This is a genomic window from Paenibacillus sp. FSL R5-0470, assembly GCF_037975205.1.
Lineage (GTDB): Bacteria > Bacillota > Bacilli > Paenibacillales > Paenibacillaceae > Paenibacillus_AQ.
This window is the reverse complement of sequence record NZ_CP150238.1, coordinates 1,038,084-1,268,769: the sequence shown is the minus strand read 5'-3', so window position 1 is coordinate 1,268,769 and position 230,686 is coordinate 1,038,084. Positions and strand designations below refer to the sequence as shown.

Here is a 230,686-nt window from a genome sequence, read left to right as displayed (position 1 = left end):
GTACCCTTTTTTCTAGAAAAATACGTACATAGTGTGGCACTTATCAGCTTCTTGATGACGATTGATAATTACTTTGCCTTATTCCTGCAGCCTTGGATTGGCAACCGTAGTGACCGCACTACCTCGCGTTTTGGACGCAGAATGCCTTATCTTATGATCGGTATGCCTTTCGCTGCCGTGCTAACCATGCTGATTCCGTTCCATACCGGACTATTTACACTTCTGTTGTTTATGATGCTGATGAATCTGGCCATGAGCTTATACCGTTCACCAACCGTCGCCCTCATGCCGGACATTACGCCAGAAGAGCAGCGTACGAAGGCCAACGGGCTGATTAATTTCATGGGTGGGTTCGGTTCTATTCTCGCTTTTGGCGTAGGTTCTATCCTGTATAAATCAAACCCAGCGCTACCGTTTATCGTTGCTGGACTGATTACCTTATTATGTCTGTTTATCGTATCACGCTTTATTAAAGAAAATCGGGATGGCGTAAACGTGCAAATGAAGCTTCCTTCAGAAGCAGGGACTGCCACCAAGCCAACTCGTATTTCCTTTCGAAGTCAGCTTGACCGTACCACAGTATTTTTGCTAGCGGCGATTTTCTTCTGGTTCGTAGCATATCAAGGCGTTGAGACACTGTTTACCTTATATGGCAAACATCATCTCGGCCTAAGCGAACAGGCGGCCTCCTTCTCGCTCACTTTCTTCTCTTTGGCCTTTGTGCTGTTCGCCATTCCGAGCGGTTGGCTGGGCGGAAGATTCGGGAAGAAAAAAATGATCATCATCGGCGTATGCGGACTAATGACCATTTTTGCTCTCGTCGGTTTTGCAAAGGACTTATTGCTCCTTCGAGGGTTACTGTTGCTAGGTGGAGTCTTCTGGGCTTGTATTAATATCAATTCCTATCCTTATGTTGTGGCAACAGGGACAGAAGAGAGCATTGGTACACGAACTGGGATGTATTATCTCGTCTCTTCCCTTGCGGCCATCAGTTCGCCTCCACTATTGGGACTTATGATTGATATCTTTGATTACTCGATCCTGTTCTACGTGGCGGCGATTAGTATGGCAGTTGCTCTTGTCTGCTTGTTCCTCATGAAAGGCCGCAAGGATGTGACTAACAGCATTCATTCGCCTGGCGCATAATTTCATTTCAAGTAGAATAGTTAGTCCAATAAAAATAGCGGCAGTCTAGGACCTATTGTAGAGGTCCATGGCTGCCGCTTGTATTTTACACCAACTCATGCTAATTCTTATAGACGGAGTAACGCCCCGTACCAAGCTGTTTGGCAGCGTACATCGCTGTATCTGCTTCATTTAGCAGCCTAAAATGATCCACCTTACCATGACTTATGCTGATCCCTATACTCATGGATACGAACAAGTTATGCTCGCCAAGCTGGTAACTCTTAGTCGTCTTCTCCAGAATCCGCACAGCAAGCTGCTCCGCTTCCTTCTGAGTGCTACCTTTGGCGACAATCACAAATTCATCCCCGCCGACGCGGAAAATATGACGTTTTCTTTTGCTGGAGAATTGAATTAGATTTTTACCCACTTCTTGCAGCAATAAGTCCCCCACATGATGCCCCAAGCTGTCATTGATCGATTTGAAACGATTCAGATCCAGAAACAAAACAGCAAGCTGTTCATTTACTTTGCATCGATCCCAAAAATGATCCATTCCATTCTTATTCAATAACCCCGTTAAAGCATCCTTATACGCCAGTTCTTTCAATTGCTCTCTTTCAGCCAATACTAGATTCATGCGTGTAAGTAAAAACATACATAGGGCTATCGTAAGACTATAGACCAACAGCGGTATAATAACCCCATCATCGGCCACTTCATTTCCCAGTAAGGTTTCTACACCTAGCTGGTGCATGATCCATAGGGAGGCGACGATAATGATCACGGAAAGACCGGTATGAATCGCTCTTTTTTGAGGCGTTTTAGATGAAATATCCCGGTAAAGTCTTAGCACTGAATAACCGGCCGCTGCTGCGATGAGAATGGAGAATAACGTTTGTAAGTAAATCTGGACCTCTGCCACCTTAAATTCGCACATCCTTCTGACTACAAAAATGATTAACTATCTGAGCAATTACTATATTAAAATGCTCTGAACATTATCTGAACACTAATTATATCTTCAAATGCCGTGCACAATTGTATAGTTCACAATTCCATGTCGAATCGGATTTAATAATCCGGGTGATAGATGTATTACTGAGCAAAACAGTTACATTCAGTTCTGGAAAAAGTCTTCTAAGACTACTCCGTAAAATCGCACCATGGCTAACGACCAATATACGACTGCCCGGATGTTTCTCCGCGATATCTTCGATGGCCTGACTGCCTCTGATCTCACTGGCCTCCGGACTTTCCAGTCCCAAATCCAACTTCTTCCACTCACTTCCCCATCGTTCAACGCGATCTTGTTCCGTAGTACCTTCAATCTGCCCTGCGTTCATCTCACGGATACCTGGTACTAAACCGGCGATCTCCATGCCAAGCCTTGTTGCAATTACCTCTGCTGTTTGTCGCGCTCTAAGCAGATCACTCGAATATAAATAGTCCCATTGTTCAGTGCTGAGCCGTTCAGCAAGAAGAACCGCCTGCTGCACCCCCTCAGCATCCAATGGATTATCCGTATGCCCTTGCGCTCTGCCTTCTTTATTCCACGCGGTACTTCCATGGCGAATTAAACCTATTGTAGTCATAAAGATCTCCCTTTAGTTGTTGAGTTCTAGTACTATTCTTGTAATGGTATCTACATTCTATCAGAATCTTTCCATGAGTATTTGAAAAATCAGGTTATCCATGTTTTAGAACTTGAGGTATAATAAACCTTACCGCTTTTTACATCAGCTACAGGATAAGGAGATTTTGGTTCATATGAAAAAGTTATTGTTTCCGTTCTTTCTCGCATTTCTACTATGTTTGGTTCCGGTTTATACAGTTTGTTCCTCCACTGCTGGTGCTGCTCCGGTTCCGAAAAACACCGTGTATGTGACCAAGAATAATCACTCGTACATCCCGCTGCGTCTCTTAAATAATTTCACTGGTATACATGCTGAAATGAATGCTAGTGACAAACGTATAACCATTACGAACGCAGACACTAAGATTACACTTACTGTAGGACAAGCAGCTGCGCTAGTCAACGACAAGCCAGTTACACTAACCGATTCCGCTTTTAGTGATAACGGTACGGTATATATCCCTTTGTCTTTTATCAGTAAAACGCTGGGCTTTCAATTAGAGTGGAATCAGGAAGCCTCTTCTGTAACCCTTACTAATAACGGGGTTTCATCAACGGTACCTGTACTGACTGGCGCACTTATCAAAGCAGATTCCTCCCCCGTTGTCAGTGCTAGCAAAACTTTCAAGGTGGGCGGCAGATCCTTCAAAGCCCAAACGGTTACGGTATCCCTACTGCATCCTAAAGTGAAGCTCGACGTTGTACTAGCAGGAAATACGGTAGGAAAAGTGGAGGACCTGAGCAGTCTAGCCAAGCGCAATAATGCCGTAGTGGCTATTAATGGTACGTTCTTTGATGCCTACACTAAAGGGGCCTACAAAGCTCCTTACGGTTACATGGTCAGTGGTGGGAAAATGCTCAAAAACAGCTCTGGAGATCGCCGCACGATTTTCACCTATGATAGCAATCACCTGGCCTCGCTTATTCCCGGACTAGAGTTTACGAACCATTTCGCTTCCGGATCTATGGAAGGGGCGCTCCAAGCCGGACCACGTCTGCTTGTGAATGGTAAGGTATCTCTTAATGTTGCGGCAGAAGGCTTCAAAGATGCCAAAATCTTAACAGGCGGCGGAGCCCGCAGCGCACTCGGCCTCACTCGCGACCACAAGCTAATTCTGCTAACTACTGGTGGAGCTACTATCCCACAGCTCGCAGAAATGATGAAGCAGGCTGGAGCGTATCAAGCCATGAATCTGGATGGCGGCGCATCGAGCGGATTATACTACAATGGCAAATATCTCACGACCCCTGGGCGCCAGATTAGCAACGCAATTGTGGTTAAATATCAATAGAATGATCTAGCCAGCGGCATGAACGAGCGTTGTGCTAGGTTCGGCTTCTACTTCTAAGAATACTTTTTTTGATGCATCTATTGCAGTTTGTGCAATAGATGCATTCTTTTTTATAGGAAAATAGGATTCTGTTGTACTTTGTACATTAGAATTCGACCTATTTGTAATAATAAGACGTTTTGGTAACCAATTGGTTGCAGGATGTGCAATAGAATCAAATCCCAATGTCTTTTTGATAGAATCTATTGTACAAAGTCCAACTATTCCTCATATTATTTTTCGGCAGCTAGACGTCCTTTTTGCATGATTTTCCTAGTCCGTGTTACTGTATAACCGTGTGAACCACTGCATTCTTATATTTGATCAAAGGAGCACAACTATGGAGACTATTCTAATCATAGAGGACGATGCTAAGCTCGCAAGCCTACTAAGCACGTATCTATCTAAATATGAATTTCGTACGGTGATAGTAGAGGATTTCAACAGGGTACTAGAGATTTTTAATGACACCCATCCTGACCTTGTTCTGCTGGACGTTAACCTGCCTAAATACGACGGGTTTTATTGGTGTCGCCAGATTCGCACTACCTCACTCTGCCCTATTCTTTTCATATCCGCTCGGGATAGTGGAATGGATCAGGTAATGGCGCTAGAAAATGGCGGGGATGATTACATCACCAAGCCTTTTCATTATGAAGTCGTACTTGCCAAAATCCGCAGCCATTTACGCAGAGCTTACGGCTCTTACTCACAAATTCAAGAGGAAAGGACGCTCCAAGCCGGAGAACTAATTCTTTATCCTGAGCGGTTTGTGATTCAATATGGCGGGCAATCCAGCGAACTGACACAGAAAGAAGCGGTTCTACTGGAAGCCTTATTGCTAAAAGAAGGACGAGTTGTTAACCGGGAGCGTCTGCTAGATCTCATGTGGAAGGATCAGCATTTTATAGATGACAATACTTTAAATGTGTACATAACCCGTGTCCGCAAAAAACTCAAGGACCTCGGTCTTGGCGATATTGTGGAAACTGTAAGAGGCGCTGGCTATCGGCTTAATGTCACTAAGGATATGCTATGAAGCTATTTTGGAGAGACCAGCTTCCATTTATCCTATTCTACCTGCTTCAAGTACTGCTTGTTCCACCACTATATTGGCTGACCGGTGAGGATAGACCCCTCTCGATCATGCTCTATGGCATAGCCCTGAGCACTGCAGTTCTTCTCTTGTATCTCGGCTACCGATACGCTCAGCACCGGAGATTATACGCAGCCTTAAGTAATCCCAAGAATATGCTAGAGGAACATCTTGTTTCCTTAGGAGACACCCCGCTACCAGAAGCGATCCATGAGTTATTACAGCTTATTGACCGCCAGTATCAGGAGCAGGTAAATGGGCATGTCCGCCAAATGGATCAGCATATCGTATTCATGAACCGCTGGGTTCATCAGATGAAGACCCCACTTTCAGTCATTCAGCTTTCGCTAGAGGATCTTGAGGATGAGGCTGCTATAAGTATTCAGGAGGAATTGGAACGTCTGCGCAGAGGGCTGGAAATGGTGATTTATACTTCAAGGCTGGATCAATTTGAGGATGATTTCCAAGTGGAGCCGCTAGTTCTCAGTAAAGTGGTTAGTGAATCTGTAGCTGAGAACCGCAGGCTTTTCATCCGAAGAGGCATAAAGGTAAATATACAAATCAATCCTAACTTCACCGTATATAGTGATGCCAAATGGTTAATGTTTATGCTAACCCAAATCTTGACCAATGCTGTGAATTACACCTCCGGCAACGATAAAACCGTAACCCTTTCATCAAAGCACATCGGAACGGATTTCTTACTTAATATTACAGATCAAGGTATCGGCATTTCTCCTGAAGACCTCAAACGAGTGTTTAATCCATACTTCACCGGTGAACGTGGACGCCAATACCATGAGTCAACAGGAATGGGACTGTATCTAGTGCGAGAAATTTGCATCCGGCTAGGACATACTGTGGAGCTTCAATCTAAGCTTGGAGAAGGCACTACAGTCCAAATTACATTTCACAACAGTGACCATTTACAGAAATAAGATCGGAGGGTACTTCTAGTCATACTTAACTTATGGCTACGGAGTCCCTCTTCTTTATGTATGGCCTACTCGCTTCACGTACGAACATAACCTTAAACGGGTTGTAAGATAACGTTAAGGTAAATCCATAGCAGCACATAGCCCGATCTTGTAAATTATATACATAACACGTCCCCGCTTAAGGACGGATGAAATTAGATTGTAATGGAAGGAATGATAGGAATGGATGTTTTAGAAGTCAAAGGTCTTAATAAGGTATATCCGGGCAAAGTAAAGACACAGGCCCTCACCGATATTCATCTTAGCATTGAAAGCGGCGAATTTGTTGGCATCATGGGCCCCTCAGGGAGCGGCAAAACCACTCTGCTTAACATGGTGTCTACCATCGATCAGCCCTCCTCAGGTGAGGTGAATATCAACGGCAGCAATCCTTATCTTTTGAACAAAAAAGACCTTGCTCACTTTCGTCGCAGAGAACTCGGTTTTGTATTTCAAGACTTTAACCTCCTGGAGACTTTAACGGTAGCCGAAAATATCGTGCTTCCTCTAACGCTGGATAATCGCAAGCTCTCCGAAATGGAAGCCTTGCTGCAAAAGGTCGCTGCACGCTTGAACATTACGGAAATTTTGAATAAACGCACCTATGAAATATCCGGCGGACAACGGCAGCGGACAGCGATTGCCCGTGCCATTATTACTTCGCCTTCGATCATTCTAGCAGATGAACCCACAGGGGCACTTGATTCTAATTCCTCACGAATTGTGATGGAGTCGCTAGAGGATATTAACTGCAAAGAAGGCACTACGCTAATGCTCGTGACACATGATCCGCTGGCAGCGAGCTACTGCAATCGGATTATTTTTATAAAAGATGGGAAGCTAGCAGCCGAAATTCACCGGGGAGATAACCGCCAAGCCTTCTTCCAAAAAATTATCGACACACTTTCATTCTGGGGAGGGAATAGTCATGAACTTTCCTCAATTCGCGTTTAACAATGTGAAGCGTAATTCTCGGGCGTATTTTGCCTTTTTCTTAAGTAGTGCTTTTATGGTCATGATCTTCTTTTCATATTCCGTCTTTATTTATCATCCTGGGGTTGCCAGTATCGAGCTAGGTACAAATTCAGCCGCTGGTATGAAAATCGCTTCTTATATTGTGTTTGTCTTTGCTTTCTTTTTCGTTCTTTACTCGATTAGTGCATTTCTGAAACTTCGTAATCTGGAGTTCGGCATACTAATGATGTTAGGTGCACGTTCCGGTCAGATCAACAAACTGATTCTTATAGAAAATATGCTGATCGGACTACTGTCCATAGTAACAGGTATGTCTTTCGGCATGCTTTTATCCAAGTTATTTTTGCTGCTCAGCACGACCATTATGGGAATGGATCATTTACCCTTCTATTGGCCAGTTAAACCGCTGTTGATCACATCTATTTCGTTTATCTCACTGTTTCTGGTCATCTCTATCTTCACATTGTTATTTATCCGCAAACATCAAGTCCTTGATCTGTTAAAAGGGAGTGTTAAACCTAAAAAGGAGCCCCGTGTGTCTTGGCTGCTCTCACTCCTTGGGCTTCTGTTATTGACGGCAGGGGCACTCGCCATTCGAAAGCAGTTGTCTCCAATTACGTTATTAGTTGCTGCTGTCACGGGGATCGCAGGTACCTATTTCTTCTACTCTCAGCTGTCCGTACTCGGAATACGTCTGCTTAAACTAAGCCGCAAGCGACTTTGGCGCGGAACCAACCTGTTATGGATTTCCGAGATGAGTTACAAGATCAAAGATAATGCAAGAATGCTGTTTCTTGTAACGGTTGTAACCTCGCTTGCTTGCATGGCGTCAGGATTTATTTTATCGATTAATCAAGCAAACGTAGAACTCTATAAAAATAGTCCATTCGCTATGGAGTATTCGATTTATAAACCAGGGAAAACTCCCCCTGACTTAGAACCCATTCATAATAAATTACAAAACGCTAAAGTGGAGTATACAGAGAATAAAATCGAGCTAATCTCTGCCTCCATTCAGAGTCTGGGTAAAGAAGCTACCCAAAGCATTGATTTAATATCCTGGTCCCAGTTCAATCAGTTAACTTCAAAAATGGATATGTCCGAAGTTGCTCCCTTATCTGACAAAGAAGCTGTCTTACTGCTAAACCCTCAGGTGGATTCACAGAACTATACTATTAATCAAAAGATTCTGCTGAAGGTTCAAAACGATGCGGAGCTTATGCTGAAAGAGGTACGAATTCCGAAGAGCCATCCCATGGGGCAATATTCAAGCTCACTCTTAATTGTAGATGACAGCTTGTACAAGAATATCTCTTCTTCAGCAGCGAAGTACACGAGATCATATGTGAAATATCTATATAAAATCCCTGCTTGGGACGGTCCACTACCTGTGGATACCTCACCTGAAACCATCATCACCAATGAACTGATCCAGTGGAGTAGAGATTCCAACAATACCAACAATCAATATATCTCCATATTAAATGCTCGAGCAGATGATTATCTAACTACCAAACAAGGTACGGCTATGCTTAGCTTTATAGGGATCTTTATCGCGCTTATCTTCTCACTTTCTTCAGCCAGCTTCCTCTTCTTCAAGCTTCATACTGAGCTGAATGCAGATAAGCAAATGTATAATGCCTTGTCTAAAATCGGTTTAAGCGTCAAAGAAATGTCTGCTTCTGCCACCAGACAAATCTCTGTGCTGTTCTATATTCCGATCATTGTCGCTACCATCCAGACGCTTGTCGTCATCCGACCGGTATTGAAACAAATTAGTATCACGAATGTAACGGTACCTGTGCTAATTACATCTGGTGTATTCCTTGCTGTGCAAACTATATATTTCATCATAGCGCGATCACGCTACATACAAAGTCTCAAGAAGATGATGGTATAAAGAATATGGTGAAAAGAATCGTAACACTCGATGTGCTCCGTGGCTTTGCTCTAATGGGTATCATCTTCATAAACATTCGTCAGATGGTATTCGGTACGATGGAATTTAACTCGCTCGATTTGCAGATTATTCGTTTTCTTGATGTAGCAGTGGATCACCGATTTTTTGTGATATTCTCATTTTTATTCGGTGTTGGCTTTCAGTTATTCTTATCCCGGGCTGAAGCTAAAGGGGAGTCTAAGCCCCGTTTATTATTTCTGCGTAGGCTGTTCATTTTATTTCTAATCGGTCTGGTGCACCATTATTTCCAACCCGGTGAAACCTTGCTCATCTATGCAGTCATTGGACTGATTCTCCTTCCTTTTTATAAGTTAAAGTCAAGTTTTGTATTGATTGCAGGCATTGTGGTCACCCTTGCAGGTCTCTACTTAGGCCCGATAGTGGTAACGTTTGGTATGTTTCTGCTTGGGCATTGGAGTGGTCTGATTGGATTATTTCAGAATCCGTCACGGTATAAGCTAGGATTACGGATCACCCAAGTGGTTTCTCTGCTGCTAATCATTCCGATGTATTTTGCGCAACAGAGTATCATGGATAAAACAGGCGCTCTGGATGTAGCTTTCGCAGTAGGCGGACTTCCAGTCAGTATTTTTTATGTGACAACGCTAACCCTACTCATGCGCCATGGAGTTGTACAGAAACTACTTGCGCCCCTAGCTTCTCTAGGCAGAATGGCTTTAACCAATTATTTATTGCAAACCGTTATTATACTAACACTATCCAATCTGCTAGATTGGCCTGGTACAGTGCATGTATCGACACAGATGATTGCAGCGGCGGCCATACTGCTTCTACAAATCATATCTAGTACCCTTATTCTCAAACGGTTCCGGATGGGACCGGTAGAATATTTATGGCGACTCGGAACTTATGGCAAAAAACGTATGGTTAAACAGCAATAAGATCCTATCGAAAGGATTCTGGCTGATCTATGAGCATTTTGCTATAGTTGAACTACTAATTTCTGCAGCAAGGAGGCTCCAGATTTATGTCCAAGGCTGATCATATGTTATCCATTCTTTGGATGCTCAAGCAGCGGGGAAGAACCGCCGGAGAACTAGCAGAAGCGTTAGAGATCAGTGTTCGGTCTGTGTACAGATACATCGATGCGTTATGCATCAGTGGTGTACCCGTTATTGCGGATAGCGGGCCTGGTGGCGGTTACAGCTTACCAGAGCATTTTATTGAGGCTCCATTATTCTTTGACTCCGAAGAGCAGCGTGCCCTTCTACAAGCTTCTTCTTTTGCCAGGGGGACCGGATATCCTTATGTTGAAGCTCTGGACCGAGCCCTATCCAAGCTAAAAAGATATAGCAATACCCAGCAATTAGAACAAATGGAGCGCCATGAGAATGGCATTGAGACGATCCATTCTCCTTCCCCGTCACTTAGCCACCTGATTCAGGAATTGGAATTGGGGACAGCGAATGGATACACCCTACAAATGGAATATCGTAAGGGTAATGGAGAAACCAAATCATCCCGTGCCATTGATCCTTACGGACTTGTACTCTGGAAGGGCCAATGGTACACCGTAGCTTACTGCCACGAGCGACATGAAATTCGTAGTTTCAGGGTGGATAGAATCATTGAACTGCACCGTACAGAAACTGTGTTCGCTCGTCCTGCTGACTTCTCTGCACGTGATTTTTTGTTAAAGAGCTTACTACCTGCACGTAATACTGAAGAGAAACTAGTTACAGTAGTCATCGCATCCGACGAGGGAGTCTTGAATGATCTATGCAGTCATTGGTTGTTCGGACATACGCTGGTACAGCGCATGGAAGGACAAGCCCGCTTTCAAGTGGACGAAACTTCTTTACTGACTTATGCACCCTATTTCTTGTTGCCTTATGGAACCACATTACGCATCATGGAGCCTTCCTCACTAAGAGAAAGACTAGCCTCCATAGCCTCCAATTTAGCAGCTCATTATAAGACATAAATTACTTTAGGATCACTGACCGTAGTTGTCAGTGATCCTTTTGTATAGTGTAAATGAGTCTGAGGGAATAAATGAACCTATAAATCAAGGAGGAATAACGAATGAAGGAACTACACTATGAATTTTATATTGGCGGAACACCTGAGCAGGTATGGGAAACCTTAATCTCTCCGGAAGCTACGAAGCAGATTTATTACGGCAGCGTTATTCGTTCAACCTTCAAAGAAGGAGAATTACTGGAATACATCGGACCGGGTGCAGATGGAGATGAAACGCTGCATGTCTATGGGACTCTGCTGGAGTTCACCCCACAAAAAGCACTGCGTTTCACGCATAAGGTCGGCCCCTCCTATCATAAAGGACATGAAAGATATGAGTCGCGTATTTCTTGGCTGCTTGAACCGGTGGGCGGAACTACTAAGCTCACGCTTATCCATGATGAATGGCATCCTGAAGATCCTTCGTATGCAGGCAGCATCAGCGCTTGGTGGCAGGTTCTAAGTAATACCAAGACTTTAGTAGAGACTGGACGCACGCTTGATTTTGGAAGCTGGACGTAACTTCACGGCTAATAAAAACTTGGATTAGACTATCCCAATTAAAGACAAGCCTATAAGTAGACTCAACCTTAGCCCCTCGGCTGGAGAGCGCAAGCCTTCTTTCCGTTAGGGGCTTTTTTGCGCCTAAATTAATTTTGCCTTAGGGAAACATTCTTGTTGCAGGGACAAAGTTGTTCACATATACTAATATTGTGTCAGACCACAAGAAAAATTCCAACGCACAAAATAATAACCATAAAAATACAAATATTAATAAATGAAAGAAGGGGATCTAATGTCTGGAGCTAGTATTCCTTTATCAGAAGCGGCTAAAGGAAGCACACTGCGTATCAGCGGCATTGAAGTTCAGGGTGTGCTTAGAAGAAGATTACTGGATCTCGGGTTTGTAGTCGGTAATGCCGTTGAGGTGTTACGGCGTAGTCCCTTAGGAGATCCTATAGCTTTTCGGGTAAGCAACACGACCATTGCATTACGTAGAGAAGAAAGCTCTTTAATATTTGGAGAAGTCATCGGAGGTGTAGAAGCATGAGTCATTTCACAGTCGCTTTTGCAGGCAATCCTAACACTGGCAAAAGCACGCTTTTCAATCTGCTGACCGGCATGCGCCAGCATACAGGAAACTGGGCAGGTAAAACCGTCATTACTGCTGAAGGCGAGTTTAAGCATAAGGACCATACGTACCTCGCAGTAGATCTTCCTGGTACGTATTCGCTGTACTCGAATTCTGCTGATGAAGAAGCGGCTAGAGATTATATTATTTTTGAACAGCCAGATGTGACACTAGTTGTTCTTGACGCTACCTCACTAGAACGAAATCTCAACCTTGCCTTGCAAGTGCTGGAGATTACCGGGCGGGCTGTAGTCTGCATCAACCTCATCGATGAAGCCCGTAAACTCGGTATCGACATCAATCTGAAACGTATTTCCAAACGTCTCGGCGTGCCTGTTGTAGCGATATCGGCTCGCAATAAAATCGGTATTGAGGCTTTATTGGATCAGGTGGAGCGAGTGGCTACAGGCGCATTCACTGCACAGCCACTGCGTATTACGTACAACGAGGAGATTGAACGAGGAATTGCAGAGCTTACACCGCTGGTAGAACAAACCATTGGCAGCAAATACCCGGCCCGCTGGATTGCACTGCGCCTGTTAGATGGTGATGACAGCCTTCTTACCTCACTTAAAGAGAATATGAAGGATAAAGAATTACCTGAAGTAAAGGAGGTCATCGGTCATGGAATCACCGCATATCACTAAGGGATTAGATCCTCTAGATTCCTTGCTGTCCACCGCGAAAAAGCTCGCTGACGGCGGAGCGATACGGGATGAGATTGTCAGTGGTATCTATGGCGTATCCGCAGGCATCTGCGGGGATGCAGTCACCTATAAGGATAAGAAGAAGCTGAACAGCACTTATAAGCTAGATAATATCGTAACTTCAAAAATATGGGGATTCCCCATTATGCTCGCCATCCTCGGTATCGTATTCTGGATTACGATTGCCGGCGCCAACTATCCTTCAAGCTGGCTTGCTTCCTTCTTCGGCTTCATCGAAGGTTATCTCACTGCCGGATTTGAGGCGATCCATGCCCCCGCTTGGCTACACGGTGTACTTGTTCTGGGATTATATCGAGGAACCTCTTGGGTCATCAGCGTCATGCTGCCGCCAATGATGATATTTTTCCCAGTGTTTGCGCTGCTTGAGAATTTCGGGTATCTGCCGAGAGTTGCTTTTAACATGGATCGGTTGTTCAAAAAATCAGGTGGTCACGGCAAGCAAGCTTTGACCATGTCTATGGGTTTCGGCTGTAATGCCGCCGCGATCCTCTCCACCCGAATCATCGAATCGCCGCGTGAACGGATGCTCGCGATTTTGACTAACAATTTCGTTCCATGTAACGGCCGCTGGCCGACATTAATTCTATTGTCTTCCTTATTCATGGCAGGAGCGGCTACGACAGGCGCACTCCGTACCCTCACCACCGCCTCCGTACTTATGGGGATGGTGCTGATCGGCATCATCGTTACCCTGACGGTTTCCTGGGTCATGTCCAAAACTGCGCTACGCGGTGTTCCAACACATTACACACTAGAGCTCCCGCCCTATCGTCGTCCACAAATTTGGAAGACCATACTTATTTCCTCTAAAGATAAGTCCCTTAATGTACTTACTCGTGCCATCGTCGTTGCTGCCCCTGCCGGTATTATCACTTGGATTCTTGGCAACCTGTTTGTTGGTGGAGATTCTGTCCTGAATCATATGGCTGCATTCTTCGATCCTTTTGCACACATGCTCGGCATGGATGGCTTTATCATTATGGCGTTTATTCTTGGACTTCCTGCGAATGAAATCGTACTGCCCATTCTGCTTATGGGCTATATGTCCTCAGGTGCTATGGTCGATATCGATAGCTTGGGCAGCATCAAAGATGTCTTTTTATCACATGGCTGGACTTGGCTGACCGCACTTAATATGATGTTGTTCTCCCTGCTCCACTATCCTTGCGGCACTACACTCGTGAACATCTATAAGGAGACGAAAAGCATGAAGTGGGCTGTTCTCTCAGCAGTCATCCCGCTTGGCATCGCCATTGGTGTTACGTTTGCTGTCGCTCAGCTTGCTCGGTTATTCGGGTGGGTGTGACGAAGCTTGTAGCATGAATTCATCTTACAGCAGCGAACTTTAACTGATTTCAACTTACATTAGCTAAATTTACTTTGTCTCACCTTACAACATCTAATGTTCACCGTATTTCACAAAATTCTGCCCTCCTTGAACTCATAATTAGGGAAATTCTTCCCCAAATTCGAACTTTATAAGCGCAAATTAAACTTTTTGCGGAAATTCTCCCTAATAATTAGTCGATTATAGGAAAAATAGGGCATTTCCGCAGAATTTTAGGGAGGAATTCCCCAATTATCGATCATATAGAGAAAAATACGATTAAATCAGGGAGATTCTCCCTAATTATCGATAATATCGAGTAAACCACGACAATTTTAAGAAGGATTTCACTTACTTCGAGTTTTGATGACCCGAGCTATACTTAAGCACCAGTACCAACACCGCCCACCACCTATTTAAGGTCAGCTCAAACAAATAAGCGGTCGCCCAAACAACTCCCGGGCGACCGCTTATTTCATCACGACATAACGTGAACCTACAGTTAAAGCGTTATTTCTTACGCGTTCCACCATCTCTACGACGGTAGAGTACAGCGCCAGCTATCGCTATCAAAACGATAATGATTCCACTGATCCCTACATTCACAAGTGGAAAAGAGTCACTCTCCGCAGCTGGTTTCCCCTCAACTTCAGTCGCCCCATTATTCCCAGTTTCGGATTTCGGCGAATGGTTTGATGTTACCTCCGGAGAAGCTGTAGGAGTACCTGCCGATATACTAGGTCCAAGCTCCTTCAGATCCTCTGATGCCGAGGCAAGCAGCTTCGTTCGGCTGCATAAACTGGCCTCTAATTTACCAGAGTCATCTTCGTCATTAGCATACGCATAGACGATATAACTTTCCCCTTCCACGAATTCAAACCCACAGCTGGCAGACGATAAAGCAGTACTCAAGGTAACTTTATTCCCCTTAATTCCTTTCCAGCTGGAATCGACTTCAAAGGTTACTTTTACTGGATCCGCAGATGAGATTATAGTCCCCTTTGGCTCCTTTTTGTCCACTACTTTCCCAGTAAAGACGGCTGAACTTGACTCCAGCGCCTCAAGTGGCTCCGCAGGTACAACACAGGAACACGCATAAGTAACGGAGGGACGCACCGTCAGCAAGGCCATAAATATTAACGTTATACTTAGGAACATCATAAGTGGACTGCGTAACTTAGCCTTAAACATCATAATAACCTCCTTCTTTACTCTACAGACGGAACAGAAGAAGAAAGTGTTACAACAATTTCCAAACAAGTTATACAAGTCTAATCTCTTCCATCCTAAATAGTCTTCATTAGTTCCTCATGTCTACTGTACCTACTCATAACCCCCGCGCAATTGCAATCATCCGCTGAATCCCCTCACGTAGCACCCCTTCGCTTGCAAAAGAGTAACTTATTCGAATCCTCGACTTCATCTCACCAAGAGGATCAAACAACTCTCCTGGCACAAAAGCAATCGACTGGGCCATACTTGAGGCAAACAGTCGATCCGCCGAAAGATGGTCCGGCAGCTTCACCCATAAATTCAAGCCCCCTTGCGGAGGCGTCCACTCCCACCCAGTCCCAGCCAGCTCCTCCTCTACAATCTCCTTATGCACCTGAAGTGCAATGCGTAGCTTACCGAGATGCTGTTGCAAACGTGATGACGTGTAGTAATGTAGGAATATCTTCTGGTTAAGCAGCGGAGTACCATTGTCCGCGAGTGATTTGGCCGTGATCAAGCGCTCCATAAACGGATAGCGACAAGCCACCCCACAGATCCGTAAGCCTGGGGCTACATATTTACTGAAGCTGCTAATATAGATCACCCAACCTTCGGTATCGTAAGCAAAAAAGGGCGGCGGGGGCTCCTCTTCAAAATACATATCGCGGAACGGATCATCTTCGACTAACAGACAGCGATAACGCTCGGCAAGCTCGACCAACAGTTTACGTTGCTGCGCTGGCACCGTATATCCAGTTGGGTTATGATGAGTCGGATTGATATAGAACATGCGCGGTCTATGCTTTTTCATCAGCGCTTCAACTTCCTCCAAGTCGTAGCCCATCGGAGTGATCTCCACCGGAACCAGCCTTGCCCCCTCCCGGCGAAAAATATCCATGGCCACACTGTAGGTCGGTCGCTCCACAAGCACCGTGTCCATAGGCCCGAGCACAATTCGTGATATCAGATTGATCGCCTGCTGCGCACCTGAAGTAATAAGCAGCTCTTCCGAGGATAACTGTAGCCGATGCTTCTTCCGAAAATGACGACTAAGCGTCTCCCGTAACTCCTCATCTCCCTGAACCGAAGAGTATGTCCCCATGACCTTGGGATATAAATCGAACACTTTTTTGACATAGTCGGATAGAAAAAGATTTGGCAAAAGACCTGGATCAATCAGCGCCTGTGAGAACTGATACTTAGCAGGCATTCTCTGTATATCCGAAAGAGGATTAGTGAGCGCATAGGCAGTCACTGCTGCTCCTTTTTCTACAATAGGAACCAAGCTAACAGGCGATACGTAATAACCTGATTTATCTTTTACATAAACTTTTCCATCCTCTGTCAGCATTCTATACGCTTTGAATACTGTCAGTCGATGTACCTGTAATTCCTCCGCCAGCAGCCGTATAGAAGGAAGCTTATCATGTGCCCCCCACTCCCCTCGCTCCATGCGATTCACTAGAAATTCATATACCTGCCGAAACAAGGGATGATTATTCTCCACGCTCGCTGACTTTTTCACCTCACTGCAACTCCTCTCCGAACAACTCCTATTTACAGTATTGTACACGATTTTCGAAGTCATCTGTTCTACTCAACATCATCTGTTCTGTGTTCTCCGCTATATGATTAACGAACTGATTCAAGGATCGTTATATACACACACTAAAGGGGACTTTCAAAATGATCTTATTCGCTTATGCACTTGTATGTCTGATCTTCGGCACGACCTTTCTAGCTATCAAAATCGGTGTGGATGCCGGTGCGCCGCCCTTCTTTTCAGCAGGCTTGCGATTTTTTGTTGCAGGCGCTGTTCTATTTCTATGGATGGTCTGGAAACGAAAAGCTAGCTTCTCCCTGCTCCTGCGTAAAGAAATGCTCTTCACCGGATCTGCGTTAACCTTTGGCACCTTTGCAGGTCTCTACTGGGCTGAACAATATGTATCTTCCGGGTTAGCAGCTGTACTCTCTGCCACGGGTCCGATCATGATTCTGTTGCTCCAAACTTCTATTCTTCGTCAAAAAGCACCTGCCATCTCACTATATGGTTGTATCATCGGGTTGACTGGCGTACTGCTGCTCGTTCTTCCTAATCTTGTCGTTGATATTTCACCGTTATGGCTCATCGGCTGCGCAGCTGTCCTCATTGGGGAATGCTGTTACGCAGTAGGTGCGATTTATTCTAAAAAAGTAATCAATAGTATGCCCGAGGTCTCTCCAATCGCACTAAATGCAGCCCAAATGATGTATGGTGGAGTGCTGTTATTCATTCTTTCCTTAGCCACCGAAAATGTACATCCTGAGTTTCTGTTCTCTTACGAGACCGCAGGTTCACTGCTCTATCTAATCGTAATCGGCTCGATGGTCGGTCATTCGTTGTTCTACTGGCTCGTCGCTAAGACAAATCCTGTGTTTCCCTCTACCTGGCTCTATATCTCTCCACCAATTGCCGTAGGGGTTGGCTTTTTCTTTTATCATGAAGCCGTGAATTGGGTTACGATCCTCGGTGTATTCACTATCATTGCTGGGACCATCCTGGTCAATGCTGATGCCTTGAAACAATTAATGTTAAAGCGTAGGGTCCGTACATCTGCGTCAAAAAAAATGAATATATGACGTACTATATATTGCATTTATGACCACTATTGCGTATTATATAACCAAGTTAAATTAAAAACATCTATATATGACTCATATATGAAAGGAGGATTCGCTTAACGGCGCTTCTTTTCTAAAGAGGAATGCCTTTTTATCTGAAGTGGAGGGAATTGCGATCGAACTGACATCACGTCAACTAGAAATCATTGATATTGTGAACAAAAGAGCTCCGATTACCGGCGAACAGATTGCCGAATGTCTGAATTTAACACGGCCAACGATTCGCTCCGATCTTTCTGTTCTGGTTATGCTCAAATATATCGATGCTAAACCTAAAGTCGGTTACTTCCCGGGACTCAAATCATCTAATCGTCTGGGAAGCAATTATTTGTTGCAGGAGACAAAGGTAAAAGAGATTCAAAGTGTACCTATTATTATCCGTGAGACTACTACGGTTCAAGATGCCGTAGTTACGCTATTTCTACAGGATGTTGGCACCCTTATTATTTGTGACGAAGAGGGCAAGCTCACCGGTGTTGCTTCACGTAAGGATTTCCTGAAAGTAACCCTTGGCAATCCGGGTGCTGTCTCCATGCCCGTAAGCATGGTCATGACACGCCAGCCCAAAGTAGTCACAACTTCACCGGATGAGACGGTGCTTGATGCCGCACATAAAATGATTTTTCACGAGGTAGATAGTTTACCGGTAGTTGTTCCCAGCGTCACAGAAGACAATGGTACGAAACTGGATGTCATAGGACGCTTGACGAAAACTGCTATCGTAAAACTTCTCCTCGAACTAGAAGCCAAAGGATAACAGGAGGAATTCATGAGCATTGAGCAATCTTCCAACCTAATAACGATCTGCTCAGATTCTATAGGAGATACGGCGGAAGCTGTCGTGCAGGCCGTCATTCATCAATTCCAGAATCAGCAGATCACCATCAAAAGATACGGGAACATTAGAAATGAAGATGAGCTCCGGAAGCTTATGGAAGAAGCCGCACAGCATAAAGGTTTTGTCGTCTATACGCTGGTGCAGCCGGAGCTAAGAGAAATGATTAAAGAAGAGGCTGTACGGCTTGACCTTCGTATCGTCGATATTATGGGTCCAATGATGCAAGCTTTCATTGATACGTTTGACGACGCTCCTCAACAGCGACCGGGTTTATTGCACCAGCTTGATGAGAACTACTTCCGACGTATGGAGGCTATCGAATTCACAGTTGCCTGTGATGATGGCCGCGATCTCGGCGCTATGCTGAAGGCCGATATCGTTCTGCTAGGGATGTCCCGTACTTCGAAAACACCACTTAGTATCTTTTTGGCCCATCGGGGGAAAAAGGTCGTTAACTATCCGATTATTCCTGAAATTGCTCCTCCGCAAGAGCTGCTAAGCTTGCCGTCGAACCGACTGATCGGACTAACCATGAAGCCGGAGTATATGCTGAAGATTCGCTCCGAGCGGCTGAAGGCGCTTGGGTTACCGACTGGCTCCCAATATGCAAGTCTGGAGCGGATTACAGAGGAGATGGAATATGCCTCTTCTCTGTTCAATAAGCTAGGCTGTCCTGTAATCGATATTACCGACAAAGCTATAGAAGAAACCGCTGGTATTATTATGGGTTATATCTAACATTCAGATTAAAATATATGGGATGTACTGGAGGGAATTAGAATGGATCGCGAACTGGCTCTTGAGATTGTACGGGTAACTGAACTAGGTGCATTATCCTCAGCTCGCTGGATCGGGCGGGGAGATAAAAATGCGGCAGATGATGCAGCCACGACTGCCATCCGCTCCATGTTTGATTCTGTCTCCATCGACGGAACGGTCGTCATTGGTGAAGGAGAGATGGATGATGCTCCAATGCTCTATATTGGCGAGAAAGTCGGGAATCAAAAGGGTCCGTCTGTCGATGTAGCCGTCGATCCTCTGGAAGGCACTGAAGTGGTGGCCTGTGGTCTTCACAATGCCCAATCCGTGATTGCCATAGCAGATAAGGGCAGCCTGCTGCATGCTCCAGACATTTATATGGAGAAACTCGCTTGCGGTCCTGAGCTTGCCGGGAAGCTTAGTCTTGAAGACCCTGTGGAGGTCACTCTCCAGAAAGCATGCCTCTTCAGTGGCAAGTCCCTCTCCGAGCTAACTGTAATGGTACTTGACCGCAAACGGCATGAGCAGCTCATTCATAGTCTTCGAGAAGCGGGTGTACGGATTAAGCTACTCGGTCACGGCGATGTGGCTGGCGCTATTGCGGCAGCCCTGCCGGATAGCGATGTCGATTTGTACATGGGCTCGGGCGGAGCACCTGAAGGCGTCCTTGCCGCTGCCGCACTGAAATGTCTTGGTGGAGAAATGCAGGGCCGTTTGCTTCCCGATGGACCTCTTGAGCAGCAGCGCTGCGTCCGTATGGGAATCTCTAATCCTACACGAGTGTTATACATGGAGGACATGGTTGGCACAGGCGACGTACTCTTTGCCGCCACTGGCGTAACCTCAGGTGAATTTCTGAACGGTGTCCGTTTTATCGGCAAAGAGCGCGCTGAGACGCATTCGGTCATCATGCGGGCACAGAGTCGAACAATCCGCTACATCCGTAGCATTCATTTCCTGCCTGGCAAAGAAATACCGGATGGACTAACCGTTAGACAGAATGTTGCCTCTTTATAGCATCACACAAAGAAACAGGCTATCTCACCAGCTCACCCTTGGCTAGTGAAATAGTCTGTTTTTATTACTAAATAGATAATCATCTCTTATTTATTTCTAATGCGCTCACTAGCTAAGGTATCCATAGCATCCAAGGTTCCGGTAGCTTGAGCTAGATTTCTCGCCTCTTGTTGATCAGCGGCTCTGAGCGCATCGCTTTCCTTTACACTACCATCATAATTTCGATTTTCAGCTGTATTCATATTCGCAATATCCTCAAAACGGTCTGCATTCAGACTATTATGCTGTACGAAGATCCGCTTCACTTCTTCCTCTTTCTGCTCGCCCTCCACATCCACCATTACAAGAATATGGCCTTCATCTACGTAGTTATCGTAACGCTTGGCTTCCTCTTCAGGAATGCCAAGTCCAATAAGACCGCCAACTAATCCACCGCTGCCTGCACCTATTGCCGCTCCAGCAAGTGTTGCCGCAAGCGGTCCGGCTGCAATGATCGGCCCGATGCCTGGAATAGCCAAAGCGCCTATCCCCATCAAGAGCCCAGTTAATCCACCCAGCAGACCACCCGTAGCTGCACCAGTAGCTATTCCTTCCGGCGCTTGGGTTCCTGATTCATCTCTAAGCGTATCCGCACTCTCTGAATTTCTCGCGATAATCGATATGTCCTCTGTTCTGCAGCCTTGACGTTTCAACTCTTCAATAGCCCTCGAAGCTTCGTATTCGGCAGCAAAGACACCCACTATTCTCTTATTCATCTCCATTACCTCCTAATGATCGAAGTTAGCTCATACGTTCAGCTTCATAGCTTACTTAACCAAACTGAGCTGGGATAAACTTCTATCACAGAATTCGCAAACCATTCCAAGTAATGTTCCCACTAAAATATGCTGTATAATAAAAGAAAATGGGCACAATCATCCTTAGTTAACTCTATAAAAGAAAGAGACTGAAGCATTCATGGCGATATTTAATTATAATTCTGAGCGTCCCTTCAGAGGTAATCCCGATCTGCATCTCCATTACTGGGGGCGGGAACAGTGTCTACCTGGGCATTTTTTCGGACCCGGAGTTCGTGACGTTTACAAAATACATTTCATTCATGAGGGAACTGGAAAGGTATCTGTGGGTGAACAAACCCATATCCTGCAAGCGGGACAAGCTTTTCTTACCTACCCTCATATCGTTACTTCTTATGCAGCGGACCTAACCAATCCTTGGATCTATTCCTGGGTAGCCTTTACCGGAGAACAGGTATCATATATTTTATCCAAAACCTCCTTGACCCCTGAGCAGCCAATCTTCCCGATGGATAAACAGCTTATGCCTAATCTCTACGAACGCCTGACAGAAGGAGCCGACAATTCGGATTGTCTTGACCTGCCGCTAAAAGCGATCATGTATGAGTTTTTCTCCCTCTTGCTACAAGCGGTGCCAGCTGTTCCGGATGTACTACCTTTACCGCGTCAAAAGAGTATTTACGTCGAGCAAAGTCTCCACTTTTTGCATACACATTATTGTGAGAACATTTCGGTGGAAATGCTGTCTTCTTCTCTCAAGCTGGATCGCAAATATTTATCTTCCTTGTTTAAACGGACCATTGGTATGCCACCACAGCAGTATTTATTGAATTACCGTGTCGCTAAAGCATGCGAGCTTCTGACAGAAACCCTTTGTACTATCGGTGAGATCTCGCGTTCTGTCGGCTATCAGGACCCCTTACTCTTTTCGCGAATGTTCAAGAAGGTGAAAGGTTGTTCTCCAAAAGAATACCGTATCCGTCATCTCGAAAATGACATTGTGCTATAAACTTCTTCCTTGCTGACATACGTTTGTCCGGGATCTTTCGCTACAATAAGGACGTAACGTAATCAGAAATAAGTCTTTTTAGGAGGAAATAATGATGTATAACGCAAGCGCTACCAGATATGACAATATGAAATATAACCGCACTGGAAAAAGCGGTCTACTCCTTCCGGCGATCTCGCTAGGACTTTGGCATAACTTTGGCGGAAACGACTTATTCGAAAATGGTCGCGCCATGGCAAGAAGAGCTTTCGATCTTGGAATCACTCATTTTGATCTCGCTAATAACTACGGTCCCCCAGCTGGCTCCGCAGAAGAATGCTTTGGTCGAATCCTTAAGAAGGATCTTGCTCCTTATCGTGATGAAATGGTCATCTCTACTAAGGCTGGATATTATATGTGGGCCGGTCCTTATGGCGAATGGGGCTCCAAGAAATATCTCGTCTCCAGTCTAGACCAAAGCTTGAAACGTATGGGCCTTGATTATGTAGATATTTTCTATCACCACCGTCCAGATCCGAATACACCACTGGAAGAGACTATGGCTGCGCTGGATCTTATTGTACGTCAAGGTAAAGCGCTGTATGTTGGGATTTCGAATTACAACCCTGAACAGACACGCGAAGCGGCACAAATTCTGCGTCGACTTGGAACGCCATGCCTGATTCATCAACCTAACTACTCCATGATGTCCCGCTGGATTGAAGATGGCTTGCAGGATGTATTAACTGAGGAGGGTATCGGATCGATTGTGTTCTCTCCACTACAAGGAGGCATTCTGACCGACCGCTATCTTAACGGAATTGCTCCTGATTCTCGCGCTGCTGGACCAAGTGTATTCCTGTCCGAAGATGCCATTACGGAAGAGAAGATCGCTAAAGTTCGCAAACTGAACGAGATTGCTGCTGCACGTGGACAAAAAATGTCTCAGCTAGCGTTGTCTTGGGTACTCCGGGGAGGTAAAGTCACTTCTGCTCTGATCGGCGCAAGTAAGGTGAGCCAGATTGAAGATGCAGTCGCTTCCTTGAATGCACCGGAGCTAAGCGCAGAAGAGCTGGAGCAAATCGAGACGATTTTGCGAGGATAATTATAGATTAAACCATAAAGACGGCCAATGAGGTCAGGCAGCTTAAGCTGCTCTGGCATTTCATTGGCCGTTTTTTTTAAACTTTTTAGATTAGAGTTTAGAAATCAATTGTACCGCTTCAGCACGAGTAGCATTCTTATGAGGCTCGAGCTTATTGCCGTTGCTTCCTTGCAAGAATCCAAGCTTCTGTGCGGCAGTAGCATAAGGCTTAGCCCACTCTGCGATATCCGAACCATCAGCAAACGGACGATCTGACTCTCCTGCATTCAAGGTCGTGTTGTTCTTGTAGACATAAGCCTTCATCAACATCACAACCATTTCCTGACGGGAAATCGTACGCTCAGGCGCAAACTTCGTCTCTGACTGGCCGCTAACAATTCCCGCTTCAGTTACTGCTGCTACTTCATCCGCATACCACTTGGAAGAAGCTACATCAGCAAACCGACTTGCTACAGTGGCTTTCAAGTTCAATTTACGAGCAATAAAAGCTGCAAATTCAGCGCGTGTAACCTGCTGATTCGGTGAGAAGGTAGTGTCGCTTGTTCCAGTTACCACCTGCTGTGCTACCATAGATTTGATCGCTTGAGATGCCCAATGTGTAGAAGGAACATCACTAAACGATTTATCATATTGCAGTACGGCATATTTGCTGAAGTGACTAATAACTACTGTTATATAGCCATTATCCAGCTGGCCACCAATATATTGTAGTTCCCCTTGTTCACTCAAGTAATAGACACCCGTCAATTTCGAGTTACTACCTTCGTTCACTTTCAACTTCAGGGTAATTGGAGCATTAAACTGAGTAAGCTTTGTCTCTTTACCGTCTGTCGTAAGGAGTGACAACGTAAAGTCATAAGCTACACCAGCTACTGTAATTACAGTATTCGCTGATTTTCCTGTAATCTTGGCGATATCTTCAGCACTTATCGGAGTGAATCCTACTGAGATTCTCGCATTTTTCAATTGCTCTGCTGAAATGGAACCCTTCAGCTGTTCCAAAACCGAACCCGGAATTTGGAGTGATACATCATCTTTTGTTACAATTAGTGCATTGTCTTTATTAATTACAGCTGTTGCAACAGGTAACAATAATTGCTTAACGTCAGTTGCAACGGAAACTGTCACCTTGTTGTTCTCACTCTTTAATACAGTGTTGAGAGGCTTTGTGACTCCAGCTTTGTCGACCACACTTAGGACAGGAGCTGTAGTGGTGGTATCAGTTACGGTTGGAGTTCCACCGCCACCTCCACCAGGACTACCTGGATTACTAGGTCCACTAGGGTTACCAGAAGCCAACGGAACTGGGAAGATGTAGGCTTGTAAAGAGCGATTTCCGACTTTATCTACAGCAGCAACGTTGACATGATATGTTGTGCCATTCGTTAATCCCTCAATTTTATAACTAGTTTGATGAATGGGCTTCTCTGTAAGCAGCTTACCATCAAGCCATACCAAATATCCGTCCAAATCCGCTTCCTTATTACTCTCCCATGTTACATATAAACCACCATCGCCAGATGCTTTTAGCTCTGTAGGCTTGGCAGGAGCATATGGATCACCTATAACGATATTGTTTGCTGAGTATCTGTAGTCATAAGAATATTCATTAACATTCTTGTTATATACATCCACGTACAAATAGGCACTGAATTTGCGAGAATTCGCATCAGGCAGCTTAATCTCTTTACCGGAAGCCGACAAACTGAGTCTCAACGTATACTGTTTATCCATTTTAAGTTCTTCATCGAAAATAAAGAAGAAATAACCATCAAAATTATGAAGATAATTCACCGAAATGATAGCTCCATCATCTGCGACCAATTCAAAATCAGAAGCATTAACTTCATTTTTATCGACCGTTAATTGCGAAAACTTACCTTCTGAATAAACACCCCCGAAAGAAAGTTGTAAGCTATTCCAACCTTTTGTTGTTCCATTTTGCGAATCACCCGATAACTTCAAGGTAGCGATCTCATCACTAGGTTGAAGCGCATATCCAGCCTCTTTTCCACTAAAAAGAAATTCAGCCTCATTCATGGCTCCTGAAACACGTAAAGTACGGGGCGTGGAATAAGCAGACTCTCGGTCCAACAAATCTACTGTAGTAACCTTGAATTCTTGCATGGAATGATAAGGTAGATCGGGAATCGTAACATATGTCTCTTTAGTCGTTGCAATCAGCTTATCTTTGCTATAAACATTGTAAAATAAGATTCCTATACTGTTTGGTTTTTCCCAAGAAATATGGACATCCGCTGAGCTTTTATCAATATTAATCCATGAACCCCAAGACTGAATAATTGGAGGCAATGGTTCATCTGCAAACGAATACACATCACCCGTCACACTTGCAGCAAAATCTTTTGTATCCCCCGCCGTAACGATGGCATTCCCTGGCTGTAGACCTGGAGCAATAGTTCCTTTAACATCAGCCCAATATAGATTGTTACTTGCGGAATGATATACCTCTCCGAGTACCGACGAAGGTACTTGATATTTCTCTCCTCCTTGATCCAGAACTAAATCAATGTCCTTCTGATCAGAGTAAATAACCCCGGAAATTTCACCTGTTGTTGCGTTATAGTACACTTTCAGCATACTAGCAGCATAGGTCAATACCGGGGCCGTTAAGGTTAGCAGCATTAGAACTGCTAGTGAAGCGCTAATTTTGCGAATGGTGTTTCGCAGATAAACTCCTCCTATTTTAAATATGTATGTGTTGGAAATACTTCCCTATATTAAGGTAGAATCTAACAAATAACAATGTATTTTTTCATATAAACCATGCTATTATCGACTATTCTCCACTTTCTTCAACATCTCTATATACCTTCTATTGTCCGGATTCATAGAGGAGGCGATTGTGAGTTCTTCTATAGCCCTTTCTAGGTGCGCCTTGTTCCCTTCCAATTTCGCTAGATGCGAATAAAAAGCCGCTAATTGATAATGTACCTCATGAGCCCACGGAAGAATTTCTTCTGCGAATTGCAAGTTTTTTTCTGCCTTACTCCAGTTGCCCTCGGAAATTGCCGATTCTCCCTTGACAAGTTGCGTATATCCAACAATCATCCAAACCAAACAGCAAGAAATGAAAGTTCCTAATATGGCACAAGATACAAATAACAATCGTTTTAGTTGAAACTCCTTCTGCTTATATCCCTCCATCTCCATACTGGTCAGCAACATAATAAACAACCCGAATACGAGAGGATATGCCAGATCAATATCGAATGCCAGATGGGCACAGAATAGTAACAATGCTAGGATTACCTCAACACCTTTTCGTCCTTGACGCATTGCCACATTTAACGCAGAACCAATCATAGCGATGAACACCAATACCCCGAACACTCCGGCATCCAATGCAACCTGCAAAAATTGTTGATGTACATATTTTACATACACAGACGGGTATAAAATTGCAAAACCGCCACCGCCAATACCTGCCAGCCAATGCTCTTTCCATAACTGAAAAGCATCTGACCAATAAATACGGCGTAACTCAAACTCCGAAGCATTCCAAGTCATTTCTCGGACGCTTCCACCGCTGTTCATGATCATTCCCGCAACAATCACCAGGATTAGAACGATTAGCGCTCCACCACCTAACAGCGCTGTAGGTTTGTTCTTCCTATTTATGCATACAAAGGCGGTGGCCCCCATCACAACCAGGATCAGTACCGCTCTAGAGCCCGACAATAATAATCCACATAGCTGTATTAAACACAGCACAACATACTTTTTTTGATTTGAGCGCATAAAAGCACGCCAGCCTGCTGCCATTCCCGCCGCAACAATCACAGCAAAAACATTCGCATATCCCAGCGTCGATTCCAGCCGTCCCTCCCGAAATAAACCAAAGACCAGCCCCCAAAGAGTTAATCCTGAGCCACTCCAGACCCAAGTCACCCAGATCTGATCACGCCTTTTCCCAGAGAGACTTGAGAATAATAAGGATACGGGCAAGAGTAAGGAGACCTTGATCGCTTCCAGCACAGCCTGTTCTTGATCAACTGCACTTCCTACTGCAAGCCAATATAACAGAATGAATGCAAGTAAGAAGCCATGGATCGGTAGAAGCGTAAGCTTTCTAGCATTAAAAATATACAGGGCCGTTACTCCATAGAGCACAGCAGACAACGCCAAAAAGGAACGGGTATAAAAATACCCCGCTCCAATAGATCCAGCAACAATAAAAATAAGTAAGGTGTAAAAAGGTAGCTTTTCAAGTTTATGTGTTGTCATCATAACTACTCTTGTTCGACAGGATTCACTAGAATCCCTTCTTCCCTATTCACCCAAATATCTGCGTAATATACACCATAATCAACAATCCAAAGATAAACGAATACGTCGAAGGCCGTTCGTAGCCATGACCATGACTCTCTGGAATAAGTTCCTTGTAGACGATGAATAGCATAGCCCCGGCGGCAAAAGCAAGACCATAGCCCACTACATTCTGTAGGTAACTCGCCGTAAAATACCCAATAACCGCAGATACCATTTCCATAAGTCCGGTAAGCGTAACGATTCCCAATGCTTTTAACTTAGTTGTTCTAGAATTCATCAGAAAGACTGCGAGAATCAATCCTTCAGGCATATTTTGCGCACCAATCGCTATGGCCACGGTGGGACCCAGACTCGCCTGCTCACTGGCATAACTAAATCCCGTACTAAGACCTTCTGGTATATTGTGAATGAACAATGCAATCAAAACGAGCAGCGCCTTGGAATCCATATTGGTATATCCGGGTTTATTCTCCACGTCGATATGCGGGATGTTCTTTTCAATTAAATCAAGCAGTAGAACTCCTGTAATCAGGCCCAAGGTTAATGCGATAATCCCCGATTCTTTAATCGCTTGCGGCATGAGTCCAAATGTAGAAGCCGATACCATTATACCTGCAGTAAAAGCAACGAGAACGTCCTTCCATTTCTCAGATAACCTCTTCACAAACAGGATCGGAAACGCTCCAAGAACCGTAGCCATTGCTGATACAAAGCTGCCAATAAGCGCAGATTCCAAACCTTCAACTCCTTCATTACAATTCTGATAGACCAACATATGTTAACACAAAAAGTATTATTACTTCTATATAGCTTTTCCGAATAGTGCGCTAATCATAAAAAGACCCCCATAGGCTCGATTCATACCCTAAGGAGGTCTTTGTCTAACATGTAATTATGCGATTCTATTACACTAGCTTCTTCCGAATCATGCCGGAAATCAGATCAATAATCGTAATCATCACAATGATACCAAGCAGGATAATTCCGACACGGTCCCAATTCCGTGAACTGAGGGCGAAGATTAACGGTGTGCCAATTCCGCCTGCTCCAATCACACCTAGAATCGTAGCTGAGCGAACGTTAATTTCGAATCTGTATAAAGTGTAGGATAGAAAGCCTGGCAATACCTGCGGCACAACAGCAAACCATAACACCTGCATGCGGCTGGCACCAGAAGAGATTAAGGCTTCGAGTGGACCGTTATCAATATTCTCAATCTCATCCGCGAACAATTTGCCGAGCATGCCGACGGAATGCAGTCCTAGTGCCAGTACACCCGCAAATGAACCCGGCCCAACAGCCTTGATGAACAGCAAAGCCATAATGATCTCAGGAAATGTCCGTATAAAGCTTAATATTAGCTTGCCGGAACCCGAAATCGCCTTTCCCTTGCTCATGTTGACCGCAGCCCAAAAAGCAAAGGGGATACATATGAAGGTCGAGATAAAAGTCCCTAAAATTGAAATAGCTAACGTCTCAAGTAATCCTCGAAGCAGATCCTCCCCATCTGGTAAATAAACGAAGGCCCAGTCAGGAGAGAATATCCCGGCAAAGATGGCCTTAGTAATGATCCCGGCAGTTTCTTTAAATCCATTAAACGGCACTCCCGAAAAAGCCCAGATGTACACTGCCGCTAATGCTACATAAATCAGCCATCGGAAACGATTTTTACGAGGTTTGGGTACTAGGGTATTCCATGATTTACTCATATTAATTTCTCCCGCAGCTTAGTGCTTACATAATCAATAATCAAGACTACTGCTAATGTGAACAAGATGATGGTGCAAGTCTTATCGTATTCTAAAAAGCCTAATGTCACTTCATAGTAATGGCCGATTCCACCCGCGCCTACCAAACCTAAAACTGCTGCAGCACGAACATTAATCTCAAAGGCATACAACACATAAGACATGAAATGAGCCTGTACCTGCGGAATGACGCCGAACATAATTCGTTGAGTCTTATTCGCTCCGACTGAAGTCATTGCTTCCAAAGGTCCCTGTTCAATCGTCTCCAACGATTCATAGGTAAGCTTGGCGATCAGCCCTAGCGAAAATACCGTCAAAGCAAATATTCCCGGAAGCGCACCGAGGCCAAAAATGGCGACAAAAATAGAAGCCAGCAGCAGATCGGGAATTGTGCGGATCAAATTCAGCAGCATACGTACCGGATAATGAAGCCATCGGCTTTGCGTAATATTGCTTGCACACAGCAGGGCAATGGGAACCGCCAGAATGGCACCAAACGTTGTACCGACCAATGCCATCCGGATCGTCTCCAGCATCGCATCTATAATATTGTCAAAATACCCCCAGTTTGGAGGGAACATTTCCTTAAGCAGATCCAGCATATTTGGCAGACCGGAGATCAGCTCTCCAATGGATGAATCGGTCAAGACCGCACTTCTCCACAGTAATACTACTAATATAATAGCTGTAAAATAATGCTTTATCTTTCTTGGCGGTTTGGGATGTAACTTCTCTGCATTCACACTCATATCACATGCCTCCGCTTACAGGCTCACCTAACAACTCATCCTGATGAATCGGTCTGCCGTAAATCTCAGCAAATTTCTCATCGGTGGCCTCGGATACAGGACCATCGAAGACCACTTCTCCTGCCCGGAGCCCAATAATCCGGGTGGCATATTCTCTAGCGAGGTCGATAAAATGCAAATTCACGATGGTCGTAATCCCAAGCTCCATATTAATCTTTTTCAAATCATCCATAACCTGCTTGGTCGTGAGCGGATCCAGTGAAGCGACAGGTTCATCTGCAAGGATAATTTGCGCCTCCTGCGCAAGAACACGAGCAATAGCCACGCGCTGCTGCTGACCTCCAGATAGTTGATCTGCACGTGTGTAGGCCTTCTCAGCAATATTGACCCGATCGAGAGACTCGAAGGCTAAATCAATATCCTTCTGTGGGAATTTGCCAATTATCGTCCGTATTGTGGAATGATAGCCGACCCGCCCTGCCAATACATTACGAAGCACAGTCGTACGTTTCACCAAGTTGAAACTTTGGAAGATCATTCCGATATTTCTACGGATCATTCGGAGCTGGCTTCCCTTTGCCTTCGTGATGGATTGCCCATTGATAAGAATATCGCCTTCTGAAATATCATGAAGCCGGTTAATGGAACGTAGCAGGGTTGACTTTCCCGCACCCGAAAGACCAACAATAGCTACAAATTCTCCAGCTGGAATAGTCAGGTTAATGTTGTTTAAGCCTTTGGTTCCGTTTAGATACGTCTTGGACACATTACGAAGCTCTATCATGAAAATCATTCCTTTTTGTGTTTTCGTATATTCGTATAAAAGAGAAAGCCAGGTCCGGGGGGGAATCCGGAGCTGGCTATCCTTAGTTCCTGTTATACACCAACATCGTTGTATCCTTGAACGGCCTGAACTACTCTGTTTTTACTTTATTGTTGTATTCACGAACAATGTCAAAGTTGCTATCTTGTGACTTCACATAACCTTCATGCGAGTAAATATCTTTGATAATCTCATGTCCTTCTTTGTCAGCAGCGATATCAATAAACGCCTGCTGAATCTTCTCAATCCATTCCTTATTCATATCTGAACGGACCGAAATCGTGTCGTTAGGGATTTTATCAGTAAAGGCGAGAACACGAGTATCTTCAAATACTTTCGGATAATCCTTAACGACTATATTACGTGCATCCTGGAAAATAGCTGCGGCATCTACATCACCATTCAGTACAGCAAGTACGCCTTGGTCATGTCCCTTAACCGTGATAGCTTGTACATCCTTCAACGGATCAAGTCCTGCATCCATTAGTGTTGCAGCCGGCCATACAAAACCTGCTGAGGATGTAACGTTTTGATAAGCGATTTTTTTGCCTTTCAAATCGGCAACGGATTGGATCGCAGAATCTTTCTTAACGATAATCATAGATTTATAGAAGTCAGCCAATTCATCTGTCGGAGCACCCGTTTCATCATTTACACCAAAACGTTGAGCTTGAAGAATAACTTCAGCAGCTCCTTTTTCTTTTGCCAATACGTAAGCTGTTGGAGGAAGGAAACCTAAATCTACTTTTTTGGAAGCCATAGCTTCGATAACAGTGTTGTAATCAGTAGAGACACTTACTTCTACAGGAATACCGAGTTTATCACCCAGTAATTTTTCAAGAGGTTTCGCCTTAGCTTCGAGCGTATCTGCATTTTGGGAAGGGACAAATTGTACTGTGAGCTTCTCTGGAACATAACCCTCTGCTACAGGAGCTGCCGTTTCCTTCGGTGCATTTGCTCCATCCGTCGATCCTTGGTTTGCAGTATTAGCAGTGTTATTAGCACCACAACCACTAAGCAAAGTAATAGACATCATTAGCGGCAATACGAATTTACTTATTTTTCTCAAACGAAAGACCTCCACTGTTCTCTTTTTTTTAGTACTTCTAGACTATAAATATTTTGTATTAAATCTAAGGCCTCTAACTATTAAATATATGTAAAATTTATTTTAATCTCTTAAAATTTCCAAATTATCTGATAGAATGAGGTCTGAACTTATTATCCGTAGGAGGCTACCCATGAATAAAGACAACACCTTAACCTGCGAAATCCTCATAACAAGTGATCTACATGGGCATTTAGGGCCCATTGATTACCGCACGGGTGAGAAACGACAAAAAGGCTTAGCAACCATTGCTAGCCTTATTAAACAAGAAAGATCCCATTGTCCAGAGCTAATACTTCTCGATAACGGTGATCTTATTCAAGGTACACCGCTAGCTTATTATGCAGCCACACAGTACAGTGACGAACTAAATCCAGGCATAGCTGCATTGAATGAATTGAAATATGACGCTGCAATTATTGGTAACCATGAATTTAATTTTGGTAAGCCACTGCTTAATAAAGCCATTCAGGATTCCAAATTTCCTTGGTTATCTGCTGGAATTATAGATCGCGCGACATGTAAACCTGCATTTGGTAGACCCTATATCATCAAATGGATAGACAAAAAAATCAAAGTAGCCATTCTAGGAGTTACCACACATTACATTCCCCACTGGGAGAATCCTGTCCATATAGAAGGACTTCAATTCAAGGATTCGTTAGAGACTGTAAAGCTTTGGTGTGCCACTATTAGAGAAGAAGAACAGCCCGATTTACTCGTTGTAGCTTATCATGGCGGGTTCGAGCGCGACCTCCTTAGTGGTGAACCTGTAGAGAGACTAACTGGAGAGAATCAAGCCTATGCAATGTGCACAGAGGTTGAAGGCTTAGATGTATTAATTACCGGACATCAGCATCGCTTCATAGCTAGTGAGCTAAATGGTGTGACGATCATACAGACTGGTTTTAATGGACATTCCCTCGGTAAGATTTCAGTAGTCTTTCAAAAAGAAAACGAGCGTTGGAAGATTAAGAGTAAACAAGCCGAACTCCTTGCTGTAGACGACAAGACCGATGTAGATGATACAATTCTAGAGCTTAGCAGCACGCTTGAATCAGAAACAGAAGCCTGGTTGGATGAGAGAATAGGTACAGTTATCGGTGACCTTTCTATTTCTAGTGCAGATGAATGCCGATTGGCTGACCATCCCTTTATAGAATTTGTTAATAAGGTACAAATGGAAGCTACAGGTGTAGAGATCTCGACAGCAGCTTTACTCAGCAACGATTGCAAGGGCTTCAGTAACACCATTACTCGGAGAGATATTCTTTCCAACTTCATTTATCCAAACACGCTAACTGTGCTAAGACTGACCGGACAAGATATAAAAGAGGCACTGGAACAAACCGCCAACTATTTTCAAAAGGATCTAGAGGGAAATGTAATTGTTAACCCTGCTTATGTAGAACCTAAATCGCAACATTACAATTATGATATGTGGGAAGGCATCCACTACGAGCTTCATGTCAATAAACCTGTAGGCAAAAGAGTCCTCCATCTGCTGCATCGTGGGCAGCCTGTGGAGGACTCTAAGGAATATGATGTTGTTATGAACAACTATAGAGCAAGCGGCGGTGGAGATTATGAGATGTATAAGGGCAAGCCGATTGTCAAAGAAGTACTGATCGACATGTCTGAAATTGTCACGAATTACATTGAAAAACGCGGCCAAATTGAAGCTACCTGTGATCATAACTGGAGAGTTGTTTAGGTCGTACTGATGAATGCCTCAATATCGGTTTCAATCAGCATTAAAGCACCTCTCCAAAAATCAATGGAGTGTACATCAATATCCATAAACTTTGCTACATCTGCAATATTATGCTTGCTGGTAGCACTAAGGAACTGACGATACCGGGCGACGAACTCCTCGCCCTTTTTTAAATATTCTGCGTAGAGTCCTTTAGCGAATAACAGTCCGAAAGAATACGGGAAGTTCATAAATTCATAACCAGCCATAAAATATCCGGCCTTGTTCATCCACATGTAAGGATGGATCGTATCAGGATCAATGCTCTCACCGTAAGCTTCCACCATACAAGCAATCATCAATTCGTTCAGCTCTTGAACTGGAAGCGGACCCGAGGTTCTTCTCTCATATAGTTTAAGCTCAAATAAATAACGGGCATAGAAGTCTACAAGATAATACCCAGCATCGGAAATACTTCTCTCCAATAGAAGCTGCGCTTCCTTCTTGGTCGAACTAGTGAGTAGTGCCTGATTTACGATCGTCTCGCAAAAGATCGAAGCCGTTTCGGCAATCGGTATCGGATAATCTGTGTTCAGCATCGTTTCTTCTCCCAGACAGGAGCTATGATATGCATGGCCGAGCTCATGAGCAAGGATACTAGTATCTATAGCATTTCCAGTGAACTGTGTCATGATTCTGCTCTGGCCTATCGGAAAAATATCAATGCAGAGCCCATATCCACCCTTACCCGCTCTAGGTTCTGCATCAATCCATTGCTGATCAAAAGCCTTTTGAGCTAAATTGGCCAATTCCTCGCTAAAGGTTCCGAAGCTAGAGACAATTGTTTTTTGAGCATCTTCGTAAGAGATTTTTACACTTTCTTCGCCAATCGGTGCAAAAATATCGTAAAAAGGCAGCTTTGTGGAATGTCCCAGCAGTTCGGCTTTCTTTTGATAATAGGTATGAAAAGCTGGCAAACTCTCCTGAAGAGCGGCGAGCATTGCCGATAAAGTTTCACTGTCCATTCGCGATGCCACTAACACCTTTTCCAGAGAAGATTGATATCCACGCATGCCATAAATCGTTAGCGCCTCACCACTTATTCCATTCATGCAAGCTGCACAAACCCCAGCAATACGACTGCAAGCTTCAGCCTCGGCTTCATAAGCCGCTTTTCTTAATGTAACGTTATTCTCATAGGCCATACTCCTTAGTTCTGCAAGCGTTACTTTCTTAGTTTCCCCTTGTACTACCACATCTGCAAGTGTACTCGATACGCTCTCCATGTAGAGCCTTCCCCACGCTTTGGAACCCGTGCTCTGCATTCTGGCAATCGCAACTTCCACTTCCTCATTTAACACATAACGGGATTGCAGAAGAAGCTCCTTTAAATAAAATTGATGTTTCAGAAGATAAGTTGAGCTAACGATAAGCTCATCTATGTGTTCACAAGTGCTAATCCATCGTTTAAAACCCGCAACTACCCCAGCAATCTCTGAGCTCAAATGTTCAATATCATCAGCAAGATTCATGGCTTCCTCAGAACTGCTGTCTGCGCTAAGCGTTAACTCTGCATAGGCTAATAAACATACATATACGCTTTTATAATCGTTGTAGAGCCTTAGAAAGTCCTCGATCGCTGCGACGGAAACACCCTCAAGCATTAGATTGCCCTCAGCCCAGGCTTTTAAATCTATAATAAGTTGACCGAGTAGCTCACGATCGCCTTTTAACTTCTCTGACTCAAAGGAAGGATATAAGCTATCCAGATTCCATGTCTTATTCATTTGTGAACCTCTCCTCTACTTCTTTGGCCATCCCTGATTTCTTCATTATACCGTCCTTAGTGGATAAAATCTGTATACTACCTATGTTTTCGGGATGGTGCAAGAACATAAAAAAAAGGACCCTGCCAACGTATGGCAGGGTCAAGGTCTATATTATAAGGGGGTTATGTGATTACTATAACCCTCTTAGCTTAAAAGAATATGAATAGTAGATAAAGATTGGCTTAATCTACAGATCTCTGTCCTTTTCATCAACAAAAAAAGGACCCTGCCAACGTCCGGCAGGGTCAAGGTCTATATTTAAGGGGGTTATGTGATTACTATAACCCCCTTAGCTTAAAACGATATGAATAGTACCTAAAGATTAGCTTAATCTGAAATCATCCCTTATTGGCTTAAAGCTGAAGGGCTATTTCTGGCCTTAGTAATCTGAATCCCAATATAAATAATTAGGAACAGCACCATGAACCCAGCAGAATAACGATACATCATCCCATAATCGGATGCCGCCGAGATTGCCCCAAGAATAATGGCCCCACTGGCTACCCCTAAATCTGTTGAGTTATAAAACATACTGTTCGCCATGCCATACTGTACAGGTGTAGATGTCCGAAGCATCCATGCCTGTATAGTTGGCTGAATAGCTCCAAAGCCGAGTCCATAGAGCAATGCGGATATAATGAGCATGGGCATGGATGTTGTATACGAGAGCACTGTTAAGCTCGCGACGACACAAACCGCTGCTGGAATCAGAACAGCAGCCGGACCTCTTTTATCAAATAATCTGCCGGAGATAGGTCTAATAATAATGATTGTTATCGCGTTAAATAAAAAGAACAAACCCACTTGCTCTAAATGTACCGCTTCGCCGAACAAAGCGATAAAGCTAAGCAATCCACCATAAGTGATCGCGAGTAAGACATTCAGTATTGCAGGCAATACTAACTTTGTATTAAAAGGAACCTTGATTGGTTTGGATGGTGCAATGGATCGCTCAATAGGCTGTTTTTTCGGTACAGCTGGAAGTGAACGTGAGAACAATAGGACTGGAAAGGCAAGAAGCAAGGTGAATGTTCCGATCATCGCCAGTGTTCCAAACCCCGATTGCTTCATTACGTTCAAACCAATCATAGGACCAATGGACATTGCAAGACTGGTTGATAAGCCGAAATAGCCGATCCCTTCGCCCATTCTTTTGCTAGGAATAATCTGTGAAACAATCGTGGGAATAATCGTGCTGGCAATCCCGAACCCAATCCCATAGCCTACCCGCATCAGCAATAGTGACCCGATTGAGTCTGCTACCACATAAAGACCGGTTATGGCGGCCGCGATGGCTAAACCAATATATAATAGTACATTGCGGCTAACCCTCCGCATCAGAAAAGCAGTCATAAAACGTGAAGCAATCGCAGTTAGCGCAAATACACTTGTAACCAAGCTGACCATAATATCTCCGGCTTGAAATTCACTTTTAACATAAGACGGAAATGAAGATAGCAGCATCTGTAAATTCATAAATAAAAATAAAGCACTAAACGTTAAAGCAATAAAAGACTTGGTCCATAGTTTCGTACGTAGTTCTTGTTGTTCTGGCATAACTTACGTTCCTACTCTCCATCATTTATTTGATCAATATGATTGTTTATTCTTAGCAGCAACCCCATGAGCAGCTCATATTCATCACTGGAAATACAGTTCATAATCTCATCTGTGACTTGATCCTCAATAGGAAAGGTCTCCTTTATCAGAGCTCTTCCTTTTTCCGTAATATAAACCTTAAAAGAACGCCGATCATTCTCCCCGGTTCTTTTATAGACCAGCCCTTTTCCCTCCAAGTGATCCAGAATTCGCGTCGTAGTTGGTTTATCCTTACCCGAACGCTTCGCGATATCCTTCTGAATCAGCCCTTCCGTTCTGTCGACTTGAAAAAGCACTGACCATTGCTCAGGTGTTATATCATATTCCTTTAGCCCATTTTGGAATAACGCGCTTAATTTACGATAGGTCGTTCCCATCATAAATCCTAACGTAAGTTCGGATTGGTTATGCTTTGTCGTCATGATTAGACCTCTTCTCATTTCATCTTCTTTTCAATAGTTGCTTAAACAATTATATTCTAGACAACTAAATTTGTAAAGGTGAGACAAAATTATAAACTAACTATTATTAAGTTGCTTGACAAAGTAAACTAAACACGGTATTATTATCTCATGTTAAAGATACTTAACTTAAAGACAACTAGAGCGTAACACGCTTAATATTATTTATTTGAAGGTTGTGTAATTCATGGGATTTCTAGACAAACTATTTGGTAGAACAAAAATCGAGGAGGAACAAACAATGTCTAAATTAAACATCGGAATCATTCTGGGAAGTACTCGTCAAGGTCGTTTAAGCCCACAAGTAGGGGAATGGGTTAAAAAGGTAGCAGATGCACGTGGAGATGCTAATTATGAGATCGTAGATATCGCGGACTTCAAACTTCCACTAATGGGAGAAGTTGATGCTACTGAACAAGCAACTGCTTGGAATACAAAGCTTGCTACGTTAGACGGTTTCGTATTTATCGTTCAAGAATACAACCACAGTATTTCCGCATCACTGAAAAATGCACTCGATTACGCGCGTGAAGCTTGGAACAACAAAGCAGCGGGTATCGTGAGTTATGGTTCTGTAGGTGGCGCTCGTGCAGCTGAGCATTTACGTGGAATCTTGGGAGAACTGTCTGTAGCAGATGTTCGTGTACATCCAGCCCTGTCCCTGTTCACTGATTTCGAGAACGGTTCTGTGTTCAAACCAGCGGATCTTCACCTGACCAATGTAAATGGCATGCTTGATCAAGTATTGGCTTGGAGCGGTGCGCTCAAGACGCTTCGTTAAGATCACCCGCTTTAATATTATGAAATACACCTCTAAGAATAGACCTGGATAAACCTATGGTTTGTCCGGTCGATTCTAAGGGGTGTATTTTTTGTATGATGAAATGACCACCTTGTATAGAATCTTTTCTCGCATAATCGGCGAGGATTTCAATCTACAACAAGGAGCAATGATCATATGGTTTGTGCTTGCATTATTAACAGCTCTCGCTTGAGGATGGAGAGTGTTTGGGGTGAAGTGCCCGGGCCATCGCATCCATATAGCTCTGAACGGCGCGCTGACTCACTTCCGCTTCTGGAACGAATATTTCGAAAAGATGAAAACATCCGGGATACAGGTTAAATTCGATATCTACACCTGCTTGCGCAAGTCGTGTTACATATTCGATCGTCTCATCTCGGAATAGATCAAGCTGACCTACACAGGTATAGGTTGGTGGCAGTCCAGCTAAATTCTCCGCTCTCGTTGGTACCGCATAGGAAGATATCCTGCTGGCATCGTTCTCCTCGCCCAGGTACATGTTCCAAGCCGTTAAGTTGTCCGTCCGGTTCCAGATTGCACCTTCTTCCGTAATCTCATGGCTTGATGGCGTAATGTTGCGGTTGTCGAGCATTGGGTACAACGGCATCTGAAAGATAATGGAGGGTCCACCTTTATCTCGTGCCATCAGCGCAAGTGCTGCTGTCAGCCCGCCGCCACCGCTTGCACCAGCAATCGCAACCCGATTCTCATCAATGCCAAGTGATTCCGCTTCCTCCGTCATCCATACTAAGCCAGCATAACAATCTTCGATTGCAGCTGGATAGGGGTGCTCGGGTGCCAGCCTATAATCAACCGACACGACAACACATCTAGCCGTCTGAACAAAGCGTTCACACAACTCGTCGTCCATATCAGGATGTCCTAACACGTATCCGCCCCCGTGAATCCACAGCATAGCTGGAAGCTTGTCAGCATTTCGCCCAGCAGGTTCATAAATTTTTACCAGTATCTCCCTTGCAGCACCCGGAATTTTTCGACTGGTTGTGTTTACATGCTCTGATCTCTTCAGTGACGGAGCCGACACTAAACTTCTGCTCCACTCTAAATTCTCTTCCAATTGAAACCCTGGAAATTGTGAATATGCCTCTCTTAATTCTGGTAGTATACGTTTATCGATACTCATGAAAATCCTCCAATACAATAATGATTGCTTGTATAATTCCTATTCCTTCTCAGCTTCCCACTTGGCAATTTCCTCTCGTACTCGTGGAGCAACCTCCGTTCCGAGCAGTTCTATAGCCCGCAACACCTGCTCATGTGGCATCGTGCTTAGTGGAACATACATCATAAAGCGTGTAATACCTACATGCTTCCGTAGATGAATGATCTTCTGAGCAACTGTTTCTGGATCTCCAACGTACAATGCGCCATCAAAGCTTCGGGCCGCATCATAGCTGGAACGGTCATAATACGACCATCCTCGTTCTTTCCCGAGCTTGTTCATGCCGTATTGGGTAGATGGAAAAAAGATATCTGCTGCCCGTTCCGTATCTTCTGCGACGAATCCAATCGAATGAGATCCCACCTGAAGCTGCGATACATCATGTCCAGCGCGGGCCGCCGCCTTCTTGTACAGCTCTACAAGCGGAGCAAAATTCATTGGATTCCCGCCAATGATCGCCAACATCAATGGCAGACCCAAAAGTCCTGCACGAACGGCGGAGCTTTGCGTACCTCCGCTGCCAATCCATATTGGTAAAGAGCTTTGGACGGGCCGCGGGTATACGCCCAAATTATGAATTGCTGGCCGATGGCCTCCCTTCCAAGTTACTTTCTCGGAACCCCGTATTTTCATAAGCAGTTCGATATTTTCATTGAATAGCTCCTCATAGTCATGTAAGCCATAACCAAACAACGGAAAGGATTCAACGAATGAACCCCTGCCCGCTATAATCTCGGCACGTCCATTGGAAATGCCGTCAAGCATAGCAAAATCCTGAAACACACGTACAGGATCAGCAGATGAAAGGACCGTCACAGCACTAGCCAGGCGAATCCGTTTAGTCAAGGACGCAGCAGCGGACAACACGATTGCTGGTGAAGAAGCTGCATAATCTTCACGATGATGCTCACCGATACCAAAAACATCAAGTCCCACCCGATCCGCAAGGACGATTTCTTCGACTACTTCTCGTAATCGCTGTGCATGACTCATCACAATTCCAGTCTCAATATCAGGCTTTGTTTCTACGAACGAAGTAACACCTATTTCCATGATTTATCACACCTCTTTTAATTTTTCTCCTGCACTACAACCAACAGAGATTTGGGGCAACCCTATTTTTTTAAGAAGAGTGCTCTAGACAACGGATTAAAGCTGTCCAATCCATCTCACCATAACCATGGGCTATTCCTTCAGATAAATGATGATGGATAAGTTGGCCCAAAGGTAGAGGAGCTTGGACGGACTGCGCTGCCTCTATAGCCAGTGCAACATCCTTCAGCCCTAGCTTCATTTTAAAACCAGCTGGTTCAAACCGCTGTTCTGTCATTATCGCCCCATAGTTCTGATATAAGGGAGATTGAAAAAGAGCATTCACCACATCCATAAAACGGGCTGGCTCTATGCCATACTTTCCTACCATCAGCTGCGTTTCTGATAAAGCTTCCAGCATAGAAGCAATTAAAAAGTTTACGCCTATTTTTACAACATTTCCTTCTTCGCTATAATCCCCAATCTCGAATATTTCCTGACCTAATTGTTCTAAAACAGGAATTAACTGTTGTCTGGCTTGCTCCGGACCTGCCAAAATGATGCGCAATTTAGCTGCTTTAGCGGCATCCGGACGCCCCAGCACTGTGGCAGACACAAAGTATTGCTTTCTCTCCGCATGCGCCGCGGATAATTTCCGAGCCAGATCTACACTGATCGTACTGGCAGATATGTGAATTCCTTTTTCTGATAATCCATTCAAAATTCCATTTGGACCCTCAACAATCTCCTCCAAAGCGGCATCGTCAGAAAGCATGGTTATGACCATATCGCTCTTTTGTGCTGCCTCCAATGGTGTCTCGGCATAATGCGCTCCCTGATCTATTAGGGGTTGCGCTTTTTCACGAGTACGATTAAAAACGATTAATTCATTACCAGCTTTCAACAAATTTCGGGCCATTGGAAAGCCCATTTTCCCAAGCCCGATAAATGATATTTTCATAAGTCTCTTCTCCGCATTAAGGATGATTTACAATAACGGAACGATCGTTCCAGAATAACCAAAAAAAATTTATATTGCTGCAATTACAAAGCTTATCATCTCTTTGGCACGCTGCTGATCTTGATCTGCTTTTGCCATAATATTTATGCTTTGATGTAAATTCAGCAATAAATAAGACCACGCTTTGACATCAGTGGTTTTATCAAGTTCGCCTGATTGTCGGCCTTTTTCCAAAAGCTCGCAAAAAGCCTGTTCTAAATTCAAAAAACTAGTCTTTATCAATTCATTTATTTTTTCATCCCGCGACTCTAGTGTTGTAGCTGCATTCGTTACAAAACACCCGCCGGGTAGGCTCGTATCGTACGCTGAAGTAATATGTTGCTCAAAAAATTGTTGAATCCCTGCTCTAACGCTTGACGCCCGTTCAAGAATGACCTGTCTATTGAAGCTAACCTTTTTGTAATGTTCCAGTGCGGCAATGTACAACGTTTGCTTGTCAGAAAAAGTATCGTAAAGACTAGAACGGCTAATGCCCATAACCTGCAGCAAATCCGGTATGCTTGTTGCCTCATAACCCTTTTTCCAAAACAACAGCATCGCTTGATGTAGTGCTTGATCCTCGTTAAACTCTCTTGTCCTTGCCATGAGTAACACCTCCTGTAATGGCAATATAACATATCTGGAACGATCAGTCCAGATAAACTTCGAGAGAAAACCTTACGGTTTGCTTGGCATAGCTGATGAACTATAATTAGCCCACAAAAAGACCTGTTCGGTAGGCTTCATCGCTTACGAACAGATCTTAGTTTATTATTCCGGTCTCTCAATTTCAAAAATCTCACCAATCGTAGCGTAATTAGCTCCCGCTAAACGACTTACTGCATTTAAGGCTCTAGGGTCAATCCGCCCCTCCTGATAAATCGATTCATCGATATGAAACTGAACAATTTCGCCGATGAACAAATCACTCCCAGGTTCTTCTGCTCCTAGAGGTATCGCTTGTACAAGCTTACATTCCATTCGAACCTTTGCTTCCAATACACCAGGTACAGCTATATTTTTACTTGGGACCGGTGTAAGATTGGCAAGTTCAATTTCACTTTCTGCTCTTGGCAATGAGGCAGCGGTTTGATTGATTTTTCCAACATTCTCATCATCTACAATATGCACAACAAACTGTTGATTGTTATAGATATTATGGGCTGTATCTTTTAATCGTCCCGCTGGTCTTTGAATAGACAGTGAAACCATCGGAGGATTAGACGAGACGATATTAAAATAGCTAAACGGCGCACCATTCAAAATGCCATCTTCTGATTGTGTAGTGACAAAAGCAATGGGCCTAGGAATAACAGTACCAATTAATAACTTATAATTTTCCCGCTCACTATTTTGCTTCGGATCAATCGAAATCAATCTCCCCAGCTCCTTCTTCACTCTTTCACGAAATCGATCGTGCTTCTAACGGTATCAATAGGGCGTACTAACTTCTCAATTTGCTCACGTTTAGGTTCTAAGAATGGTGGCAATGAAAGTTTTTCTCCAACCGTTTCGTATTCCTCGTCTCCCATAAATCCAGGTCCATCTGTTGCAAGCTCAAACAGGATTTGTGGAGCAACACGTGTATACAGCGACTCGAAGAAATGACGATCCACATAACCTGAGGTACGGAACCCAAAGTCTTCAAAATGCTTAGTCCACTCATCCAGCATGGCACGATCCTCTACTCGGAAAGCCGCATGGTGAACTGTTCCAAAACCTTGACGCGAATTCGGCAAGTCTTCGTTATGCTCTACAATAATTTGCGCACCGTTTCCGCCTTCGCCAACTTCAAACAAATGATAAGCCTCTTCCTGTCCGATTTCTTTAAACAGCATGACTCTTTCCAACATTTCTTTAAAATAGCTGAAGTCAGCTATACGTACAAAGATCGGTCCCAAACCAGTGATCGCAAACTCTAAAGGAATTGGTCCTTTTTGCCATGGTGTACCTGATGCGACCCCTTCATTAAATTCATCGGAGATAAGTTGATATTGCTGGTCATCAAAATCTACGAAGGATAAAGTCTTTTTGCCAAACTGCTCTTTAATTCCGGTATGCTTCACATCCAGGCGATCAAAACGTTTTACCCAGTAGTCTAATGCAGCATCAGTTGGTACCCGGAAGGATGTCTTGGCGATCTCATTGGTTCCGTGAACACCTTTAGGAATGTTAGGGAAGTCAAAGAACGTCATATCCGTTCCGGCACTGCCCTTATCATCTGCAAAAAACAAGTGATACGTTTGAATATCGTCTTGATTGACGGTTTTCTTCACTAGACGCATTCCCAATACGTAAGTAAAAAACTCGTAGTTTTTCTCTGCGCTGCTTGTGATGGCTGTTACGTGGTGAATCCCTTTTAAATTTCTCATGATTATACACTCCTATGGTTTTAGTTTGATTTTGTAATATAATTCCCTAGATCAAGAAAGATTAATTGAATTATCTTAACGTTAAGATATCCACCAAAAAAAATATCTTTCCAACATTTCATCCTATGTTTCACAGAACCCTATTCCCAACAATTATCTTTACATTAATTATCTTTAACTTAAGATAAATTTAACATACTCATTTGTTGTTGTCAACAAAACACTATAGTAGATATGCAGAACAGCCTTGTTCAGTATGTGAAGAATAATGAACAAGGCTGTGAAAAAATCTATATTTGTCTTACAAACGCATAACGAAGAACAGCTTCTTCTAAAATATCAATCCCCATAATGATATCATCTAAATCCGTATACTCATTGGGATGATGACTAAGTCCATCTACAGAAGGAACAAAGATAAGCCCTACTGGGCAAAGTTTGTTCATGTTCATGGCATCATGCCCTGCACCACTGATCATCCGTTGACTCGATATCCCTTTCTCTTCACAAATGGATTCTAGAACCTGACTGATCTCATCAGATAATAGGACGGGTTCCTCCGAAATAATTTCCGTACTCTCAATTACAAGTTGTCTATTTTCTTGTACTAAGGATATTGTTTGATACAAATGGTCTAACACACGTTGCCTGGATGCCACTGAAGTAGATCTGATATCAATTTTAATTTCCACTTCTCCCGGAACCACGTTCATAGCGCCATTCAAGATATCTATCACCCCTAGCGTCGCAACCGTTCCAAATTCTTGTTCGAGTTTGGCTGCTTTCTCAAGCGCAAGTGCTATTTCTGAGGCACCCAGAAAAGCATCTTTTCTCATATTCATAGGTGTCGTTCCAGAGTGGGATGCCTTCCCTGATATTTGAATATGAAGCCTCACGGGTGCAGCAATTCCAGTCACAATTCCAATTCTTTTATTATTGTTTATTAAGACAGGACCTTGCTCAATATGTAATTCAAAAAACGCTTTTAATTCTTCATTCTCTCTACTCGCCTGATCAATACTGTTATAATCCAGTGCACATAGCGAAAATGCCTTTTCCATGGTAATACCGTCTTTGTCCTTCAAAGATCTATATTTCTCCTTCTGAAATAACCCTGACATTATTTTGCTGCCTACTGTTGAAATCCCAAAACGCGAAGATTCTTCACAGGCAAATGAAATAATTTCGATCGGATGATCCGTTTCAATCCCTTTTTCGTTTAGACGTTTGATCACTTCCAAAGCAGCCGTTACACCTACTACCCCATCGTACTTCCCACCTTGGTATACCGTATCCAAGTGAGAGCCCATTACAACGGGTGGGAGCCCTTCTATCTTCCCATTCCTTCTAGCGATCACATTTCCGCAATGATCCATCCGAATATCTAAATTTTCAGCCTTACACATCCGCATAAAAGCACTCGTACATGTCTGCTCTTCATTTGTATAGGCAATTCTAGTGATGCCCTTCTCACCCGAGTTATATTGATTAATATTATCAAATAAAGCCTGATATCTTCTCTTTCTATCCATGCTAATATCTCCAATCCTGGGTATTCATGATTATGGTTTCATCAAAATTCGTGAATGATATACAATAGAGGTAGTGCTAGTCTTTAAAAATTACTTACTTGATGAGGTGTAATGGATAGCTATGAAGAAGACTATTATTTTTAAAGAAAATGATCAATTTACAATTAAAGCTGATTTTTATGAAACAAACCGTCCACAAGCCCCTGCTATTGTGTACATTCACGGAGGCGGTCTACTTTGGGGTGATCGAGAAGATCTATCCGAGGAAATGATACAACTTTACACTAATAATGGCTTTGCGCTATTTTCGATTGACTATAGATTAGCCCCTAGGTCCACCCTATCTGACATCCTTGAAGATGTCCAAGATAGCCTTCTTTGGTTAGAAAAGGAAGGACCAAAACAATTCTCCATTGACCCCTCGAGGATCGCTGTAGTGGGAAGCTCAGCAGGTGGTTTCCTTGCACTAAGCACAGGAATGTTTACCCATAAGCCACGTGCGATTGTCTCCTTCTATGGATATGGCGATATTAGCGCTCCATGGGCACTCGAACCAAGTAAATTCTATTGTGAAAAGGATATCGTCTCCATGGAGATTGCAAAAGGTACAGTGTCCGATCAAATCATTACGAGCGCAAGCGTAGACGAGCGTTTTCTTCTCTATTTATATGCAAGACAATCCGGTCGTTGGATCGAAGAAGTGACGGGCTTGAATCCTTCTCTACATAAGGAAGAAATCCTCAAATTCTGTCCTATTCATCATGTAACTAAGGAATTCCCCCCTACATTGTTACTACACGGAACGAACGATGTAGATGTGCCGTATGAACAATCGGTATTCATGAGAGCTGCGCTAGTGAAAGAAGGAGTACCGGCAAAGCTTATTACTATTCCAAACGGGGAGCATGTATTTGAAAAAGATTTCGATAACCCTGTTGTGCAAAAAGCTCTTCATCAGGTGATTGATTTCCTTCAGCTTCATCTTGCTGAGTAGGTCTGTAGAAGAACAGGAAAATCCGGCACTAAAATAGTGCCGGAAAATATAGGAGACCGCATGAATTATTTCTTGTTTAATTCGTGGAAATGCGTCCATAAATGATCGCAATCTTCTCTAGCTTCCACTTTAATCATATTAACAACACTCTCATCATGCCCCACAAAATATTCGCGAAGGTGAATGTCAGAGAAGCCATGCTCTTTCGCATCATCTCTTGTGCTGCAATAATGAACTTCCTTAACACCTGACCAAATAATAGCGCCCATACACATCGGACACGGTTCACAGGTGGCATAAATTACACAATCCGATAAGTCCATCGTGTCTAGCTTTTTGCAAGCTTCTCGGATAGCTACCATTTCCGCATGTGCGGAAGGATCCGTGTCTCTCATCATTGTATTGCTAACCGCTGCAATTACCTCATCGCCTCGGACAATCGTTGCACCAAACGGGCCTCCAAATTTCTTGTTCATACCCTCAATCGTTGCGTCTACAGCCAATTTCATGTAATCCATTTCAAATTCCTCCTCTAGTTTAATTGGGATGATTTTAGTGTTTTGCTAAAGATGGTGTATAGAACAAACGAAACAATTAAGCCACTAAAGAAAGCAAAATCATTCATCCTAACTAGGAAGGGGATACCCTTAAGAAATGCACCTGACATAGGAAGGATGAAGCTGACTGCTAAAACAGCCATCGCAACAGGATTGTAACCATTCTTATATTCACCATTGCTGCCTGCTGGGACATAAATATGGTCAAGATTTAATACTCTTTTCCGATGAATAAAGAAGCTTGAAAGCATAATACCCGCAATTGGACCAAAGATGGACCCAATAAAGCTATAGAAGTAGAATAAGGTCGTTGTACTTTCTACAAGCTTCCATGGCAAAATCAAAGTTCCAACAACGGCTGTTAAGACACCTGCAGTCTTTACAGTGAATTTTTTCGGGAAAAGAGATGACATTTGCAAGCCAGCTGGCAATAAGTTGGCAAACACTACGAAGGCGATTGCTCCTACGTTTAGCGCTAGAATCAATACAACAACCGCGAAAGTGTTTTCAATTTTATCAATGGCATGAACGATATTGAAAATCGGCTCACCAAACGCAATTTCAGTACCCGCAATTAAAGCCACACAAGTGATGGCAAAAAGAATATAAGATAAGATAAACCCTACTGGCAATCCAATCATAGCCGCTTTTGGTGATTTCGCACGATGTGTGAAGTCCGACATATTCACAACAGGACCCGCCCAGTTAGATACCAATGCACTCACGCAAGCAATAAAGACTAATGGACTTGAGCTTGGGTTCGCTGGTACATACTCTAAAATCGGTCCAAACCCTCCAGCAATCTTGATCGCCCAAACAGCAGCACCAATAATAAACACATACACTACTGGGGAAGACCAGTTACCGAACTTACCTAATGTTTTCATTCCACCTAAGAACAACAGAACCGTTGCTGTCCAAAGAATCGCATAGGAGATCATTGTCGGGAATGCTAACCCGAATAGTGTGAAGCCACCGCCTAAATCCATATAATTCGGAATAAATCTAGCAAATATAACATTTAATGATTCTGCACCAACAACGGTAGTGGTTCCAAAGAATACTAATCCGGCAACAAGTCCTCGTATCAATGCCGGTATAATTGCTCCTTTTACCCCAAATGAATCACGAAGCAACATCGCGAATGGCAGCCCATATTTGGAGGCAGAATATCCGTTTAAAGCATAAAATGCGGAGACAATAATGGCCGAGAGCATAACGGCAAAGAGCACCTGTGTTGTATCCAATCCTAAGACGAAGAAGCCTGCAACTGTCATATACGACATAATATTATGAACAGCACCCATCCAAAGGGTTATATAGTTGGACATTCCCCAGTCTCTTTGCTCAGGCTTTTTAGGCAGTAACTCCTCACCGTAACCGTATGATTTGTACCTATCATAATTTCGTTCCAACTTTGCTTGATCCATATCTACACTTCCCCTCGCTTAAATTACTTCACGATATGAGTGCCTGCCTGTTCATTGATCGCATCTTTTAAGCTTTCCGGATTCGTAATAATAACTCGCGTTCCGCTGTTCTCTAAGAAGCTTAAACTCGCCTCGATTTTAGGCAGCATACTTCCTGCTGGGAAGTGATTTTCTAGTACATATTGTTTAGTCTCATCAACCGTCATTTTGGAAAGCTCTTTTTGATTCGGCTTACCATAGTTGATGCATACTCTAGACACTCCCGTTGTAATAATTAAGGTCTCCGCATGAATCTGTTCTGCTAAAAGACTCGTAGCAAAATCCTTATCGATGACTGCATCAACACCTTTGTACGTGTTATCATCAGACTTCACGACTGCGATACCTCCACCGCCTGCAGCGACAACGACAAAGCCCCCATCGATTAATGATTTAATCGCGTCTTTCTCCACAATATCTATAGGTCTTGGGGATGGAACTACTCTACGGTATCCTCTGCCAGAGTCTTCTACAAAGCTCCATTCCGGATGTTCTCTTTTCATTTCTTCCGCTTGCTCTTTGGAAAAGAAGGATCCTACTGGTTTCGTCGGATTCTTGAAATTAGGGTCTTCTGAGCTTACTTCGACTTGTGTAATCACCGTAGCCACATTCTTGTGGATCCCTCTAACTGCAAATTCATTAATTAAAGCTTGTTGAATTAAATAACCGATTCCACCTTGTGTATCGGCTCCACAATTCACTAGTGGAATAGGAGACATGCCAGCAATTTCATGTGCAATCTCAGATCTTCTTAGCCCAAATCCTACCTGTGGTCCATTACCGTGTGTAACGACGACATTGTAGCCCTCTTGCACCATATCAACAATATTAACGACAACTTCTTTTACTGCTTCAGATTGGTCATGAATCGAATCCAGGCCATTTTCCTTGACCAATGAGTTTCCGCCAATAGCAACGATCACAGTTTCTTTCATCTGATGCCTCCTATGTTGCAATTCTTATGCTCTAACCGAGTAATTCAAGAGATTGCTTTTTGTGTGAGTGATATAACGGATTCGTTGGATCATTCTTAATTGCGTTCTCGATAGCCTCAATGGCCTCTTTATGCTTACCAAGCGATCTTAGACTGTTCGCCTTATGGAAGGAGAAGTCATATCTATTCGGCTGAAGCGCTAGCAGCTTATCCATCTCGATAACTGCTTCTTGGTGTCGCCCAAGTTCTCTTAAATAATTGGATTTGTGGTAGCGATAGAACGTTTCATTAGGTGCCAGCTCACAGGCTTTATCATATTCCTGAAGAGCTTCCTCCGGTTTTTTCCACAGTCTCAAACAATTCGCTGTGTAGAAATAAAACTCTAAATTAGCTGAATCAATAGAGATAGCGCTTTCATAGCATCGAAGTGCCTCTTCGTATCTCTTTAATTCCTGCAAGAAATAACCTTTATAATAGATGAAATCCAGGTTGTCAGCATCCACTTCTAGTGCTCTATTGATGACGGATATAGCTTCTTCATATTGATCGTTGTTAGCGAGAGCCTTTGCCTGCTTCACATATTCGTTATTTTCTTGGAAGCTTTGTTCTAGAATCTTCACGACTTTATGCTGACCGTTCTCTTCGGCACGTTGTAGGGATGAGAGCCCATCTCGATCAGGCAAATGCACATCTGCTCCTGCATGAACAAGCGCTTTAATAATGTCAGAATATAGTCGTCCGCCATTCCCCAATATGACTGCTTCAAGTAGGGCTGACCAGCCTAAGTCGTTGACATGATTCACTGGAACCCCAGCATCAATACACACCTCTACTGTTTTTAAATAGCCCTTTTCACTCGATGGTAACAGCGCTGTACCTCCAAATCGATTCACGCTCTTCAAATCAGCTCCACCAGCAATCATGAGACGCAGGATTTCATAAAAGCCATTTGCTGCTGAGCAAATAAACGGTGAGAGTTGTGTAATATCTCTAGTGTTCACGTCACTTCCTGCTTCTATTAATCTTTTAGCAATCTCGATTTGATTGTTTTGAGTTGCCGCCATTAACGCTGTTCGCCCTGCAGCATCTTTATAATCAACACTGGCACCTTCGCCTAATAGTTTCTCAACAGAAGCCAGTTCTCCCTGTTCACTCGCCTCAATAAGTTTTGTATTCAAGGATAGACTATCCAAAATTGTTCACTCCTTCACAGCCTAGCACGAAGATGTTCGTCTAGTTCGAAAATAAGAATGGTGGGCTAAGCAAGTTAGCCCTCTTCTTATTTAATATTTTCACTTAATGCAAGTAATGCTTGTTCAAATGCTTCGATTGGAGGGTTAACGATACCTGCACCAATCATTCCAATCCCCGCATCTTTATGTGCAATGGCTGTATTGATAATCGGCATAATTCCTGTTTGGATGACTTTTTGAATATCAATACCTGTTGGAATCCCTATAAAGTCAAGCATTGGAATCGTTACATTAGGATTTTCAGTGGTTGTGATTTCTGCCATTTTTGTGGTGTAGCTGATTGCATCATCGACGGTACCCCCCACAAGCGAAACAATAGCGGGTGCAGTTGCCATAGCAAATCCGCCAATTCCATAGGTCTCCGTAATCGCACTGTCACCAATATCAAGACCAGAATCCTCAGGTTTGTAACCAGCGAACATAGGACCTATTACTTGTTGTGCAGGACCTGTAAACCACACGTTTCCAGCGATTCCACTCACGCGGATACCGAATTCCACTCCGTTACGAGCCATTGTGGTAACAATCGTACTATTCTCAATACCATGCGCAGCATCAAGGGCACATTTACAAAGCGCCATCCATGTCGGACCCGAGAAATAGTCGCTGCTGCTAACGAATTCAAACACTTCTTTTTTCTGTTCAACCGTGAAATCGGTTTGGATAATATAAGGCGTTAGTGCTTGAATGAGCAGGGTTGTTCCAGCTACATTTCGGTTATGACACTCGTCCCCCATATGAAGGGCTTGTGAGAGCATTAGGCGCAAGTCAATCCCATTTGGATTAAGTTTCATCGCATCTCTTAAAATAGGACCCAATACATCTCGCATCCAAATCAAACGCTGGATAACACTCTCGTCATTGGCACCCATACGAAGGATTTTGGACATTTGTTCACTTAAATTTGTATAGGCAATATTTCCATAAGTTTTATTCTCAACAATATGCATAAACATGGAAGCCGATGTGACACCAGCCATGGAACCAACACAGTTATGTTCATGACATGGCGAGAAAATAATCTCTCCGGACGCGGCTAGTACAGCTGCTGCTTCAATATTGGGGGCAAGTCCTTCAAATACAATAGCCCCTGTTACCGCACCTTTCATCGGACCATTCATTCGTTCCCAAGTGATTGGCGGGCCAGCATGTAAAATCGTATTTTTCGTCATACCAGGAACCACATTGATCGCTTGGTCAAAGCCAATCAGTACCGGTTGCGAGTTAATAATTCGCTCAACAACCTCTTTGTTAGCAGCTTCAATCTTATCTGTAACACTTGGGTCTTCAAGCTTATCCAGCGCAGCAATTAATTCTGGATTCCCTCTGCCTGGCGGCGTCCACTCCAAGTGAGTTACATTCGCGTTTTGTTTTAACAAATCATCTCTAAAGTTCGCAATGCCTACATTTATGACATTTAGTTTATTCGTAAAAAGTTCATTGATTTTACTCATGACTATTCTCCTTTCACAACGAATTCTCTTGCTAGTAGACCTGCGTTCTGACTGCTGCTAGCATGTGTAGCACCAGAAGCTAACAATTTATTAATTTGACCTTCAATATTTTGACTATCTAGCTCGGTTCCAAGAATGTATCCAATAATCTCTAGATGTCTTCCTTCATCTTCAGCGGCTTGCTTCGCTTCGATAATCGCTGGAAGCATTGCGCCTACAGGATCTTCGTGCGCTCCGAAGCCTAGAACAAAATCCATCACAATAACAGCGACAGAAGGATCTTTTGCTTCTTGAATAAATCTTTCAATCCGAGTGGATGGATCTATCATTGGATGTGGCTTACCTTGTGTAAATTGGTCGTCTCCGAAGTCAATAAAGGTATGATCTTGACTTACTCTAACATCTTTTAAGCGATATTCAGGATCTCTCTGAATGTTACTATAGACATTATCGAATTTCTCCATAGCAATGTGCATCGCTTCATCACAGAGCGTACCGCCACTGAATAGTCCACGGATATATTTTTGCTGAGGATTTAACTTCGCACGCACTTCTTCAATAAGCGGAAGATTTAACGCACGTTTGTTAAGCTTCGATTCGTCTGCTCCAGCTAAAAGTACCGCTTTAAGTGCCGCTTCTTTTGACATTTTTGCAAAATGACCGCCAGCTTGAGTGATCTTTTCTTCATTCCCACCCACAAACCAAACCACGACTGGTTTCTTACATTGTTTAATTTGTGCAAGTACTTTCTCTTCTACACTTGGTGCTGGTGGTTTAGATACGAGAACAATAACCTTTGTTGCATCGTCCTCTTCTAACGCTTTAATTCCGGCCAGCATCATAATGCCGCCAACCTCTTCACTTAGATCTCTACCGCCTGTACCGATCAACTGTGTGATTCCACCGCCAAATTCATGAATACGAACCGTTACCTCTTGGCTACCTGTTCCTGATGCGCCAACGATCCCGATATTGCCTTTTCTCACGGCATTCGCAAAGCACAAAGCGACATTACCAATAATCGCAGTACCACAGTCTGGCCCCATCATTAGCAAGCCTTTTTCTTGGGCTAAAGTCTTTAATTCAATTTCATCTTCAATACTTACATTGTCGCTAAACAGCATGACGTGAAGATTATTTTCAAGAGCTTTTCTTGCTTCTCTAGGAGCGTAGCTCCCATTTACGGCAATAATCGCTAAGTTAGCTTCAGGAGTACCGTTTACAGCTGAGGTAATGGTTGAGTATTTAACCTCACTCTTTCCTTTAGAGGAATCTTTCTTTTTCGTTAACAAATCATTGATGCTTTCGAAAGCACCCTCACATAGTTCTTCAGAGGCAGCCTTCACAATAATCACTAAATCACTTGTTTTGGCACTTTCTACTTCAGGTGTCATCAAGCCCACATTTCTAATGACCTCTTTATTCATTTCAGTACCCATTGCAATAATGGCTTGTTCTACGATTTCGATCTGATTCGCTTTTGTTGAGAGTGACATCAAAGATACGGAATCGATATACGTGTTTGGTTTTACTAAAACTTGAACAGTCATACTTTTACCTCCCATTTACATGTTCATTTCCAGCCCTGCAACAATTCCTAGAGCTATATCAGTACCCGAAGTGGACCCTATAGCCAGTACCCTATCTAAAGCCAATAGCAATTCCTCTTCGCTACCTCTAAATAAAGCTTCCATTAAGTCACTTATAGACTCTCTTACCTGGCCACCTGCTGCTTTAGCTAATGCCATATAGCTGATATCATTGGTTAAAGCCTTCGCATGTAAGACGACTTCTTCACAAAACGATTGGTGTGAAAAGTATTGATGATTCTCGATGCCCATGACGGTAAACAATCCCACCAAGAAATCATCACCGGCTGGCGTTAAGCCTGGTCCAAGGCCTATGAGCGAAGTTGCATGTGTGATTGCAGTAGAGATTCGCTTGTTTTGCAATTCCGATACAAGTAACTGCGTCCGTTCATGAAGCATTCTAGACATTTCATCGTCAAAAGGATTGCCGCTCTTGAAAGCCCTTTCAATTCTGCTGTTATTTCCGTGAAGTTTGATATATTGCTTCATGGTGGATACATTCATTATTAAGACATCAGCTTCTGAAGGATATTTAGGCAGTTTACAATTCCATCTCTTAACACCATTCATTGTGATAGACATCTTATTAGCAATTGATAAAACGGAATGATCTGAACTTACAATGTCATTCACCCTGATATCTGCTTCTTCAAAGTGTTCTAAGTCAATAATAAGTGTATTAGGAGCGTTATCGATTCCCTTACACGCAATAGTATACAAATCTCCACGATCCAAACATTGAATATTGATTGTGCGATTAAACGTGCTATGAACAAAACCATGAAACTTATGGTGAATGATTCGTTGAATAAAATCGCCATCACCGGATTTCGCAAACCTCACTAGAGTCACCTCTGTTTTAATTCCTTATATTTCAAAAAGGTGATTGACCTCCTTTTCACTTCAACAGATGGATGAATGCATTGAATAATATGATTTGGTTACATCATACAAAGGTAACGACGAGCGTAACTACCTTACGCACTTAATATATAATATACTGGTAGGGATCGTCATCGTTTAAGCGAACCAAAAAGAGTGCATCCTATTTGTGCATGTTATACAAGCGAATGTGTTAAAAGTGTGTCTGAGGAGCGTGCCAAAAATTGCTAACTGTTAAAGACTTAATGAAGATCAAGGCTATAGAGGGAATAAAAATTGTTGCTGGAGAACAAGGCATTGATAAATCCATATCCATCGTTAACATCATTGAGAATCCTGACGCCTTTGACTGGCTTTCACCTAACGAACTACTCTTATCAACAGGCTACATCTTTAAAAATAATGCAGAACTACAAAATCGAATTATTAAGGAACTTGCGGAGCTGAACTGTTCAGGATTGGTTGTAAAAATGAAACGGTACTTTGACAAGCTTCCTCAGAACATGATTGATGAAGCCAATAAGTATGGGTTGCCCCTTTTAGAACTGCCCTTTGAATACACACTCTCTAACATGATCTCGATCATTAATGAGAAGGTTTCCGGAAGATATGATTTGCTCAATAGAAAGACTTTAGATATACATAACTTGTTCTTCAAAATCACCCTCGAAGGCGGTGGTATTGCCAAAATAACTTCCATGTTATCCGAAACGATTAGTAATCCTATTATTGTCGTAGACAAGGATTGGCGATTATTGCATCACACTGAACATGCGAAGAACAACAGTCCTCTTGAGTATTATCTTGATTTTTCAAATCGACAGCCTGTTTTTAATAAAGCGTTCATCGATACTATTCCTACCAATCTAAATGAAATGAAAAAGTCTATTAAGAGGACCTATCATTCAGAAGGTGCAGAAATAAAATGTCGAGTGATTCCTGTCGCTGCTTCTAACTATATTTATGGCTATATTGTGATTTGGCAGACAGTGCAAGAGCTATCAGAATTTGATTACATTATTTTGCAGCAAGCCTCCACCATCATGGCACTCGAGCTGATCAAAGCAAAGGAAATTAGCGAACTTGAAATAAGAATTAAGCAGGACTCCATTGATGATTTACTTTCGGGGAAAATATCATCCCATGAAGCGCTGCAAACCTTATGTTATTTACATGGATTAAATCCGGGCTATATGTATTACAGTATGGTGATAAATATTGAAATGAATGAAGCAGACAAGTTTGAAGATATGATTATCGGAAAGTATAAAATGGAGTCCATTGCAAAAAAATGTGTGGACATCATTTATGACTTGTCACATAAAGCGATTGGAGAAATAAAGTGCTTTTATAGAAATAATAGAGTCATCATTCTAGTAGGGCAAAATGAAGAAAGACCTCCTGTTTCTATTAGTGATGCCAAGTTATATGCAAATGAACTGCTTGAGGTCCTTGTTCAAAGAACGAAGGAAACACTCTTAATAGGCATTGGTCAGCAATACAGCACAATCAGCTCGCTGCATAATAGCTTTTCTGAGGCGAACGAAATGATTAAATTGATGCAACAAAAAAACCTTCAAAACAAGGTCTCACATTTCGAAGATTATTCGGTTTACCATCTGTTGGAAGCAAATATCAAGGTCGTTGCCTTAGAAGAATTTTTTCGGAAGTGTCTAGGTAAAATCTATGATCATGATCAATTACATGGTACAAGCTACATGTTAACTTTAGAAAATTACTTTATTAACAATCTGAATGTCACCGAAACTTCAAAGGCTATGTTTTTACACAGAAACACACTTATCTATCGCATTGAGAAAATAAAGGAAATCCTAAATCTGGACTTAAAGCATTCAGAAGAATTACTACGAATTCAAATAGCGCTAAAGATATTTAGTATTTTAAATAAAACGATTTAAAAAAACTCCCCATACAGCAGCAGGGTTCATTATTACACCTGTCTACTACATGGGGAGTCTTTTTATACATACTTATCTCGGCCAGACAACATTCCAAACGTTGTAACTACTCCAGAGATAACGATCAGTGTGATCAGTGGAATCGTCCACACTTGGGTCATATCGTATAAATAACCGATCAATATAGGTCCTATGGCTGCAAGCATGTATCCCGTGGATTGAGCCATTCCAGATAATTCTGCAGCTTGATTTCCATTTCGGGCACGAATTCCGATATAACTTAGCGCCAGTGGGAAATTCCCTCCCAAAGCGATACCAATCAAGATAATACTTAGGATCATTATTGGGTAAGATGAGCCCATCCATAGTCCACCATAACCAACTATAGAGCACATGCCTAATGCAAATGCAATCCACACTTGAGAGCGTAGTCGTCCAGCCAGAATAGGAACAAGAAAACTAGCAGGTACGCCTACAATTTGTGTAAAGGATAGCAACCATCCTGCTGTACCTCTACTTATGCCATAGTTATATAAGATTTCAGGCAACCAAGACATCGTTATATAAAATAATGAAGACTGAAATCCCATGAATAGCGCTATTTTCCAAGCGAGTGGTGAACGCCAGATTTGCTTAGCACTGATCCTTACACTTTTTACTGCATTATCTTTGGCTGGATTTAATCTAATTAGAAGGACCCATACCACGATCGCTATGATTGTCGGAATTCCCCATACGATTAAGGCTCCGTCCCACCCAAGCTTTAGACCATGGGCTAGAGGAATACTAATACCTGATGCTAACGATGCGAACAATCCCATTGAAGTGGAATAGATACTTGTCATTAGACCGAACTTTTGTGGGAATTTCTCCTTCACAACTACCGGCAATAGAACATTTCCGATGGCTATCCCTACTCCAATCAATAGCGTACCAACGAAAATAAAGAGTGTCATTGAAATGGAACGAATGCAAATTCCGACCAAAAGAATAACCAAACCTAACAATAGCGTCTTCTCGTTGGATAAACGAGCAGCGATTCTAGGAACGAGAGACGACATAACAGCGAAGGATATCAAAGGTATACTCATTAATAAACCTGCACTCCAGTGTGCAAGCCCCACATCTTCTTGAATAATGCCCACTAATGGACCTACCGATGTAATCGCAGGGCGTAAATTAAAGGCTACCAGAACAATCCCCGAAATGAGTAAAATGATATATAACGAATTCTTGTTGTCTTGTGTCTGTGGTGAATGCAAAAACTAAATCTCCCCTCAACTAATCAAATGCCAAATGATCTTCAGAATGTAGCATTAGTTATAACATATAAGAAAGTAGTTTAAAAGTATAAAAACAAACAGCGCGCACCGATTGAGTACCGGCACGCGCTGAATTTCTAAGCTAGATAAAGAGAAATATTTAATTGTTTGATTTTCTCAATCCACTCTTCTGATAAACCTCTATCGGTTACAATCGCATCAAAATCATTTAACGAAGCAAAGTAAGTGGATTTAACCATATCAAACTTAGAGGAATCAATCACTAAAATTTTCTCAAGGGCACAATTAATTGCCGCATTCTTTGTGTCCACTTCACAACTGTTCGTGCAAGTAATGCCTAATTTAGCATTAACTCCAGCAGCAGAAATAAATGCTTTTGTTGTTCGTGTTCTACTTATTAAATCCAACCCTTCTCTGCTTTCAAACATTTGAAGTTCTGGACGGTAATGACCACCAATAAGAATAAAATCCTTAAATCCTTTTTTATGAATCTCAATTAATGCGTTCATAGTGCAGCAAACAATTTCTACAGAATGATTTGACGGAATATGTTCGATGATTTGAGCGGTTGTTGTACCAATATCAATAAAAATAATATCGTTAGGCTCGATTAGTGAAGCTGCTAACTTACCTATATTATATTTTTCTGATGCTCGATTATTTTTTTGAGTTGTCAAATCATATTCATCTTGTTTATTCTCATTTGGGTCAGAACCATTATAAATAACCGCACCTGAAACAACTTGAACGATTTTATTTTCTTTTAGATATTTAATATCTCGGCGAACAGTCATTTCTGTGACATCAAGTTGATGTGAAAGTTCTTTGATGGATGCGCCACTTTTATTTTTTAGGATTGATACAATTGTATTTACTCTCTCTTGCTTATCCATACCGGTTCATCCTAACTCTAATAATAAAGTATAATTATCAGAATTATACCATATCTAATACCCCAATACTTCCTGCCCTTTTACAATTTTAACTATGGCACTAGTTCCTAAACGGTCTGCGCCCAAATCGATAAATGCTTTAGCATCATCCAAAGAGCGAATGCCTCCAGCTGCTTTAATCTTCACATTCTGACCTATGTTCTGTGCAAACAGGCTGACATCCTCTTTAGTTGCTCCAGCTTTTGAAAATCCAGTGGATGTTTTGATATAATCAGCACCAGCTTTTGTAACAAGCTCACATACTTTCACTTTTTCCTCTTGGGTGAGCAAACAGGTTTCAACAATAACCTTTAATACTCTACTTCCACATGCATTTTTAATGGCACGTATTTCGTCGCAAACTTCCTCATAACGTCCACTTTTTAAGAAGCCCACATTGATTACCATATCAATTTCCGATGCTCCATTTGTAATTGCATCTGTTGCTTCAAATACTTTAACGGCTTGTGTACTATAACCATTCGGAAATCCGATAACTGTACATATTGCTATTTTGCCCTCTACATAATTTGCAGCTTCTCTAACATAAGCACTTGGGATGCAAACACTGGCCGTCTGGTATTTCATCGCATCATCACATAAATTCTTTATATCATCCCATGTAGCAGTAACATCAAGGAGGGTATGATCTACTTTTCCTAATATATCTTTAACGTCCATTCTGTTCACTTCTCCCTTAATAATTAATTATAAAACATTTAAAATGTTAATATTCTAACAATTGTTATTGCACTACAAAGAACTAATTTTTCCATAGTTATTGATGGATGAATAACCGATCACTGGGTGCGAGCAACTGCAACTAATTAGTGCTCCTAATATGTATCGGTTTAAGTTGTAATTCCTCAGTTTCCGCTACAAATCAGGTTTTCCCCCAATAACTCACAGGAACAATTACTTGTTCTGAATCACACTCCTCCTTCTAATAACTCCAGGATATTTCATTTGTTATATTACCAATATATTTTGTTATATTAATAACATATGTTTGAATTATAACACAATTATGAATATAGTCAATTAAAGTAAAGTTGAAGCCCTTATTCGTGTCATACACCAATACATAGGCAGGAGCATAGACTTTAGGTATCTGTTAATTAGAGGTATCTAAGGAGGTTAATAAGTGGGATATTTTTACTTCAGAAATCCGTACTATGTGTGCCCAGGTCGTAGTTTCCCCCCATTCCAACCAATGACTCCAGGTGGCATGCAATCAGGCGGACCCATGCCCATATATCCTGGAAGCGGCACCCAACAACCAGGAATGCAGACGCATTCTAGTGGTGGCCCGGTATTTGCATATCTAACCATCACTGATATTCAACCTTTCCTCGGAAAATGGGGGATTTTCACCTTAAGTAGTGGTCAAAAGGTTGTAGCCTATGTCAATACAATTAATACTGATTCAATTAGTGTGCTATTTGCAGATGGCAAAAGTGCTGTCATTGACGTAAAAATGATATCCATGGCTGAAGGACCGTTTCCCACAATGCCAGCTACTCCTGGTAGTGGTTCCGGTAGTGGTTCTGGTAGTGGTTCTGGCAGCGGCCCTGGTAACTGCAGTTGGAAAGAAATCCCCGGCCTTGGTTGGATTTGCATATAATAACTCACGATCCGTCTATGGAATTTTTCCTTCCGACGGATTTTTTGTGTTGTTTTACTAGATTACTAGTTGATATAAGAAAAGGCCGCCGGATTATTTCCGACGACCTCTATAACTTCTCTTCAGGTTAAGTTATGATGCTGAGCAATAACCCCTTCTTGAGTTTGCTGATCCAACTTATAACATATCAAAGCAATCACACATGCCGATATCGCCAGGATGGAAGCAGCTATAGGAAGGGAGATTAATCCTCCATGCTGGGCAACCACTCCCCCAATCGCGGATCCTCCTGCGATTCCCAGGTTAGACGCTACTGGATTCAACGATGCAGCAAGGTCCTTCGATCTTGGTGAATACTGCTTGGCCAAATCTATCAAATAGAGCTGAGCTGGTGCGCTAACAATACTCGACATTACGGCTAGCATCATTAGTACGATCATTCCTAGAATCGAGATCGATGCGGTCAAACTAAAGATGATATAGACCACAGCTTGGATAAGAAATACGAATCTAAGCTTACTTACCGCATTTCCGGTTGCAACCTTGCCTCCAATCCAGTTGCTGACAATCGTGGCAATCCCGTATACAAACAGTACGCCACTAACCGAGCTCTTAGGAATATTCATCACTTGCTCCAGCAATGGTGTAATGTACGTGTACATCACAAACACCGCTCCCACTGCCGTAACTGGAATGAGAAACGCAAGAATAATGCGTCCATTCGTGAGCAGTTCGATCTGATCCTTAAGTGAGCTAGGCACAGGCTTCGGTAGTTTGCGTGGAATATAGGCATAATTTAGCGCGATGGCAATTCCGGCTAATACCCCATTTAGAACGAATGCTGCAGGCCAGTTGAAATACTGCCCTACAAAAGTGCCGATCGGTACACCAAATACATTCGCAACAGCGAAACCGCTCAAAATTGTAGCGATCGCTTTGCCTCTTTTCTCCGGGTCCACCGCTTCATTCGCTACCGTAATGGCTACAGAAAGAACAAAACCACATAGTACGGCAGTAACTATTCTAGTCACTAGCAGCATACTGTAGGTTCCAGTTATAGCACTCCACAAATTCAACAGCAGAATCAATACAAGCGATACAAGAATCGTAATCCGTTTCGGGATACGGCTGAACAAAGACATCATAATGGGTGTGCCAATGGCATAAGCGATCGCGAAACCAGATACCAAGCCCCCGGATGTCGCTAACGTTACTCCGAGGCTCGAGGATATTTCCGAGAGTAAACCAACGATAATATACTCCGTCGTACCCAGAATAAACGCCATAAAAGTAAACGAGAAAATCAATGCGTTCTGTCGTGATGTTGTCATGGTGCTCTCCATCCTATTTATCTCTATTTTTATAAGAACATACCTACTCATAATACTCATTTAGACTATATTGAGCAATCCTATTTTTCATAAAAAAAGAAGCTTCACACAAGTTCAAAGAACTCATGAGAAGCTTCTAGTTTTACATCATGGAATTATTTTGCATCAAAGAGCCGTTCAAAAGGTCTCTAACTCATTTTACCTACAACCTTAACTCTTAACCGGGTTGCATTTTCCGGATGATAGGCAAGTGGCGTCTCTTCAACCTCAACCAATTTAATCGTAGTAGGATCGGCTCCTGCCAATACCGCTTGTTTCACCGCTTTTTCCTCAGCATCCCTTAACGACTGCTCTCGCGGCTCTCGCGAATAAATATAAATTTGTTCATACTGTCCGCTAATTTGAGAAATCGATGCACCGATGGCATTGGCAACTCCACCGTTCTCTACTTTAATAATGCTGGCTACTCCGGGAATTCCATCTGGAATAATAACACTGCCCCCGCCTACAAGTACAATCTGTACATCTTCGGAAGAAGTTTTCATCTTATCAATCGCCTTGGCTATGATCGAAGAAATTACGGATAGGACTTGTTTGGAAAATTGTTCATCGATGTGACTTACTAAACTTTTATCTCCCACGTCAGCTAACCCAAGGCGAACCGCAATATCCGTCGTAGTCAAGGTGCTTCCACCAAATACGAGTGCTTCTTCTGTGATCTTATAGCCCACGCTATCCGGCCCAACTGTAATCTTGCCATTGTCTACGCGAACAATACTTCCGCCGCCAAGTCCTACAGAGATAATGTCTGGCATTCTAAAGTTCGTGCGAATATCTCCTACTTCCACTGCTACAGAAGACTCTCTTGGAAATCCATCCTGTAAGACACCGATATCCGATGTGGTGCCACCAACATCGAGTACCATCGTATTTTTAATGTTCGCTAAATAAGAAGCTCCCCGGATGCTATTTGTTGGTCCACAGGCAATCGTAAGGATCGGAAATTGCTTAGCATATTCAATCGACATAAGTGTACCGTCATTTTGGCATAAGTACACCTCAGCGCCTTGAATCCCTTCTGCTTCTAACGCATTTTCAAAACCTGTGCTAGTGGTCTCGATGACTTTGCATAAAGCCGCATTCAGTATGGTTGCATTCTCACGTTCAATCAGGCCAACAGACCCGATCAAGGAGGAGCAAGAAACCGGATAATTTGTCCCGTATGCTTCCCAGATTAAGTCTCGAACCTTGAGCTCCTGGTCATTTTTGATGGATGAGAACACACCAATGATCGCAATAGATTCTACTTTATTTCGCCATTCTACTAGAAGCTCTTTAATCTCCTCCTCATCAAGCTCACTGAGCAACTTACCATCATATTCATACCCACCATGAACTAATGCATAGTTTCCTGATAGTTTTTCCACCATGTCTTTAGGCCAAGCCGTATATGGCAGAACAGAAGCGGTAGCAGGGAATCCTAACCGAATCACACCAACTTTGGCTAATTTCTTCCGTTCCACAATGGCATTAGTACACTGCGTTGTCCCAAGCATTGCATGTGTGATTTTCGTTTTATCAATGCTCGCTTCCTTCAATACATTACGCAGTGACGTCTCAATCCCCGTTTTTATATCCAGTGTCGTTGGGGATTTAACGCTATGAATTAATCGGCTTTGCTCGTCCAAAATAATAGCATCGGTATTCGTGCCACCTACATCTATTCCAATTCTAAACATGTTTAGCCACCGCCTTACTCACCAATTCTTCAATAGGAGCATAATCGTAATCATACCCAAAGTATCTCGGTCCTACCGTTTCGATTCCTTTTTCCGTTCTCCATTTAGGATGTGCCGGTAAGCCAATGACGCGTACGCGTTTTCCATATTTCAAGCTCTCTGTTGTAACAGGCAATAAAGTTTCATAATCGACTAAGCATATTAAATCCGGGGTCATGGCTACAACCTGGCCATTTTTCTTGGCAAGCAGATTCTCATTTTGAAAATATACCTTCATCTGCTCCTCTTTATTTCCTTCAATGCCCTCTAGGTTCATTTCCCCAAAATTGAAGCCGCCTTTGGTTTCCCGGATGACATCTGTTATTTTCCCTTGAAACAGCTCGTAACCGGATGTCAGGTTTAGAAGCTCTTCAAGCTTGTCTTTTGCATCTCTGTTGTTTGAAGAAATGATCTCTCCAATCTGCTCAGATAGCGTCACGATGTTATGGACACCGCTGTTCTTGATTTGAGCCCCAGTCGTTGGATACAGACTTACCAAAGCACTAGCTCCCATCTCCACAGTAGCTGTACGGGCTAACCGTTCGGTCCATTTATTATCGATCGTCTCAAAAATACCAATGTTCCCTTTTTCATCCGAAATTGCGAGCGGCGCAGCCGAAATGCCATCCAGGTTAAACGTCACCATCTGCAATTCAGGAAATGCCCTACCCATCCCATCGCAATCAATAAGCGGTAAATTCAGCTGTGCTGCAACGACGATCGGAATCATCGAATTGACTCCGCCTGCTTCCATCGGAAATGTGCCTGTAATTTTTTCTCGGCCCAAATATTTGGCCAGCATCTGAAATACCTTAACAAACTCATCGCCTTTCGGAAATTTCTCCACTAATACAGAAGGCGCACCCATCATGGCGGAAGGAATGAAAAAGTCTTCATCCTCGATTTCATCCACAGAAAAAAGTCTTACAGGTCCGTACTTTTCAATAGCCGAAAGAGCCATGAGTTTACCGATGTAAGGATCTCCTCCTCCACCTGTGCCTAAAAATGCAGCGCCTACGGCAATATGTTCAATCGATTGTTCATCTAAATATCTCATTTATTTCCCTCCAATATGACAGTTTTTGAGGCAGTAAATCGGTAGCAGACAATATATAAGACAAATGAAATGACGATACCGAGTAATGGCTGATTTGATAATTGAGGTAAGCTTGGGAAAAAGGACAGCACAACGGGCATACAAGCAATAATGGATCCGACCAGCCAAGAAAATACCCCTAGACGATTAACGCCCTCTGTTTCCTTCCAACGATTCTTATCGCCTTTATTCATGATCCAATAGGATGCAATCATTACCCCTGCTACCGGCGGAACCATAGCTGACAAGATCGACATCACTGGCGTGAAATAATTCAAGATACCGATCACAGCGAGTACAGTCCCGATGAGTCCAGCAATCCCTACTGCCCATTTCTCTTTTTCTTTGGAAATATGCAATACATTGGTAAGCGCAAATCCACCCGAGATTGCGTTGACCATATTCGTTTTCCAAGCAGCCAGAATCAAAACAGTACCCCCAATAAAAGGCGTTGTAATATTTATAAAGACGGCCGCAATATCGCTAGTCTGGTAAGCAATCGATAAAATAGCACCCACACTAATCATCAGTACGCCAGAAGGAACAATTCCGATTAACGCTGCTTTTAATACGTCAGAACGTTTTCTTGAGAACTGAGAGTAGTCGCCTGCAATGACAGCCCCTAAGGCAAATGAGCCTATTGTTACAGCTAAGCCATCCATGAAATTCATATGCTTCTCAGGTTGGTAGCTCCAAATGTTCTGCATGGAATCCATAGTGAACACTTGAACTAAACCATATATGCAAATCACGATTAATAAAGGTACTGCAATATAACTTAGTACTCTCAGCACTTTCATTCCGTACATTGCTGAGATCACCATAACCAAACCGCTAATTAAAGAAGCAAGGGGAACTGGGACTATCACTCCATACTCCGCCAGCAGGTTCGCCAGTGCCGCCCCGCATACATTAGCCTGAATCCCGAACCAACCGAGGCAAGCAATAGCGAGAATAATGGATAAAATCGTTCGCGAGCCTTTTTTGCCAAAGACTTGGGCTGCGACTTGAACGGTTGTTTTCCCAAGATCCGTACTCTGAATCCCCTGAAGTATCATAAGGACAACGATAATGGCGTACCCTAAAAAAGCGATCAATAATGTCATAGGTAAGCTCATACCAGATATCAACGTATTCCCAACCAGGAGGCCAGGTATACTGATCACCGCTCCGGCCCATACCATCCCCAGAGTGAACCAAGACTGAGGTGCTCCGTCCTTTCTCATGTTAGTTCTCCTCCTCGAAAAGTAATTTTTCTTATTATAGAAGGAACCATGAGATTACGTCTTTTTCTAAAATAAAAAAAAATCCGTGATTTTTGTCTTATTCGACAAAAACTACGGATTATACTAGCTATGTGTGAGTCGATAAATCATGCAAGCGATATACACATCGTAAGATTCGGAGTTGACGGTTACATCATAGCCAATTAATTCACTGATCTTTCTAATACGATATTTTACTGTATTTTTATGAACAAACAGCATTTTCCCACAGTTATCAAAATTCCCCTTTGCATCTAACAAGAAGGTTATGAGTGTTTTTATCGACTCTGGATCACCTAGAATGGGGTCAATCACAGACATCCATTCTTCAAGTATTTCTTCTCCCTGTTCACTTAACTCAATAGCTTGTTTCATAGAACGCATCTCGGCTGCTGTGAACAATTTACGATGCTCATACATCAGATGGACTTTCCGTCCCACACTGTTCACCAGCCGATACATGCGTCGTACATCTTGTGTATTTCTCATTCGGGGAGCATAGACCATTTCGGAAATAAGCGGGGCTGAATTCGTCGTGTCAATATACTCCCCTGCAATTTCATACTCATTGTACTTGTAAGAGCAATTTCCCATAAGGGCTATTATACAATGATCGATAGTTTGAATGACCGCCGTTTTATAATATTTGAACAAATGCTCTTCCAGCTCTTCACGAATTTGTTTCTCTTGCGATAAATCGTGAATATATACTAACCACATCATCTGAATGGAAGAGACATCAATGTGGAGAAAATGAGCCAGTCTTCGCATTTTTTCGCTTTCATCATTAATAATTGCTTTTACCAAGGCATATTCGCTAACCTCGTTATGCTTATCCCCCCACAAATTGATCGCTACTTGTACAACCTCGCTGATTTTATCGATGGTCTTCGCAGGTAATTTTGAGTTCTCTTTAATCAAAAATAAATGCAGCGCTTCTCCGTTTTTTTGATGAATACTCTTGTATTCCACATAGCAATTTGAAACAGGCTCTGCTTGTCCTTTCGTCATATTCATCAAATAGGGGGCGAAGGTCTCAATAATATACCCCACGTTTAACGATGAATTACGGGGCCACATTACTTGATTTACGATATCTAACTGGGTGTTCGTCAGGATGACGTTCGCTTTCAGCCGATCAGACAATATTTTCAGCGTAATTTCAACGCTCCGTGAGTGTTCTGGCAAAAGGGATACTTTCTCTAACGCTTCATTTACAAAATTATCATTGATCGTCTGATTGTTCAGAACAATCGCTTCCATCACTTCATAAATCACTTCGTTGTAACGAAGTGAAAAATCATTTTCCGGCATACAAATGATGATGAAATTTTTGGACTCTGCTAATTGCAGTACCTCGTCAGCTACTTCAGGAATGATAATTCCTACATAGTATAAGATCAACCCTACTTCTCCAAGCTCGTGCAAGTACTCAATCGTTTCACACTGTTTCTCTACACTGTCCTTAATGGAGTAAAAAGAGCTGATCACTATCTCTTCCGCATACCACTCTTCTTGAATGGAATGGACAATTCGAGAAGAATAATCCGCATTTGAAACCTCTAGTACGGATAAAGAAGAAATGGTGCGGTGTAGATTATTATTTCCAGTTAGCACCTTTGCTCCTCGAAAGGAAGGAAGTTGCAGCATATCTTTTACAGTTATCCCCATATCTTCACCACTTCTACTGTATTGTTATCTCATGTTGCCATTAATAAAGCTTTATACATCTTATTTTAGCACTTCAAGCTATAAGCTATGTATATTGATTTCGCTGTATGTATTCTCCTTTCTTCTGTGCAATAAACGAAAAAAAATGATAATATGTATGTTGGGTAAAAGGTCTTTGCTATAACTTATATGTTTTTATATATCGCAACAAGAGGAGATAATATGAGTAACGAACAAAACTTTTGGCTTGATTTACCGAAGCCGTTTTTTATATTAGCACCAATGGAAGATGTCACAGATGTTGTATTTCGTCACGTCATTAGTGAAGCTGCCAAACCCGACGTGTTTTTCACAGAATTCACTAATACAGAAAGCTATTGTCACCCTGTAGGAAAAGACAGTGTACGTGGTCGATTAACGTTCACAGAAGATGAGCAACCAATTGTCGCTCATATTTGGGGTGATAAACCTGTATTTTTTGAACAGATGAGTATTGATATGAAAAAACTTGGTTTTCGCGGTATCGATTTAAACATGGGATGCCCCGCACAAAACGTCGCGTCCAATGGAAAAGGTGCTGGATTAATACTACATCCTAAGGTTGCAGCAGAAATTATTCAAGCAACAAAAGCCGGTGGATTGCCGGTTAGTGTTAAAACAAGATTGGGTTACTCTGAGATTGATGAGTGGCGGGATTGGTTAACACATATATTGAAGCAAGATATTGCGAATCTTTCCATTCACCTTCGTACAAAAGAAGAAATGAGTAAAGTAGATGCACACTGGGAGTTAATCCCTGAAATAAAAAAATTACGCGATGAAATTGCTCCAAATACGTTATTAACTATAAATGGAGATATCCCGGACCGCGCAACAGGATTAAAGTTAGTTGAGCAATACGGCGTTGATGGTGTCATGATTGGCCGCGGCATCTTCACCAATCCATTTGCTTTTGAAAAAGAACCTAAAGAACATAGTCCAAAGGATTTTCTCAATTTACTTCTATTACAGTTGGATCTTCACGATAAATATTCAAATGAACTCGAGCCACGTTCATTTAAACCACTTCTTCGCTTTTTCAAAATCTATGTTCGTGGATTTAGAGGCGCAAGCGAATTAAGAAACCAATTAATGGATACAAGATCAACAGATGAAGTACGTCGTTTAGTAAAAACTGTTTTAGAACAAGAATTAGAATGAGGCATATTCACCTGTGAATTGCCCCGTTAATTAGACAGTATAAAACTATCTAATGCTTAACAGAATGAAAGGCCTCTCGTATTCCTACGAGAGGCCTTTCATTTTTACCCTATACGGTCAGAACGTAGTCCTCAATTCTAGTAAATCAACTTATCCCCATATGGCAATGGAGATGATCCCGCAGGTAATCACAGCCGACATGATAATTCTTCGTACTCCTTGCTTCTCTTTTAGTACAAGTATGCCAAGAATCGTACCTACAACCGTTCCAATTTCTCGTATTGGCGCAATTGAAGCTAGTGGAGCAAGCTTCATCGCCATCAGAAACATAAAATAAGAAGCTGGCGAGCAAATACAACCAATCAAGATCATTTTCCAGTTTTGTTGCCATTCCCTTATAATTTGTGCACGACCGGCTCTTATAACCATGAAGAAAGCGACGATTACATAATTAATATTGGATAATTCAAGCGTTGATAGTGGAGATAATTGCTGGACAATTAGTTTGTCCATTAATGTATAGCCTGCAACACACATCCCTACTACAATTGCATAAAAAATGGATATAGAATGAGTCGTTTTCCCTTGATTTGCATGACGATTAACGATTCCACTAATAATAAAGAGCCCTACTATGATACAACAAAAGCCTATCCAGCCTACTAGAGTTAAGGAATCCCCGAATAACACAACACTTAACAAGGTCACTAGCATGACACCAGTACCTCGCATGATTGGATAGGTCTGCGATAAATCACCATAGGAATACGATTTAGAGAGGAAAATGAAGTACGACCCTTGAAATAAAGCAGATATCGCCATATAGCCAAGTGTCTCCGCATGAAGCTCAACTTGAAGCAGCTCAATAATAAAATAAGGTAATAGAGCAAGTGTACCAACAATATGAATCGACCAGAGAAATACGTATTTATTCAGACTTCTCTTTGTAAATAGGTTCCATACCGCATGGGTAATACCTGAAAATAAAACTAAAAAGAATGCCATTGAAATCATAGAAATATCCTCATTTCACTTATGCGCTAACTCATATGTCCAGTTGCATCCCATCAAATGCTACTGTAATCCCATTCGGCTCAAAAATATGAACCAAATCTTCATGCAACAGATGAGCATTATGAGAGAAATGAGTGACTACGATTCGCCCTTCTGCTTTCATAACAAAATTCTCGATTAACCATTCCCGTGTTTTTAGAGTATCTTCAACATTCATGTGAACTTCACAATTTGGGGCATTCCCAGTCGTACATTCTAGAATAGCAAGATCCAGTTTTTTTCCTTTCAACCAGTCCCAAGTCTGTTTGGGAAACCAACCGCTGTCGTGACCATAGAAAATGGCTTTTTCATCCTTTTCTATGTAATACAATAAACAAGTTTCTTTAGAATCATGATTGGCAAGCAATGGCGTAATCGTAGCTGTTTGTGTTTGTACGGTTTCAAAGGGCTTCAAGTTGTGAAGTTGGAAGCGATGCCTTTCCGTGGCAAGCAATTGACTACAGTGCTTAATAGGCAAATCATGACCGTATAGATGAAGTTCTTCCTCTTCATTAAATTGAGCATAACCAAGCGCACGAATCAGTAAATCTTCAGGATACAAATGATCGGAATGTGAATGTGTAAACAATAAATCGCGAACCTTATCCATATCTACAGAATCACGAATGGAATGATGTAAGGTGTCCGCCGGAAAATCAATCTTAAGTATTTCATCAATCAAGACCGAAGTGCGTGTACGAATATTTTTTCCACCACGTACTTTGGCATGCTTGCAAGTCTCGCAATGACAGAATAACGAGGGAATCCCTTCAAATGCAGCCGTTCCATGAAAAAGAACCTTCATAAATATACCACCCTTGTAGTAGAGAACAACAGGAGGTTAATCCTGTTGTTCTCTCTAAGTAACTCTAGACTAGCTTACTGAATGTTATTATCATCCAAATACTGCAACCATTGCTTCGTGTATTCCGCTTGAATTTTATCGAGACCAGCTTTTTTCGCCTTTTCCATAAATAACTTCAAGCCGGCTTCAACATCCTTAACCATACCATCATTCAAAGGATATAAGTACTGCTTTTCAACTTGTAGAAGGGCCGCCTTCTCTGCTTGATAAGACGTCCAATCCTCTCCGAAACCTTGGAAAATATTCGGTTTTGCTATCTTATCCATTTCATCGAACATGTCTAACACAGCTTGATAGCTCTTATCAAACAACATGAACTCCGGATTTCTCCATGCCCATCCATTCATACCTTCTCTTGTGAATCCATTTGATTGGGCATCACCAAGCATTTTGTAATATTTTCCATCTTCAATTTCAAAATGCTTGCCTTCAATACCGTATTGCGTCAGCCAATTGTAGCGTTTATCCGTGACCAATTTCTCATAGAAAGCAAGAGCTCTCTCTGGGTTTTTGCTGCTGCGTGGAACTGCAAAGCCATTATGAATCGGGTGAACGGGTGAAGAGAATCCTTTCATGTTCGGATACGGGGAATAGCCTAGCTCCCAATCCGGATGCAGTGATTTCACTTTGACAACAGCATCACCAAAGCGGTTAGGATTCTCACTTCCCAAAATTGCTGCGGCTTTACCGGCAGCAAATATATCACTACCACTATCTTTAATGTTCAGCATATTCTTCATAAAGTACCCTTTTTCTTGCCAACTCCTGAACATTTTCAAATCTTCCAAATGCTGTGGAGAGCCCCAATAGCTGGATACGTCTCTTGGAGTGTCATACATGATGCTAAGTCCATATGGAACTTTATCGTTGGTATTCACAGTTTTAGTAGTCATTTGACGGATGGAATCTACATGACTAACCTCAGTATCCGCCAGAGGTAGCATATCCGGTTCATTTTTGCGTATGCCATCCAAATACTGCTCTAGCGTTTCGAGTGATTCCGGCTTTGGCAAATTATACTTTTTACGCAAATCTTCCCGATAGGCAATACCATCATTTACATACTCCTTCCAGATAGCTGGAACGGTGTAAATTTTCTTGTCAACCTTGACTGCTTCCCAGAAATCCTGTGGTACATATGCTTGTAGCTTAGGTGCAGCCTTCGGTAGGAGATCATCTAGCGGAAGGAAAGCCCCTTTCACCGCATATGACTGGTAATTTGTCCATTCTGCCGTAAAGATCAGGTCAATCGGCTGTCCTGAGGACAACAGAAGCTTATACTTCGACTCCCAGTCTGTCCAGGTTGTGAAGTTGAATTTGACGGTTGCATTCAAATCTTCTAATGCCATTTTGTTAACTTCATCCTGAATGAGATTTAAATCCTTTGGGGCATCGCCCAGCATATAGAACTGAAGCTCTACTTTCTTGGATGTGTCGATTCCAGTCGCTTCTGATGCTTCTGGTGCTGGAGTACTGGTATTCGAATTCGAATTCGAATTCGTTGTTGATTCTGACGATGCCTCCTTAGTATTCGTGCTATTACTACTGCAGCCAGCAAACAAACTTGCAGTTAAGAATAAAGAAGTGCCGATCGTTAACAATTTCTTTTTTCCTTTTCTCATACTAACCCTCCCCTTAATTAAATGATCTATGTCAGCCGATCGCATACGAGTTCCCTTCGTTTGCTTTCGGTACTAACCCTTCACTGCACCAATCGTTAATCCCTTCACAAAATATCGCTGCACAAACGGATATAAGAAAATAATGGGTCCAGTAACGACGATCGCCATTGCCATCTTGGTCGACTCTGTCGGAATGTCACGCCCTAGGGTTACACCGGTTCCAGTGGCCATTTGAGAAACGAACATCATGGTATTGATCGTGTTATACAAGTAGTATTGAAGCTGATACATGCTAACGTCATTAATGAACAAAGAAGACATGAACCAGTCGTTCCAGTACGTCAGAGCAAGGAACAGACCGACAGTCGCTATGCCAGGCATAGCAAGCTTCAGCACGATACTGTAGTAGATCCTAAAGTCGTTCGCGCCATCGATTTTGGCCGATTCGAATAATTCTTCCGGAATCGCAGATTTGATAAAGTTTTTCATTAAAATAATGAGAAAAGGTGTCATAAGACCAGGTAATATCAGTACGGCATAGGTGTCTGCCAGCCCAAAGTATGTAGTCAGCATGATGTACCAGGGCACAAGCCCCCCTCCAAACAGCGTTGTGAAATAAATGAAGAAGGACAAATGATTGCGATACTTGAAATCTTTCCTCTGCAGAACGTAACCCGCCATCGTAATAAGAAACAATCCCACCAACGTTCCAATCACAGTTACAAAAATCGTTACACCATAAGCCTTGATTAGCTGAGTTGGAAAGATAAATACCATTTCATAACCTTCCAGCGAGAACACTTTAGGAATCAAGTGAAAACCGTCGCGAATAATGGATTCATTGGCTGTCAATGAGCCTGAAATGATTAGAAGGAAAGGAAAGAGACAGAGCAAAGAAAAAATCATAATAATCAGGTAAGCCATCATGCGGAAAACTCTAGAACTTAGAATGTTGTCATCCAATGTAATCCCTCCTCCCTACTTTAGAACAATGCGTAGTCATCATTAATTTTCTTGATGATATAATTCACTGTCATAATCATTACAAATCCGAAGATAGACTGATACAAACCAGCAGCAGTTGCCATACCAATATCAAAATTAACTTTCAAAGATCGATAAACGTAAGTATCTACAATATCCGTAACGTTGAAGAGCACTCCGTTGTTCCCGACAAGCTGATAGAACAGATCGAATTGACCTTTCATAATGCTTCCGAGTGCAAATAAGAGCAGAATGATAAATGTTGACTTCAGCATAGGTATGGTAATATACCAGATTCGCTGAAAAATATTTGCACCATCAATTTTGGCAGCTTCGTAATACTCATCGCTAATTCCCATGATGGATGCAAGATAAATGACCATGGAATAACCCAGGTTCTTCCATAAATAAAATGCTGTAATCAGAAATGGCCAGAGCCATGGTGTATTGTATATGTCTACTGGATCCAATCCGAACGATTTGAGTAACTGATTAACAAAACCAGAATCAGCATTAAACATGTTAAACGCTAAAACACTAATCAGAACAAACGAAACGAAGTAGGGTAGAAACATAATGGATTGTGATAACTTTTTAAATAGCTTCCCTCGGACTTCACTTAATAGGATTGCTGCCCCTATAGATACCGCGTTACCTAATATGATAAAAACCACGTTGTATCCAAGCGTATTGATTGTCAACTTCAACAGAATTCCAGATTGCGTTAAAAATTTAAAATTGTCTAATCCTACAAACGGACTTCCAAATAAACCACCTGCAAAATCATAACTTGTGAATGCATAATAGATGCCGACCATTGGAGCATAAGAATTTATTAAGAAAAAAAGCAGTGTCGGTGCTATCATCAAAAACATGATTTTATTCTTATTTAATTCATAAAAAAAACCTTTCTTCTTAAACATGACTGACCTCCTCCTGAATAGAATTGCTCGTGAATCTTACTTCCAAATCATAGAAGAAGCGGATTCGATAATATACTGTACAATGACACACATTGCTGTAATCTCCGTATTTGTGAAGTATGAAATTTCTGTACTTTTGTGAATATTCACTACATTTAACCTAATTTCGGCTGCTGGATTTATAAATTTGATTGAAAGCACCAGACTGATGATTTATACTCAGACCAGCGATGAAAGGGGTTTCAAAAAATGATAAAACATTGGTCTAAAGAGCATAAAAAAGTTTACAGCCGAATACTCCTTGGCTCTATTGGATGTGTTGTTATTACCCTTTTGATAACTTCAACTATTCTTTATATGAACTTTACAAGCATCGCACTTAAACAAGTTTATCGTTCCGATTCAAATAGTCTAAATCAAATTAAAACGCAATTATCTACTATGACAGAGACTGTTACCTCACTGTCCTCCCAGATTTACTATGATTCTGCGGTATCTAAGTTGTTGTATTATGCGGACTTGAATATCTATGATGTCATTTTTGCACAGCAACAACTTGATAACTATCGCGCATCCTTACCATTCATTGAATCCATTTATGTATATAATGCGAAATCCAATCAGTTCTATATTAGTTCCAATAATTCACGAAGCGGAATTCAACCGAAGTCCGAACTGGATGATGATGGAATTCTAGACCTTTTTATGAAATTCAAAGAACATCGCCCCTTTCAACCGATTCCCAGAACCTATAACATCGGTTCGGTTCAGACCACTCCAGTATCAAGCTACACTTACTTATGTTATAGCGTCATTGATGATAATAAAGATTTAAATACAGCTGTTGTTGTCAATATCTCGGCATCATGGTTAGGCCTGCGAATGGATCAGTCGGGGAAAGAGATCTCGGAGAATAACACGTTTATCATTAATCAGGATGGAATATTATATTCCAGTAGTGATAAGCAAGAGATGCTAACTGATATATCTGATAAAACCTATATACAGAAAATTATTCAGGATACATCAGAATCTACATATTTTGTAGACACTGTGGATGGAGTTAAATCTTTAATAACGTTTACTACACCCGATTCATTAGGCTGGAAATATGTTCGGATTACCCCTTATAGCAATATCACTCAAGAAATAAATGAAATGAGGTATCGAATATTATTTATCTGTATTGGCATTCTTCTCTTAGGATTGTTGATTTCGTTAACTTTATCCCATAGCATATATCGCCCGATTGACAAAGTCATACGCAAGTTCAAAACCCTGGAAACAGAAAGACGTAACCATCAACATATTCTCAAACAGGATTTTCTTAGAAATACGATTTTAGGTAGAGAAACGAATAATGCTGAGGTATTACAACAGAAATTACATTACTTCAATTCAGAGCTTATGGTTAATAATAAATCACTGATTGTTTTGATAAGGATCGATCAATTCCCCACAGTCCTCGAGAAATACAAAGAAGATATAAAATTGCTCAAATATGCCATAATGAACATTTGTACAGAAATTTCTTCACCGATCTTTCAAGTCGAAGCCATTGATATGGGGGATGATAGTCTTTTACTTTTGCTAAACTTTCATGATCCGCTTTATATAACGGAACGGGATTCGTTGATTGAAATGGCAGAGCTTATGCAGTTGTCAATCACCAAACATTTAAAATTATCCATCACGATTACCTTTAGTCCTGTGAAGGAATCCATTGAGCAATGCATCTTAGTCTACAAGCAAGTACTTGAGGCTTCTTATCATCGATTATTCAAAGGATACGGCAGCATCCTCTTTTCGGTTGACATTATGAACTTAAAAACCAAAGAATATATGTTTCCAGTTCACAAAGAAAAACAGTTCATTGAATCCTTGATGTCAGGAAATGCGGAAAAGGCACGGAGCATCTATATTGATATCGTAGGAGAAATATCAGAATATTCTTTTACCGTTGTTCAACTTGTCGTATCGCATTTAGCACTTACTGTTAATAACGTCTTGCGAACATTAAAAAAGAACAATGCGATTTTAACATTACCCGAATTCGATACAACGTTCTTACTACCAAATCATGTTGAAACCATGGAAGAAATCAACACTCCATATTTCAAGATATTTGAAGAAATAAGTGAAAAACTCGAAGAGAAAAGAAGTACAAAACAAGAAGATCTCATTAGAAAAGTACATCAAATTATTGAGCGAGATTATAGTAATTCCAACCTGTGCATAAATTCAATTGCAGACGAGCTCTCGATGTCTCCAATCTATTTGAGCCGGTTATATAAACAATTAACTACAAAAGCACTACCCGATATAATTAGTGAAATGCGGTTGAATAAAGCCAAAGAGCTGTTGAAGACCTCTGAATGTACCATTGTTGATATCGCAGAAAAAACTGGATTTACTAGTAGTTCGTATTTTTATCGTTTATTTAAGAATAGTACTGGTATAACCCCGAGCGATTATAGAAAAAAAAGAGACCCTCTACAATTTTGTGCAGCAAGCGAAAAAAAATGATACTATGTATGATGGGCAAAATGTTGTAAAAGAAGGAGAACTTAATGAGTAACGAACAAAATTTTTGGTTTGATTTACCAAAGCCGTTTTTTATATTGGCACCTATGGAAGATGTCACAGATGTTGTATTTCGTCACGTGGTTAGTGCAGCTGCAAAACCGGATGTGTTTTTCACGGAATTCGCAAATACAGAATATTACTGTCACCCTAAAGTAAAAGTAAAAGAAAGTGTACTTAGTCGATTAAAGTTCACAGAAGATGAACAACCGATGGTCGCTCATATTTGGGGCAATAACCCAGAGTATTTTGAACGAATGAGCATGGATATGAAAAAGCTTGGTTTTCGTGGTATCGATATTAACATGGGATGCCCCGTAAAAAACGTCGCAACCAATGGAAAAGGTGCTGGATTAATTCGACATCCTGAAGTGGCAGCAGAAATTATTAAAGCGACTAAAGCAGGTGGCTTACCAGTTAGTGTCAAAACAAGATTGGGTTATAGTGAAATTGATGAGTGGCGCGAGTGGCTAACACATATATTCAAACAAGATATTGCGAATCTTTCCATTCACCTTCGTACAAAAAAAGAGATGAGTAAAGTAGATGCACACTGGGAGCTTATCCCTGAAATCAAACAATTACGCGATGAAATTGCTCCAAATACGTTGTTAACGATTAACGGAGATATTCCTGACCGTGCAACAGGCTTAAAATTAGTCGAACAATACGGCGTGGATGGTGTCATGATTGGCCGAGGTATTTTCAAGAATCCATACGCTTTTGAACTAGAATCTAAAGAACATAGTGTGGAGGAACTTCTTCATTTACTACTTTTCCATTTAGATCTTCACGATAAATATTCAAAAGAACATGAACCACGTCTATTTAATCCACTTCGGAGCTTCTTCAAAATCTATATTCGTGGATTTGATGGTGCCGACGAACTAAGAAATCAATTGATGGAGACGAATTCAACCGATGAGGTGCGGCGATTGGTGCAACCTTTTTTTGGATTTAGAAATTAAGTAAGACATCTCAAATATAAAAAGTTTAACGGCCTCAATCCTGAATTCCATCAGATTGAGGCCGTTTATCTAACTTCCTAATTCCACTCAAGCTTTGGCAGCAATTCTTTTTGCAGCTCACACATCTCATCGATCATCGCACAAGCTTGATAATAGGTTGGAGCTTGCGGATCAAGCAGAATCGCTTGCAGCAATTTTGTTCTCGACTCTTCAACAAACGCCTCAAGTAACAGCTTATGGATTGTACCTTGGATATGGATCGTTCCGATAATGGCAGTTGGCAGTTCAACCGTCATTGGCTTAAATTCGATACCATTTTTGTTAACGATCGCTTGTGTTTCAACGACCATATCATCTGGAAGTCCTTTAATAGCGCCATTGTTTTGCATATTAACAGCATTCAACTCGATTTCATCTTCGAAGAAGATCGCTTCAATAATTGGCACTGCATATTCATTACTAATTTGAACCTTTTCTTTATCGAACGTATAAGCTTGCTCTATCCAGAGCTCTTGGTTCATTGTTTTCTCGAACAAGCCTTTATCCAAAGTACTGCCACTTGCACAGTATACAAATTCAGGTGTTCTGGAGTCCTTCTTCCACAGCTGCTCACTCATTGGGTCGTAACGGAACTGCAAGGGTAGTCCAGCATAGAAATCTTCAGCCCATGAGATATACTCACCGCAATGGTTAGTACCTGGGTAAGGATAGTATCCGTACGTATGGTACAACGTTCTGGATAATCCAATATGATCGAAATGTGCCAAACGGTTAGCTAGCTTTTCTTTCTCGTGGAATAGAGGATATAAATCTTCTCCCGTGTTCTTGTTCCATATCTTCGTGAAGAAGCCAAAGTGGTTCAATCCGCCGCCTTCAACCGCAATATCTTTACTATCCATCTCCAGAAATTCAGCTAGCTGATGAATACCCATGTCTAAACCATGGCATAAGCCTACCACTTTGATTGAAGTTAATTTGGAAATGGCTTCCACTAGCTTCGCTTCCGGATTCGTGTAATTGATTAGCCAAGCATTTGGACACACCTTCTCCATTGTCTTTGCAATTTCCAACATCGGACCTAGATTTCTCAAAGTGTGGAACATTGATCCTGGACCGCCGTTCTCACCATATAGCTGCTTGCTGCCGTAACGCCGTGGGATATGGAAGTCTTGTGACCAGTAGTGATATCTCTCTACCTCAATCGCAACGATGGAGAAGTCAGCATCTCTTAATGCATCCTCCAAATTCGTCGTTTGCCAAATCTTCGCAGGATGAGAAAATGCCGTGAACATTTCGGTTGCATACTTGTATGTTCTATTCACATTTTCTTCTACAATGTCCATAAGCGCGATTTCGAGCTCTACTTGATTTTTTAAACGTTCTGACAACACCATATCTTGAAGTGCTCCTAGCCCAAAGGAAACACTTCCTGCTCCGATTAACGCAACCTTCAACTTTTTCATTGTCTTCAAGCTCCTTTTTCCTTTTTATATACGTTATAGCCAGCACCAATAATTCCGGCGTCAGGTCCAAATTCAGTCAACACGATTTTAATGTTCTCTTTTAAATGTGGAAGGACTTTCTTTTTAGCGCTTTCTATCACTCTCTCAATCAGCCACTGGTTGTGATGAATGACCGCTCCTCCGATAACAAAAATATTTGGATCAATTGTTTGCATCAAAGAAACAATTGCGTTGGAAAAGTACTCAACCCACCTGTCGATCACTTCAATCGCTTGCCGATCTCCCATATGATATCTTTCAAACAACAAACTCGACGTGGCATCAATGCCATATAAAAACTTACTTTCCGCTTCAAGAGCAATGCCGCTGCATAGGGATTCCAAAGTGCCGTTATACAACGTTGAATGGTTTCTTTTGCTGTCGGAAATAATCATGCTTCCGATCTCGCCCGCATATCCATGAGCTCCTTGAATAATTTTCTTATCAAGTATGATACCGCATCCAATTCCTGAACTAACCGTTATATAAATGGATTGATTATACGGCTTGGCAGCTCCATGATCCGATTCAAGCACTGTGATCACGTTTACATCATTCTCAAAAAACACTTCATAATTCGGAAAGAACTTCCTGATAGTTTCGATACTAACATTCTCTAGGCAAGGGATATTGGTTATATCTCGAATAAACTGTGTTTGATCATTCCAAGGAATCGGCAATACAATACCTATCTTGCTTGCTAGCTGTTCATGATCGACTTTCGCTGTCATTTCCTTGACGGTTTTGAAAATTTCGTCAGCATTTTGGAAATCTCTTGTTAATGCCGACTCCTTCCGAACAAGTTCAAGGTGCTCATTCACTAATCCAACCCTTATATTTGTACCTCCAATATCAACACCAATAACGAAGTTACCCATATTACGCTCTTCAACTATGATGACTGATCCATATATTTGGCGGCTGCAGCATCTAAAAAGAAATCTATATGATCATAGCCGAGCAATTGCTGAGCAGGCAGCCGTGCGTCAGAGTTTGTGAAAATCTCCTTCACGATTTCAGCTTTGCGCTCTCCAGTTATGACGACAACCACTCTTTTACTACTTGCAATCTGTTCCAAACCTAATGTAATGCCTTGCTTTAATTCAGTCTGCTCATGAAAATATTTTTGAGCGACAGTCTTTGTTGTTTCCGACAGCTCCACAACACTGCTGTAATTTAATACTGGGCTACCCGGTTCATTTAATCCGATATGCCCATTCATACCTACGCCCATCAAGCTGAATGTAATTGGGTGTTGCTCGATAAAGTGATCAATTCGCAAGCATTCCTGCTTCATATCCGGCGATGTTCCATCAAAAAACACAATCTGTCTGCTATCCAGTGAAATCTGTGAGAACAGATCTTGATTCAACATCTGATAGCAGCTTCCTTCAGAGCTTTTGTCAATGCCAACCCACTCATCCAAGCTAACGATGTTAAGCCTCTTGATTTTCAATTGGAGGTCCGCATCATTGGAAAATTTCTGATAGCTTTTTTGTGGAGTACTCCCTGAAGCTAAGCAGAACACGGGGTGCTGATCGTTCATTAAATGATCTTTCATCTCTCTAGCAATTTCACTTGCTACTTCCTCTTCACAATCAAAGATTTTGATCATGTTGTTCACTTCCTTGTTGTTTATTCCGAAATAACATTAATCATCTCTTGCTGTAGGATAAGTATCGCTGATCCGATCGCTGTTGATTGCTCTAACTTACTCACTGAAATTTGAGGAGTCCACTCCGTATATTGCTCGACATAACTTTTGGTGCGGTCCAATATACGTTCCGGGAAGAGCGCTACTGTTTTACCACTAATAATGACCTGATCAATATCCAAGATGCTGATCATATTGGTAATCGTTAATGCCAGATTCTTCGAAACATAATCAATGCAAGCTTCTACGTCATTCGTTGAATTCAAATCATATGTGCTTAACAAGTGCTCAATCGCTAATCTGCTTTCCAGCCAACCGACGGAAGATGGCGTCCGCTTATATTCTGAATCAAAACACATATACTCCAGCTCGCCCGCACTTGCATGAACACCGCGATGTAGCTCTTTGTTAATGATTAAGCCGCCCCCGACCCCATCACCTGCCGCAACATGAATGAGACTCGTCGGTGCTTGATCTGAGTTTTCAAGATTCCGAAATTCCGCCACAGTCGCTGCGTTCACATCATTCTCCAGCAGAATGGGCAATTTCACTTCACGCTTGAGATTTTCAATAATCTCTTCATACTTAAAGTCGTTTTCTTTATTTGGAAGAGTTCTCATCCGAATTGTTTTCTTTCTTGTATTGATCGCGCCATCTACGCCAATACCAATCCCCAAGACAACACTATTCATTTCCTTCGCTTTATTCTTCAAATGTTCCACGATCTCTACGAATATCGAAGTGAACTGCTGGCTATAGAAAGGAATGTCTGTTTCAATCGAATACGTTTCTAATATCTTGTTGTGCAGATTAATGAGTAATGCCGTTATCGTATTGCCAATAATCTGTATTCCGATGGTCGTATAGCTGTTTTCATTAAATCTGTAAACCGTACGTTTTCTTCCTAAGCCGCCAGATCCTTCACGACTTTCACCAGTAACAGTCAATAAACCAATCTGTTCAAAAAAGGTAACAATCTTGCTCACAGTAACAAAGCTCATTGCCGTTTTTTCTGTAATCTCGACTTTCGCTAGTTCAGGATGTTGAAGCAAAATATCAAAAACTATTTTCCTGTTCTCATCTTTAATATCATTGGGCAAAAATGATTTCATATGTCCTCCTCGTTATATTATTAATATAATTAATAAATGAAGTTAATTAATTAATCAAAAAAATCAGGTCAGCACTGACCTCTTGAATTTATTATATATTCACTGTAGTGAAAATTCAAGATGATTTATTTAAGTTCCTTAAATAAATCATAACCACATAAAAAGACCACTTCTTAATAAATCTATTAAGAAGTGGTCTTGGACAATGACCTCTAATTCACGAGGCTCTATGTCTTGATATAAGGTTTAAAAACCTTACATCATGCCACCCATGACGTTCGATGAGTTTTATATGTTTTTTGATCCTTTTCTTGAATTATAAGTCCACAATCCAGGAAAATTCCTTCCTTTATGTCCAGAAAAAAATGATACGTTCGTAGTGTTCGTGGTCAAAATGTGATCGTTCATCGACACAATTATGTAGTCGATTAGAAGCTAACTGCGATAATATAACTTATTACAAATTCCCTTCAATCGCAATTTCATCCACATGCTCTAGCGTTGCTATCACCCACCGACTTACATAATCTATAAATTCAGCACTAGATGGGTTATGGATTGCAAGTTGCGTCCAATGCTTCAGGACCATTTTCCATTCCAGCTTACTAATAAAATTCATACCAGTGTCATCAAAATCCTCAAAGCCTGCCCCCTTGCGCGGATATACCACCTTGATTCCTTCATATAAAAGATGAAAATCCTCACGATATATCCCTAAGCCAACACCCAAATTTTCACGCCAACGTCCCTGCTCATCTTCTGCATAAGGAAGCAAACCATAGCCAACTTCCCCATCAGCACGATGATGGAATTGCCGTACATCGATGTATTTTCCTGTTTGATCGATATGAAGTGATAAGGTGGGCTTCCCCAAATGTTCTTTCATTCGCAAGACGATTCTCTCGAATTGCTTCCGCCTGCTATTATCTTCCAAACGATTAAAAAAGCTGCATTTCAATAGGAATTGCCCACTCCATCTCTCTTGCTCAGCCCATTCAAAAAGAAACAATTCTTTAGTCGTTCGATCCGGTCTACCTGTATTCATCCACTCAAAAAAGGCTACTTCCTCTTGTACGGCTGTTATAGAAAAGCCCGTTTCAACAAGAAAGAAGTAAGCTGTGCCAAAATAATCTATCAAAAACGACTTGATCCGCAGCTTTTGTTCGTGAAGTGTCAAATAAGATGTGCAAGCAATTTCAATGTCATAACGCAATAATAGAACTCCCTTCTGAATATGGTAAAAGGATAACCCATAATTACGGGCTATCCTTTTAAAATGAACAAATAGGTTTATCATACTCATGCCGTAATAGAAGTGGTGTGAGAGCTTATTTATGATTGCAATTGCATTAGAATCTGCGGATCTTTAATCTTCTTATCCTCGGCCAACATCACGATCTTCGACAGAATTTCTGCTGTCTTCGGATCTTCATCAATAAAGGGTAAGAATATACGACCTCTATGCTGTGAATGAACAGGAATGATATGCATAGCTCCTGTAGCTTGTCTGTAAACCATACCGCTGCCCAAATGTACTCCATACTCGCCAAGGGCACCTTCAATTCGAGCATAATTACCATCTAAACGAACATTATCAATCTTCAATAGACGCAGTGACTCTTTAACAATCACTCTCCGCATCTCAATCGTTGTCAGACTGGCTTCTGGATCGACACCGCCAACATGAGCGACACTCACGACTAAATCTATGTCGCGCATCACTTCTGAGAATAAAATGGGAGGAACCTTATCCAAGGTGACGCTCTTATACGTGTTCCGATCCAAGAATTGAACGGTTTCCAGCGTAGGTGCTTCAATCTCCGAAGGAGAAAACCAATCCGCCATCGCATAAAGGTTCGCAATCAAATTCTCAGCGTAGTATACCTTCTGCAGTCCCTCTTCATAACTAACTGTCCACTGCCTGCCTTTAAGCAAGGAGACCGTTTTTCTTGGCTGCACTTGGTGCCCCGCATATCTGCGGGAAATCGTACCCTGAGCCTGCTCGTCTGCATTCGGAACATACAACTCACGGAACACCTGCTTAAATGGTTGACGAAGTTGACGATCGAACAAGTCCTTCTGATACTGACTCCAAAGACCGCTCTCGTATAAATGAAAGGGGTGCGCAATAAGGAGCTCTTCTGAATCTCCTATAAGCATTAATGAACCCGCTGGATCAATAAGCCCTCCTGCAGTTGCATCGAAGTATCCCAATATCTCTCCCGACTTAAACACCAATGTCCGCAAAAGAGGTGTGATCACTGGATTCCCTGATAACCCCTTCAATTCCTGTAAAGTGAATGTATTCCCTGATTCCATGGAACGTTCTAGCTCCTTGCGGGCTCTCCGATACTGATCTGTTAGTTCCGACTTCATTTCTTTCAATGCCGCAACATATTCATCCTTCTTATACTTAGCCGGGATGGCTTTCAGCTCTTTCCCTTTTCGAGTAATGCCAATCTCTGATTGTCCTTCTTCATCAATAAGAAGCTGTACTGTCGTCTCCTCATCTAGCTTATATGGCTGGAAATAAGATTGCATATCGTCCAGCTTTCGTGCTTCCATATCCCACATCAGCCGAATTACATCTCCATATCCGGCATTTCTCGCCAAGTTGCCAAGTGCAATTTGCGAAGTCATACTTTCACTTGCCCGGCGCTGAGCGCCAAATTTCTTACTTTGCGTTAGAAAACGCTGGATAAATTCATAGCGTTCACGAATATCTTGCTCACGATTGTTAGCTAGTGGAATAAGGCTATAGCTGAGCAAGTGATCCTTATTTCGTTTCTCTTCTACTGACTTCTGTATTTCGATGATATCGAGCTTCCCCAATGTCGCATCTGCGAAAAGCTGTGATCTTCGGTGATTAGCTCCAGCCGAAATATATTTAGCGCAATCGTACAATAAGTCGAATCGCTTCTCTCTCAACGTATCATATGCCTCTTTAAACCACCTTATATCAAAGGCGCCATCATTAAAGTCCTGCGCTAAAATCGGTGAATAATGCGCCACAACCGTTTCTTTCTCGGCGGAGAAGCCCTCGTTAATATGCGCATGGAAATACCAAGCTGCACTGCGCAGCCCATCCCAATTTAAATATTTTGCTACAATATCTAACCACTGAGGGGCATACATAGCAGCTTCTAGCAGCCTTTTCTCCGAAATATCAAGACCCTCCAGCAATTGCTTCAAGAGTGTATCCTCTTCACCTTTACGTGGATAACTGATCTTGAGCAGATGACTGAAAGATTCCTTCTTCGTAATACTATCCCCATATCCATAGACATAGCCGCGGATGAAGGTTTCTTGCTGCAGCCCAGATAATATATGAATGAAATGCTCCATACCCTCGATCCGCTCCAGCCCCATGGCCAGAGGTGTTACCTCAGTAGCTAGATCACCACGTTCGAGCTCTACCTCTAGAATCCTCTCCACAACCGTCTCACGAATCGCAACTAACTCAGGCTTATGATCTATCCAATCATATCGTTTAGATGTAATATTGCGAATATGATTGCGACTGTCTTGACTTCCTACTAATTCCCGATATACTTCCCCTGTACCGATCATTCCGGCTTCAAAAGCACGTAAGTAATCCTTAAGGTTAAGTACCGAATCAACCTTCTCATTTGGATTCATGATATTAAATGTATAGAAAGTATGGAACATTCGCTTAAAGCTGTCATCATCATACACTCGACTACGGGCCATAGAGAACCATGGATTCGCTAAGAGCTTCAATATCCCCCACTCTTTGGATACTTTCTCTTTAGGCATCGCTTGCATCACAGCACTCAAGGCATTTATCGTAAAGTCAAATGTTATGCTTTTATCGCTATCCATGAAGTAAGCAAAAAGCAGGCTACTGATCTGACTAGTATACTTAAATCCTTTGAGCGCATCTTTAATCTCTTGAATTTGAGTAATAGGATATAACTGCTCCGCAAACTCCTTACGCGAACCCTCTAACAGCGTATGTTTCTCAAGCTCAGCGTAATCCACCTCATCAGAGAAATACCGATAATAATGGTTCAACGTCTGATCAAGGGGGTCCAGTATGGAATAGAAGTAGATCTCCATTAATTCAGAGGCCGCTAAATTACTCCGCTCTAAGTAATCTCTCCAAACCTCGTGCAGAGGATATTTCGTAAGCTCCGCTGTATCGTCCTCTTCCTCTTGAAATGGATGAATCCTTCTTAATTCTGTACCCAACAGCAGCGTATCCTTGTAACCAGAGTAATACTCTACCTCATACTCAACATCACGATGATTATGAATTTCTTGCTCCAGCCCAGAGAGAAAACGGATCACATCTTCAATAGGCATAGTGAAGATATTCTTCCAGTCGAATTCTCCTATTACCGGAGTCTCTGTAAGCCAAGGCTCGATAACCAACGGATCAAATAGACCGAAGCCATTCGCTGCTGTATATTCACTTTTTTTACTAAGCCTCCCGATCAACCGCTGTTCCTTTTGCGTGGGGTTCTCAATTAATTTAGGCAGCGAACTCAAGACTTCATACTGCTTCGTACGTTCATTATCCTCAAAAATCTCAACAATCGTCTCCAACGCCGCCAGTCTCTGCAATTCACTCTTACCTTGCAATAACCTAGTTAGTGAGACGGTAACATTGTCCTCGGGCTGACGCAACAGCAGCTCGATAGCACTTTGGCGTAAGGAGCCTGTCTTCAGCTTCAATAAACCTTCCACCAGCATCAACTCTTCGTCCGATAACGTCAATTTTTTCGCCTTATCGAGTGCATGCTCGCGGTTACTCATGCTCTTATCTGATAAAGAGGCAAATATGAATTCACGCTGGATGGAATGATCCATATTCTGCATGAAATGAGATAGCAGCTCTCCACGCATATCCGCACTTAATCGATCCTTCAAAGCAATAATTTGGGCGAGCCATTCACTGTCCATGTCATAAGCTATAAGGTATAGCATTTTGCGAATAGGGAGGTCTGGAGTGTAATAAACATGTGCAAAATCCAACACTTTTGAAGGAGCAGATATCTCTTTGTGAGTACCGCCTAGGAACATCGTCTTAAGCTGTTCAAATTCACGTCGACGTTCCTCCTTGTTCTCTAGAAGAGGTATACGATCAAACGTAATACTTGGCGCATCATCATTCTCTCTTTGCCATACACGTCTGTATTCATAACAATAATTGGATAGAATCCAATACTGTAATTCTGAATCCGCAGCATCTAAGTATTGTCGTGCAATTCCATAACGAACATCGTTATTCTTACTGTTAACGAGTACATACTGCGCTATGATCTTCTGATATAGCTCTCCGTGCTCCATCAAATACTCAATTTTACTAAATAAGTCACGTTCTTCAAATACCGCTGTAGCCCATAAGCTTAAATAGACATGATTCGCATTAGTACTAGACAACCAGGACTCACGTACGGATTCATCATTCAGAGATTGATAAGCTCCTTCAATAAGCTGCCCGGCTATGCGCTGATTTGTTGATTCCAGTCCCATACCTGTCCATACGCCTAGCGCTCTCACGACAGAACTATAGCGAACAAATCCTTGGTCAACGATAACCTTCAGCATGTACAGATTCGCTTTCAACGTTCCCTCGTCCATTTGTTCCACAATGGATTGTCGAAGCCCCTCTTGCAACCGTGAAGCAGCCAATAGCTCGCCCATCATTACATACAATTCCTCATGATGACTCATAAATATCCCTTTGATCATTCCGTGAGTAAGTAACGCCGTTTGGTTGTCTCCATATACAATTTCCTTAAGTGCTGCAAGTACTTCTGTATTGTTACGATCTAGCTCGTAAGCAATAACGTCACTAATCGTTTGTGCCAACTCATAATCCTGCTTCAAAGGATAGTCCGCCAAAGTCAAATAATCGATAATATCAAATTCATAACAATCCATAGAGATGAGCGAACTCATCTTGTTAATCACTTGTCCCACGTGGGCACTCCATTCCGATGTACGAAATGGTCTGCGTGCGTATCCCGTATTATATGGATATTCCGTTGCATGACCAGCAATATATGCCAAGACTTCTCCCGTGTACTCATTCGTAAGTTGCTTCACAACTTTCACCAGCGGCTCGAATAATTGATCGTTATTCCCCGCAGCGAGTGAATGCAATATCTCTTCGCATTTCAAAAAAATATGATGATCCTGACTCACATGTATCATTTGACCCAACTCAACCACTAACTTCGCTAATGGAGAAAGATGAGGGTCTAACCTCTCAGCTCGCTCTTGTAATGATGCATAATAACGCTTCTTTCGTTCCTGCTTCTCCATCGTTCATTGTCTCCCTTCACCATAGGCTTCCAGCTAACATTATGAACCTGATAAATACAATTTCGTCCTCTTCCATAAGCTTAAGCGGTGATTCCAAATGACTATTCTCTTCTTCACGAATAAATACTTTATATAGCCCATCTTCAAAAGCTAATAATGCGGTCTCTACTGCTTTGGCAAGACCAGGACTCTGTTCATTATACACCGAGCCAAATCCTACCTTTCCACTCTCTCCGCGCTCCTCAATCTCCGTTTCCGTTAAGAATGGAATCAGCGCAGTACTCTGTTGCTTCTCGGTTAGCTTCTGCACATTCAAGATAACAACTTCGGTAATGAGCTCCTTCAGCGTTGTCGGAATGACTGGAAGCTCTATTGGAAGCCTTGTCAGTACATTTTTACGCTTACCCAAGCTTTTAACCGTTACGTACAATTTCATAGAAGAATTCTCCACCTTAAATTTAAATATGAAATCCATTTGGGAACGGTCAAACCTCAAAACAAATTGTGCAGATTATTACTCCCCATTAAATAGCTTCTTTAGTGTGACAATATCGTTAACCGCTACTAATATATCTCCATCCTCTTAAAGTCAGTTTTTTATTGTATTTCTTTCAATAATAGTATTAAGATCTTTTTGGACATTATCTATAAACTCTTCTAGAAAAGCATCGAAGGAGGCATTATCAATTAGCTGTTTAATTAAGCTGATCTTGGAAAGTAAATCTTCATTAATTTCAAGAAATTCCAATGCTTTTAGGTATATTCCAATTTTGTTTATGTTCATTTTGTTGTTCAAATCGCTTTCTATAACTCTACTTAATCTAGAAATACATTCTAGAGCTAGATCATCTCCTAGCTTTTCCAAATCCTTAAACACTTGATACTCTGTTTTTAAATACTGATAAGGAGATCCTTTCTTGAACTCTCCTTGAAGAGCTTCTTCCCAAAAATCTAAAATTTCTTTAATGCTTTTACTATTAATATGATCTAAATGAATTTCAAATTGTTTGTCTTTGTCTTTCAACTCAGGAAAACAAGTATAAAACAAATCTGGTTGTATTGTTTTTCTCATCACTAGACTGAAATCTACATAATCATTTCCTGTCGCTGCATAATGGATAAAGTTTTTAGATTTATTTAATTTGTCTAATTCAAATGCTGTTCCCAGTCTCTTTATTGCATTTAATGCAGCATGGAAAAACCCATCATTGAAAATCCTTTTTTCATATACGATTACAGGTATGTCTTCATCCGACAAATCTTCTAAATGGTCTACATACTGTAAGTCACTTGCAATCTCTTCACATTCCTCGATGATTTGTTGACTTGTCCCCATATCGCTTGGATACAGTTGATACGTGAAATCACCTTGATTATATTTAATTTCTTGTTTCTTCTTTTCGGAATAGCTCGAATAATGTCTATCTACATAATTTCTAAATGAATCTTCTGTGTTTATGTAAATATAAAAACTGTTATGCTCATCCGCATACAGATTGAAAGCATATACATCTTTGTTATCCTCTGAATTTGCAAATTCATTAATGACATACTTGCAGCCTTCAAACAATGCATCTTCCAGCTCCTGAAATGTTACCAATTGAACATCTGATGGAACCTTATCTGCATATACAATTCGCTCGTCATCAGTCTTTATATAGTATCCAGATTCAACTCTTGTTGGATTACCATCTAATAGTTGGCACACACCTGTGTAGTATAAATTCATTAGAAGCAGCTCCCTTGTAAACCTATTAATCATTGTAAGTCCTAATTCTTAAGCCATTCATGTACATCTTTAATTTCATGTAATGTAGTATTCCATTATATTCAATTACTTCGGATATAATTTTCCATCTACTAAATCAAGCAAAACGCTTTGGCCTTCTTTATATTGAATGAAGTATTCACTTTAATCAAATCTAGGATTTTTCTTAACTCTTTGAAATTGTCTCTTCAAAATATTCATAATTAATCATACCAATTTCCACCAATTTAATACATAGTAATTGAAATGTGCACAAAAAAGAACCTTCTCTTAAGGAAGCCCCTCATTTTAAATTATTAAATCTTCCCTATATATCCTTACTACGCACTCCACATGTGTTGTATAAACAATGAAAACAAGTTACAGGAATAGTATTTGCTCAATGAAGGGGCGGCTGACAACAGTTGCTCTTTTATTATCCCCCCACCCAGTGCCTGACGAAATAGTTATTACATTTGAGCCGAAGTTAAGGCTTGTTATACCATCTAAAAATTTCACGAATGTCTTTCTGTACGTACAAGGAAGAAAAATGCAGGTGAATTCCACGTAATGAATCATCCTATATCTTTTGTATTCTCTCCCAAAATTCTTTAAAACGTTGTTCAATTACAGGTTCAATCAAGTCATAATTTTCCCATGTATTAGCAACATGATAAAATGTAAGTCCAACTCCTTGAAAGGTATGGACATAGTCTTCGGCTGCATAAATGTCCTTTTTAATATTCAAATATTCATTGACGAATGGTTTAATCTCATCTGCAAGTTCTTGGGTTGAAAACACGCCGTCCAGACATTTTCGATAGAATTCAGCACCCGTAAGCTGCTTCTGCTTTACTTTCCCTATTTCAATAGCGAACTGATGCTCTATTTCCTCTGAAAACCAATTATTATTAATTAACCAAGTGATGAACATGCCCGTAGCGGTGTAAGCAGCATCTTTTGTTAAATCCTCCGGGAAATCCCCTTCATAGTGCCACTTCGCTTTATCTAATACACGATCCTCAGGAATCATTATTGCATCTAGAATCGATTCAGGCTCTTCGATATATCCTTTCGCTTGGTATTCCAGAGACAATTGCTCAAGCTGATAAAGCGCTTCTTCCATTGGATATTGTTGATACACCGCATTCGTGGTTTTTTTCCGTAATGTTAACCGGCCTTTCACGATATTTAAAATATGTAGATCTGACGAAGTCTCCGTGATCATCAAATGAATATATTGTTTATAATTTTCGCTCGGTTTTGTAAGCAATATTCTCTTCGGATTCAATTCTCTTTCCTCCTTATACATTTCATAAAAGGGATCGGCAAATTACAAGTTCCCTTTAATCGCAATTTCATCGACCTGCTCTAGCGTTGCTTTCCCCCACCGACTTACATAATCTATAAATGAATTAATTAGGAAATACTTATACTCTGCCCCAAAATTCATCAATCATTTTCGTGGTTTCTTCTAATGACCGAAGTTGGACAGGATTTCCTTTTTCATCTATCGTAAAATGTCCTTTGAAAGCATCTGGCATTGTATTGTATTGTTTTTCTTCTTGTGCATATGCCTGAATAAAACAAGCGTATCCAAATCTATTTACTAAATACGGTAACCCAAAAGCAGAACGAATCAACTCATATTCTTGATAGTTATATGGTGTATTTTCAGGACGTTTCATCAGAATTTCTATGAACTTAGACATCAGTTTCTCTACTTCTTTTTCAGTAGCATAATTCGCGTATCCTCGGATTGCAGTCAATCTCATATCTAGATAGCGTTCTTTTTTAAAGGCTTTGAAGAAAAAATCCTTTAAATCAATATCTTCACAAAACACAAGTGCTATCATTATTGTGTTACGAATATACAATTTTTTTGCTAAAGAATATAGTTCTGTTAAAAATTCAACATCTGCACTTGACAACGCTATGGTCTTGCATTTTTCCAGCAACTGTTGAAAATTAACTTTATTTTCAAATCCCTTTTTTTGAGACATTTTCTTGAGCTCTTCAATTATGTCTGGCATTTGATGTATTCCTCCCAATAATTGTTATACGTAATCATTTTACAGCATTTCCAAAGAACAAGATTTGGAGCGTGGTAGGCGTGCAAGTACAACATTCGTTCGTTATTGAAAGTGATGCTCCCTATTCCTTGAATTTTTCAGTATATATTCAAGATGTATATTTAAACAATAAAAATGATGTAAGCAAAATTCCTAAGTTTCCATATATCGATGTGAATAAAGAGGAACGTTAGCGAAATATCACGTGACCACACTATACCTAATGGGTACATATTTTAGTTCAAGAATTAAAATAGTACCATAGCGGACTTAATAACAAAAAGAGGGGTTCGCCGCCCCTCTTTACTATTTCCACCAATATATCCCTTATTTAAGACCCTGCTTCACCAACAGTGAACAACACTCCACATGTGTTGTATGCGAGAACATAGTTAATTTGGTTCCCATATAAAACGTCGAGTTAAACCCTTTATTTATAAGGTTTTTTTCTTTTCAAGTATGGTTCTGTTTGGCTACACTCCAGTCTCAAATACAGCTTTCGTCCCCAGTGCCATGTAACACTTTAATTTTCATTTGCGAATTTGATTTCTTACTCAACCTATAAGAAGTCCACTTTGATCAGTGTCAACACTGTACCAACAGACTTGTTTGCCTTGGAATATTCTTTGAATGAAATTTTAGAATCGGTTTGATTCGCATATCGTCGATCTCCCTGTATACCTTCGAAATAAGGATGTTAAAATTACCCATCAGAGCCCCTCATCATTCAAAAGGGCATTCCCCCATCTCCTATAGCTAGAGGCTTACTAAAACAATACGCCAATTATAATTTAATCCAATATGAACAAGATGTCTAACCAGATATTTGACGATCTAAAAAAGAGGCTTCTCACAAAGTTCAAATTGAACTCGTGAGAAGCCTCTTTTTATTCATTGTGGTCAAACGGCGTTTCTCTTGCGGGAAACCCTCGATGTTACAGGCTTTACAGCCTATATTACATCATGCCGCCCATTCCACCCATGCCGCCCATATCAGGCATACCTGGTTTTTCTGGTTCTGGCTTGTCAGCAATTACTGCTTCAGTAGTCAAGAACATAGCAGCTACGGATGCAGCATTTTGAAGCGCGGAACGAGTTACTTTAGCAGGGTCAACGATACCCGCTTCGAACATGTTCACCCACTCGCCAGTAGCAGCGTTGTAGCCGATGCCGATAGCTTCTTTTTTCAAGCGATCCACGATAACGGAACCTTCTTGACCAGCGTTAGCTGCAATGGTACGAACTGGTTCTTCGAGCGCGCGAAGCACGATGTTAACACCTGTTTTCTCGTCGCCAGTTACATCTACAGCAGCAACAGCATTATATACGTTCACAAGAGCTGTACCACCACCAGAAACGATACCTTCTTCAACCGCAGCGCGAGTTGCGTTCAGGGCGTCTTCGATGCGAAGTTTACGCTCTTTCAATTCAGTTTCAGTTGCAGCGCCAACTTTGACAACGGCTACGCCGCCAGCCAATTTAGCCAAACGCTCTTGCAATTTTTCTTTGTCGAACTCGGAAGTTGTTTCTTCCAGTTGAGCACGAATTTGGCTTACGCGAGCATTGATGTCCGCTTTGTCGCCGCTTCCGTCTACGATTGTTGTGTTTTCTTTAGTTACGCGTACTTGACGTGCGTTACCCAGTTGTTCAATGGAAGTGCTCTTCAGATCAAGACCGAGCTTCTCAGTGATCACTTGACCACCAGTCAGGGCAGCGATATCTTGCAGCATAGCTTCGCGGCGGTCGCCAAAGCCAGGAGCTTTAACAGCAACAGCGTTGAATGTTCCACGCAGTTTGTTCACGATCAACATGGCTTGTGCTTCGCCTTCGATATCTTCAGCGATAATAACAAGCGGTCTAGCTTGTTGAACGATTTTTTCAAGCAAGGGAAGGATTTCTTGAGTGCTGCTGATTTTTTTATCAGTGATCAAGATGTATGGGTTCTCCAGAACAGCTTCCATTTTGTCCGTATCAGTAATCATGTACGGGGAAATGTAACCGCGGTCGAACTGCATACCTTCTACGACTTCAAGTTCAGTAGCGAATCCACGGGATTCTTCAACAGTGATAACACCGTCTTTACCTACTTTTTCCATAGCTTCAGCAATCAATTGGCCCACTTCTTCGTCAGCAGCAGAGATAGCAGCTACTTGAGCGATAGCTTGGGAATCTTCGATTGGCTTAGCGATTTTTTGCAATTCTTCAACTGCTGCACGAACTGCTTTGTCGATCCCTTTGCGAATAACCATTGGGTTAGCGCCTGCAGTTACGTTCTTCAGACCTTCACGGATCATGGCTTGTGCCAGAACCGTTGCAGTTGTAGTACCGTCACCGGCTACATCGTTAGTCTTAGTAGCAACTTCTTTAACCAGTTGAGCACCCATGTTCTCGAATGCATCTTCAAGTTCGATTTCTTTAGCGATAGTTACACCATCGTTAGTGATAAGCGGGCTACCAAATTTCTTCTCAAGTACCACGTTGCGACCTTTTGGTCCAAGTGTAACTTTTACCGCATTTGCCAAAGCATCTACACCGCGCAACATAGAGCGGCGTGCTTCTTCACTAAATTTAATTTCTTTAGCCATTGTGTAATTACCTCCTAGAATTTTTTGTATATCACGTTACTTTAAGTAGTTTAGATTTAGCTTATAATCGACTCTCGCTTAGTCAAGAATCGCGTGAATGTCGCTTTCTTTCATAATCAAATATTCTTTACCTTCGTATTTGATTTCTGTTCCTGCATATTTAGAGAAAAGAACACGGTCGCCTTCTTTTACTTCGAGTGCTACACGTACTCCATCTTTCAAAGCTCCGCTACCTACTGCAATAATAGTTCCTTCTTGTGGCTTTTCTTTCGAGGAGTCCGGAAGCACAATCCCGAATGAAGTGGTTTCCTCCTGCTCGCTCGGTAGCACCAATACGCGTTCACCTAAAGGTTTGATCATGAAAAAATAGCCTCCTTTAAAATTATGTTATTTTGCTTCAAAACATAGTTTAGAACTTACCTGTCTTACTTCAAAATCTCTGGTGTTTATGAAAAATATCAATTGGACGCTATGAATATCTGGTCCATCTCATATTTTCCATAAGCATTAGCACTCGACAGCTTGTAGTGCTAACAACAATTTTTATGATACTCAACTTGAGCCCGGATTTCAAGTCCTTTTACACAAATTCGCATTTGTTTTCGTAAAAAATAACGTTTCACTGGTTGTCCTAGGCACACACTCTATACATTCTATCCACAGGGTGTGAAAATATGCGTATGATTTCAGTAGTCTCAACTGTACCACCTACGCCCGAACATTTCAAAAAACGGGGGTTTAAAACAAAAGAACTGTCTCTTTCGTAGAAAAATCTACTTAGTGACAGCCCTCTTATCATCATTCCTCACTCTTGGTGTACTGAGCTTCCCTTGCCGCATCCGCAGCAAGCTGTTTGCGATAGACGAAGGCGGACAGGAATACGCTGAACTCATACAACACAAGCAGTGGAATCGTCACCAGAAAGTCTGAGATGAAGTCCGGAGGAGTGATGACTACAGCAATAAAGACAAGCGTGAAATAAGCGTATCGACGCATTTTACGCAAGCGTATCGGGTTAAGAACCCTCAGTTTGGTCAGAAACATCACCAACAGCGGTAGCTCAAACAACAGCGCTAAAGGTAGCACCAGACTGAACATGAAGTTGAAATATTGCGCAATTCCGTAGGTCTCTTCCAGTCCCATACTCCGGGTGATAGAGATTGTGAACGAAAGCGCCATTGGAAATACAACATAATAAGCAAAAGAAAGTCCGATTAGAAAAAGAACAAAAACATAGGGTACATAACGTAGTGTTGCACTACGCTCTTCCGGTCGTAAGCCCGGACTAATAAACGCCCACAACTGATAAGCAATAAAAGGAACTGAAATGACTAATGAAACCGCCATTGCGATCTTCATATACATTCCGATACCATCCCAGAATGAGAACGCATGCAGAACAAACCCTTGCGCTAGATCTGTACTAATTAAATAATCGTAGATTGGCTTGGCACAGAACAGCCCCCCTACCAATCCCAAAACAAATACAATCAGCACATAAATAATCCGTTTACGCAGCTCGGTGAGATGATCCACCACCGACATTTCTTCCGATTCGAGAGACATCCTGACACCATCCCATGACAAGAATAGAAACGCCACACCGACTTTATGTATAGCTGTGCCCGTTTCTGCAGAAAGCAGCAACCAAATTGAAAAAGGGACATCTCCTAAGTCTATTAGACTTGAGAGATTGCCCCATTGTTAAATCTTTTATTATTCCGGCAGGCGTTTGTCCTGAGGAATATCTGCAGCGACCGTCTGCGGGGCCGTCGGCACAGGAGCTTCGCTCTTCTTCACCGGATCACCATCGCCGATGATTTCACGTGCGCCTTCCTTAAATTCACGGAAGGTTCGTCCAACTGCGCGGCCTAACTCTGGCAGTTTATTCGGTCCAAAGAGGAGCAGTGCCAGTATAACCAACAAGATAATACCCGGAGTACCAATTCCACTAAACATTATTATTCCTCCTTGTCCGTCTATCCGATCATGGTATCGATTACGATAATCTAATAATACCATAACTTATGTCACAGTTACATCCACTATCTTCTATAAATAGTTTATCCTTGTGACGTGACAAGAATATGACAATGTTATTGGCGGTATTGGCCAGTTACCATGAGTAACGCTTCAGGTAGTTGATCCATAATGGCTGCTAAATTCTCATGAACACCCTTCGGTGTGCCCGGTAAGTTGACAATCAACGTGCGTCCACGAATGCCGCATATCCCGCGGAACAGCATCACCGCACGGTTTTTTTGCATCACCGTACTTCGCATCGCCTCAGAAAGTCCAGGCACTTCCCGTTCGATTACACGCCGGGTTGCCTCTGGAGTCACATCACGTATCGCTAAATCCGTACCTCCGGTAGTCAATACCAGATCTGCTTGAAAATAATCTGTAAGTTCTATCAAAGCTGCGATAATCTCATCTTGTTCATCGGGCACGATCCGATATTCAACGATCTCGCCTCCAAGTTCCTCTTCCACCAGCTCCCGAATAACCTGGGCGCTCGTGTCTTCCCGTTCGCCCCTGGCCCCTTTATCGCTGGCCGTTAGGATTGCTGTTTTCCACGCCATAGGTTTGTCCTCCCTCTCTATGTATAATTGGCTGTACAGTGCAGCCCACTTGCTTCAGCGCATCGAACGTCAGCTCTGATCAGGGTTCAAGCACGTAATCTCCATTCTTGCCCCCACTTTTAGATACTAAGAGCGTTGGTCCGATAATCATGTCCTTCTGAAGAGCCTTGCACATGTCGTACACCGTTAGTGCTGAGGCAGAAACAGCGGTCAATGCCTCCATTTCAACTCCGGTCTTTCCGGTAGTATGGACTGTTGCTTCTATATAAAGTTCATCTTCGCTGTTATCGGAGAAGCGGATGTCAATACCGGTAAGTGGGAGCGGATGGCACATCGGAATCCAGTCAGACGTCTTCTTGGCCGCCATAATTCCAGCGATCTGCGCAACGGCAAGTACGTCTCCTTTACTGATCTTGCCTTCCTTGATGGCACTAAGCGTCTCAGTTGCCATCTTGATCTTACTCCGCGCGACAGCTGTCCGCTTCGTAATCTCCTTTTCGCTCACATCCACCATACGAGCTCTTCCCTGCTCGTTAAAATGGGTCAATTCCACGGTTCACTCTCCTTTTCGGCAGTGCACTATGCCATTTTCAGTAATCAGCATGTCCATAAAGGCATCATGCTCATCCATGGGCACTTTCGGAACCAATTGCATACCAAAGGCTAGCCCGATCAAGACAGGGGGCTTCGCAGCAGCATACTCTTCCGTCTCCCATGACGCACGCAATCGATCATAGTATCCTCGGCCGTAACCAAGCCTGCCTCCCTGAAGATCAAAAGCCAGCCCCGGAACAAACACAACATCCGGTAGTGTAACAACTTCAATCTCTTGTGAATCTTTGCCGGATACAACAGGTTCATGGATACCATACGCCCCCGGCTCAAGCTCACTCCAAGCGTTTACCATATGGACACTCATTGCACCACTTGCCGGAATGACACGCGGCAGCAGTACCCTACGCTGGTCCTTCCACGCCTGTGTAAGAAGCGCGTTGGTATCGAGTTCAGAACGGAAAGATACATAGGCCATCAGTGAGGCTATGTCTTTCGTCTTCAGCCACTCTGATGCATGCTTGCAGACCAGAAAAGACAATTCCCTTCTCTGGTCCGAGGAGAGCTCGTTTCGGGCGATGGTCTTCTCAGTTCTTAGTTGTTGCTTTGCTTTGGAGATCACCGACTCCTTGCTTGACATCGCCCGGCAACCCCCTATATTTATCCCAAGCTTATCCTTGTTTGTAAATCCAGTTTACCACTCTTCTCCCCGGTTCGCCAAGGTGGATAGGACTGTGTTTCTGGGCCAGGTCGTTATTCTCTGCTTATGATATATCGAGCTCTCGCTTGGGAAACGCTTTTCATGTAAACTATAGAATAAGTTGTTCATACGGCTGAGGTATAAATGCCAAGGCGAAATATGCAAGGGTGGAGGTTTCATCGTTATGCTTCTTCAAGCGACAGGAATTACAAAATCATATGGTATACAGAACGTACTAGACGGTATAAGCCTTCAGGTAAATGAAAAGGAACGAGTCGGACTCGTGGGTGTTAATGGTGCCGGCAAATCAACTTTTCTGCAAATTCTGGCTGGTGAAATGTCCTATGACAGCGGTCAAATTCATAAATCAAAAGAAACTACTATCGGGTATTTAGCCCAAAATAGCGGACTTCAATCTGACAAAACCATTCATGAAGAAATGATGGCAGTTTTCGCACCGTTGATCGAAGCCGAGGCTGAGCTAAGAGAGATGGAAGTAAGCATTGCCGATCCTAAGCTGGCAGAGGACCCCAAACGGTACGAAGAACTGCTCGAAAGATATGCCCGCCGATCAGATTGGTTCAAGGATCACGGCGGTTATGAAATGAATACACGAATCCGCAGTGTCCTGCACGGCATGGGCTTCGGCGAGTTCCCACCGGATACACCTATCTCCACACTTAGTGGTGGCCAGAAGACTAGACTGGCATTAGCCCGGATTTTACTTCAGGCTCCGGATCTTCTAATGCTGGATGAGCCGACGAACCATCTGGATATCGAAACATTAACATGGCTTGAGGATTATCTTCGCAGTTATGCTGGCGGAATTCTGGTCGTATCTCATGACCGTTATTTCCTTGATCGGCTTGTAACTACTATTGTAGAGATCGAGCGTCATCAATCTCGGCGTTATACAGGCAATTACAGCCGATATGTAGATTTGAAGGCTGCCGAATATGAAACACGGATGAAGCAGTATGAGAAACAGCAAGATGAAATCTCAAGAATGGAAGATTTCGTTCAGAAAAATATTGTGCGAGCATCTACCACGAAACGTGCGCAGAGCAGACGCAAAGCGCTTGAGAAGATGGACCGTATTGATCGACCGATGGGCGATCTGAAGAAAGCCAGCTTCTCCTTCGAGCCGGACTTCATGTCTGGTAAAGAAGTGCTGCAAGTCCGTAATGTTGCGGTTGCCTTTAATGATGGTCCACCTTTGTTCAAGGACGCTTCTTTCGAACTGCGCCGGGGAGAAACTGCTGCACTCATCGGTCCCAATGGTATTGGCAAATCTACACTGCTGCAGTGTATGACTGGAACCCGCGAGCCTTCAACTGGAACTGTGAATTGGGGGACTAAGGTAAAGGTCGCTTATTATGATCAGGAACAGACCCGCCTCAATCCAAAGAACACAGTAATGGAAGAGCTATGGAGTGAATATCCAATGATTGAGGAAGCCAGAATCCGTACGATCCTTGGCAACTTCCTCTTCAGCGGTGAAGATGTTCTTAAGAAGATATCCGCGCTGAGCGGCGGCGAAAAAGCACGCGTTGCATTATCAAAGCTCATGTTGCGCGGCGCAAATATGCTCATCCTAGATGAGCCGACCAACCATCTGGATTTAGTCAGTCGTGAGGTCTTAGAATCAGCTTTAATTGATTTCGAGGGCACATTGCTCTTCATTTCTCATGACCGTTATTTCCTCAATAAAATGGCTGAACGGGTGCTTGAGCTTCATCCCGAGGGGATCGATCAATACCTTGGCAACTACGATGACTATATCGAGAAAAAACGAGAATTAGAAGAGATTGCGAAAGATGCCGCCGAATTAGCCGCCAAAAACGTCAACAAGGATGCTGCAGTTCCTGAAAAAAACGCTATTTCCTCCTTCGAAGCGGACAAGCAAGCCAAGCGTGAAGAGCGTAACCGGAAGCGGCGCATTGCTGAGCTAGAGGAAGGCATTGCTTCACTAGAAGAGTCGATCGCTTTTATAGAGAATGAAATGACTAAACCTGAAGTTTATCAGGATTATTTAGCACTTCAAGGTCATGAAGAGGATCTGAAGAACAAAAAAACTCAGCTTACCGATTTATTTAACGAATGGGAAATCCTTGCTGACGAATAATGTAAAAGCCACTTCATAAATTTTTTTCATATTTCTTATTTTGTTCATAAACAGTTATCCACAGCTCTATACACAGGTTTCGTGTATAACTCCCTACTAAAAAAGCCCCTTAAGGGCTTTTTTTATGCGTTAAATCAGTATTTTCGAATTACAGGAATTATTATCCACCGAATTATCCACATTATCCACAATTCCCACAAGGTTTCATTGCTAATAAAAATGGTTATAAGGGCATTTTAAAAAGAGCTGACATTGCTGATTTTACGCACTTTTTACACAATTCGTAGAGAATATGTGGATAACGTTGTCCACAACTTGACAAAAGACATAACCCCACCTAAAACCTGTCATCAAAAGCTAAAAAAGAACCCGCCATCTCTAAATCAGACAGCGGGTCGATGTATATTAAACGATTTGTGTAGAGAGCAGGGCAGCGTTACAGGCTGCAATATAGGCAATCCCTGCTGCCATAATAATATCTTGATGCGTAGCTGTGCCTCTAAATTTAAGACCTTCCCACTCTACCATCACAGCCGCCTCCGCCTGGGCGTTCTCTCCACTTCCAAGTGAATGCAGCTCAAGTCCCGCAAAATCGATGTCCTCTGAGATGCCTTGCCCAATAGCAGCGATAATGGCTTCAAGCGGACCATCTCCAGTACTAGTATGAGAAGTTTCCTGTCCAGACTTCAAATGGCGAACCGTAACCGCGGCCACCCGGCGCTGGGCACTGCCTGCCAATACCTGAACCTCACCCAGTTCATAGACCTGAGCTTGCTGTCCAGTTGTACTGCTCACCATTTGCAGCAACTGGTCATCACTGACTACCTTTTGGCGGTCAGCGGTCTCTTTAAACGATTCATAAAGTGCATCCAGCTCCGCAGGCTCCAGCGTAATACCATACTTCGCCGCCCGGTCCTTCAGCGCATGTCTGCCAGAATGCTTGCCCAGAATGATCATGCTACGCGGGATACCCAGCCGCTCTGGGTCCATAATCTCATAGGTGCTACGATCCTTCAGCAAACCATCCTGATGAATCCCTGACTCATGCTGGAAGGCATTTCTTCCGACGACTGGTTTGTTATAGGCGATTGGAAAATGCATCGCTCCGCTGATCAGCCGCGAAGTATCATACAGCTTATCAAGCACAATGCCTGTTTCTGCTCCAATCGCATCCCCGCGGGTTTCGAGCGCCATCACAAGCTCTTCCAGTGCGCAGTTCCCGGTACGCTCGCCGACTCCGTTCACAGTGACTTCGATCTGCGTCGCACCTCCATCAATTGCTGCCAGACTGTTGGCTACAGCCAGCCCCAAATCATTGTGACAGTGGGCACTGTAGCTTACCGTATCTCCACCTCTTGCTCCTAGCCGCACACGCCGGAACATTTCCCCATATTCATGTGGCAATGCGTAACCGACCGTATCGGGCAGATTGATAATAGAAGCGCCTTCCTCAATAACCGCTTCAATCATTTCAATCAGATCATCAATTCCTGTTCGCGCAGCATCCATCGCCGTGAATTCAACGACATCAGAGAATTGACGCGCATAAGCCGTCATCTCGCGGGCTTTGGCTACGACTTCAGCTCTGCTCATACGCAATTGATGCTGCAAATGAATATCAGAAGAGGAGATGAACAGGTGGATCCGCCGGCGTTCAGCATCTTGGGTTGCCCGGACTGCCGCGTCAATATCTCCTTTAACCGCCCGTGCAAAACCGCAAATTTCCACATTTCGCACCTTACGAGAAATCGTCTGTACTGCTGCAAAATCACCAGGGCTCGATATCGGAAATCCAGGCTCCATCACGTCAACACCCAGATCCGCAAGCTTATAGGCCAGCAGTATTTTTTGCTCTGGGGTGAGACTTGCACCCGGAGCCTGTTCACCATCTCGCAGAGTCGTATCGAAAATTTGTATACGTTTCTTTACTGGAATAATCATCTGATTTCCTCCTGTTTTCCTCTTATTGGATTCCTTACCCTAACCTATGCTTCAGCGCAGATCCACACGTCGACTTGTGGTCCTGCTAAATCCCCACCCACTGCTGCCGGCAGCTGATACGAATGAATCCTCTGCACAATTTGGAATGTGCAGAAGGTTCACTCTTGGCGTCTTATATAGCGCCTGAGTCCATAACCCGAGTTGCTGCTTCAATAAGAACGCAAAAACCCGCCGTCTCTAATAAAGAGACGGCGGGTTACCCCTCCGCGGTACCACTCTTTTTGACGCATAGGCTATTCATATAATCAAGCCATTAGCTGCGTCCAGCTCTTCTTCCCGGTCCATCCTGAGGGAGTCAGGATATCTGGAAAGGTCCGATAACGGGGACAGCCGTAGGCAGCGTACTCTTATTTCCGCCGCTCCGCTCCCGGGCGAGATTCAAGACTTTCGGTGACTGCGTCGCACCACCCCGCAGCTCTCTGTTCACCGTCATTCCCTACTACTCCCGTTCTTAGCGTGTATTATATACATTCTCACTACTCAAAATCCATACAAAAAAGCCTGCCATCTCATTCAAGAGACGACAGGCTGTTAACCTTCGCGGTACCACTCTTGTTGATGCTCTGTACCGGTTAAGTTACTGCCGATTCCAATTGAACATCCACTCTACGGTCCAGTATGTTAGATACTCGACCACCCTTTCACGGAGGTTACCCGTAGACGGTGTACGAACGTTCCGGCGACAATTGCCGGTAATGCTTCCACCGTTCCGCTCCCAGACGAGTTCAGGTCCCCTTCGACTGCGTCGCACCTACCCGCAGCTCTCTTATCCCAGAGTATCCTTACTACTTCCGCTCATCGCGTTTCCTTGTATAATTGAACTGATTATACTCGTTAGCTCCAAATGATGTCAATAGGCGGATACAGACCATTGTTCCAATGAGAATCCAGGGTCTGCAACCATATCCAGCGGAGTACAGCCATCATGCTGCCACTTCACGTATGCAGCAGCTCCAATCATAGCTGCATTATCCGTGCAGTATACCGGAGGTGGAATAATAAGCTCAATGCCCTCCGCTTCACAGCGTGAGATCAAAGCCGTGCGCAGGCCAGCATTAGCAGCAACACCTCCACACAGCAATAACTGCTTGGAGCTAGTAGCTTTAACAGCGCGTACCGCTTTTTCCACCAGCACCTCAACCACAGATTCTTGGAACCCGCGGGCAATGCCTGCGACATCTGGCGTGAGACCCTTCATCTTGCTCTGATTCACAACGTTCAGCACAGCCGACTTTAAGCCACTGAAGCTGAAATCATAAGAACCCGGCTCCAACCATACTCTTGGTAACGGTACAACCTCAGTCGCCTCGCGGGCCAGACGATCCACATGAGGTCCACCGGGATAAGGGAATCCTAGTGCTCGTGCCACTTTATCATATGCTTCGCCTACGGCATCATCACGGGTTCGTCCGATAATTCGAAACTCACCCTCCCGCTCCATATGAACCAGTTCAGTATGTCCGCCGGACACCACTAGTGTCATGCATGGATACTGTAACTCTGCCACTAAACGGTTAGCATAAATATGCCCTGCAATATGATGTGTACCAATTAGCGGCTTACCCCATGCGAGGGCAAGGCTCTTGGCAGCTACTACCCCGACAAGTAAAGCCCCCACCAAACCTGGGCCTTGTGTAACCGCCACCGCCGACAACTGATCTGGTGTAACCCCTGCTGTAGCGAGTGCTTCTTCTATCACCAGTGTAATTACTTCCACATGCTTACGGGAAGCTACCTCTGGTACCACGCCACCGAAGGCGCGATGCGTCTCAATCTGACTCGAGATGATATTGGATAACACTTCAGAGCCATCTTTGACTACAGCCACTGACGTTTCATCACAACTCGTCTCAATAGCAAGTATTAGTACAGGCTGAGCTGCGCCCGTTTCTGTCTTCATTTCAAGTCCACGCTTCCTTCCATATTCCCATGCTCCTCGTACTCTGGCAGATCCGCCCACATAATGAGCGCATCCTCGCGATTATCGGAATAATATCCTTTGCGTGTGCCAGCAGATCGAAAGCCTTTTTTACGATATAAATTCTGTGCTACCTCGTTCGATACCCGTACCTCAAGTGTAATAGACTTCATCCCCACATAAGATGCCGTCTTCATCAGCTCTTCGAGCAAACGCTCGCCCCATTTACGTCCACGATAGGCTTCAAGCAGGGCTATATTCGTCACATGCGCCTCATCCACGATGGCCCACATACCGGCATAACCGATAATATGACCAGCCAGCTCCATAACCATATATTTTGCAAAATGATTATGCGTCAGCTCGTTGCGAAAAGCTTCCTCTGTCCAAGGCATCGTGAAGGCTTCCCGTTCAATGATAAGAATGTCAGGAATATCCGTAAGCTTCATCAAACGAAAAACAAGTTCAGCCTCTTGAGCTATCATTGATTTCGCTTCCGTCATGATTTCTTTAAGCCCCCTTCTCTGCTTAACCGCAGATTGGCCTCCGCTTCTGAGATCTGAGTATAGTTAGGGATCAAGCTATGGATATCATCTTTCTCTACCTCAAGCCGCGCTTCTCCAAGAAATCCTGTCCAGCGGCCTTCCATTTCATAAGGAACTGCAATAGGAACACCAAGATCCTTCAATGGACGAAGCGATTCCTCACTGCCATGAACTGCAGTCTCCCCAACAAACCAAAGAACAGCGGGCTTATTGCCTTCGACTGAAGCCTGTCCTAAACGTTCAGCTAAGTACTCCACCCAATCTGCCATCAGGCGGATGGCATCAGGTTCAAGACGGCTAGGAGCATTATTTCCCACAGCTGCGAATAATCCTGTATACACCTGTCCTCGGCGCGCATCCATTAGTGGAATGATCCAATCAGGCCCGTAGCTGTTATTCTCGGTAGTTTGTTCCGACGCTTTGGTCATCACGTTATTCTTGAGGGCTGTTTGATATCCGCCCCACGCCACTGCATGTAGACTCGAAATACCAACCACTGGGACATCCCATGCCCATGCCAGCGTTTTGGCAGCGGTAACTGCGATACGTGTCCCCGTATACGATCCAGGACCCACACCAACAGAAATCCCGCCCAGCATTGCAGGAGTAGTTCCTGTTGCTTGCAGCGCCTGCTCAATGATCGGGAGTAAATGCACTGAATGATTCCGTTCTCCGGAAGCATTTATTTCATGCAGTAGTTCCCCATTCTCTGTAACTGCCACGCCTAATACTGCAGTTGATGTATCCAGCGCTAAAAGCCGCTTGCGCGGCTCTGTATTCTGATTCGTCATATTCCTTAACCCCACTTCTGGATCAGCTGCCGGCAAAGCTCACCATACGGCTCCCCGATTCCGGTCACCGTAATCATTCTTTCATCTGGCCCCACTGTTTCCATGTATATATGCATATGCCGCGGCGGCATTAAATCCGTAATAATACTGCTCCATTCCACCAAGCAGACCCCTTGCCCGTAGAAATACTCATCAAGTCCAAGCTCGTCCGCTTCCTGAAGCGAAATCCGATATACATCCATATGATATAGGGGCAGACGGCCCTCGTACTCTTTAATAATTGTAAAAGTAGGACTGTTTACGATCCCCTTTACGCCGAGATGCCGAGCGTACCCTTGCGAGAATGCTGTTTTTCCTGCGCCCAGATCGCCGTCCAAGCCGATAATCATCCCTGGCGTTGAAGCAGTAGCTAGAGCAGCTGCAAGCAACTCCGTATCCTGGAGGCTGTAAGAACGGTAAGTGAACACCGTTTCGTCTGTATTGTCCAACTACAACTACCACCTTTTAAAATATACCTGCCAAAAACCATTACTATTAATTATATCGGTATGCTCCATCCATCGCAACAACTGTCCCAATTCAATCTCCCATGCCAGTATGCCAACAATAGAAAAAGAGACCTCTACGCAAAAATAAGCATAAAGAGTCTCTTTTATAAAAGTGTAATTTAGCTTATCTCAGCTCTTTGAACAAACCTTGTTAATGATCTTGCTCTTCTAACCGTTCAACGCCTACCGTATGCGTATTCGTTGGTCGAGAGCCCACTTGAACCGTAGCCATTCCGTTCTGTGCATCCACATGCTCAATCCATACAGGTTCTCCATCCAAATGTACACTTACCGTCTCTTTAGAAGCATAAATATCCTGTGCTCGTTTGACGTCCACCACTGTTCTCCTCCTTTATTTTACCTAAATCTCACGATTCTAATGGCGAAGTTTCTTCGAGGGTTGATTCCGCATCAAGCTTCTCCGAGTCCGAGACCTGACTTGCTTCCGGTGGAGCTATAATGCTGTCCCAATCCACAACTGTCGCTGGGATATCCTGCTCGCTCAGCGCATCGATCCACTCGTTTCCACGCGGTTCCATGACTTAGTATTCTCCTCCTCAGCTTTATTAGCCTGATTTTATATTTTCCCATGCTTCACAAAAAATGCACCCGGCTAGAAAAGCCTTTCCTGCCTCATACTAACCCAAAGCAAATAACTTAGATCAGGAGGCGTTTCTCATGCATACCGTTTGGAAAGGAGCCATCAGCTTCGGGCTAGTGCATGTTCCGGTTAAAATGTTCTCCGCTACGGAAGACAAGGACATTTCTCTGCGTTATATCCATAAGGAATGCGGCAGCCCACTGTCGTATGTACGTAAATGTCCGGTGTGTGACAAAGAGGTGGCTTGGGAAGAAATCGGCAAGGGTTATGAATATGAGAAAGGGAAGTTTGTTCTATTCGACAAAGAGGAACTGGATCAATTGACCGACGAAAGCAGCAAAAGCATTACCATACTCGACTTTGTTGATCTGACGGAGATCGATCCAATTTATTTTCAAAAAACCTATTACTTATCTCCGGATCAGGCTGGGACAAATGCATATCGGCTTCTTATGGAGGCCATGCGTCAAACTAGTAAAATTGGCATCGCCAAAATATCGATTCGTTCAAAAAGCAGTCTTGCTGCTATTCGTGTGCTAGAGGATTGCCTCGCCATCGAGACTATTTTTTATCCTGATGAAGTGCGACCGGTCTCGCAAGTGCCTGGCCTGCCCGAAGCAGGGACGGTGAATGATAAAGAGCTGGATATGGCCAAGCTGCTCATTTCACAGCTATCCACGCCTTTTGATCCGGCAAAATATACCGATGATTATCGCCAGCGTATGCTTGATCTAATCTCACATAAAATTGCAGGCGAGGAATTTCATATCGCTCCTGCCAAACAGGAAAGCAATGTAATTGATCTAATGGCAGCATTGCAAGCCAGTATTCAGGCTGTACAGCATATCCCTACAGATCCTGGTCCTTCATTAACAGGTACTAAGAAAACAAAAACTAAAGCGGCTCCGGCTGCCAAAAGAAAAACAGCCAAGTCTAAAGCAGCAGCTGAGCCTGCCGATCAGCAAAACGAGGCTTCTGGAACTATTCCTGTCATTGCACCAAAACCGAAACGCCGCAGCCCAAAAAGTAAAACAACCGTATCTTAGGAGGCTCTGCTGATGAAGCTTCAGCCTATTATTCCTTTTGAACCTATACTGGCTGGGCAGCTTCCAGCAGGCAACCAGTGGATCGCACAGATTAAATGGGATGGCGTTCGTATGTTGTCCTATTACGACGGAAGCACTACTCAGCTTATTAACAGACGTGGCAACTATCGTACAGCGCAATATCCTGAGCTTACTGATGTATCTGCTTACTGCAAGGCTGATTCCGTTATTCTTGATGGTGAAATCATTGCACTCAAGGACGGCAAGCCCTCATTTCACGAAGTTATGCGGAGGGATAGCTTAAAGAATGGCTCCACCATTTCCGTCGTTAGGTATCAGGTTCCTGTCATTTATATGATTTTTGATATTCTGTTTTATAATGGCCAATCGACGATGGATCAGCCTTTATTCTCACGGCAGCAGCTGCTAAACGATATTCTGCTGCCGCATCCCCATGTACAGGCCGTACCCAGTTATACCGATCCCACAGAATTATTCGCCGCTGCTCAGAGTCAGAGCTTAGAGGGAATCGTCTGTAAGGATATCAACAGTACTTATGCTCCCGGTGGAAAAGATAAACGCTGGCAGAAACGCAAAATCATTTCTGATCTTACGGCAGTAGCCGGGGGTGTAACGTTCCGAGACGGCATCGTCAATGCGCTACTTCTTGGGCTGTATGATGATAAAGGGAATTTGCATTATATCGGACATGCCGGGCCAGGAAAATTGACTGTACAGGATAAACGCGACTTAACTGCAGAGGTACAGCATTTAAAAATAGATCAAATGCCCTTTACAGCTGATCCCCAGCGAGGGAAGGGTGCTTTTTGGATAAAACCGAAGCTTGTCTTCAAAGTTCATTTTTTGGAATGGAATACCTCAGGCACTCTTCGTCAGCCGGTTACTCAAGCTAGGGTAGATCTTCCTCCCGAATCATGTACTATGGAGCAAAAAGGATAAACTCTTTCCAAAAAAACGTCCTCCCGAATTTATCGAGAGGACGTTTCTTATTGCGCTGTAAGACTCGTTACAATGGTCTCCAGCTCTGCTTTTGTCTGCGCAGTATTTTTCGTATTCGTAAGCGTATAATCAATACTTCCATCCGCACTGGACCATACAAGCTGGACTTTTAGATCTCCATGATGAGGACCAAACACCGTGTAAACTGCTTCAACCCCGTTGATGGTCAAATTTTCATCCTGGTCACCAGGCAGCTGCGCTAAAGTAACTCCTTCCGGAAGTGTATATGCTGGAGCTGATTTTAGATTCAATCTCTCCCCATTTCGCAGATAAGTGATAGAGGTTTCTGTACCGCTCCACTTTAAGCTTTGTGAAATCACTTTTTTACCAGCAGCTTGTGCTTTAGCTTTCACCTGATCTCTGAGGGTTTTATACTCTGTACTGAAAAACTTCGGAAGCACTGGATTTAAAACGACATCCTGCAGCTTATAATCCTCTGGGAGAGAAGCTGGTATCAAGAGTGACTTTCCGCTTAATGAAGATAGCTTCTGTGCTGCTTCGTTTATAGAGCTGAATCTGTATGGCATATAGCTTACACTCAAATCTTCCTCTGGATTAGATTTTTTGTCATTAACATAGAGAGCCTTAATTTCTCCCGTTTGTAGGGGAACAGCATATTCTTTGGCAATCAAATCCTTAATCGTTGGCGATACCGGTGGTGATTTCTGCTCAACCGGAACCGTACCTTTGCTTTTATTATTGCTCCCTGCAGGCACTGCGCCTGCTGTTCCACTTACCGCGCTCATTAACACTAGCAGACTCAAAACCGTGATAGCCGCACTTTTTTTAATCATCTTTATAATATCCTCCTTTAACCCCATGGTTATTTGATCATGCTTTTAGCTACAGCCAACATTTCATTTGTCGTCAGTTTACTGACCCGATTGTCTGAAAGGGTATATTGTATCGCGCCTGATTTATCCAGCCACACTAGCTTAGTGTTGAAACTTGCTTCTTTAGCCGAATCAGTTGTAAGAATTACTTTCCTACCGTTGACCGTCAGTTCTTTCTTAGTTTCCGAAGCTCGTACAAAAGGCACAGCTCCTTCGGGAAGTTTGGCGGGCGGCACTCCAGTTACAATACTAAAATTGGCTTTTCCTTTGGCATACAGCTGCATAGACAAGTTCGTCTGGCTCCAGCTGATGATCTTGCTAAACAACTGTTTGTTGGGATCACCTGCCGCCGCTGCTGCCTTTAGTTCCTGCTCTAATTGCAAATACAGCTCTGAATCATTTGCTACAGACGGTGGATAAATGATGGCTGTCGCCAGAGCAAAGCCTTTAGGAAGATTTCCAGGCTGTGGAGTAGTTGGACCCTTCAACGCTTTGAATTTAGCAGCAAAGGATTTGTAGTCTTTAAAAACAAATCCTTTGCCAGAGAAGCTGATCGTATCCTGAGGGTTAGAGACTTTGTCACGTACGTAGTAGGCCAAAAGCGTACCTTCCTTCAAGCTTGCTACGATCGCCTGTAATTCCTTTTGAGGATTCTGATCGGTTGATGCTGAAGTCTGCTGTTCTGCTGCCGCCGCGACCGAAAGAAACAAGCCAGGCGCAACCCCACTTACAACTACTCCTGTTCCTAACAAGGTTGCTGCCGAGAGTACGATCAGTGTTTTTTTGAAATCATTATTGAGCTTCAATTTCTAACATCCTCTCCTTCTAAAAGGGTGAATGTAAGCTCACCCTGTTTTCAACTACACTTCTATAACACTCCAGCATGAGAAAAAGGGACATTTTCTTACAAAAAAGAGGCCGCCCCAAGCAACCATCATGGCTTTTGGGACAGCCTCTTTTTTTGTTCTTAACATTACAAGTGACGCACCAAGTGATGCAATATGTGAAGCACCTATAGAGTAATTGGGGAATTTCTCCCTAAAATTCAGAGATTTCTGTTCATCGGCCTTGTAATTAGGGAAAACTTCCCTGAAATTTGGCCTATTCGGCAACGAATAAAGAAATTCCTATGATTATTAGGGAGGAATTCCCTGATTTCGTTCATTTAGAGCGAATATCGGTTATTTTTAGGGAATTTTCACCTAATTAGTTTAAAACAAGTAAATCACACATAGCACATCGCCCACCGCCCCAACCAGTAGCATAGAACACTACGCGTGGCATATCGTCACATGGCACAGTAAAATCCATTACTTTTCCTATTCCATAAAAAAAGCTGCCTCCCAAGTAGATTTCACTACTTTTGAGACAGCTTCTCATATTGTGCGGATAGAACAACAGTCGCTAGCGAATAAAACTATTGGCAATCACTTGCCATTGTTCACGGGTTAAAATGTTATTCAATCCATCATTTAGACTACGAATCGTCTGGCTGGCTTCATCATACCAATACAAACGATTCTGAGAAGTCCAAGCCTGCGCCCCCTGCTCTGTACTCGCTGCGATAAAAACTGCTTCTTTACCATTACCTGTCATAGACCATTTTTCGGCAGTCTGACCTTCCAAGATAGACACTTGCGTTGGATAACCCCTAAAAGCGCTCTGCATTAAGGATAGTGTAATTCTTTGATCCCCCTTATGGTAGGAAACCTCAGCGCTCTCTATGGCATTCACAGCGATCTTCTCCATAAACAGCTTTTGGCCTGTTTTATCGTCCTTAGCTTTTTTTTGAAATTGTTCAAACATTTCTTTATATTCCTTGTCTATCGGCCAATAAGGAGGAGCGGCTTTAAAAGTGGCGTACTCAAATTCATAACCATTAGCGAGTATGGAAGGCAGCTCGGGCCAGAAATCGCCAGTCCCTTTTAATTCTTTTACGAAATCTTGATATTTAGAATACACCGGAGAACTGAAAGCGAACTGCAATTGATTTCCATAGCCTAATCCTTTGACCAACTTAGTGAATTCAGTATCAATCACGTAATAGGCAGCCATTTCTCCGGGGTTCAAGCGGGCAAGCACCTGCTCATTATAAGTCGCTAATAAAGTCTGATACTTCTCAATCGCAGGAGAGGCCGTGGCAACAGGCTTACTATTATTAGTATGCACCGTCTGTACAATAGCCTTCCCTCCGCTGTTCACTAGCGTAATAGCTCCATCCGGAGGATGCATGATATCAATTGTAGACTGGCTACCATGCTCCGTTAAACCTCCAAGGCCAGACAGCTGAAGGGCACCAAACCCGATCATCCCCAGCAATATAGCTGCGGAGACTCCTGAGAGAAGTCTCTTTCTAAATTTTGATGGATGCGGGATTGTCTTCTCTTGCTTCTGCATAACAGGATCTCTCGGCTCTGAGAATGACTCCAGCTCGTCTCTGAGATTCGCCATTTCTCCGTCCATCGTTTTCTGTTGTTCATGAATCGCCCTTACCCGCTTCATAACTGCTGCTTTTACATCTAGTTCGTCGCAGTTCCCCAATGCGTCCATTTTCTTTATCATTTTCTCTTCAACACAGCTTCGTTGCCCCACCATTCCGTCCCCCCTTTCTGAGCATTCATCATTTTGCCAAGCTTCGTAATCGTACGCCTGTATTTCTTCTTCACAGCATCAGTATTCTTATCGAGGATCTCCGCAATCTCCGGGAAGCTCTGTTCCTCAAAGATTCGCAGAACTAACAGATTTCGTTCATCTAATTTCAATTTCAAGAGGGCAAAGGTGAGATGTTCGTTAAATATGTAACGGTCCATCAACTGTTCCGGGCTTTCTGCAGGAGGATCCGGTTGAAAAAGCGCCATAATCTTCAAATGTCTTTGACGTTTGCGGATCAGGCTGAGGCAATGATGATAGGCAATTTTATATAGCCAAGAAGAAAAGCTCGTGATAGGGCGATATGTGCCTATGTGCTGATATGCCTTCACTAGAATATCCTGTACCGCATCCTCCGCTTCCGTACGGCTCCCAAGCAGCCGGCAGCAATAGCGGTAAATCGGCTTTTGAAAAACTTCGACGATAAGGGCATAGGACTCTACCTCGCCTGCCTGTACCCGAACGACGGTGTGTTCGATCCCGTCCAAAATCAGCAAACTCCCCTTTCACATAACCGTATAACCTTATAACTCTTATGATCATCCAAAAGGGACACTTTGGAAATATATTTTTCATGAAAAGGAACAGACTGGCACATAATACCCTCATTCCTATAACAGAGAGGAGGTTCAGGATGCCAGCAGCCATCAAAGGCACAATTACTGTAGACGGCCAAGAGATAACCATCACCAACCCAGAGAAGCTGCTATGGCCGGATTGCGGGATTACGAAGCGGATCTATCTGGAAAAGCTCGCCGCCCTCTCTCCCTACCTGCTGCGTTATTGTCGAGATCGGCTGCTAACCGTAATACGTTATCCGCATGGTATCTCTGGAATGTCCTTTTATCAGAAAAATGCACCTGATCCTCTTCCAGCCTTTGTCCAGACCGCTGTTCACGAGAATATTAACTATATCAAGCTGCAAGGTTTACCTGAGCTGATCTGGCTGGGTAATCTGGCTGCTTTGGAGTTTCATCCTTCTTTGCATTATGTAGGTAGCGAGCTGCCTTGTGAATGGATGATTGATCTAGATCCGTCGCGTGAGGTCGAGCCCCGTATCATGGAAGCAACTGCAATCGTAGGGACGGTCCTAACCTCCCTTGGTTTATCCTCTGTGCCCAAAACCTCCGGGGCTACCGGGGTGCAGATCATCGTTCCTATCGAGACTGGCGTTACTTTTGATGGATTGCGAAAAATAGGTTACTTTGTGGGGCGTTATGTCACTGAAAAGCACCCCGATTTATTCACCTTGGAGCGTCTGAAGAAGAATCGGGGAGATAAAATCTATTTTGACTACCTCCAGCATTACAGTGGCAAAACATTAGCTGCACCTTATACACCACGTGCCAGGCCGCTTGCTACAGTATCCACACCATTGCTCTGGAAAGAGGTTCAGCAAAACGTATCTCCTACTGATTTTCATCTGCTCAATATTGAGGAACGCCTGCAACAGATGGGAGATCTTTTGGAAAAAGTGCCACCACAGCCCGTCAAACAACTCATTGCTAAGCTTCCATAGGGATGGAATGCCACGAATAATGACCCCAAAAACAGCAATAAGCCCGCAGCATCATTTCATGCTACGGGCTTATCAGGCGTCCCACTCAAGGACAGAAGGTATATTGTATAAGAATACGGCATATCGAGTCTTGTTCACCGTATTTATTGCTCCATTATTCGTAAAAATACCTTCTTTCAGTTAATAGTACTAAAGTGCCAAGCTAAAACGCCTGCGGCGTCCTTATAGGATGGTAAGCTAATGAATTGCTTTCTTCTTGAAACGGCCACCTTTAACATCATGAATGTTACCTATTGCGATGAATGCACCAGTATCCCAATCCTCAACAATGGATTTAAGCTTAGCTTCTTCCAAACGGGTGATAACCACGAAGATCACTTTCTTATTCTCCCCGGAAAATCCGCCTTCTCCATCTAAATAAGTAACACCACGTCCAAGACGTTCCGTCAAGGCTTCACCGATATCACGGAATTTATCACTAATAATCCATACCGATTTCGACTGATCTAGACCCTCAAGTGTAATGTCAATTACCTTGAATGCAATGTAATAAGCAATTAGTGAGAACATCGCATTATTCCAACCGAACACAAATCCAGCTCCGGATAAGATGAACAGGTTAAAGAACATAACAACTTCACCTACAGAGAAGGGAAGCTTCTTGGCTACTAGAATCGCAACAATTTCTGTACCATCTAGAGATCCGCCAAAACGTACAACTAGCCCAACACCTACACCAAGAATGATCCCCCCAAAAACGGCAGCAAGCATTGGCTCAACCGTAAAAGCATTCACATGATGCAACATTGAAGTACCAATAGACATAAGCACAATTGCATATAAGGTAGATAAGGCAAAGGTCTTACCGATTTGCTTATAACCGATTAACAAGAACGGAAGGTTTAACAGCGTCAATAAAATCCCCAGAGGAATGTCGAATAGATGTGATAAAATAATGGAGATACCGGTAATCCCACCATCAATCATTTGATTCGGTACGAGGAATATCTCAAGTGCAACAGCCATCATTGCTGCCCCAATGGATAACATGATCATTCGCTGCGCGAACTTAGCCATTTTATGTGTTCCGGTCTTCTGCAGCTTGTTCTTTTCCTCTTTGGCAATCATTTGTGGACTCACATTCATAGAACTCCCCCTACAATTTAACAGTATAGTGTTGAAACATTCGGAAGTATAATTATAATCTATACTTTCTTACATTTCTTCTTATACAATTATTATATCACAAAATAAGCCCTAATAATGAATGGAACACGTTATATCCTTCGAAAAATTCAGATTTAGTCCTCTTTCCGCTCATAATAGCGGAGATAACAACTGACACAGCCCTTCACCGAGTTTGACAATTCTCCCTCTCTCCTTAAACTTTACAGGATCAATAAATTCACTGTGCTTTTGATCCTTCTCAAACCCTGTGACTAGAGGGGATATAGCATCAGGATGTAGCAGCACAGCAGTCAATTCAAAGTTAGAATAAAAGCTGCGCATATCCAGATTTGCACTCCCCACTGTAGCGAGCAGATTATCGATAATCATGATTTTGGCATGCATAAATCCTTTAGTATAGCGGTAGAATTTAACTCCAGCGTCTTGTAAATTTTCTAAATAAGACAAAGAAGCATGATAGACAAGCACATTATCAGGCTTCGCCGGAATGATAATTCTTACATCCACTCCACGAAGTACTGCACTTTTCAAGGCCCGGCAGATGGCAGGATCAGGAATAAAATACGGTGAAGTAATCCAAATCCGCTGTTTAGCTGCACATAAGGCGGCAAAATACATCTCTTGAGAGGCGTCCATTGCAGCATCCGGACCACTCCCTACAATCTGCACGGATTCTTGTGACTCACAATTATGTTTTGGGAACAGACGCGGATGGCTTGTGCTTTCGCCAGAGGCCAATCTCCAATCCTTTAAGAAGACATACTGAATATAATATACTGAGTCTCCTTCGAGACGCAGATGGGTATCACGCCAGTATCCCATTTTGAGATCCTTCCCCAAATAATCATCCCCTATATTCATTCCACCCGTGAAGCCAACGAGGCCATCTACCACCAGGATCTTCCGATGATTGCGGAAATTAAAACGACGGTCTAACAGAGAACTAATCGGAGGTAAAAAAAAGTGGAACTCCACCCCAGCATTTCTCATCGTTCGAATAAACCTACGACTTAATTTATGACTGCCCAGACCATCACAAAGCAAGCGTACTTTAACGCCCTGTCGCGCCTTCCGAATCATAACATCTTGAAATTGCTCACCGATCTCATCATCACGATAAATATAAAATTCCATATGTATATGTTCTTTCGCTTCTTCCATAGCTTCCAGCATAGCATCATACGCTTCTCTCGCAGATGATAATACCCTGCTCTTGTTATGACCAGTAATTGGTCCTTCTGCGATCTTAGAAAGCAAACCCAATAGACCCTTATTATTCTCAAACTGAGCGTTCCCACTCTCAGTAACATCCTTTACTACCTTAATATTGCCAGAGACATGCGAACGAATTTCACGAAATAGTGTAGTACATCTTTTGTTTAATTTTCGATTCTGTCTATAATCACGGCCCAGAAAATAATAGAATGCCAGACCCAGCGGCGGACAACAGAATGAAATGAACAACCACGCCAAAGCCCTTTGCGGGCGACGAAACTCCATAAATACAATTACTGCGACCTGAATAATAAAAAGACTTAGAATTATCGCAAAAATCTTCAATTCCCTACCCCCTTCATTAATAAAACAGTTACCAATAGACTCGCTGCGACGATTCTATTACTGGTTTTGCCGTAACTCTCTTTCTTTATTCAAACAAACCGTTGTCATGTTCCTGAAAGATATGGAATACATAGAGTAGTAAGACAATTCGGGATGAGCCTAATGGAAGTAAGGTCTTTAGCTTCGTGTATCGTAAGGCGGCTGCCATATGCCGCAGAAAGGAGAAGCCATGAAGAGTCAGCCAGATCATAACCGGATTACGCTGCTCGTCGTAAGGGATGCCGGACGCCCAGTCAAACAACTCCAGATCTCCAAGCCACTTGCGTTCGCCCTGCCGGCAGCAGCAGCCCTGTCCCTCTCCAGTCTGGTCACCTCTATGCATTTCCATGCCTCGCAGTCGATCTCACAACTGGAAGCTGAGGCAGCCGCACTATCACTAACCAATCTCCGCATGGAAATGAAGGTCGCTGACAAGGATAAGGATCTAATGCAGCTTCGTACTCAAGTCAGCGAGCTATCAGAAGAGGCAGATAATATTAAAGACAAGCTGAAGAGTGTAAATGCGCTGGAACAGGAGTTGCAGTCTTTGATTAACAAAAGCAAAGGCTCCGCCGCTGAAACAAAAGAATCAAAAAAGGGATCAACCGCTTCAAACTCAACCTTAGGCTTATCGAGCCGTAACGCTGTGCCAATCCCAAATGAGACATCTTTTAAAGCTACAATCACATCACAGGTAGGCGGAGAATATATCGCGTCTTATCAGAACGAATCGCTGAATCTAGTGGAGGAAACAAAAGACGATTTCGAAGAGATCCACGGTATGCTCGATGAAATGGTGGAAAGTATTACTCAAACTATCACTCTGGCGGAGCATGCGAATAACGTTCAAGCAAATCAACAGGCAAAAAAAGCTCAAGCTGAAAAAGCCAGACTAAATGCAGCGGTACTCTGGCCAACCGATTCTAGGGTCATCTCCTCAAGCTTCGGCTACCGAACAGATCCTTTCAAAGGTTTATCCGCGTTCCATTCAGGTGTCGATATTGCCGGGAACTTAGGCGATCCTGTATATGCCGCCTTAGACGGGGAGGTCGTTACCTCCGAGCAGATGGGTGCGAGAGGCAAGTATGTCGTGATCAAGCATTCGAACGGGCTTGAAACCTGGTATATGCATCTTCAGGCAATGAATGTATCTGCGGGAGACAAGGTTAATAAGGGGCAGAAGATCGGCTTGCTTGGAAACACTGGTCGAAGCACAGGACCTCATCTTCATTTCCAGGTAGTGAAGCAGAATAAAACTGTGGATCCATTGGATTATGTTAAACCCTAAACGTTAATGTAAAAATATATGAAATAGGAGGAATTTATACATGTGGAATAAGCGGCAGCAGCGTGCCACTATCAAGTCTACTGACTCTCTGATTGGGCATGGGGGTACGCTCGAGGGTAAAGTACATTGCGATACGAACCTGAGGATTGAAGGTACCTTTAGCGGAGAAATTATATGCAGTGGTGTTGTCACTGTAGGTGAGGAAGGCACGGTGCGCTCCAGTATTAGAGCAGAAGAGATCGTTATCGCTGGTAAAGTATATGGAGATGTTACCGCAGACCGTAGGCTCATTATGACCGGTACTGGCGAGCTGCACGGTAATATTTCTGCAGGAGCACTCAGTATTATGGAAGGCAGCCTGCTTAATGGGTCCATCGCCATGCAAGAACAGCCCACCTCTGAACAAGCAGGTGAGCTCAAAAGTAATACGAAAAAGGACAAGACAGCAAAACGTTCCTCCAAAGCAGAAGAAACGCTTGAAGCCGGTTAATCCTATTTTTATCCAGCAACGTCCCGTTTACGGAAGACAAACCAGGAAACTGCTAAGAATATAACATAATACACTGCCAGCACAGCAATGGAGAAGCCTAGTGTAGCACCACCTGGACCAATATCAGATCCCATGTAGACCCTTAGATCCATATGAGTGAAAATTAAATATCTTGCCCATTCGAACACATCCGGATTAAGTAAAGCAGCGAAAATACCTTGGGCAAACATGATAAACATAGATAATCCTATCGCCAATCCACTTGCACGGAATACGGAAGAGATCATAAAAGCAAGCGTAACCGTCAAGAAAAGAGTGACATAGCGGCATAGGAGATCTACAAAGGAATACTCAGCAGGACTCCAAGCTGTAATCGAAGACAGTGTGTCTCCAGTTGGAGAGGCGAAAATAAACGATGAAGCTAAACCAAAAACAATCAATACTGCAGTACAAAGCAAGCTAAACAACACAATGCTAATGTATTTCGAGAGCAAGATCTGGGAACGGCTCCACGGGCGAATCAGCAGCATTTTGATGGTTCCCCAGGTAAATTCGCCCGCTACGGAGTCAGCGGCTATAACAACAACGAAGATCGTATTCAGGAAGAATACAACACTCACTATCATTTGGAAGCTGTCCCAAACGCCTAAGCGTGATGCAGGGTTATCCGTTGTGAAATACATAAGAGCCGGAAGAAACGCACTAAACACTGCTAGAATAATCAGCATAATCCATGTGCGAGCACGACTATATATCTTGATGTTCTCATTATGTATCAACGCTGTAAAATTACTCAATTCCTTCACCTCCTGTAACCTCTAAGAATTGATCCTCTAGCGTACGGGCAAGTGATTTGATACTGTACACTTTAATCCCACCAGCCACTAGTCTGGCATTAAACTCAGCAATTTCTTCACGTGCCGCCTCAACTACAAGCCCACCGCTCTTTAATGTTCCTTGTCCAATGAGAGCAAGTGCAGCTTCGGCATCTTCAACCTCAAACAAGGTTTCTCCGATAGGCATTGTAACATTGCCTACCTCTTTTAGCTGTTTTACCTCAAGCAGTTGCCCATTCTGAATAATGGCTACACTGTCACACATGAGCTCCATTTCGGAAAGTAAATGGCTGGAGACAAATACGGTTGTTCCTTCTTCACGACAGAGTAGGCGCAGATAGTCACGAAGCTCACGTATGCCTTGTGGATCAAGCCCATTGGTTGGCTCATCTAGAACCAGTAGCTTTGGTCGGTTTAGTAGCGCCTGAGCTACTCCAAGTCTCTGACGCATACCTAGGGAATAAGTCTTCACTTTGTCATGAATTCTTTGACCAAGCCCGACCAGCTCCACAACCTCATCAATCCGTTGCTTACTGACTCCCGGTACCATCCGTGCAAATTGTCTAAGATTCTGATACCCGGACAGAAACTTGTACATTTCAGGATTTTCTACAATAGCCCCAACACTTGCAATAGCCTCTTTATAATTATTTTTAATACTATGACCACTGATCAGGACGTCCCCACTGCTAATGGAAATTAATCCCACCATCATTCGTATTGTTGTCGTCTTCCCTGCTCCGTTTGGTCCCAAAAACCCGAATATTTGACCCGGTGGGATATCCAGCGTTAAATTGCTCACCAGCGTCTTAGAGCCTATTTTCTTGGTAACTCCCTGCAGACGGGCAACAGGTTCAGACAGCATTTCTGTATTTGACACAGTATCACTCCCTTTCATTTACAAACAAGTTTACCATACCGTTTTTTTCAGAAAATTACAAAAAAGAAACAGTCTAACGTTGTTTAGACCGAGGATTCGATTCGATTTGAACAAAAAGAGACCTGGCCTCCCGCAAACGAAAGAGTCCAAGTCCCTTATATCACTTCATTCAATATTACCTGTTTTTTCAGAATGCAGGTATTTAGCCACCTACACGTGCAAGCTCGCGCATATTCGCTTCAAATGCAGCCATCAAAGCAGCCTCGCCGGTCAATCCGGTTTGCTCTACTTTGCGAATCTGCTCCATCATCCGTTTGTAATCCTTCGGAATGACACGAACAAACTTCGGCAAGCTATCTGCCCACTGATCCAATACCCGCGCTCCCGCCTTACTGCCTGTAAGCTCTACATGACGGCTAATCAGCTCGCGCAGCTCTTCGATCTCTTCTGGCTCTTCCACTCTCTCGAGAAGTACCATCTCGAGATTGCAGCGGCCGATGAAGGATCTCTCTGGATCGTAAACATAAGCGATACCACCTGACATCCCTGCCGCAAAGTTACGGCCTGTTTCACCAAGAACAACCACACGGCCTCCAGTCATGTATTCACAACCGTGGTCACCCACACCTTCTACAACAACCTTCGCTCCAGAATTACGAACGGCAAAGCGTTCACCGGCGATACCGTTGATATAAGCTTCTCCAGCTGTTGCTCCGTAAAATGCAGTATTTCCGATAATGATATTGTCCTCAGCTGCAAAGGTAGCTTTTGGAGATGGTTTGATAATAATCTTACCACCCGATAGTCCCTTACCAACGTAGTCATTGGAGTCGCCTTCCACCGTAAGTGTGATCCCCTTAGGCACGAATGCACCCAAGCTTTGACCAGCAGAACCGGTGAAATGAAGACGAATCGTATCATCAGGCAAGCCGGCTGCCCCGTATTTACGTGTCAGCTCGCTACCAAGAATGGTTCCAACGGCACGATTAACGTTCGTAATCGGTAACGATGCTTCTACAGCCGTTCCTGATTCCAGTGCAGGTGCAGCCAGATCCAGCAGTTTAGAGACATCAAGCGTCTCTTCCAGACCATGATTCTGACGTTTACTGCAGAAGCGTGTGCTTCCCTCTGGCATTTCCGGTACATGCAGCAGACTACTCAAATCTACGCCCTTCTTCTTCCAATGCTGCGAAGCTTGAGCAGCGTCTAAGCAATCTGTACGGCCAACCATCTCTTCAATCGTACGGAAGCCAAGACTCGCCATGATTTCGCGTAAATCCTGTGCCACAAAGGTCATAAAGTTAACTACATGCTGTGGATCACCCGTAAAGTTCTTACGAAGATCTGGATTTTGTGTCGCTACACCAACCGGACAAGTATCCATTTGGCAGACACGCATCATGATACAACCCACAGCTACTAACGGAGCAGTAGCGAAGCCATACTCTTCAGCACCTAGTAATACAGCTACGGCTAGATCGCGACCGCTAAGCATTTTTCCGTCTGTTTCCAGTACAACGCGGTCACGCAGATTGTTCAGCATCAACGTCTGATGCGTTTCGGCCAAGCCAAGTTCCCATGGAAGACCTGCATGACGAATGGAGTTCATCGGAGATGCACCTGTACCCCCGTCATAGCCACTTACCAGGATAATATCAGCGCGCCCTTTGGCTACGCCAGCAGCAATCGTACCTACTCCGACCTCAGAGACGAGCTTAACATTAATATTTGCACGTGGATTGGCATTCTTCAGATCGTAGATCAGCTCTGCCAAATCCTCAATCGAATAAATATCATGATGCGGCGGAGGTGAAATCAAGCCCACACCAGCTGTTGAACCACGCACTTCAGCCACCCATGGATAAACTTTACGCCCTGGAAGCTGTCCGCCTTCCCCTGGTTTAGCACCCTGAGCCATCTTAATCTGGATCTCATCAGCGTTAACAAGGTAGTTAGATGTAACTCCAAAACGTCCGGAGGCTACTTGTTTAATCGCACTGCGACGGGAATCGCCGTTGCTGTCCGGGATATAGCGGGCTGGATCTTCTCCACCCTCACCAGTATTACTCTTACCACCGATCCGGTTCATTGCAATAGCGAGGGTCTCATGCGCTTCCTTACTAATGGAACCAAAGGACATCGCACCCGTCTTGAACCGTTTCATAATGGACTCCACTGGCTCTACTTCTTCTAATGGAATCGGTTCATAAGCTGACTTGAACTGCAACAAGGAACGAATTGTCAGATGCTTCTCACTTTCACCTTGAACAAGTGCAGCATATTTCTTATACAACTTATAATCCCCACTACGCACGGAGTGCTGAAGCAGATGAATGGTCTGTGGGTTGAACAAATGATCTTCCCCATCGTTTCGCCATTGATAATCACCACCGGAATCAAGCACTTTATCATTTCCGTCTTTTTCCGTGAAAGCACGGTTATGATGGATAAGTGCCTCGGTTGCTACTTCCTCCAGACCAATACCGCCAATGCGGGAAGGTGTCCAAGTAAAGTAACGATCCACGAATTCCGAGTTCAGACCCACAGCTTCAAAGATCTGCGCGCCCCGGTAGGATTGAATAGTCGAAATCCCCATTTTGGAAAGAATCTTAACTACGCTCTTAGTCGCAGCTTTAATATAGTTCTTCACAGCCTTCTCATGCGAGATTCCCCGCAGTAAGCCTTGGCCGATCATATCATCCAAGCTTTCAAAGGCCAGATACGGATTGACTGCACTCACACCATAACCAAGCAGAAGTGCATAATGATGGACTTCACGAGGTTCACCGGATTCAAGCAAAATACTAACTTTTGTCCGTGTTCCTTGCCGGATCAGATGGTGATGCAAGCTCGATACCGCAAGTAGAGCAGGAATCGCAGCATTCTCACGGTCCACACCGCGGTCCGTCAGAATCAGAATGTTATGACCTTTAGCCATAACGCGATCAGCAGCCTCGTTCATACGGTCAAGCGCGATACGCATTCCTTCTGCTCCGAGCTCAGCTGGGAAAAGAATCGGAATAGACATCGACTTGAAGCCTGCACGACGAACATGTCGAATTTTAGCAAAATCTTCATTCGAAAGAATCGGTGTGTGCAGCGAGATTTGGCGACAGCTTTCTGGTTCTGGTTTAAGCAAGTTACGCTCTGGTCCAATTGTAGTCGTAGTAGAGGTAACCAACTCTTCGCGAATAGCGTCGATTGGTGGATTCGTTACCTGAGCAAACATTTGTTTGAAATAATTATATAGACGCTGCGGACGGTCTGAAAGCACAGCGAGCGGCGCATCATAACCCATGGAACCTACAGCTTCAGCGCCAGTAGATGCCATTGGTTCAAGCACCTTGCGCAAGTCCTCAAAAGTATAGCCGAACGCTTGCTGCAGCTGCTGCACATTGTCATGCTTAGGATTTGGTAGTTCAGGCGCATCTGGAAGCTCTTCGAGACTAATCAAATGCTCATCCAGCCACTGGCGGTAAGGCTTCTCAGTGGCGATAGCCGATTTGACTTCCTCATCGGAGATAATACGGCCTTCCTTCGTATCCACGAGCAGCATGCGTCCAGGCTTCAGGCGGTCTTTATATAAGATGTCCTCTGCTGGAATGTCCAGTACACCCGCTTCGGAGGATAGAATAATCATGTCGTCCTTTGTTACATAATAACGAGCAGGTCGCAAGCCATTACGGTCCAGAATAGCGCCGATTTGCACACCATCTGTAAAGCCCATTGCAGCAGGTCCGTCCCATGGCTCCATCAAAGTGCTGTGGTATTCGTAAAAAGCTTTCTTGTCGGCGTCCATACTGTCATGATTACTCCATGGTTCAGGAACCATCATCATGGCTACTTGTGTCAAGGAGCGTCCGCTCAAATAAAGAAACTCAAAGGTATTATCGAACATTGCTGTGTCCGATCCATCCGGGTTTATAACAGGTTTGATCTTGCTCAGATCTTCGCCGAACACTTCACTCTTGAACAGCGACTGGCGGGCATGCATCCAGTTCACATTTCCGCGCAAGGTATTGATCTCACCATTGTGGATCATAAAGCGGTAGGGATGCGCACGTTCCCAGCTTGGGAAGGTATTCGTACTGAAACGGGAGTGAACTAACGCGATTGCTGATTCCAGCTCTTCGTTCTGCAAATCCAGGTAGAATTGTCCGACTTGTTCTGTAGTCAGCATGCCTTTGTACACGATCTTACGACATGACAAGCTTGGGATATAGAAGGCTTCAGCCTCTTCTACACCACCGTAGCGAATCGCAAGCTCTGCACGTTTACGGATGACATAAAGCTTACGCTCAAAAGACAATTCGTTCGTAACCGAGGCCGAGCGACCGATAAACACTTGGCGCACAAAAGGCTTTGCAGCCTTCGCAGTTTTGCCAAGCATTTCATCATAGGTAGGTACATCACGATAGCCGAGTACTTCCTGACCTTCTTCAGCAATAATTTTGCTTAAGAGAGCCTCATGTTGAGCCCGAACTTTCTCGTTATGAGATAGAAAAATCATACCTACGCCATAATGGCCTTGTTCCGGCAAAGCAAAGCCAAGCTTCTGGGCTTCACTAGCAAAGAAACGGTGCGGAATTTGAAGCATGATACCTGCTCCGTCACCAGAGTTGGGTTCGCTACCTTGTCCGCCACGATGCTCCATATTAAAGAGCATTGTTAAAGCGTTACTAACAATATCATGGGACGTTTTGCCTTTAATATGGGCTACAAATCCCATGCCGCAAGCATCTTTTTCGAACTGGGGATCATACAGGCCCTGTTTTCCGGGCAGTTCAGTGTGTCTCATCGAACGCAACCTTTCTATTATAAAGTATGGCGTAATCTTTGGAAAATTTTTCAGATTAAAATTTTAATAATTATTCAAGCCAGATTAGTGCTATTATTTTATCACCGGGGTGACAACAGCGCAATTTAAACTTTTTTATGATGCTGATTAACATTTCTTTTTGCGACACAGCTTTAGTGGACAAAAGTTTAAAAAAACTCATCTATGTATAATTATGCATAAATGACGCATAAGAACTTATGCAATGAAAGCGTTTCAAGAATTTTCATCACCCTTGAATGTTTGCAAGAAAAAGGGTTCTATGATTTAAACTCAAAAAAAAGCGCCTCCCGGAGGAGACGCTTTTTAATTACTTTTTTTCAAATTATACAGTCATAGCTTGTTCACTGTTCATTCCAGCTTCATTGTCCCGACTGCGGGTCATGAAGTAAGCGAAAGTAAGAGCAAGGAACCCAAGACCGAAGATTGCAAGAACACCTACGTCACTCCACATTGCACTGAAGTCCCCTGTAGAAATTACTGATTTAAGACCACTAACTGTGTAAGTCATAGGAAGCAGTGGGTTAAAGAATTTCATCCAGTTCGGGATCAATTCAAGTGGGAATGTTCCGGCACTAGTTGTTAATTGGAAAATAAGAATAACGATAACAACAAAACGTCCCGGTTGATCCAACCAAGTAACAATGGATTGAACTACCCATGTGTAAACTAGACTAGTCAAGAATGTAAATAGGAAGAATAGCGGTACACTTTGTACTTCTAGTCCAAGTCCGTACAATACAACCACAGCAGCCAGCATAGACTGGATAAAGCTCATGATTGAGAACGTAAGCGTACGGCTGATAAAACGATTCATACGGCTTGCGCCTATTACAGCTGATTCACGCATTGGAATAACAATTGTAGAAATCAGTGCACCTACGAACAAACCAAGAGATAAGAAGTAAGGAGCAAACCCTGTGCCGTAGTTCGGTACATGATTTACAACTTGATCCTCAATCACAACCGGTTGTGCGAACATTTCCATCATTTTATCTGACTTATTCACGCTGCCTGTTTTTTCAGCAGCATCGCTAAGCTTAGTTGCCAGTTCTGTTGATCCAGATTTCAGATCATCCATACCATCTTTCAGCTCGCCTGCACCGTCAGCCAGTTTTTTCGAACCATCTGCTACAGCACTGATACCGGAACCTAGTTCGCCTACACCACTTAGCAGTTTTGAGGTACCATCGCCAAGCGCTTTACCGCCTTCAGCCAGCTTGCTGCCTCCAGCTGCAGCTTCTTTAAGCTTCGTACCAAATTGTTGCATCCCTGCATTCAGCTTATTGCCACCTGTTACAAGTGCAGATGCGCCTTGTGCCAGTTTTTGCTGTCCTGTCAAAAGCTGTGTGCTACCAGCATTTAATTGCTGTGCTCCATCATGCAACTGAGTTACACCAGCAGCTACCTGCTGTGAACCTGAGTGCAGTTGAGTTGCACCTTGTGCCAGTTGCTCTTGCCCACTGTGGAGTGCAGTAGCACCCTGTGCCAGCTGCTCTTGACTTTGTTGCAGTTGCTCACTACCTTGTGCAACAGCTGCACTAGCTGCTAGGAGCTTCTGTACGGCCGGATTCTGTGCCAACTCAGGACTAGCCTGTGCCAATTGCTGCAAGCCTTGAGCGACCGCTTTAGCGCCCTCAGTAACCTTTGTGCTACCTTCTGCGGAAGCCTGCAAGCCTGCCTCTAGCTTCGCGCTGCCATCCACGGAAGAGGTTAAACCTGCTTCCAGCTTCGCGCTGCCGTCAACTAAAGATTGTGTTCCTGCTTGTAATTTAGTAGTACCATCTACAGCAGACTTCGTACCTGCTTGAAGCTGTGTGGCACCTGTTACAGCTTGCTTCAAGCCGTCACTAAGCTGTTTACTGCCGGCAGCGCTTTGTGCAACGCCATCTTGAAGCTGTGTATGAGCAGCCGACAATTGTTGCAAACCGCCTGCCAAAGTGCTAGAACCCGTTTGAATTGCAGTAGCACCTGAATTTAAATCAGACACACCTTTAGTAAGTGGTTCTACACCATTTTGAAGTTTACCTGTACCATCTGTCAGTACAAGAAGATTATCTTTCAGCTTCAAGGCTCCGTCATCTAGCTTACCAGCGCCATCTGCGATCTTGGAGGCTCCATCTCCCGCCTCGCCCAATCCATCAGAAACTTCTGTAATCTGATTGAATACAGACTCCACATAAGCCTCTGTTACCTTAGCGGATACTTTAGATTTAATTTCTGATACAGCCGTTCCACCGATCTGTCCGGCCAGGAAGTTGTAGCCTTCATTTGGCTCATAAATAATTTTTGCCGGTTGTGGTTCATCATCCAAAAGCGTTGTTGCTTTAGCAGAGAAGTCTTCTGGAACAATAATCGCCATATAATAGGTATTGTCCTTCATTCCTGCTTGCGCTTCTTCTAGTGAAACAAAGTTCCATTGAAAGCCATCGGTTACCTTAAGCTCTTCAACCAGATCATCTCCGGCCTGAAGTTGTTTTCCTTCATAATTAGCACCGACGTCTTGGTTGACAACAGCAACCGGTAACTCATTCATCTTGCCATACGGATCCCAGAATGCCTTTAGGAAGAATCCGCTATACATCACCGGAATAAATAGGATGGCAATCATCGGAATCAGCACCTTTGGATTTCTCAGTGCTGCGCCAAGATCCTTGGTAAATACGGATAATGATTTCATTCTGGTTCTCTCCTTATGAGCTTATGCTCTCTTTAAAATGCTTTGTTTGCGAAATATTACGTAACACTAGGTGACCGTTTTCCCCATTCGGTCAATTTAGGGGATAAAAAAACGCCTTTCGGCTCTTCTTCAATGCCTAAAACAGCTTGGAAATTGTTAAGGGAAAGCAATCTAATCACGCCATCCCTATCCTGAATCAACGCTTACTGTGCCAGTCCTTCGGCGAGAAACAAATGAAAGTACATCTTGATCTGTTCCTTGTCCAAGGGAGTATGTGTTTTATTCAGTTCAGCAGTCAATACAATATATAGCCTGAACATGACTACAGATACGATTTTAGGATCGCAAGGTTTGATTTCTCCCTTTTCAAGGGCTTGTTGCACCTCCCGTTCTAAATATTCTAAAACTAAGTTCTCGATCTTCTCGAGCCCTTCTCCTGCCTGCGGCGTTCCGAATTCGCGACTCTCCTGGGAAAGCTTGATGAATAGCTCCTGCTCACTTCGAAATTCCAGCAGGGCATCCAGCACACGATGCAGGTTATCAAAGAAAGGTCTGTCTCGCCTGATCTCGCGATCAGCAATCATCTTCATTTCTACCATCATATCGCGCAGGATCTCATCAAACAATTGCTCTTTGTTTGTAAAAAAGGTGTAGATGGTTCCTTTCCCGACATTTGCGATCTTAGCAACCTGATCCATGGTAGTCGCCTTATAGCCGAATAATGAAAATGATTTTGCTGCGGCCTGAAGCACCTGCTGTCTTCGATCCACCACTGCCACCTGTGCCCACTTCCTTTCTCCAGAAAATATCATTACCGCTGACTATCTGACCACTTTACTAATCCGGTCAATTGGTCATTCATTACTTTAACATGTAGCTTTGCAGTTTGCAATACTTTAGAAAATCTTTTATTTTTTTATTTATTGCAGGGTTTTAACTTTCTATTTACGTCTTATTTGTATAATGTGAGTAGAGAACAGTTTTCCCTCATCTATTTAAGAAGAAATTCCGCATTTCTATTGAAAAGGAAAGTAGCAGGTGAACTTATGCGAAAGAAAAGAGTACTGCTGTTTTCGGAAGGCTTCGGTACGGGCCACACAGGAGCAGCCTATGCTCTGGCCGAAGGAATAAAGCTGCTGAATCCGGATGTCCAGTGCCGAGTCATCGAGCTAGGTAAATTTCTTAACCCGATGGTCGCCCCATGGATTCTTTCCGCTTACCGAAAAACAGTTAGCAGCCAGCCTAAGCTGGTCGGCATGATGTATAAGACACAATATCATAAATCATTGAACCCGTTGACTAAGATGGCACTTCACCGGATTTTTTATACACATGCCTCTCAAGTGATCGAACAGCTAAAGCCTGATTTGATTATTTGCACACACCCCATTCCGGCCGCTGTCATTTCCAGACTAAAGCGTCGTGGATTGGAGGTTCCGCTGTATACGTTAATTACAGATTATGATGCACATGGTAGCTGGGTAAATTCCGAGGTCAATCGATATCTCGTCTCTACCCCACGCGTCAAATCAATTCTAACAGGCCGAGGGATTGCTCCTGAGCTTGTAACGGTCACAGGCATTCCTGTGCATCCGAAGTTCTGGGAACGATCCAACAAGACGCTGCTCCGCAAGGAACTAGGTCTAGCCGATATCCCTACTGTTCTCATAATGGGTGGAGGCTGGGGACTGATGTTCGGCAAAGAGATTATGAATTCACTCACAGCCAGAATGGATAACATCCAACTCATCTTCTGTATGGGCAGTAACGAGAAGCTTATAGCCAAAATGAAGTCCAATCCAAGGCTTAATCATCCTAACGTCAGGATTCTTGGATACACCAGTGAAATCAATAAACTGATGGATGCTTCCGACCTTCTAATCACAAAGCCTGGCGGTATGACCTGTACCGAAGGTCAGGCTAAGGGAATTCCAATGCTCTTCTATAAAGCTATTCCAGGTCAGGAAGAGAAAAACTGCCAATATTTCGTAGAGCTAGGACTAGCAGAGGTACTTGACTGTGAGGTAGTGAACAAATGGTTCTCTATGATGCTTCGTGAGTATTCTGTTCTCGAAGAGCAGCGTAAACGCCGTCTAGCCCCTGATAAACATCAACCGCAAAGTTGCGCGACTACCGTTCTGCAGATGTTAGGCAACCCCGCAGACAAAACAGCTGATATCAGAGGAGCAAGATCTCAAGCCCGAGGCGAAGAGCCTGTGTGCATTACACCATAAAGAAAAGCAGGTAGCCAGGGAAATTCCCGGCTATCTGCTTTTTTTGTATAGACATGTAATCAGGATTTATTAAATTTCTATACTTTCACCAGCTTTAAGCGGGAATCCCTCTATCCCCTCTTGTCGCAGACGATCACAGAAATCCATAGCATCCTGAGCAATATCCGGAAATGTATTGTAATGAAGTGGTATGACCTTGTCCGCTTGAAGCCAGCGCGCAGCAAGGAGCGCATCATCCGGTCCCATGGTCAGCATATCACCAATTGGCAGAGCCGCCAAATCAATCGCAGTTCTTTCACCAATCAGACGCAGATCGCTGAATAGTGCGGTATCGCCTGCATGAAATAACGTCTTCCCCTCAATCGTCAATAAAATACCTGCGGGCTGTCCAGCATAAATCCAAACGTCGCCTTCCTGAATCGATGAGGAATGAAACGCCTGAGTATATTTAACGGTAATGGCATCATAAATATGTCTGCCGCCTATATTCATATGTTTTACCTTGGCACCCTTCATTCGGCAGTATTCTGCAAGCTCAAAAACAGCAAAGATCGGACAATCATTCTGTTTGGCAATTTGCACAGCATCACCTAAATGATCCGAGTGACCGTGAGTCAGCAGGACAGCATCTACAGTAATGTCATCAGGTGAAATACCGGAGTTCGGATTTCCTGACAAAAAAGGGTCAATAATAACTTTCGCTTGCTCTGTTTCTACCAGCAGCGCTGAGTGTCCGTAATAAGTGATCTTCATGACAATTCTTCCACCTCCAGGGTTATATAGTCTAGTTTACCCTATAAATAGCTGAGGTTCACAGATAAGGTCAATTATTTATAAAACGTATGATTACCAATGGTCTTCACATACTCCTGCGAATGATGTACGGTAAGATCCTGCGCAAGCTTAAGCGATAGGAAAAAATAAGTACTATCGGGAACTTCCTTCACCCCAGAGAGCGCCGCGTTCACCGCTTTAATACTATCATCATTAGGCTTGACACGTTTAAGACGCCCGTTAGCTACAGGACTGAATTGATGCTTTTGATAAATGACCTTATATATCGTGTCGGGGAAATTGGCTGACCGTAGCCTATTCAGAACAACGTTGGCAACTGCCACCTTGCCCTGGTACGGTTCACCTTCCGCCTCTGCCATTACAATTTTTTGTAGCAGAAGCAGTTCTTCTTCGGATACTGCGTAGCGCCGGGTTGCTTTACTTTGCTGCTCCTGGCTTAATAGCTCGGTCCGAGAGAAGTATAATGTTGTGAGGGGATTTTTCTGAGATGCCGAGACTGTCTTAACTACAGTCTGAGCGCTCTTTTTCGCTGTCGCTTTCTGCGCAGCTGAATTAGATTGTGCTACATCAGCCTTTACCCGAACTATGGAAGCCTGCGATGTATTTTGTGGCTTTATTTTATTCTTACTAAGCCATTCTACACTCTGCTCTGGTTTCCAAGTGGAACTGAACAGGTTAACTGTGCTGTAAAGCTTATTCGTTTGTGAAACTTTTGTAGTGCCCCTCGTCTTACTAGATTTTGATTCTTCTTGCAAATAATTTATTACCGATGCTCGGCTGGTGGATTGCAGCTTATCCATCTGCAGATTATCTATTTTCCCCTCGGCAACCTGATTAGGCTGCATTAAGCTTATGGCAGAGAAACACACTAGTATAACGCCAACAAGCAACGCGATACAGCGGTTTTGTTTAAAGATTAACATGATATTCCTCCTATTTCACGGCACATTCCTATTGTATGTAACCGAAAACGGAAGCTTTGAAAACTTAAATACCGATTTTAAAATGTAATATTTTCAATCATTTCATACATAGGAATGGCATACATTCTGGTAGCATACAACACAAAACTATCAATCGTCCAGTCTCTATGAAAGATTTTTGATCTTTTTTCATCATCCAATTTCAGTAAATTTTCCAGCAATTTATCATCAAATGAAATTTTTCCAAGGTACTTTCGAGCCACTGTGAGATGTGGTTTGTACTCCCTGGATTCGGCCGAAAAACCTAAAGGAAGTGTAGCAGTGTGTACTCTCGCAGCCAGTAAATTCAGCTCTTCTAGTTCGCCAGAAACCCCTACCCATAAAACTTTTGGAGCCTTTGGCAGACCAAATGTATTCCATTTGTCTAAGGATAGTTTGAAGGGGCTGCATTGCTCTGACATCTGCTTCAACGACATGATTAAATCCGGGATTTTCGTCTTTGGGGTGTCTCCTAAAAATTGCAGGGTAATATGATAATCCTCTGGATGAGTCCATTTTGCAAAATGAAACTTTTGAGATAGGTTAGAGCACTCTTCCGCCACAACTTGCCCAAGTTCTGAGGGTAATTTCACAGCAATAAATAATCGTTCTGAATCTTTATCCGACACGTTAGCATCCATATCAATTTCACCTTCTCCTATAGATTTGGTATCCTTATCCTATAACATTATCCATTTCCATCAAACCTTAGAGCAGGAGGAATACATCATGACTAAGTCCATAGTATGTCTACAACCACTTACAGCCGAGCAACAAGAAAGGATCAAAGCATCAGCCCCCGGTTATACATTCATACAAGGTGACGGCAAAAATCCGGATTTACAGCTGCTAGCTGATGCTGAAATCGTAATCGGCTGGGCTAAAGGCATCGCCGATACGCTTCTTCGTCCAGATTCGCCCCTTCGCTGGGTCCAATCCTGGTCTGCTGGAATTGAGAAGCTCCCGTTAGAGCGTTTTAAGGAACGTGGAATCCTATTGACTAGTGGGAGCGGAGTGCATGCCGAGCCTATTTCTGCGGTAATCTTTGGCTTCATGCTTCTCTTCACACGTAATTTGCATACAGCTGTTCGCAATCAGATGAACCGCTACTGGAATTCTGACGGAAGTGAGAGTGAATTGTTCGGAAAGACAGCCGTTATTGTTGGAACTGGAGCCATCGGCAGCGAAACTGCCAGAATCGCTAAAGCTTTCCGGATGAAGACGATCGGAGTAAGTCGCTCAGGCAAGCCACTCGCTGATTTTGATCAAGTATATACCACTGACCATCTGCCAGAAGCTGTGAGCCAAGGCGACTTCATCATCAATATTCTCCCTATCACCGATGAAACTAAGCAATTATTTAATACTGCAATCTTCTCTGCCTTTAAACAAGGCTCCTATTACATTAACGTTGGACGTGGAGCAACTACTGATACTGAGGCTCTAATCCACGCACTGAATCGCGGTCAGCTTCGTGGTGCGGGATTGGATGTATTCGAAACCGAACCCCTCCCGCAGGATCATCCACTTTGGACTATGGAGCAGGTAGTCATCACTCCTCATTCTGCTGGCATAACCGATCAATACGCTAATCGAATCGTAAATATTTTTACCGAAAATATAAATTCCTATTTATCTACTGGCGCTCCATCCCTAAATCTCGTTGATTATGCCCGCCAATATTAAATTTAGTATTTGATTATTAAGAACACTTGTTCTATAATAAAAAAATCCAGGAATCAAACATAAAGAGAGGTTAGCGAAATGGATGTTACTGTCACACAATACAATGAGGAATGGAATCTTATCTTCCAAGAAGAATCTCGTAAGATTAAAGAGATCTTCGCTGATGCACTTATTGATATTCACCATATTGGCAGCACTTCTGTTCCTGGGCTAAAAGCTAAACCAATCATTGATGACTTCAACGCGCAAATGACAGAGCTCGGTTACGAATGTATGGGCGAGTTCGGTATGAGTGGCGAGGCAGCAAAACAATACGGTAATCTAAAAGAGGATCTTGCGAATCAATTTCCGAAGGACATTGAAGCTTATATGGATGGGAAAGAAGCATTTGTCACCGAACTAGAAAGAACAGCGCTTGAATGATATTCAAATCATTAACTATAAACTGATCATACAAAATAGTCCCTGCATGTCTATTAGACAATCCTAATGGACATGCAGGGACCCTTATTTCACACCTGGATCGCAGCGCTCTTAATTAGAAGCTATGATCTCGTCAATATAAGCCGTAGCGGTTCCAGCCGTAGAAGGTGTAACAAACTGAATGCCAATGGCATCCACTTTCTTCAAATTCTCAGGCGATAGATTGGAATTGTTGCTAAGATCAATCGTGAACTCCGTGAATCCATCCTGAGCAGCTATCTTCGCACCCGAATCTACCCATACTGCATAGCCTCCTAATTGAAGAAACAGCTTCGCTTGTACATCAGGCTGGTCAGAGACGATTCTAACTTTAGCAGTAAGCTTGGAGAATGAGCTCAGATCAAGTGCAGCTACTTTTGATGCTGCTATAAAAGGATCTTTATCCTCTCCATTCCATGCGAAATCAAGCTTCAAAGATTGATTACCTTCAGCATATACATCAGAAGATACTGTGGCTGTACCAGAATTGATAGCCCAACCGTCATTCCCCGTCTCGAAGCCATAGTGAACATCCGGGACAGCTTTCTCCAGAGATACTTCCTTCAAATAAAGCTTCGCAGTTCCTCCATCATTTGAAACATCCTCAATTTTAATCCCAATCGTCTTTACAGCAGCCAAATCTACGCCCACCCCTGCTGCTGCAGTAGGCAGTGAAATAGATAAGGTCGTATAACCCTTAGAATCTACAGGCACAGGATCACCGCTGTCGCTCCATTTCCAGTCCGCACCTGTCTTGATGAATAGACGTGCTTTAGCTGCACCACTCGAGAGCTTAACCTTAGCGCTGATCGTATCCAGCCCTGTAATATTCAGCTTCTCAGGATTAATAGCAAGTTCGAAGGATTCTTTGGAGCTGCCATTTGTATCATTGCCAGTATTAATCAAATCAAATTGTACACTTGCCGCTTCTTCATTGGCATCAAATACTGGAGGTTGAGCGTTGGCAGACGAACCGTTGGTTGTAGCCCATCCTGCAATATCAGCTTCTGTAGCGAAGGCGTACAACACGCCAGGCTCATGTCCCTGGGAACCTCCATTTCCTTCTTCCGACATATCCGGAAGTGTCCCGTCATAGACCGCTTGAATATCGTCAAAGTAGAGCGAACCTTCGTGGCTCTGTCCGTCCATCGCATTCACATACAAATTAAAGCTCTGAACTTGCTTCAATCTTTCCTGTGTAAGCTCTCCGGCTTTTCCCCAGCTCATCTCCGTCAAATTCTTCAAACTTAATACTATTTTACCGTTCTTGTCTGGATTAATGACCGGATAGGCTTCGAAATATCCTCCATCAACGACAAGCTGCACCACTAGCTTAAGCGGCTCACCTTTCTCAGCATAAGCGTTGTCTCCATCGGAAGCTACCCACATACTGAGTGCATTATAGTCGGACCAGTCCAGCGAACCCAGACTTTTACCTACTCCGGTATAACCTGCATTATTAATCGTATAGTGCAGTTTCATTCCGTAATCCCCAGATTCCTTATGTTCGGAGCTTAAAGATACGCTCACATCATCTCCGCCAGCCTTAGGATATTTGGCTATCAGTGCTTCATCACTTGAGCCATAAGATTCAAAATTATCTACCAGTGCTTTGTCAGCAACAGGTGCAGTATACGTATTATAAAGACCGATATTATCTACATAGATTGGCAATTCACCTTGCACTTCCAAACCACTGCCAACCAGAGATATCGCTAGACCAGTGGCTTCGGTTGATTTAGCGGCATTATCCAGATCAATCGAAACATCAAATTTATAATACTGTGATCCACCCACGTTAACTTTCTCAAGATCGGACAAAGATTTATAGGATGAGTCCATGCCATACTTTGTATCCCAATCTGGTGGCAACTGAATCACACTGCGTACCGCAGCATTGTTTGCCTCATTCTGAGCAGCCTCCGGAATTAACACGGAGAACTTCACACGTGTAACTTGAGACAGTTCCACTCCATCCAGTGCAAGATCATTCAATTGCAGCTTCAGTTCCTGCCAAGTATCCTCAGCAGACAGCCCTTCAGTAATGTTAATAACTAGCTTACCGTCAGCATCTAGTGACGCATGCTGCAAGACCGTCTTGATCGTCTCTGCGTTATTGGCGAGCCCTGACCAAGTACCATTGTTTTGGATTTGCTCCAAATCCTTGTCAGCATCAAAATTAAGTACCTTTATTGGCGCTTCATTGATTTTTAAGAATACAGAATTAGTCTGTGTAAGTGTAGCATCTCCAGTTCCATATGCCCTCACTGTAATCTCTGTTGAACTGCCATTCAGACTAGCGTCTGGCTGCCATGAAGCGCTATAGTAGCCGTCCGCACCGAGCGTCATTTCCACCTCTACTCCAGAATCACCCACAGTATAAGTCACTTTGCTAGGCACTGCATTTAATACCTTGGCCCGAATGACGGTCACGGCATCTGTTACTGTACTGATATTATTCGGAGTTACGATGTGGAGGAAAGGTTTCTTTGCTGCAACTTCAACTTCGAGATTGTATTTATTATCTTCTTTCACATCACTCGCAAAAGCCGTGAAATCATCTTTATAAAAATTCACAAAATCAGGAAGCAACTCATGATCTGCTTTATTAGGAACATTCTTATAAGGAACATACAAATTATTACCTTCACCAAAGTTCGCCCAAGTCAGCATATAAGATATTTTTGCCGCATCAGGGTCAGCCTTGATCGCATTCAATACTTTAGTGAACCATTCCAGCTCATTATTGCCTGTTGTTTTCATACCAGCAGCACTATAACCATACTCAGATAGGGTAACAATCTTACCTTTGTCTTGAGCAAGCTGAGAAATCATCTTAAGGTCTTTAACAAGACCACCCAGGAAAGCCTCCGAACCCGCATTCTCCTTGTTGTCATACTGATCCATTCCAAGAATATCAACAAATTGATCACCTGGATAAGTCGTTAAATATTCACTTTCATTTCCATTAAAAGATCCGTTTGGTGAGAATACATAAAGGAAGTTATGAACGCCTTTAACATCACGTAGGTATTCAACTGTATATCTGTACAGTTCCGCGTATTCACTCTTTGTCGTTGTAGCCGCACCCCACCAGAACCAACCTCCATTTTGTTCGTGGAAAGGACGGAACAGAACTGGAATCAGGTTGCCATCGTCATCCTTAAGATTGTTCGCAAAATTAGAGATGCGATCTAGATATTTATTAAACTCTCCATTCTTATCTCCGCCCGGCAAAATACGTGATACTACCGAGCGCGTTGCTCCTTTGGAATTCCCTGTATCGTTAAAGCTTCCACCCGTAACAAAATTGTACGGATGTGTACTTAGCGTTACAATACCACCCAAATCATGAGCCTGCTTCATGGCAGCGGATAATCCTAATCTACTCGCTTCATAATCTCCGCTAACTCCAGGAGGATTCTCATATCCATCTAAACTAAGGGTGTCCCAACCAAAAACCCCAGGATAATCACCAGTGGAGCTGTATACGTCAGAAATAACATTTCCGTTCTTATCCTTTCCGGCAAAAGAGACGGTAGTATCATGCTGATGACCGAACATAACTTGTTTACCGCTCATGCTATCCAGATAAGCAAATAATGATTTGGTAGCAGTCGATGCATCTACGTCAACGATATGAACCCCAGCTTCTGGTGTTGCCGTTGGAGCAGCCGTTGCTGTAGGTTCCGGAGTAGACGTCGGTACTGGCGTTGCTGTAGGCTCTACACTAGTTCCACCTGAGCCCCCAGGCGCCGGTGTGCTTGTTCCCTGTCCTACAAGAACTCCATCCTTCACAGTGTATGTTCCTTCTACTATAGTCACTCCATTTAAGACTACAGAGGAAGCACTTACTACAAGCTTGCTAATGGTACCTTTTGTTGTAATCAACGTTCCCGTTGCACCGTTACCAATCACAAGCTGATCGATTGTAGAACCTGAGCCTACTTCTATAATAGAAGCACTATCAATAGTCAGTTGAGTGATGACCGTACGGTCCTCTATAACGGCCCGAACTTTCCCTTCAGGACGATTCACTTTTACAGCAGCCAATTTAGAATTTTTTAAATGAATCGAATGCTCGCCACCACCAGATATAAGTACATTACCTTGTACTGTTACATTCTCCAAGACACCCTCACCATCACCAATACCGGAGGTAAAATAAAGGTTGCCTGATGCAGCTACATTCTTTAGTTCAACCCCACTTTGGTTAATGACAATATTCCCATGGATATCTCCCCCAGTGAATGTACCGGCTGTGTTGTAGTAGCCGCTAATCAATCTGTCAACGATAGTGACTACCTCCGCCCTTGTAATTGGGTCGTTCGGACGAAATGTACCATCTGGATATCCGGATAGAATTCCACTCAATGCTAGGGTAGCCTCTTTAGCGTAAGCGCTGATGGATGCTTGGTCTGTAAAGGCACTCGCTTTAGTGCCTGGCTCCAGTGAAAAAACAGAAGCAATTAATGTTGCAGCATCTTGACGAGTTACTTCAGTATCCGCTTTCGCTTTATTATCAGGAAAACCTTTGTAATAGCCAGCTTGCTTTGCTATAGATAAAGCGCTTGCATACCAAGCTTTAGCAGGTACATCCGAGAATGACATTTCCGAAAGAGTGCTAAATCCAAATAGCTTATTAATAATACTTACAAGCTCAGCACGCGTTACTTTATGATCCGGCTTAAAAGAGCCGTCCGGATAACCTTGAATAACACCATTACCCTGCCACTTCTCTACACTTTCTCCAGCCCAGTGCGCCTTGAGGTTTTCATTTGTTTTTCCGTTAGCTAGCGCAGGCACAGCCATTGTAACGAGCATTACTGCTGTAAGAAATAGAGCAAAGCTTTTTTTGAACCTCTTCATTCGTTTCACCCTCCCGTTTTGTAAAGGTTTTTCATTATTACTCAAGCAGAAGATTCGACTTCTTTATCAACCTCCCCATTTATTACCAATAACAATTTAGTTATTATATTAGCACTAAAGTGGCATACAAACAATAACTTATTTTTATAAATAGCTATTTTGTTATAAAAAACACTGAATATCAGGGTTAAAAAGCATAAATATAGTCGAATAAATAATAACGAAATACTAACAAAATATTCCCCGTTCTATAAAAAACAAACAAAAGGCCAGTCTCCAATGGATTGGAGGCTGGCCTTAACTTAATCTTCTGTTTTATCTAATCCAAGTCATAAATCGATCCGACTTTCAACCCGTATAGCTCATTGTATATTTTCTCAGCAAAGGCATCCGTCATCCCTGCGATATAATCAATCACCATATGTTCCCACGTCCAAATAGGATTCGCTTGTTTCTGATCCTTCTCAAAGCGTTGTAGCCAGTCCGATGGAATAATGGCTTTGGATGTCTGCGGATCAAGAAAAGCTCCCCATAGACGGCGCAGAATCCATTCACTACGTTTCTGAAGCCGCTGTACTCGTAAATCACGAATCATCGTGACCCAAGCGAAGCTTTTCAGCACACTTACGGTCCGTAGCATATCCTCATCTTCTTTTCCTTCCTTTATAAAGGTGACCTTCTTCCAGTCTCCATCAGGAATCACCCCAAGACTTGCGACAAAGGTGCTAACCCAATAAGCCTTAACTTCACGCCGAGTTCTGGAATAGTCGTTCTCGCAGGTTGGCATCTTTTCCATCCATACTCGAAGAAATGAACTAAGCACCTCTTCGACCTTAGCGCGGATACCTTCCTCCTCCCAACCCTTCCAGAAGAAATCCTCTAACGTTGTAATTTTCTCTACGATCAGCCGCTGAATATAAGAATCATGCATAAAGTGTTCATGCACTTCAATCTTTCCAGCCTTAATTCCATCCTCCAAATCATGTGCAGAATAAGCGATATCGTCGCAAAGGTCCATCAGCTGAGCTTCCAACGTTTTCTTACCTGCTGGTATTCCCCACTCTTTGCGAATCTCCGAAATATATGCCCATTCGTGAAGGTACATTCCCTTCTTAAGTGAGGTACCGGGAAACGGATATTTATTTATTCCGAGAAGCACTGCATCCGACAGATTTAGTCCATCAATGTTCTCACGCTTCTCCAGAAACATAATCAGCCGATAATTATGAGCATTGCCTTCAAAATGCTCATAGCGCTGCTTCATCTGCTCATGAATGAGCAGCCTATCTGCTCCCGTTGCTCCTGATTGCAGGGCAGCCTCATTCGTCTTCTTTTCAATAAGCTGGTCCAGAATGTTATCCAGTACCTCTTCCCCTTTATGCCCGAAAGGAGGATGACCAAAATCATGAGCAATGGCCGCGCATTCTACAACCTCTGGATCTATTACAAGTCCTGGGTTCTCCGCTTTACTTGTCTCCACCTCTGGATAAGATCTAAGCAGACTTTTCGCTGCCTCACGTGCAATCTGAGCGACTTCAAGTGAATGAGTTAGACGCGTCCGGTAATAATCACCCGTGCCAGCCCCGAACACTTGAGATTTGCCTTGCAGCCTACGAAAAGTAGGCGAATGAATCAAGCGTGAATAATCACGCTCATAAGCAGCTCTCGACGTTTCTAGGCGGGTAATTTCCGGATATTGCCGGTGTTCTCTTTTTTCAATAAGTGTCATATTCCCACCCCTAACCAAATGTCTATATATTGAACTTCATTATAAGGCATTTTCATAACAATTTTCACATCAAAATACAACGTTATCCCAATCCCAAATTGCAATGGAAGCAATCCACCAATCTAAAAGCAATTGAAATGGAGATATTAATCTTCGTAGGCAAAAAACATCTAGGAGGAATCCACTAAATGATAATGAAGAAATTGTCCGTAGCTCTTTTATCCACTTGCTTGATGCTATCCGTTGCTTCTGCGGCTTCTGCTTCTGCTGCACCAGCCGAAACGAAACATGAGAAAAAAGTACATGCTGAGAAAATGAAGAAAGAAAAAGAACATAAAATGCATGAAAAGAAAATGCATATGAAGAGCCACTCCACTAAAGGAATTCATGCAAAGAGCATGAAGGCTAAAAGCATTAACACTAAGAGCATTCACATGAAAGCAACAAAAATGCCAAAAACAGGCCATGGCGGTGCTAGCGAACAAACTGAATAGGGAGGATGAAAGAGGGGGAATCCCCTCTTTCTTTTCTTACACATGAAAAAATGGATATCTTCATTTATATTAACCTTCATCACTTTAACCACTGCCAGTTGTACTGACTCACATTCGCAGGAAAGCAGACCAGACACGAAGTCACTACAAACACAGCAGCAAGAAACGATAACTCCTACTAAAACTATTCAAAAGATCGATATTAAACCATCATTACCCAAACCTATCCTGCCTACTCAGCTTAGCATTCCAGCTATTAAAGTAAGCGCCAAAATAGAGACCGTTACATTGCTTCCAGATGGACAAATGGACGTCCCTAAGGATAGCAATATTGCAGGAATTCTGTACCCAGGAATATTACCAGGTGCTAAGGGAAATGTAATTTTAGACGGGCATGTGGATAGTTATATTGGTCCAGCTATTTTTTTCAACCTCAAAAAGCTTAAGCACGGTGATGAAATAACGGTATCCAATGCGGACGGGCGAAAACTAACTTATATTGTAGAGTCTGTAGAAATCTTCGCCACTGCTGAAGCACCCTTGGAACGAATTTTTGGAAAGTCTACCGAAGCCAGAATGAATCTTATTACTTGTACAGGGAGATATAGCAGAAAGAAGAAAGAACATGAAAAAAGGCTGATTGTCTTTACAAAACTGAAACTATGAATATTTTGACCCTCCAAAGGAGCATTCTAAAATAAAAAAAACAGGTGAATTCATGAAAACTAGCAGCAAAATTATGATGACTACCCTCTCTCTCTTGTTATGCTTCACGAACTCCGCTCTAGGTAGCCCGAGCAAGAACCGCGACTACTACGAAAAAAGAGGAGACATGATTTGGGAAGTACATACTAACCAAAAAGTGATTGCATTAACGTTTGATGACGGTCCTGACCCTTCTGAAACCGATCAAATATTAAAGGTATTGAGTCAATATCATGCGAAATGTACCTTCTTTGCCATAGGAAAAAGAATTGCAGCGTATCCAGATGTGGCGAAACGAGTCATTTCCGAAGGACATGAATTAGCTAACCATACCTACAATCACGTCTATTTTAGAAAACCTATTAATAAAGCCCAGTTTGAGCGGGAGCTTAATTTAACCGAAGAAGAAATCATAAAGGTTTCTGGAAAGCATAGTGCTTTGTTCAGACCCCCGGGTGGCATGTATGACGAGACACTAGTTGATACTTCAAACAACATGGGCCTAAAGCCTATTTTATGGTCCTGGCATCAAGATACACGTGACTGGAATCGCCCTGGCGTGCAGAGTATCGCGAACAAGGTTATTCGAAACGCACATAATGGTGATATCGTCCTGTTTCATGATCATGTGCATGGACAATCTCAAACCAGAGAAGCGCTCAAAATTATTTTGCCGGAATTAGAAAAGCAAGGTTTCCGATTTGTCACCGTTTCAGAATTAATCAAATTATCCAATACACAGCAGGCAGGTAAAGCACAATAGCCTAATTGCACAGGACTTCAAAATAAGGTAGTCTTGTCCTATTATGAAGTTCTGGAGGCTTTTGTCATGTCTGATAACACATCCTATACGACTGAGGAAATTGCCCGTTTACTGAAGATCTCGAAATTAAAAGTATATGATCTGATTAAAAAAGGGGAGCTTCCCTCCTACCGTGTAGGAAAACAGATGCGTGTGGATCAATCCGATTTAGAAGCCTACAAACAGAATGCTCGAAGTGGCATGACCCTATCGACATCGCCGCTGACTTTTGCTGGAGCAAATCTAACACAAGTTGCCACACATTCTGGCCAATTTAATAGTAAAGCTACAGGGCACAGCCTCGTGATTACGGGTCAGGATATGTCACTCGATATTCTGGCCACCTATTTGGAGCGTTGCCTGCCCACTGAGCGCCCTCTTCGTTCTTACGCTGGCAGTCTAGATAGTCTGATTGCCATGTATCAGGGCGAGTCGGACATCGTCAGTACGCATCTGCTCGACGGGGATACTGGAGAATATAACCTTCCCTATATTCGTAAAATCCTTGTAGGCTTCTCTTATGTTGTAGTTCGTCTGTTGACCCGAAGTGCAGGATTGTATGTTCAAAAGGGAAATCCTAAAGGTCTTCATGAATGGTCTCATCTGCAAAAGGATGGACTTACACTGATTAATAGAGAACGAGGCGCTGGTGCACGTGTGTTATTGGATGAGCAACTCCGATTGCACGGCATTCCTGCCGCAAGTCTATCTGGATATGCGCAGGAGGAGAATAGTCATTTGGCAGTCGCTGGTAAAGTGGCACGAGGAGAAGCCGATGTGGCCATCGGTACCGAGAAGGCTGCTCAGATTGTCGACGGCGTTGATTTCATTCCCTTGATTCAGGAGTATTATGATCTAGTGATGCTCAAGAAATCGGGAAATGAGCACTGGATCACCACCGTGATTGATATTTTACGCTCGCCAGCCTTTCAAAGTGAGCTTGGGTCCATTCACGGATATGATCTCACGGAAACCGGGACGATTATTTACGAAACCTGATAGTCACAGGCTTGCTTCTTATTAAAGAGGTTTTGTTTTAACGGTGCTTTTCTAAAGAAAAAAACCTAGTCCATCCCAGGTTACTCCTGGATGGGCTAGGTTTTTTTAAATTTATCAAGATTTCCAATCGACATTCCCACTGAGGTCAGCGGAGCGATCTCTGTCGAGCATAATTAAGTACGCCGGTTCACAAACATCAACATCACAGCAGACATAACAATAATGGAGCACACCCACATCCAAGCAAGAGTCATGTTGCCGCCATCCACCGCGACATAGATCGCTGTAGGTACAGTCTGCGTGCGGCCAGGAATATTTCCAGCTACCATGATCGTTGCGCCAAATTCTCCTAAACCGCGGGCAAAACCTAGAACATACCCAGCAGCGAGTGACCGACCTGCAAGGGGCAATGTGACATAACGCAGTACCTGCAGTTCACTCGCTCCCTGCGCACGCGCCGCATCCTCAAGATCCGCTTCCACGCCTTCAAAGCCCGCCTTTACCGTACGGTAAACGAGAGGAAAAGCTACGACAACCGCGGCCATAACCGCAGCCCCCCATGTAAAAAGGATCGTATGCTCCGTCATTTGTTCATACCATCTGCCAATCCAGCTGCGACGACCTAAGACGACCAATAACACAAATCCGACAACTGTCGGCGGCAATACGAGAGGAAGTAGCATTACAGTCTCAACCAAGCTATAACCAGGAAATTTCCGACCCGCCATAGCCTTGGCCGCGGCCGTTGCAAGAATAAATACAATGATGCTGGTAATTACTGAAATTTTAACGGAAAGCCATACCGGGGCGAAGAAATCAGTCCAATTTATTTCCATCCTTATTCACCCCGCTTCTACTCATGATTTCTTATTTAAGGAAGCAAGAAGCCATAGCTTGCAAAAATATCACTAGCCTCTTTGCTTTGAAGATAATTGTAAAATTCTTTAGCTTCCTTCTGATTCTTCGAATCCTTCACGATTCCCGCCGGATAATTAATGGCTTTGTGAACATGCGGGCCTACAGTAAGGGCGATCTTCGTCTTTTTTGAAGTCAATGCATCTGTCTTATATACAAAGCCTGCATCGACATTCCCCGTTTCGACGTAAGACAGAACCTGACGTACATCCTTCGCAAATACAAGTTTGTTTTGCAGCGTATCCCATACCTTCTTCGCAGTTAACGATTGCTGAGCATATTGGCCAGCGGGCACAGATTCAGGCTGCCCTACCGCTACCTTCTTAAAGGATTTATCCGTAAGTTGAGTGATTGTATTTAATGAAGCTTTTGAATTCGAAGGTACGACTAGAACCAACTGATTCTTAAGCAGAACCTTATGGTCAGAGATCAGTCCAGCATCCACTAACGCATTCATCTGTTTATCCCCTGCAGAGAAGAACAGATCAGCCGGAGCACCCTGCTCAATCTGCTTCTGTAATGTGCCAGATGCAGCATAATTAAAGACCAAATCAATATCGGGATGCTTCTTCTCATAGAGAAGCGCCATTTTATCTAAGCTATCTTGCAAGCTGGCTGCAGCGGATACTATAATCTCTGTCTTCTTGGCGGCTGCCTCTACCTCCAACCCTGCGCCCGCAGATAAATTCACAACCAAAAAAATTGCTAATACACCAAAGATCCTGACTGACCATTTCTTAAACATTTCCATTCCTCCCATTTTCACATGTATATATGTAGATGCTATTCTAGCATACGTTTTTTCGATTTTCTATAGATTGAGTTGTGTTTGGATATGTTTAGTTATATATTGTTATAATTAGATAGTTAGAAATGAGTATCTTGGACTTACTCGCAAAAAAAGGATGCCACCGGCAACCATTTAAATGGTTGCTCAAGCACCCCATCTTTCGAATTGAACGAAGGTCAAATGAGCGTATCACTATTTATAGTGCGAACTCCATTTTTCCAACTGCTGCCTGATTACTTCACGGTAATAGTACGGTTCAATGATTTCCGCTTCCTCTTCGAATCTCTTAATCCAGCGGACAAATCCTATATCTTGTTCCACGGCAACCTTAAAGTGAAAACATCTAGATTGACGATCCACTTTACTTGGCTTAAAAGGCAATTCGTCCTTCTTAATTCCTTCCATTACCCGTTCCGAGAATTTCACTTTGAATTCTACCTGTAAACTATCCCTATCGAGTGACCATTTCTGCTTCATAAAGGCTTGCACATCAAACGCTTCCTTCGAAAAAAAACGATTTAATGGCTTCACATTAGAAAAATCGTTGATATGATATGTACGAATAACACCCTGACGATGACAAAATCCAATGAGATGAAAACGACTTTCCAGCGGGACCAGACAATAAGGATCAATGGTGATCCCTTTCTCTTCTAATGCATTCTCACTATAATTCGCTTGAATACTCTTTTGCTTTAATAAAGCCTCCAGGATCGGAGTAAGAAATGAGTGTTGTTCCATATGCGAACTGTTTCTTTCTGCCCACCCCACCCCTACTTCTCTTCTTGCACGTTCTATTGTTTCTTCTCTCTCCGCCTTACGTTTATATTCAGCTGCGACTACTTTTTCATACGCGCTTTCAAAATCTATGGGTAATGCTGGTTTTATATCTTCCATAATATAGCGTAATTGCGAAAACGCGTTTGCTTCTTCTTCCGACCAATCCAAGGGATAGAGTGCAAAATTCCCAATAAAAGCATAACCTTTTCCATGCCCCAGGTGGGTTATGGGAATATGCATGGCGCTAAGCGCGTCCATATCCCGGTAAATCGTTCTCTCGCTGTTGCCGCAGCGTTCCGCCAATTCGCGGGCTAATATCCCTGGCTTGGCTTGAACAAGTGTAATAATGCGCATCAGTCGGATTAATCGGTCTGTCATATTCAGTTCCCCTTGATTTATGGTTAAATAGACCCATTATTTTATGAAAAAAAGTAAAATTGTGATAGAACTTTTTTACTATGTTACCACATTTTATATTACAATTCTTCTTATAATTTTCCGCCGAATCCGCTGAAAAATCCAATTTATGTATAGGTCTTTTTTCGCTTATGTGCATCCTCGTGCAGTGAGTCCTATATTAAATTCCACCAACGGCTTTACTTCGTTGCTGATGCTCGAACCCGATCTGTTTATACAACATTTCAGCCTCTTTAAGCAGCAAAGGATCTCCAGAGCGTACTGCGAGTAGCAACATCTTATCCGCATGTCGATTGAGCATTTCGTGAGCTTCACTATGCTGGCCTTTACTTCGTAGTGCCTCTGCTGCTTCAACCGTTTCAGCAGTCTTCAACAATTCCAGATGCTTCTCAACATAAAAGCAGCAAGTATCGCTCAGAATGCGCGTATGATGCGCGTACTCCAGCTCAAGTACCTTCACGGGGAGTTCACGAACACGCTCTACGGTTGGTTTTTTATACTTCCACTGTAGGGATAATGCTTCATATTTACCTGCTACAGAACTAGAAGTAGTGAACTCCAATCCTATGAATTTGCGTTGTCCTGTTTTTATTTTTCCAAGCTTAAGCAAGAGTGAATTCCCTTCTCCAGCCTCCATTTCACATCCATAACAGCGCTTAAAAGTTACATGTGGCTCAAGCCAAACTCGTAGTTCAATATCACGTGCAACCACTTTGTGGCTGCTTGGTCGGCTATTTTCTGAAGGCAAATTTCCTTTCCATTCGACAAGTAAAACAACATCCCGATTTCCACCTGCAAAAATACGATCTTGACCCCACGTAAATATAGGAGTAATACTTTCCATCATATTTTCCACCTCTTTCTTTTTTTGGGTCTTCTATTAATGTACCAATAATGGCGGACAACTCCATGTCATGGAATGTATGTTCGGTTCTATATTATCGACAAAAAAAGAGCCATTCTACATACTAAGTAGACTGACTCTCGCAAAAACAGCCCCTTTTGTCTGTTTATGACGAAAATTTTATGTTTTTAACTTTAACGACTCTGAAGTTTAGGCTGCACTCGCTCCCGCTTAAAAAATAGTCCCAGCGCCCATTTGGCGCAAAGCAGAGAAAATATAAAAAATAGGACTGCCCAAAATATGGCCGGCACCGATGTCATCCTTGCCAGGTTACTGGCATCTCCCGCACGAGATGGGGATACAACGGCCGCATATACGAGAAATAAACTTCCCATTACAGACTCTTCCAAGGTCAAAAAAGCTAATAACAAATAATAATATTTGCTGGCCTTTTTCCACACCACCAGCATTAAAACATTCAGCGCAATAAACCCGCCTAACCACATCATTCCGAAGCTTCCCCGCACGTACATTACCAGCATAATCAATGCTACTGTAGTAGCTAAGATAAGTCCCCAATCATGCCGTCCTTTACTGTAGAGATAGAAGAGCAGCAATGCGAATAAGGAAGCCAGCACATACCCGGATAGCGACACCAGTATCGCTCTGCCTCCATCTTGAATTGCTGAATAGGTGACCCCACTATGATTCGCGTATAGCTCAATCCGCAGCACACTGCCAGACAGCAGTAAAGTCACCAGCGCATGACCAAATTCATGAATCATCGTGTCCAAATTCCGAAACAAAGATGAGAATGGAATCAACCTCGTCAAAAAAGCAGATCCGACCAAAAATAACATTGTCTTAAGCCATTTATTCATTCCGCAGCAGCCCCTTTCCGTCCAAAGTATACGATAAATAGTCCCTCTTCTCAATCATGTTGAGCACAGCCAAATCGTTCTTTACAAGGAAGTGTAACCTCACTTCAAACAGGCAAATAATACTGACCCAAGAAGCCCTATTCACGTTTAGCGTACGCTGTCAGAAGCTGTCAAGCTGTGTTAAAATAAAAGAAATACAAGCCTAAATTGGGTGGTGATTATATAGATGAAACAACGTAAATACCGTAAATATCTACAACTGTTATGTTCGCTCCTGCTTCTGCTGACTCTTTCCATATCTCTTCCGGCCCCAGTAGCACAAGCCAATATATTCAGTGATATCTATAATGGATTCAAAAGCTTCTCTGAGCTTCCAAATGAAGTCAATGAATTGAAAGAAGGATTTCAGCAGACAGCTGAAGAGCTACAACAGGCGAAGGATAAGCTTACGAATACCATGCAGGAAATGGAGGCCTACCGGACACAGAACGAAGCCCTGCAGGAGCAAAATCGCCAACTAACGCAGATGGTTGATGAGTTGCAAAATGACCGGACGGCACGCGAAGAATATTATCATAAAATCAAAGTGACTATTTTTACAGGGATCGGTCTAATTCTGGGGTATTTTATACTCATCCGTATTGTTCGTTTCAGCATGCTTCACCGTTCTAGAAAAGGAGACCGCCTGCGCTAATCTTGAACATTCAGTAAAGATCACGTCTACAGCATGAGGGAGATGAAATATGAACATCGATGTCCAAGATGAAAGCGACAGCGGGAGCGGACAAGCCGTAGCCTTCACCCTTGGGGAGAAGGAAGAGGTTCATGTGCTGCACCCACAACAAATTATCGCTTATCAAGGGCCTGCCACTGGACGGGCAGACAGATTTATGGATGTAAAGGGCATCTATCGCAAGCGAAAACTGATTCGTTCGGATATGTCTGGCCCTTGCCATTTTGTCGCCGCCCTTCCACCAGGTTATCGGGTAAAGATTCTGCAGCTTGATGGAAAGAGCGATTTATTGTACGACTTTAAACATCTCTTCTTCTACAGCAAGGGAGTTACGATGGATACACGAGTGCTAAGTATGAAGAATGTGCTCGTTACACGAGATATTGTGAAAGTGAAATTTACGGGTAACGGCATCATTGGTATATTGACTGAAGGTACGGTATGTGAAGCTGAGCTTCATCCTTACAATCCGCTCTATGTGGATGCAGGCAGCATTATTGCCTATCCTGAGAATGCGAAGCTGGAGCTTACCGTTTACGGCAACCATTTAGCTAGCCAGCATATGAGTTATCATTGGAAGATGACGGGCCACGGCCCTGTGTTGTTTCAAGCCGGACGCCAGAATCGCCGATTTGAAAGAGATAATAACGATGATGGAATTATTAAACGATTTCTGCGCGAAGCCGTGCCATTTGGTGGAGTATTTATTAAATAGAATGCTTCAAAAAAAAGAGCGCCATGCGTTAACCATACGCAGGCGCTCTTTGTGTATTCTATCCCTATAAGGATGTTGTCTTAGCCGATAAAGGCATTCAGCATCCAAGCATGTTTCTCAATGCTGCTTCTGATGCCAATCAGCAGATCCGCAGTTGGTTGATCGCTCAATTCTTCAGCAGTAGCAATTGCATCTTGCAGTTCTTTAGCAACAGTCTTAAAGTCTCTCACGAGCTCAAGTACCATACCTTTAGCATCTTCGCCGCCGCGAGCTTCTTGTAAGTCGGACAATTCAAGATATTGCTTCATTGTGGAGGCTGGTTGTCCACCAATAGAAAGCAAACGCTCAGCCAAATCATCTGCATAACCCGCAGCTTCATTGTATAGCTCTTCAAACTTCTCATGCAGTGTGAAGAATTGAGATCCGCTAACATACCAGTGATAATGATGAAGCTTTACCCCGAGCAGGAACCAGTTCGCAGTTTGGCGGTTCAAAGCAGCTTGCAGTTCAGTATGGTTCTTTAATTGTGTTGTCATTAATAAAACCTCCTATGGTTCATTTATTATAATTGTATTTAGACTCGTTCTAAATCTATATACAATTTAACACACTCTTTCGTGTTTTGCAACTATTCTGGAGATTATATGTTGTGCCGATTCTAGCACAGCTTATGTTATAAAGCCTATTATGTGTGTCACACTTTGGTAAAAGAGTCTCTTCTCTAGATTAAAGAAACATCCTCCTCCGCGGTCTTTCCTTTCCTGCTGCGGAAGAAAGCCCTCATCTCATCACGCTTACTTTTCGGACTTAGGACATACACAGTATCCCCAGGCTCAATAACAGTACTTCCATGCGGAGTGACAATCTTTTTATTGCGGATAATTGCCGTAAATAAGATATCATCTGGCAGACCTATTTCTGAAATCATCTGTCCAGCAATGGGCATATAAGGGTTAATTCCAATATGGTTAAACTCCGAGTCTGTCTTGCCAAGAGCAACCAGCTCCATCAGGGAAGGCTGATCTGAATCTTCTTGCCCCACAAGCTTCAATCGGGATGCTAGCGGGGAAATACTAGTTCCCTGAATCACCGCCGAGGTCAGTACGACAAAGAACACAACATTAAAGAATAGTCGTCCGTGAGACAGATCAGCCAGCAGCGGATAAGTTGCTAACACAATCGGAACGGCTCCACGAAGTCCGGCCCAAGAAATCAAAGTCTTCTCGCGGATCGTAAATTTGGAAAAGTGCAGGCTTATAAATACACCGATTGGTCTAGCTACAACCATCAGAATGACGGATAACAAGATACCTTGCCATGCCACTTCCGCCAGCTCCTGTGGAAATACTAACAAACCAAGCAGTATGAACATAAATATTTGCATCATCCAAGCAAAACCATGACTAAAATTCATAATGGTACGGTGATACATTAGCTCGGAATTCCCAAGCGTAAGGCCCATAACATAAACAGCCAGCAGCCCGCTGCTATGTACCCATGCTGATAAACCATAGGTCAGAACAGCAAAGCCAATCGCCATTACTGGATAAAGACCTGTAGAATCCAGGTTAATTCGATTGATACAGAAAACTGCGATCTTCCCCAGCACAAAACCCAGTACTAAGCCAATGCCCATCTCCCATATAAAAGACAACAGCAGCCCCCATATCGCCATATCCGGATGCTGTATCCATTCGATTAGCGAGACTGTCAAGAATACCGCCATTGGATCGTTGCTTCCTGATTCTGCTTCTAACGTCGAGGTCAGACGTTTATCAATGTTCTTACCGCCAAGTACCGAGAAGACTGCAGCCGCATCTGTCGATCCAACGATCGCTCCAAACAGAAAGCTTTCTGGCCATGACACATCAAGGATCAGCTTAGCGAATACCCCTACAATGGCTGTCGTCATGATTACGCCTACCGTTGATAAGGATAATGCCGGCCGAATAACAGGTTTAATATCCTTAATATTCGTCTGCATGCCACCTTCGAATAATATGACAACCAATGCGAAGATCCCGGCCATTTGCGTTAAGGAAGCATTGTTAAAAAAAACAAATTGGCTTAGCACCATCCCCGCAGCAAGAAACAGCACTAAAGCTGGCATTCCAAATTTAGTGGAGAACTTGGTGGAAAATACGCCTACAAGCAGGAGTGCTGCCAGTAATAATATAATATTATCTGCAAGTTGGGACACCGATTATTCACTTCCCTTTCTCTTCTAGCTTTAAAATATAAGAAGCTTCCTTATTTATGTACTTTATTACCCTTTTCGATATCCTTTTGAGACATTGAATAATATAAACAAGATTGGAGATTTCATTCCCCGGGCCTTATACTTTATGTAAATGCTTTCTCCCCATCGTGTGTACATATAGGAGGTTGAATGTTATGCAATTGAGATTAATTAAACCTGCGGAGCTAGACCAAGCGGCTCTGCTCGCAGATTCTGTCTTTCGTGAACCGGGTGCCACTTCAATGAAAGAACTGTTTCCACTTATTTTCCGTCCTGGGCTCAGTCATTCCTACGCGGCTATTACCGATGACGGAACGGTTGCTGCTTTCATGGGGCTCGTACCCTCCACGATCAAGACTGGAGATGCTTTCCTGAATGTATTCTCCATAGGTGCTGTCTGCACCGATCCCGCTTTTCGGGGCCAAGGACTGGCGGGCCAACTTCTACAGCTATGCCAGAGTCACGCTGCCGAGGCCGAGGCAGCGCTGATTTTTGTCTCGGGTGATCGTTCGCTATACACCCGAGCTGGGTGCGTACCGTTCGGAGGTACGCAATTTGCCGAGCTGAACGCAAGCTCAGCTCAGGCTCTTGCAGCCGCAGCAGGAGAAGAATGGATGCTGCGGCCAATGCAGCCGGGCGACTTCTTCGCCGTCTACCGGCTGCTCAATGAACGCGAAGCCGGACATGTATATAGTCCGGGTGAGCTGGCGCTGCTGCTGGGGACCGAGGCTTACGCGGGTGTGATGGGCTTAGCCCAGCGCACACTCGTAGCCGTTCGGGACGGCAGCATCGAGGGGTTCGCCGCGGTGGCTGTGCCCGCGGAGGCGGACGTGCCAGCGCCGAACACGGCGACGGCGGTGGAATGGGCCGGCCAGCCGAGCGTGGTAGCGGCATTGCTGGCCAAGGCGGCCTTGTGCGGCGGCGTTGGCACGCTGCAAGTGCCTGTGCCGTGGCAGGAGCGCGGCTTGCTCGCGCTCCTGCGGGACGCCGGCGCCAGCTTAAGCGGCGGCGCGAACAGCGGGACGGTCTGCATCGCAGACCGGGAAGCGCTATTGCGGCAGACCGAAAGCTGCCGCAAGGGCCTCGACTTGTCGTCCGTGCAGGACGACAAGGAGCTGATCTCGCTGCTCTTTGATCCAGCGAGATCAGAGGATTCCGATGCTATTCCTTTGCCGTATATGTCTGGACTTCGTTTCATTTAACGGATTTAAACAAGAATAAACGGAAGCCGTCCTTTTAAGGACGGCTTCCGTTTATTGTACGATGCTCTTAATTCCGCATGGTGTCTCTGCCGTGAGCTACTTGGTGTATTTTGCAGGTTATTTAGTATGCGCTATAAATGATTATATAAATTCAAATGATACCCTTATTCTCTGGAATACACCTGCAGCTCTTGAATGGACCAATAATTCCCGCCGGATCCGGTCTGTACAATTTTGATATACCTCGTCTTTACTTTAGAAAAGGATATCTTAGTAAGCTCTTTCGTACCTTTTCCAGACGTGAGTTTGTTCCAGTTTTGAGCATCGTCAGAAATATAAACTACATAGTCTCTTGGATAATCAAAAGGTGAAAGCGTGCTGTCCAAATCTATTCTTTCAATTTCATGTGCTTCACCCAGATCAATCTGAAAATACTCTCCGGAGGCCTGATGTTTCCCCGTATCCCAGCGCGTGCGCCGATCCCCATCGATGGCCAGACTCGGAGCTGATGCTGCCGTATTCACATTTGAGGATACCTTCCATTTAGTACGATCCAGAGGAACCAGTCCGGTGGCTGTAATCTGAACTTTATCGGACAGTAAATTAGAGCCGGATACCCTTACCGCGTAGGTATATAACGTCCCTTCACGTAAATTATGATCCGTATATTCTGTAAGCTTCACATCGGTGGCTACCACCTTCATTTCCCCGCCGCTACCTTCAGCGCGAAGCAGTTCATAGCTTGCTCCTGGTGCCTCCAACCAATTTAATTTTACAGCTAAACCTTTTGTTGCTGCGGCTTTGAATCCTTTAGGGGCCAACGGCTTTACTTCAGAGGAAGGCTGCAAAATATACTGTACAGCCTCTCCTGGAGCAAGTGTCTCCGTAAAGGTTAACGTGGGAGTAGCCTTTTTGCCTGTTACATAACTTCTTGCTTTTTCATACGTATCCCCGTTTCCAAAACGTTCCCCTTCGTACACCCCGTTTTTCGGCATAGTCACATTTACACTCACGGTCTGTGGAGTAGACTCAAAGTTAACGAAATTAACCAGTACCTTATTTGAAGTCGCCCCGCTTCCAGCAAGAGGCTTCAATGTAGAAGTATCCACGGCCCGAACATATACCAGCTTGTCGGCTAACACATCTTTATTTGCAACTTGGTAAGTTAATGGAGCTCCATGTGTAGCATAGGCAAGACTGAGCCTTCTCATGATGCTGACACGTGAATCCTCATTTTCTTTTGTATAATAAATCTCTGTGGTCGCCGGATCATGCTCTTCTAAATTAAACCCGTATTTGAATAGACTGAAATCCTTAAAAAAAGCAGCATGCTGCACAAACATATCCGCATAACCAATATGCGCACGCATGATCCGGTCGAATACAGCCGCTGTCCGCTCCGTTGCCCCGTATTGGTAGGCATCCACATGGCTGTCCGAGGTACCAAATTCAGTGGTCAGCATTTTTTTGCCGAGTCCATTGTCTGCGCCAGTGAAGGTCTTCAAATTCTCAGTAAAGCTTCCTCCATTACTAAAAATATAAGAGTCGCCGTAGGAGTGTCCATTGGTCAAATCCGTAACCTTCTCCAGCTCCATACGTTGCTCTGGATCACGTTCCCAGCCATCCGGATCTCCACATTCCTTCCCGGTTCCCTTCTGATTACCACAGGAATCTTCACTGTAGCTCGGCCAATACGCCCAGCCCGGAGCAACAGTTTGTAAATGGGGCGCGATTTGCTTACCTTTTTTATTCAACCAGTCCGCAATCGCCAAATTAACTGCCTTAGAACGATTGAATAACCCTGGCTCATTATCTACCTCATAATATTGAAAATAAGGGCTATATTGTTCAAAATAATCTGTCAGCTTTTTCTCCGCATCAGCAGGCAACGATCCATCTGCCTTAAGCTTAATATCACCAGTATGCAAATACAGAGCAACCGCCTGCATGTTGTAATCCTTCAATACCTTGTAATATTCCAGCATATCTGAGCAGGATCTCCCGACATCACTGGCACAGCTGGTACGCATCACATTGCCGCTATAAGCCATCCCTAGCCATTTGATAACATAAGGCAAGTGCGTAACCGCACCTTCATCAAAGTAAAACTGCTTATTATTCACTACTGTTCCGGTCAGTGTATAGCTGCCATGAATAGGCTCGGAAATTGGAGCGTTAAGAGATTCTAAACGGAGATTATCCCAAGTCCACCAGGAATATTCGTCTTCTTTGTCACTGCAATATAAACAGCGAACCGTTTGCAGCTTCAATTCGTTCGTTCCCAGCTTCAATTGCTCCTTGGGAATGTATAATTCATAGGATTTTTGAAAGCTATATTCACTTTCTGTACCCGATACGCCCGCAATTTGAATGATCCCTGACAATTGATGATTGGAAAACACACTCATTTGTGGCACGGATTTGTAAGCATCCAGAATTCCTACGCTAAATAAGACCCCATTCTCCGGAATCTTATTTAGCTGATAGGTGATCGTTAATTCCGGCTGGGTCTTTCCATTCAAGCCTGCAGGCAAGTTCTGAAGAGCCGATGATTTGAGCGCTGAAGAAGGAACATTAAATACCTTCTTACTGCCAGAAGTGCCACTCGTAGCGAACTCAGCTGCTGAGCCATCATGTTGTCCCAGATTCCAGATCACAGTACCATCCGGTATTTCTGCTGCAACATCACTTCCTGTAGCTAATCTTGGTATATTGGCACCTACCTTATAATCGTTCGTCTTATTCGTTCCGAAAACAGAGACAGACAACAGAAACAAGACGGTTAATGCGGTGAATTTCAGTAATAACAGTAATGGTTTGTTTGCAGTTATCCTATTTTTTCTATTAGATATTCTCCTCGTTATTCCCATCCATAGGTCCTCTCTTTCTTCCGGAATGTCTAACCCTATCATTTCATTAGATTAAGGAAGGAACAATGCCCCTTGTGGAATCACCTGCTGCTTCTGGCTGGAACTCTCCCACAGCAAGCGAAGATTAGCATCTCCTTCATTCTCATAATATTCAATTTGGATATCATAAAGTGTTCCGGCTGTGAGCGGGATACTTCCTTTATGAAGGGTTGCACTTTGATTTTTCCAATTATCGATGATCAGCTTTCCGTCAATCCAGACACGGACTCCATCATCAGAGGATGCCGAAATCGTATATTTTTCACTGAATTTGGGTTTGAGCTTCCCTTTCCAGCGAACAGAAAAATGATCTTCATCTATCTCCTGTGCAGGTGACCCGCCATGCCAATTAAAATCAATCTTACGATCATCGCGGATAAGTACCGCTTCTCCCTCTAAATCAGTATTGTTATAGTATTCTCCAGTTAAACCCGCTGGGGTTACCGGGATTACCGGTGCTATCGAAGGGCCTCCTGTTGTGAGAACGTAATCCTCTCTCGATACTATAAACGAGTCATTCATAAAGCTTTTAATTGACTGTAGCGTATTATTTTCTGTCAGTAATTTTCCCCAGGTCATCATATAGACCCATTTATTTTGTTTCTCGGTTAATACTTCCGGGTTCGGCAGCTGTCCGCTCTCCCCGATTCCGATAGGTTTACCTTCAGCAAGTGCGAGCAGATCCTCATAGTAGGACTGCTTATAATCGTTATTGTAGATATCCGCAGCCAGAACATCGAGTTTATCCGCACCCGGATAATATGCAGCATAAGGATCTGCCCATTCATTCGGCGCATTTGGATTCCACACCCACAGTAGATTATTCAGTTGATGTGTGTTTACAAAACGATCATAGACAATATTCCAAAGCGCTGAAAAATTGTCCTTTTTCCCCCACCAAAACCAACCGCCGTTCATTTCATGGTAAGGTCGCCATAAGACTGGAACTCCGGCATCACGCAGCTGTCCCAAATAGCCAGCGATCTCGTCTAGATCAGAGATTAGACTCTTATACTGAGCCGTCCCAGGCGTAACATAAGCATTAAACTTCTCTTGACTGAGACTTCTGTTTACATTGGACCATTCCGGAGAAGTCCCCGGCAAACTCTGATGGAATGTCATGGCTACAATGCCACCCTCTTGATGCCACTCCATTGCACTGTCTATAACAGCTTGTCGCTGTTCTGCGATCGTCCCTTCGGGTTGATTATTAATTGCCCCCAATTCATAACCATGTAGAACGGCATTTTGTCCCGATGTATTCTTCAGCTTATGAACCAGTTCATCTGGACTTTCTAGATAATCATGCTGGCCAGACAGGATTCCTTTGCCACGTAGATTCACCAAATTACTCAGCAGTTGCTTGGCTTCTTCAGAAGCTGATGGATTGCTTGGTATAGCCAGAGGAAGAGCGGAAGAAACACTCATAGCCTTCGGAAGACTCTTAACCTCTCCCAAAGGCAGCAAGGAAAAAATAATAAACACCGGTAATATAGTAAACAACAATCTGTTTTGCTTATAATATTTACGCAAATAAATCCTCCTTTCGGTAGCTGTACTGCCTCCACAGGTGCTAAACAAACATACCTGTTATCGGACAATCGTCTTCTGACCTAATGAGGACTATAGCTTAGTAGCTCTGCAATAACGCAGAGCCACTAAGGATCGACCTTTAATTTTCATCAATCAGGAGACATCCGGAAGATAAAGTGCACTTGCTGGAACTGTCTCTTTAGCTTGACTAGCACTTTCCCACATCAAGCGGACTCTCGCATCGCCTTCATTTTCGTAATACTCCACCTTGATATCATATAGCTGGCCAGCCTTCAGCGTTATATTACCCTTACGCTCAGTACCACTTTGCTTAGTCCAACTATCAATCACGGATTGCCCATTCACCCACACACGGATGCCATCATCTGAGGTAGTGTAAAATGTATATTGCTCATCATATAATGGCTTAATTTTACCGCTCCAACGTATGGAGAAACGATCAATCCCAAGGGCGGCATCCGGCGATCCTTGCCGCCAATTGAAATCGATAATTGCATCAGTTCTAGTAAGAGCTGCTGTTCCCGATAGCTGTATGTTGTTGTAATATTCTCCTGCAAGCCCCTTCGCAAGAGGAATGGCTGCCTCACCCTCTTCTTCGGGAGGTGCCGGCGCTGGTGCAGCGCTAGGTGTCGGTGCCAGACCAGTATTTAATTTATCTCTGGTCAGGGTATAGTTGCTATTCATAAATGTTTTAATTGTATCTGCACTGTTATTCTCGTAAAGCATTTTTCCCCAGCTCATCATATACGTCCATTTACTTTGTGATTGCTGAAGCTTCTCCAGATTAGGCATTTCACCATTCTCCCCGATCGCAATCGGTTTGCCTGCGGCTAGACTCAACAAGCTGTCATAGTATTTTTGCTGGTAATCATTTTCGTATATATCTGCTGCCAGAATATCTACTTTATCAGCACCTGGATAAGTTAGCGCATAAGGATCTGACCAAACATTGGGAGCATTCGGACTCCATACCCATAACAAATTATTTAATTTATGAACGTTAACAAAACGGTCATACATAATATTCCAAAGTTTAGAAAAGTTATTTTTCTTCCCCCACCAGAACCAGTTCCCGTTCATTTCATGATAGGGTCTCCAAAGCACCGGAACATTGGCATCGCGCAAGCTTTTTAGGGAGACTGCCACCTTATCAAGTTCAGCGATCAGATTGTTATATTGCTTGGTACCCGGTGTAACGTAACTATCGAACTCATTCTGACTAAGTGTTTTTTTTACATTATCCCAGTCATAAGAGGTGCCCGGCAGGTTAGCATGAAAAGTCATAGCTACGATCCCGCCCGCTTTATTCCAGTTGATGGCGCTGTTCACCACATTTTGACGCTGCCAGGCCATCGTTCCTTCTGACTGACCGCTGATCGCGCCCAGTTCATAACCGTGAAGAGCGGCATATTGTCCGCTGGTTCCCTTCAGCATATTGTTAATTTCATCTGGACTTTCTAAATAGTCATGTTGACCAGCAATAATACCTTTTCCTGAGATCGAGTAAAAATAGTTAAGCAGCTTTACGGCTTCAAGTGAGGCTCCTGGGGTAACTGGCGTTCCAGAATTTGAAGCAGCTATGACAACAGACGGCGAAATTCCAACAGTAAGCGGAAGTGCAGTCAGAAACAAGACGAGTGACAGAAATGCGCCAAATAATCGATACGTACGGTAAGCTTTCAAAATAATCTCCCTTTCGGTAGCCAGGCTGCCACTCTTTCGAAGGCCCTATAGCTTTGCGTCCCTACCTTTCGATAGGTTTGCCTTTTCAATTTAAGAGAAATAATCTCTCTTACCGTAAGTATCGACGACAATTAATGATATATTTAGTGTTTTTATGACTTTTTTTGATAATTGAGTCAATTTACCTGTTTCAAGAAATTATGGATTGGTTAAATAGATAGGTTAGACCTATGAAATGAATTGTTGTAGTTCTATATCATTCCAGTCTAAAGTAATACGAATGTTATCTTCTTCTACTAATTCAGAACCCGTCTGTACCTCTATAAACTCGACATCCGTCAAAGCAAGGATCGCGTGCTTCGTTCCTTCCGGTATACGTACTACGTCCCCAGCCTTCACATTATGTTTTTTCTCATTCAGCACAATACTTGCTTCGCCGCTGACGATTGTCCAAATTTCACTACGCTTGCGATGTAATTGATAGCTGATATTATTCCCCTCGGATATAAAAATCCGTTTGGTCAGCACTTCATTGCCTTCATCATATTTCACATAATCAATAACTTTGTAATGGCCCCAGCGGCGTTCCTCGTACATCGGTCTTTGTTCAAAGGTCTTCAGCACTTCTTTAATCCGTGGGCTCTCAGCTTTATGGGTAACTAGAATCCCATCCGGGCTAGCCGCAATGATCAGATCCTTCGCACCAATTACCGTAATCGGAATATCCAGCTCATTAATCAAGCAAGTCCCCTCAGAATCCACCGTTACAAAACCTTTTCCTACATGCTTGCTGCTCATTTCCTCTGTCAGCGTATTCCACGTTCCAAGGTCCTTCCAGAATCCATCATACGGCTGCACCACAATATGTTCTTCTTTCTCCACCACTTCATAATCAAAGCTGATGGAAGACAATAGCTTATACTGCTTCTGCAATTCTTCATATCCTAAAGGCAACCCTTTACGCTGCAAAATATCTAACAAGTACCCTAAGCGGAAGGCAAACACTCCACAATTCCACAATGCATTTTGCTCGATGAGCTGTTCTGCTTGTATACGGTCTGGTTTCTCTTGAAAGTGACTCACCTTCATAAAACCATTTCCCCCCGCCTCTTCGGTGGTAGGAATAATATATCCGTATTTCTCTGAGGCATGTTCAGGAACAACACCCATTAGTGCCAGATTTGCTCCACTTTCCAGCATGGTCCCCTCAAGCATAGCTATGGTATCGAAAAAGGATGCTTCTACATAAGGGTCAACAGGCAATATTGCTACCGTTTCCGCTGGAGAAACACCTGCCACTGAATAAAGATAGGTAGCTGTTAAGGCGATAGCCGGAAAAGTATCCCGACGCTCCGGTTCAACGATAATCGGCACATGACTTCCCAGTTGGCTTTGTATCATTTCTACTTGGCCGCGGCCGGTGGCCAGATAAGATGATTCTGCCATCCCTGCTTCCTCCAGCTGTCTCCAGACACGTTGTACCATGGATTCTGGTTCACCTTGAGGGCTTTCAAGTACCTTTAGAAATTGCTTTGAACGTGAGTCGTTGGACAACGGCCATAACCGTTTACCTGAACCGCCTGATAGAAGTACCATTTTCATAGAATGAACCCTCCTTGAATTATGGAAATCGAGCATATTTGAATTGTAATCAAAACGTCAGCTTCCGCTTAGCCTTATTTCGAGCGGATGCACTAAAAAAATTTGTTAGGTAGAAACCACTCCAAGGGATTTTGGACTTCCGATCGCTGTTATCCTCAGATTTCCTGATTGAACCGCTTCTCGCGGTAGAAATCCGAGGATAAAGGCGAACACTCCGTTTCTACAGTTCCAAATTCCCTTTCCGTTCTTAACCTAACCAACTTCTTCTTAATACTTGATCCGTGCGTACCGGGCTGTACCAGCCGGAAGCAAGCACGTTTTTCTAAAGATTCGCTTCTGCTCCGGGGGAGGCAGCAGCTAACGCAAGTGCAACTACAAGCGCAAGACTATCTGCTACTGCGGTATATAATCAGAGTACCTAACTTTATAAATTGCTTAGAACCTTAAAATAAGGGAACGAAGTGGCGGAGGGGAATTTTGGAACTGTAAGAGCGATAGCGTCCGCCTTTGTCTGCGGATTTCTACCGCTATCAGCGGTTAAAATCAGGAAATCTGCAGACAACAGCGGCTGGAAGTCCAAACATTCTCTGGAGTCACGGCTCATCCCTAAATAGAAAAAACACAAGTTCAATCAATATAACTTAGATTAAACCGCTCCAGCCACACTAGCAGAATAACCGCTCAATCCACCCATCTGCGGGCGGCCGACAGAATGATAAACGAGGCCGGTACCCTCGATTTGCTCCTTGGAATACACATTGCGTCCATCGATCAGCACCCCATTACGCATGCTTTTCGCCAGCTGATGCAGATCAATGTCCTTGAGTAGGCTCCAATCGGTAAGCAGGCATACGGCATCGCTGCCCTCAGCCGCTTCCTCTGGAAGATTGCACCAGCGAAGCTGCGGATGATCATATTGCTGCCTGAAATTTGTAGCTGCGATTGGATCATATAGTTTGACTGTTGCCCCCTCAGCCACCAGTGCCTCAACAATCTCTCTGGCGGGAGCTTCGCGGACATCATCAGTATTAGGCTTGAAAGCAAGCCCCCATATCCCAATCGTCGAACCGCGCAGGCTGCCAAGTGATTCATGCAGCTTGGAGATGATCATAAACCGTTGTCCCTTGTTCACTTCGACTACAGATTTCAATAATTTGAATTCGTAATCGACGTTGCCCGCAATTTGAATGAGCGCATTAGTGTCTTTCGGGAAACAGGAGCCTCCATAACCGATACCAGCCTGCAGGAAGGATGACCCGATTCTTTGGTCCATACCCATTCCTTGTGCTACCTCGGTTACATCAGCTCCCACTTTTTCACAAATATTGGCGATCTCGTTAATAAAGGAGATCTTCGTGGCCAAAAATGCATTTGAAGCATATTTGATCATTTCAGCACTGCGTATATCTGTTACAAATACATTTTCAGTGAAACCCTTATGAAGCTCGCGCATGGTTGGTTCCAGCTCTGGATTATCAAGACCAATGACAATTCTGTCGGGATGGAGGGTATCGCGAATCGCTGACCCTTCACGTAAAAACTCGGGAGCAGACACGATATCAAAAGAATGATGGGTAAACTTAGAGAGCATTTTGGAGATTTTCTCATTTGTCCCTACGGGAACTGTAGATTTAGTCATTATAATTTTGTGCCCGTCCATCGCTTTAGCGATTTCAGCAGCTGCACCCTCAATGTAAGTTAAGTCAGCTTCACCATTAGGCAGCGATGGCGTACCTACAGCAAGAATGATAATATCTGAATGCCGCACCGAATCCTGAAGATCTGCAGAAAAAGATAACCGTTCCTCACGAAGATTCAGTTCAATCAGTTCCTCGATTCCCGGCTCATAGATGGGCGATTCCATCTGTTTCAGCTTCTTAATCTTTTCCTCGTCCTTATCCACACAGATGACATGATGTCCGCCCAGTGCAAAGCACACGCCAGATACAAGACCCACATACCCAGTACCGATTACTGTCAGCTTCATACAATCATCCTCCTTTTAGAAAATTGACGTAGGCCTGCTCAACATACTGCTTGAACTTAACCATAAACGCCTGCTCATCGAATTTACGTGCATGCTCCATGATTTGATCGATATCCCAAGCGTAGGACTCTACCTCATTAATAGCCTTAAGCAGATCCTCCACTTCTTGATGCTGAAAGAACACACCATTTACATAAGGAATAATAGTATCCAGTGCCCCACCTGCTTGATAAGCAATTACCGGTCTTCCTGCAGCGTTCGCTTCCAGCGGTGTAATTCCAAAGTCCTCTTCTCCTGGAAAAATGAACGCTCTACACTGTGCCATCATTCCAGTCACTTGCTCATCTTCTAGCCGGCCCAGAAACGATACATTATCCTTAGCCATGCCTTCGAGACGCTTGCGATCTGGTCCATCCCCTACGATATAAAGCTTAAGTCCGTTACGGTTAAAAGCCTCTACGGCTAGATCAATCCGCTTGTAGGAAACAAGCCGGGAGACAATTAAATAATAGTCACCAATGGTTGAAGAGCTTGTAAACCGGGCTGTATTAATCGGTGGAAATATGACATCTGCATCCCGGTGATAATAGTTCTGAATCCTCGTCTTCACTACTGATGAATTGGCTACGAACTGATTCACATTTTTGGAAGTTCGCTGGTCCCACGTTTTGAGCTGCTGCATGTATACCTTAAGCATTTTTTTGAACAACCCGGAATTCGACTGACGTTCCATGTAGGTGTCATAATCCCATGCGAAACGCATAGGCGTATGGCAGTAACAAAGATGAAACGTATGTTTAGGAACTTGAATACTTTTCATAAAAGCACTGCTGGAACTCAGGACGATATCGAAACCGCGAAAGTCCAAATCACGGATGGCCATTGGATAAAGTGGCAGCACCCCTTTGAAATTGGTCTTTACCCCCGGAATCTTTTGCAGCCAGGAGGCACGGATATCCGCATCTTTGAGATTGTCAGTAAGGCGGCTTCCGTTAAAAACCGTTGTGTAGATTGGAGCCTCGGGATACATGTGATGAAAGACTTCCACCACTCTTTCCGCGCCGCCCATTTGGATTAAGTAATCGTGCGCTATCGCAATTTTCATGTGAATCATCCTCAAAGTTTTATGGAGCATCATCTTCAGAATTACCGCGTCATAGCATCTGTCAGGTGCCCGCCAACAAACCTTTATAGTAGTCAACGATGTCCTTGACCGTATTCTCGATAACAAAATGCTCTTTCACTCGTTTCATCCCATTGTCCGCCATCCGCCGTCTTTCCTCTGGGTGATCCAGCATCCATTTAATGGAATCTGCCAGTATCGCCGCGTCACCAGGCTCTATCAGTAGCCCTGTCTCACCTTGAACTACAATTTCTACCGGCCCGCCTTCATTGGAGGCGATCACCGGCAATCCCGCTGCCATTCCTTCAACGATCACTTGGCCAAAAGGCTCAGGAGTTACCGAAGTGTGAATCAGTAAATCAGCAGTATTCATAAGACCTTGAATATCATCCACATGCCCTAGCATGCTTACATTAGTAAGCTCGTCGTTTTTTATCTTTTGCAGCAATTCCTGCTTATAAGCCTCTTCTCCAAACAGAGCGTCTCCAGCCAGCCAGAATTTCACACGAGGTTCATTCTTAAAGCTTTTTGCGGCTTCCAGCACAATATGCTGACCCTTCCAATGCGCCAATCGACCAACTAGCAGTACGTTAAAATCCTTCTGGTCCCGCATACCGATCCCATTACCAATCGCTTTAGCGAAAGCGGAGTATACGACCAACGTTTTTTTCGAACGCGGCAGCTCTAAAGCATTCAGCGTAGAATGTGAATTTGCGATGACTCCATTGGGGAGCAGACGCGACAGCAAACGAATGCCTTTGGCAACGATTGGCTTTAAATAAGGAGCTCCAATATGATCCCGGATGTGCCAGATCAATGGAACGCCCGCTATTTTTGCAGCGATGGCTCCGTATAAAGCAGATTTTAGGGAATTGGTGTGCACGCAATCTACCTTCTCCGCTTTTAATAGCGGCGCAAGCTTGCGGCCATAAGCCAACAGCTTGAAGGCTGCAGCAGGTGCTCCCAAGTTGACAGCATTTCTCCCCCGACTTCTGATGCTCTCATCCAGCGGAATAATACGGACATCCATCCCTTTTTCACGTAGCCGTTCAGCCAGCGCACCATCCTCAGCCAGAATTACCAGTGGATCGATCTGTTCTCCAATATGGGTAAGGATGTTAAACAGGGCAACTTCTCCACCACTCCATTTAGCAGTGTGATCTATATAGGCTACTCTAAGCATTACGTGGTCACCTCCTCTCCTAAGGCTTGCAGGAACACGGATTCTACTTGATCCGTAACATGCTCCCAGGTATATCTCTCCAGTACATGCTCTCTGCATTCATCCCGGCTCGGAAGCAGCTTTCGATTGCTAAGCATATGGATCATACCTTCAGCCATGTGGTCGCTACTTGAACTCTTAAATAGCAACTCCGGCCGGAAGCCTTGCAAAATTTCCTTATTGCCGCCAATCGGTGTAGCCATCACTGGCAATCCTGAAGATAAAGCTTCAACGGTAATTAAACCAAAGCCCTCCAATGCCTGTGAGGGAACCACGAACATATCCGCTGCCTGATAATAAGAGGCTAGCTCATGATCGGGAATGTAGCCTAGCAGTCTTACCTTATTGCTTAAGCCATAGTCGGCGATCTTTTCTTCCAGTTCTCCCCGCAACGGCCCTTTACCACCAATCAGCAGAATTGCATTCGGGAAACGCTCCGCAACTTGCTTCCAGGCTTCAAGCAGCTGTAGTAGTCCCATCCGATTGACCAACCGCCGGACAGTCAGCACGGTTGTTGCTCCCTCAGGTAAATTCAAGCTTCGTCGAATCGCCAATCGATTCGTAGCGGGAATAAAACGTTCCACATTAGCTGCGCCTGGAATCACTATAATTTTGTGTAGAGGTACTCCGTGCAGCTTATGGAGAATATCGCGGAACGTCTCACTAAGCACGATGAACTTATCCGCAAGCTTATAGGCTCTATGTTCAATGGATTTGGCGATGGTTGTTTTGACCCGGTGCTTAATGCCTTGACCTTCGATTTTCATTTCTTCATTCCATGGGCCATGAAAAGTCATCACTACAGGAATCCCACGTTTCTTTGCTTCCAAGGCTGGACCAATACCATAAGGAGCAAAGTGAGTGTATAAAATATCTATACGGCCACTGCCCTCTCCCATCAGATCGGCCGCCTTACGCTGGAAAGCATCCTTACGTTTCCAGATCCCATCTTTTGGATCTCCGGCATTGTGAATAATCAATTCCTCAGGGGTAGCAGGCGTTTCTTGACTGCAAATCAGCGCATGCACCCGATTACGTGAGGAGAGTTGCTCGCAAACGGATTTGAAATACGTGTTAAGCCCACCCGGCTGTAGCGACGGCCAGCTAAGGCCTGTCGTCATAATGTTCAATCCGTCACTGTACGGCATAGCTTCTCTCTCCTTTATTCTCCTTCTCGGTCTGACTCGTCTTCGCATTGTGCTGAGTCAGCTTTCCCGATCTAATTAATTCGTAATGCTTGAAGCCGACCATGAATTCATACATGACCCAAAATACGGATACACCGAAACCTGACATTCCCTTCTTGAACAACCCGTGTAAGAAATACTTTTGCAGGAACCGGGCTGGCGGTCTTAACAGCAGATGACTGACCCGAAATCGTTTGCCCTTGGCATACGCACTTTCAGCTTCCAAGTCAGTGTACTTATTGAAACGTGCCACATGATCGTTAATACTGCGGTAACCATAATGCCAGAGGGTTCCTGTCAAACGTATGGTTCGCTCTTCAGAGACCTCGGGCATCTCGTGCACCAAGCTATTTCGAATGCCATACGCTTTGCGGTTGTAAAGGCGCACTAAATATTCGCCACGATCCAGCCATCTGCCCATAAAATCACCGATCCGGTAGATAGAATAGGCAACCGATTGATCCTTAAGCCCCGGTTTCAGTTCAAGAATACTTGCGGCCAACTCGTCGCTGACCACTTCGTCAGTATCAATAAGGAAGACCCAATCATGAACCGCGCGGTCTACTCCGAACTCCCTCTGTTTCGCATATCCGGGCCATGGGTTGACGTATACACGACAATTCAAGCTTTCGGAAAGCTGAACTGTCCCGTCTTTGCTGCCTCCGTCAATCACAATCACCTCGTCGGCGAATAACCTGCAGGATTGTATGGCCTTAGATATTCGAACTTCGTCATCCTGAGCGATGATGACAGCCGATATTGGATAATTGCCTTGGCCGCCTACCACGCTTTTTACTGAATCCATGAAGGTTTCCTCCTTTGTCTTTCGCATTATCCATTCATATCCATCGGTTTCTTGCGAATGTAAGAATTCATCGTCGTCTTCATCCACTGGATGTCCTCCCGGGTAATGAGCAGCCGGGGTAGTTTAACTTTTAAGGTGTACTTTATATTGAGAACAATGAAGAAGAATCGCAGGATTGCTGATGACAACATCGCTATCCCTGCTCCGAGTAAGCCAAACTTAGGGATGAGCAGGAACAACATTGGGATAACCAAGAGTAAGCCAAAACCTTGAAGCATCGAAACAATTTTCGGCTTGCCTAGCGCCATAAAGGCCTGCGCCAGAATGATCGTCCCCCCGCTAATAGTCACTTCAAGGAGCAACAAGCGAAACACGGTTAATGCCGCATTGAAGTCTTTGCCGTACATCAACGGAATTACTAAAGGGGCTAAGAGCATCAGGACTACTCCGCCAAGCATGGTGAAAGTCGTACTTATGCGAAAGGCTTTGAATGTTAACTCAACTGCCTGTTCTTTTGACAGCTCAGAGGCCTTGGGAAACAGTACGATAGTAATCGAGCTTGAGAAAAAATTGACCATTCGCGATAGACTCACAGCCACTACATACAGCCCCAGATCAGCAGGTCTTAACAAACCGGCAATTACGATCTGATCGATATAATAAGAGAAATTGCCAAGCAAGTCATTGCCGTAGGAACCAAGCCCGTAAGTAAACAATCTTTTTAAATTCTGATAGGCCCCTCTCATCTTCACCTTATAGGTACGAAGCAAGGAAATCGTCATTCCGATAAACAGCGGCGCTCCAGGAAGAAGATAGGCAACTGCAGTTGTAAATGGATTCATCCGATCCAGCGCGATCAATATCCCGATCATCGTCAGTGTAAGCAACGGCACTAGATAGCGAATCCAATTAAACCTCTTGTATTCACCTCTGAATTGAAAAGCTGCATTGTTAATTTGAGAGATCACTATAATCGGACACAGAATCATAGACCACTGAGCAAAGGTCACGACCTCCGGACTGAAGGATTTCAGCCAATAAGGCAAGACCACGATACCAATAATCATCGCTATGACCCCAAAAATGATACCCAGCAGCAATGCCATTCGATAAAGCACTCCGGCATCCTCCGGGTTTTTCTTAGCGTTATAAATCAGAGCTGATGGAATCCCAAAGCTCATGCTAAAGGCCAGAAACTGTGACCAGTTAATCATTGCCGTCTGTTCCCCACGTCCTGTCGGTCCAAGATAACGGGCGGTCAGTACACCCGTTAACATGTTAATCAGTAGGATCATGACACTGACAAACATTGTCTTCACGGCTGCCGAGCTGTTATCCTTACTCTTCGCGAACAATCTAAAAGATGACCAGATTGTTCTAGCGGGGAGAGATTTTGCATTCAATTGCTGCATACGGTGTTCCCTTCCTTCTACTTTGTGTAATCTCCCTTGCACTGAGGCCAAGACCGATCAGCATCCAGATTAAGTATCCCTTGAGTCCGGGAAACCCATTATCTGATACCAAACTGACTATCGCACCGGTCCAAGTAGCAAGAGCAAGTCGGGCGTATGGCTGCAATTGGTCCCTGCTGATTACTCTAGCGAATATCTGTTTGACAACTGCGCCTAAAGCTCCGAAGAAGAAAACAGCACCCAGAATACCAAAGGTAAGCAGTAAGGCGATAACTCCGTTATCCATAATTCCGTACTCTCCAAGCTCGCCGTCATTACCAAGCTTAGTCCCTTGGCCAACACTACCAATTCCCTGACCTACTGGATTGGCGGCAACCATCGGCAGCATGTTTTGCCATAAGCTTAGCCGTTCATTATAAGAGTGATCTTCTTGAACAGAAGAAAGTGTCTCTACCCGAGCAACCAGTCCTTCGGCACCAGGCAATTTTGGCACAACCCAGAACAACGCAGCAGCCACAAAAACTAATTGGATCAAGGTTTTCCACTTTCCCTTAGAAGGAGAGGTTCCAATATACATGAGCAGCATCACCAGAAGTATCAGCCATGCCGCACGTACCAAAGTAGTCAGCAGGCAGATTACAACTAGCAGAACGCCGATCCAGCGCAATGTTCCCCGCCATTTTTTCTCCAGTATCATCGGAACTAAAGCAAACGCTAAGAATGTTGCAGCTGGTCCGGGCGAATTCAGCGTAGAGAACACTCGGATTTCCAATGGATATGGATTTCCGATGGACATCATATCCGCATGTTTCATCCAGAACACATCCCAAGGTGGCACCGTTAAATACTGAACAATCCCGTAAATGGCAACTAGGACTGCAATATTGGCAAAAGCGGTAAGCAGTCGATCGATATCCTTCGGCTTGAACTTCGTGACGGCAAAGTACGGCAATAACAGCAGTGGCACAATATAATTCGCTAAGTCATAAACTGAACCCATGCCATTCTTAGCCAAACCGATTAAAGCACCATAACCCAGTGCTACTGCGAACATTAACATGATCCGCGTGGAGGCTTTTTGAATATTATGAATCTCCTTCAGCAGCGGAATAATCAAGGTTACACCGGTTAACAAGGGTGCTAAGCTCAGCAAGGATACAGAGTGATACACTCCTTCTGACCAGTCAGCAATGCGGCGCAGCTCTGGAGCTACGGCCCAGATTAGCAAGGTATAAGCAACCAGCATTTTCGGTCTAAGTATGGCTAGCAAGAAAGCCGGGAATAGGATGGCTGAGAGAATGGCTCCCTGCAGACTGTTCGATGAACTCAGCATCGCACTGGAGAAGCCGATGATCAGCGGAAGAGAGACACCTGCAGCTGCAGTCCCCCCTATTAATCCAACTGTCTTGATGAACCTAAGTGATGGGGGCGTAAATACACTCATTCCAAGCCTCCTTCCTTCACCTTATCCCGCTTACGCAGTTCCTTAAGTAATAAAAGTAGAAATTGTGCATCATCCACAAGATATCTTTTCCAGAGCCGGCCCGGCTCCTGGCTTAGCCGCCAGAACCATTCGAACCCTGTTTTTTGCATAAAGCTAGGCGCTCGTTTCACTGAGCCTGACAGAAAATCAAAGGTCGCTCCCACTCCGATCGATATCGGAGCTTGATAAGAGGTATAGTGGCGGTAAATCCACTTTTCCTGCTTAGGCGCTCCTACACCAACAAACACGATATCTGGCTGGCACTCTGTCAGCATTTCTATAATGCGTTCATTCTCCTCCTCATTGTGTTCGAATCCATAGGATGGAGAATAACAGCCAACCACATTTATTCCGGGATGCGCTGTTTTCAAATTCATCGCTGCCCGTTCCGCCACGCCTTCAGCTGAGCCTAAGAAGAACAGCCGGTACTTCCTTTGCTCAAAGGCGTTGCCCAATCGATTAAATAGATCCGCGCCGGATACCTTCTGCTTAAGCGGCTTGCCTAGCATTTTGGATGCCCAGATCAGTGGCATTCCGTCAGCAACAACTGCGCCTGCCTTCGAATATACCGTTTGAAATTCTTTATCCTTACGAAGCTTGATCACATGATCTACATTGCAAGTGAGGATATAAGACTGATTCCTCTCCTGAATGGTTTTATCAATGTAATCAAGCAAATCCATGAAATCATAGTTATCAAAATTGACATCGAACATGTTCACTTGACTCATCGTATCACTTCTTTTTGTGGGGAATCGGTTGGCTGTGAAGATCGATACAGGCAGTTCAGGTACCAACAGAACGGAATAATAAATTGGACCGTCGACAGCGTGTTATCGGAGAATGAGTAGATTAAAAACGCTGCAATAAATAACAGATAATAAGGTTTGATCGGCGGAGCCAATGCTCTGTACACCAGAATAAATACAGCCAATAAAGAGAACATCAACAGAATAGCGCCAATATATCCCCCATCGAAGTAAAAGCGGATATACTCGTTGTGCGGAACTACAAAACCCTTATACAATGTTCCATCATTTGCTACCGTCACTGCTCCCAGCCCTCTACCAGACCAAGGAGAGTCCGCAGCCTTGTTTAAGAAATACTCCCATGCCTCTGACCTTCCTGATAAATCAACAGCCGTATCTGTCTGTCTCTCAAAGGAACGTTTCTCAAAATTATCGAGCTGCCAGAAAACGGCGACCATAATCAGGAAAAATGCACCCATCAACGGAATTAGCAGATAGGTTCTGCCCTTCAAATATTGGCGGAGAATATCATAGAAGTAATAGAGAACGGTAAGTCCAAGTGCCAATATAGGCCCTCTTGTTCCTGTTCCAATCAAGATAAAGAAATTTAGAACTAACATGATATAGAAAAAGCGTGCTTGCTGCGGATTCCGCTTCACCTCTATAAATGGAATCGCTACTCCCATAAAGGCCAGCATCGCTAGATGCGCAGGAATATTAGCCCCCTGAATCCGTACAGCGCCTGTATACTCGATGTTGAGAAAATTATGAACATGCGCAAGCTGCAGCAACAAACCAACCACTACACTAACAAGGGGAAGCATACAGATAATTTTGATTTGCAGCTCGGCTACATTCTTTTTCCAGTTGATTAATAAAAATACGAATGGAATGGATAGACCGATAAAAGCTTTAACTGCAATGGATGAGGTCATTTCCGGCAGCCAGATCGAAGATCCAAAGGTAATCACCAGCAGCGCTACCATTGCCCACAAGGGGTGACTCAGACGAAACCGCAAACCATTGACCAGAATACAAGGAACAAGCAGCATCACGATAACCAATTTATAAAGGGACAGTATCTCCATTCCGAACATGCTGCCATCATATAAAAAGTTAATCGATATTGCCGTCGTAATTAGAACGAAATAACTGATCAGTTCAGGCCGTGAAATCGAGATTCCCAGCAAAATAATCAGAAGCACGGCAGCTATCGCAATCATCGGCTGGTAGATGACCGCCGTTCCAAAGAACAGGGCCGACATGAGATAGAGCATCCCGTATGGCAAAACATTTAATTTGGAGCCCCACTCAAAATTTGTCATATTAATCCCTCACCCCGCTGCAGAATGCCTCTCCCGATTGAGAATCATATGAAGCGTTCCACGAATACTCTCCAGCCTGCATTTGTTCAAAAGCCTTCTTCCTTTACTTCTTGAGAGGATAGAATCAGCCAGGATATACACGAGCTTAGCGGCTGTCTTTCCCACTAGAAGCAGCTTGCCTTTTAGTCCTTCGCTTTTCATAGCGTTAGAGATGCCTTGGCTATAATAGCGCCTCATAATCCAATCTTCCGTTAAACGGGCCGCCGGAACGAAATGGTCAACCGCCATTTCCGGATGGTAGAGGATGGAATGCCCTTCTTTTTGAATCTGTCCGAATAACCAGGTCTCTTCACCGGAGAGCAGAGAATCACCCTTTCTTCCGAGATCTAGGGGAAAAAGACTGATGTCGAATACGAGCTTCCGCATCGCCATATTGGCCCCACAAGGATGAAGTTGCTTGGGATATTCCTTAATCCGGCTACCTAAATCAACAATCGTGTACGGAAGCTCAAAGGGTTTAATCAACCATTCCGGACGTTTACTTTCAAATATCGGAGCGATTTTGCCTCCCATAGCCATGACCTCCGGTTTACTCTCGAAAGTACTGACAATCGTTGTTATCCATCGCTGGCAAGGTATCGCATCATCATCGAGAAAGGCAATCAGCGGCGATTTGGAAGCCAGAATTCCTGTATTTCTAGCCGCTGAAAGCCCCTGCATCGGCTCCATCATGTAGCGGATATTCACATCAGCTCCATGCTTTCCTATAAACTTTTTGACGCAAGCTTCAGTATCATCCTTGGAACAGTTATCCACAACAATGATCTCCGCCTGCTCTAAGTGATCTAGCTTTAAAAGTGACTGAAGCGTCTTGATCAATAAAGGTGCTCTGTTGTAGGTACAGATGATAATGGAAAGCTTAGGAACGTCTCCGTATTCACGCATCGGCATTCACCTAATTTCCACATTATTAATAAGCATCTTTTGAACCGAGTAACATCAGTCCGGTTTTAGCAATGATTTTTAGATCCAGCATGGTGCTCCGAATATGGATGTAGGTTAAGTCCAGCTGTACCATTTCGTCGAAGCCGACACTATTTCGGGCATTTACTTGCCAATATCCGGTACAGCCTGGTGTAACCGTCAAACGCTGTTTGTCATATTCCGTATACTGAGCCACCTCTTCAGGCAGCGGAGGACGAGGACCGACCAGACTCATTTGACCTATCAGCACATTCCACAGCTGAGGTAGCTCATCGATGCTCGTCTTGCGCAGGAATCTCCCTATCTGTGTGATCCGCGGATCGTTCTTAATCTTGAACATGGCACCGCTCACTTCGTTATAGGCCATCAGGTTTTCTTTTAACTCCTCAGCGTTACTAACCATGGATCTGAACTTATACATCGGGAACTGCTTTTCATTCTTCCCAACCCGGTTTTGCCGAAAGAACACCTTTCCTTTCGGATCCTCCAGCTTGATCAGAATCGCCACGACAACAAATAATGGCATTAACACGAGAAGACCAAGAGCGGAAAAAAAGATATCGATCATCCGTTTCATTATCAAATAGGACTCCGCTTCTTTCCTTCTCTCATCGGTATGCAGCATGTAAAGTTTCGGCAGGACCGCCTCGTAGTCTTCCGGCAGTTTTTGCATGCTCATCCTCCTCATCTAAAATTTTGCGAACTCAACTTAACTACTCAAGCTGGTTTGTCCCATTTTATTCAGCCATTCCGCCATTGCATCCATCACCGGATAGCGCAAATCTTCACTTTGCAGTGCAAATTCAAGTGTTGTCAAAATATATCCAAGCCGCTCGCCGACATCATATCTTGTTCCGTCAAAATTATAGGCATATACCCGTTCGCTCTGATTTAGCTTCTGAATGGCATCTGTCAACTGGATCTCTCCGCCAGCGCCTTCTTCCATCAAATCGAGATATTTAAAGATCTTTGGAGTAAACACATAACGGCCCATGATCGCCAGATTAGAAGGTGCCGTACCTAGTGGCGGCTTCTCTACAAAATTGTTAACCCGATACAATTTACCGTCCTGCAAATCCGGTTCAATAATACCGTAACGATTCGTGAATTCATCAGGAATCTCTTGAACTCCGATAACCGAGTTTTGTGTTTCTTCATATTGATCGATCAGCTGCTTAAGGCAAGGTACGGCTCCTGTGACGATATCATCGCCTAACATGACACCGAATGGCTCATCTCCGATAAACCGTCTTGCACACCATACGGCATGCCCCAGACCCTTCGGTTCTTTCTGGCGGATATAGTGAATTTCTACCTTGGCTGAACGTTGAACCTCTTTAAGCAGATCCAGCTTTCCATCTTCCAGAAGCCTAGACTCCAGCTCAAACGCATTGTCAAAATGATCTTCAATGGCTCTTTTACCTTTACCAGTAACAATGATGATATCTTCAATACCGGAAGCAATAGCTTCCTCCACAATGTATTGAATGGTTGGTTTATTGATAATCGGAAGCATTTCTTTAGGCATGGCTTTCGTTGCAGGAAGAAAGCGCGTACCTAGTCCTGCCGCGGGTATGATTACTTTTTTTACCTTTTTCATCGCACTTTACCTCCTAAAAGTTTTGTGAGCATTAGCTTCAATGATTTGACTTCGTACAAAACTCACTTCGAAAGCATAAACTTAAGTTTTGTGAGCATTAGCTTCAATGATTTGACTTCGAGCAAAGCTTACTTCGAAAGCATAAACATTTACTTCGCCTGGTTCATGGCAATTCCGATTAGATTAGAGCCGGTCTGTTCAAGCAGCGTCTTCGCTTTGCGGATCGATTCCCGTTTGGACTTTCCGTATCTGGCCACCAGGATCACGCCGTCCGCTTGAGGTGCCAATATACGAGCATCACTGAAATCGACTGCCGAAGGAGAATCCAGCAGGATCAGATCGTAGTTTTCTTTTAGTTCCTCAAGCAAAGCGGTCATTTTAGGGTTGCCCAGCAAATCCGGCGGACTAACATGCGTTTTACCCGCCGGGATGACCGAAAGATTGGCCAAATTTCCGAGGACAGCGATGTTATCCGCTTCCTCTTGCCCACTTAAATAAGCCGCAAGCCCGTCACTACCCTCTACTTCAAACACTGTATGAAGACCGGGATGTCGCAGATTGCAGTCCACCACCGCTACCTTCTTGCCATCCTGGACGAAAGACACCGCTAGATTTGACAAAATCGTCGTCTTGCCTGCTCCAGCTTCTGCTGACGTAAAGAGTAGCACTTTTCCTCCGCTACCCTGCGCTATTCCAAGCTGGCGTATATATGTGCGTAGCGATCGGAACGATTCCGAGATATGCGAGGATGGATTAACATCCGTAACCAGACTCTTATTTAGCCGCAACATAAGCACCCTCCTTCACTCTTGTGTTGCCGCCTGCTGCCTTACCCAAATCGCGTTTACGAATGGTTGCGATCGAAGCAATTACCGGAAGACCAAGGTCATATTCCGCTTCCTTTTCAGACCTTAATGTGCCGTTAAGAGTTTCCATCAGCAAAATAATTCCTAGGGCTGCCATAAGCGATACAACAAAGCTGATGATGAGATTCATCGCAAACCCGCCGTTCGAGGGCCCTGGAACATCAGTCGGATCGGCCGGTGTCAGCAAGGTCACATTGTCTACCCTCATCAGCGATGGCAATTCACGAATGAATGTCTGCGAAACCGCATTTACGATCCCGGCAGCTTTGGTGTAGTTTTCATCCTGAACATTGAGGTTGATCACCTGGCTCTTCTCTGAAGTTTTAATCTCAAGCTTCTGACTTAGTTCATCAGCCGTCAGACCAAACTCCGGGTGATTTTCTATTACGCTTTTCATGATGGTCGGTGATTTCATAATTTCCTTGTAACTCTCAATTAAATTCAGGCTAAAGCTCAAATCGTTAAGATTGTTGCTCTCGGGAGCCTTGGCAATATTGTTGACAAGCAGCTGTCCGGAAGCGGAATAGACGGGTTCAACGAAGTTTTTACTAACGTAGTAAGTCGTAGCACAGGAGATCAAAACGAACACCATGATGAGCCAAAACCTTTTTTTAATCAGGTTAATGTAATCCAGAATCGTCTTTTCCACAGTAACCCTCCTTCCGCTAAAATTACATTCTGAAAGCATTCATGAAAGTTTCAGTTGTTGCTTTAATTCTATCAATCCACACCATTCGCCACATGGCTCATATCATCACTTTCCTCTTCACTTTGGAGTAAGACGTTGTACTCCTTAAGAGGGGGGTGAGGTATACTTTAGCGCCATATTTAGGGCTAATTTAAGTTTTGACGCACAAAAAAACACGGACATCGAGTCCGTGTTTATGTACAATGCTTATAAATTATTTCAACTTTCACTCATAAGACATTTCATATTTGGTCAATCCGACAGCATTTGCGTAAAGCGCTGCCTGTGTACGATCTGCCACCTGTAATTTCGCTAAAATCTGACTGACATGCTTTTTCACTGTAAATTCACTAATAAAAAGACGTGAGGCAATTTCTCTGTTGCAAGCGCCCTGTCCTAGTTCGATTAAGACTTCCTTCTCTTTCGGGGTCAATTCATCTGTCGGACTGCTTTCACTCATTCGCATCTTATCTTCCATCAGACCAGGATCATAATACTTTCTTCCTTTATGGACCAACTGGATAGCAAATAGTAACTCTTCTGGCAATGCCTCTTTCAGTACATATCCGTCTACCAGCACTTCCTCAGCTTTCAGAAAATCCTCTCTGCTTGCAGATGATGTCAGCAGAATAAACTTACTAACGATTCCACGAGCACGCGCTTTCTTGATGACATCAAGTCCTGATTCATCCGCTAGCTTAAGATCAATGAGTACAAGGTCAGGCTGCGTCTCCTCAATCACAAGAAGCGCTTCTTGGCCGTTCGTCGCCTCTCCAGCAAACTTCACATTCGGTTGCATCGAAATAACGGATGCCAGCCCTCTTCTAACTAGAGGATGATCATCTACAATGACGATTTTCATTAGAAACGACCTCCCGCCCTAAAGTTTATGCATTCTTTAATTCAGCTACACCCACAGGAATGGAAATCAAGATTCTCGTTCCCATATTTTCATTACTGGACAGCTGGAAGTCGCCACCTAGCGACTGCGTCAAATATTGCATATTCTTCATGCCAAGCCCACTCGCACTATCTTCGGATTCAATCCATAACAAATCAGTATCAAAACCAACACCATTATCACAAATCAATAATCGAATCCAAGTCGGCTTCAGAGACAGTTCTACATCCACTCGACTGGCAGCACCATGCCTGATGGCATTACCAGTGGCTTCGGAGATAATCCGAAAAAGCGCTTTGTGGTAAGGATAAGGGAGACTGAAATCATCTCCCGTTATTTTTAATTCAATATCAACATCATTTAATCTGGATAAGCTCTTTAAATGTGATCTTACCATACCGAGCCATGTAGGCCCGCCACTCTTCTTGGAGCTAAGACTGTAGATCGTGATCCGCAGTTCTTTAGCAACCTTTGTAGCAGAGTCATGAATAAGCTCAATTTGTTCTTCTAGCTCATGATCTGACATTCTCTTCCACGATTCCTTCAGCGAATGCGTCGCATACACAATACCAAAAAGGCTTTGGGATACACTGTCGTGCATTTCATCCGCAATCCGGTTCTGTTCGTTCGTGATGATCAACCGGTTCTCAATCACACCAAGCTCATGCCTTTCAAGAATATTCGCACTTAGCTCAGATAAGAATATCAATTGTTGAATATACCATCTGCGGCCTTCCAGCCCCTCTGTAGACTCCAGCTTGAGTCCAATCATCCCTACAAATCGGGTGCTCATCCGTACAGGCATTAGCAGGAAATCTCCTAATCCCGGAAGATTTCTAAAAATAGGCTCTCGCTGCAATCTCCATTCATGTTCATGTTTTCCCAGTTCTGAGAATAAGAACTGTTCCTCTTCCTGCTGCCAGCCGGTCTGCCTGCTCTGCGGTGCTGGTTCTCCGCTTTTCTTGGCGAACCAAAACAAAGCCTTATCTAGCTTCGTTAGCTTAACAACATAATCGGTGATCACTTGACCGATATTCATGAAATCATGTTGGCTTGAGGTTTCCACGATATGGTACAGCGATTTGATATGCTCCATCGTCTCTTTCGTGCGAGCATTCGATTCTTCACGTTGCCGCTTCATCCGATTAACGATCTGCATTATTATAACCGTAAGTACCAGTGTTAGAAACAGATTCCCATTTACAAATACAATTTCCAAAAAAGTTTTGTTCGCAGAATTGATAAAAAAATAACAGAGCACCGCAAAAATACTGATGTAACTTAAAAGCAGCGACCATCCAAAATAAATGGACAATGAGCCTGCAGCAATCAATACAGGGTTTAGCACATAGAGCCTAAAGGAACTCTCGTACCCACCGGTAAACAAAGTCAATGCAATAATTCCCACCATCTCTATACTAACAGCCAGGACGAGAGTCTTTGGCCTGCTTCGTAACCTCCGATAAAAAAATGAGAACGTTTGTGCAAACAGAAAGAGTATGGCAATAACAAGGGATTTATAAATTACGGAAGGTCCCGTTTTATCTAGAAGATACATGAGCGATGTGAGGGACAAAGAGAAGTACCTGTAATACTCAATCAGTTTGTCTTCTGCAGTTGGTTTGATTTTCATCCCACCACCCTATTCTCCAGTTTTTTTGGAAAATGCGAGATTGTACTGTGCTCGATAAAAGCATCATACATGAGAAAAATCACAATAACAAGCTGACATTTCCCATGTTTGCGCTTCCATTTGAAAAATAGTTACAAAAAATTTATTATTTTTTTAGAAGATTTTATACCTAAAATTTGTCATTTCATCCACTATAGTTATAAAGAACTAACGTATTTATGTAATATTAATCCATAATTTTTAACATATCTCATAAAACGACAACAATTATATAATTATAACAATTCACATTGGGACTCTAGTAGTATGATGTCGATTTAAATGTTACTACGACAAAGCTGTGGCGCAATCCCCATATATTTTTTAAATAAACGTGAAAAATAGAATGGATCATTATAATGAAGCATGCCCGATATTTCTTTTACTTGTAATGGGGTATTTAGAAGCAGCTTTTTGGCCTCAGCCATTTTAAGACGGTGAATATATTCATGAAGCGGATACCCGCTACTACGCCGAACAAGACGACGAAGGGTAGACATCGAGATATGATGTTTTGCCGCAATTTGCTCTAGGTCCATTTCACCATAAATGCATAAATTCAGGTCCTCCCGAATCTGACGCATATAATCTGCCTGAGCATTCCAACTTTTTTCTTCTATTATAAAAGAACACTCCAATAGCATCCTTTCAACGAGTAGTGCGGCCCGATCCGCATCTGCAGGTTCTCCACTCTCCATTCGTTGTAGTACCTCTTCAAATAAGGTCGAAAGACCCATGATCGAATTCGCTTGGAACACATTCCCGCCAGCGATTAGACCCGACTCCAGCCATTCCGATACACGTGTCCCATTAAAATTAATATAATATTCATCCCAGCTCCCTCCAGGTGGTGGACCGAAATTGTAACTGTATCCTGGGCGAAAAAAGAATAAGCTGCCTTCACGCACCTGCTGTTCTTTCCCCGAAGTCTCCATATAGGTGCCACCACCTGATACTATGTAAACAATAGCCCAGTGTTCAAAAACTACGCCTGAACGGAATAACGTTCTTCCAGGCAAATGGCCGGCTTGTCCTACTCTAATATTTTTAAGCTTCAGCTTAGAGGACTCAACCTTCGGATCAATAATTCGTATTGGATATGGACTGATCATATAATCCATGCGCTTGGACATTATAGACATTCCCCCCTCTGTTTAGTAGTGATAAGGTTATTGTGAAGTTGATCATATTCTACATGAATAAGAGGTGTCCACGCTATGCTTAATCATTCTACACTACTGCTTCTGCCTAATCCGCGTGAAATCACATTGTCACAGGACTCATACCGTTTCCCAATAAGCGGAAGCATTGTGCTTCCTAGTACGGGAGAGGAAAGTTCAATGCCTGCTGCACAAAAGCTGCAAGCTGTGATTAAACAAGCCTTAAATCTTCATTTGACCTTATCTATTGGCACACGTCCAACGGTCGTATCCGCTTGTATCTTTAGCTATGTGCCGTCATTATCTGAGCAGGCATACGAAATAGTTGTTGATCAGAGCGGTATCGTTGTCTCCTATAGCTCACCTGTCGGTGCCTTCTACGCAGTAGCCACTCTGAAACAAATCATTGAACAAAGCGGCAGATCTATTCCTCATCTACATATTCGCGATGAACCTGATTTTGGAGCGAGAGGGATAACCGTTGATATCAGCCGCAATAAAATTCCAAAGCAAGAAACCTTGTACCGAATTATTGACCTTATGGCCGATCTGAAGATGAACCAGCTTCAGCTATATATAGAAGGTACGCCGTTCGCGTACGAATCTTTCCCTCAAGTGTGGGAGCTTGAGACTCCAATCACAGGAGAGGAAATCCTGCTTCTAGATGCCTACTGTAAGGCGCGTTATATTGAGCTTGTTCCAAACCAGAACAGCTTTGGACATATGGAAGGCTGGCTTTCCCGTCCTGAATTCAATGCTTTAGCCGAAATTCCAGAGGGATTTATGCTTCCCAAGGAATTGTACATGGGGGATGTATATCCAGAGGGACTATTTATGCATCCCGGTACGTTTGATACCGAAGATCCTGCCGTGCTCCCTCTGCTAGAAAAAATGTTCGACGATCTGCTTCCATACTTCTCCTCTAATCAATTTAATGTAGGCTGTGATGAAACGTATGAGCTTGGTCTTGGCAAAAGCAAAGCGCTGGCTGAATCACAAGGTAAAGGTCAGATCTATATATCTTTTCTTCAGAAGATTTATGAGCTTGTTACGAAACGCGGCAAGACGATGCAATTCTGGGGTGATATTATTATCCAACATCCCGAACTGATCCCTCACCTGCCTAAAGATATTATTGCTATGGAATGGGGTTACAGTGCGGAACATCCTTTTGAGTCGGATACCCTCAAATTCCGTGAAGCAGGTATTCCTTTCTATGTCTGCCCAGGTACCAGCTCATGGAACTCCATTACAGGGCGTAGCGACAATATGTTTGCCAATCTGCGTAGTGCAGCTATTCATGGCAAAAATAATGGTTCTATCGGCTATCTCATTACCGATTGGGGTGATCACGGGCATTGGCAGCATCTCCCAATCAGCTACACTGGATATGTTTATGGTGCTGCGCTTTCCTGGAATGTAGAGAACAATCTAGATGTAGACACTGCAAAATATTTAAATACATTCATCTTCGCGGATCGTTCCGAGGGTATTGGTCAACTACTCCTTGATCTCGGCAATTACTATCAGCTTGAATCCGAGATTATTCGTTCAAATGATACGGAAATGTCCCTGCTTCTTCGTACTAATCTCGACAATTTGTTAATTGTAGAGAAACTTACCGAAGAGCATTTCAAAAATCTCGAAGAATACATGCTCTCTATCGAGGCACGTCTCTCGGGGCTTGATCTTCAATGTGATGATGCTGATCTTGTTCTTAAGGAACTGAGTAACGGAATCCATTTTGTGAAGCACGCTGTGCAGCTTGGAAGAATTAAACTGCAGCTGGCATCCGCGCCAGATTCGATTGACCCTAATCTGATTACGGAGCAAATCAATGATTTGAATGTTCTACTTCATCAATATCGCCTATTGTGGACCGAGCGCAACCGACTCGGTGGCTTAGATCAAAGTATTTGGAGACTTCTACGTCTTAGAGGTCAATACGAAGCATTGAAATCGAAGTAATTTCCTCATCCTAGCTGCAATTGGCGAGTCGAACGTTGAATTTAATGTTTCCGACTCGCTATGCGCAGCTCTTCATATTGATTTTCAAGCATTTCCCGCTCCCGCTTTTCATGCTTTTCTCTGCCGATTCCCTCTTTCATGCTTTCCTCATCCTCATAGATTTGCCACAGATCAGAGAACAAATAATCTTTGATTTCTACTGTTTTTCCATTCAATATCCCATTGGTCCAAATAAGTCCCGCAGAGGTACGCATCACAATGCGGCCGTCTGGCGTTTCAGCCTTTTGCCCCATTCGAATAGTCATAAGCATTTGTCCAAAAGTAAAGCACTCCATTCGTCCTTAAACCTCCTAAATTTTAGTTGTAATGGAATAAAGAGAAGGATATAATCAGGGCGAAAGAACCAGTTTTTTGCAATTTTATTGTAGGAGGGATGCAATGGATTGGCTAAATGATTACGAAGAAGAACTCCGCTTAGTATTTCAAGAAAGTAGAAAGATTATCTCCGAATTTCCTGAGCCTCTAAATTCACAAGGCATGTCCTATCTTGAACATTTTAACGTATTCAATGCGGAAAGCCACAAAAATTACATATGTTATCTATTACCCTTTTGGCTTCAGAAAAGCTGTGGGCTCTCAGCAGAAATTACCCGTCAAATGTCGATGGGCAATGTCTTCTTCATGCTATATTTTTTCATACAGGATGACCTGATGGACAGCAAAGAATCCTCTACATACGAAAGATTACCTTTAGCGAACCTACTCTATGTTGAATTTTTGAATATCTACAGACTTTTATTTCCGAATGACTCCTCTTTCTGGACATCGTTCAATCGTTATATCGCTCAATGGGCAGACAGTGTTAGTAATGAAACCACCAGTGATTATTTTCTTAATGATCGGATCAAGATCCCTTATAAAGCCAGTCCGCTCAAACTATCCAGTACCGCTGCCCTTCTGCTATCTGGTAAGGATTCTCTTGTACCGCAGTCTGAGGAAGTGATCGACTCTGTTCTACTTACACTGCAAATGCTTGACGACTATGAAGACTGGAACGTGGATTTATCAGAAGGCAGCTATAATTGTCTCCTCTCACTCACACGAAGCTATCTATCCACTGATAAAGCAACCACACTCACATCAAAAGAGGTCGAATTCTTCCTGTTTACAGCAAACGGACTACGTACCTATGCTGAGCTAGCGCAGGATACGCATCGCAAAGTAATGGCTTCCAGCTTAGATATACCTCATCTCCTAGCATTCCACTCCATGTTGGTGACGAACTTACAACAGATCTCAGATTCTATCGAAGCAGAAAAGCAGCTTTTACAAGGTGGAGGCTTGTTTTATTATTTGTCAAAAAATATACAATAAATCTATTATTTTGTAATAAAAAGAATAGATTTAGCACAATTGCTATGTTATATTATTAAAGGTAAATATATACATTTTGGAAAGGGTGATTATTATGTCAGAAGCAGTTCTTAGAAATCAAGTCATTCAAAAGGCATGGGAAGATCCAAGTTTTAAGCAAAGACTACTCGCAGATCCAAAAGCAGCTCTCCAAGAAGCGCTAGGCGTAATCATTCCCGACAGCGTTACCTTGAAAGCCGTTGAAGAAGGTTCAAATGAATTCTATCTTGTAATCCCACCAAGTCCATCATCAGATGTATTGAAAGCAACCGCAGCACCACGCGGTTCTTGGTAAGACAGCAGGATTAACCTCATAGGGAGTAGGAATCATCCGGAGCTTCTGCCAATGGCAGTATGGTAATGGATTCGGTTCCTACTCCTTTTTTGCTTGTAAATCTCACTTCACCTTGCATAGCTTCAATGATGCGAAAGGTGACCATCAATCCTAAACCTGTTCCTTTATTTTTTTTGGTGAAATATGGTTCTCCGAGTCGGTGCAGAACATCAGGGTCCATTCCTTCCCCGTTATCTTTGATGTGAATAATCACTTTATTATCTTCACCGTACACCGACATATAAATGAACCCTTCTTCACTGAATGATTCAATGCTGTTCTTGATAATGTTAATGAACGCCTGCTTAAATTTCGAGGAATTTCCTTTTACCCATAATTGGCCGGATACATCCAGAATCATTTTCCCTCCATTGATGTGACACAGGGGCTGCATAATACTCTCAATATGCTTGAATTCATCATATAAATTCAGACTAGAGATCGTCTCAAATTCTGGTTTAGCAAAGGTTAAGAAATCTGTAATAATATTGGATGCACGATCTAGTTCACTTAGGGCCATTGACATATAAATTTGCTCTTCGTTAACGGATTTCTCGCTAAGCAGCTGAAGAAATCCCCGGGTGACTTGTAGTGGGTTTCTTACTTCATGAGCTACGGATGCAGCAAGCTCGCTAATGATCTCCATTTTTTCCGAACGCTCCAATTCATTGTTGAAACGCTCTAGTTCTCTAGAGTAATTAACAACCTGTTGATGGTTATAGGCTAATCTTCGTTCCAGAATTACGATCAAGGAAATAATGAAAGCAACCAGCCCCCACTTCCACAAGAACAAATCATAATTCCCTTTTTGGATGTAATACCATAATAGCTCTGCAACTACAGTAAACGCAGCGGTTCCAAATCCAATGGCAAACACAATAGCATCTTTATTTCCTTTAAGAGAGAACATAACCACACATGCGATCAGCAGGATGAATTGGAGGATAAGGATAACCCCTATAATGGTGGTAGAAATAAAATAATAGAACTCAATATAGCGATTATTTGATAGGAGATTGATTAAAAGACATAACAAACAAAAAGAAGAGTAAAGCACTTGAAATTGACGAAATTTTCGAATGATACTGAATTTACCACTACCGAATAATTTCTCAAATAAAAAGGTAAGCGCTGGGAGAAGTGAAAAAAGGGCTAAGTCTAGGCAAACGTTACTAATTGGCCCCAATTTATTATAAAAGGTATAGATGAAGGGGGAGTAGGTTATAGAAAGGATTCCGGTAGCCGCTATAACCACTGCTAGTGAAGCAACACTGGAGAAATAATCTCTGTTTATGTATAGAGCACTTATAAATAGAACGATAGCCACCAGAAAAAAAGCGCAGCCCAAAATCACATCACTTAGTCCATTCTCAATATATTCATTAATTAATTGACTATGTTCACCGATCATTACACTTTTTTTAATTCCAATTCTGTCTTGCATGGTTTCTGTCCAGATATATAGTGTTTTCCCGTTATCTTCTTTACTTAAAGGCAACAGCAAAGAATAGTTATCCTTGATATATTTACGATTTTCCTCGAAGATCAAACGATCCTCCACATACACTCTCACATGAAGAGCATATAAAGTATCGATATACACCGAAGGAGACACATAACTTAAATCGGGTAAGGAAATACGGGTCCAAGAAGAGGATACTCCTGAAGGTAACTCCGGGAGTTCCTTCTTAGAATCTACGTTCATCCAGCTTTGCTGGCCTTCACTCCACGGAATCTCTTGTCCTGCATTTCCTGTTTCATCCCCCCATTTCATTTGCCACTTTGTAATTTCTTGGGATGGATTTGGGTTCGCTGCCGATACAATAATAGAGCCACAACCTATCAGGAGGAGTGAAAGGGTGATTGTAATGTGGAGTATTCTAACCATCAAGCGCATATAGGCACCTCAGAAGGAAGTTTCAGAAACAATATTCTGTGTGTTACTACTTCGCTCACTATGCTACCCTTTCCTTCTAAAAAACGGAATAATCATTAAATTCTCCTAGTTTTTTCTAGCCGTTGGCAATTTAATGATAATCTCCGTTCCTTCCCCCTTCTCACTATGAAACTCCGTTGTCCCTTCCATCGCCTCAATTATTCGGATGGTTACCATAAGTCCAAGTCCTGTTCCTTTTGTTTTATTAGAGTAATAGGGCTCACCCAATCGGGCCAGTTCACTACCATTCATCCCTTCTCCATTATCACGTACACTAATCATTACATGGGCTTCGGATTTCCAGGCCGTAACTCTAATAAGTCCATTATCCTGCAAAGCTTCGATGCTATTTTTTATAATATTAATAAACGCTTGTTTAAATTTGGCAGATGATCCAATTACGCAGAGTTCCGACTGCAGGTTGAGTTCAATGACTCCCCCTTGCAAATTCGCAAGCGGAGCGAGAATACCCGACACATGCCGTAACTCCTCGGATACATTAAGCCTCTCAATGGTCTCTAGCCCTGGCTTAGCAAAGGTAAGGAAGTCTGAGATAATAACCGTAGCTCTATCCAGTTCTGCGATAGCCATCTGCATATATTCCCTCTCCTTATAATCTGAGCGTTCTCCTAGGATCTGAAGGAAACCACGGGTTACCTGTAAAGGATTCCGTACCTCATGCGCTACAGAAGCTGCCAATTCACTTATAATCTCCATTTTCTCGGAACGCTGTAAATCATTATTAAACGTCTCAAGCTTACGAGAATATTCAACGAGTTGTTCATGGTTTCTCGTAAACCTTCTCCCCAGAATGACGATTAAGGATAATACGAAAACCATCATCCCCCACTTCCACCAATATAATTGATAGGATTCTCTGGATATGTAGTATACGATCAATTCGACAAGAGATATAAATGCAAAGATTGTAAATCCTGTAGTAAAAACAATAGCATCCCCATTGCCGCGATAAGTATGAATAAACGCTAAGCTTACCAATAATATAAATTGCACAATCATAATGATGCCTAGAATATCAGCAGTCATGAATCTATAAAAGTCTTCCAGCTGATACGACAGAAGGATATTAATAACCATTAGTGAAAGACAGAATATAGAATAAACCAATTGAAACTTACGGAATCGGGTGACGATTTGTTTTTTCCCTGAACCGAATATTTTCTCAAAATAAAAGGTTACGGATGGCAACAAGGTGTACAATGCTAAATCAAAGAATACAAGCACGATTTTCCCATAATCTCCGAGGATGATCGGCAAAAACGAAGAATACGTAACCACTATGACTCCAATGGATAAGAGAATTAACACCAACAAAAATCCGGCCGTAAAAAATCCTTTTCTCAAGAATAATGAACAAATAAACAGGACAATAGCTATAAAGATAAACGTCATCCCAATGATGATATCCATTAAGCCCTGCTTCACATAAATGGACAACAGCTCACTGTAGCGATCTACTCTTATTTCGCCTTCTATTCCTAAATCTTTGCTTCCTCCGTGTGTCCATATGTATAGTTCCTTCCCTCCATCTTCTGTGGATAAAGGAATTAGAATTTTGCTGCCGTTGAAATTGTATTTATTCTCAGAATCATATACTAACGCGTTATTCACATAAGCTTTGACGCTATTTCCATATACCTTATTAATGAATAACGCGGATTTCTCGCTCATTTGCGGCAAAGAAAACCGGAGCCACGCTGAGGATGTACCTTTTGGCGTCTCTGGTTTGTGATTATGAGGCGTTACGCGAATCCATTCATCATCTGAAGCTGCTACAGCTTCTTCGACATTCTCTGCTTCTGTATTTCCAAATCTAATCTCCCAACTTGACAGCGCAGAGTCTGATGATCCAGCACTCACTATCGCCGAACCGTAAGGCACTATTGCTGTTAGCAATAGAAATAATAGCAAAGTAGCCGCTATCTTTGGTTTTGGCAACTTCATCGTAGCACCTCAGTAATTCATTAGTTGTTTAAATGATCATATATGATTCTTAATTTCGACAACCTTCGCACTATTCCTGCCTATTCTTGTAAATTTTCTCGAAAAAAGACGTTATTTATCGGCGTTATTCCCTGATTATTTATAAAACGATTCGATCATAGGCAATCGGGTAAAGATACATATGAGAAGTCCAAATCTTAACCTACCAAGGGAGTGAACGGCTATGGAAGATACACCTAATAAAACTGAAGCCGATTTTGCATATGAGCGTTATATTCAAGCTGATATTGATGTAGAGGATGTTGTCAATGAAGATGCCGACCCCGTGTTGGTTGGCGATAAATATTTAGCGGCTGATATTGGTTTAAACCAACCTGAGGAAACACTCGAAAGAAATGACTTGCTGGAATCCGATGCATTCCTCGCCGCTGAAACGGCAGGACTAACAAGTAGCGATAATGCTGAGGACGAGGAGCTGCTAGAAATGGAAGAGGACGATCCGCCATTGGAAGATATTCCTGATGCAGATGAGGTGTATCCTGGATCCATCATCGACCCTGCTTCACCACCAGTAGATGGCATGCCTGGAACGGACGTCTTAAACGGATCACAGGGAGATTAGACTATATAAAGCCGCCGGGCTAAGATCCGGCGGCTTTATTTGTTTTTCAATATGAGCACTTTCTTCATTAATGGTTACTCTTGAGCAGCCGGTTATTCTGCTGAACGCGCTGCTGCAATTTGGGAATCCAGCTTACGGGTCTTAACCAATACCGCTGCTACAAGCAGCATCACCCCATTGATCACAAACACCCAGCGGATCTGGATAAAAGCCCCAAGTAATCCGCCTATAATAGGCCCGGCCATTGTCGCGAGTTGAGATGCCGCTTGGTTGAGACCAAAAGCACGTCCGCGAAACCCGGGCTCAATCACTTGTACAATCATTGCATTTACAGATGGAAGCACACCTGCATAGAACAAGCCATAAGCAAAACGAAGAACGGCGAATTCTACATACCCTGTAACAAAGAATTGCAGAATATTACCGATACCTCCACCGATTAATCCAATGAACAAGATCATCCCGAAGCCCTTCCGGCTTCCGATTCTCCCCCACTGAGGAGCCATTAGCACAGTAGCAATACCCACAGCGGAGAATACAATTCCTGAGCTTAGCGAGGCGCTGCTTTTGGCGATTCCCATGTCTAGCAGATGTATCGGAATAAGCGGCTCCAGAATCATAACAGAAAAGGTGCTTATCCCCGCCAGCGATAGCAAAGTCATAAATGCGCGATTGCTTCGCGCTTCCTTGATATCATCACTTACATGAGACCTCGGAGCAGATCGGTCAAAATTCTCTTCTTTAGCAAAAAAAGTAGCGATAAGTGCCGAAACGAGTACAATACCTGCTGAGAATAAAAAAGCAACCCGATTGCTTGTGTAAAAGCTCACTACACCGCCGATCAATGGACCAATGATACTACCCGTTGCTCCGGCTGTAGACATAATACTCAGCGCATAACCGGTCTTATCCTCAGGTGTGTTCGTAGCCACCATGGCTATCGCAGCCGGAACAAATCCAGCAAGCAATCCTTGTAGTACGCGCACGATCAGAAAGACGTAAGGATCATGCACGAAGTAATTAATCAGATATAAGGCTGCCAAACTGAAGCCCGAGCGAATAAGCATCGGCTTCCGACCATATTTGTCGGCGAGGGAACCCCAGTAGGGAGAAATTAAAGCGCTGGCTAGAAAGGTTATGCCAAAGCTAACCCCAGACCAAATTTCCAAATGATTCGTAACCCCAAGCTCATCACTCAAAAAAATAGAGAGGAACGGAATAGAGATCGAATACGCCGTACTACAAAAAAAGACACCCACCCAAAGCACGATCAAGTTCCGTTTCCATGAAAAGCGCATGATCTACACATCCTTTCTTGATGTTCTCGCGGAAACATTCCTATTATTGTAAACCTCTTTTGAGAATGTGCCAATCCCACATGTCATAACTGACCTTTGCATGTAAAGGGACAAAGAGGTTATTATGAGAAGTACCTACGAGATTATTCAAGAAAAAGGAGAGATTGATTAGTGAAGTCTACACGAGCAAGATCTGCTATCCTAATGGTCATGTTATGCCTGGTGATGGTTATTGCAGCAGGTTGCGGTAATAAGCCTACCAATAACAATGCCAGCAGTAATAATGGAAGCAGCAGTGGAGCAGCAGGAAATAACGCAAGCAGCGAGACAAATGCTGGCGCTAACGAAGGACTCCCTTCAGCTACAGCAAGCCACCCCATTGTGACTATTGAGATGGATAACGGAGGCATCATCAAAGCCGAGCTTTATCCTGAAGTTGCCCCTAACACTGTTAACAACTTCATCTCACTGATTCAAAAAGGATTTTATGACGGCACCATATTCCATAGAGTGATCCCTGACTTCATGATTCAGGGCGGTGACCCTGATGGCACCGGTATGGGTGGCCCAGGATATAGCATCGCTGGAGAATTCTCTGGAAACGGGTTTACTAATAACCTGTTGCATACGGAAGGTGTTCTGTCCATGGCAAGATCGCAGGCTCCAGATTCTGCCGGTTCCCAGTTCTTTATTATGGATGCAGCTTATCCTAGTCTAGATGGAAGCTATGCCGCTTTTGGTAAAGTTACCGAAGGCATGGACGTGGTTAAATCCATTGTTGGCTTGAAAACAGACAGTTCAGATCGTCCAGAAGAGCCACCAGTGATGAAGAAAGTAACCGTCGACACCCTGGGCGTCACTTACCCAGAACCACAAAAGGTACAATAACAAGCAAAAACGCCGTTGGCGTCCTTAAAGGACGCCAACGGCGTTTTTGCTTGTGAAAGACTAATTTAAGTACCTATGCAACTTATCCCCGTAGTGATCTTCTGCTAAGAGCATGTTGACCGTTACGCAAGAAAGTACTACGAGTATTTCTTAATAAGGAAATCCGCTCCTCTGCAAGCTGATTTGCCGCAACAGAAGTAGGAATTCCATTTAGACGTGAGATTTCCAGCACGCGGGTGATGTTATCGTAAATTTTTGAAACCTGCTTAAATGCACGTTCCTTATTATAACCATTCAGTTCATCCGCAATATTAATAACGCCACCAGCATTAATCACATAATCAGGAGCATACACAATGCCCATTTCGTGCAGAGTATCGCCATGATAGGCCTCTTTTAACTGATTGTTGGCTGCGCCTGCGATCACCTTCGCCTTAATTACCCGGAGGGACTCATCATTGATCGTTGCTCCGAGTGCGCATGGAGCATAGATATCACAGTCTGTACTGATAATATCTGCGGGATCGACTGCTTTGGCGCCGTAAGCCTCTACTGCACGCCCCACAGCTTCTTTATGAATATCGGTTACGATAAGCTGAGCGCCCTCTTCATGAAGATGCTTACACAGCGAAAAAGCCACATTCCCAACGCCTTGAACGGCTACAGTCTTTCCTTCGAGCGAATCACTGCCAAACGCTGCTTTGGCCGCTGCCTTCATCCCTTGGTATACGCCGTAAGCCGTCGCTGGTGACGGATTGCCCGATGAACCATAAGTAGGAGATGTACCTGTAACATAATCTGTCTCCTGATAAATAATGTTCATATCTTCTTCTGTAGTGCCAACATCCTCGGCTGTTATGTAACGTCCATTCAAGCCCTGTATGTATCTTCCAAAAGCACGGAACATCGCTTCATTCTTATCCTTCTTGGGATCCCCTATAATTACTGTTTTCCCACCGCCTAAATTTAGGCCGGATACTGCATTTTTGTACGTCATCCCTTTCGCTAATCGAAGCGCGTCAACAATCGCTTCCTCTTCTGTAGCATAGGTCCACATCCGTGTTCCACCCAGTGCGGGCCCTAATGTCGTGTCATGAATGGCGATGATTGCCTTTAATCCTGATGCTTTATCCTGACAAAATAACAGTTCCTCGTAATCGTCCTGCTCGAGTGTTGCAAACAATTCCATTCTTAATATCCCCTATCTCTTTGTTATATTCCAGATGTTGGTTGTTACTCTTACCTCTCAAAGTATTGTAGCAGAATGTGTCGTAAAACAAAAAGAACCACGTCACCCTTATAACTTTCAATGGATGACGTGGCTCTTATATGAATGCTACTGCACCGAATAGAGTGCAATTGTCAAAATGTGTTACAGCTTAGCAATTGTTTCTGTAAGAACAGGAACGATTTGCGATTTACGGGATACTACACCTCTGAGAAGTGCTTTATTGTCATCAAGCTTAACATTGTACGCCGTTTCTACTGCACCTGCAACACGACCCAGAGCCAGACCCACAGAATCGTTATTGAGGATATCTGTAACTACAAACAAAAATAGATCCAATTCTTTTTCAGCAATAATGGTAGTAAGTGCAGTTTCCAGTTCAGCTTGTTTGGAGAGAACATCATTAACATCCACCGCGTTCACTTGAGCGATTTCAACTTTGTATTCACCCATTTTGAATTCCTTTGCATCCAAGGAAATCAGTTGAGCGATACTCTTGTCGCTAAGATCAGCTCCAGCTTTCAGCATGTCGAGACCGTAGCTTTCAGCATCTACACCAGCGATTTCAGCAAGCTCACGTGCTGCAGCTACATCTTCCGCAGTGCAAGTTGGTGATTTAAACAGCAAGGAATCAGAAATGATCGCAGACAGCATCAATCCGGCGATTTCTTTAGGAATAGCAACTCCGTTTTCTTTATACAACTTGTTAAGAATAGTAGCTGTACAGCCTACTGGCTCAGCACGATAGTATAACGGATGTGCAGTCTCAAAGTTTGCGATCCGGTGATGGTCGATAACTTCAACCACGCGCACTTGATCAATGTCATTCGCACTTTGTTGGCGTTCGTTATGGTCAACAAGAATAACCTGATTTGCTTCACCAGCTACGTTCTCTACCAGACGAGGAGCAGCGACTCCGAAATGATCAAGCGCAAATTGCGTTTCACCACTAACCTCGCCCAGACGAACGGCCTCAGCATCCCAGCCCAATTCCTTTTTGAGTGCAGCATAAGCAATTGCAGAACAAATGGTATCCGTATCCGGATTTTTGTGTCCAAAAACCAAAGTTTTTTCCATTTCCAATCTCCTTACTATGTTTTAGTGAGATTAATATACCATACATTGATAGCGGCTTCCAGATTGTGTGGTTTGAAAAATGCTTTATCGGCATTCAATTAGCCTCTTCTAAGGTTGCTCACGCCCTAGTCTTTGGAAGTGGTACCGGCTTGTCCTCCCCATGCAGTGGCTCATTATCCGAGAAAAGGTCCGGATTCTCTGTCAGCATCTGGCTTAGGATATCCGTCGTTTCTACCGTCCCACATACCCTGACTAACGCGTCTCCAAAATTACCCTTGCGCATGGCACCGCCCTCTTCAAGCTCACGCTCCACCTTCCAAAAATGCTCCGACCAAGAGAGGCCACAATGTCTGCGAGAAGGCACCATGATTTCATCTCCACCCGGCGTCACCGTATATAGCTCCTCATGGGTATCCGTCATTCTGCCTGGAATATCGACCCACTCTTCAATGCCATGGATGAACGTATTCCGCCGAAGATCGACTCCCAGCAGTAAAATTTCCGCCTTTCGATCAAGTAGCTTGCCCCATGCTGAACCACGGGCGCACGGCGTATCCCAGCGTTCATCCCCCGTAGTGAACTCCTCAGCATCTGCACCTAAAGCCGCTACAGAATGTGTCGGATGCCAAGAGCGAATAACACCTGGACGTTTACGGAATAACTCCGGTAATATCCCTACACAAGATGGGGAATCTTGAACAGAGAACCTTGGATTGTCTGCATTAATATAAGCCCATGTATGAGTTGGCAATACGAGCAGTCCATCCTTCATATATTCACTGAGTACATCCAGTACTGTGTTCGCGCCTCCATCTACTTCCCCAATGCTTTTTAATGACGAATGGACCAGAATAGTCCCTTGTGGATCAAGCTTTAGCTCCTGCAATTGTTTCATCAAACTAGTTGTTGTGTGCATTGTACACTCTCCTTATGTATGAACTGGATTTTATGATGCATAAACATCTACTTGCAAAAATCGCATTTTACTATTAAAATTATAGTAACTTAATAATACTCACTAAATATTTTAAAGATCAAAATATAACTTACTCACATTTAGCATTTACACGGAGGTAATTACACATGACATTAACATTAAAAGGACTACACCACGTATCCGCAATTACAGGTAAAGCGCAAGAAAACTTTAGGTTCTATACCGAAGTACTTGGACTGCGTCTCATTAAAAAGACAGTAAACCAGGATGATATTTCAGTGTATCATTTATTCTATGGTGATGAGAAGGGTAATCCCGGAACCGAATTAACTTTCTTCGAACTCCCGATGACGGGACGCAACCGTGCAGGCAATAACAGCATCTCCGCGCTCTCCCTTCGAGTGCCAAATGATGCTGCACTTACCTATTGGGAGCAGCGTTTCACCGAGCTTAACGTAGAGCATGAAATGATTCAAACCATCGGTGGCCGCCAGGCTTTAGCCTTCCGTGATCACGAAGGGCAACGTTTCATTCTAGTATCCGACGAAAATGATAATGGTGTTGCCGGCGGCATCCCTTGGGCTAAAAGCCCGGTACCTGCTGAATATGGGATTGTTGGCCTAGGTCCTGCACATCTTACAGTAGAAAGTGCAGAGCATACGGCGGTTGTACTGGAGCAATTGCTTGGCTTCCGCCGCAAAAGCACTTATCCTTCAACCATTGCGGGCCAGCCAGATGTGATTGTATTTGAGACTGGAGAAGGCGGATCAGGTGCAGAGGTTCACCTAGAGGAACGCAATGATCTAGAGCAGGAACATTTGGGACGAGGTGGTGTGCACCATGTCGCATTCCGCGTGGATAACGAGGAGGAATTGAAGCAATGGGTCGAGCATATACGCACAGCTCAGCTTCCTAACTCCGGATTCGTGGATCGTTTCTACTTCCGCTCCCTTTACTTCCGTGAGCCTAACGGCATTCTTTTTGAGCTAGCTACAGACGGGCCAGGCTTTGCAACAGATGAGCCAATGGAAAGTTTGGGCGAATCTCTTGCACTGCCACCATTTCTGGAATCGAAACGCCAGCAAATCGAAGCTTATCTGAAGCCACTGGATACTCGGCAATAAGATTCTTCAGCTCACTTAATAAAAGGTGTGAGTCGCTGATGCGCTCACACCTTATTTTTTATTGAAGATCCGTTGTCTTGCCTACAATGTCTAAGAGCTCCGACAGAACTCGAATTTCGTATTTCGGTTGAACACCCGACGTATTCTCTTTACCGAGCGGGTTAAACCAGCAAGTATCGATCCCATAATTGATTCCGCCTTGAATATCAGACGTTAAGGAGTCCCCTACAATCAGTACTTTTTCCTTATCCGAAATCCCCAATTTGGCAAAAGCATAATCAAAAATCCCTGTCTCCGGCTTCTGACAACCAGCCTCCTCTGAAATAATGATCTGCTCAAATGTTCCACTAAGCGGTGATCCTTGGATTCTGGAAGTTTGCACTTCTTTAATTCCGTTCGTAATGATTGCTAATCGACAGCCGGCAAGCTCCTCGCACAGCTCGATCGCTCCCTGGATCAGAAAGGTTCCCTCGCCTAAGAAACGTAGATACGCTTCACTAAACGCCTCAGGATCTAGCTCCAGCGCATTCGCAGCGAATAACCGATTAAACCGTTCCACGCGTAATGCCGCAGAACTAATCTTCCCCTGCTCTAAATCACGCCACAGCGCATGATTAATCTCCTGATAACTGGCAGCATAATCCTCAGCACCTGTGGGCATCCCAACATGTAGAAATGCGTTAGATAACGCGTGACTTTCTGCCATTCCGTAATCAAACAGTGTATCGTCAGCATCGAATAAAATAACGTCGTATTTCATAAATATCCCCCAAAACTCTTTTCTCAAAAAGGTACTACAGTGATACAATCAAGTCAACTTATCAGTCAGACGACAAAAATTTACTTTTTTAAGGTAGTTTTAAGCGAATTGTGTTATTTTAAAAAGAAAACGGTGGTGAGCGTCATATTATACGTTTTATCGTTTCTAATGTCTTTTTCTATCGTCTACTTTCTAATTCCGCCGCTCGGCAGACTAGCTTTCCGACTCGATTTTGTGGACAAGCCTCGTCAGGACGTTGAGCGTAAAATTCATAGAGAGCCTATACCGCTTACGGCCAGTTACGCCATATTCATTGGATTCTTCATTACCTATCTGGTATTTGCCCGTGAATTCTCCATGGAAACCGTCGCGCTGTTTGCAGGGGGCGTACTGCTGCTGACCATAGGCACCATAGATGATTGGTACAAAACAAAAGGTAAGGATTTCCCGGCACTGCCCAAAATGATTGTGCAGGTTAGTGCGGCTGTTCTTGTTTATCTTTCGGGCAACGCATTTACAGGCTTCTACAACCCCTTCTCAGGGGATTATATCGTTCTCCCCGTTGTATTACAGTTTCTATTGACGATTATCTGGATCTTCGGCGTGACCACTGTCATTAATTTCTCGGATGGTATGGATGGTTTGGCTGGCGCCTTAACTGCGATTTCGGCCATAACACTATTTATTGTCGCGTTAACTAAAGGGCAATCCGCTTCTGCGATTATGGCAATTTCACTAGTCGGCGTTACGATTGCTTATCTACGCTATAATAAACCGCCTGCCAAAATCTTTATGGGCGACGCCGGGGCTACCTTTCTCGGTTTCATCCTTGCAGTAATCGCACTCGACGGTGCGTTTAAGCAAGCTACGGCCCTGTCGCTGTTCATCCCGATTCTGGCGCTGGGCGTTCCGATCTTCGACAATATTTTTGTCGTCGTCAAACGCTTTATCCAAGGCAAGTCCATTTATCAGGCCGACGCTACCCAGGCTCATTACCGCCTGCTTCGTGCAGGTCTGAGCCAGAAGCAAGTCGTTGCCGTGTTATGCTTGATCAGCGTTTGTCTATCGTTATCCTCTATCATCCTGTTGTTGATCGAGACTTGATGTATTATTTGCGGATTAGTATCGTACAAGAGCAACCCTATCGACTAGTCCATTGAAGTAATAAAAACGAGCAAGTTTCCAATGTGGAAACTTGCTCGTTTCTTGTTTGAAGTTCATACTTCTTCAAGCCCATAACTCTGCATCCAAACACATCATCTCATCTGTCGCTTTTTTGCGTAAACTCGGCTAACCTACGGTAAATCCCTACGATCTCCTCCATAGGCATCCTCACTAATCCACTGGAAGAGGGAGCTACAAATTCACGTACACCGTCTACCTTCGGAGGTACATCCCCTTGAAATCCCCAGTTTGCTTTAGTCCTACGGCTAAACTCTGTATATACACCTTTTCCTACAAAACAGGCGACCTGCGGGCGATACAATTCCAGCTTGGAGCGAAGCAATTCTCGGCCCTCATTATATTCCTCACGGGTAATATCGTCGATTCCCCGTGTAGGCCTGGAAACAATATTCGTAAAACCATAACCCAGCTTAAGTAGTTCCCCGTCCTCAGACGCGTCGTATAACCGAGGAGTAAGTCCTGACTGATGTAAGATTCTCCAGAAATTATTTCGCGGATTCGCGTAATGGTGCCCCACTTCACCTGAACGAATACTCGGGTTAAAGCCAATAAATACAATCTGTAATCCGTGATCTAGGTGATCTGAAATTCCATCCATGTGAGTATGCCTCCTAACCAAACGTTGTTCTAATTCTACAATGGGGTATACACATTAAGACAGGAAGCCGGAATTGGGTCCGCCAGCCATACCTCATTACCCGCACAATAAAAAGTTACACCCATTTGACCAGCGCTAATCGTATCAACAGTCAGTAGAATCAATTTCCCTCTGCGGCTTCCGGCCAGACTGGCAAAATGTGTCCCTTCGGATAAATGAACATATTGGCGTCCCATTGATTGGAGTCCCTCTTCTAAAATAACTGAGAGAACGCCAGTATGAGTTCCGTGATAAAGCGTAGATGGCGGAGTTCCCGGATCATAGGAAATTTTGGTATGACTATGCCCGTACCGAGCTTTGATTCGATCTCCATTGATTTCAAATCGTTGCTTCTCGCAGCTGGCAACCACTTGCTGAATATCTCCCACAGTCACCTCAGACCATCTAGGAGCTTTCACAAGCACGGACAACAAATCGTCCAACGTACAGGAACCATCCTCAGGATCCAAAATAAGGCCATACTGCTCTGGAGTATGCCGGAGCAATTTAGTCATAAATTTGCTTAACGACACTTCTGTAGCATTGCTTAACATTATATTTCCACCTCAATTCATAACTCATTTCTATTCTATTCTCTACAGCCGTGGATCTACAGGATCAGACTCCAAAGACAGCGCAGCAAGCACACATTCATGTACGCGTTCTATCGGCTCTTTACGAATAAAACGTTCCACCGATTCCCGGCTAAGCGCACATTCCATTAAGGCATTTCGCTCTTTTTTGCTTGTTTTGCGCTGCTTGAGGCGTACAAGATTGTCCGGCTGTAAATAATCTATTCCATAGATAATATGCAGATATTTACGCCCTCTCACCTTGAGTGCAGGCTGAACCAGTTTATCTCCATTACGTGTTATAAATGTTTCCGGTTTGATAACAATCCCTTCATGCCCATCCTCCGTCATCTCTTCCCACCAACGGATTATCTGTTCCTCGTCCGCTTCATTACAAACCGTGCGGTATTCAGTCTCCATAAATAAAGGTGACAACTCCGCTAGTTCACGATTATGCTCCATATGCCAAAGATGGCTGTGCTCAAAGAAAGTTTGTCCGCTATGCGCAAGCGTGTGGAAGGGAGCAATCTTAATCCCCTCTAATCCACTAACGTCCCAGCAATACTTTTGGAAAGCTTCCTTAAAAAGATGAGCATTCTGGAGCTTCTCCTCCATTTCCTGTATCCACGAGGTAACATCTCGCCCTGATCTTTCAGCCTCACGCAGCTTCTCCAAAAGATGCTCCCGATCTAACAGTGCAGCTTCAGCCACATGTGCATATTGGGAGGAAATCAGCTCACGCGCTTTCAAGTTCCACGGTACGATCTCCGCATCTAGGAGCAGCAAATCGGTGTTATTTTTCGCAAAATAATTCGCCTGCACGAGATCCGCGTTCAGCCTACGTAACACTTCAGATTCAGTATCCCTGTCAAAAAAAGCTCGGCCTGTACGTGTATAAATCGTGCCTAACGACGGCCTGCCCACATACGATAATGCCGCCTCTTCATCCCGGAATAACAATAGAATGGCCCGGCTGCCCATATGTTTTTTCTCCGCGATCATTGTCTTCACACCTTGTGCACGGAAATAAGCAAAAGCTTCACGCGGATGCTCCAGATAGTTCTCATCTATAGACACTGAAGGCGGCGGACTCATGGTCGGTGGAATATATACCAGTTCCTCTAGTGGAACCGTAAAGTGGGAGACCGTGTCTATAGCCGCTTTAACGAACTCTCCGCGCACCGTTATCTCACCGTAAAGGTCAGACTGGACTGAGTAGCCCTCCACGAATTTGCGCAGGTTAGGTGGTGAGAATCTTCCCCGCTCCCAACGAATTAACGGACTGTCGGGATCACCTGCATAATCGCGTTTTGCTTTAACACTAACGAATTTCCCTTCAGGGTAACGGTACGCAGTTAAAGATCCGCCAAATACAGCGCCTTGGTCGATGTTCACTGTATTTTTCACCACGGTTGGAAAAGGTCTAGGATCATGCCCCCAGACGATAATCTCTCCAGATTCGTGTTCGACATACCATTCTTTCCTTACAGGTGCACCCTTGCCATCCATTCCATCAGTGTCCCCATATCGGCAGAAGTCCTGAATCCGTTTGGACTGCTTGCCGATAAATTCATCGCGAATGCCGGCATGGGTAACTACGACCCGCCGCACGCCATTGCGGCCAAACAACAAGTGGCTAGGCGCGGACAACAGAAACTGTTTAAGCTCATCCCTAAGCCTTTTTGCTTCCTCATCGCCTGCTTCTAGCGCAAATGCCTCCAGCTCGGCGACGATATTCTCGTCTCCGTGGCTTAATGTAACTTTGCGGCCATCCAGGTAGCGGGCGATTTTCCAGCCATGGTTGCTGTCGATCATGCGGGCGATTCCAGCATCTACATGCTTTTTCCAAAACCTCATCGTCTTCAGCGATTCCGGACCCCGGCTCATCACATCCCCCACAGAAATTAACTGCCTACCCTCGGGGTGTCTGTACAACCCTTGCTCGTCTTCCTTATATTCCAATCTTTCGAGTAGCTCGATCATCTCTTCATAACAACCATGAATGTCGCCGATTAAATCAAGTCCTTTATCGATTTCAACCCAAAGCGGGTTCTGCTTACGTTCAAAAAGTACTGACTCCGTATTTTTCAAAAAATAAGTCGAGGCAAAGCCCTCGTCCTTAACACTCCATAGCGAACGCTTGAACTGTCCATATTGTTGCTTGACGCGCTGGCGTCCTCGTGGATGCTCACGCTGTACATCCCGCTCCAGCAGCGTTTCCTCTGGAACATCGAGCACCCAAGCCAGACATGGAACATTATACTTATCTGCTAAATCTAAATATTGCTTACGGTATTCCTCTTGCAGATGTGTAGCATCCACCACCGTCAGTTTTCCAAGTCGGCAGCGCATGGCAATGACTGAATTCATTGCTTCAAATGCTAAACTTGAGAGCAGCTGATAATCATTAAAAATAATATCTGCTTCTTCGCGGGGACGATTCTTCCAATCCATAAAATCAGTGTCGCCAAGCATGCTACGGAAATCATCCGATGAGACGATTTCTGTCTGCAACAACGTGCCTTCATCTACTAATCTACGCAGTAAAGTACTTTTGCCGCTATTGGAGGGACCCACCAATACAATAATTCCTGCATGCGGAAAAAGAATGGTTCGTTGCTTTTCTTTTTTCTCTTCTGTAGTCATTACACTGCTCCCTCCTTCCTAAATATCGCCATCTGCGTCGGGTATCCAAAAGCGTCAGAACCCTCGCCAATTCCTTTAAAATCAACCGAATAATCAAAGGAGCTCGTCCAGCGCATACACCACTCGGAGAACTCTGCTCGTCCCCATTCAAAACGGTGATCACTATGCCGCATTTCTTCCGATTCCATCTCATACACCTCGTTATACTCCTTGTTCGGTGTAGTCAGGATCAATACCTTAGGACTATATTCCGCCAGAATAGTCTCCATCACTCGAGCCAGCCTATATTCGTCGATATGCTCAATAACCTCACATAGAATCATAATATCCTTGTTCCGCAGCGATTCATCGAAGTAGAACAAAGAACCTGTAACAGGCGTCGGCACGGTAACTCCTTCTCGGTCTTCAAGCTTAGAGAAGCGGTCTATTGCGCGTAGCTGTGCGTTTGCGGAAGGCTCAACCGCCCAGATCTGCTTAACGCCCGGCACACTTCCGAGCCTTGCCGAAAGTTTTCCTTCGCCGGAACCAAAGTCAACAATACTACTCTTGAAAGCCAACCCTTCTACTGTTTCTGCAATCGCCGCATAACGCAGATCATTTAATCTAATTTTAGGCTCAGCTGAAACCTCAGCAGGAGTAACAGCCACCTTTTCAGAAGAAGGGGTGGATTTCTCACCATCAAATTGCTTAATAAGATTAGCAAATCGTAGTGACCGCTTGAGAATTAACGCACGCAACGGATGACTATCCAACCAGCCTTCGCCATAACGCCTGATTTTTTCAATCTCATCATCACTGATAAAATAATGCTTATCATCATCTAATGCCGGAATCAGAATGAACAGTTGACGAAGGGCCGTTTGCAGCGTCTGTTCTCCCCGCAGCCTAATGTATCGTGCAGAACTGCGGCTTTTTAAATCAAAAGAATACACTGCATCTCCTCTTTCAAGCTCAAGCTCGTAGCCAAGTGCATGAAACAGTTCCTCAATCGTGTGATCAGGCAGGTTCGATGCTACTGGGCCAAAGGACAGCTCCAATTGAAATTTGTGATCTACCCAAGGCAAAAATACTTCCTTAGGCTTTCCATTAAGAGCTGTACCTAGCGCTGGACGGATATAAGAGCAGAACCGGCTGCTCGTAACAAACTCCCGATCGTTAATATATTGTGTGATGTCATTATGAGCTGTATTTCCTTTAACTAGAGCTATTGGATCTGGTGTGACATAGATAACGGCCGCTGTCTCTTCGTCGGAAGCTGCAGTGAATACTATACGCACTCTAGCTTCTTTATCGCTCCTGTCATATAAATTATGCGGGTTTTTAGCCAGCAGATGGGACAACATCCCTGCTCCTGACCCCGTCGCCTTGATAATCAAATGCATAAGCTTCATCTCTCCTTAATTAACAATTATTGAATTGTGAACTTACCAGTTCCATTGCCCCGTTTCTCCCCAGACCTCTATCAGTGCTGATCGGAACAAGATATCTAACGCTTCATCCATAACACCAACACTCTGTTCAAAAGCAGAAGCAACCGCCTCGTAATGAGCAATTCTCTCCTCCAAATAAGTATTGATAACATCCAAGCGCGGCTCCAGATATAGTTCATCACCGGACATTTTACGAGATAACAGGTTCTGCACGGCTTCCTGTAATTCTGAACCTTGTGGAATCAAATCCTGTACAAGCACATTAAAATCGAGCGGAGGCACTTCGTTGTATTTTTCAATCCAAGCGCATGCTAAGAGTGGTCTTAATACGTAAAAATATTTCTTGATTTTAACCTCACTGCCTTGCAGATAATCCCGGTAATTTCCTCGCGCCATGTTCAAATAGTGGTAAATGCATGATTTTGGTGAAAAGCTTTGTGGCGAGAGTTCACGGATACTTTCGGCTACAGCGTATTTTTCTTCATAGCGAATCGGTGATTCTAACCATTCCAGTAGAGGCAGATTAGATTTCCGAAATAGATTAAGCCCCTTCTTCAAGTCCCAACCGTTAATATCAAGCATGTCACTGATCGGCCGTTCTATTACATCCCTGTGCTCAAAAATAGATAAATATGCCTCAGGTCTTCGTATGTATAAGAATCTAACATCATAATCACTATCTTTGGATGGAAATCCCCAAGCCCGGCTCCCCGATTCACACGCATACAAAATGCGGACTTGTTCTTCAGATTCAATGGTCCGAAGCTGCTGAATGATCGATTGATGTATTTCCGACATATTAACCCCTCCCTTAAACCTTCTAAATATGCAAAAAAGACCATGGACTCCATCGTCCATGGCCGGGCTTCACCTAAATACAGAACTCCTTACCGGTTAATATAGCATTGTTGATTCACCGGAAATGAATACACTGATTCTAAGGCTGACCTGTAAGCCAAGGTAACAGATGGACGCAAATATGGATAAGCATTATACGATGGCTGATTATTCATATTGTTATTCATCTGTCCTTACCCCCAAGTCAAATTATATTTTATTCAGTACCATTTCATCCTTAACCTATCTCCAAAAGCATAATCCAACTATCCAGTTTCTGTCAACCAGTAGTCTTTTTCTGTAATCTATTACTAACCTTTTCTTAGCTTATTTCAGCAATACTTTCAATTCAGCCGTCATATCGGACGCTTTTAACATAACGAAATCACTATAACCCTCTTTATACAGCAGCTTCACAATGTAGTTGCCATTCTCAACTCCATAATTGAAACGATGATCTAAAATATCCGTTAATAGTGCCTTATCCTTCGTAACAACTGTAAGATTCTTTTCACGTGCAAGCACTAATCTTTGTTCAGGACTCGTAGGATTCTTAGGTGTTTGCTTATCCATAAAGTCATCTTTTACAATCTCTGCCGATTGTATATCTTCAGCGGTTGTTCGTATTTTTTCGGCATAGCCTTTTTCGTTCATCCACTTTTCAAGCTCATGGAAAGAAGACTTCCACGGATAATAATAACCATAACTTGAAGAAACTTGGTTGCTGTCCTCTTTTGCCTTTACCTCTGTTTGGATACCAGCCATATCAGGTTTCCCGTCCTTATCTATCTGTACTTCGTAGGACATATTCGAAATTTCGCGTTTGATAATCTCTTTTAGCTCTGAAATTTCCTGAGGATCAGAGATGGCTACTTTTTTATTCCTGTTAGTAACCCACATATAATCCAGGTCTTTGTCTAAGAGAGCTAAATTATACTTTTCATACTTGTAAGCTTCGGTATCCTTAACCGCCTTGAGCTCTGATTCAAACCCCTTCTTAGGGATCCAGTATTCCCTCACTAGCTTGTGACCGTTCTCCAATTGATAGGCGATGGTAAAATATTCATAAGCGTATTGTTGTGAGGTATGTTCTGGACGTACCGCAATTACCGCTTGATGAATTTTACGGACAGCTTCTATATAATCTTTATCATCGGAAAAAGGGTCCTGCCCCATATAGGGTGTAGTAGTGTACAAATCATCCGTGGGGGTATACCAACGGTAGTTAGATCCCATATACACACCACTAATCTTATCACCGGAAGGTACTCTAGCTTCATATCCGGTAACACTTGATATCGGGATATACAGAAGTAACCCCAGCATTACTGCATAAACCGCAAACTCTGCTAACACTTTACGCGTCATAATCTGCCATGTTTTCCGAATAATCATTTCCGCAGCAACATAGCCGATAATGGCTCCAATGGCATATCCACTAATTACCCAGCCCATTTGCTGTTGCTTCATTTGTGCAAAATAATTCCCGGAAATAAGCATAGTACATAACATAACCCCTGCTTTAAACAGCGGATTGAAATATCCAAAAGCAATAGCTTGACCCGCTTTTTCCGTATTACGTTTACGGTATAACAGGTAGGATAATCCAATAAATAAAAGGGACAATACTCCATAAATCCACAATTCTGTATTGGTAAATGGTTTGCCGGTAAAATAATACACGATATGAACAAACGGAGACCACATCTGCAAACTAGAATCACGGAAGTTTACATTTGCATTTGCATAACCATAAAGATACATGACTAAGTGGCTATTGATTAATGAGATCAGTACAACAGGAAGAATAAGCAAAATATAAATGATAATTCCCTGAAGAATAGATTGGCCCGTGCATATTCCCACAAAAACACTAAAGCAGAAGAGGAACAAAGTCAGAATACTAACTGTGATACACCATTGCCAAATATCTGCGCCCTGAAAAATATAAAAATTACCACTCCATCGCTTAACAACCGCAACCACCCCTGCAGTTAACCAAACCGGTACCAACAGTAAGGTAAGTCCACTTGTCAGATGAGCCGTAAATAAATGCTCTCTGCGTAAAGGCAGGCTATGCCATAGATCTGATGGAGATTTTGCCTGAAGGTATCGGAATAAAAAGAGTCCAGCAGCAACAGGGATCGTAATAATGAACAACGCTTGCACATTACCAGAGATGCGGAATAAATGATCGATTTCCTGCGGTTTTGCATTTGGATCGATACTCATGAACAGCTGCAATGGAAGTGCGAACATTAGGCCAAGTGCATATATAATCCCTATCCAGCCATGCTGGCGGAAATTCTGGCGAATAATACTGCTATTAAAGTAGTATCGGCTGCGCGTCATATCCGACATCCCCCATTTCATAAATAAAGATCTCTTCTAACGTTAATGGAAGCAAATCGAATACGTATGGCTCGTACACTTGAAAAGTCGCTTTAATTCGCTCACGATCCCCTTTTACTATGTACAGGTTCACGCTCCCCCGGCGTTCTTGATGTAATATTTGCAGCTTCGCTGCTAACGGAATTTCATGCCGTTCATCCCGGAAGGCCACTTGAATCTTATGTGTATCCGCCTTAAGATCATCCAGATCCTTCTCAATCAGCATCTTCCCACCATGCATAATCCCAACATGATCACACAGATCTTCGATCTCACGAAGATTATGTGAAGAAATGATTACCGTCAGCTCGCGTTCAGCAACCTCCTGAAATAGCAGGTTTTTGATCTGGCGTCGCATTACCGGATCTAACCCGTCAATCGGCTCATCCATAATAAGCACATCCGGCATACAGCTTAAACATAACCAGAATGACGCTTGCCGCTGCATCCCTTTGGAGAAACGACTAAGCTTACGCTTCTTATCGAGCTGAAAGACGGTCCCCAAATCATCAAAACGCTTCTGATTCCAGCTCGGATAGATCGAGCGATAGAAGGCTGCCATTTGCAGCATGGTGGATTGCGGAAAAAAGTAAGGAGAATCCGGCATAAAAATAACCCGTTGCTTAGTCGTCGGGTGTTCGAATACCGCTTCACCATCCACCTTCACGGTCCCTTTATCTGGAGAGAAAATGCCTGCCAAGGTCTTCAGCAGCGTAGTTTTACCCGCGCCATTAGAGCCGAGCAGCCCATAAATCGTCCCTTTACGTACCGTTAAAGAGATATCGTCGACTGCCTTCTCCCCTTGAAATAACTTACTGACGCCTCGAATCTCAATCATCACTTTTCCCTCCTTCTCTCTGTTTCTCCACTTGCTCATACAATGAACTAATCTCAGCTGCGGTGAACCCAAGGTATACCGCTTCCGCCATCAGTCTAAGCAACTCAGCACGTACTTCGGCTTTTTTAATCTCATTCTGTTCTTTTTTCATTGGGGCTACAAAACTCCCTTTCCCCTGCAGTGAATAGATATACCCCTCACGTTCCAATTCACGGTAAGCCTTCTGAATCGTATTGGGATTCACGGTTAGCTGCTGGGATAATGTCCTTACCGAAGGCAGTTGTTCATCAGTCTGCAAAATACCATGTAAAATCATCTCCTTGACCTTATCGGTCAGCTGCTCATAAATCGGCTTGCGACTGCGAACGTCCAATTCGAACATAACCATCCTCCTTTCACTGTCTTCACTTAGTTCATGATGGTGTGTATTAACTGTACTACTATTATTAATACAGTTTAATCTTTATGTCAACGCAAAAACCCCCACAGTTATAAAAACACTGTGGGGACTTTTTCTCATGAATAGACACTTTATTGGCCTGAGGCGGTATTCATACTCTCGTCTCTTGATTCAGAAAAATTCGAGTGCGCTCCTGCTGTGGATGATCAAAAATCTGCTCTGGTGTTCCAGACTCCGTAATCTCACCGTTGTCCATGAAAATCACACGATCAGCCACATCACGAGCAAAGTTCATCTCATGAGTGACAACAATCATCGTCATATTCTCCTCAGCAAGTTGACGGATGACGCGTAGTACCTCGCCCGTGAGTTCAGGATCAAGTGCAGAAGTAGGTTCATCGAACAATAGAATATCAGGGTTGAGCATTAATGCTCTCGCAATAGCAACCCGTTGCTTTTGTCCACCCGACAGCTTTGCAGGATACACATCCGCTTTTTCAGCAAGTCCTACCTTAGAAAGTAAGTTCTCACTTCTAGCCGTAATCTCCTTCACGCTCTCCCGTTTCAACATCCTTGGAGCTAGCTCTAGATTGCCCCGCACTGTTAAATGTGGAAATAGGTTAAAGTGTTGAAACACCATTCCCATGGATGCCGTGATCTCACGAATACTTGCTCCACTAGCATATTTTCCATTCTCCACAAGCGGCTTACCTTGGATGAATATGCTTCCTCCCGTAATTTCCTCTAGATGTACTAGACTACGCAGCATCGTACTCTTACCTGAGCCTGAAGGTCCGATAACAGCGACGGCTTCTCCCGCCTGGATATTGAAACTAACCTTCTTCAACACATCTAATTTGCCGAAGGATTTCTGTAAATCACTTACTTCTATCATGTTACTCATATTCAGACAGTCCCTCTACTCGAATTTAAAACGTTTCTCCAGTGCTTTGAAGAATAAAGTGAGCACCAGCGTCATCAGTAAGTAAATCACTCCCGCCACTACAAAGGGGGTTACAGTAAAGTCTCGATTCACTGCTGTTTTGGCATAGTTCAGTAGCTCAGGTACAGCAACGGCATACAGTAGAGCCGTATCTTTGACCAAGGAAATCGATTCGTTTGCCACGGCTGGCAAAGCTACCCTAAACATTTGAGCTAGAATTACCTTGCGCAGCGTTTGCCATTTACTCAGTCCGAGTACTTTGGCTGCTTCATGCTGCCCTTTATCAATGGAGAGCATACCCCCACGGAAGATCTCCGCGAAATAAGCCCCATAGTTAAGAATAAACCCAAGACTCGCCGCAACGAAGCGGTCCATGACCAGATATTCCCCGATCACCGGAATCTGTGGTAAACCAAAGCAAAAAAATAACAATTGCAGTAAAAGTGGTGTTCCCCGCATGACATAGATATAGGTATGTGCAATCCAAGCCACGGGCTTGATCACACTCTTCGCCATCAAAGTGACTAGGAACCCGAGCGGAATCGACACCAAAATAACAATAAGAAACAATAAAATAGTTGTACGCGCGCCTTCTAACATCGGCCCGGAAATTTGTATTATATAATCCATTTTCATTTCTCCAATAAACTCTGTATATTGACCTTCTATTTCAATACCTTATTCTCACCAAACCACTTCGTGGAGATCTTCTCAGCCGTTCCGTCGTTGTTCATTTCATCCAAAGCCTTTTGAAGTTCTTCCAGTAGTGCCTCATTGCCTTTCTTAATTCCAATACCATACTGCTCAGGAGCAAGCGATTCCTCTAGTAGCTTAAAGGTATTAGGCTCTTTTGACATATAATATCTGGCTACCACTTCATCAATGACTACACCGTCCAGGCGCTTAGTCTTCAAATCTGTGAGCGCTAGCACATTATCAGGAAATTCCGACAGATTAGCAATTTGGTCTTTCATCGGATTAGCATTTAAAGCATCGGCAGCGGAGGATAGACTTTGAAGTCCTACCTCTTTACCAGCCAAATCCTCAAGCTTTGAAATCGTGGAATCCGCTAATACGACTACTACCTGACTATTCTCAAGATAAGGCTTAGTGAATAACACCTTTTCCTTACGTTCATCTGTGATGGTATAACCATTCCAAATCATATCAATGCGCCCACTATTCAGTTCTGACTCCTTAGCTGACCAGTCAATAGGCTGAAAAGTGATTTCTTTGCCCATTTTCTCAGCTGCAGCTCTTGCATAGTCGATATCAAACCCAACAATTTCATTATTCTCATCTCTAAAGCCCATCGGAGCGAACTTATCATCAATCCCGATCACCAGCTTTCCATCCTTGCTCCCAGAAGACGAACAGCCTGATAAAGCTGCAATAACCATGATCATAAATAAAACTAAAAGTGCATTTTTCTTCATCTCTTTTATCCCCCATCGTTGACACAGTGCTGTGTGCTTTAGTTCGCTAATACGTTATCAGAGTATCATGATAACATGACAAATTAACTACGTCGATAGATTAGAGAAGCCTACATGTGTCAAATCTACAAAGATTTCAGACAACAAAAAAAAGACGACAGATCAAATCTGCCGCCATAACAATATAAATGATTTAATTTCACTATCAGATTTAGCGCTTATCGTTCCAAAAATTGTTAGGCTCCATATCTGAAGTAATAATATGAAACGCATAGCCTTCTTTCTTCAGCTCCGCTAGGATGCGTGGAAGAACTTTAAGTGTAGCCTTTTGATCATGCATTAGAATCACTGGGCTGCTCTTCTTCAGACTATGAACTTCTCTCATAACCGTATTATAGATGGAATTACTATCGTTCTTATATCTCCAATCCTCAGAGTCAACGTTCCAATCCCACAGATGGTACCCTTGAGCTAGTATCTTATCTCTATAAGCTTTTGTTAAATAAGGCTTACTACCATAAGGTGTACGAATCAGCGTTGTACTTTGACCTGTAATCTTCTTCAGAATTGCATTATCGTCATTCATCTCTTTCAACGCAGAAGCTGGAGAAGCATAAAATTTATCTTTCACATGTGTCATGCCGTGCAAAGCAGGTGCATGTCCATCTTTCACTAAGCGTTTCACTTGAGACGCGTGTGCGTTCATGTTATTTCCTAACATGAAGAAGGTTGCCTTCGCATCATACTTCGCCAAGATATCAAGTAGTTGAGAGGTTGTAGCGGATGGGCCATCATCAAAGCTAAGATATACAACTTTCCCCTTTGTGCCTGTCGTCCCTGTAGGTACATTTTGTTGCAAAGCCTTTTTATGTTGATTCACGAATGCAGCATCATCTAATTTAGCCCCGGAATTATACACTCTTAATAAAGATTGAGCTGGCTTAAACGAAATTGAAAATCCAAGATGAGAGGTCATCTTCACAGGAACCATCGTTCTACCATTTTCCACAAATGTTTTCAGCGGAATAGTCTTTCCATTAGGGAGAAGAGCTGTTGCGTGATCATTCAGCAGTTCGATGGAACCGTTGTTCCCTTGAACATGAATGCCAACACCCTGAAGGGTAAGATTCAGATTCAGTTCTAGGGACAAATCACGCAGTGAAACATAATATGTATCCTTTATCGACACTGCATCAATTTTAGTTAATTTATCGTTCACCCCTAATTTCAGGGATCCTGCTGCACCCGCTGCATTCACTGTATCTATCTCTCGTACCAAACCCGTACATACGAATAATACTACAAATAATAGCCACACTTTCTTTTTAAACATCTCAAAAAATCTCCCATCTCGTATATTTACCTATAACATTATCATAGATTAATAGATAGAAATTTGAGAGATTGTAACTTAATACAGAATAATTTGTTACCCTTTTTAAGGCTTGCAGATATTTCGACAAAATTCATCAAATACGGATTTCGGCCAAATCCTGTCACACCAACAAAAAATGGTTAAATTCCAATCCTTTTGCACAAAATAGATGTGTCCAAATTAGCAACTTTAGTAAATTATTGAACAAAGTTTGAACAGAAATAAATAACCATTAAACAGCGTGGCTACAGTGATCTTTATCATATCATTAGGAACTTGTAACAAATTGATCACACATATTTAACTTGATCGCCATTATTAAGGTCTATTATGGCTCATATGGAAAAATAAGTCTTTTGCTTTCTTTCTCATTAGTTCTTACTATATATGAAGGTAATGATGAGGGTTAATTAATAGAAGTATTGAAGGAAGGAGCTTAAGCATGAACAAAAAGGGACCGTTATACGCTTTATTTCTCAGCCTAATTTTACTCTTGCCAGGATGCAGTTCAATCGCTGTTCTGAATCCGAAGGGGCCGGCTGCGAGAACTCTGTCTGACACGATCATCCTCTCCATTGTTATGATGCTCGGTGTTCTAGCAGTTGTCTACATCTTATATGTCTTTGTACTTTTGAAGTACCGCGCTAAGAAAAGTAATGAAGATTATATTCCTCCTCACGAGGAAGGAAACAAATGGTTGGAGGCCATCTGGATTACAATCCCGATTATTATCGTGGCATTCCTCTCCGTGGTCACTGTCAAAACGACAGTAGATGTAGAAAACGTTGCAGCGGATTATAAAGATCAGAAACCGCTTGTAATCTACGCTTCCTCCTCCAACTGGAAATGGCATTTCAGCTATCCTGAGGAAGGTATTGAAACCGTAAACTACGTGAACATTCCAGTTCACCGCGCTGTCGAGTTCAGATTGTACTCTTTCGGTACGATCTCAAGTCTCTGGATCCCTCAATTGGGAGGACAGAAATATGCGATGAGTGACATGCTTACCACTCTGCATCTTTCAGCGGATACTGTAGGTTCTTATACCGGAAGAAATGCGAACTTTAATGGTAAGGGTTTTGCCCACATGGAGTTCGAAGCCCTTGCGATGACTGATAAGGACTATCAAGAATGGGTAAAAGATGTTAAAGAAACAGCAGGTCCATTAACTGAAGACGAATTCAAAAATCTTTTGAAAATGGAATATGTCGGACGCAAAACATACACCAACACTCACTTATCCTTTAGCCCTCCTCCGGGAGAACATGGCGACCATATGAGTAATAATGGTAAAGAAATGGATATGGATAATGGAACTATGGAACATCAGGATAATAAAGAAATTCATCCGTCTCCTGCACCATCTAGCGAGACAGAATTTAACAGCGAACCTAATCCAGAACTGGATGAACAGAGCACTACACATGAAGGACATTAGTCCATGTTAATTGAGCAACTTGAAAGGAGCGTTTCCTAATGGATTGGGATAAATTTAAGGTCCATGGCGAACCCCTGATTTACGGGGCTATGGCAAGTATTGTTTTAGCAACAATCGGGATTATCGTCGGCCTAACCTATTTTAAAAAATGGGGATATTTATGGCGCGAATGGTTAACTACCGTTGACCACAAACGTATCGGGGTTATGTATATCCTTGCTGCGCTACTAATGCTTTTCCGCGGCGGCGTTGACGCTATTATGATGAAGCTGCAAACCGCAGCCCCAGACATGAAATTTCTTGACGCACAGCATTACAACGAGGTATTTACAACACACGGCTTGATCATGATCCTCTTTATGGCCATGCCGTTTATTATCGGTCTGATGAACGTTATCGTACCGCTACAAATCGGTGCCAGAGACGTTGCCTTCCCACGTCTTAACGCTGTCAGCTTCTGGCTCTTCTTCTTCGGAGCAATGCTGCTTAACATTTCGTTTGTTATCGGGGGATCACCAGATGCTGGTTGGTCTGCATACTTCCCACTAGCAAGTATAGAGTTCAGCCCAACGGTGGGTAACAACTACTACTCGCTCGCGCTACAAATATCGGGTATCGGTACACTCCTCACAGGCGTTAACTTTATTGTAACGATTCTGAAGATGCGTGCTCCTGGTATGAAGCTGATGAAAATGCCAATGTTTACATGGTCCGTTCTAATCACGAACGTAATTATCGTATTCGCTTTCCCAGTGCTTACGGTTGCGCTCGCTTTGATGATGTTCGACCGGTTATTCGGCTCTCAATTCTTCACGATGGCCAACGGCGGTATGGATATGTTATGGGCCAACCTTTTCTGGGTATGGGGACATCCAGAAGTATATATCGTTGTACTACCCGCCTTCGGTATTTATAGTGAAATTATCGCCACCTTCTCCAAAAAGAACCTGTATGGATATACATCCATGGTCTTTAGTATGTTGATCATCTCCCTCTTGTCCTTCTTAGTATGGGCTCACCATTTCTATACAATGGGTCAAGGCGCTATGGTTAACAGTTTCTTCTCGATTACTACAATGGCCATTGCCGTTCCAACAGGTGTGAAAATATTCAACTGGCTATTCACCTTACGAAAAGGGCGAATATCATTTACGACGCCGATGCTATATTCGCTCGCGTTTATCCCGATCTTTACGATTGGTGGGGTAACAGGTGTCATGCTGGCCATGGCCAGCGCCGATTATCAGTACCATAATACAATGTTCCTGGTAGCACATTTCCACTACGTTCTCATTCCAGGTGCTGTATTCGCCGTTATCGCAGGTTTCCACTACTGGTTCCCTAAAGTATTCGGCTTCCGTTTGAACGAACGTCTTGGTAAACATGCCTTCTGGTGGATTATTATTTCCTTTAACGTATCGTTCTTCCCACTGTTCCTTCTCGGACTTAAGGGAATGACACGTCGACAATACACTTATTCTGCGGATACCGGATTTGGTCCGCTCAGTATGGTCTCGTTCATAGGGGCGATAGGTCTTACAGTCGGATTTGTAATTCTGGTGTATAACATCTACTGGAGTACACGTTATGAACCAAGAGATACAAATGGAGATCCATGGGATGCACGTACACTGGAGTGGGCAACGAAAAGTCCGATTCCAGCTTACAACTTCGCAGTGGTTCCAACCGTAAAAACACGCGATGCCTACTGGTTCTCTAAACAAGACAACGTACCTCTATACGAAGACAAGATTACTAAGATTCATATGCCTAGCAATTCAGGCAAACCATTTATTCTGGGTGTTATCTTCTTCATTGCAGGATTCTCTCTGGTATTCAGTCTCTGGATTCCAGCCATTCTCTCTGGAGTAGGTATCCTCATCGTTCTAGCTGCTATGTCCTTCGATCGGGATCATGGATTCTACATCCCTGCAGAAGAAGTTATTGCTACTGAAAAGAAATTGCGGGGTGAGACAATATGAAAATAGATGCGTCTAAGCCGCTTGAATACTCAACAGAAGAGAATAGTAATAAAATCTTTGGCTTCTGGGTCTTTCTAGGAGCAGAGATTGCACTGTTCGCTACGTTGTTCACTGTTTACTTTGTAATGGTTGACCGTTTTGCCAGCGGCCCTAGCGGGCCGGACCTTTTTGAAATTGGTCCCGTGATGATCGAAACATTACTGCTGTTGACAAGCTCATTTACGATCGGTCTTGCAGTTCATGCTATGCGGCATGGTTACCAGAAAGCTATGATGGTCTTTTTCGGACTAACCCTACTCATGGGTCTCGGCTTCCTTGGTATTGAAATCATGGAGTTTGTCACTTATGTTCACGAAGGGGCTACACTTCAAACCAGCGGATTCCTATCCAGTCTCTTTGTACTGCTGGGAACACACGGAGCTCACGTATCGTTCGGGTTTTTGTGGGGTGCGGCTATCTTAATCCAGTTGAAGCGTCAAGGTATTACTCCGGCTACGGCCAATAAATCCTTTATCTTCTCGCTGTACTGGCATTTCTTGGACGTTGTCTGGATCTTTATTTTCAGCTTCGTCTATCTGAAAGGACTGATGTAGCATGATGAAGCAACTGTTTCCAATTCGCCATGTGATGGGTTTCTTAGCCTCTCTTGTCCTTTCTGTGGCTGCACTTGCTGTAATCTACCTTGATCTATCTAATAGTGCGAACATGGCTATCCTGCTTATTACAGCGCTCATTCAGGCTTCCCTGCAGCTCTTCCTGTTCATGCATATTGGAGAATCAGCTGATACCAAGAAAGAACTCTACCTCAATATCGCCTATGCCTTATTCGTTGGCTTAGTTACGATCTTTGGTACTCTCTTCATCTTCGTATGGGGCTGGTATGCTTAACTCCATTCAATAACACACAAAAGGACGTCTCCAAAGCCTAAATGGCTCTGGGACGTCCTTTTTTTTCATTTCGCGTTATAATTTAAATCGCGCTAAAGTCTTCTGCAGATCTTCCGCCAGCACCGCTAAATACTGAGCTGATGCGGACATTTCCTCCATAGCAGACAGTTGCTGCTGACTAGCTGCGCTGGTGTCCTGAACACCCACTGCCCCTTTATTGGATATTGCATTGACCTGTTCCATTGCTGCCGCTACACCTTGTGACTCTAAGGAGACATGCGCAACCGCCTCTCTAATCTCTTCCGTCTGCAGCGTAGCTTCTTTAATAGAACTTTGAATCTCATGAAACGCTTGAGATACAAGCTGACTTTGAGCTACGCCGTGAGAGACTAGCTCGGAGCCGAAAGCCATTGATTCTACTGCTCTTTCAGTTTGCTTTTGAATATGCGTAATAATATCCGTTACTTTCAGTGAACTGTTTCGCGTCGCTTCTGCAAGACCCCGAATTTCTCCAGCAACTACAGCAAAGCCACGTCCATGTTCTCCAGCTCTCGCTGCTTCGATAGAAGCATTAAGCGCCAGCAGGTTCGTCTGTGTTGCAATTCCGTTAATCGTAGTAATAATTGTATTTATATCCTGAGACAGCTGCCCAAGGTTACTAATAATCTCTTGGCTCTGAGTTACGCCGGAGTCGATTTCCTTCATCTGTTCAATGATGTTATCTACGGCGATTACCCCTTGATCTGTTGAACCAGAAGCGACTCCCATAAGGTCGGACATTTCAAAACTGCTACTTTCTACGGCCGAAATATTATTGGTCATAGCTTGTATAGACTGAGATGTACGATTAATGCTTTCCGTCTGTTCATCAAACCCTGCTGCAATCTCTCCAGAAGCTTCGGCGATCATTTGCGAAGCCAACGAGGTCTGCTCAGCACTAGCGCTCATCTCTTGCGATGAGGCTGATAACAATTCTGCACTCTCCGCAATGCCTTGCATCATCTTACGTAAGCTCTCCAGCATATTGTTAAATGAGCTATTAATTTGGCCGATTTCATCCTTTGCGGTATACGTTGCTGTGACGGTTAAATCTCCATTTTCCGCCCGCTTCATTAAACCTTGCAGTTCCTTAAGAGGTTTCGTAATCAGTCGAATGATTGCAACACTAAGTACGATACAAATGATCCAAGAGAACGATATCAACACTATACTTTTAGTCTTCATGCTCTTAGCGGTAGCCGTAGACTCTGAATTATGATCTCCAGCTCCCTTTAGCAGCGAATCGCTTATTCCTTTTAGCATATTGATCATTTTCTCACGAGAATTACTAAACTCACCTGTGAATACTTGAAAGGCCTCTTGACTACCTTTGCTATCCGCAACCTGAATAATATTATCTCTTTGTACACGATAGTCTGTTAAGGAGGACTCATATTCCTTTATTTTATTCACTACCGCACTATCATTGTACTGGACGGTCTTCAACTTATTCAAAAGATTATTATTTTCCTGAACTTTCTCCGTAATGCTCTCTTTCAGTTGTTTGTTCTTGTTTACATCAACGCTCATCAAGCGCTCCAAGAGAAAAGCTTCAATGGCCCGATTGTTTGTACGCATTTGTCCCACGTAAGAAACAGGCAACAAGTTTTCATTATACGTCTCTGTTGTTTTTTGGGCCATTTTGTCCATGGTGATAAAGCCAGTTACCCCCACAATGTTCAACATGACTACAGAAAATACCAATAGAATCCCAATTTTGAATTTCACTTTCATATTCTTCATCTGCATTCCGCCTTCACATGATCTTACTAACTATCTATTTTTATCGGTAAGAAAGGCGAATAGTGTGATGATTTTTAAATAAAATCATGAATAAAATGTCGAAAAAAAGTTTATGTTGTCAAATAATGCAACGAACGAAAACAAAAACGGACACTCGATCCGCTAATACTCCGAATCGTAGTGTCCGCCTAACGAATAATCAATCGTACTTATTCACCCGATGAATAGTACCAATATAATATATCACCGTTCTCTAAAATGTAGCTGTCCGCGCTGATACTTGGATCAGCATCTCTATTCGTCTTATACTTCCATCCACTGCTAGGTCCGCCATCAAATTCGGACAAACCATCTATAGATTTCACGTATTTACTTCCAGCGTTTCCGGATGATACTACCTTATCGCCCAATTGACTAATCAATAAGCTATAAGCCGTTTCACCTTCTTTTAGCGATACTGTTGTACTGTTCAGAATCGTACCCTTCTTGTTATCCCCTACGACTGAAATGGTAGCCGTAGCTTTAACAGGAGCAATAACATCTGAAGCAATGTTTAGTGACTGAGTATAACGCGCCACACTAGGCACTCTATCTTTAGCATATCCGGTAACAATGATCGTATAGGTATTCGCTGGTAGACCTTGGTCAAATGCAGCTACACCCTTAGCATTTGTGATCGCCTTCTGATCACCGATCAAGACCTGCACGCCAGCGGCTGGAGAAGTCACTGGATCGGAAGTAAAGGTATCCTTATTCCACACCCATTTTTTCTGAGAAACTGTTACAGTGAAAGCTTCACCCGGCTTCGGCTGTGCAGAGGATACAACCGCAGTATCAACAACCTGTGTGGTTTCTCCGGCATAATATACAAGAACACGGTCGGATTCCTGTAATTCAAAAGCGTCCATACCCACACTTGGATAGATCCATTCACCGCTACGCCATACTACGAAGCTCCACCAGCCATCATAAAGGCCTTGAGTAACTCCATGAATGCCCGATACAAAATTACCATACGACGATTTCGTGATATCTACTTTAAAATCATTGGATAACCCCAATTGCTGCAAAGCTTCAAGCGCATTGGAAGCCTTTAAAGTCCCCTCACCGATCAGTCCTTGCGGACCCTCAACGGTAAGTGAAGCCGTTACATTCTTAGGAATAACCTTTAGATCTTGAGTATATTTAGCTATCGATGGCGCTTTTCCTTCACGATAGCCTGTTACAGTCAGCTTGTAATCACCTGCTGGAACATTCCCTGAGAATAGCGCCTCGCCTTTAGCATTTGTTGTTACGATGCGATTTCCAATTTGGACCTGAACGCCAGATGCTTTGGCAGCTACCGGGGAGGATGTATTCGTTACAGCATCCCATTTCCATGTCTTACTAGTCACTACTACAGTAAAAGAATCGCCCTCTTTAAGGCTTGCTTTGGACACCGTTACCGAATCTACAAGTTTAGTATCATCTCCAGCATAATAAACCAAGACCTGATCTGAATCTTTAAGCGCAAAATCACTCATTCCAACATCAGGGTTGATCCATTGAGAGTTACGGGATACGGCATACATCCATCCGTCATAGCCGCCATAGCTTCCGGCGGGAATGTTTCCAATTCCTGTGACATATGCACCGGAAGGATTCGTGATCGGCAAATTCGTCTGAAGAGCCAATTTCTCTAATGCACCAAGCACGTTGCTAGCATATCCATATCCTTGTGCTAAAGTACTCTTAGGACCCTCTACAGTAACAGGTGCATAGATTAAGGCATTCTGAACGGATGACTTAGAAAAATCGTATAACTTACTGTTACTGCCTTTATAGAGTAGATTGTAGGCTACAAGCGCCTGAAGGCCTTGCTCAGTAGCTAGAGTATTACTGCTTCCGCCACGGCTATGAGCGAAGCTTCCGTCAGCTAGACGGTAGCTCAGCAGGTTACCGATCAGATTCACTTTATTCTTGGTATATTCTAATCCACTTGGATCTACACCGAAGGATGTGAGACCTAGAATAGCTTGTGCAGCACTCTCAGCACTATCTCCGTAACCTCCATGACTATCCTGAGCATTAGAGAGCCAAGATACGGCTTGTAGCCCTGCTGTGTAAACTTCTGGATTACGCTTATGTGCCGCTAGAGCGGTCAAAGCTATCGCTGTCATATCTGGCTCACTAGCGCCTGTCGTTAAGGCAAAGCCGCCATCTTGATTTTGCTTGGAGAGAATCTCAGCAATGAGCTTATCCGCTGTCCATTTCGCGTTATATGGAATGTTATATTTACCAGAGTCCAGTGCGAGCAAAGCATATACTGGATTATTAAGTGTCTGTCCACTGATTTTGTCATGATTATAGATCTTCTCTATTAAGTTATAGCCAGGTGTTGTTCCGCTTCCTGCAAAGTTGGTAGGATCAGCACCTACCGCTCTTACTGCGAGTACGATTCTCGCATAATCCGTTACGTTCGCGAAATTCCCCTCTGCATCTTTCACCTTTTTCTCAAGAGCTAGAAGGTAACCTGCTGGCAGTTTGTATCCCGCTTGAGCCAGCCCAATCGCTTGCCAATCCGACTGCACGCCACCCTTTAGAATAAATTCTGCAGCTGTATAGGTCGCATCCGCAACATTAATTCGCTCCGCCTGAGCAGCTGCATCGCTAGATTCATCTAGTCCGGTGCTAACACCCGCCTCTGCGAAGATGGTTCCTGCCGGAGCAAGGGATGTTCCTAAAATTGAAATGACCATGAATATGGCCAGTCCAAGTACAAAAAACTTGGAGGTGACTATTTTCTTCATTGTTCAACCTCTTTCTATAAAGGAATGGATACTACATAAAATAAGAGCGCACAACATAAAGACCGCCCCTAGAAAGGGCGGTATAACCTTATTTTCATAATCATATCTATTAATACATAGCATGTCTATAGAAAAGCTTTGTATGAGTAACAAAAAAAAAAGAACAGCAGAACCAACCTTTCGGTATTGTTCTGCTGTTCAGAAATTCCTTTATTCAGCTGTTCCTTCCGGACTTGCAGTTGGAGAAGGTTCAGCACTTGCGTTAACACCCAGTGTATCCTTTGGAGCGGGATCTACAATCAATGTAAATCTTCCCGCCTTGATCATACTTTTCTCTACGATGGTCGCTCCCGGTTCTAAGGTAACCTCCACCTGATAGGATGGCTGTACCCCTTCTGTGACAGCTGTCGCGGATGGATCAACTGTGTTATTCTCCGCATCAGATGAAGGCGTTGGAGAAGGTGTGGCATCGGCTCCTGAGTTAGTAGCGTCCGCACCTTCAGCCGTTTCAGAATTAGCGCCTGTGGCATCCGCTGACGGAACTGGACAAGTTCCATGGCTAGCAGCGACTTTAAAGCTCTTATCCACCACATTGGATGAAGTCATCAGACTAATCTCCGGCGGATTAAATTGCACACAATCATCAGCTTTGGCAAACGTGAACACCAATATGCTGCTCCCCTTATCTCCTTCGACGCTCTGATCCTTCAAGTATACTGAAGCCGGAGGTAGCTCATTGCCTGCACTCTGAACGGGTGTCGGCTCAGGGCTTGTCCCCGGCAGAGCCGTCTTTGGATCATCCGGACGCAGCATACTGAATACGATAATTGCGATAATCACCAGAATGCCCGTGATGAAACCGGAGATCAGGAGTCGAAATCGACTGCGGCTGATCCAGCGCGCCAGCGGGGAAGCGAGCTGGGAGCGAGCTTCATTGTACACATTTTGAAGAGCAGGCCGTGCTGTAGCAACATAGCTTTTACGGAACTCACGATTCTTGAAGGCTTCGCGGTCACTGCTCTGGAAATACTTCAGAATCGCCCGGCGGTAACCCGGATAAAGCTTTTTATTCGATATCGTAAATAAAGAATTTCCTTGAGACCATGCAAAAAATCGATAGATAACATCCTTATCGGTACCGGCTTTATGCTTTATTAATTCCAAGAGTGCGTCATAATCCAGTGGACCACCCTCGCGCTGACTGGTGTAGTAGAAAGCTAGAGGCAGACGTTCAAAAGGCTCTAACACTCGGGCTTCCTTCAGTAAACGGCGACCGAGCAGTTGTACATCGTCCAGCTCCTTTGGAGATAAGCCTGCAAAAATCTCTTCATTCGGCTTCTCTTCACCAAACCAGCGATAAGCAGCGCGGAGTGCATTTTCTTTCTGCTTGCTAATTCTATCTAGTGGCGGCTGCCAATCCACGACATTGCCATAACGTAAGAAAACAACCTCCAGTAAGTCCTCCTGCGTCATTTCAGTAAGGGATAGCCGGTTCAGCAAGAATCTGTCTGCAGATGCTGCCAGATCCTGCATGAGCGAGAGTACTTTAGGAGATACGCCTGTCCCTCTACGTCGATCTTTCTCCGCTTTATCTACAGTGCCATGAATTTCCGCCACCGCAGCAACCGGATCAGTCTCCAGTTGTAGCTTTTCTAGCAAATAATCCCTTACTGCATCCTGAGCAAAAGGTTGCTCTAACGCAGCCGGTAGAAAACGGCCCCAATGGAGTACAAAATTCAGAATGTCCACAGATTTAGATGCAGCAACTAGTCTTGATTCCATATAAGGTTCTAATAACTGCTTGCGGAAATACGCTTCAGACATTACCCGTTGAAAAAAAGCAGCACTTAGCTCATCATTACTCTCAATGATACCGTAAGCTGCATTGAGAACATCTTTGCGTCCCGCTTCCACGCTATGAAGCATACCATTAATGAAATAATCAACAATTCTGACTTTGTAATTATGATCCTTCAGCACAAAATAATCCTTAAAGCACTCCATAATTGCAGGATCCGGGACATTCCTTTGCCGGACTAAATCAAATTCTCTGTCGAACCGCTCCAAGAAAATATCATTCAGTCGGATTCTGGAATGAATCGCCCCCTCCGCTTTAAGATAAGAGAGCAATCCACTCAGCACCGCGCTCTTGTTCTCTGTATATAAGTGCTCATTCCCCTGCTCAATCTCATAAAATACGGCTAACTCATTATAGAGAGCGAGCGATAGTTTATGCTCAGGACTTTCTCCGCGAAGGATCTGATCGGCAAAACTTACGAAATCGTCGAGATCCCCTGGATTCAGAAGTAAAAGCTTCCAAACCAGATCAGCATACGGCTGACGGGACTCGCCAAAATCTACATTCCCCATCCGACCCGAAACCAAATCGAATGTGAAGTCCTTCTCGATGCTGCGATCACCGGGACGGAGCGAGCCTTTTTCCACAAAGCTAAGATGAATATATTTACGGCTTTGCGGTTCATTCGCATACGTAATCACGCCTAATCTACGGCGGAATTCATACGGCAGCACGCTATATAAAATCTCTGTAAGCTCCACCGCACGTGCGGACAGCTCCGTGATAGGTACATTTAGAGCGATATAGATTTTTTTCTTACCTGCCACAGAGAGCATCACCGCTTGCAGCAATGCCTTAAATATCCCTTCATCAATCCCTAGCAAGCGTAATCCCGCTATAGGATCAGGTCGGCGATCCGTACGTATAACTGGAATAGCAGACAGCTCCGGCAAGGTTCCGCCCAGCTCTCCTTCATAACTTTTTGCGAAATCAGCATGCAGAAAGTCGCCGTAGCTCTGAATAATCTCCTCTGAACGTGAGGCTGGAACTACAAAGTTATGTGCAAAAAAGGCGCTCCGCTGGCCCGTAAAATCCGTCGCTTGATAACGACTCGTCCCAAGAACCGTGTCGCCATTCTCTGCATGGAACAGGTGCAGCGCACTAGGATATAGAGACTCATCCTTCTCCCCACGCGCGGCCAGCTCTGCTGGAGCATCGTAGAGACAGAAGGGATGCAGTGTTTTTTTGATAAAATTATTGTCCAGACTGTCCGATTTCGCTACTGTATCAAAACCTTCAGTGGAACGAAATAATCCGCGGCGTTCGCGGGTATACATTTGTTGGGCGATCTTAGACCCTGAGAAAACATTCACGGGCCGTCGCTCCCCTCAATATACTTCAGCTTATGCAGCAGCCAAATAAACGGCTCGTCTACGCGAATCGGGCTTACTACACCCTCAATCTTTTGATTCACAGGATTACTGCCCAACGCAGATACCGCAAAATAGCCCGTATTCGAGAAGTACACATCCATCGTATCTTTAAAAGGTCTGTCCACCTTACCAATAAATCTGCGGATTTCTCCGTCGATGTTATGGAATTCATCCATATTCAATGTTTTGCGATGGACATAGTTATTGAACACATTACTGTTGGACTTGATGTAATCGCCATCCTCATCCTTCAGCGAATGCAGCATATCACTTTTCGCAAGAACGACTGCTGTTGGAATGTCAGTTTTGCTCTTTTCCTGATAAGCGATAAAATCACCGAACATCGTCAGCACAACATCACGCGGCTCGTCATATTGCGAGACCCATTCGCCCGGGCGATCACCGATGTTAATATGAATCTTCTCACGGATCGAACGGATTTGCAGCGGATCGACCATAAACAGAATACCGGCAGAGTTCTTAATATGTTGACCGTGTAGTCCGAGATAATCCTGATCCACCATGCCCTCACCTGCTACATCAAAGAACACAAGTGTCAGCGGCGGCTTTTCTTCATCCTTAAAAACAAATTGAAAGATAAACGGCTCCTGCATTTTCTCCTTCTGTGTGGAAGCTAGCAGATCCCCGCGTTCAAACAGCGGTTCTTCATAGAGCGTACGGAACTTACGGCTAATCTCCGCGTTGAGCGGCATACAAGCGGCATCGAAATGACCTGCTGTCGTATGCTGCAAGGTATGAATCAGCGCGGTCATATATACCGACTTCCCGACTTGGGAAGCTCCGATAATCGAGATAATGTTACTTGGAACCTTACCTGCAGTCACAGGCAGCTCGTTATGGCAAGATGGACATAGCCGTCTGCGTGTAAGCACTCCATAACGATCCGTAAGCCCTGTTAACACATGATCGGTATAATGATGGTATTCTTCCGGAATATCCGCCGGATTAATGATTGCTTCTATGTCATCCACCGTATCGAGCCCAAAGCGCTCACGGTATTTATTCAAGGCATCATCCTCGCCCAGCGCGTAATTCTCATCGTCCTCTCGGCTATGCATAGCCCGAAAGACTACATCCTCCGGAGAGAACTTAGTGAAGCAATACGGACACACAATATCATAAAAAAGCGGCCTTGGCTCCGGCTGATTCTTTTTCATAAAACGGCTAAAAAAAGACATCTACTCATCCTCCCAAAAGTTGTATCTGCGTATCTTGCTATGGACAGGCATTGTCCAACACTCGTTTGTACGCATAGACTGATCTTACTCCGGCACCAGCTCGTAATAAAGCCCATACTTAGGACCGTCGGTGAAAAAGATGCGTACAAAATCATCCTTACCGATCTCAATCGGCGGGAGTACATTGCGTCCAGGGGCGAAATCCTGTACAAAGGGAAAGAGAATACCATCCTCTTTCCCTGCCGGATGTCCTCCCCGTTTCTTAACATAACAGAGGACATCTCGAGCCACTGGAACTTCTGCCGTAATCGCCATATGTACGGTCTTTTGTTTTCCGAATAATCCTCTTTTTTGTTGAACGGAATAATAGATTCTGGCTTTGCCTGCACTGACCACCACACGGTTCGCACCGTCACTTTGCCTCACCAGCAGTGTCTCTCCGTTCTCAGCAAGGCGAGCGTATATGGTATAGGAGACTAGGCCGATCTCATCCAAACGATCACGGTATCCATTGTTAGATTTGTATTCCTCACGAGTGTAGAGCTTCATTCCGACCGGAGGAATATCCCCGGTGCCAATAGAAGCCTCTTCTGCGGAGGTCTTATGGATGTACACCGCCTGCACGCCGTCCGGCCAGCGCCATCTCAGCGTACAGAACCGTTCATCCACTTGAGATGTCACATCCGTTATTACCAGAGCGGAAGCATTATCCTCGGCGTACCTCATTACTGTAAACCCCTTTCAACTACTAGAATCCTTTGCTATTCCGATTTCTCCGTCGATCAGGAAAGCTTTCTGACGGTGGATTAGGAGCTGCATTATTTCTTCTATTACGGTAAATACGTCCTTCACCTACTGGAATGACGCCTGTAAATAATGAGATGATTGCAGCCAATATAAGAACAGCAAGGAGGCGAATTAGGCCGTCAGTGAAATTGTGCCCGCTAAGTCCAAATTCCAGAATAAGCCCTGCGAACAACCCTGAGATAACGCCGCCAATTCCGAAGCTTTTTGCTAAATGACGGTTATCAAACATAATACCAAGACCGAGTCCAAGTGCAGCACCGATTAGCATCAGCGACAAAATACGAACTGCAGCATAGTATGGACTATCTGCCGTAGCATCACTACGCACCGTAAGCAATGTCCGATCTCCCAAACGATCATAGATTTGCTGGAATACATCACCCAAAAGAGCCGTATCTGTCACATCATAATAGTGACCGCCCGTTATTTTCGCAATATCCTGCAGCAACTGGGTACCGGCAGGATCCTGCATCCCCAGACCAATGGTATTTACGGCAATGCCACGATCTATATAGGTCTGTAATTCTCGTGAGGTGTCGAAATTACTGACTCCGTCCGACAGCAAGATGACCATAGCGCCTTGATTTTTTCTGCCGTCACTGTCTATCTCCTTAAGTGCTTCCGAGATCGCACCACTAATGTTCGTGCCACCCTCAGTTGGTTTCAAGTTATCAATGGCAGTCAACACCTTCTCACGATTCTGCGAATCCGAGAGTGGTGTTAACGGCTGGACGACTACAGCTTCGTGGTTAAATGTCACCACCGCTACCTGATTGTCTTTGTCCATTCTCGCGATTAACGCCTTAGCGGCTGAATAACGGCTGTTATCAGGATCACTCTGCGCCATACTGCCAGAGTCATCGATAGCCATTACAACATTTTTAACCGGTTTAGCACCGCCAAAATTCAGTTCATAAACGAATTCTGTTAATGCTCCAACTCCAAGTGCAAGGACAATCATCAGAGGCAGGAGCTTCCAGGATAAACCTAGGTAGCGCTGCTTCCACGAGGCTCCGTTCAGCCGTGGCGAGATCATTTCTGCAAGCAGACAACCGATGCCGATACCGAGTGCTACTATGGCAAAATAAATGCCAACGAGCAAGATGGAAGGCAGATCGTTGTACCAGCTTAGCAGCCACTCGCCAAAAAGAAAGGCGACCCCGCCGCCGATCAGACTGAAGAAGAGCAGGAGCAGATTGATTTTTCTCTGCATCGTTATACTTCCTTTCCGGGAGAAACCTGAATTGTACTCTTATGGCCTTAACATTGTTCGGGGGTTATGTAGCCCGATTAACGGGCTGCCCGGATGTGTAATCATCCCCCAGATTGCACTTTGTGCAATAGAATGGAATAAAAGAAACATCTATTTCTATTCTATTGCATAATGTGCATTGGAAATAAGGAGAAATGTCCCTATTCCAGAAATCTACTTAAATCTATTGTATCAAATACAACAGAACTCTAATTAAAGGTTATCTCCGATGAATCTATTGCACAAAATGCAATAAAGAGACTCAAAGTGAGGGTACCCATCTATTACGCCATCAGCGCATCTCGGGAAGCTGCTCTTCACTCACCCCATGAAGCTGATAGCCATTCTGAGCATAGGTTTCATAATAAACCTTACCATTACGGTAATAGAGCAGGTCTTCTAAATGGAAACCACCCATCAGATTTAGCTTCTCCACTCCGCTCCTGCGCTGTTCATGCACAAAGCCTAAGCGATAAATGCGGGTCGTCTCATCCACACCAAATGCATAGCGCAGGAATTCAGATGCGCTGTCTCCGAAGAAATATTTTTCCTCATGACGATGCTCTTGCGTGTATTCGAACAGACGAACATTGATCGTCGCGCTATCCTCCAGATTATGGTACAGACGCTTGAACAACTCTTCCTTGGATAGAACCTGACGGTTCTCATAAGCAGCCGCAACATTTGCACGCCGCAGCAATTCTTCTTCGAAAGAAAGAGCAAACGGATCAGCCGTTAATATTTCCCGCTGACAAATGCCAATCAAACGCTCCGCTACTGCTTCTTTGCCTTGCTCTAAAAGCTTAGAAATGCTACCCATGTACTTGTCACTAAAGAATATTCCTGGCCCACGCCGGGTCTCGATCTCTTTCATTACTTCTTCTGTGACAACTCGATAGTATTCCATCACGTTCTGGCCAGTGGTTTCGTTCGTTCGCCCAATGCTGTCCATCACAGTAATACGTAACTCTTCTTCCAGCGTCTCCATAGCTTTCACACGGGCCACACATTCCACGTGAAGCTGCTCAAGCGCAGATTCCAAACGACTGCACAGCGCAAGCTCACTTTCCATACATAATAGCTCATATTTTTTGCCATATACCGCAGAGAATAAGTAATGAATGAAGTTGCGTACCGTTCGTTTGTCAAAAAGCGGCACACGCTGGAACGGTTGGCGCTCCACACTTTCCGCATAAAGATCCTCAAGCTCATCCTGCGCGGAGACAAGTGCTGAACGCAATCCTGTCATATGCTGACGCAAAGCATGCAGCACACTGCCACCCTCATCACGATCAGCTGTCCAGTCCGCAAGCTGATAGAATGTTACTGCTGGCGTAGCTGTTTCCTGTGCCGTCAATAGGGTGCGCCATCCACGAAGAGGATGAATACCTTCTACTCTCCGGTTAGACTCTGCGACAAAATTATTACGGAAATAAGCTTCGCCCCCATCACCGAACAGCTGCTGTTCAGCTTCACGAAGTGACAACTGCTTCAGCTCATTGTAGGACGGACGTCCATGGCTCATTAGCCCCGTCATTTCACTGAGGCCGTCTTTCTCCGGGACTAGCTGCGCCCTATGCTCCCGCAAACTATCAGGATCCAGCCCTAATAGAGATTGACGCTCGCGCATAGTCCATGGACTACCCTCACGCATATCCGCTGCAAGACGCCGGAAGGCGTGATACAGCACGGCCAAGGCAATTTGGACATTAGGTCTTCTCACGCCAGAAAAGCCTGCGGAGGCGTAGCCTTGTCTTCCTGTGCTACCTCTAATACCGCTTTTGAAGGTCATATTGTTATAACCACCGTGTCCTGTAGCTTGATCAGAAGTCGGGCGGACACGATTCTTAAGTAGGCTAATATGGGAGATGATCTCATAGTTATCATCCATGCCGTGAGCCGACATCATGCCGCGCTCATTCTTATCGGAGAGCAGATACACAAGGTCAAATAAAGCGGAAGGACCATGACTCACTGGAATCGACAGACCATCCTCGGTTACAAGCAGCGGTGCATTAAACGTATAGTCCGTAGCTTGCATTCTGTCCAATTCACGCAGAAAAGCCAGCCCTACTGAGCTGGAATATCCAAAATTATCCCCTTGCTCCCGCTCATTGATTAAAGCGTAGAGATCCGTCTGTACCGACTTGAAGGACTGGCTGAGTATTGCTCGAGCCAGCAGTGTAATTTCTGGCAACAATACATTAAGCGGGTCATCGACCCGCGTAATGATAGAGAGATGGATCACGTCAAAAGATGAATATAGGCGTCCATAATCCGCTATACTGTTGCTCAGCCGCCGAATAACTTTATTCATTTCAGCAAGATAAAGTGTATCCTCATGAAACTTGCGGTAAAGTTCATGACGCACAGTGCGTGGATCTGACCCTGCCATATCCGGCAAGGCCATGGCCAGCACCCGGTCTTTTCCTCCTGCATCAGAGCCCTTCTTACTTCTGTCTGTGTCCTCACTCTTCGTGCCTGACACAGCATGTAATGCCATAACACCGCCGGCGTTATCCCATTTTCGTTCGCAGCTATCCAGCACCGGACCGATGGCCGGAGCAACCTTGTCGCCTACGAACAGAAACAGGGCAGGGTAATGGATGCTGCTGCGTCCATCCCCTTTACTGCGCTGTGCCTCTTCCTGTACCGCATATTGTTCACCATAAGATAATGCCAGTGTTTTGATCATAGGCCTATTTCAACTTTCTGCGGATGCTGCCGAGTTTGCTAGTCATACTCTTGTAGAAACTATACATCTCATCGCCGCTCTCATACTCTACCCGTTCATACTCCAAGCTGTCACGTGCTTCAAGGAAGGATACATACAGCCCTTCCAGCTTATAGAGCAATGGGGTTACGTCTTCAGCGGCAGTCATTTCACTCGCACGACGAGCTGCCTTACGCAGCAGAACGCTGCGGCTCTTCTCATCCAGCTCCCGGAAATGACGGTACACGGCATATTCCACGTAGCTACGTTCTTTCATCAAGTTGGCAAACGGCTCCCAAGCGTCCTCTTCTTCATCACGATCATAAACGTAGAGTGCGCCTTTCTTGATAATGCTGTCCGTATACAACGCCTCGATGAATTGGTCCATCCACTTGTCTTCGTCCAGATATTGATGGAGCAGCCCTTCAAGCTCCGTTGCTTTTGCAGTCAGTTCAGCATATTTGGCTAGCTCAACACGAACACGAGAAATCAGCTGCGGTGAACGAATTAGATTCTCCTGTGCCATATCTTTGTTAATGCTGCCAAAAATATCTTTAATGCCTTCGCGTTCCAAGCCCTTCTCGCGCAGATTCTTAAGTTCATCAGCCGCCTTCTTCACTTCTCCGAGATTCGGACGTGAAGAATTTAACTGCATATCAAATCCACTCAATAGAGCATCCATATCAAATGGTTTCGTGAACACAACAGAGTATCTGTTGCTTGTGTTCTCGTCTACACCTTTTTCGATGATCACTCCGCTTGCCAACGCCTTTGCAAAGTCTGCACGTACACGTGCGTTATAATCACGTACACGAGAATTGACGTAGGTGTCACCCCATGATTTTTCCGGAATCGGAGAAGGCAGATACGTCCAGTTGTTCTTATCCGTCATCACCAGATGGCGGCCGATCCCTTCCTTATCTAGAATGGTCCGCTCATAGTTCTCTTCAAACACCCGCAGCGGCGTGTATACGAAGAGCGGCACACCGTTGCGGGTGTTAAGCCAGAAAATACGGTTTTTCACTTGGCTTTCTTTGATTGTAAATTGTGATTTGCCAAGCGCATTATTCTGATAATTACGAATCCCTTTCAGGATGCCAGGTGCTTTAACAGGTACGGAAACGAAGCCCCATGATGGGAAATGCAAGCTGCCCGAGCTGTTGCTAAGGTGGAAGGTAGGCACAGCCTCTTCGTCCAATTTACCGGCAATAATCCGCTCTACGAACTTATCCAACGGCTCTTCATGGCCGAATTTCATCACAAGGAAATCTTCCATCGAACGGGTGATCAGATCCCCGAACTTATCACTAAGGAACTCTGAAATCGAGCGAACGATATCAATCTCCTGTTCCTTAACCCAACGTCCGGAATGCTTCAGCATTTCACGGGTGAAGTCGCGAATCAAGTCGTCGCCGTCCTTCTGATCCATGATTTTGGAGATCGTCGCCGAAATATCCGGCACGTTAACAATGTTCCAATAATAAGTTTTGTTTCCTTTATAATCCGCTTGCTCCTCGCCATTGATAAGGATGTCCCCATTCTTGGCAAAAATCGAGCTAAGCGCACTAAGAATCTCCGTAAACACACCATAAATCCGGCTGTTTTCATCGTTTAAGAGCTCGTATAAGTCCTCATAAAATTGAATCATTTGCTCAGTACGTTCTACATCGGCATGCAACCAATACTCATTGATTTTAGCGTCAATATAGGCATTTTTCTTCTTCTCTTTGGATACAAAAGCACTGCGTGCATCGCTCAGCTTCTCATCCGCACTGTCCTGTGCCGTCTCAATATCGCGTGGCAGACGCAGCAAGCTTTCACGTAAAGCCTCAATATAAGACTGAATCAGCTTCAAAATACAGAAGCCCTTCTCGGTGTACAGCAGGCGGGAAACGTAGAATGGCCC

General features: G+C 43.5%; 191 protein-coding genes, 1 riboswitch and 1 other annotated feature (2 of these 193 only partly in view). Of the genes, 53 read left to right on the top strand and 138 right to left on the bottom strand.

Annotation, left to right across the window (positions count from 1 at the left end; genetic code table 11):
- Positions 1-1,146: the 3' portion of an SLC45 family MFS transporter gene (locus MKY99_RS05490; RefSeq protein WP_339269172.1), read on the top strand. 72 nt of this gene lie to the left of the window's left edge; the window shows 1,146 of its 1,218 coding nt (coding positions 73-1,218); its start codon lies beyond the left edge, outside the window; the stop codon is at positions 1,144-1,146.
- 100 nt (positions 1,147-1,246) lie between these two features.
- Here the strand turns inward: MKY99_RS05490 and MKY99_RS05485 are convergent, their stop codons facing one another.
- Positions 1,247-2,065 (bottom strand): GGDEF domain-containing protein, encoded by an 819-nt coding sequence (locus tag MKY99_RS05485; RefSeq protein ID WP_339269171.1) that lies wholly within the window; start codon positions 2,063-2,065, stop codon positions 1,247-1,249.
- 76 nt (positions 2,066-2,141) lie between these two features.
- Positions 2,142-2,720 (bottom strand): histidine phosphatase family protein, encoded by a 579-nt coding sequence (locus MKY99_RS05480; RefSeq protein ID WP_042185403.1) that lies wholly within the window; start codon positions 2,718-2,720, stop codon positions 2,142-2,144.
- 175 nt (positions 2,721-2,895) lie between these two features.
- Here MKY99_RS05480 and MKY99_RS05475 point away from each other — a divergent pair, with 175 nt between their 5' ends.
- From MKY99_RS05475 to MKY99_RS05425, 11 genes are all read left to right on the top strand, one after another.
- A complete protein-coding gene (locus MKY99_RS05475; protein WP_076299211.1) occupies positions 2,896-4,053 on the top strand; it encodes a phosphodiester glycosidase family protein in 1,158 nt (385 codons plus the stop codon).
- 379 nt (positions 4,054-4,432) lie between these two features.
- On the top strand, positions 4,433-5,131 hold the full coding sequence (locus tag MKY99_RS05470; RefSeq protein WP_339269169.1) for a response regulator transcription factor: 699 nt from the start codon (positions 4,433-4,435) through the stop codon (positions 5,129-5,131).
- Positions 5,128-6,126, top strand: a complete 999-nt coding sequence (locus tag MKY99_RS05465) for a sensor histidine kinase (RefSeq protein WP_339269168.1) — start codon at positions 5,128-5,130, stop codon at positions 6,124-6,126. The genes MKY99_RS05470 and MKY99_RS05465 overlap by 4 nt, the downstream gene beginning before the upstream one ends.
- Before the next feature lie 222 nt (positions 6,127-6,348).
- Entirely contained in the window at positions 6,349-7,119 is a 771-nt protein-coding gene (locus MKY99_RS05460) for an ABC transporter ATP-binding protein (protein WP_076299208.1), read from the top strand.
- Positions 7,094-9,040 carry an ABC transporter permease gene (locus MKY99_RS05455; RefSeq protein ID WP_339269167.1) on the top strand — a complete coding sequence of 649 codons (1,947 nt, stop codon included), beginning with the start codon at positions 7,094-7,096 and terminating at the stop codon, positions 9,038-9,040. The genes MKY99_RS05460 and MKY99_RS05455 overlap by 26 nt, the downstream gene beginning before the upstream one ends.
- Before the next feature lie 5 nt (positions 9,041-9,045).
- On the top strand, positions 9,046-10,002 hold the full coding sequence (locus tag MKY99_RS05450) for a DUF418 domain-containing protein (protein WP_339269165.1): 957 nt from the start codon (positions 9,046-9,048) through the stop codon (positions 10,000-10,002).
- Positions 10,003-10,088: 86 nt separating this feature from the next.
- Entirely contained in the window at positions 10,089-11,045 is a 957-nt protein-coding gene (locus tag MKY99_RS05445; protein WP_339269163.1) for a YafY family protein, read from the top strand.
- A 101-nt stretch (positions 11,046-11,146) separates the two neighbouring features.
- On the top strand, positions 11,147-11,605 hold the full coding sequence (locus MKY99_RS05440; RefSeq protein WP_339269162.1) for an SRPBCC domain-containing protein: 459 nt from the start codon (positions 11,147-11,149) through the stop codon (positions 11,603-11,605).
- Between the two features lie 274 nt (positions 11,606-11,879).
- Positions 11,880-12,134, top strand: a complete 255-nt coding sequence (locus tag MKY99_RS05435; RefSeq protein ID WP_042185387.1) for a FeoA family protein — start codon at positions 11,880-11,882, stop codon at positions 12,132-12,134.
- Positions 12,131-12,862: a FeoB small GTPase domain-containing protein gene (locus MKY99_RS05430; protein ID WP_339269159.1), complete on the top strand. Its 732-nt coding sequence runs from the start codon at positions 12,131-12,133 to the stop codon at positions 12,860-12,862. The genes MKY99_RS05435 and MKY99_RS05430 overlap by 4 nt, the downstream gene beginning before the upstream one ends.
- Positions 12,840-14,249, top strand: coding sequence for a nucleoside recognition domain-containing protein (locus tag MKY99_RS05425; RefSeq protein WP_339269158.1), 1,410 nt, complete (start codon positions 12,840-12,842; stop codon positions 14,247-14,249). Before MKY99_RS05430 ends, MKY99_RS05425 begins: the two co-directional genes overlap by 23 nt.
- A 531-nt stretch (positions 14,250-14,780) precedes the next feature.
- Here the strand turns inward: MKY99_RS05425 and MKY99_RS05420 are convergent.
- Positions 14,781-15,464, bottom strand: a complete 684-nt coding sequence (locus MKY99_RS05420; protein WP_339269156.1) for a hypothetical protein — start codon at positions 15,462-15,464, stop codon at positions 14,781-14,783.
- A gap of 133 nt (positions 15,465-15,597) precedes the next feature.
- Entirely contained in the window at positions 15,598-17,007 is a 1,410-nt protein-coding gene (locus tag MKY99_RS05415; protein ID WP_339269154.1) for a PLP-dependent aminotransferase family protein, read from the bottom strand.
- Positions 17,008-17,168: 161 nt separating this feature from the next.
- On the opposite strand from MKY99_RS05415, the gene MKY99_RS05410 reads away from it, so the two are divergent.
- From MKY99_RS05410 to glpX, 4 genes are all read left to right on the top strand, one after another.
- Complete coding sequence (locus MKY99_RS05410; protein ID WP_339269152.1) at positions 17,169-18,101, top strand: EamA family transporter; 933 nt, start codon at positions 17,169-17,171, stop codon at positions 18,099-18,101.
- Positions 18,102-18,243: 142 nt separating this feature from the next.
- Positions 18,244-18,900: a helix-turn-helix transcriptional regulator gene (locus tag MKY99_RS05405; RefSeq protein ID WP_149646549.1), complete on the top strand. Its 657-nt coding sequence runs from the start codon at positions 18,244-18,246 to the stop codon at positions 18,898-18,900.
- An 18-nt stretch (positions 18,901-18,918) separates the two neighbouring features.
- Positions 18,919-19,719 (top strand): pyruvate, water dikinase regulatory protein, encoded by an 801-nt coding sequence (locus MKY99_RS05400; RefSeq protein ID WP_339271508.1) that lies wholly within the window; start codon positions 18,919-18,921, stop codon positions 19,717-19,719.
- 42 nt (positions 19,720-19,761) lie between these two features.
- Positions 19,762-20,757 (top strand): class II fructose-bisphosphatase, encoded by a 996-nt coding sequence (gene glpX, locus MKY99_RS05395; protein WP_076283979.1) that lies wholly within the window; start codon positions 19,762-19,764, stop codon positions 20,755-20,757.
- 86 nt (positions 20,758-20,843) lie between these two features.
- Here glpX and MKY99_RS05390 read toward each other — a convergent pair whose 3' ends face one another.
- Positions 20,844-21,512, bottom strand: coding sequence for a general stress protein (locus MKY99_RS05390; RefSeq protein WP_339269149.1), 669 nt, complete (start codon positions 21,510-21,512; stop codon positions 20,844-20,846).
- A gap of 202 nt (positions 21,513-21,714) precedes the next feature.
- Here MKY99_RS05390 and MKY99_RS05385 point away from each other — a divergent pair, with 202 nt between their 5' ends.
- Positions 21,715-22,563 carry an AraC family ligand binding domain-containing protein gene (locus MKY99_RS05385; protein WP_339269148.1) on the top strand — a complete coding sequence of 283 codons (849 nt, stop codon included), beginning with the start codon at positions 21,715-21,717 and terminating at the stop codon, positions 22,561-22,563.
- A 91-nt stretch (positions 22,564-22,654) separates the two neighbouring features.
- Positions 22,655-23,647, top strand: coding sequence for an aldo/keto reductase (locus MKY99_RS05380; protein WP_339269146.1), 993 nt, complete (start codon positions 22,655-22,657; stop codon positions 23,645-23,647).
- Between the two features lie 90 nt (positions 23,648-23,737).
- Here the strand turns inward: MKY99_RS05380 and MKY99_RS05375 are convergent, their stop codons facing one another.
- The 7 genes from MKY99_RS05375 to MKY99_RS05345 form a co-directional block, all read right to left on the bottom strand.
- Positions 23,738-26,293 carry an S-layer homology domain-containing protein gene (locus MKY99_RS05375; RefSeq protein WP_339269145.1) on the bottom strand — a complete coding sequence of 852 codons (2,556 nt, stop codon included), beginning with the start codon at positions 26,291-26,293 and terminating at the stop codon, positions 23,738-23,740.
- Between the two features lie 147 nt (positions 26,294-26,440).
- A complete protein-coding gene (locus MKY99_RS05370) occupies positions 26,441-27,898 on the bottom strand; it encodes an O-antigen ligase family protein (RefSeq protein WP_339269144.1) in 1,458 nt (485 codons plus the stop codon).
- A 46-nt stretch (positions 27,899-27,944) separates the two neighbouring features.
- Positions 27,945-28,676, bottom strand: a complete 732-nt coding sequence (locus tag MKY99_RS05365; RefSeq protein WP_042185362.1) for a ZIP family metal transporter — start codon at positions 28,674-28,676, stop codon at positions 27,945-27,947.
- 169 nt (positions 28,677-28,845) lie between these two features.
- A complete protein-coding gene (phnE, locus tag MKY99_RS05360; RefSeq protein WP_339269143.1) occupies positions 28,846-29,649 on the bottom strand; it encodes a phosphonate ABC transporter, permease protein PhnE in 804 nt (267 codons plus the stop codon).
- Complete coding sequence (phnE, locus tag MKY99_RS05355; protein WP_042185358.1) at positions 29,646-30,437, bottom strand: phosphonate ABC transporter, permease protein PhnE; 792 nt, start codon at positions 30,435-30,437, stop codon at positions 29,646-29,648. The genes phnE (MKY99_RS05360) and phnE (MKY99_RS05355) overlap by 4 nt, the downstream gene beginning before the upstream one ends.
- A gap of 1 nt (position 30,438) precedes the next feature.
- Positions 30,439-31,221: a phosphonate ABC transporter ATP-binding protein gene (gene phnC / locus MKY99_RS05350; protein ID WP_149646544.1), complete on the bottom strand. Its 783-nt coding sequence runs from the start codon at positions 31,219-31,221 to the stop codon at positions 30,439-30,441.
- Between the two features lie 130 nt (positions 31,222-31,351).
- Positions 31,352-32,329, bottom strand: coding sequence for a phosphate/phosphite/phosphonate ABC transporter substrate-binding protein (locus MKY99_RS05345; protein ID WP_042185354.1), 978 nt, complete (start codon positions 32,327-32,329; stop codon positions 31,352-31,354).
- 172 nt (positions 32,330-32,501) lie between these two features.
- Between MKY99_RS05345 and MKY99_RS05340 the strand changes: the two genes are divergently transcribed.
- On the top strand, positions 32,502-34,082 hold the full coding sequence (locus tag MKY99_RS05340) for a bifunctional metallophosphatase/5'-nucleotidase (protein ID WP_339269140.1): 1,581 nt from the start codon (positions 32,502-32,504) through the stop codon (positions 34,080-34,082).
- Here MKY99_RS05340 and MKY99_RS05335 read toward each other — a convergent pair.
- The 3 genes from MKY99_RS05335 to MKY99_RS05325 form a co-directional block, all read right to left on the bottom strand.
- Positions 34,079-35,848 (bottom strand): M3 family oligoendopeptidase, encoded by a 1,770-nt coding sequence (locus MKY99_RS05335; RefSeq protein ID WP_339269138.1) that lies wholly within the window; start codon positions 35,846-35,848, stop codon positions 34,079-34,081. The genes MKY99_RS05340 and MKY99_RS05335 overlap by 4 nt on opposite strands.
- Positions 35,849-36,235: 387 nt before the next feature.
- Positions 36,236-37,447: an MFS transporter gene (locus MKY99_RS05330; protein ID WP_339269136.1), complete on the bottom strand. Its 1,212-nt coding sequence runs from the start codon at positions 37,445-37,447 to the stop codon at positions 36,236-36,238.
- An 11-nt stretch (positions 37,448-37,458) separates the two neighbouring features.
- Positions 37,459-37,911: a MarR family transcriptional regulator gene (locus MKY99_RS05325; RefSeq protein ID WP_042185346.1), complete on the bottom strand. Its 453-nt coding sequence runs from the start codon at positions 37,909-37,911 to the stop codon at positions 37,459-37,461.
- Positions 37,912-38,191: 280 nt separating this feature from the next.
- Between MKY99_RS05325 and MKY99_RS05320 the strand changes: the two genes are divergently transcribed.
- Positions 38,192-38,731, top strand: a complete 540-nt coding sequence (locus MKY99_RS05320) for an NADPH-dependent FMN reductase (protein WP_042124617.1) — start codon at positions 38,192-38,194, stop codon at positions 38,729-38,731.
- A 196-nt stretch (positions 38,732-38,927) separates the two neighbouring features.
- Here MKY99_RS05320 and MKY99_RS05315 read toward each other — a convergent pair whose 3' ends face one another.
- The 7 genes from MKY99_RS05315 to MKY99_RS05285 all read right to left on the bottom strand — a co-directional run bounded on the left by MKY99_RS05315 (position 38,928) and on the right by MKY99_RS05285 (position 45,871).
- Complete coding sequence (locus MKY99_RS05315; protein ID WP_339269134.1) at positions 38,928-39,896, bottom strand: alpha/beta hydrolase; 969 nt, start codon at positions 39,894-39,896, stop codon at positions 38,928-38,930.
- Between the two features lie 39 nt (positions 39,897-39,935).
- On the bottom strand, positions 39,936-40,988 hold the full coding sequence (locus MKY99_RS05310) for an LLM class flavin-dependent oxidoreductase (protein ID WP_076283968.1): 1,053 nt from the start codon (positions 40,986-40,988) through the stop codon (positions 39,936-39,938).
- Between the two features lie 70 nt (positions 40,989-41,058).
- Positions 41,059-41,928, bottom strand: a complete 870-nt coding sequence (locus tag MKY99_RS05305) for an NAD(P)-dependent oxidoreductase (protein ID WP_339269133.1) — start codon at positions 41,926-41,928, stop codon at positions 41,059-41,061.
- A 69-nt stretch (positions 41,929-41,997) separates the two neighbouring features.
- Complete coding sequence (locus MKY99_RS05300; protein WP_149646538.1) at positions 41,998-42,573, bottom strand: TetR/AcrR family transcriptional regulator; 576 nt, start codon at positions 42,571-42,573, stop codon at positions 41,998-42,000.
- A 165-nt stretch (positions 42,574-42,738) separates the two neighbouring features.
- The gene (locus tag MKY99_RS05295; protein ID WP_339269131.1) at positions 42,739-43,344 is read right to left on the bottom strand and encodes a flavin reductase family protein; all 606 of its coding nucleotides are present in this window, start codon (positions 43,342-43,344) and stop codon (positions 42,739-42,741) included.
- A gap of 17 nt (positions 43,345-43,361) precedes the next feature.
- Positions 43,362-44,339: a ring-cleaving dioxygenase gene (locus MKY99_RS05290; protein WP_042185334.1), complete on the bottom strand. Its 978-nt coding sequence runs from the start codon at positions 44,337-44,339 to the stop codon at positions 43,362-43,364.
- 290 nt (positions 44,340-44,629) lie between these two features.
- Positions 44,630-45,871: a Zn-dependent hydrolase gene (locus tag MKY99_RS05285; RefSeq protein WP_339269129.1), complete on the bottom strand. Its 1,242-nt coding sequence runs from the start codon at positions 45,869-45,871 to the stop codon at positions 44,630-44,632.
- A gap of 121 nt (positions 45,872-45,992) precedes the next feature.
- On the opposite strand from MKY99_RS05285, the gene MKY99_RS05280 reads away from it, so the two are divergent.
- Positions 45,993-46,865, top strand: coding sequence for an alpha/beta hydrolase (locus MKY99_RS05280; protein ID WP_339269127.1), 873 nt, complete (start codon positions 45,993-45,995; stop codon positions 46,863-46,865).
- Positions 46,866-46,930: 65 nt separating this feature from the next.
- Here the strand turns inward: MKY99_RS05280 and MKY99_RS05275 are convergent, their stop codons facing one another.
- The 7 genes from MKY99_RS05275 to MKY99_RS05245 form a co-directional block, all read right to left on the bottom strand.
- Positions 46,931-47,383, bottom strand: a complete 453-nt coding sequence (locus MKY99_RS05275) for a nucleoside deaminase (RefSeq protein WP_042124600.1) — start codon at positions 47,381-47,383, stop codon at positions 46,931-46,933.
- A 14-nt stretch (positions 47,384-47,397) separates the two neighbouring features.
- Positions 47,398-48,852: a cytosine permease gene (locus MKY99_RS05270; RefSeq protein WP_339269125.1), complete on the bottom strand. Its 1,455-nt coding sequence runs from the start codon at positions 48,850-48,852 to the stop codon at positions 47,398-47,400.
- A gap of 23 nt (positions 48,853-48,875) precedes the next feature.
- Complete coding sequence (gene arcC / locus MKY99_RS05265; RefSeq protein ID WP_339269123.1) at positions 48,876-49,826, bottom strand: carbamate kinase; 951 nt, start codon at positions 49,824-49,826, stop codon at positions 48,876-48,878.
- Positions 49,827-49,857: 31 nt separating this feature from the next.
- A complete protein-coding gene (locus tag MKY99_RS05260) occupies positions 49,858-51,003 on the bottom strand; it encodes an ankyrin repeat domain-containing protein (protein ID WP_339269121.1) in 1,146 nt (381 codons plus the stop codon).
- 101 nt (positions 51,004-51,104) lie between these two features.
- Positions 51,105-52,532: a DUF1116 domain-containing protein gene (locus MKY99_RS05255; protein ID WP_339269119.1), complete on the bottom strand. Its 1,428-nt coding sequence runs from the start codon at positions 52,530-52,532 to the stop codon at positions 51,105-51,107.
- Between the two features lie 2 nt (positions 52,533-52,534).
- Positions 52,535-54,082 carry an acyl-CoA synthetase FdrA gene (fdrA, locus tag MKY99_RS05250; RefSeq protein WP_339269117.1) on the bottom strand — a complete coding sequence of 516 codons (1,548 nt, stop codon included), beginning with the start codon at positions 54,080-54,082 and terminating at the stop codon, positions 52,535-52,537.
- Between the two features lie 15 nt (positions 54,083-54,097).
- Positions 54,098-54,964, bottom strand: a complete 867-nt coding sequence (locus tag MKY99_RS05245; RefSeq protein ID WP_339269115.1) for a DUF2877 domain-containing protein — start codon at positions 54,962-54,964, stop codon at positions 54,098-54,100.
- Between the two features lie 263 nt (positions 54,965-55,227).
- Between MKY99_RS05245 and MKY99_RS05240 the strand changes: the two genes are divergently transcribed.
- Entirely contained in the window at positions 55,228-56,922 is a 1,695-nt protein-coding gene (locus MKY99_RS05240) for a PucR family transcriptional regulator ligand-binding domain-containing protein (RefSeq protein ID WP_339269113.1), read from the top strand.
- A gap of 62 nt (positions 56,923-56,984) precedes the next feature.
- On the opposite strand, the gene MKY99_RS05235 is transcribed toward MKY99_RS05240, so the two are convergent.
- From MKY99_RS05235 to deoC, 3 genes are all read right to left on the bottom strand, one after another.
- A complete protein-coding gene (locus MKY99_RS05235) occupies positions 56,985-58,184 on the bottom strand; it encodes an MFS transporter (protein WP_339269111.1) in 1,200 nt (399 codons plus the stop codon).
- A gap of 137 nt (positions 58,185-58,321) precedes the next feature.
- Positions 58,322-59,098, bottom strand: a complete 777-nt coding sequence (locus tag MKY99_RS05230) for a DeoR/GlpR family DNA-binding transcription regulator (protein WP_042185310.1) — start codon at positions 59,096-59,098, stop codon at positions 58,322-58,324.
- Between the two features lie 54 nt (positions 59,099-59,152).
- The gene (gene deoC / locus MKY99_RS05225; protein ID WP_076283948.1) at positions 59,153-59,818 is read right to left on the bottom strand and encodes a deoxyribose-phosphate aldolase; all 666 of its coding nucleotides are present in this window, start codon (positions 59,816-59,818) and stop codon (positions 59,153-59,155) included.
- Between the two features lie 565 nt (positions 59,819-60,383).
- Between deoC and MKY99_RS05220 the strand changes: the two genes are divergently transcribed.
- Positions 60,384-60,761, top strand: a complete 378-nt coding sequence (locus MKY99_RS05220; protein WP_339269109.1) for a hypothetical protein — start codon at positions 60,384-60,386, stop codon at positions 60,759-60,761.
- Between the two features lie 122 nt (positions 60,762-60,883).
- Here MKY99_RS05220 and MKY99_RS05215 read toward each other — a convergent pair whose 3' ends face one another.
- The 5 genes from MKY99_RS05215 to MKY99_RS05195 form a co-directional block, all read right to left on the bottom strand.
- Positions 60,884-62,092, bottom strand: coding sequence for an MFS transporter (locus tag MKY99_RS05215; protein ID WP_339269107.1), 1,209 nt, complete (start codon positions 62,090-62,092; stop codon positions 60,884-60,886).
- A gap of 188 nt (positions 62,093-62,280) precedes the next feature.
- Positions 62,281-63,831, bottom strand: a complete 1,551-nt coding sequence (locus tag MKY99_RS05210) for a hydantoinase/oxoprolinase family protein (protein WP_339269105.1) — start codon at positions 63,829-63,831, stop codon at positions 62,281-62,283.
- Entirely contained in the window at positions 63,824-64,927 is a 1,104-nt protein-coding gene (locus tag MKY99_RS05205) for a DUF917 domain-containing protein (protein WP_339269103.1), read from the bottom strand. Before MKY99_RS05205 ends, MKY99_RS05210 begins: the two co-directional genes overlap by 8 nt.
- Positions 64,924-66,192, bottom strand: coding sequence for a cytosine permease (locus tag MKY99_RS05200; protein WP_339269101.1), 1,269 nt, complete (start codon positions 66,190-66,192; stop codon positions 64,924-64,926). Before MKY99_RS05200 ends, MKY99_RS05205 begins: the two co-directional genes overlap by 4 nt.
- Before the next feature lie 123 nt (positions 66,193-66,315).
- Positions 66,316-67,902: a PucR family transcriptional regulator ligand-binding domain-containing protein gene (locus tag MKY99_RS05195; RefSeq protein WP_339269099.1), complete on the bottom strand. Its 1,587-nt coding sequence runs from the start codon at positions 67,900-67,902 to the stop codon at positions 66,316-66,318.
- A 222-nt stretch (positions 67,903-68,124) separates the two neighbouring features.
- On the opposite strand from MKY99_RS05195, the gene MKY99_RS05190 reads away from it, so the two are divergent.
- On the top strand, positions 68,125-69,102 hold the full coding sequence (locus MKY99_RS05190; RefSeq protein ID WP_339269097.1) for a tRNA-dihydrouridine synthase: 978 nt from the start codon (positions 68,125-68,127) through the stop codon (positions 69,100-69,102).
- A gap of 150 nt (positions 69,103-69,252) precedes the next feature.
- Here the strand turns inward: MKY99_RS05190 and MKY99_RS05185 are convergent, their stop codons facing one another.
- The 5 genes from MKY99_RS05185 to MKY99_RS05165 all read right to left on the bottom strand — a co-directional run bounded on the left by MKY99_RS05185 (position 69,253) and on the right by MKY99_RS05165 (position 74,549).
- On the bottom strand, positions 69,253-70,116 hold the full coding sequence (locus MKY99_RS05185; RefSeq protein WP_042185300.1) for a DMT family transporter: 864 nt from the start codon (positions 70,114-70,116) through the stop codon (positions 69,253-69,255).
- Between the two features lie 31 nt (positions 70,117-70,147).
- A complete protein-coding gene (locus MKY99_RS05180) occupies positions 70,148-70,960 on the bottom strand; it encodes an MBL fold metallo-hydrolase (RefSeq protein ID WP_339269095.1) in 813 nt (270 codons plus the stop codon).
- 74 nt (positions 70,961-71,034) lie between these two features.
- Positions 71,035-72,642, bottom strand: a complete 1,608-nt coding sequence (locus MKY99_RS05175; protein WP_339269093.1) for an extracellular solute-binding protein — start codon at positions 72,640-72,642, stop codon at positions 71,035-71,037.
- Between the two features lie 72 nt (positions 72,643-72,714).
- A complete protein-coding gene (locus tag MKY99_RS05170; protein ID WP_042185294.1) occupies positions 72,715-73,611 on the bottom strand; it encodes a carbohydrate ABC transporter permease in 897 nt (298 codons plus the stop codon).
- A 14-nt stretch (positions 73,612-73,625) separates the two neighbouring features.
- On the bottom strand, positions 73,626-74,549 hold the full coding sequence (locus MKY99_RS05165) for an ABC transporter permease subunit (RefSeq protein WP_081951042.1): 924 nt from the start codon (positions 74,547-74,549) through the stop codon (positions 73,626-73,628).
- 249 nt (positions 74,550-74,798) lie between these two features.
- On the opposite strand from MKY99_RS05165, the gene MKY99_RS05160 reads away from it, so the two are divergent.
- Both MKY99_RS05160 and MKY99_RS05155 read left to right on the top strand, forming a co-directional pair.
- Positions 74,799-77,075: an AraC family transcriptional regulator gene (locus MKY99_RS05160; RefSeq protein ID WP_339269091.1), complete on the top strand. Its 2,277-nt coding sequence runs from the start codon at positions 74,799-74,801 to the stop codon at positions 77,073-77,075.
- 44 nt (positions 77,076-77,119) lie between these two features.
- Positions 77,120-78,100, top strand: a complete 981-nt coding sequence (locus MKY99_RS05155) for a tRNA-dihydrouridine synthase (protein ID WP_339269090.1) — start codon at positions 77,120-77,122, stop codon at positions 78,098-78,100.
- A 77-nt stretch (positions 78,101-78,177) separates the two neighbouring features.
- On the opposite strand, the gene MKY99_RS05150 is transcribed toward MKY99_RS05155, so the two are convergent.
- The 17 genes from MKY99_RS05150 to MKY99_RS05070 form a co-directional block, all read right to left on the bottom strand.
- On the bottom strand, positions 78,178-79,563 hold the full coding sequence (locus MKY99_RS05150; protein WP_339269088.1) for an alpha-galactosidase: 1,386 nt from the start codon (positions 79,561-79,563) through the stop codon (positions 78,178-78,180).
- Between the two features lie 5 nt (positions 79,564-79,568).
- Positions 79,569-80,480: an ROK family protein gene (locus MKY99_RS05145; RefSeq protein ID WP_339269087.1), complete on the bottom strand. Its 912-nt coding sequence runs from the start codon at positions 80,478-80,480 to the stop codon at positions 79,569-79,571.
- Positions 80,481-80,494: 14 nt separating this feature from the next.
- Entirely contained in the window at positions 80,495-81,217 is a 723-nt protein-coding gene (locus tag MKY99_RS05140; protein WP_339269085.1) for a 6-phosphogluconolactonase, read from the bottom strand.
- A gap of 20 nt (positions 81,218-81,237) precedes the next feature.
- Entirely contained in the window at positions 81,238-82,368 is a 1,131-nt protein-coding gene (locus MKY99_RS05135) for an ROK family protein (protein WP_339269083.1), read from the bottom strand.
- Between the two features lie 457 nt (positions 82,369-82,825).
- Complete coding sequence (locus tag MKY99_RS05130) at positions 82,826-83,671, bottom strand: hypothetical protein (protein WP_339269082.1); 846 nt, start codon at positions 83,669-83,671, stop codon at positions 82,826-82,828.
- Between the two features lie 29 nt (positions 83,672-83,700).
- Positions 83,701-88,662: a DUF4132 domain-containing protein gene (locus MKY99_RS05125; protein ID WP_339269080.1), complete on the bottom strand. Its 4,962-nt coding sequence runs from the start codon at positions 88,660-88,662 to the stop codon at positions 83,701-83,703.
- 16 nt (positions 88,663-88,678) lie between these two features.
- Positions 88,679-89,098, bottom strand: coding sequence for a hypothetical protein (locus tag MKY99_RS05120; protein ID WP_339269078.1), 420 nt, complete (start codon positions 89,096-89,098; stop codon positions 88,679-88,681).
- 153 nt (positions 89,099-89,251) lie between these two features.
- Positions 89,252-90,391 (bottom strand): DUF4303 domain-containing protein, encoded by a 1,140-nt coding sequence (locus MKY99_RS05115; RefSeq protein ID WP_339269076.1) that lies wholly within the window; start codon positions 90,389-90,391, stop codon positions 89,252-89,254.
- Between the two features lie 598 nt (positions 90,392-90,989).
- On the bottom strand, positions 90,990-91,535 hold the full coding sequence (locus tag MKY99_RS05110) for a hypothetical protein (RefSeq protein ID WP_339269074.1): 546 nt from the start codon (positions 91,533-91,535) through the stop codon (positions 90,990-90,992).
- A 304-nt stretch (positions 91,536-91,839) separates the two neighbouring features.
- Positions 91,840-92,442: a hypothetical protein gene (locus MKY99_RS05105; RefSeq protein WP_339269072.1), complete on the bottom strand. Its 603-nt coding sequence runs from the start codon at positions 92,440-92,442 to the stop codon at positions 91,840-91,842.
- A gap of 995 nt (positions 92,443-93,437) precedes the next feature.
- Positions 93,438-95,066, bottom strand: coding sequence for a chaperonin GroEL (groL, locus tag MKY99_RS05100; RefSeq protein ID WP_042185277.1), 1,629 nt, complete (start codon positions 95,064-95,066; stop codon positions 93,438-93,440).
- Positions 95,067-95,144: 78 nt separating this feature from the next.
- The gene (gene groES, locus MKY99_RS05095; RefSeq protein ID WP_036676506.1) at positions 95,145-95,426 is read right to left on the bottom strand and encodes a co-chaperone GroES; all 282 of its coding nucleotides are present in this window, start codon (positions 95,424-95,426) and stop codon (positions 95,145-95,147) included.
- A gap of 438 nt (positions 95,427-95,864) precedes the next feature.
- Positions 95,865-96,632: a twin-arginine translocase subunit TatC gene (gene tatC, locus MKY99_RS05090; protein ID WP_042193366.1), complete on the bottom strand. Its 768-nt coding sequence runs from the start codon at positions 96,630-96,632 to the stop codon at positions 95,865-95,867.
- 150 nt (positions 96,633-96,782) lie between these two features.
- Entirely contained in the window at positions 96,783-97,025 is a 243-nt protein-coding gene (locus tag MKY99_RS05085) for a twin-arginine translocase TatA/TatE family subunit (protein ID WP_042185275.1), read from the bottom strand.
- 137 nt (positions 97,026-97,162) lie between these two features.
- Positions 97,163-97,648 carry a MogA/MoaB family molybdenum cofactor biosynthesis protein gene (locus MKY99_RS05080; protein WP_020429419.1) on the bottom strand — a complete coding sequence of 162 codons (486 nt, stop codon included), beginning with the start codon at positions 97,646-97,648 and terminating at the stop codon, positions 97,163-97,165.
- A gap of 79 nt (positions 97,649-97,727) precedes the next feature.
- Positions 97,728-98,201: a cyclic pyranopterin monophosphate synthase MoaC gene (gene moaC, locus MKY99_RS05075; RefSeq protein WP_339269068.1), complete on the bottom strand. Its 474-nt coding sequence runs from the start codon at positions 98,199-98,201 to the stop codon at positions 97,728-97,730.
- Positions 98,202-98,204: 3 nt separating this feature from the next.
- On the bottom strand, positions 98,205-98,840 hold the full coding sequence (locus MKY99_RS05070) for a 5-formyltetrahydrofolate cyclo-ligase (protein ID WP_339269066.1): 636 nt from the start codon (positions 98,838-98,840) through the stop codon (positions 98,205-98,207).
- Between the two features lie 244 nt (positions 98,841-99,084).
- On the opposite strand from MKY99_RS05070, the gene MKY99_RS05065 reads away from it, so the two are divergent.
- A complete protein-coding gene (locus tag MKY99_RS05065; RefSeq protein ID WP_339269064.1) occupies positions 99,085-101,025 on the top strand; it encodes an ABC-F family ATP-binding cassette domain-containing protein in 1,941 nt (646 codons plus the stop codon).
- Between the two features lie 405 nt (positions 101,026-101,430).
- On the opposite strand, the gene MKY99_RS05060 is transcribed toward MKY99_RS05065, so the two are convergent.
- The 7 genes from MKY99_RS05060 to MKY99_RS05030 form a co-directional block, all read right to left on the bottom strand.
- Positions 101,431-102,966 carry a 2-isopropylmalate synthase gene (locus MKY99_RS05060; RefSeq protein WP_339269062.1) on the bottom strand — a complete coding sequence of 512 codons (1,536 nt, stop codon included), beginning with the start codon at positions 102,964-102,966 and terminating at the stop codon, positions 101,431-101,433.
- 241 nt (positions 102,967-103,207) lie between these two features.
- Positions 103,208-103,488: a binding site (T-box leader), on the bottom strand.
- A gap of 388 nt (positions 103,489-103,876) precedes the next feature.
- On the bottom strand, positions 103,877-104,926 hold the full coding sequence (tsaD, locus tag MKY99_RS05055; protein WP_339269060.1) for a tRNA (adenosine(37)-N6)-threonylcarbamoyltransferase complex transferase subunit TsaD: 1,050 nt from the start codon (positions 104,924-104,926) through the stop codon (positions 103,877-103,879).
- Positions 104,923-105,447, bottom strand: coding sequence for a ribosomal protein S18-alanine N-acetyltransferase (gene rimI, locus MKY99_RS05050; RefSeq protein ID WP_339269058.1), 525 nt, complete (start codon positions 105,445-105,447; stop codon positions 104,923-104,925). Before rimI ends, tsaD begins: the two co-directional genes overlap by 4 nt.
- Positions 105,444-106,280 (bottom strand): tRNA (adenosine(37)-N6)-threonylcarbamoyltransferase complex dimerization subunit type 1 TsaB, encoded by an 837-nt coding sequence (gene tsaB, locus MKY99_RS05045; protein ID WP_339269056.1) that lies wholly within the window; start codon positions 106,278-106,280, stop codon positions 105,444-105,446. Before tsaB ends, rimI begins: the two co-directional genes overlap by 4 nt.
- 5 nt (positions 106,281-106,285) lie before the next feature.
- Positions 106,286-106,708 (bottom strand): tRNA (adenosine(37)-N6)-threonylcarbamoyltransferase complex ATPase subunit type 1 TsaE, encoded by a 423-nt coding sequence (gene tsaE, locus MKY99_RS05040; RefSeq protein WP_231573469.1) that lies wholly within the window; start codon positions 106,706-106,708, stop codon positions 106,286-106,288.
- Positions 106,709-106,979: 271 nt separating this feature from the next.
- Complete coding sequence (locus MKY99_RS05035; RefSeq protein ID WP_042193364.1) at positions 106,980-107,165, bottom strand: H-type small acid-soluble spore protein; 186 nt, start codon at positions 107,163-107,165, stop codon at positions 106,980-106,982.
- Positions 107,166-107,196: 31 nt separating this feature from the next.
- Positions 107,197-107,367 (bottom strand): hypothetical protein, encoded by a 171-nt coding sequence (locus MKY99_RS05030; protein WP_156113056.1) that lies wholly within the window; start codon positions 107,365-107,367, stop codon positions 107,197-107,199.
- A gap of 139 nt (positions 107,368-107,506) precedes the next feature.
- On the opposite strand from MKY99_RS05030, the gene MKY99_RS05025 reads away from it, so the two are divergent.
- Both MKY99_RS05025 and MKY99_RS05020 read left to right on the top strand, forming a co-directional pair.
- The gene (locus tag MKY99_RS05025; RefSeq protein WP_339269054.1) at positions 107,507-108,475 is read left to right on the top strand and encodes a Ku protein; all 969 of its coding nucleotides are present in this window, start codon (positions 107,507-107,509) and stop codon (positions 108,473-108,475) included.
- Positions 108,476-108,487: 12 nt separating this feature from the next.
- Entirely contained in the window at positions 108,488-109,435 is a 948-nt protein-coding gene (locus tag MKY99_RS05020) for a DNA ligase (RefSeq protein WP_339269052.1), read from the top strand.
- Between the two features lie 47 nt (positions 109,436-109,482).
- On the opposite strand, the gene MKY99_RS05015 is transcribed toward MKY99_RS05020, so the two are convergent.
- From MKY99_RS05015 to MKY99_RS05000, 4 genes are all read right to left on the bottom strand, one after another.
- Positions 109,483-110,289, bottom strand: a complete 807-nt coding sequence (locus tag MKY99_RS05015) for a hypothetical protein (RefSeq protein WP_339269051.1) — start codon at positions 110,287-110,289, stop codon at positions 109,483-109,485.
- A gap of 29 nt (positions 110,290-110,318) precedes the next feature.
- Positions 110,319-111,134: a hypothetical protein gene (locus MKY99_RS05010; protein ID WP_339269049.1), complete on the bottom strand. Its 816-nt coding sequence runs from the start codon at positions 111,132-111,134 to the stop codon at positions 110,319-110,321.
- Positions 111,135-111,732: 598 nt separating this feature from the next.
- A complete protein-coding gene (locus MKY99_RS05005) occupies positions 111,733-112,923 on the bottom strand; it encodes a hypothetical protein (protein WP_339269047.1) in 1,191 nt (396 codons plus the stop codon).
- Positions 112,887-113,465 carry a sigma-70 family RNA polymerase sigma factor gene (locus MKY99_RS05000; RefSeq protein ID WP_339269045.1) on the bottom strand — a complete coding sequence of 193 codons (579 nt, stop codon included), beginning with the start codon at positions 113,463-113,465 and terminating at the stop codon, positions 112,887-112,889. The genes MKY99_RS05005 and MKY99_RS05000 overlap by 37 nt, the downstream gene beginning before the upstream one ends.
- A gap of 146 nt (positions 113,466-113,611) precedes the next feature.
- On the opposite strand from MKY99_RS05000, the gene ligD reads away from it, so the two are divergent.
- Positions 113,612-114,496, top strand: coding sequence for a non-homologous end-joining DNA ligase (gene ligD, locus MKY99_RS04995; protein WP_339269043.1), 885 nt, complete (start codon positions 113,612-113,614; stop codon positions 114,494-114,496).
- 237 nt (positions 114,497-114,733) lie between these two features.
- On the opposite strand, the gene MKY99_RS04990 is transcribed toward ligD, so the two are convergent.
- Together MKY99_RS04990 and cls are read right to left on the bottom strand one after the other, a co-directional pair.
- Positions 114,734-115,573, bottom strand: a complete 840-nt coding sequence (locus MKY99_RS04990; RefSeq protein ID WP_231573468.1) for a YitT family protein — start codon at positions 115,571-115,573, stop codon at positions 114,734-114,736.
- A 240-nt stretch (positions 115,574-115,813) separates the two neighbouring features.
- Positions 115,814-117,244 (bottom strand): cardiolipin synthase, encoded by a 1,431-nt coding sequence (gene cls, locus MKY99_RS04985; protein ID WP_339269042.1) that lies wholly within the window; start codon positions 117,242-117,244, stop codon positions 115,814-115,816.
- A 208-nt stretch (positions 117,245-117,452) separates the two neighbouring features.
- Here cls and MKY99_RS04980 point away from each other — a divergent pair, with 208 nt between their 5' ends.
- Together MKY99_RS04980 and MKY99_RS04975 are read left to right on the top strand one after the other, a co-directional pair.
- A complete protein-coding gene (locus MKY99_RS04980) occupies positions 117,453-118,571 on the top strand; it encodes a peptidoglycan DD-metalloendopeptidase family protein (protein WP_339269040.1) in 1,119 nt (372 codons plus the stop codon).
- Positions 118,572-118,611: 40 nt separating this feature from the next.
- On the top strand, positions 118,612-119,061 hold the full coding sequence (locus MKY99_RS04975) for a polymer-forming cytoskeletal protein (protein ID WP_042185241.1): 450 nt from the start codon (positions 118,612-118,614) through the stop codon (positions 119,059-119,061).
- Positions 119,062-119,069: 8 nt separating this feature from the next.
- On the opposite strand, the gene MKY99_RS04970 is transcribed toward MKY99_RS04975, so the two are convergent.
- From MKY99_RS04970 to MKY99_RS04950, 5 genes are all read right to left on the bottom strand, one after another.
- Positions 119,070-119,858, bottom strand: coding sequence for an ABC transporter permease (locus tag MKY99_RS04970; protein ID WP_339269037.1), 789 nt, complete (start codon positions 119,856-119,858; stop codon positions 119,070-119,072).
- Positions 119,851-120,762, bottom strand: a complete 912-nt coding sequence (locus MKY99_RS04965; RefSeq protein ID WP_339271505.1) for an ABC transporter ATP-binding protein — start codon at positions 120,760-120,762, stop codon at positions 119,851-119,853. The genes MKY99_RS04970 and MKY99_RS04965 overlap by 8 nt, the downstream gene beginning before the upstream one ends.
- Positions 120,763-120,979: 217 nt before the next feature.
- Entirely contained in the window at positions 120,980-125,575 is a 4,596-nt protein-coding gene (gene gltB / locus MKY99_RS04960) for a glutamate synthase large subunit (RefSeq protein WP_339269035.1), read from the bottom strand.
- Between the two features lie 364 nt (positions 125,576-125,939).
- Positions 125,940-128,294: a YhgE/Pip domain-containing protein gene (locus MKY99_RS04955; protein ID WP_339269033.1), complete on the bottom strand. Its 2,355-nt coding sequence runs from the start codon at positions 128,292-128,294 to the stop codon at positions 125,940-125,942.
- A 203-nt stretch (positions 128,295-128,497) separates the two neighbouring features.
- Positions 128,498-129,073, bottom strand: coding sequence for a TetR/AcrR family transcriptional regulator (locus MKY99_RS04950; RefSeq protein ID WP_179085738.1), 576 nt, complete (start codon positions 129,071-129,073; stop codon positions 128,498-128,500).
- A 267-nt stretch (positions 129,074-129,340) separates the two neighbouring features.
- On the opposite strand from MKY99_RS04950, the gene MKY99_RS04945 reads away from it, so the two are divergent.
- Positions 129,341-130,528: a glycosyltransferase gene (locus MKY99_RS04945; protein ID WP_076299152.1), complete on the top strand. Its 1,188-nt coding sequence runs from the start codon at positions 129,341-129,343 to the stop codon at positions 130,526-130,528.
- A gap of 69 nt (positions 130,529-130,597) precedes the next feature.
- Here the strand turns inward: MKY99_RS04945 and MKY99_RS04940 are convergent, their stop codons facing one another.
- The 3 genes from MKY99_RS04940 to thpR all read right to left on the bottom strand — a co-directional run bounded on the left by MKY99_RS04940 (position 130,598) and on the right by thpR (position 132,926).
- Complete coding sequence (locus tag MKY99_RS04940) at positions 130,598-131,281, bottom strand: metal-dependent hydrolase (protein WP_339269031.1); 684 nt, start codon at positions 131,279-131,281, stop codon at positions 130,598-130,600.
- Positions 131,282-131,355: 74 nt separating this feature from the next.
- Positions 131,356-132,246 carry a cell wall hydrolase gene (locus MKY99_RS04935; RefSeq protein ID WP_076283914.1) on the bottom strand — a complete coding sequence of 297 codons (891 nt, stop codon included), beginning with the start codon at positions 132,244-132,246 and terminating at the stop codon, positions 131,356-131,358.
- A gap of 77 nt (positions 132,247-132,323) precedes the next feature.
- A complete protein-coding gene (gene thpR, locus MKY99_RS04930) occupies positions 132,324-132,926 on the bottom strand; it encodes an RNA 2',3'-cyclic phosphodiesterase (protein WP_339269029.1) in 603 nt (200 codons plus the stop codon).
- Between the two features lie 88 nt (positions 132,927-133,014).
- Here thpR and MKY99_RS04925 point away from each other — a divergent pair, with 88 nt between their 5' ends.
- Both MKY99_RS04925 and MKY99_RS04920 read left to right on the top strand, forming a co-directional pair.
- Complete coding sequence (locus MKY99_RS04925) at positions 133,015-133,971, top strand: D-2-hydroxyacid dehydrogenase (RefSeq protein WP_339269027.1); 957 nt, start codon at positions 133,015-133,017, stop codon at positions 133,969-133,971.
- 78 nt (positions 133,972-134,049) lie between these two features.
- The gene (locus MKY99_RS04920) at positions 134,050-134,394 is read left to right on the top strand and encodes a GrpB family protein (protein ID WP_339269025.1); all 345 of its coding nucleotides are present in this window, start codon (positions 134,050-134,052) and stop codon (positions 134,392-134,394) included.
- A gap of 111 nt (positions 134,395-134,505) precedes the next feature.
- Here MKY99_RS04920 and MKY99_RS04915 read toward each other — a convergent pair whose 3' ends face one another.
- Positions 134,506-139,302, bottom strand: a complete 4,797-nt coding sequence (locus tag MKY99_RS04915) for a glycosyl hydrolase (RefSeq protein ID WP_339269023.1) — start codon at positions 139,300-139,302, stop codon at positions 134,506-134,508.
- Between the two features lie 319 nt (positions 139,303-139,621).
- Positions 139,622-141,031, bottom strand: a complete 1,410-nt coding sequence (gene dgt / locus MKY99_RS04910) for a dGTP triphosphohydrolase (RefSeq protein ID WP_076283910.1) — start codon at positions 141,029-141,031, stop codon at positions 139,622-139,624.
- 188 nt (positions 141,032-141,219) lie between these two features.
- Here dgt and MKY99_RS04905 point away from each other — a divergent pair, with 188 nt between their 5' ends.
- The 4 genes from MKY99_RS04905 to MKY99_RS04890 all read left to right on the top strand — a co-directional run bounded on the left by MKY99_RS04905 (position 141,220) and on the right by MKY99_RS04890 (position 144,031).
- On the top strand, positions 141,220-141,525 hold the full coding sequence (locus MKY99_RS04905; RefSeq protein ID WP_339269021.1) for a hypothetical protein: 306 nt from the start codon (positions 141,220-141,222) through the stop codon (positions 141,523-141,525).
- Positions 141,526-141,567: 42 nt separating this feature from the next.
- Positions 141,568-142,191 carry a class F sortase gene (locus tag MKY99_RS04900; protein WP_339269019.1) on the top strand — a complete coding sequence of 208 codons (624 nt, stop codon included), beginning with the start codon at positions 141,568-141,570 and terminating at the stop codon, positions 142,189-142,191.
- A 52-nt stretch (positions 142,192-142,243) separates the two neighbouring features.
- Entirely contained in the window at positions 142,244-142,993 is a 750-nt protein-coding gene (locus MKY99_RS04895) for a polysaccharide deacetylase family protein (RefSeq protein ID WP_052404165.1), read from the top strand.
- A gap of 66 nt (positions 142,994-143,059) precedes the next feature.
- Positions 143,060-144,031, top strand: a complete 972-nt coding sequence (locus tag MKY99_RS04890; RefSeq protein WP_339269016.1) for a helix-turn-helix transcriptional regulator — start codon at positions 143,060-143,062, stop codon at positions 144,029-144,031.
- Between the two features lie 173 nt (positions 144,032-144,204).
- Here the strand turns inward: MKY99_RS04890 and modB are convergent, their stop codons facing one another.
- The 5 genes from modB to MKY99_RS04865 form a co-directional block, all read right to left on the bottom strand.
- Complete coding sequence (gene modB / locus MKY99_RS04885; protein ID WP_339269014.1) at positions 144,205-144,867, bottom strand: molybdate ABC transporter permease subunit; 663 nt, start codon at positions 144,865-144,867, stop codon at positions 144,205-144,207.
- A 35-nt stretch (positions 144,868-144,902) separates the two neighbouring features.
- Positions 144,903-145,691 carry a molybdate ABC transporter substrate-binding protein gene (modA, locus tag MKY99_RS04880; RefSeq protein WP_042185209.1) on the bottom strand — a complete coding sequence of 263 codons (789 nt, stop codon included), beginning with the start codon at positions 145,689-145,691 and terminating at the stop codon, positions 144,903-144,905.
- A 237-nt stretch (positions 145,692-145,928) separates the two neighbouring features.
- Positions 145,929-146,894 carry a WYL domain-containing protein gene (locus MKY99_RS04875; protein ID WP_339269012.1) on the bottom strand — a complete coding sequence of 322 codons (966 nt, stop codon included), beginning with the start codon at positions 146,892-146,894 and terminating at the stop codon, positions 145,929-145,931.
- Positions 146,895-147,093: 199 nt separating this feature from the next.
- On the bottom strand, positions 147,094-147,780 hold the full coding sequence (locus MKY99_RS04870) for a hypothetical protein (protein WP_042185207.1): 687 nt from the start codon (positions 147,778-147,780) through the stop codon (positions 147,094-147,096).
- 191 nt (positions 147,781-147,971) lie between these two features.
- The gene (locus tag MKY99_RS04865) at positions 147,972-148,658 is read right to left on the bottom strand and encodes a M50 family metallopeptidase (RefSeq protein ID WP_076283905.1); all 687 of its coding nucleotides are present in this window, start codon (positions 148,656-148,658) and stop codon (positions 147,972-147,974) included.
- Positions 148,659-148,884: 226 nt separating this feature from the next.
- Here MKY99_RS04865 and MKY99_RS04860 point away from each other — a divergent pair, with 226 nt between their 5' ends.
- Together MKY99_RS04860 and MKY99_RS04855 are read left to right on the top strand one after the other, a co-directional pair.
- The gene (locus MKY99_RS04860; protein WP_042185202.1) at positions 148,885-149,352 is read left to right on the top strand and encodes a hypothetical protein; all 468 of its coding nucleotides are present in this window, start codon (positions 148,885-148,887) and stop codon (positions 149,350-149,352) included.
- A gap of 49 nt (positions 149,353-149,401) precedes the next feature.
- The gene (locus tag MKY99_RS04855; protein ID WP_042185200.1) at positions 149,402-150,106 is read left to right on the top strand and encodes an AIM24 family protein; all 705 of its coding nucleotides are present in this window, start codon (positions 149,402-149,404) and stop codon (positions 150,104-150,106) included.
- A gap of 80 nt (positions 150,107-150,186) precedes the next feature.
- On the opposite strand, the gene MKY99_RS04850 is transcribed toward MKY99_RS04855, so the two are convergent.
- Together MKY99_RS04850 and MKY99_RS04845 are read right to left on the bottom strand one after the other, a co-directional pair.
- Positions 150,187-150,642, bottom strand: coding sequence for a Dps family protein (locus MKY99_RS04850; protein WP_042185198.1), 456 nt, complete (start codon positions 150,640-150,642; stop codon positions 150,187-150,189).
- Between the two features lie 185 nt (positions 150,643-150,827).
- Positions 150,828-152,306: a potassium/proton antiporter gene (locus MKY99_RS04845; RefSeq protein WP_339269010.1), complete on the bottom strand. Its 1,479-nt coding sequence runs from the start codon at positions 152,304-152,306 to the stop codon at positions 150,828-150,830.
- Between the two features lie 194 nt (positions 152,307-152,500).
- On the opposite strand from MKY99_RS04845, the gene MKY99_RS04840 reads away from it, so the two are divergent.
- The gene (locus MKY99_RS04840) at positions 152,501-153,547 is read left to right on the top strand and encodes a GNAT family N-acetyltransferase (protein ID WP_339269009.1); all 1,047 of its coding nucleotides are present in this window, start codon (positions 152,501-152,503) and stop codon (positions 153,545-153,547) included.
- A gap of 164 nt (positions 153,548-153,711) precedes the next feature.
- Here MKY99_RS04840 and MKY99_RS04835 read toward each other — a convergent pair whose 3' ends face one another.
- From MKY99_RS04835 to MKY99_RS04735, 21 genes are all read right to left on the bottom strand, one after another.
- Complete coding sequence (locus MKY99_RS04835; protein WP_339269007.1) at positions 153,712-156,417, bottom strand: discoidin domain-containing protein; 2,706 nt, start codon at positions 156,415-156,417, stop codon at positions 153,712-153,714.
- A gap of 51 nt (positions 156,418-156,468) precedes the next feature.
- The gene (locus MKY99_RS04830; RefSeq protein WP_339269005.1) at positions 156,469-157,989 is read right to left on the bottom strand and encodes a glycosyl hydrolase; all 1,521 of its coding nucleotides are present in this window, start codon (positions 157,987-157,989) and stop codon (positions 156,469-156,471) included.
- 153 nt (positions 157,990-158,142) lie between these two features.
- The gene (locus MKY99_RS04825) at positions 158,143-159,693 is read right to left on the bottom strand and encodes a glycosyl hydrolase (RefSeq protein WP_339269003.1); all 1,551 of its coding nucleotides are present in this window, start codon (positions 159,691-159,693) and stop codon (positions 158,143-158,145) included.
- A gap of 12 nt (positions 159,694-159,705) precedes the next feature.
- Positions 159,706-159,785, bottom strand: a riboswitch (cyclic di-GMP riboswitch).
- A gap of 136 nt (positions 159,786-159,921) precedes the next feature.
- Positions 159,922-161,295 carry a sugar phosphate nucleotidyltransferase gene (locus MKY99_RS04820; RefSeq protein WP_339269001.1) on the bottom strand — a complete coding sequence of 458 codons (1,374 nt, stop codon included), beginning with the start codon at positions 161,293-161,295 and terminating at the stop codon, positions 159,922-159,924.
- 646 nt (positions 161,296-161,941) lie between these two features.
- On the bottom strand, positions 161,942-163,282 hold the full coding sequence (locus MKY99_RS04815) for a UDP-glucose/GDP-mannose dehydrogenase family protein (protein WP_076283902.1): 1,341 nt from the start codon (positions 163,280-163,282) through the stop codon (positions 161,942-161,944).
- A 4-nt stretch (positions 163,283-163,286) separates the two neighbouring features.
- Entirely contained in the window at positions 163,287-164,387 is a 1,101-nt protein-coding gene (locus tag MKY99_RS04810) for a glycosyltransferase (RefSeq protein ID WP_042185185.1), read from the bottom strand.
- Positions 164,388-164,448: 61 nt separating this feature from the next.
- The gene (locus MKY99_RS04805; protein ID WP_036676593.1) at positions 164,449-165,588 is read right to left on the bottom strand and encodes a glycosyltransferase family 4 protein; all 1,140 of its coding nucleotides are present in this window, start codon (positions 165,586-165,588) and stop codon (positions 164,449-164,451) included.
- Positions 165,588-166,775 (bottom strand): glycosyltransferase family 4 protein, encoded by a 1,188-nt coding sequence (locus MKY99_RS04800; protein WP_042185181.1) that lies wholly within the window; start codon positions 166,773-166,775, stop codon positions 165,588-165,590. The genes MKY99_RS04805 and MKY99_RS04800 overlap by 1 nt, the downstream gene beginning before the upstream one ends.
- A complete protein-coding gene (locus MKY99_RS04795) occupies positions 166,762-167,619 on the bottom strand; it encodes a glycosyltransferase family 2 protein (RefSeq protein ID WP_339268997.1) in 858 nt (285 codons plus the stop codon). The genes MKY99_RS04800 and MKY99_RS04795 overlap by 14 nt, the downstream gene beginning before the upstream one ends.
- A gap of 26 nt (positions 167,620-167,645) precedes the next feature.
- A complete protein-coding gene (locus tag MKY99_RS04790) occupies positions 167,646-169,031 on the bottom strand; it encodes an oligosaccharide flippase family protein (RefSeq protein WP_339268995.1) in 1,386 nt (461 codons plus the stop codon).
- Positions 168,997-170,475 carry an O-antigen ligase family protein gene (locus MKY99_RS04785; RefSeq protein ID WP_076299139.1) on the bottom strand — a complete coding sequence of 493 codons (1,479 nt, stop codon included), beginning with the start codon at positions 170,473-170,475 and terminating at the stop codon, positions 168,997-168,999. Before MKY99_RS04785 ends, MKY99_RS04790 begins: the two co-directional genes overlap by 35 nt.
- The gene (locus MKY99_RS04780; protein WP_036676606.1) at positions 170,472-171,245 is read right to left on the bottom strand and encodes a WecB/TagA/CpsF family glycosyltransferase; all 774 of its coding nucleotides are present in this window, start codon (positions 171,243-171,245) and stop codon (positions 170,472-170,474) included. The genes MKY99_RS04785 and MKY99_RS04780 overlap by 4 nt, the downstream gene beginning before the upstream one ends.
- The gene (locus MKY99_RS04775; RefSeq protein WP_036676609.1) at positions 171,242-172,588 is read right to left on the bottom strand and encodes an O-antigen ligase family protein; all 1,347 of its coding nucleotides are present in this window, start codon (positions 172,586-172,588) and stop codon (positions 171,242-171,244) included. Before MKY99_RS04775 ends, MKY99_RS04780 begins: the two co-directional genes overlap by 4 nt.
- Positions 172,589-172,597: 9 nt before the next feature.
- Positions 172,598-173,533, bottom strand: coding sequence for a glycosyltransferase (locus MKY99_RS04770; RefSeq protein ID WP_339268993.1), 936 nt, complete (start codon positions 173,531-173,533; stop codon positions 172,598-172,600).
- A gap of 25 nt (positions 173,534-173,558) precedes the next feature.
- Complete coding sequence (locus MKY99_RS04765) at positions 173,559-174,251, bottom strand: sugar transferase (RefSeq protein WP_042124430.1); 693 nt, start codon at positions 174,249-174,251, stop codon at positions 173,559-173,561.
- 30 nt (positions 174,252-174,281) lie between these two features.
- A complete protein-coding gene (gene galU, locus MKY99_RS04760) occupies positions 174,282-175,172 on the bottom strand; it encodes a UTP--glucose-1-phosphate uridylyltransferase GalU (protein WP_042185171.1) in 891 nt (296 codons plus the stop codon).
- Between the two features lie 149 nt (positions 175,173-175,321).
- Complete coding sequence (locus MKY99_RS04755) at positions 175,322-175,963, bottom strand: CpsD/CapB family tyrosine-protein kinase (protein WP_042185169.1); 642 nt, start codon at positions 175,961-175,963, stop codon at positions 175,322-175,324.
- A complete protein-coding gene (locus MKY99_RS04750) occupies positions 175,947-176,687 on the bottom strand; it encodes a Wzz/FepE/Etk N-terminal domain-containing protein (protein WP_076283895.1) in 741 nt (246 codons plus the stop codon). The genes MKY99_RS04755 and MKY99_RS04750 overlap by 17 nt, the downstream gene beginning before the upstream one ends.
- A gap of 265 nt (positions 176,688-176,952) precedes the next feature.
- Entirely contained in the window at positions 176,953-177,588 is a 636-nt protein-coding gene (locus tag MKY99_RS04745) for a response regulator transcription factor (RefSeq protein WP_042185164.1), read from the bottom strand.
- A gap of 25 nt (positions 177,589-177,613) precedes the next feature.
- Positions 177,614-179,260, bottom strand: a complete 1,647-nt coding sequence (locus MKY99_RS04740; RefSeq protein ID WP_042185158.1) for an ATP-binding protein — start codon at positions 179,258-179,260, stop codon at positions 177,614-177,616.
- 317 nt (positions 179,261-179,577) lie between these two features.
- Positions 179,578-180,432: an AraC family transcriptional regulator gene (locus tag MKY99_RS04735; RefSeq protein WP_076283894.1), complete on the bottom strand. Its 855-nt coding sequence runs from the start codon at positions 180,430-180,432 to the stop codon at positions 179,578-179,580.
- 84 nt (positions 180,433-180,516) lie between these two features.
- On the opposite strand from MKY99_RS04735, the gene MKY99_RS04730 reads away from it, so the two are divergent.
- Complete coding sequence (locus MKY99_RS04730) at positions 180,517-182,427, top strand: family 20 glycosylhydrolase (RefSeq protein WP_339268988.1); 1,911 nt, start codon at positions 180,517-180,519, stop codon at positions 182,425-182,427.
- A gap of 41 nt (positions 182,428-182,468) precedes the next feature.
- Here MKY99_RS04730 and MKY99_RS04725 read toward each other — a convergent pair whose 3' ends face one another.
- Positions 182,469-182,762: a hypothetical protein gene (locus MKY99_RS04725; protein ID WP_339268986.1), complete on the bottom strand. Its 294-nt coding sequence runs from the start codon at positions 182,760-182,762 to the stop codon at positions 182,469-182,471.
- 103 nt (positions 182,763-182,865) lie between these two features.
- Here MKY99_RS04725 and MKY99_RS04720 point away from each other — a divergent pair, with 103 nt between their 5' ends.
- Both MKY99_RS04720 and MKY99_RS04715 read left to right on the top strand, forming a co-directional pair.
- Positions 182,866-183,801, top strand: coding sequence for a hypothetical protein (locus tag MKY99_RS04720; protein ID WP_339268984.1), 936 nt, complete (start codon positions 182,866-182,868; stop codon positions 183,799-183,801).
- A 94-nt stretch (positions 183,802-183,895) separates the two neighbouring features.
- Positions 183,896-184,135: an NHLP leader peptide family RiPP precursor gene (locus tag MKY99_RS04715; RefSeq protein WP_170880314.1), complete on the top strand. Its 240-nt coding sequence runs from the start codon at positions 183,896-183,898 to the stop codon at positions 184,133-184,135.
- Positions 184,136-184,151: 16 nt separating this feature from the next.
- Here MKY99_RS04715 and MKY99_RS04710 read toward each other — a convergent pair whose 3' ends face one another.
- Together MKY99_RS04710 and MKY99_RS04705 are read right to left on the bottom strand one after the other, a co-directional pair.
- Positions 184,152-186,062, bottom strand: coding sequence for a HAMP domain-containing sensor histidine kinase (locus MKY99_RS04710; RefSeq protein WP_256716275.1), 1,911 nt, complete (start codon positions 186,060-186,062; stop codon positions 184,152-184,154).
- A 114-nt stretch (positions 186,063-186,176) separates the two neighbouring features.
- The gene (locus MKY99_RS04705) at positions 186,177-188,075 is read right to left on the bottom strand and encodes an ATP-binding protein (protein ID WP_339268982.1); all 1,899 of its coding nucleotides are present in this window, start codon (positions 188,073-188,075) and stop codon (positions 186,177-186,179) included.
- Positions 188,076-188,298: 223 nt separating this feature from the next.
- On the opposite strand from MKY99_RS04705, the gene MKY99_RS04700 reads away from it, so the two are divergent.
- Positions 188,299-188,697 carry a hypothetical protein gene (locus tag MKY99_RS04700; protein WP_339268980.1) on the top strand — a complete coding sequence of 133 codons (399 nt, stop codon included), beginning with the start codon at positions 188,299-188,301 and terminating at the stop codon, positions 188,695-188,697.
- Between the two features lie 92 nt (positions 188,698-188,789).
- Here MKY99_RS04700 and MKY99_RS04695 read toward each other — a convergent pair whose 3' ends face one another.
- A complete protein-coding gene (locus tag MKY99_RS04695) occupies positions 188,790-189,995 on the bottom strand; it encodes an MFS transporter (RefSeq protein ID WP_076283887.1) in 1,206 nt (401 codons plus the stop codon).
- A gap of 204 nt (positions 189,996-190,199) precedes the next feature.
- On the opposite strand from MKY99_RS04695, the gene MKY99_RS04690 reads away from it, so the two are divergent.
- A complete protein-coding gene (locus MKY99_RS04690; RefSeq protein ID WP_076299216.1) occupies positions 190,200-190,883 on the top strand; it encodes a peptidylprolyl isomerase in 684 nt (227 codons plus the stop codon).
- 82 nt (positions 190,884-190,965) lie between these two features.
- On the opposite strand, the gene MKY99_RS04685 is transcribed toward MKY99_RS04690, so the two are convergent.
- From MKY99_RS04685 to MKY99_RS04675, 3 genes are all read right to left on the bottom strand, one after another.
- Entirely contained in the window at positions 190,966-192,072 is a 1,107-nt protein-coding gene (locus MKY99_RS04685) for a Glu/Leu/Phe/Val dehydrogenase (protein WP_042185141.1), read from the bottom strand.
- 183 nt (positions 192,073-192,255) lie between these two features.
- On the bottom strand, positions 192,256-193,188 hold the full coding sequence (locus MKY99_RS04680; protein WP_339268977.1) for a manganese-dependent inorganic pyrophosphatase: 933 nt from the start codon (positions 193,186-193,188) through the stop codon (positions 192,256-192,258).
- A 118-nt stretch (positions 193,189-193,306) separates the two neighbouring features.
- The gene (locus MKY99_RS04675) at positions 193,307-194,104 is read right to left on the bottom strand and encodes an AAC(3) family N-acetyltransferase (protein ID WP_339268975.1); all 798 of its coding nucleotides are present in this window, start codon (positions 194,102-194,104) and stop codon (positions 193,307-193,309) included.
- A gap of 167 nt (positions 194,105-194,271) precedes the next feature.
- Here MKY99_RS04675 and MKY99_RS04670 point away from each other — a divergent pair, with 167 nt between their 5' ends.
- A complete protein-coding gene (locus tag MKY99_RS04670; protein WP_339268973.1) occupies positions 194,272-195,249 on the top strand; it encodes a ring-cleaving dioxygenase in 978 nt (325 codons plus the stop codon).
- A 58-nt stretch (positions 195,250-195,307) separates the two neighbouring features.
- Here the strand turns inward: MKY99_RS04670 and MKY99_RS04665 are convergent, their stop codons facing one another.
- The gene (locus tag MKY99_RS04665) at positions 195,308-196,009 is read right to left on the bottom strand and encodes a YjjG family noncanonical pyrimidine nucleotidase (protein WP_339268971.1); all 702 of its coding nucleotides are present in this window, start codon (positions 196,007-196,009) and stop codon (positions 195,308-195,310) included.
- A gap of 168 nt (positions 196,010-196,177) precedes the next feature.
- Here MKY99_RS04665 and MKY99_RS04660 point away from each other — a divergent pair, with 168 nt between their 5' ends.
- Positions 196,178-197,113, top strand: coding sequence for an MraY family glycosyltransferase (locus MKY99_RS04660; RefSeq protein WP_234534597.1), 936 nt, complete (start codon positions 196,178-196,180; stop codon positions 197,111-197,113).
- A gap of 157 nt (positions 197,114-197,270) precedes the next feature.
- Here the strand turns inward: MKY99_RS04660 and MKY99_RS04655 are convergent, their stop codons facing one another.
- The 12 genes from MKY99_RS04655 to MKY99_RS04600 form a co-directional block, all read right to left on the bottom strand.
- Complete coding sequence (locus tag MKY99_RS04655) at positions 197,271-197,792, bottom strand: mismatch-specific DNA-glycosylase (RefSeq protein ID WP_339268969.1); 522 nt, start codon at positions 197,790-197,792, stop codon at positions 197,271-197,273.
- A 35-nt stretch (positions 197,793-197,827) separates the two neighbouring features.
- A complete protein-coding gene (locus MKY99_RS04650) occupies positions 197,828-198,385 on the bottom strand; it encodes an RNA 2'-phosphotransferase (RefSeq protein WP_339268967.1) in 558 nt (185 codons plus the stop codon).
- A gap of 42 nt (positions 198,386-198,427) precedes the next feature.
- Positions 198,428-201,049: a polynucleotide kinase-phosphatase gene (locus MKY99_RS04645; protein ID WP_339268964.1), complete on the bottom strand. Its 2,622-nt coding sequence runs from the start codon at positions 201,047-201,049 to the stop codon at positions 198,428-198,430.
- Positions 201,049-202,431: a 3' terminal RNA ribose 2'-O-methyltransferase Hen1 gene (locus MKY99_RS04640; protein ID WP_339268962.1), complete on the bottom strand. Its 1,383-nt coding sequence runs from the start codon at positions 202,429-202,431 to the stop codon at positions 201,049-201,051. The genes MKY99_RS04645 and MKY99_RS04640 overlap by 1 nt, the downstream gene beginning before the upstream one ends.
- Positions 202,432-202,473: 42 nt before the next feature.
- The gene (locus tag MKY99_RS04635; RefSeq protein WP_339268960.1) at positions 202,474-203,277 is read right to left on the bottom strand and encodes a nucleotidyltransferase domain-containing protein; all 804 of its coding nucleotides are present in this window, start codon (positions 203,275-203,277) and stop codon (positions 202,474-202,476) included.
- A 366-nt stretch (positions 203,278-203,643) separates the two neighbouring features.
- Positions 203,644-205,677: a hypothetical protein gene (locus tag MKY99_RS04630; RefSeq protein ID WP_339268958.1), complete on the bottom strand. Its 2,034-nt coding sequence runs from the start codon at positions 205,675-205,677 to the stop codon at positions 203,644-203,646.
- Positions 205,643-206,545 (bottom strand): ABC transporter ATP-binding protein, encoded by a 903-nt coding sequence (locus tag MKY99_RS04625; RefSeq protein WP_339268956.1) that lies wholly within the window; start codon positions 206,543-206,545, stop codon positions 205,643-205,645. Before MKY99_RS04625 ends, MKY99_RS04630 begins: the two co-directional genes overlap by 35 nt.
- Positions 206,538-206,927, bottom strand: a complete 390-nt coding sequence (locus MKY99_RS04620) for a GntR family transcriptional regulator (RefSeq protein ID WP_076283874.1) — start codon at positions 206,925-206,927, stop codon at positions 206,538-206,540. Before MKY99_RS04620 ends, MKY99_RS04625 begins: the two co-directional genes overlap by 8 nt.
- Positions 206,928-207,096: 169 nt before the next feature.
- Positions 207,097-207,855, bottom strand: a complete 759-nt coding sequence (locus tag MKY99_RS04615; RefSeq protein ID WP_076299120.1) for an amino acid ABC transporter ATP-binding protein — start codon at positions 207,853-207,855, stop codon at positions 207,097-207,099.
- Positions 207,856-207,864: 9 nt separating this feature from the next.
- Positions 207,865-208,524, bottom strand: coding sequence for an amino acid ABC transporter permease (locus MKY99_RS04610; protein ID WP_042185116.1), 660 nt, complete (start codon positions 208,522-208,524; stop codon positions 207,865-207,867).
- A gap of 29 nt (positions 208,525-208,553) precedes the next feature.
- Positions 208,554-209,324, bottom strand: coding sequence for an amino acid ABC transporter substrate-binding protein (locus MKY99_RS04605; protein WP_339268954.1), 771 nt, complete (start codon positions 209,322-209,324; stop codon positions 208,554-208,556).
- A gap of 211 nt (positions 209,325-209,535) precedes the next feature.
- Complete coding sequence (locus MKY99_RS04600; RefSeq protein ID WP_339268952.1) at positions 209,536-210,657, bottom strand: polysaccharide deacetylase family protein; 1,122 nt, start codon at positions 210,655-210,657, stop codon at positions 209,536-209,538.
- Between the two features lie 484 nt (positions 210,658-211,141).
- On the opposite strand from MKY99_RS04600, the gene qoxA reads away from it, so the two are divergent.
- Genes qoxA through qoxD form a run of 4 tightly spaced genes read left to right on the top strand, consistent with a single transcriptional unit; the run spans position 211,142 to position 215,007 of the window.
- On the top strand, positions 211,142-212,137 hold the full coding sequence (gene qoxA, locus MKY99_RS04595; protein WP_076283870.1) for a cytochrome aa3 quinol oxidase subunit II: 996 nt from the start codon (positions 211,142-211,144) through the stop codon (positions 212,135-212,137).
- Between the two features lie 38 nt (positions 212,138-212,175).
- A complete protein-coding gene (qoxB, locus tag MKY99_RS04590; protein WP_042185110.1) occupies positions 212,176-214,119 on the top strand; it encodes a cytochrome aa3 quinol oxidase subunit I in 1,944 nt (647 codons plus the stop codon).
- A complete protein-coding gene (qoxC, locus tag MKY99_RS04585; RefSeq protein WP_076283869.1) occupies positions 214,116-214,712 on the top strand; it encodes a cytochrome aa3 quinol oxidase subunit III in 597 nt (198 codons plus the stop codon). Before qoxB ends, qoxC begins: the two co-directional genes overlap by 4 nt.
- 1 nt (position 214,713) lies before the next feature.
- Entirely contained in the window at positions 214,714-215,007 is a 294-nt protein-coding gene (gene qoxD, locus MKY99_RS04580; protein WP_179085737.1) for a cytochrome aa3 quinol oxidase subunit IV, read from the top strand.
- Between the two features lie 75 nt (positions 215,008-215,082).
- Here the strand turns inward: qoxD and MKY99_RS04575 are convergent, their stop codons facing one another.
- From MKY99_RS04575 to MKY99_RS04540, 8 genes are all read right to left on the bottom strand, one after another.
- Positions 215,083-216,789 (bottom strand): methyl-accepting chemotaxis protein, encoded by a 1,707-nt coding sequence (locus MKY99_RS04575; protein ID WP_339268948.1) that lies wholly within the window; start codon positions 216,787-216,789, stop codon positions 215,083-215,085.
- A gap of 209 nt (positions 216,790-216,998) precedes the next feature.
- Positions 216,999-219,578, bottom strand: coding sequence for a DUF4430 domain-containing protein (locus MKY99_RS04570; RefSeq protein WP_339268946.1), 2,580 nt, complete (start codon positions 219,576-219,578; stop codon positions 216,999-217,001).
- Positions 219,579-219,788: 210 nt separating this feature from the next.
- Positions 219,789-222,749, bottom strand: a complete 2,961-nt coding sequence (locus MKY99_RS04565) for a glycosyltransferase (protein ID WP_339268944.1) — start codon at positions 222,747-222,749, stop codon at positions 219,789-219,791.
- The gene (locus MKY99_RS04560) at positions 222,746-224,008 is read right to left on the bottom strand and encodes a hypothetical protein (RefSeq protein ID WP_042124368.1); all 1,263 of its coding nucleotides are present in this window, start codon (positions 224,006-224,008) and stop codon (positions 222,746-222,748) included. The genes MKY99_RS04565 and MKY99_RS04560 overlap by 4 nt, the downstream gene beginning before the upstream one ends.
- 84 nt (positions 224,009-224,092) lie before the next feature.
- Positions 224,093-224,734, bottom strand: coding sequence for a hypothetical protein (locus MKY99_RS04555; protein ID WP_042185104.1), 642 nt, complete (start codon positions 224,732-224,734; stop codon positions 224,093-224,095).
- 22 nt (positions 224,735-224,756) lie between these two features.
- Entirely contained in the window at positions 224,757-226,028 is a 1,272-nt protein-coding gene (locus tag MKY99_RS04550) for a vWA domain-containing protein (RefSeq protein ID WP_339268942.1), read from the bottom strand.
- Between the two features lie 331 nt (positions 226,029-226,359).
- A complete protein-coding gene (locus MKY99_RS04545; protein WP_339268940.1) occupies positions 226,360-228,762 on the bottom strand; it encodes a transcription initiation factor TFIID in 2,403 nt (800 codons plus the stop codon).
- A gap of 4 nt (positions 228,763-228,766) precedes the next feature.
- Positions 228,767-230,686: the 3' portion of a tubulin-like doman-containing protein gene (locus MKY99_RS04540; protein ID WP_149646437.1), read on the bottom strand. The gene runs 1,470 nt beyond the window's last position; 1,920 of the gene's 3,390 nt are visible here — the last part of the coding sequence; its start codon lies beyond the right edge, outside the window; it ends in the stop codon at positions 228,767-228,769.

Excerpts from the sequence above, each read along its gene's own strand:
- tsaD (WP_339269060.1), bottom strand. The coding sequence starts at position 104,926 with ATGAAGACAGAAACGGGCGCAGCTCAGCCTGTACTAATACTTGCTATT.
- MKY99_RS04780 (WP_036676606.1), bottom strand. The coding sequence starts at position 171,245 with ATGAGTCAAGTGAACATGTTCGATGTCAATTTTGATAACTATGATTTC.
- MKY99_RS05315 (WP_339269134.1), bottom strand. The coding sequence starts at position 39,896 with ATGAGTATCGATAAACGTATACTACCAGAATTAAGAGAGGCATATTCA.
- MKY99_RS05325 (WP_042185346.1), bottom strand. The coding sequence starts at position 37,911 with ATGACGACAAAGCATAACCAATCCGAACTTACGTTAGGATTTATGATG.
- MKY99_RS05385 (WP_339269148.1), top strand. The coding sequence starts at position 21,715 with ATGGCGATATTTAATTATAATTCTGAGCGTCCCTTCAGAGGTAATCCC.
- MKY99_RS05025 (WP_339269054.1), top strand. The coding sequence starts at position 107,507 with ATGCATACCGTTTGGAAAGGAGCCATCAGCTTCGGGCTAGTGCATGTT.
- MKY99_RS05060 (WP_339269062.1), bottom strand. The coding sequence starts at position 102,966 with ATGATTATTCCAGTAAAGAAACGTATACAAATTTTCGATACGACTCTG.
- MKY99_RS04635 (WP_339268960.1), bottom strand. The coding sequence starts at position 203,277 with ATGTCGGAAATACATCAATCGATCATTCAGCAGCTTCGGACCATTGAA.
- MKY99_RS04815 (WP_076283902.1), bottom strand. The coding sequence starts at position 163,282 with ATGAAGCTGACAGTAATCGGTACTGGGTATGTGGGTCTTGTATCTGGC.
- MKY99_RS04670 (WP_339268973.1), top strand. The coding sequence starts at position 194,272 with ATGACATTAACATTAAAAGGACTACACCACGTATCCGCAATTACAGGT.
- MKY99_RS04965 (WP_339271505.1), bottom strand. The coding sequence starts at position 120,762 with ATGCTGTCTGAACCTGTTGCCCGTCTGCAGGGAGTTACCAAGAAAATA.
- MKY99_RS05370 (WP_339269144.1), bottom strand. The coding sequence starts at position 27,898 with ATGATGACAACACATAAACTTGAAAAGCTACCTTTTTACACCTTACTT.
- MKY99_RS04990 (WP_231573468.1), bottom strand. The coding sequence starts at position 115,573 with ATGGCTAAGTTCGCGCAGCGAATGATCATGTTATCCATTGGGGCAGCA.
- MKY99_RS04940 (WP_339269031.1), bottom strand. The coding sequence starts at position 131,281 with ATGAAGATCACTTATTACGGACACTCAGCGCTGCTGGTAGAAACAGAG.
- MKY99_RS04775 (WP_036676609.1), bottom strand. The coding sequence starts at position 172,588 with ATGACAAATTTTGAGTGGGGCTCCAAATTAAATGTTTTGCCATACGGG.
- MKY99_RS05190 (WP_339269097.1), top strand. The coding sequence starts at position 68,125 with ATGAGTAACGAACAAAACTTTTGGCTTGATTTACCGAAGCCGTTTTTT.
- MKY99_RS04715 (WP_170880314.1), top strand. The coding sequence starts at position 183,896 with ATGTCAGAAGCAGTTCTTAGAAATCAAGTCATTCAAAAGGCATGGGAA.
- arcC (WP_339269123.1), bottom strand. The coding sequence starts at position 49,826 with ATGAAAGAAACTGTGATCGTTGCTATTGGCGGAAACTCATTGGTCAAG.
- MKY99_RS05150 (WP_339269088.1), bottom strand. The coding sequence starts at position 79,563 with ATGAAAAAGTTGAAGGTTGCGTTAATCGGAGCAGGAAGTGTTTCCTTT.
- MKY99_RS05410 (WP_339269152.1), top strand. The coding sequence starts at position 17,169 with ATGATCTTATTCGCTTATGCACTTGTATGTCTGATCTTCGGCACGACC.
- MKY99_RS05185 (WP_042185300.1), bottom strand. The coding sequence starts at position 70,116 with ATGATTTCAATGGCATTCTTTTTAGTTTTATTTTCAGGTATTACCCAT.
- MKY99_RS05485 (WP_339269171.1), bottom strand. The coding sequence starts at position 2,065 with ATGTGCGAATTTAAGGTGGCAGAGGTCCAGATTTACTTACAAACGTTA.
- MKY99_RS04645 (WP_339268964.1), bottom strand. The coding sequence starts at position 201,049 with ATGACTACAGAAGAGAAAAAAGAAAAGCAACGAACCATTCTTTTTCCG.
- MKY99_RS05455 (WP_339269167.1), top strand. The coding sequence starts at position 7,094 with ATGAACTTTCCTCAATTCGCGTTTAACAATGTGAAGCGTAATTCTCGG.
- MKY99_RS04935 (WP_076283914.1), bottom strand. The coding sequence starts at position 132,246 with ATGTTAATCTTTAAACAAAACCGCTGTATCGCGTTGCTTGTTGGCGTT.
- MKY99_RS05300 (WP_149646538.1), bottom strand. The coding sequence starts at position 42,573 with ATGGCAAGGACAAGAGAGTTTAACGAGGATCAAGCACTACATCAAGCG.
- MKY99_RS04640 (WP_339268962.1), bottom strand. The coding sequence starts at position 202,431 with ATGCATTTGATTATCAAGGCGACGGGGTCAGGAGCAGGGATGTTGTCC.
- MKY99_RS04905 (WP_339269021.1), top strand. The coding sequence starts at position 141,220 with ATGATAATGAAGAAATTGTCCGTAGCTCTTTTATCCACTTGCTTGATG.
- MKY99_RS04695 (WP_076283887.1), bottom strand. The coding sequence starts at position 189,995 with ATGCGCTTTTCATGGAAACGGAACTTGATCGTGCTTTGGGTGGGTGTC.
- MKY99_RS04820 (WP_339269001.1), bottom strand. The coding sequence starts at position 161,295 with ATGAAAATGGTACTTCTATCAGGCGGTTCAGGTAAACGGTTATGGCCG.
- MKY99_RS05030 (WP_156113056.1), bottom strand. The coding sequence starts at position 107,367 with ATGGAACCGCGTGGAAACGAGTGGATCGATGCGCTGAGCGAGCAGGAT.
- MKY99_RS04655 (WP_339268969.1), bottom strand. The coding sequence starts at position 197,792 with ATGGATGGAATTTCAGATCACCTAGATCACGGATTACAGATTGTATTT.
- MKY99_RS04550 (WP_339268942.1), bottom strand. The coding sequence starts at position 226,028 with ATGCAGAGAAAAATCAATCTGCTCCTGCTCTTCTTCAGTCTGATCGGC.
- MKY99_RS05110 (WP_339269074.1), bottom strand. The coding sequence starts at position 91,535 with ATGGAAGAAGCGCTTTATCAGCTTGAGCAATTGTCTCTGGAATACCAA.
- MKY99_RS04915 (WP_339269023.1), bottom strand. The coding sequence starts at position 139,302 with ATGAAGAGGTTCAAAAAAAGCTTTGCTCTATTTCTTACAGCAGTAATG.
- ligD (WP_339269043.1), top strand. The coding sequence starts at position 113,612 with ATGCCAGCAGCCATCAAAGGCACAATTACTGTAGACGGCCAAGAGATA.
- MKY99_RS05440 (WP_339269162.1), top strand. The coding sequence starts at position 11,147 with ATGAAGGAACTACACTATGAATTTTATATTGGCGGAACACCTGAGCAG.
- groL (WP_042185277.1), bottom strand. The coding sequence starts at position 95,066 with ATGGCTAAAGAAATTAAATTTAGTGAAGAAGCACGCCGCTCTATGTTG.
- qoxA (WP_076283870.1), top strand. The coding sequence starts at position 211,142 with ATGAACAAAAAGGGACCGTTATACGCTTTATTTCTCAGCCTAATTTTA.
- rimI (WP_339269058.1), bottom strand. The coding sequence starts at position 105,447 with ATGACGGAAGCGAAATCAATGATAGCTCAAGAGGCTGAACTTGTTTTT.
- MKY99_RS04785 (WP_076299139.1), bottom strand. The coding sequence starts at position 170,475 with ATGAGTGTATTTACGCCCCCATCACTTAGGTTCATCAAGACAGTTGGA.
- MKY99_RS05160 (WP_339269091.1), top strand. The coding sequence starts at position 74,799 with ATGATAAAACATTGGTCTAAAGAGCATAAAAAAGTTTACAGCCGAATA.
- MKY99_RS04545 (WP_339268940.1), bottom strand. The coding sequence starts at position 228,762 with ATGATCAAAACACTGGCATTATCTTATGGTGAACAATATGCGGTACAG.
- fdrA (WP_339269117.1), bottom strand. The coding sequence starts at position 54,082 with ATGACTGTTCAAGTTTTAGTAAAACCAAACACGTATATCGATTCCGTA.
- MKY99_RS04575 (WP_339268948.1), bottom strand. The coding sequence starts at position 216,789 with ATGAAGAATATGAAAGTGAAATTCAAAATTGGGATTCTATTGGTATTT.
- MKY99_RS04700 (WP_339268980.1), top strand. The coding sequence starts at position 188,299 with ATGGAAGATACACCTAATAAAACTGAAGCCGATTTTGCATATGAGCGT.
- MKY99_RS05120 (WP_339269078.1), bottom strand. The coding sequence starts at position 89,098 with ATGAAATTGTACGTAACGGTTAAAAGCTTGGGTAAGCGTAAAAATGTA.
- MKY99_RS05205 (WP_339269103.1), bottom strand. The coding sequence starts at position 64,927 with ATGAGATATTTAGATGAACAATCGATTGAACATATTGCCGTAGGCGCT.
- MKY99_RS04860 (WP_042185202.1), top strand. The coding sequence starts at position 148,885 with ATGAAACAACGTAAATACCGTAAATATCTACAACTGTTATGTTCGCTC.
- MKY99_RS04865 (WP_076283905.1), bottom strand. The coding sequence starts at position 148,658 with ATGAATAAATGGCTTAAGACAATGTTATTTTTGGTCGGATCTGCTTTT.
- MKY99_RS04840 (WP_339269009.1), top strand. The coding sequence starts at position 152,501 with ATGCAATTGAGATTAATTAAACCTGCGGAGCTAGACCAAGCGGCTCTG.
- MKY99_RS05340 (WP_339269140.1), top strand. The coding sequence starts at position 32,502 with ATGAATAAAGACAACACCTTAACCTGCGAAATCCTCATAACAAGTGAT.
- MKY99_RS05310 (WP_076283968.1), bottom strand. The coding sequence starts at position 40,988 with ATGGAAATAGGTGTTACTTCGTTCGTAGAAACAAAGCCTGATATTGAG.
- MKY99_RS04675 (WP_339268975.1), bottom strand. The coding sequence starts at position 194,104 with ATGCACACAACAACTAGTTTGATGAAACAATTGCAGGAGCTAAAGCTT.
- MKY99_RS04855 (WP_042185200.1), top strand. The coding sequence starts at position 149,402 with ATGAACATCGATGTCCAAGATGAAAGCGACAGCGGGAGCGGACAAGCC.
- MKY99_RS04730 (WP_339268988.1), top strand. The coding sequence starts at position 180,517 with ATGCTTAATCATTCTACACTACTGCTTCTGCCTAATCCGCGTGAAATC.
- MKY99_RS04870 (WP_042185207.1), bottom strand. The coding sequence starts at position 147,780 with ATGATGGAAAGTATTACTCCTATATTTACGTGGGGTCAAGATCGTATT.
- MKY99_RS05330 (WP_339269136.1), bottom strand. The coding sequence starts at position 37,447 with ATGCCAGAACAACAAGAACTACGTACGAAACTATGGACCAAGTCTTTT.
- MKY99_RS05480 (WP_042185403.1), bottom strand. The coding sequence starts at position 2,720 with ATGACTACAATAGGTTTAATTCGCCATGGAAGTACCGCGTGGAATAAA.
- MKY99_RS04570 (WP_339268946.1), bottom strand. The coding sequence starts at position 219,578 with ATGAAGAAAATAGTCACCTCCAAGTTTTTTGTACTTGGACTGGCCATA.
- MKY99_RS04765 (WP_042124430.1), bottom strand. The coding sequence starts at position 174,251 with ATGAGCATGCAAAAACTGCCGGAAGACTACGAGGCGGTCCTGCCGAAA.
- MKY99_RS05425 (WP_339269158.1), top strand. The coding sequence starts at position 12,840 with ATGGAATCACCGCATATCACTAAGGGATTAGATCCTCTAGATTCCTTG.
- MKY99_RS04690 (WP_076299216.1), top strand. The coding sequence starts at position 190,200 with ATGGTCATGTTATGCCTGGTGATGGTTATTGCAGCAGGTTGCGGTAAT.
- MKY99_RS04685 (WP_042185141.1), bottom strand. The coding sequence starts at position 192,072 with ATGGAATTGTTTGCAACACTCGAGCAGGACGATTACGAGGAACTGTTA.
- MKY99_RS05020 (WP_339269052.1), top strand. The coding sequence starts at position 108,488 with ATGAAGCTTCAGCCTATTATTCCTTTTGAACCTATACTGGCTGGGCAG.
- MKY99_RS05130 (WP_339269082.1), bottom strand. The coding sequence starts at position 83,671 with ATGAGTATGATAAACCTATTTGTTCATTTTAAAAGGATAGCCCGTAAT.
- MKY99_RS04625 (WP_339268956.1), bottom strand. The coding sequence starts at position 206,545 with ATGATTGAGATTCGAGGCGTCAGTAAGTTATTTCAAGGGGAGAAGGCA.
- MKY99_RS05275 (WP_042124600.1), bottom strand. The coding sequence starts at position 47,383 with ATGGATTACATGAAATTGGCTGTAGACGCAACGATTGAGGGTATGAAC.
- MKY99_RS04810 (WP_042185185.1), bottom strand. The coding sequence starts at position 164,387 with ATGAAAATTGCGATAGCGCACGATTACTTAATCCAAATGGGCGGCGCG.
- MKY99_RS04945 (WP_076299152.1), top strand. The coding sequence starts at position 129,341 with ATGCGAAAGAAAAGAGTACTGCTGTTTTCGGAAGGCTTCGGTACGGGC.
- MKY99_RS05230 (WP_042185310.1), bottom strand. The coding sequence starts at position 59,098 with ATGGATAAGCAAGAGAGAGTAAATACAATTGTATCAATCCTAAAAAAT.
- MKY99_RS04660 (WP_234534597.1), top strand. The coding sequence starts at position 196,178 with ATGTCTTTTTCTATCGTCTACTTTCTAATTCCGCCGCTCGGCAGACTA.
- MKY99_RS04745 (WP_042185164.1), bottom strand. The coding sequence starts at position 177,588 with ATGAAAATCGTCATTGTAGATGATCATCCTCTAGTTAGAAGAGGGCTG.
- phnC (WP_149646544.1), bottom strand. The coding sequence starts at position 31,221 with ATGATAGAGCTTCGTAATGTGTCCAAGACGTATCTAAACGGAACCAAA.
- MKY99_RS04610 (WP_042185116.1), bottom strand. The coding sequence starts at position 208,524 with ATGAAAATGGATTATATAATACAAATTTCCGGGCCGATGTTAGAAGGC.
- MKY99_RS05070 (WP_339269066.1), bottom strand. The coding sequence starts at position 98,840 with ATGTCAAGCAAGGAGTCGGTGATCTCCAAAGCAAAGCAACAACTAAGA.
- MKY99_RS04980 (WP_339269040.1), top strand. The coding sequence starts at position 117,453 with ATGCCGCAGAAAGGAGAAGCCATGAAGAGTCAGCCAGATCATAACCGG.
- qoxB (WP_042185110.1), top strand. The coding sequence starts at position 212,176 with ATGGATTGGGATAAATTTAAGGTCCATGGCGAACCCCTGATTTACGGG.
- MKY99_RS05255 (WP_339269119.1), bottom strand. The coding sequence starts at position 52,532 with ATGAGTAAAATCAATGAACTTTTTACGAATAAACTAAATGTCATAAAT.
- MKY99_RS05320 (WP_042124617.1), top strand. The coding sequence starts at position 38,192 with ATGTCTAAATTAAACATCGGAATCATTCTGGGAAGTACTCGTCAAGGT.
- MKY99_RS05175 (WP_339269093.1), bottom strand. The coding sequence starts at position 72,642 with ATGAGAAAAGGAAAAAAGAAATTGTTAACGATCGGCACTTCTTTATTC.
- MKY99_RS05420 (WP_339269156.1), bottom strand. The coding sequence starts at position 15,464 with ATGATGTTTAAGGCTAAGTTACGCAGTCCACTTATGATGTTCCTAAGT.
- MKY99_RS04680 (WP_339268977.1), bottom strand. The coding sequence starts at position 193,188 with ATGGAAAAAACTTTGGTTTTTGGACACAAAAATCCGGATACGGATACC.
- MKY99_RS05005 (WP_339269047.1), bottom strand. The coding sequence starts at position 112,923 with ATGGTGGGGCAACGAAGCTGTGTTGAAGAGAAAATGATAAAGAAAATG.
- MKY99_RS04805 (WP_036676593.1), bottom strand. The coding sequence starts at position 165,588 with ATGCTTAGAGTAGCCTATATAGATCACACTGCTAAATGGAGTGGTGGA.
- MKY99_RS05065 (WP_339269064.1), top strand. The coding sequence starts at position 99,085 with ATGCTTCTTCAAGCGACAGGAATTACAAAATCATATGGTATACAGAAC.
- MKY99_RS04600 (WP_339268952.1), bottom strand. The coding sequence starts at position 210,657 with ATGTTTAAAAAGAAAGTGTGGCTATTATTTGTAGTATTATTCGTATGT.
- MKY99_RS05155 (WP_339269090.1), top strand. The coding sequence starts at position 77,120 with ATGAGTAACGAACAAAATTTTTGGTTTGATTTACCAAAGCCGTTTTTT.
- MKY99_RS04890 (WP_339269016.1), top strand. The coding sequence starts at position 143,060 with ATGTCTGATAACACATCCTATACGACTGAGGAAATTGCCCGTTTACTG.
- MKY99_RS04620 (WP_076283874.1), bottom strand. The coding sequence starts at position 206,927 with ATGTTCGAATTGGACGTTCGCAGTCGCAAGCCGATTTATGAGCAGCTG.
- qoxC (WP_076283869.1), top strand. The coding sequence starts at position 214,116 with ATGAAAATAGATGCGTCTAAGCCGCTTGAATACTCAACAGAAGAGAAT.
- MKY99_RS05290 (WP_042185334.1), bottom strand. The coding sequence starts at position 44,339 with ATGAGAAATTTAAAAGGGATTCACCACGTAACAGCCATCACAAGCAGC.
- MKY99_RS05390 (WP_339269149.1), bottom strand. The coding sequence starts at position 21,512 with ATGAATAAGAGAATAGTGGGTGTCTTTGCTGCCGAATACGAAGCTTCG.
- MKY99_RS04555 (WP_042185104.1), bottom strand. The coding sequence starts at position 224,734 with ATGAGGTACGCCGAGGATAATGCTTCCGCTCTGGTAATAACGGATGTG.
- MKY99_RS05105 (WP_339269072.1), bottom strand. The coding sequence starts at position 92,442 with ATGCCAGACATAATTGAAGAGCTCAAGAAAATGTCTCAAAAAAAGGGA.
- MKY99_RS04705 (WP_339268982.1), bottom strand. The coding sequence starts at position 188,075 with ATGAAGTTGCCAAAACCAAAGATAGCGGCTACTTTGCTATTATTTCTA.
- MKY99_RS04835 (WP_339269007.1), bottom strand. The coding sequence starts at position 156,417 with ATGGGAATAACGAGGAGAATATCTAATAGAAAAAATAGGATAACTGCA.
- MKY99_RS05080 (WP_020429419.1), bottom strand. The coding sequence starts at position 97,648 with ATGGCGTGGAAAACAGCAATCCTAACGGCCAGCGATAAAGGGGCCAGG.
- MKY99_RS04710 (WP_256716275.1), bottom strand. The coding sequence starts at position 186,062 with ATGGTTAGAATACTCCACATTACAATCACCCTTTCACTCCTCCTGATA.
- MKY99_RS04665 (WP_339268971.1), bottom strand. The coding sequence starts at position 196,009 with ATGAAATACGACGTTATTTTATTCGATGCTGACGATACACTGTTTGAT.
- qoxD (WP_179085737.1), top strand. The coding sequence starts at position 214,714 with ATGATGAAGCAACTGTTTCCAATTCGCCATGTGATGGGTTTCTTAGCC.
- MKY99_RS04875 (WP_339269012.1), bottom strand. The coding sequence starts at position 146,894 with ATGACAGACCGATTAATCCGACTGATGCGCATTATTACACTTGTTCAA.
- MKY99_RS04800 (WP_042185181.1), bottom strand. The coding sequence starts at position 166,775 with ATGCCGTACAGTGACGGATTGAACATTATGACGACAGGCCTTAGCTGG.
- MKY99_RS05465 (WP_339269168.1), top strand. The coding sequence starts at position 5,128 with ATGAAGCTATTTTGGAGAGACCAGCTTCCATTTATCCTATTCTACCTG.
- MKY99_RS05200 (WP_339269101.1), bottom strand. The coding sequence starts at position 66,192 with ATGAGAAAGGACGGAGCACCTCAGTCTTGGTTCACTCTGGGGATGGTA.
- phnE (WP_339269143.1), bottom strand. The coding sequence starts at position 29,649 with ATGAGTAAATCATGGAATACCCTAGTACCCAAACCTCGTAAAAATCGT.
- groES (WP_036676506.1), bottom strand. The coding sequence starts at position 95,426 with ATGATCAAACCTTTAGGTGAACGCGTATTGGTGCTACCGAGCGAGCAG.
- MKY99_RS05335 (WP_339269138.1), bottom strand. The coding sequence starts at position 35,848 with ATGAATAAGACATGGAATCTGGATAGCTTATATCCTTCCTTTGAGTCA.
- MKY99_RS04755 (WP_042185169.1), bottom strand. The coding sequence starts at position 175,963 with ATGTTGCGGCTAAATAAGAGTCTGGTTACGGATGTTAATCCATCCTCG.
- MKY99_RS04630 (WP_339268958.1), bottom strand. The coding sequence starts at position 205,677 with ATGTCGGATATGACGCGCAGCCGATACTACTTTAATAGCAGTATTATT.
- glpX (WP_076283979.1), top strand. The coding sequence starts at position 19,762 with ATGGATCGCGAACTGGCTCTTGAGATTGTACGGGTAACTGAACTAGGT.
- MKY99_RS04605 (WP_339268954.1), bottom strand. The coding sequence starts at position 209,324 with ATGAAGAAAAATGCACTTTTAGTTTTATTTATGATCATGGTTATTGCA.
- MKY99_RS05180 (WP_339269095.1), bottom strand. The coding sequence starts at position 70,960 with ATGAAGGTTCTTTTTCATGGAACGGCTGCATTTGAAGGGATTCCCTCG.
- MKY99_RS05470 (WP_339269169.1), top strand. The coding sequence starts at position 4,433 with ATGGAGACTATTCTAATCATAGAGGACGATGCTAAGCTCGCAAGCCTA.
- MKY99_RS04850 (WP_042185198.1), bottom strand. The coding sequence starts at position 150,642 with ATGACAACACAATTAAAGAACCATACTGAACTGCAAGCTGCTTTGAAC.
- modB (WP_339269014.1), bottom strand. The coding sequence starts at position 144,867 with ATGGAAATAAATTGGACTGATTTCTTCGCCCCGGTATGGCTTTCCGTT.
- MKY99_RS05220 (WP_339269109.1), top strand. The coding sequence starts at position 60,384 with ATGCCCATATATCCTGGAAGCGGCACCCAACAACCAGGAATGCAGACG.
- MKY99_RS05215 (WP_339269107.1), bottom strand. The coding sequence starts at position 62,092 with ATGACAACATCACGACAGAACGCATTGATTTTCTCGTTTACTTTTATG.
- MKY99_RS05195 (WP_339269099.1), bottom strand. The coding sequence starts at position 67,902 with ATGGGGATAACTGTAAAAGATATGCTGCAACTTCCTTCCTTTCGAGGA.
- MKY99_RS05460 (WP_076299208.1), top strand. The coding sequence starts at position 6,349 with ATGGATGTTTTAGAAGTCAAAGGTCTTAATAAGGTATATCCGGGCAAA.
- MKY99_RS04795 (WP_339268997.1), bottom strand. The coding sequence starts at position 167,619 with ATGGATTCAGTAAAAAGCGTGGTAGGCGGCCAAGGCAATTATCCAATA.
- MKY99_RS05165 (WP_081951042.1), bottom strand. The coding sequence starts at position 74,549 with ATGTTTAAGAAGAAAGGTTTTTTTTATGAATTAAATAAGAATAAAATC.
- MKY99_RS05115 (WP_339269076.1), bottom strand. The coding sequence starts at position 90,391 with ATGAATTTATACTACACAGGTGTGTGCCAACTATTAGATGGTAATCCA.
- MKY99_RS04560 (WP_042124368.1), bottom strand. The coding sequence starts at position 224,008 with ATGTCTTTTTTTAGCCGTTTTATGAAAAAGAATCAGCCGGAGCCAAGG.
- phnE (WP_042185358.1), bottom strand. The coding sequence starts at position 30,437 with ATGAGTGTGAATGCAGAGAAGTTACATCCCAAACCGCCAAGAAAGATA.
- MKY99_RS04920 (WP_339269025.1), top strand. The coding sequence starts at position 134,050 with ATGGATGTTACTGTCACACAATACAATGAGGAATGGAATCTTATCTTC.
- MKY99_RS05430 (WP_339269159.1), top strand. The coding sequence starts at position 12,131 with ATGAGTCATTTCACAGTCGCTTTTGCAGGCAATCCTAACACTGGCAAA.
- tsaB (WP_339269056.1), bottom strand. The coding sequence starts at position 106,280 with ATGACGAATCAGAATACAGAGCCGCGCAAGCGGCTTTTAGCGCTGGAT.
- MKY99_RS05280 (WP_339269127.1), top strand. The coding sequence starts at position 45,993 with ATGAAGAAGACTATTATTTTTAAAGAAAATGATCAATTTACAATTAAA.
- tatC (WP_042193366.1), bottom strand. The coding sequence starts at position 96,632 with ATGTCTCTCGAATCGGAAGAAATGTCGGTGGTGGATCATCTCACCGAG.
- MKY99_RS05435 (WP_042185387.1), top strand. The coding sequence starts at position 11,880 with ATGTCTGGAGCTAGTATTCCTTTATCAGAAGCGGCTAAAGGAAGCACA.
- MKY99_RS04955 (WP_339269033.1), bottom strand. The coding sequence starts at position 128,294 with ATGAAATCATTATCCGTATTTACCAAGGATCTTGGCGCAGCACTGAGA.
- MKY99_RS04900 (WP_339269019.1), top strand. The coding sequence starts at position 141,568 with ATGAAAAAATGGATATCTTCATTTATATTAACCTTCATCACTTTAACC.
- deoC (WP_076283948.1), bottom strand. The coding sequence starts at position 59,818 with ATGGACGTTAAAGATATATTAGGAAAAGTAGATCATACCCTCCTTGAT.
- MKY99_RS05085 (WP_042185275.1), bottom strand. The coding sequence starts at position 97,025 with ATGTTTAGTGGAATTGGTACTCCGGGTATTATCTTGTTGGTTATACTG.
- MKY99_RS05270 (WP_339269125.1), bottom strand. The coding sequence starts at position 48,852 with ATGGATCAAGCAAAGTTGGAACGAAATTATGATAGGTACAAATCATAC.
- MKY99_RS04720 (WP_339268984.1), top strand. The coding sequence starts at position 182,866 with ATGGATTGGCTAAATGATTACGAAGAAGAACTCCGCTTAGTATTTCAA.
- MKY99_RS04895 (WP_052404165.1), top strand. The coding sequence starts at position 142,244 with ATGAAAACTAGCAGCAAAATTATGATGACTACCCTCTCTCTCTTGTTA.
- MKY99_RS05380 (WP_339269146.1), top strand. The coding sequence starts at position 22,655 with ATGATGTATAACGCAAGCGCTACCAGATATGACAATATGAAATATAAC.
- modA (WP_042185209.1), bottom strand. The coding sequence starts at position 145,691 with ATGTTTAAGAAATGGTCAGTCAGGATCTTTGGTGTATTAGCAATTTTT.
- MKY99_RS05210 (WP_339269105.1), bottom strand. The coding sequence starts at position 63,831 with ATGTTTAGAATTGGAATAGATGTAGGTGGCACGAATACCGATGCTATT.
- MKY99_RS04650 (WP_339268967.1), bottom strand. The coding sequence starts at position 198,385 with ATGTTAAGCAATGCTACAGAAGTGTCGTTAAGCAAATTTATGACTAAA.
- MKY99_RS05140 (WP_339269085.1), bottom strand. The coding sequence starts at position 81,217 with ATGATCAAAATCTTTGATTGTGAAGAGGAAGTAGCAAGTGAAATTGCT.
- MKY99_RS05135 (WP_339269083.1), bottom strand. The coding sequence starts at position 82,368 with ATGAAATCATTTTTGCCCAATGATATTAAAGATGAGAACAGGAAAATA.
- MKY99_RS05450 (WP_339269165.1), top strand. The coding sequence starts at position 9,046 with ATGGTGAAAAGAATCGTAACACTCGATGTGCTCCGTGGCTTTGCTCTA.
- dgt (WP_076283910.1), bottom strand. The coding sequence starts at position 141,031 with ATGACACTTATTGAAAAAAGAGAACACCGGCAATATCCGGAAATTACC.
- MKY99_RS04735 (WP_076283894.1), bottom strand. The coding sequence starts at position 180,432 with ATGTCCAAGCGCATGGATTATATGATCAGTCCATATCCAATACGAATT.
- MKY99_RS05125 (WP_339269080.1), bottom strand. The coding sequence starts at position 88,662 with ATGGAGAAGCAGGAACGAAAGAAGCGTTATTATGCATCATTACAAGAG.
- MKY99_RS04790 (WP_339268995.1), bottom strand. The coding sequence starts at position 169,031 with ATGCAGCAATTGAATGCAAAATCTCTCCCCGCTAGAACAATCTGGTCA.
- galU (WP_042185171.1), bottom strand. The coding sequence starts at position 175,172 with ATGAAAAAGGTAAAAAAAGTAATCATACCCGCGGCAGGACTAGGTACG.
- MKY99_RS05145 (WP_339269087.1), bottom strand. The coding sequence starts at position 80,480 with ATGGGTAACTTCGTTATTGGTGTTGATATTGGAGGTACAAATATAAGG.
- MKY99_RS05475 (WP_076299211.1), top strand. The coding sequence starts at position 2,896 with ATGAAAAAGTTATTGTTTCCGTTCTTTCTCGCATTTCTACTATGTTTG.
- MKY99_RS04975 (WP_042185241.1), top strand. The coding sequence starts at position 118,612 with ATGTGGAATAAGCGGCAGCAGCGTGCCACTATCAAGTCTACTGACTCT.
- gltB (WP_339269035.1), bottom strand. The coding sequence starts at position 125,575 with ATGAGACACACTGAACTGCCCGGAAAACAGGGCCTGTATGATCCCCAG.
- MKY99_RS04740 (WP_042185158.1), bottom strand. The coding sequence starts at position 179,260 with ATGAAAATCAAACCAACTGCAGAAGACAAACTGATTGAGTATTACAGG.
- MKY99_RS05305 (WP_339269133.1), bottom strand. The coding sequence starts at position 41,928 with ATGAAAATATCATTTATCGGGCTTGGGAAAATGGGCTTTCCAATGGCC.
- MKY99_RS04770 (WP_339268993.1), bottom strand. The coding sequence starts at position 173,533 with ATGCGTGAATACGGAGACGTTCCTAAGCTTTCCATTATCATCTGTACC.
- MKY99_RS04925 (WP_339269027.1), top strand. The coding sequence starts at position 133,015 with ATGACTAAGTCCATAGTATGTCTACAACCACTTACAGCCGAGCAACAA.
- MKY99_RS05375 (WP_339269145.1), bottom strand. The coding sequence starts at position 26,293 with ATGCTGCTAACCTTAACGGCCCCGGTATTGACCTATGCTGCTAGTATG.
- MKY99_RS05285 (WP_339269129.1), bottom strand. The coding sequence starts at position 45,871 with ATGGATAGAAAGAGAAGATATCAGGCTTTATTTGATAATATTAATCAA.
- MKY99_RS05445 (WP_339269163.1), top strand. The coding sequence starts at position 10,089 with ATGTCCAAGGCTGATCATATGTTATCCATTCTTTGGATGCTCAAGCAG.
- thpR (WP_339269029.1), bottom strand. The coding sequence starts at position 132,926 with ATGGATGCTAACGTGTCGGATAAAGATTCAGAACGATTATTTATTGCT.
- MKY99_RS04725 (WP_339268986.1), bottom strand. The coding sequence starts at position 182,762 with ATGGAGTGCTTTACTTTTGGACAAATGCTTATGACTATTCGAATGGGG.
- MKY99_RS05015 (WP_339269051.1), bottom strand. The coding sequence starts at position 110,289 with ATGATTAAAAAAAGTGCGGCTATCACGGTTTTGAGTCTGCTAGTGTTA.